Annotated in this window: 198 protein-coding genes, 1 tRNA gene and 23 pseudogenes (2 of these 222 running past the window's edge); 96 read left to right on the top strand and 126 right to left on the bottom strand. The window is 57.1% G+C overall.

Annotated elements, in window-relative coordinates; genetic code table 11:
- Nucleotides 1-881 carry the 5' portion of a hypothetical protein gene (locus tag LOY56_RS13470; RefSeq protein ID WP_258614684.1) on the bottom strand. 109 nt of this gene lie to the left of the window's left edge, so the window shows 881 of its 990 coding nt (coding positions 1-881); its start codon is at nt 879-881; its stop codon lies beyond the left edge, outside the window.
- A 280-nt stretch (nt 882-1161) separates the two neighbouring features.
- On the opposite strand from LOY56_RS13470, the gene LOY56_RS13465 reads away from it, so the two are divergent.
- Nucleotides 1162-2088 (top strand): hypothetical protein, encoded by a 927-nt coding sequence (locus tag LOY56_RS13465; protein ID WP_258614681.1) that lies wholly within the window; start codon nt 1162-1164, stop codon nt 2086-2088.
- A 247-nt stretch (nt 2089-2335) separates the two neighbouring features.
- Here the strand turns inward: LOY56_RS13465 and LOY56_RS13460 are convergent, their stop codons facing one another.
- Entirely contained in the window at nt 2336-3010 is a 675-nt protein-coding gene (locus tag LOY56_RS13460; protein WP_258614679.1) for a hypothetical protein, read from the bottom strand.
- A gap of 518 nt (nt 3011-3528) precedes the next feature.
- On the opposite strand from LOY56_RS13460, the gene LOY56_RS13455 reads away from it, so the two are divergent.
- The 3 genes from LOY56_RS13455 (at nt 3529) to LOY56_RS13445 (ending at nt 8055) form a co-directional block, all read left to right on the top strand.
- On the top strand, nt 3529-4740 hold the full coding sequence (locus LOY56_RS13455) for a phospholipase D family protein (protein WP_258614676.1): 1212 nt from the start codon (nt 3529-3531) through the stop codon (nt 4738-4740).
- A 66-nt stretch (nt 4741-4806) separates the two neighbouring features.
- Nucleotides 4807-6651, top strand: coding sequence for a hypothetical protein (locus LOY56_RS13450; RefSeq protein ID WP_258614675.1), 1845 nt, complete (start codon nt 4807-4809; stop codon nt 6649-6651).
- Between the two features lie 456 nt (nt 6652-7107).
- Complete coding sequence (locus tag LOY56_RS13445; protein ID WP_258614673.1) at nt 7108-8055, top strand: HEPN domain-containing protein; 948 nt, start codon at nt 7108-7110, stop codon at nt 8053-8055.
- 867 nt (nt 8056-8922) lie between these two features.
- Here the strand turns inward: LOY56_RS13445 and LOY56_RS13440 are convergent.
- From LOY56_RS13440 to LOY56_RS13430, 3 genes are all read right to left on the bottom strand, one after another.
- Nucleotides 8923-9312, bottom strand: coding sequence for a hypothetical protein (locus LOY56_RS13440; RefSeq protein ID WP_408980333.1), 390 nt, complete (start codon nt 9310-9312; stop codon nt 8923-8925).
- 141 nt (nt 9313-9453) lie between these two features.
- Nucleotides 9454-9738, bottom strand: coding sequence for a hypothetical protein (locus tag LOY56_RS13435; RefSeq protein ID WP_258614672.1), 285 nt, complete (start codon nt 9736-9738; stop codon nt 9454-9456).
- Between the two features lie 313 nt (nt 9739-10051).
- On the bottom strand, nt 10052-10282 hold the full coding sequence (locus tag LOY56_RS13430; protein ID WP_008012835.1) for a hypothetical protein: 231 nt from the start codon (nt 10280-10282) through the stop codon (nt 10052-10054).
- Between the two features lie 285 nt (nt 10283-10567).
- Between LOY56_RS13430 and LOY56_RS13425 the strand changes: the two genes are divergently transcribed.
- Entirely contained in the window at nt 10568-11083 is a 516-nt protein-coding gene (locus LOY56_RS13425) for an ATP-binding protein (protein WP_258614670.1), read from the top strand.
- Between the two features lie 8 nt (nt 11084-11091).
- Nucleotides 11092-11556, top strand: coding sequence for a MarR family winged helix-turn-helix transcriptional regulator (locus LOY56_RS13420; RefSeq protein ID WP_258622552.1), 465 nt, complete (start codon nt 11092-11094; stop codon nt 11554-11556).
- Between the two features lie 64 nt (nt 11557-11620).
- Here LOY56_RS13420 and LOY56_RS13415 read toward each other — a convergent pair whose 3' ends face one another.
- The 6 genes from LOY56_RS13415 to LOY56_RS13390 all read right to left on the bottom strand — a co-directional run bounded on the left by LOY56_RS13415 (nt 11621) and on the right by LOY56_RS13390 (nt 16813).
- On the bottom strand, nt 11621-11878 hold the full coding sequence (locus LOY56_RS13415; RefSeq protein WP_258622551.1) for a hypothetical protein: 258 nt from the start codon (nt 11876-11878) through the stop codon (nt 11621-11623).
- Nucleotides 11879-11947: 69 nt separating this feature from the next.
- Nucleotides 11948-12985 (bottom strand): DNA topoisomerase IB, encoded by a 1038-nt coding sequence (locus tag LOY56_RS13410; RefSeq protein ID WP_258622550.1) that lies wholly within the window; start codon nt 12983-12985, stop codon nt 11948-11950.
- 98 nt (nt 12986-13083) lie between these two features.
- Complete coding sequence (gene modC / locus LOY56_RS13405) at nt 13084-14163, bottom strand: molybdenum ABC transporter ATP-binding protein (protein WP_258622549.1); 1080 nt, start codon at nt 14161-14163, stop codon at nt 13084-13086.
- Between the two features lie 3 nt (nt 14164-14166).
- Nucleotides 14167-14847, bottom strand: a complete 681-nt coding sequence (gene modB, locus LOY56_RS13400; RefSeq protein WP_258622548.1) for a molybdate ABC transporter permease subunit — start codon at nt 14845-14847, stop codon at nt 14167-14169.
- Nucleotides 14848-15606, bottom strand: coding sequence for a molybdate ABC transporter substrate-binding protein (modA, locus tag LOY56_RS13395; protein WP_258622547.1), 759 nt, complete (start codon nt 15604-15606; stop codon nt 14848-14850).
- A 127-nt stretch (nt 15607-15733) separates the two neighbouring features.
- Nucleotides 15734-16813, bottom strand: coding sequence for a nitronate monooxygenase family protein (locus tag LOY56_RS13390; protein WP_258622546.1), 1080 nt, complete (start codon nt 16811-16813; stop codon nt 15734-15736).
- Between the two features lie 160 nt (nt 16814-16973).
- Between LOY56_RS13390 and LOY56_RS13385 the strand changes: the two genes are divergently transcribed.
- Nucleotides 16974-17957, top strand: a complete 984-nt coding sequence (locus tag LOY56_RS13385; RefSeq protein WP_258622545.1) for an MDR family oxidoreductase — start codon at nt 16974-16976, stop codon at nt 17955-17957.
- Between the two features lie 53 nt (nt 17958-18010).
- Nucleotides 18011-18499 carry a GyrI-like domain-containing protein gene (locus LOY56_RS13380; protein ID WP_258622544.1) on the top strand — a complete coding sequence of 163 codons (489 nt, stop codon included), beginning with the start codon at nt 18011-18013 and terminating at the stop codon, nt 18497-18499.
- Here the strand turns inward: LOY56_RS13380 and ada are convergent.
- From ada to LOY56_RS13355, 5 genes are all read right to left on the bottom strand, one after another.
- Nucleotides 18463-19536 carry a bifunctional DNA-binding transcriptional regulator/O6-methylguanine-DNA methyltransferase Ada gene (gene ada, locus LOY56_RS13375; RefSeq protein WP_258622543.1) on the bottom strand — a complete coding sequence of 358 codons (1074 nt, stop codon included), beginning with the start codon at nt 19534-19536 and terminating at the stop codon, nt 18463-18465. The genes LOY56_RS13380 and ada overlap by 37 nt on opposite strands.
- Nucleotides 19537-19623: 87 nt before the next feature.
- A complete protein-coding gene (gene alkB / locus LOY56_RS13370) occupies nt 19624-20304 on the bottom strand; it encodes a DNA oxidative demethylase AlkB (RefSeq protein WP_258622542.1) in 681 nt (226 codons plus the stop codon).
- The gene (locus tag LOY56_RS13365) at nt 20294-21004 is read right to left on the bottom strand and encodes a 2OG-Fe(II) oxygenase (RefSeq protein ID WP_258622541.1); all 711 of its coding nucleotides are present in this window, start codon (nt 21002-21004) and stop codon (nt 20294-20296) included. The genes alkB and LOY56_RS13365 overlap by 11 nt, the downstream gene beginning before the upstream one ends.
- Before the next feature lie 127 nt (nt 21005-21131).
- Nucleotides 21132-21302 carry a hypothetical protein gene (locus tag LOY56_RS13360; protein WP_162232616.1) on the bottom strand — a complete coding sequence of 57 codons (171 nt, stop codon included), beginning with the start codon at nt 21300-21302 and terminating at the stop codon, nt 21132-21134.
- A gap of 28 nt (nt 21303-21330) precedes the next feature.
- A complete protein-coding gene (locus LOY56_RS13355; protein ID WP_038983189.1) occupies nt 21331-21633 on the bottom strand; it encodes a DUF1883 domain-containing protein in 303 nt (100 codons plus the stop codon).
- A gap of 212 nt (nt 21634-21845) precedes the next feature.
- Here LOY56_RS13355 and LOY56_RS13350 point away from each other — a divergent pair, with 212 nt between their 5' ends.
- Together LOY56_RS13350 and LOY56_RS13345 are read left to right on the top strand one after the other, a co-directional pair.
- A complete protein-coding gene (locus LOY56_RS13350; RefSeq protein WP_038983190.1) occupies nt 21846-22202 on the top strand; it encodes a hypothetical protein in 357 nt (118 codons plus the stop codon).
- A 72-nt stretch (nt 22203-22274) separates the two neighbouring features.
- Entirely contained in the window at nt 22275-22505 is a 231-nt protein-coding gene (locus LOY56_RS13345) for a hypothetical protein (protein ID WP_007935641.1), read from the top strand.
- Here the strand turns inward: LOY56_RS13345 and LOY56_RS13340 are convergent, their stop codons facing one another.
- Nucleotides 22506-22787, bottom strand: a complete 282-nt coding sequence (locus LOY56_RS13340; RefSeq protein WP_258622540.1) for a hypothetical protein — start codon at nt 22785-22787, stop codon at nt 22506-22508.
- Nucleotides 22788-22912: 125 nt separating this feature from the next.
- Nucleotides 22913-23125, bottom strand: coding sequence for a hypothetical protein (locus LOY56_RS13335; RefSeq protein WP_050683079.1), 213 nt, complete (start codon nt 23123-23125; stop codon nt 22913-22915).
- A 233-nt stretch (nt 23126-23358) separates the two neighbouring features.
- Here LOY56_RS13335 and galU point away from each other — a divergent pair, with 233 nt between their 5' ends.
- Both galU and gorA read left to right on the top strand, forming a co-directional pair.
- Entirely contained in the window at nt 23359-24198 is an 840-nt protein-coding gene (gene galU, locus LOY56_RS13330) for a UTP--glucose-1-phosphate uridylyltransferase GalU (RefSeq protein WP_007900040.1), read from the top strand.
- A gap of 129 nt (nt 24199-24327) precedes the next feature.
- Complete coding sequence (gene gorA, locus LOY56_RS13325) at nt 24328-25686, top strand: glutathione-disulfide reductase (protein WP_258622539.1); 1359 nt, start codon at nt 24328-24330, stop codon at nt 25684-25686.
- On the opposite strand, the gene LOY56_RS13320 is transcribed toward gorA, so the two are convergent.
- The gene (locus LOY56_RS13320) at nt 25683-26702 is read right to left on the bottom strand and encodes a DNA-binding protein (RefSeq protein WP_258622538.1); all 1020 of its coding nucleotides are present in this window, start codon (nt 26700-26702) and stop codon (nt 25683-25685) included. The two genes, gorA and LOY56_RS13320, sit on opposite strands and share 4 nt — an antisense overlap.
- Before the next feature lie 178 nt (nt 26703-26880).
- Between LOY56_RS13320 and LOY56_RS13315 the strand changes: the two genes are divergently transcribed.
- The 3 genes from LOY56_RS13315 (at nt 26881) to ahpF (ending at nt 30211) form a co-directional block, all read left to right on the top strand.
- Entirely contained in the window at nt 26881-27819 is a 939-nt protein-coding gene (locus LOY56_RS13315) for a site-specific integrase (RefSeq protein WP_258622537.1), read from the top strand.
- A gap of 138 nt (nt 27820-27957) precedes the next feature.
- Nucleotides 27958-28521: an alkyl hydroperoxide reductase subunit C gene (gene ahpC / locus LOY56_RS13310; protein WP_038983195.1), complete on the top strand. Its 564-nt coding sequence runs from the start codon at nt 27958-27960 to the stop codon at nt 28519-28521.
- Between the two features lie 127 nt (nt 28522-28648).
- The gene (ahpF, locus tag LOY56_RS13305; RefSeq protein ID WP_258622536.1) at nt 28649-30211 is read left to right on the top strand and encodes an alkyl hydroperoxide reductase subunit F; all 1563 of its coding nucleotides are present in this window, start codon (nt 28649-28651) and stop codon (nt 30209-30211) included.
- Nucleotides 30212-30313: 102 nt separating this feature from the next.
- Here the strand turns inward: ahpF and gloA are convergent, their stop codons facing one another.
- Nucleotides 30314-30835: a lactoylglutathione lyase gene (gloA, locus tag LOY56_RS13300; RefSeq protein ID WP_030131431.1), complete on the bottom strand. Its 522-nt coding sequence runs from the start codon at nt 30833-30835 to the stop codon at nt 30314-30316.
- A gap of 196 nt (nt 30836-31031) precedes the next feature.
- Between gloA and LOY56_RS13295 the strand changes: the two genes are divergently transcribed.
- Nucleotides 31032-31556 (top strand): DUF4946 domain-containing protein, encoded by a 525-nt coding sequence (locus tag LOY56_RS13295; protein WP_258622535.1) that lies wholly within the window; start codon nt 31032-31034, stop codon nt 31554-31556.
- 175 nt (nt 31557-31731) lie between these two features.
- Here the strand turns inward: LOY56_RS13295 and LOY56_RS13290 are convergent, their stop codons facing one another.
- The 3 genes from LOY56_RS13290 to LOY56_RS13280 all read right to left on the bottom strand — a co-directional run bounded on the left by LOY56_RS13290 (nt 31732) and on the right by LOY56_RS13280 (nt 34843).
- A complete protein-coding gene (locus LOY56_RS13290) occupies nt 31732-32097 on the bottom strand; it encodes a histone-like nucleoid-structuring protein, MvaT/MvaU family (protein WP_258622534.1) in 366 nt (121 codons plus the stop codon).
- A gap of 233 nt (nt 32098-32330) precedes the next feature.
- Entirely contained in the window at nt 32331-33866 is a 1536-nt protein-coding gene (locus tag LOY56_RS13285) for an EAL domain-containing protein (protein WP_258622533.1), read from the bottom strand.
- Between the two features lie 110 nt (nt 33867-33976).
- Entirely contained in the window at nt 33977-34843 is an 867-nt protein-coding gene (locus LOY56_RS13280; protein ID WP_258622532.1) for a LysR family transcriptional regulator, read from the bottom strand.
- Nucleotides 34844-34921: 78 nt separating this feature from the next.
- Here LOY56_RS13280 and LOY56_RS13275 point away from each other — a divergent pair, with 78 nt between their 5' ends.
- Entirely contained in the window at nt 34922-35869 is a 948-nt protein-coding gene (locus LOY56_RS13275; RefSeq protein WP_258622531.1) for a DMT family transporter, read from the top strand.
- A 246-nt stretch (nt 35870-36115) separates the two neighbouring features.
- On the top strand, nt 36116-37192 hold the full coding sequence (gene hppD / locus LOY56_RS13270) for a 4-hydroxyphenylpyruvate dioxygenase (protein WP_258622530.1): 1077 nt from the start codon (nt 36116-36118) through the stop codon (nt 37190-37192).
- A gap of 74 nt (nt 37193-37266) precedes the next feature.
- Here hppD and rarD read toward each other — a convergent pair whose 3' ends face one another.
- A complete protein-coding gene (rarD, locus tag LOY56_RS13265; RefSeq protein ID WP_258622529.1) occupies nt 37267-38154 on the bottom strand; it encodes an EamA family transporter RarD in 888 nt (295 codons plus the stop codon).
- 218 nt (nt 38155-38372) lie between these two features.
- On the bottom strand, nt 38373-39386 hold the full coding sequence (locus tag LOY56_RS13260; protein ID WP_258622528.1) for an aldo/keto reductase: 1014 nt from the start codon (nt 39384-39386) through the stop codon (nt 38373-38375).
- A gap of 291 nt (nt 39387-39677) precedes the next feature.
- On the opposite strand from LOY56_RS13260, the pseudogene LOY56_RS13255 reads away from it, so the two are divergent.
- From LOY56_RS13255 to LOY56_RS13235, 5 genes and pseudogenes are all read left to right on the top strand, one after another.
- Nucleotides 39678-39851 (top strand): annotated as a pseudogene (locus LOY56_RS13255) (DUF6124 family protein); the annotation flags it as partial.
- 127 nt (nt 39852-39978) lie between these two features.
- Nucleotides 39979-40471 (top strand): annotated as a pseudogene (locus LOY56_RS13250) (PucR family transcriptional regulator); the annotation flags it as partial.
- A 152-nt stretch (nt 40472-40623) separates the two neighbouring features.
- A complete protein-coding gene (locus tag LOY56_RS13245) occupies nt 40624-41766 on the top strand; it encodes a glycerate kinase (protein WP_258622526.1) in 1143 nt (380 codons plus the stop codon).
- Between the two features lie 281 nt (nt 41767-42047).
- Entirely contained in the window at nt 42048-43673 is a 1626-nt protein-coding gene (locus LOY56_RS13240; RefSeq protein WP_258622525.1) for a methyl-accepting chemotaxis protein, read from the top strand.
- Between the two features lie 40 nt (nt 43674-43713).
- Nucleotides 43714-44901, top strand: coding sequence for a pyridoxal phosphate-dependent aminotransferase (locus LOY56_RS13235; RefSeq protein WP_258622524.1), 1188 nt, complete (start codon nt 43714-43716; stop codon nt 44899-44901).
- 125 nt (nt 44902-45026) lie between these two features.
- On the opposite strand, the pseudogene LOY56_RS13230 reads toward LOY56_RS13235, so the two are convergent.
- Nucleotides 45027-45719, bottom strand: a pseudogene (locus LOY56_RS13230) (2-hydroxyacid dehydrogenase); the annotation flags it as partial.
- Nucleotides 45720-45949: 230 nt separating this feature from the next.
- Nucleotides 45950-46975 (bottom strand): LacI family DNA-binding transcriptional regulator, encoded by a 1026-nt coding sequence (locus LOY56_RS13225; protein ID WP_258622523.1) that lies wholly within the window; start codon nt 46973-46975, stop codon nt 45950-45952.
- Between the two features lie 238 nt (nt 46976-47213).
- On the opposite strand from LOY56_RS13225, the gene LOY56_RS13220 reads away from it, so the two are divergent.
- Together LOY56_RS13220 and LOY56_RS13215 are read left to right on the top strand one after the other, a co-directional pair.
- On the top strand, nt 47214-50036 hold the full coding sequence (locus tag LOY56_RS13220; protein ID WP_258622522.1) for a hypothetical protein: 2823 nt from the start codon (nt 47214-47216) through the stop codon (nt 50034-50036).
- A gap of 243 nt (nt 50037-50279) precedes the next feature.
- Nucleotides 50280-52817 (top strand): autotransporter outer membrane beta-barrel domain-containing protein, encoded by a 2538-nt coding sequence (locus tag LOY56_RS13215; RefSeq protein ID WP_258622653.1) that lies wholly within the window; start codon nt 50280-50282, stop codon nt 52815-52817.
- 100 nt (nt 52818-52917) lie between these two features.
- Here the strand turns inward: LOY56_RS13215 and LOY56_RS13210 are convergent, their stop codons facing one another.
- The 3 genes from LOY56_RS13210 to LOY56_RS13200 form a co-directional block, all read right to left on the bottom strand.
- Nucleotides 52918-53559: a DUF1345 domain-containing protein gene (locus tag LOY56_RS13210; protein WP_258622521.1), complete on the bottom strand. Its 642-nt coding sequence runs from the start codon at nt 53557-53559 to the stop codon at nt 52918-52920.
- A 143-nt stretch (nt 53560-53702) separates the two neighbouring features.
- Nucleotides 53703-56801, bottom strand: a complete 3099-nt coding sequence (locus LOY56_RS13205; RefSeq protein ID WP_258622520.1) for an efflux RND transporter permease subunit — start codon at nt 56799-56801, stop codon at nt 53703-53705.
- Nucleotides 56802-56815: 14 nt separating this feature from the next.
- Nucleotides 56816-57973, bottom strand: coding sequence for an efflux RND transporter periplasmic adaptor subunit (locus LOY56_RS13200; protein ID WP_258622519.1), 1158 nt, complete (start codon nt 57971-57973; stop codon nt 56816-56818).
- 214 nt (nt 57974-58187) lie between these two features.
- Between LOY56_RS13200 and LOY56_RS13195 the strand changes: the two genes are divergently transcribed.
- Nucleotides 58188-58889 (top strand): response regulator transcription factor, encoded by a 702-nt coding sequence (locus LOY56_RS13195; RefSeq protein ID WP_258622518.1) that lies wholly within the window; start codon nt 58188-58190, stop codon nt 58887-58889.
- A gap of 4 nt (nt 58890-58893) precedes the next feature.
- Nucleotides 58894-60195, top strand: a complete 1302-nt coding sequence (locus LOY56_RS13190) for an ATP-binding protein (protein WP_258622517.1) — start codon at nt 58894-58896, stop codon at nt 60193-60195.
- A 74-nt stretch (nt 60196-60269) separates the two neighbouring features.
- On the opposite strand, the gene pncA is transcribed toward LOY56_RS13190, so the two are convergent.
- The gene (gene pncA / locus LOY56_RS13185) at nt 60270-60899 is read right to left on the bottom strand and encodes a bifunctional nicotinamidase/pyrazinamidase (RefSeq protein ID WP_258622516.1); all 630 of its coding nucleotides are present in this window, start codon (nt 60897-60899) and stop codon (nt 60270-60272) included.
- A gap of 325 nt (nt 60900-61224) precedes the next feature.
- On the opposite strand from pncA, the gene LOY56_RS13180 reads away from it, so the two are divergent.
- Nucleotides 61225-62037, top strand: a complete 813-nt coding sequence (locus tag LOY56_RS13180) for a crotonase/enoyl-CoA hydratase family protein (protein WP_258622515.1) — start codon at nt 61225-61227, stop codon at nt 62035-62037.
- A 6-nt stretch (nt 62038-62043) separates the two neighbouring features.
- Nucleotides 62044-62874: an NAD(+) diphosphatase gene (nudC, locus tag LOY56_RS13175; RefSeq protein WP_258622514.1), complete on the top strand. Its 831-nt coding sequence runs from the start codon at nt 62044-62046 to the stop codon at nt 62872-62874.
- Here the strand turns inward: nudC and LOY56_RS13170 are convergent.
- Nucleotides 62842-63621, bottom strand: coding sequence for a TSUP family transporter (locus LOY56_RS13170; protein ID WP_258622513.1), 780 nt, complete (start codon nt 63619-63621; stop codon nt 62842-62844). The two genes, nudC and LOY56_RS13170, sit on opposite strands and share 33 nt — an antisense overlap.
- 194 nt (nt 63622-63815) lie before the next feature.
- Complete coding sequence (locus LOY56_RS13165) at nt 63816-65054, bottom strand: acyl-CoA dehydrogenase family protein (RefSeq protein ID WP_258622512.1); 1239 nt, start codon at nt 65052-65054, stop codon at nt 63816-63818.
- A 335-nt stretch (nt 65055-65389) separates the two neighbouring features.
- Here LOY56_RS13165 and sfnG point away from each other — a divergent pair, with 335 nt between their 5' ends.
- Entirely contained in the window at nt 65390-66484 is a 1095-nt protein-coding gene (gene sfnG, locus LOY56_RS13160; protein WP_258622511.1) for a dimethylsulfone monooxygenase SfnG, read from the top strand.
- A gap of 121 nt (nt 66485-66605) precedes the next feature.
- On the opposite strand, the gene LOY56_RS13155 is transcribed toward sfnG, so the two are convergent.
- Together LOY56_RS13155 and LOY56_RS13150 are read right to left on the bottom strand one after the other, a co-directional pair.
- The gene (locus LOY56_RS13155; RefSeq protein WP_258622504.1) at nt 66606-67082 is read right to left on the bottom strand and encodes a nuclear transport factor 2 family protein; all 477 of its coding nucleotides are present in this window, start codon (nt 67080-67082) and stop codon (nt 66606-66608) included.
- 56 nt (nt 67083-67138) lie between these two features.
- A pseudogene (locus LOY56_RS13150) lies at nt 67139-67207 on the bottom strand (TetR family transcriptional regulator); the annotation flags it as partial.
- A 139-nt stretch (nt 67208-67346) separates the two neighbouring features.
- On the opposite strand from LOY56_RS13150, the gene pssA reads away from it, so the two are divergent.
- From pssA to LOY56_RS13115, 7 genes are all read left to right on the top strand, one after another.
- A complete protein-coding gene (pssA, locus tag LOY56_RS13145; RefSeq protein ID WP_258622501.1) occupies nt 67347-68690 on the top strand; it encodes a CDP-diacylglycerol--serine O-phosphatidyltransferase in 1344 nt (447 codons plus the stop codon).
- 135 nt (nt 68691-68825) lie between these two features.
- A complete protein-coding gene (locus tag LOY56_RS13140; protein ID WP_258622493.1) occupies nt 68826-69842 on the top strand; it encodes an AraC family transcriptional regulator in 1017 nt (338 codons plus the stop codon).
- Nucleotides 69843-70084: 242 nt separating this feature from the next.
- Nucleotides 70085-71749 (top strand): AMP-binding protein, encoded by a 1665-nt coding sequence (locus tag LOY56_RS13135; protein ID WP_258622491.1) that lies wholly within the window; start codon nt 70085-70087, stop codon nt 71747-71749.
- A 16-nt stretch (nt 71750-71765) separates the two neighbouring features.
- Nucleotides 71766-72527 carry an SDR family NAD(P)-dependent oxidoreductase gene (locus LOY56_RS13130; RefSeq protein ID WP_258622652.1) on the top strand — a complete coding sequence of 254 codons (762 nt, stop codon included), beginning with the start codon at nt 71766-71768 and terminating at the stop codon, nt 72525-72527.
- A 12-nt stretch (nt 72528-72539) separates the two neighbouring features.
- The gene (locus LOY56_RS13125; RefSeq protein ID WP_258622489.1) at nt 72540-73733 is read left to right on the top strand and encodes an acetyl-CoA C-acyltransferase; all 1194 of its coding nucleotides are present in this window, start codon (nt 72540-72542) and stop codon (nt 73731-73733) included.
- A gap of 194 nt (nt 73734-73927) precedes the next feature.
- Nucleotides 73928-75055 (top strand): acyl-CoA dehydrogenase, encoded by a 1128-nt coding sequence (locus LOY56_RS13120; protein ID WP_258622486.1) that lies wholly within the window; start codon nt 73928-73930, stop codon nt 75053-75055.
- Between the two features lie 30 nt (nt 75056-75085).
- On the top strand, nt 75086-75859 hold the full coding sequence (locus LOY56_RS13115; RefSeq protein ID WP_258622650.1) for an enoyl-CoA hydratase: 774 nt from the start codon (nt 75086-75088) through the stop codon (nt 75857-75859).
- Between the two features lie 123 nt (nt 75860-75982).
- On the opposite strand, the gene LOY56_RS13110 is transcribed toward LOY56_RS13115, so the two are convergent.
- From LOY56_RS13110 to LOY56_RS13080, 7 genes and pseudogenes are all read right to left on the bottom strand, one after another.
- Nucleotides 75983-77134 carry an acyl-CoA dehydrogenase family protein gene (locus LOY56_RS13110; protein WP_008072412.1) on the bottom strand — a complete coding sequence of 384 codons (1152 nt, stop codon included), beginning with the start codon at nt 77132-77134 and terminating at the stop codon, nt 75983-75985.
- 3 nt (nt 77135-77137) lie between these two features.
- The gene (locus LOY56_RS13105) at nt 77138-78244 is read right to left on the bottom strand and encodes an enoyl-CoA hydratase/isomerase family protein (RefSeq protein WP_258622484.1); all 1107 of its coding nucleotides are present in this window, start codon (nt 78242-78244) and stop codon (nt 77138-77140) included.
- Between the two features lie 230 nt (nt 78245-78474).
- Complete coding sequence (locus LOY56_RS13100; protein WP_258622482.1) at nt 78475-79173, bottom strand: HPP family protein; 699 nt, start codon at nt 79171-79173, stop codon at nt 78475-78477.
- A 276-nt stretch (nt 79174-79449) separates the two neighbouring features.
- A complete protein-coding gene (locus LOY56_RS13095; protein ID WP_258622477.1) occupies nt 79450-80829 on the bottom strand; it encodes a UDP-glucose/GDP-mannose dehydrogenase family protein in 1380 nt (459 codons plus the stop codon).
- Nucleotides 80826-81239: a 4-amino-4-deoxy-L-arabinose-phosphoundecaprenol flippase subunit ArnF gene (arnF, locus tag LOY56_RS13090; protein ID WP_258622475.1), complete on the bottom strand. Its 414-nt coding sequence runs from the start codon at nt 81237-81239 to the stop codon at nt 80826-80828. The genes LOY56_RS13095 and arnF overlap by 4 nt, the downstream gene beginning before the upstream one ends.
- Nucleotides 81236-81580, bottom strand: coding sequence for a 4-amino-4-deoxy-L-arabinose-phosphoundecaprenol flippase subunit ArnE (gene arnE / locus LOY56_RS13085; protein WP_258622473.1), 345 nt, complete (start codon nt 81578-81580; stop codon nt 81236-81238). Before arnE ends, arnF begins: the two co-directional genes overlap by 4 nt.
- Nucleotides 81577-81748 (bottom strand): annotated as a pseudogene (locus tag LOY56_RS13080) (4-amino-4-deoxy-L-arabinose lipid A transferase); the annotation flags it as partial. The pseudogene LOY56_RS13080 and the gene arnE, both read right to left, overlap by 4 nt.
- A gap of 137 nt (nt 81749-81885) precedes the next feature.
- Here LOY56_RS13080 and xerC point away from each other — a divergent pair.
- A complete protein-coding gene (gene xerC / locus LOY56_RS13075; RefSeq protein WP_030131372.1) occupies nt 81886-82824 on the top strand; it encodes a tyrosine-type recombinase/integrase in 939 nt (312 codons plus the stop codon).
- 7 nt (nt 82825-82831) lie between these two features.
- On the opposite strand, the gene LOY56_RS13070 is transcribed toward xerC, so the two are convergent.
- The 6 genes and pseudogenes from LOY56_RS13070 to LOY56_RS13045 form a co-directional block, all read right to left on the bottom strand.
- Entirely contained in the window at nt 82832-83383 is a 552-nt protein-coding gene (locus LOY56_RS13070; protein WP_258622471.1) for a membrane integrity-associated transporter subunit PqiC, read from the bottom strand.
- 16 nt (nt 83384-83399) lie between these two features.
- Nucleotides 83400-85055 carry an intermembrane transport protein PqiB gene (locus LOY56_RS13065; protein ID WP_258622469.1) on the bottom strand — a complete coding sequence of 552 codons (1656 nt, stop codon included), beginning with the start codon at nt 85053-85055 and terminating at the stop codon, nt 83400-83402.
- The gene (locus tag LOY56_RS13060) at nt 85036-85692 is read right to left on the bottom strand and encodes a paraquat-inducible protein A (protein WP_258622468.1); all 657 of its coding nucleotides are present in this window, start codon (nt 85690-85692) and stop codon (nt 85036-85038) included. The genes LOY56_RS13065 and LOY56_RS13060 overlap by 20 nt, the downstream gene beginning before the upstream one ends.
- A complete protein-coding gene (locus LOY56_RS13055; protein ID WP_258622467.1) occupies nt 85689-86285 on the bottom strand; it encodes a paraquat-inducible protein A in 597 nt (198 codons plus the stop codon). Before LOY56_RS13055 ends, LOY56_RS13060 begins: the two co-directional genes overlap by 4 nt.
- 148 nt (nt 86286-86433) lie before the next feature.
- Complete coding sequence (locus LOY56_RS13050; protein WP_258622465.1) at nt 86434-87735, bottom strand: FAD-binding oxidoreductase; 1302 nt, start codon at nt 87733-87735, stop codon at nt 86434-86436.
- A gap of 125 nt (nt 87736-87860) precedes the next feature.
- A pseudogene (locus LOY56_RS13045) lies at nt 87861-88049 on the bottom strand (polyamine ABC transporter substrate-binding protein); the annotation flags it as partial.
- On the opposite strand from LOY56_RS13045, the pseudogene LOY56_RS13040 reads away from it, so the two are divergent.
- Nucleotides 88050-88343: pseudogene (locus tag LOY56_RS13040) on the top strand (helix-turn-helix domain-containing protein); the annotation flags it as partial. It abuts the pseudogene before it with no gap.
- Nucleotides 88340-88792 (top strand): YMGG-like glycine zipper-containing protein, encoded by a 453-nt coding sequence (locus tag LOY56_RS13035; RefSeq protein WP_258622464.1) that lies wholly within the window; start codon nt 88340-88342, stop codon nt 88790-88792. The pseudogene LOY56_RS13040 and the gene LOY56_RS13035, both read left to right, overlap by 4 nt.
- Here LOY56_RS13035 and LOY56_RS13030 read toward each other — a convergent pair.
- Genes LOY56_RS13030 through LOY56_RS13020 form a run of 3 tightly spaced genes read right to left on the bottom strand, consistent with a single transcriptional unit; the run spans nt 88777 to nt 92481 of the window.
- Nucleotides 88777-89823 (bottom strand): DUF2955 domain-containing protein, encoded by a 1047-nt coding sequence (locus LOY56_RS13030; protein WP_258622463.1) that lies wholly within the window; start codon nt 89821-89823, stop codon nt 88777-88779. The genes LOY56_RS13035 and LOY56_RS13030 overlap by 16 nt on opposite strands.
- Nucleotides 89813-90952, bottom strand: coding sequence for an HlyD family secretion protein (locus tag LOY56_RS13025; RefSeq protein WP_038983267.1), 1140 nt, complete (start codon nt 90950-90952; stop codon nt 89813-89815). Before LOY56_RS13025 ends, LOY56_RS13030 begins: the two co-directional genes overlap by 11 nt.
- Nucleotides 90949-92481 carry an efflux transporter outer membrane subunit gene (locus LOY56_RS13020; protein WP_258622460.1) on the bottom strand — a complete coding sequence of 511 codons (1533 nt, stop codon included), beginning with the start codon at nt 92479-92481 and terminating at the stop codon, nt 90949-90951. The genes LOY56_RS13025 and LOY56_RS13020 overlap by 4 nt, the downstream gene beginning before the upstream one ends.
- Nucleotides 92482-92675: 194 nt before the next feature.
- Here LOY56_RS13020 and LOY56_RS13015 point away from each other — a divergent pair, with 194 nt between their 5' ends.
- Nucleotides 92676-93197, top strand: a complete 522-nt coding sequence (locus LOY56_RS13015) for a transporter suffix domain-containing protein (protein WP_258622458.1) — start codon at nt 92676-92678, stop codon at nt 93195-93197.
- Nucleotides 93198-93204: 7 nt separating this feature from the next.
- Here LOY56_RS13015 and LOY56_RS13010 read toward each other — a convergent pair whose 3' ends face one another.
- Nucleotides 93205-93837 carry a response regulator transcription factor gene (locus LOY56_RS13010; protein ID WP_018925859.1) on the bottom strand — a complete coding sequence of 211 codons (633 nt, stop codon included), beginning with the start codon at nt 93835-93837 and terminating at the stop codon, nt 93205-93207.
- Nucleotides 93838-93870: 33 nt separating this feature from the next.
- Nucleotides 93871-95232 carry a cache domain-containing protein gene (locus LOY56_RS13005; protein ID WP_258622457.1) on the bottom strand — a complete coding sequence of 454 codons (1362 nt, stop codon included), beginning with the start codon at nt 95230-95232 and terminating at the stop codon, nt 93871-93873.
- Nucleotides 95233-95409: 177 nt separating this feature from the next.
- On the opposite strand from LOY56_RS13005, the gene LOY56_RS13000 reads away from it, so the two are divergent.
- The 5 genes from LOY56_RS13000 (at nt 95410) to LOY56_RS12980 (ending at nt 101652) form a co-directional block, all read left to right on the top strand.
- Nucleotides 95410-96324, top strand: coding sequence for a LysR family transcriptional regulator (locus LOY56_RS13000; RefSeq protein WP_258622451.1), 915 nt, complete (start codon nt 95410-95412; stop codon nt 96322-96324).
- Between the two features lie 362 nt (nt 96325-96686).
- Entirely contained in the window at nt 96687-98207 is a 1521-nt protein-coding gene (locus tag LOY56_RS12995) for an MFS transporter (protein ID WP_258622635.1), read from the top strand.
- 25 nt (nt 98208-98232) lie between these two features.
- Nucleotides 98233-99309, top strand: coding sequence for an HlyD family secretion protein (locus LOY56_RS12990; protein ID WP_258622450.1), 1077 nt, complete (start codon nt 98233-98235; stop codon nt 99307-99309).
- Nucleotides 99306-100775: an efflux transporter outer membrane subunit gene (locus tag LOY56_RS12985; protein ID WP_258622446.1), complete on the top strand. Its 1470-nt coding sequence runs from the start codon at nt 99306-99308 to the stop codon at nt 100773-100775. The genes LOY56_RS12990 and LOY56_RS12985 overlap by 4 nt, the downstream gene beginning before the upstream one ends.
- 82 nt (nt 100776-100857) lie before the next feature.
- Nucleotides 100858-101652, top strand: a complete 795-nt coding sequence (locus tag LOY56_RS12980) for an SDR family NAD(P)-dependent oxidoreductase (protein ID WP_258622444.1) — start codon at nt 100858-100860, stop codon at nt 101650-101652.
- Between the two features lie 53 nt (nt 101653-101705).
- Here LOY56_RS12980 and LOY56_RS12975 read toward each other — a convergent pair.
- A pseudogene (locus LOY56_RS12975) lies at nt 101706-101921 on the bottom strand (CoA transferase subunit A); the annotation flags it as partial.
- 234 nt (nt 101922-102155) lie between these two features.
- Between LOY56_RS12975 and LOY56_RS12970 the strand changes: the two are divergent.
- Nucleotides 102156-104213 carry a carbon starvation CstA family protein gene (locus tag LOY56_RS12970; protein ID WP_258622442.1) on the top strand — a complete coding sequence of 686 codons (2058 nt, stop codon included), beginning with the start codon at nt 102156-102158 and terminating at the stop codon, nt 104211-104213.
- Nucleotides 104214-104228: 15 nt separating this feature from the next.
- The gene (locus tag LOY56_RS12965) at nt 104229-104426 is read left to right on the top strand and encodes a YbdD/YjiX family protein (protein WP_258622440.1); all 198 of its coding nucleotides are present in this window, start codon (nt 104229-104231) and stop codon (nt 104424-104426) included.
- 87 nt (nt 104427-104513) lie between these two features.
- Here the strand turns inward: LOY56_RS12965 and LOY56_RS12960 are convergent, their stop codons facing one another.
- Entirely contained in the window at nt 104514-105497 is a 984-nt protein-coding gene (locus tag LOY56_RS12960; RefSeq protein ID WP_258622438.1) for a LysR family transcriptional regulator, read from the bottom strand.
- A 109-nt stretch (nt 105498-105606) separates the two neighbouring features.
- Here LOY56_RS12960 and LOY56_RS12955 point away from each other — a divergent pair, with 109 nt between their 5' ends.
- From LOY56_RS12955 to LOY56_RS12905, 11 genes and pseudogenes are all read left to right on the top strand, one after another.
- Nucleotides 105607-106818 (top strand): MFS transporter, encoded by a 1212-nt coding sequence (locus tag LOY56_RS12955; RefSeq protein WP_258622436.1) that lies wholly within the window; start codon nt 105607-105609, stop codon nt 106816-106818.
- A gap of 34 nt (nt 106819-106852) precedes the next feature.
- Nucleotides 106853-107677 (top strand): hypothetical protein, encoded by an 825-nt coding sequence (locus LOY56_RS12950; RefSeq protein ID WP_258622434.1) that lies wholly within the window; start codon nt 106853-106855, stop codon nt 107675-107677.
- Between the two features lie 10 nt (nt 107678-107687).
- The gene (locus tag LOY56_RS12945) at nt 107688-108890 is read left to right on the top strand and encodes an MFS transporter (protein WP_258622432.1); all 1203 of its coding nucleotides are present in this window, start codon (nt 107688-107690) and stop codon (nt 108888-108890) included.
- A 210-nt stretch (nt 108891-109100) separates the two neighbouring features.
- Nucleotides 109101-109625: a cupin domain-containing protein gene (locus LOY56_RS12940; RefSeq protein ID WP_258622430.1), complete on the top strand. Its 525-nt coding sequence runs from the start codon at nt 109101-109103 to the stop codon at nt 109623-109625.
- Between the two features lie 511 nt (nt 109626-110136).
- Nucleotides 110137-110875, top strand: a pseudogene (locus tag LOY56_RS12935) (site-specific integrase); the annotation flags it as partial.
- A 464-nt stretch (nt 110876-111339) separates the two neighbouring features.
- Nucleotides 111340-111885 (top strand): hypothetical protein, encoded by a 546-nt coding sequence (locus LOY56_RS12930; protein ID WP_258622428.1) that lies wholly within the window; start codon nt 111340-111342, stop codon nt 111883-111885.
- A gap of 538 nt (nt 111886-112423) precedes the next feature.
- A pseudogene (locus LOY56_RS12925) lies at nt 112424-112965 on the top strand (hypothetical protein).
- A 133-nt stretch (nt 112966-113098) separates the two neighbouring features.
- Nucleotides 113099-113746 (top strand): BON domain-containing protein, encoded by a 648-nt coding sequence (locus LOY56_RS12920; protein ID WP_258622426.1) that lies wholly within the window; start codon nt 113099-113101, stop codon nt 113744-113746.
- Nucleotides 113747-113971: 225 nt separating this feature from the next.
- Nucleotides 113972-114397: a potassium channel family protein gene (locus LOY56_RS12915; RefSeq protein WP_258622424.1), complete on the top strand. Its 426-nt coding sequence runs from the start codon at nt 113972-113974 to the stop codon at nt 114395-114397.
- Between the two features lie 291 nt (nt 114398-114688).
- The gene (locus LOY56_RS12910) at nt 114689-115435 is read left to right on the top strand and encodes a helix-turn-helix domain-containing protein (protein ID WP_258622423.1); all 747 of its coding nucleotides are present in this window, start codon (nt 114689-114691) and stop codon (nt 115433-115435) included.
- 34 nt (nt 115436-115469) lie between these two features.
- Nucleotides 115470-116453: a zinc-dependent alcohol dehydrogenase family protein gene (locus LOY56_RS12905; protein ID WP_258622422.1), complete on the top strand. Its 984-nt coding sequence runs from the start codon at nt 115470-115472 to the stop codon at nt 116451-116453.
- Here the strand turns inward: LOY56_RS12905 and LOY56_RS12900 are convergent.
- A complete protein-coding gene (locus LOY56_RS12900; RefSeq protein WP_258622420.1) occupies nt 116443-117363 on the bottom strand; it encodes a universal stress protein in 921 nt (306 codons plus the stop codon). The genes LOY56_RS12905 and LOY56_RS12900 overlap by 11 nt on opposite strands.
- 225 nt (nt 117364-117588) lie before the next feature.
- On the opposite strand from LOY56_RS12900, the gene LOY56_RS12895 reads away from it, so the two are divergent.
- The gene (locus tag LOY56_RS12895) at nt 117589-118152 is read left to right on the top strand and encodes a GNAT family N-acetyltransferase (RefSeq protein ID WP_258622416.1); all 564 of its coding nucleotides are present in this window, start codon (nt 117589-117591) and stop codon (nt 118150-118152) included.
- A 178-nt stretch (nt 118153-118330) separates the two neighbouring features.
- Here LOY56_RS12895 and LOY56_RS12890 read toward each other — a convergent pair whose 3' ends face one another.
- The 5 genes and pseudogenes from LOY56_RS12890 to LOY56_RS12870 form a co-directional block, all read right to left on the bottom strand.
- Nucleotides 118331-119698: an MBL fold metallo-hydrolase RNA specificity domain-containing protein gene (locus LOY56_RS12890; RefSeq protein WP_258622415.1), complete on the bottom strand. Its 1368-nt coding sequence runs from the start codon at nt 119696-119698 to the stop codon at nt 118331-118333.
- A 98-nt stretch (nt 119699-119796) separates the two neighbouring features.
- On the bottom strand, nt 119797-120714 hold the full coding sequence (locus tag LOY56_RS12885) for a universal stress protein (RefSeq protein ID WP_258622405.1): 918 nt from the start codon (nt 120712-120714) through the stop codon (nt 119797-119799).
- Nucleotides 120715-120805: 91 nt separating this feature from the next.
- Nucleotides 120806-120970 (bottom strand): annotated as a pseudogene (locus tag LOY56_RS12880) (universal stress protein); the annotation flags it as partial.
- Between the two features lie 110 nt (nt 120971-121080).
- Nucleotides 121081-122004: a universal stress protein gene (locus LOY56_RS12875; RefSeq protein WP_258622404.1), complete on the bottom strand. Its 924-nt coding sequence runs from the start codon at nt 122002-122004 to the stop codon at nt 121081-121083.
- Nucleotides 122005-122108: 104 nt separating this feature from the next.
- Complete coding sequence (locus LOY56_RS12870; protein WP_258622402.1) at nt 122109-123347, bottom strand: MgtC/SapB family protein; 1239 nt, start codon at nt 123345-123347, stop codon at nt 122109-122111.
- Nucleotides 123348-123600: 253 nt separating this feature from the next.
- Here LOY56_RS12870 and LOY56_RS12865 point away from each other — a divergent pair, with 253 nt between their 5' ends.
- Entirely contained in the window at nt 123601-124521 is a 921-nt protein-coding gene (locus tag LOY56_RS12865) for a universal stress protein (protein WP_258622400.1), read from the top strand.
- A gap of 52 nt (nt 124522-124573) precedes the next feature.
- Here LOY56_RS12865 and LOY56_RS12860 read toward each other — a convergent pair whose 3' ends face one another.
- Nucleotides 124574-125314 carry a cation-translocating P-type ATPase C-terminal domain-containing protein gene (locus LOY56_RS12860; RefSeq protein WP_258622633.1) on the bottom strand — a complete coding sequence of 247 codons (741 nt, stop codon included), beginning with the start codon at nt 125312-125314 and terminating at the stop codon, nt 124574-124576.
- Between LOY56_RS12860 and LOY56_RS12855 the strand changes: the two are divergent.
- Nucleotides 125225-125446: pseudogene (locus tag LOY56_RS12855) on the top strand (BON domain-containing protein); the annotation flags it as partial. The gene LOY56_RS12860 and the pseudogene LOY56_RS12855 overlap by 90 nt on opposite strands.
- A 167-nt stretch (nt 125447-125613) precedes the next feature.
- Nucleotides 125614-125875, top strand: a pseudogene (locus tag LOY56_RS12850) (Crp/Fnr family transcriptional regulator); the annotation flags it as partial.
- Between the two features lie 38 nt (nt 125876-125913).
- On the opposite strand, the pseudogene LOY56_RS12845 reads toward LOY56_RS12850, so the two are convergent.
- Together LOY56_RS12845 and LOY56_RS12840 are read right to left on the bottom strand one after the other, a co-directional pair.
- Nucleotides 125914-128191: pseudogene (locus LOY56_RS12845) on the bottom strand (heavy metal translocating P-type ATPase).
- 78 nt (nt 128192-128269) lie between these two features.
- Nucleotides 128270-128548: a hypothetical protein gene (locus LOY56_RS12840; RefSeq protein ID WP_258622393.1), complete on the bottom strand. Its 279-nt coding sequence runs from the start codon at nt 128546-128548 to the stop codon at nt 128270-128272.
- A gap of 45 nt (nt 128549-128593) precedes the next feature.
- Between LOY56_RS12840 and LOY56_RS12835 the strand changes: the two genes are divergently transcribed.
- Nucleotides 128594-129136, top strand: a complete 543-nt coding sequence (locus LOY56_RS12835) for an Hsp20/alpha crystallin family protein (RefSeq protein WP_258622391.1) — start codon at nt 128594-128596, stop codon at nt 129134-129136.
- Nucleotides 129137-129276: 140 nt separating this feature from the next.
- A pseudogene (locus LOY56_RS12830) lies at nt 129277-129495 on the top strand (erythromycin esterase family protein); the annotation flags it as partial.
- A gap of 78 nt (nt 129496-129573) precedes the next feature.
- Here LOY56_RS12830 and LOY56_RS12825 read toward each other — a convergent pair.
- From LOY56_RS12825 to LOY56_RS12780, 10 genes and pseudogenes are all read right to left on the bottom strand, one after another.
- A pseudogene (locus tag LOY56_RS12825) lies at nt 129574-130059 on the bottom strand (alpha/beta hydrolase); the annotation flags it as partial.
- Nucleotides 130060-130143: 84 nt separating this feature from the next.
- The gene (locus LOY56_RS12820; RefSeq protein WP_258622388.1) at nt 130144-131028 is read right to left on the bottom strand and encodes a universal stress protein; all 885 of its coding nucleotides are present in this window, start codon (nt 131026-131028) and stop codon (nt 130144-130146) included.
- A gap of 156 nt (nt 131029-131184) precedes the next feature.
- A complete protein-coding gene (locus tag LOY56_RS12815; RefSeq protein WP_258622384.1) occupies nt 131185-133548 on the bottom strand; it encodes a phosphoketolase in 2364 nt (787 codons plus the stop codon).
- Between the two features lie 186 nt (nt 133549-133734).
- Complete coding sequence (locus LOY56_RS12810) at nt 133735-134028, bottom strand: DUF2933 domain-containing protein (protein WP_258622382.1); 294 nt, start codon at nt 134026-134028, stop codon at nt 133735-133737.
- 152 nt (nt 134029-134180) lie between these two features.
- Nucleotides 134181-134399, bottom strand: a complete 219-nt coding sequence (locus tag LOY56_RS12805; RefSeq protein ID WP_258622373.1) for a hypothetical protein — start codon at nt 134397-134399, stop codon at nt 134181-134183.
- On the bottom strand, nt 134396-136579 hold the full coding sequence (locus LOY56_RS12800) for a heavy metal translocating P-type ATPase (RefSeq protein ID WP_258622371.1): 2184 nt from the start codon (nt 136577-136579) through the stop codon (nt 134396-134398). The genes LOY56_RS12805 and LOY56_RS12800 overlap by 4 nt, the downstream gene beginning before the upstream one ends.
- A 25-nt stretch (nt 136580-136604) precedes the next feature.
- On the bottom strand, nt 136605-136874 hold the full coding sequence (locus LOY56_RS12795; RefSeq protein ID WP_258622369.1) for a DUF5676 family membrane protein: 270 nt from the start codon (nt 136872-136874) through the stop codon (nt 136605-136607).
- Nucleotides 136871-137557: an isoprenylcysteine carboxylmethyltransferase family protein gene (locus LOY56_RS12790; RefSeq protein WP_258622368.1), complete on the bottom strand. Its 687-nt coding sequence runs from the start codon at nt 137555-137557 to the stop codon at nt 136871-136873. Before LOY56_RS12790 ends, LOY56_RS12795 begins: the two co-directional genes overlap by 4 nt.
- Before the next feature lie 97 nt (nt 137558-137654).
- Nucleotides 137655-138062 (bottom strand): hypothetical protein, encoded by a 408-nt coding sequence (locus tag LOY56_RS12785; protein WP_258622366.1) that lies wholly within the window; start codon nt 138060-138062, stop codon nt 137655-137657.
- A gap of 104 nt (nt 138063-138166) precedes the next feature.
- A complete protein-coding gene (locus tag LOY56_RS12780) occupies nt 138167-138562 on the bottom strand; it encodes a hypothetical protein (protein WP_258622365.1) in 396 nt (131 codons plus the stop codon).
- Between the two features lie 878 nt (nt 138563-139440).
- On the opposite strand from LOY56_RS12780, the gene LOY56_RS12775 reads away from it, so the two are divergent.
- The 3 genes from LOY56_RS12775 to LOY56_RS12765 all read left to right on the top strand — a co-directional run bounded on the left by LOY56_RS12775 (nt 139441) and on the right by LOY56_RS12765 (nt 140638).
- Entirely contained in the window at nt 139441-139683 is a 243-nt protein-coding gene (locus LOY56_RS12775; protein ID WP_258622363.1) for a hypothetical protein, read from the top strand.
- A gap of 74 nt (nt 139684-139757) precedes the next feature.
- A complete protein-coding gene (locus LOY56_RS12770) occupies nt 139758-140192 on the top strand; it encodes a YeeE/YedE family protein (RefSeq protein ID WP_258622362.1) in 435 nt (144 codons plus the stop codon).
- Nucleotides 140193-140194: 2 nt separating this feature from the next.
- Nucleotides 140195-140638, top strand: coding sequence for a DUF6691 family protein (locus LOY56_RS12765; protein ID WP_258622360.1), 444 nt, complete (start codon nt 140195-140197; stop codon nt 140636-140638).
- 32 nt (nt 140639-140670) lie between these two features.
- On the opposite strand, the pseudogene LOY56_RS12760 reads toward LOY56_RS12765, so the two are convergent.
- The 5 genes and pseudogenes from LOY56_RS12760 to LOY56_RS12740 all read right to left on the bottom strand — a co-directional run.
- Nucleotides 140671-140831, bottom strand: a pseudogene (locus LOY56_RS12760) (ATP-binding protein); the annotation flags it as partial.
- 13 nt (nt 140832-140844) lie between these two features.
- Nucleotides 140845-141504 (bottom strand): response regulator, encoded by a 660-nt coding sequence (locus LOY56_RS12755; RefSeq protein ID WP_258622358.1) that lies wholly within the window; start codon nt 141502-141504, stop codon nt 140845-140847.
- Between the two features lie 11 nt (nt 141505-141515).
- Nucleotides 141516-141767, bottom strand: a pseudogene (locus LOY56_RS12750) (hypothetical protein); the annotation flags it as partial.
- Nucleotides 141768-141806: 39 nt separating this feature from the next.
- Nucleotides 141807-142698 (bottom strand): annotated as a pseudogene (locus LOY56_RS12745) (AMP-binding protein); the annotation flags it as partial.
- Nucleotides 142699-143103: 405 nt separating this feature from the next.
- Nucleotides 143104-143850 (bottom strand): YkgJ family cysteine cluster protein, encoded by a 747-nt coding sequence (locus LOY56_RS12740; protein WP_258622356.1) that lies wholly within the window; start codon nt 143848-143850, stop codon nt 143104-143106.
- 1474 nt (nt 143851-145324) lie between these two features.
- On the opposite strand from LOY56_RS12740, the gene LOY56_RS12735 reads away from it, so the two are divergent.
- On the top strand, nt 145325-146260 hold the full coding sequence (locus tag LOY56_RS12735; RefSeq protein ID WP_258622354.1) for a hypothetical protein: 936 nt from the start codon (nt 145325-145327) through the stop codon (nt 146258-146260).
- Between the two features lie 153 nt (nt 146261-146413).
- Here the strand turns inward: LOY56_RS12735 and LOY56_RS12730 are convergent, their stop codons facing one another.
- The gene (locus tag LOY56_RS12730) at nt 146414-150310 is read right to left on the bottom strand and encodes a hypothetical protein (protein WP_258622352.1); all 3897 of its coding nucleotides are present in this window, start codon (nt 150308-150310) and stop codon (nt 146414-146416) included.
- Between the two features lie 625 nt (nt 150311-150935).
- Nucleotides 150936-151100 carry a KGG domain-containing protein gene (locus tag LOY56_RS12725; RefSeq protein ID WP_258622350.1) on the bottom strand — a complete coding sequence of 55 codons (165 nt, stop codon included), beginning with the start codon at nt 151098-151100 and terminating at the stop codon, nt 150936-150938.
- A 134-nt stretch (nt 151101-151234) separates the two neighbouring features.
- Here LOY56_RS12725 and LOY56_RS12720 point away from each other — a divergent pair, with 134 nt between their 5' ends.
- The 6 genes from LOY56_RS12720 (at nt 151235) to LOY56_RS12695 (ending at nt 165064) form a co-directional block, all read left to right on the top strand.
- The gene (locus LOY56_RS12720) at nt 151235-152209 is read left to right on the top strand and encodes a ribonuclease Z (RefSeq protein ID WP_258622347.1); all 975 of its coding nucleotides are present in this window, start codon (nt 151235-151237) and stop codon (nt 152207-152209) included.
- Between the two features lie 358 nt (nt 152210-152567).
- Nucleotides 152568-157394 carry a M10 family metallopeptidase C-terminal domain-containing protein gene (locus tag LOY56_RS12715; protein ID WP_258622345.1) on the top strand — a complete coding sequence of 1609 codons (4827 nt, stop codon included), beginning with the start codon at nt 152568-152570 and terminating at the stop codon, nt 157392-157394.
- A gap of 788 nt (nt 157395-158182) precedes the next feature.
- On the top strand, nt 158183-160366 hold the full coding sequence (gene speF, locus LOY56_RS12710; RefSeq protein WP_258622343.1) for an ornithine decarboxylase SpeF: 2184 nt from the start codon (nt 158183-158185) through the stop codon (nt 160364-160366).
- Between the two features lie 22 nt (nt 160367-160388).
- Nucleotides 160389-162689, top strand: a complete 2301-nt coding sequence (locus tag LOY56_RS12705; RefSeq protein WP_258622342.1) for an Orn/Lys/Arg decarboxylase N-terminal domain-containing protein — start codon at nt 160389-160391, stop codon at nt 162687-162689.
- Between the two features lie 79 nt (nt 162690-162768).
- Nucleotides 162769-164109: a putrescine-ornithine antiporter gene (potE, locus tag LOY56_RS12700; protein ID WP_258622340.1), complete on the top strand. Its 1341-nt coding sequence runs from the start codon at nt 162769-162771 to the stop codon at nt 164107-164109.
- A gap of 46 nt (nt 164110-164155) precedes the next feature.
- The gene (locus LOY56_RS12695) at nt 164156-165064 is read left to right on the top strand and encodes an amino acid ABC transporter substrate-binding protein (RefSeq protein ID WP_258622339.1); all 909 of its coding nucleotides are present in this window, start codon (nt 164156-164158) and stop codon (nt 165062-165064) included.
- 190 nt (nt 165065-165254) lie between these two features.
- Here the strand turns inward: LOY56_RS12695 and LOY56_RS12690 are convergent, their stop codons facing one another.
- The 9 genes from LOY56_RS12690 to LOY56_RS12650 form a co-directional block, all read right to left on the bottom strand.
- On the bottom strand, nt 165255-166463 hold the full coding sequence (locus tag LOY56_RS12690; protein WP_258622337.1) for an MFS transporter: 1209 nt from the start codon (nt 166461-166463) through the stop codon (nt 165255-165257).
- A 105-nt stretch (nt 166464-166568) separates the two neighbouring features.
- A complete protein-coding gene (locus tag LOY56_RS12685) occupies nt 166569-167435 on the bottom strand; it encodes a LysR family transcriptional regulator (protein WP_258622335.1) in 867 nt (288 codons plus the stop codon).
- Between the two features lie 257 nt (nt 167436-167692).
- Nucleotides 167693-168301 carry a dTMP kinase gene (locus LOY56_RS12680; protein ID WP_258622333.1) on the bottom strand — a complete coding sequence of 203 codons (609 nt, stop codon included), beginning with the start codon at nt 168299-168301 and terminating at the stop codon, nt 167693-167695.
- Between the two features lie 290 nt (nt 168302-168591).
- The gene (locus LOY56_RS12675; protein WP_258622331.1) at nt 168592-168999 is read right to left on the bottom strand and encodes a DUF3224 domain-containing protein; all 408 of its coding nucleotides are present in this window, start codon (nt 168997-168999) and stop codon (nt 168592-168594) included.
- Nucleotides 169000-169276: 277 nt separating this feature from the next.
- Nucleotides 169277-170215: a carbohydrate kinase gene (locus tag LOY56_RS12670; RefSeq protein WP_258622329.1), complete on the bottom strand. Its 939-nt coding sequence runs from the start codon at nt 170213-170215 to the stop codon at nt 169277-169279.
- A gap of 161 nt (nt 170216-170376) precedes the next feature.
- Nucleotides 170377-171036, bottom strand: a complete 660-nt coding sequence (locus LOY56_RS12665; protein WP_258622327.1) for a nucleoside triphosphate hydrolase — start codon at nt 171034-171036, stop codon at nt 170377-170379.
- Between the two features lie 195 nt (nt 171037-171231).
- The gene (locus LOY56_RS12660; protein ID WP_258622325.1) at nt 171232-172161 is read right to left on the bottom strand and encodes an ABC transporter substrate-binding protein; all 930 of its coding nucleotides are present in this window, start codon (nt 172159-172161) and stop codon (nt 171232-171234) included.
- A 49-nt stretch (nt 172162-172210) separates the two neighbouring features.
- On the bottom strand, nt 172211-173233 hold the full coding sequence (locus tag LOY56_RS12655; protein ID WP_258622323.1) for an ABC transporter permease subunit: 1023 nt from the start codon (nt 173231-173233) through the stop codon (nt 172211-172213).
- Complete coding sequence (locus LOY56_RS12650; RefSeq protein ID WP_258622630.1) at nt 173230-174789, bottom strand: sugar ABC transporter ATP-binding protein; 1560 nt, start codon at nt 174787-174789, stop codon at nt 173230-173232. Before LOY56_RS12650 ends, LOY56_RS12655 begins: the two co-directional genes overlap by 4 nt.
- Nucleotides 174790-175249: 460 nt before the next feature.
- Between LOY56_RS12650 and LOY56_RS12645 the strand changes: the two genes are divergently transcribed.
- The 6 genes and pseudogenes from LOY56_RS12645 to LOY56_RS12620 all read left to right on the top strand — a co-directional run bounded on the left by LOY56_RS12645 (nt 175250) and on the right by LOY56_RS12620 (nt 182681).
- Nucleotides 175250-176254, top strand: coding sequence for a LacI family DNA-binding transcriptional regulator (locus LOY56_RS12645; RefSeq protein ID WP_258622321.1), 1005 nt, complete (start codon nt 175250-175252; stop codon nt 176252-176254).
- 386 nt (nt 176255-176640) lie between these two features.
- A complete protein-coding gene (gene pgi / locus LOY56_RS12640) occupies nt 176641-178305 on the top strand; it encodes a glucose-6-phosphate isomerase (RefSeq protein ID WP_258622319.1) in 1665 nt (554 codons plus the stop codon).
- Nucleotides 178306-178612: 307 nt separating this feature from the next.
- Nucleotides 178613-179839 carry a carbohydrate porin gene (locus tag LOY56_RS12635; RefSeq protein ID WP_258622317.1) on the top strand — a complete coding sequence of 409 codons (1227 nt, stop codon included), beginning with the start codon at nt 178613-178615 and terminating at the stop codon, nt 179837-179839.
- A gap of 741 nt (nt 179840-180580) precedes the next feature.
- A complete protein-coding gene (gene alaE / locus LOY56_RS12630) occupies nt 180581-181042 on the top strand; it encodes an L-alanine exporter AlaE (protein WP_258622311.1) in 462 nt (153 codons plus the stop codon).
- A 527-nt stretch (nt 181043-181569) separates the two neighbouring features.
- Entirely contained in the window at nt 181570-182040 is a 471-nt protein-coding gene (locus tag LOY56_RS12625) for a hypothetical protein (protein WP_258622310.1), read from the top strand.
- A gap of 8 nt (nt 182041-182048) precedes the next feature.
- A pseudogene (locus tag LOY56_RS12620) lies at nt 182049-182681 on the top strand (aminotransferase class V-fold PLP-dependent enzyme).
- A gap of 92 nt (nt 182682-182773) precedes the next feature.
- Here LOY56_RS12620 and LOY56_RS12615 read toward each other — a convergent pair.
- The 10 genes from LOY56_RS12615 to LOY56_RS12570 form a co-directional block, all read right to left on the bottom strand.
- Entirely contained in the window at nt 182774-183028 is a 255-nt protein-coding gene (locus LOY56_RS12615; RefSeq protein ID WP_258622308.1) for a hypothetical protein, read from the bottom strand.
- 235 nt (nt 183029-183263) lie between these two features.
- Nucleotides 183264-183479, bottom strand: coding sequence for a hypothetical protein (locus LOY56_RS12610; RefSeq protein WP_258622304.1), 216 nt, complete (start codon nt 183477-183479; stop codon nt 183264-183266).
- Nucleotides 183480-183645: 166 nt separating this feature from the next.
- Nucleotides 183646-185064 carry an aldehyde dehydrogenase family protein gene (locus tag LOY56_RS12605; RefSeq protein ID WP_258622297.1) on the bottom strand — a complete coding sequence of 473 codons (1419 nt, stop codon included), beginning with the start codon at nt 185062-185064 and terminating at the stop codon, nt 183646-183648.
- A gap of 13 nt (nt 185065-185077) precedes the next feature.
- Nucleotides 185078-186118: a homoserine dehydrogenase gene (locus LOY56_RS12600; protein ID WP_258622295.1), complete on the bottom strand. Its 1041-nt coding sequence runs from the start codon at nt 186116-186118 to the stop codon at nt 185078-185080.
- Between the two features lie 181 nt (nt 186119-186299).
- Nucleotides 186300-186737: an Lrp/AsnC family transcriptional regulator gene (locus LOY56_RS12595; RefSeq protein WP_258622293.1), complete on the bottom strand. Its 438-nt coding sequence runs from the start codon at nt 186735-186737 to the stop codon at nt 186300-186302.
- Complete coding sequence (gene thrC, locus LOY56_RS12590; RefSeq protein ID WP_258622291.1) at nt 186734-188122, bottom strand: threonine synthase; 1389 nt, start codon at nt 188120-188122, stop codon at nt 186734-186736. The genes LOY56_RS12595 and thrC overlap by 4 nt, the downstream gene beginning before the upstream one ends.
- A gap of 13 nt (nt 188123-188135) precedes the next feature.
- Nucleotides 188136-189026 carry a LysR substrate-binding domain-containing protein gene (locus tag LOY56_RS12585; RefSeq protein ID WP_258622284.1) on the bottom strand — a complete coding sequence of 297 codons (891 nt, stop codon included), beginning with the start codon at nt 189024-189026 and terminating at the stop codon, nt 188136-188138.
- A 50-nt stretch (nt 189027-189076) separates the two neighbouring features.
- Entirely contained in the window at nt 189077-190516 is a 1440-nt protein-coding gene (locus tag LOY56_RS12580; protein WP_258622283.1) for an amino acid permease, read from the bottom strand.
- Nucleotides 190517-190656: 140 nt separating this feature from the next.
- Nucleotides 190657-191925, bottom strand: coding sequence for a cystathionine gamma-synthase family protein (locus LOY56_RS12575; RefSeq protein ID WP_258622281.1), 1269 nt, complete (start codon nt 191923-191925; stop codon nt 190657-190659).
- Nucleotides 191926-192184: 259 nt separating this feature from the next.
- Nucleotides 192185-192994 carry a response regulator transcription factor gene (locus LOY56_RS12570; protein WP_258622275.1) on the bottom strand — a complete coding sequence of 270 codons (810 nt, stop codon included), beginning with the start codon at nt 192992-192994 and terminating at the stop codon, nt 192185-192187.
- 138 nt (nt 192995-193132) lie between these two features.
- On the opposite strand from LOY56_RS12570, the gene LOY56_RS12565 reads away from it, so the two are divergent.
- From LOY56_RS12565 to LOY56_RS12555, 3 genes are all read left to right on the top strand, one after another.
- Nucleotides 193133-194236, top strand: coding sequence for a polyamine ABC transporter substrate-binding protein (locus LOY56_RS12565; protein ID WP_258622273.1), 1104 nt, complete (start codon nt 193133-193135; stop codon nt 194234-194236).
- 59 nt (nt 194237-194295) lie between these two features.
- Complete coding sequence (locus LOY56_RS12560) at nt 194296-194496, top strand: hypothetical protein (protein ID WP_258622271.1); 201 nt, start codon at nt 194296-194298, stop codon at nt 194494-194496.
- Nucleotides 194497-194638: 142 nt separating this feature from the next.
- Nucleotides 194639-194965, top strand: a complete 327-nt coding sequence (locus LOY56_RS12555; protein WP_258622269.1) for a hypothetical protein — start codon at nt 194639-194641, stop codon at nt 194963-194965.
- Between the two features lie 90 nt (nt 194966-195055).
- Here LOY56_RS12555 and LOY56_RS12550 read toward each other — a convergent pair whose 3' ends face one another.
- Nucleotides 195056-195574 (bottom strand): GNAT family N-acetyltransferase, encoded by a 519-nt coding sequence (locus tag LOY56_RS12550; protein WP_258622267.1) that lies wholly within the window; start codon nt 195572-195574, stop codon nt 195056-195058.
- A 142-nt stretch (nt 195575-195716) separates the two neighbouring features.
- On the bottom strand, nt 195717-196199 hold the full coding sequence (locus LOY56_RS12545) for a GNAT family N-acetyltransferase (RefSeq protein WP_258622257.1): 483 nt from the start codon (nt 196197-196199) through the stop codon (nt 195717-195719).
- A 177-nt stretch (nt 196200-196376) separates the two neighbouring features.
- Between LOY56_RS12545 and LOY56_RS12540 the strand changes: the two genes are divergently transcribed.
- On the top strand, nt 196377-197036 hold the full coding sequence (locus LOY56_RS12540) for an MliC family protein (RefSeq protein ID WP_258622625.1): 660 nt from the start codon (nt 196377-196379) through the stop codon (nt 197034-197036).
- A gap of 90 nt (nt 197037-197126) precedes the next feature.
- Here LOY56_RS12540 and LOY56_RS12535 read toward each other — a convergent pair whose 3' ends face one another.
- From LOY56_RS12535 to LOY56_RS12525, 3 genes are all read right to left on the bottom strand, one after another.
- Nucleotides 197127-197468: a hypothetical protein gene (locus tag LOY56_RS12535; RefSeq protein ID WP_258622253.1), complete on the bottom strand. Its 342-nt coding sequence runs from the start codon at nt 197466-197468 to the stop codon at nt 197127-197129.
- Between the two features lie 86 nt (nt 197469-197554).
- Nucleotides 197555-198199 carry an ATPase gene (locus tag LOY56_RS12530; RefSeq protein WP_258622248.1) on the bottom strand — a complete coding sequence of 215 codons (645 nt, stop codon included), beginning with the start codon at nt 198197-198199 and terminating at the stop codon, nt 197555-197557.
- Between the two features lie 187 nt (nt 198200-198386).
- Complete coding sequence (locus tag LOY56_RS12525) at nt 198387-198686, bottom strand: KGG domain-containing protein (RefSeq protein WP_258622247.1); 300 nt, start codon at nt 198684-198686, stop codon at nt 198387-198389.
- A 287-nt stretch (nt 198687-198973) separates the two neighbouring features.
- Between LOY56_RS12525 and LOY56_RS12520 the strand changes: the two genes are divergently transcribed.
- Nucleotides 198974-199531, top strand: a complete 558-nt coding sequence (locus tag LOY56_RS12520; RefSeq protein ID WP_007900348.1) for an ATP-dependent Clp protease proteolytic subunit — start codon at nt 198974-198976, stop codon at nt 199529-199531.
- A gap of 41 nt (nt 199532-199572) precedes the next feature.
- Here LOY56_RS12520 and LOY56_RS12515 read toward each other — a convergent pair whose 3' ends face one another.
- The 7 genes from LOY56_RS12515 to LOY56_RS12485 form a co-directional block, all read right to left on the bottom strand.
- Complete coding sequence (locus tag LOY56_RS12515) at nt 199573-199857, bottom strand: hypothetical protein (RefSeq protein ID WP_258622244.1); 285 nt, start codon at nt 199855-199857, stop codon at nt 199573-199575.
- Nucleotides 199858-199972: 115 nt separating this feature from the next.
- Nucleotides 199973-200803, bottom strand: coding sequence for a DUF3618 domain-containing protein (locus tag LOY56_RS12510; RefSeq protein ID WP_258622242.1), 831 nt, complete (start codon nt 200801-200803; stop codon nt 199973-199975).
- On the bottom strand, nt 200800-201243 hold the full coding sequence (locus LOY56_RS12505; RefSeq protein ID WP_258622240.1) for a phage holin family protein: 444 nt from the start codon (nt 201241-201243) through the stop codon (nt 200800-200802). Before LOY56_RS12505 ends, LOY56_RS12510 begins: the two co-directional genes overlap by 4 nt.
- The gene (locus LOY56_RS12500) at nt 201243-201869 is read right to left on the bottom strand and encodes a hypothetical protein (protein WP_258622239.1); all 627 of its coding nucleotides are present in this window, start codon (nt 201867-201869) and stop codon (nt 201243-201245) included. The genes LOY56_RS12505 and LOY56_RS12500 overlap by 1 nt, the downstream gene beginning before the upstream one ends.
- A 262-nt stretch (nt 201870-202131) precedes the next feature.
- Complete coding sequence (locus LOY56_RS12495; RefSeq protein WP_258622238.1) at nt 202132-203640, bottom strand: tripartite tricarboxylate transporter permease; 1509 nt, start codon at nt 203638-203640, stop codon at nt 202132-202134.
- Nucleotides 203641-203664: 24 nt separating this feature from the next.
- Nucleotides 203665-204156, bottom strand: coding sequence for a tripartite tricarboxylate transporter TctB family protein (locus LOY56_RS12490; protein WP_258622236.1), 492 nt, complete (start codon nt 204154-204156; stop codon nt 203665-203667).
- A 1-nt stretch (nt 204157) separates the two neighbouring features.
- Nucleotides 204158-205123, bottom strand: a complete 966-nt coding sequence (locus LOY56_RS12485) for a tripartite tricarboxylate transporter substrate binding protein (RefSeq protein WP_258622234.1) — start codon at nt 205121-205123, stop codon at nt 204158-204160.
- Between the two features lie 238 nt (nt 205124-205361).
- Here LOY56_RS12485 and LOY56_RS12480 point away from each other — a divergent pair, with 238 nt between their 5' ends.
- Nucleotides 205362-206015, top strand: a complete 654-nt coding sequence (locus tag LOY56_RS12480; protein ID WP_123722783.1) for a hydrolase — start codon at nt 205362-205364, stop codon at nt 206013-206015.
- A 98-nt stretch (nt 206016-206113) separates the two neighbouring features.
- Here LOY56_RS12480 and LOY56_RS12475 read toward each other — a convergent pair.
- From LOY56_RS12475 to LOY56_RS12460, 4 genes are all read right to left on the bottom strand, one after another.
- A tRNA-Sec gene (locus LOY56_RS12475) sits at nt 206114-206206 on the bottom strand.
- 6 nt (nt 206207-206212) lie between these two features.
- Entirely contained in the window at nt 206213-208132 is a 1920-nt protein-coding gene (gene selB / locus LOY56_RS12470) for a selenocysteine-specific translation elongation factor (RefSeq protein WP_258622616.1), read from the bottom strand.
- Nucleotides 208129-209559, bottom strand: coding sequence for an L-seryl-tRNA(Sec) selenium transferase (selA, locus tag LOY56_RS12465; RefSeq protein WP_258622223.1), 1431 nt, complete (start codon nt 209557-209559; stop codon nt 208129-208131). Before selA ends, selB begins: the two co-directional genes overlap by 4 nt.
- Before the next feature lie 348 nt (nt 209560-209907).
- On the bottom strand, nt 209908-210270 hold the full coding sequence (locus LOY56_RS12460) for a DUF6124 family protein (protein ID WP_258622218.1): 363 nt from the start codon (nt 210268-210270) through the stop codon (nt 209908-209910).
- Nucleotides 210271-210826: 556 nt separating this feature from the next.
- Between LOY56_RS12460 and LOY56_RS12455 the strand changes: the two genes are divergently transcribed.
- The gene (locus tag LOY56_RS12455; RefSeq protein ID WP_052963299.1) at nt 210827-211018 is read left to right on the top strand and encodes a hypothetical protein; all 192 of its coding nucleotides are present in this window, start codon (nt 210827-210829) and stop codon (nt 211016-211018) included.
- 4 nt (nt 211019-211022) lie between these two features.
- Nucleotides 211023-211277, top strand: a pseudogene (locus LOY56_RS12450) (type II toxin-antitoxin system RelE/ParE family toxin); the annotation flags it as partial.
- A gap of 74 nt (nt 211278-211351) precedes the next feature.
- Here LOY56_RS12450 and fdhE read toward each other — a convergent pair.
- Genes fdhE through fdnG form a run of 4 tightly spaced genes read right to left on the bottom strand, consistent with a single transcriptional unit; the run spans nt 211352 to nt 216943 of the window.
- The gene (gene fdhE / locus LOY56_RS12445) at nt 211352-212278 is read right to left on the bottom strand and encodes a formate dehydrogenase accessory protein FdhE (protein WP_258622216.1); all 927 of its coding nucleotides are present in this window, start codon (nt 212276-212278) and stop codon (nt 211352-211354) included.
- Between the two features lie 4 nt (nt 212279-212282).
- On the bottom strand, nt 212283-212936 hold the full coding sequence (locus LOY56_RS12440; protein ID WP_258622214.1) for a formate dehydrogenase subunit gamma: 654 nt from the start codon (nt 212934-212936) through the stop codon (nt 212283-212285).
- Nucleotides 212933-213877, bottom strand: a complete 945-nt coding sequence (gene fdxH, locus LOY56_RS12435; protein WP_258622213.1) for a formate dehydrogenase subunit beta — start codon at nt 213875-213877, stop codon at nt 212933-212935. The genes LOY56_RS12440 and fdxH overlap by 4 nt, the downstream gene beginning before the upstream one ends.
- On the bottom strand, nt 213878-216943 hold the full coding sequence (gene fdnG / locus LOY56_RS12430; RefSeq protein ID WP_258622211.1) for a formate dehydrogenase-N subunit alpha: 3066 nt from the start codon (nt 216941-216943) through the stop codon (nt 213878-213880).
- A 285-nt stretch (nt 216944-217228) separates the two neighbouring features.
- Here fdnG and LOY56_RS12425 point away from each other — a divergent pair, with 285 nt between their 5' ends.
- Nucleotides 217229-218377 (top strand): MalY/PatB family protein, encoded by a 1149-nt coding sequence (locus tag LOY56_RS12425; RefSeq protein ID WP_258622210.1) that lies wholly within the window; start codon nt 217229-217231, stop codon nt 218375-218377.
- Nucleotides 218378-218637: 260 nt separating this feature from the next.
- Entirely contained in the window at nt 218638-219495 is an 858-nt protein-coding gene (locus tag LOY56_RS12420) for an SDR family oxidoreductase (protein ID WP_258622209.1), read from the top strand.
- Between the two features lie 43 nt (nt 219496-219538).
- On the opposite strand, the gene LOY56_RS12415 is transcribed toward LOY56_RS12420, so the two are convergent.
- Complete coding sequence (locus LOY56_RS12415; protein ID WP_258622208.1) at nt 219539-220033, bottom strand: CinA family protein; 495 nt, start codon at nt 220031-220033, stop codon at nt 219539-219541.
- A 169-nt stretch (nt 220034-220202) separates the two neighbouring features.
- Between LOY56_RS12415 and LOY56_RS12410 the strand changes: the two genes are divergently transcribed.
- The 3 genes and pseudogenes from LOY56_RS12410 to LOY56_RS12400 all read left to right on the top strand — a co-directional run bounded on the left by LOY56_RS12410 (nt 220203) and on the right by LOY56_RS12400 (nt 222904).
- Nucleotides 220203-220814 (top strand): Yip1 family protein, encoded by a 612-nt coding sequence (locus LOY56_RS12410; RefSeq protein ID WP_258622207.1) that lies wholly within the window; start codon nt 220203-220205, stop codon nt 220812-220814.
- A 55-nt stretch (nt 220815-220869) separates the two neighbouring features.
- On the top strand, nt 220870-222216 hold the full coding sequence (locus LOY56_RS12405; protein WP_258622205.1) for a sodium:proton antiporter: 1347 nt from the start codon (nt 220870-220872) through the stop codon (nt 222214-222216).
- 212 nt (nt 222217-222428) lie between these two features.
- Nucleotides 222429-222904 (top strand): annotated as a pseudogene (locus tag LOY56_RS12400) (hemerythrin domain-containing protein).
- A gap of 117 nt (nt 222905-223021) precedes the next feature.
- Here LOY56_RS12400 and LOY56_RS12395 read toward each other — a convergent pair.
- The 3 genes from LOY56_RS12395 to LOY56_RS12385 all read right to left on the bottom strand — a co-directional run bounded on the left by LOY56_RS12395 (nt 223022) and on the right by LOY56_RS12385 (nt 228973).
- On the bottom strand, nt 223022-224944 hold the full coding sequence (locus tag LOY56_RS12395; protein WP_258622204.1) for a PAS domain-containing sensor histidine kinase: 1923 nt from the start codon (nt 224942-224944) through the stop codon (nt 223022-223024).
- An 85-nt stretch (nt 224945-225029) separates the two neighbouring features.
- Nucleotides 225030-227309, bottom strand: coding sequence for an ATP-dependent DNA helicase (locus LOY56_RS12390; protein WP_258622202.1), 2280 nt, complete (start codon nt 227307-227309; stop codon nt 225030-225032).
- A complete protein-coding gene (locus LOY56_RS12385; protein ID WP_258622200.1) occupies nt 227306-228973 on the bottom strand; it encodes a VRR-NUC domain-containing protein in 1668 nt (555 codons plus the stop codon). The genes LOY56_RS12390 and LOY56_RS12385 overlap by 4 nt, the downstream gene beginning before the upstream one ends.
- A gap of 192 nt (nt 228974-229165) precedes the next feature.
- Between LOY56_RS12385 and LOY56_RS12380 the strand changes: the two genes are divergently transcribed.
- On the top strand, nt 229166-229390 hold the full coding sequence (locus LOY56_RS12380) for a YgdI/YgdR family lipoprotein (RefSeq protein ID WP_258622198.1): 225 nt from the start codon (nt 229166-229168) through the stop codon (nt 229388-229390).
- Between the two features lie 61 nt (nt 229391-229451).
- Here LOY56_RS12380 and LOY56_RS12375 read toward each other — a convergent pair.
- Nucleotides 229452-229983: pseudogene (locus tag LOY56_RS12375) on the bottom strand (hypothetical protein); the annotation flags it as partial.
- Between the two features lie 165 nt (nt 229984-230148).
- Between LOY56_RS12375 and LOY56_RS12370 the strand changes: the two are divergent.
- Complete coding sequence (locus LOY56_RS12370) at nt 230149-230424, top strand: DUF1652 domain-containing protein (RefSeq protein ID WP_258622196.1); 276 nt, start codon at nt 230149-230151, stop codon at nt 230422-230424.
- 57 nt (nt 230425-230481) lie between these two features.
- Here the strand turns inward: LOY56_RS12370 and LOY56_RS12365 are convergent, their stop codons facing one another.
- On the bottom strand, nt 230482-230686 hold the final stretch of the coding sequence (locus LOY56_RS12365; RefSeq protein ID WP_258622195.1) for a cystathionine gamma-synthase. The gene runs 977 nt beyond the window's last position; only the last 205 of its 1182 coding nucleotides appear in the window; the start codon falls outside the window, past its right edge; the stop codon is at nt 230482-230484.

The raw sequence follows: 230686 nt of genomic DNA, 5'->3' as shown, positions 1-230686 counted from the left end.
GCCCACTCTACCGGTATATGTTCGCCTGTAAAAAGAGCGCCTGCATGAAGTATTTTTGAGCGCTGGCTATACGATTGTTTATAAAATCTTATTACCTCATCTGATTCGGAGCTATATTTTTTAAGAAAGTCTGTGAATTTTCTTGTAACGGCGTAACGCGGCGCACTGCATTCTTTGCATTTTTCAATTTTAACGCCTTTATGGAGGTGATCAACAAGCGTTTCTATTGAGGAGACAAAGCAGGCAAATGATATAGAGGGTGATATTGGCTTGATTCTTATTGCATTATTGAATAAGGTTGCTGACTTTAAAAATGCGTTCTTGTTGTCTTGGTCTAGGCTGTAGTAAGCATCCAGAATGTCGCTGAATAAGTCAGGGACGGAAAAATCAGAGCCGGTATATCTTGCACCGAAGTTGTAGAATTTTGCCGTTTTTATTTCATCAATTTGCGCGACTGGAGAGTTTGTGAACTCGCTGATTTCATGCTGATGTCCGCGAACGAAGTATGAGAGTTGACGCCACTCTGGTTCAATTGCAATGTTGTCGTCTGTTCGAATAGTCCAGCTATGTTGGTCTTGTGTAAAGACGAATTTTGAAAAAGAAAATACGTCAAATAAGCGCGCTATTTCGTGAATTAATTTTTTTTCATGGTCTTTTCTTTGTATCCAGTCGGGAACCTCTGTTTGGTCAGGCATTGTCTTGTTTGAGTCAGGGTTGAAGTTGTATTTTACTTCTAGGAGGCAGGGGTGGTGCGCTTCAGAGTAAGGCGCCCGAGGGAAGTGGTCAGGCGCAGGTAATATCTGAAATTCATCTCTGTATATGTATTTTCCTGCGACGTTGGCATTTGTTAGCATGATAAAGCTTCTAAATGTTTCCGCCATATTTTTACCTGCTTCCTTAGGTGTGTGCGAGGGGGTGGGTTTATTGTATGGGACTGGGTCACTCTAACATCCGTATAAAATCAGGTACAGACACACGGTGTTGATGCTGAGCGGCAGCTTTGGGCGGTTTTCAGCCGGTCGCGACTGGCAAAAAAACGACCCAAGGCGGACCTTGCTGCAAATGATGGCCATAGGCTACTCTCGATCCCGAATAATTGTATACACTCATAACTGTCTTCCGAGACATGACTTCCAATCAGTTATATATTCAAGGAGAGAAATGAGTACCGCGAAAATTTCTGAGCCAATTTCAGGTGATAAGGCCTACCAGATACGTGCCCGCGCCGCGCTTCCTCTGCTTGTTCGTCAAGCGAAGGCGGGTGTCCCAGTTTTTTATTCCGATCTTGCCGAAGAACTGGGGATGCCTAACCCGCGCAACCTTAATTATGTTCTTGGGAGCATTGGCCAATCGTTAGAACGTCTCTCAAAGATATGGAAGGTCAAGGTTCCACCTCTTCAGTGTCTCGTGATCAACAAAAACACCGGCCTACCAGGAGAGGGCATTGGTTGGTTTCTCGTGAAAAAAGAGGACTTTTCAGCACTTCCGCTTCGCCAGAAGCGTGTCATTGTTGAGGCAGAACTTGCGCACGTCTTTTCCTTTTCTCGATGGGACGAAGTTCTTAAAGCGCTTTCGCTTGAGCCAGTAACGTGCGACTTTTCACCTGTCTTAAAAAAAGCCAGTGAGGGCTACGGCGCTGGAGAGAGCGAGGATCATAAGGCGCTCAAAGACTATGTTGCATGTAACCCGCGCGTCATCGGACTCAGCTCTAACATCCCAGTGGGAGTGACCGAATACCGGTTACCATCCGGTGACAGCCTTGACGTCTCGTTCAATAGCAAAGCGGTTTGGGTAGCTGCGGAGGTCAAATCTGCAGTCTCTGCGGAATCTGACATTGTAAGGGGGCTATTCCAATGCGTTAAATACAGAGCTGTTATGGACGCAGTGCTGCTCGCTGAAGCACGCCCTCAAATCGCGAGAGCGATCCTTGTATTGGAATCCACATTTCCTCAATCACTGATACCGCTGAGGAATCTTCTTGGCATTGAAGTTGTTGACGGCATCACACCGCAAACGAGCGATCGCGAGTTCGATACTGTTCACTCGGCTCAAAGAATTAAGAAAGTCGAGCTGGTTAGTCTTGTTTAGACTACACATCAATTAACGGCTGTATGGGTGATGCTCTGCACAGTCCGCTTTTGGCCGATTTCTGCCTGTCATAACAGTCAGAAATCGGCCAGAAGCGGCCCTTTCCGGTCAGTCCTGACAGGCATAAACTCGCCAGCGTGCTTCTCTGCGACTCCAGATTTTTACCCTGAGTGGGTACCGATCGGGAATAGTTGGTGCCGATAGCTGGCAGTCTTTCAAGATTCGACTGCGACAGCCCGTAATCAACTTATGCAGAATCTGTCTTTGACGAATAACGGGAGCGTTTAGTGATGCGGCGCTCACGTAAAATCATCGCTGCCTCGTTCCACGAATTTCTTACACCTAAAAAATTGCAGCCTGGTGGGGCTGCGGCACCAGCTGGAAAAAATGGTATGCCAATGGACTTCAAGCGGGACTTGGCCTTGCTGCCCAACGCGACTACAAATGCCTGAGAAAGCAAATCCAACTGCGGTTTCAAGTAGCAATTAGTGCAAGCTCGCCAAGATGATGCCTTCACTGAGCCACCTTCCTTTGGTGCAGAACATAAGAGTGATTCTGTCATCCATGTTTTGCGGAGCTGGCTGTCGAATGAGTCTTCAGGAAAGCAAAGATTCAAAATGTACCGAACATTGCGATGAAACAGGTCCGTTCCAAGCTTCATGCATTGGTAGGTGTACTCCAGTGAGGTATCCATCGTTTCGTCCTTTTCTACATCATGCGGATCGCCCGGTTCTGCAAACACAAGCACCAGTTCCACCTCCCCAAGGGTGCCAGTCGCTCCGAGAAAGCCACGAGGAACGTGCCCTTTGTCAGGTGCCCAAACGAGAGAGCTGCATGCGTCAGCAAAGTTTCTGCAAGGCGCATAGGCGGGTTCGATAATTGTCAGCAGTTCACTACAAGGCTTCATTTCACCACCGGGCATGGCGATTCAGGTGCGGCAACAAAGGGAGTAGTAAGGTTTATGTACTTACTCAAGCAGATCAAAGAATAGCCCGTGTCCAAAAATTTGGCCGATTGCTGCCTGTAGCCACCGTTAATAATCGGTCGCCTCCAGCCGGTCACGACAGGCAGGGGACGGCCAAAAGCAGACTTTCTCCGATGCAGGCTAACACTCCTAAGTGGCCTTTACCGAAGCCTAGGTAGTGCTAAAGGTAATCAAGGAACTCATCATCAACGGAGCCGAATTAAGCTAGCAAAACCCTACTGGGCTCCTCCCTAGCTGCCTCCGCCTCCGTACATGCGATGTCCGCATTATTTCTCGGATCAACGACTCCGAGACTGTCCCGGCGCTGTGTGCCGGCACGTCGAGACGACGAGAACTACGAGATGGCCCTAGGCGAACCTAACCCTGCTACCGCGTTTTTTATTTTGCCACTCGATGCAGTTGGCATGAATACGGTTAACTTACCGCTGCACATAGCCCGCAAGGAACGCCCTACGATGTCTGTCGAAATCACCTCTGTTGTTGGCTCCAAAGAGACCGGGAAAAAGCTCCAGCAGCTCATAGCTCAGTGCCAGTCGTTTGCTTGGGCCAGCGCATGGATTACGCCCAATAAAGCGTTTGAGGCTGCGATTAAAGCCAAGGCGAAGCTTGAGAGCCTCGTCATCGGCACTCACATGTACATCACTGATCCACTCTGCTTGCAGATGTGCGTCGACATCCCCCAGGCCAAGGTTCTGCTGCCCGACTCCGGGCCTCTGTTTCACCCCAAGCTTTACGCCTTCCGACATGAGAAGAAGGTCACCATCTACGTGGGCAGCGCCAACTGCACCAATGCTGGCTTGAACAAGAACATCGAGGCCGGCGTCTTCCTCAGCGGTGACCATCTCGACCCCAACCTCCAATCGTTCTTCACCTTCATCAAGCAGCAGGCGGCCCGAGCCCTGGACATAAACGATCCACTCATTGAGTCCTATACGGCCAACAAAAAGCTCAACCAGGACGCACTTGATGACCTCGACAATTTCACGTGGGTCAAAAAACCCAGACACACTGCCTCCTCCTCACTCCACAGTGATCTCAATGGGACGGAGTGGGAGCAGTTTGTTCAGTTGGTGAAGGAGGACAATGCCAAGGATATGCGACTTGAGCTCCTCGCCAGGGCGAGGCAACTGTTCGCAAGCGGCCGCACCGTTCAGGAGTTCACCGTCACGGAGCAACAGTGCGTAACAGGACTTCTGCAGCCTACCGAGCTCGATGGCGTGGACTGGGGATACTTTGGCCAGATGAGCGCCCACGGCAGCTTCAAGAGAGTACTCAGAGAACACGCCCCTCTCCTGTCTCAAGCCCTCGATAAAATCCCGCTAGTGGGCCCTGTCAAACGCCGGCACTACGAGGCATTCGTCGAAGTTTTTCAGCGTATCCCTACGGCTAGGGCCACTTGGATTGGCTTTGGTACCCGCCTGCTGGCGATTAAAAGACCGGACTACTTCGTCTGTATCTGCAATCCCAATAAGCGGCAACTGGCTGATGTGTTCGCAACGTCTTTTTCGACGTTCAACCTGGACAACTACTGGGATCGCGTCGTGGCGCCGATGCAGCTGATGCCTTGGTGGCAGGAAGAAATGCCCAGCGAGGGGTTCGAGCAGCAGCTTTGGATGGGTAGAGCCGCGATGCTAGATGCCATTTGCTACGATCCCTCAATGCGCTAAAGCACGCCAGCTGTCGCGAGTGACTGGCATACTTAGTTTCCAGCGAAAATTACCGAGCCTACGTTCATGGTGCTATTCAATACACCCGAGTTTTATATCCAAAAAATTTATGACGCTGTGAACTCCGCCCATAGGAATGATATCCAAGGAGTTGGCACGCACGTTTTTGGGTTTTTCAGTGGCCAAGAATATTCTGGGGGGCGAGTAGACGTTTCGCCACATCACGTCCAGATGATTTTTCAAGAACCCATCGTTAGTTATTTTCGGGCTGAACCAGAAATTTTTGTAGAATGGGTAGCGGTAATATATTTGTATTTCCGGAGCCTAGGTGCGATGCCAGAGGTGGCACGCGACACATGGAACAGCGCCACTGCAATCATTTACTTGGCTAGGATTAAAGATGAATCCGCAATTGTCGAAGCAATGTGTCAGCTAGTAGCCTGGGATTACTTTTATGGGCGAGAGCACTACCCAGACTATTTAGATAGTTTGAAAAAAACCCACTTGGAGCATAGGCGCGCCAAGAGACTTAGAGAGCTCTTTCTTTGCACTGCATCTAACATGGGGCAGCCTGATTTTCTTCCATCCATTAAACGAGCTTATAAAAACCGTCGGCACTTTACTGGAGCAAATGCTGCCTCAGCCTTTATAAATTACTACTGCCACATTAAATCGGAATATGGCGTCCTAAGTGAATTAAAACGCTACTTGAGTGGCCCTCAAATGCGCGAAATAATTCAAAAAGGGCATTGTGACTTCCTGAAACCTTTATTGGGGAAGCTTTACGAAAACAACAATTATGACGCTCTGTTTTCTTTAGTGTCCTCGCTTAAAAACGTGACTGGACTAGGGGTTTCTCGCGTAGGTCATGGTTACTTGCTGCCAAACGGTAGTAAACTGATGATATTGTCAAGATCAGGCCAAGTCGTATTTGAAGAGCTTGGTAACTACGAGCGTTACAGCAAGCTAATAAACGCGTGCAATCGGGCAACCAACACATATGTTACCCTTCTTGGGGCATTCGATGACAATGGAGCGTTCATCGATACTGATCGAGGCGGAGCCCCGCCCGTTGACGATGATTTGAGTGAACTTAGAGGAACTGTAATTGCTCACTTTGGTCTGAATGACCCTTTGTATGGAGAATTTCACTCTCTCACGATTCTCCCTTCTCATAATTTTCCTTTGCAATCAGCTTTATTCAGCCTCGGGAAGAATGCTCCACTCATATCCGTCAGCCACCAAGAAGTCTTGGATGATCCGGACGATAAGCGTTTCGTTTTCTTTCTTTCAACCCATACACACACTTATACGTTAGAACATGAATTTATTATTGCGGAATTTGGCGATGAGGCAGAGATTTATGTAGACCCCCAAGAAGATTTCTTTGTCGATATTCTTGCATCAGAGCAACACGACGTAATATATATATCGGCGCATGGCGAGTACAACCACTGGGGCAAGGCTATTGAAGATGAAATTTTCTTCAATGAAGGGTCAACGATCACCGTCGGAAAGCTATGGTTGTGTCGACATAGCAAAAGTACAAATCGGAACATAATTTTGAACATTTGCGATGGAGCGGCAACGGAGATAAGTTGCAATCCTTACTCAAGGGGGATTGCTGCTTCATTAGCTGCTGGCAATCAAACCATCATATCCCATATGTGGCCAGTGAACCCGCTTTATGCTGCATGCTTCGGCATGTTGGCAATATATTTTTCTCGGCGAAACACACCTATAAATGTTGCCAGGATGATTTACGAGGCATTAGACCAAGAAAACAACTCAATAATTACTAACTCTAAACGTTTGGCAGAGTCCTTCGATACCCTAGAAAGGTGTCTCAAAGATAAAGAATTTGATATGCGTCAGTTCAAAAACTTGGGGAGTATCTCAGTATACTCCTAAGAGGCAGTCAGCACGCAGGAGCTGCGGGGATTCAGCTCCTTACGGGCGAGATAGAATACCTAGCTTGTTCAAGGGGGACGGTAACCAGATTATTGATATTTGCGTTAGCTCAAGACTTAGTGTAATTCCAAAAAACCATAGTTTCGTGGGGTAACCACCCTGGATTGGAAGATCAGACCATGCCCCTCCCTCGACTAACCTTACGCCATAGCCCTCTCGCTGGGTTGCTTGGTCACCCGCTCTCGGCATTGGCGTTGAGTAGCGCCAGCATCACCGTTTTCAGTCGCCTCCCCATAGTGCCCCAGCTATCGCGTTGTCAGCGTCTGCTATTGGCCGATTGCTGACTGTCGCGAAGCTACGACACGCAGCAGATTCAAAATTGAGTACAGTTACGTCATTCTGCGCAAAATTTGGCTTCGGCCTATTCCAAGATCTATACACAGAAGGTCAAATTCAATGAATGATACGGGGTTTGCAATCGTTCTAAATAACCTACAAATTGCTGATGACTTGTTGCCGTTCGAAATAAGCGAGAGTGCAGTAATTAGGCGGGCAACACATTTCGAAGCAGAGCACTATAAGTTCCTCTTGAAAGCTGCAGGTCAATTTTCAACTTTCATTGTCGATCATGGCTCGGAAGTGAAAAAAGTGGAAACAACGCCAGGGAGTTTTCACAATAGATACGTGCCGCCTGAAAGTTCTCAACTATTGGTGGTTGAAACAACAGAGTATAATAGAAATATTCAATCCATAAATATGGCTGGCAAATTAACCAGGTTTCAGTTCAGGGTTGGTGGTCACGCAGGCTACGCTAAAGACTCGAACAAGAAAGCAGTATCTATGCACCAGGGATTTAACAGTTACGAACTGGATTTGCTACAGGATTTCACTCACAAAGGCTCAATTTCGATTCCATTGAATGAACTTCAGGAGTTGCGAGGTTATTACGTTAAAATAAATGACAATTCCAAGCCGGTTGATCGTCGAATCAATCGGGCCATAACTATCTATCATGATATTGATACTTTGCCATTTTTTTCGGAGCTAAGAACGCTCTCCTACTTCGCTGTTCTAGAATGTTTGTTGACTAGGCAGGATGCCAGTGGAGCAGCTTTGTCTATACAAAAACAACTTCAGAGAAAAACTGAGCTTTTATGTAATTACATTGGTTTTGACACCCAAAACACAAAATTTTTTAAACCTCTTGGCATCAAAAAATTATGGGAAAAACTATATGCACTGCGCAGCAGCATAGCGCATGGCAATATTTACGATATTAGAATCGATGCGCCGGAATTGATTGATCTTCAAACGGTTAACAGCTTTATGGAACAATTGGTACGAGAAATGCTTCGAACAGCTATCGACCAATACCAGCTTGTGGCTGATTTGAGAGAGTGCTAGCACAGTAGGTCTTTCTCTATCTCCCAATTCATATAGGTTTCGAGACGGCGAGCGCTTACGGTTGCTCACTGGCGTGTAGAGTGGCAAACCGAGAACTCAACGGGGTTTTGCGTGAGTTCCGCCGCGATTGATCCTTTATACGTAAGGGCTGCTCATAACAATGGATTCCTACGGCAGCTTCCAGTTAGTTGGCTGACCTGGATGCCTGCTTCTGGCCGTTCTCAGTCAATAATCAATGCGGACTCCGACGACGGATTGTAATCGCCCCTAGCGGGTAATTCGAGACCCGGCGCAGGGTTGCATACGGCAGGGCGTGCCTGATTGGTTGTTTATCCGTAACTCGCCATCGGGCAACGCAACTAGGGCAGTTGGTGCTGCTCGATAAAGCCATTGGGTAGGGGGCGGTCAAAAGTCTGGAGTCCTCGCCCGAAGGACCGATCCCTGCCCGTTTCGATCATTAATTCGTAGTTTTTTAGGAAATCGCCGTCTTGGACGAATTTGGGGGAATGCTGGAGGTGCTGCGTCAAAAGTATTAGCGTTCGCAGTATCGGCGCCCCCACGCCCAAACTATTTTTCCATCTCTTCCATCCCAAAACGGGGAGAGTAATGATGATCACAAGCGTCACCCGGAGACGGCAAAACGGGAGGGAGGGCGTCGGCATGATAGGTTCCCTGCTGGAGGCGGAGAAGATAAGGGTACTTCCCGTTTTAGGTATACGTTTAGGTATACATACTGAGATTAATAATAGATAAATCCGGTAAAATAGCGGTCTGTAGGCGGTATGTTCGACCCCGGCTTCGGGCACCATTTAAAATCAAGGGTTTGCTGGCGAAAGCTAATGCAAACCCTTGTTCGTTTCTGCTCCGCTATTTTTGATCGATAGGTGTTGAAGGAGTCCACACGCAATCGTTCATATGTAGCGCCGCTACTTCTCCGTCCATTTCCCCCCCCCCAGTTTCGCAATCGATCCTGGCCTGCGGCAGGTTCTCGATGCTGTAGTAATACGTGATGACCTGGGCATTGTCGGGAATGTTCAGCGGTTTGCTGTTCTTGTCTTTGCTGATGGATTGAGGGTTGGCCAGCGCCTCTGGCGTCAATGTACCCAGGCAGGTGGCCCGATAGCGATCACCGCACTGCGCAACTTTGGTCTTGGTGCTGGTCAGCATTTCCTTGCTTTCGTTGCTGCAGGACCAATCAATAGCGTCCACTGGCATGCCTTCGTATTCATAGCAGGAGTGGGTTTCGATCACCGGCACTGAAGCGCTTTGGGATCGGGTTTTGACATCGCACCCTTGTGCCATCGCCCACGTGGGCACAGGCTGACGATCAGAAGCAGAAGAAGTCTGTTCATCGATATTTCCTCTCCCATAGCGCCCCGGGGGGTAGCAAGGAGTCAGCTACACGAATGGCTGGCCGGTGAAACCACGCGGCAGTCTTTGCAAGCCAGGCATTTCGATCAGCCGCTGGGTCCAGGCTGCGCGCCAGTCAGTGACGGTGTGGGCGACTTTGGCCTTGCGTGCAACGCGACGTGCAGCGTTGCGTTCGGCTTTGCGTGCTTCTTTGAACGCATCGGTGTTGCGGCAGCTTCTGCATTTCACCCGGGTCAGTATGCGGCTTGAAGTCAGGTTGCTGCCTTTGTGCCCGCAGGCCAGGTGCCCGCCGACTTTGAAGTGAGTGACCACGATGCATCTCCTTCGTGACGTGTAATCGTTCGACAGGCGGACGAGGGCGTTCGTTCGCTATATGGCAGGCAAAAAAAGGCCCGCATGCGGGCGGGCCAATGGGCATTCTTGAAAAGGAGTAGATGCACTGTAGGGGGGTAGTTGTGAACGCGGTGTGAAATGTCAGAAACACACAAACATAAAAACCCGGCAAACCTGGCCGGGTTGGTGTGTAGCGCATGACAAGCAGACAGGTATAAGCCTGGTGACGATAATGTCACCGATCAGGCGTCCTGACTCGGGCTCTGTCCCTGGTTTGAATACTTTGCTCGGCTCATCTGAAGCGAGGCAGCGGCGGCTCGACAGGTTTGAGCGAAGACAGCGCGCTGCGAATCTGCGGCGTATCTTTCTCGATGTCGTTCAGACGATCGCGAATCCTGAGGGCTGTCGGATGTCCCCCTTGATTATCAACCCAGTCGGCGATTTCCTTGCACGCGGCGGCAAGGCGCGCCTGACGGGAGTCAAGCAGGGTAAGCAGGGTGGTGATGGACTCTTTCTCGGACATGACATACACCTCCGTTCAAAGAAATCGGGTAAAGGGCAACAAAAAGCCCGCGAGGAGCGAGCTTTCTGCCGATGGGTCGCTGATCCTTCAGCTCCTTTGAGTATAGACCCAGATAAGAAGCCCGCTGAATTCGCAAGAATCGTGCGCAAGGTTTTTTCGGACAGCCGTAACGGTGGAACATCTCGTCTTCCAGTTGAACACTGAACATCAATCTTGAGGGTTTTATTGCAAGATGCATGTGCTATGGTTGTGTACTCAAGCATTGATCATCAATCAGAAGCCACCATGAATAACGATCAGCGAACCGCTCACCTCATTTACGGACCGATTGCTGCAGGAAAATCAACCTTTGCCCGCACACTTGCCACAGAGGTCAACGGTGTTCGCTTCGCCATTGACGAGTGGATGCAGGCGATGTTCGGGGCTGACGTGCCTGAACGAATGGACATGTCGTGGGTCATGCCCCGCGTGGCCAGATGCCAGGCCCAGGTCTGGTCAGTAGCAAAACAAATTCTTGGCACCGGAACAGATGTCATTCTGGAGCTTGGCTTGCTTCGAAAAACGGATCGGGATTCGATCAAGTCGAAGGTTGAACAAGCGGGGCATGTGGCGCTTTTCCACTTTGTCGATGCGCCATTGCCAATTCGCAGACAACGTGTGCTTCGCAGGAACTCGGAGAAGGGGGAAACCTATTCGTTCGATGTGACACCGGGGATGTTTGAGGCAATGGAGTCCTGCTTTGAGCATCCGACCGACAGTGAACTGTCGGACTCGCACCTTGTGCGAGCACTGCAAGAATGAGCACCGTCGTGAATACAGATGAAAACAATGGCAGTGCGGACGCAGGTCTTGAGTTTTGCATCAGATTGTCGCGCGCCTATGCCAATTTGACGCGGCGCCTTGATAACGTGTTGTCCGGCTTGCACGGGCTCAGTTTTGCCGATTTCATGACCCTTTATTACCTTGAGCGCGCGCCGGGTGGCAGGCTGCGTCGAGTGGACTTGGCTGAGCGGCTGGGCTTGACCGCCTCAGGTGTCACTCGCAGTTTGCTTCCCCTGGAAAAATTGGGCCTGGTATCACGACAGCCTGACCCGAGGGATGCACGAGTGGGCTACGCAACACTCACAGATTCGGGGCGTCAGCTCTTGGGCCACGCAGTTACGTCGGTTCGCACTGTCGCACAAGATGCAACCGAATGGGTTGCATCGGAACAGATCGAGGCGGCATCAGCACTACTCGGACGACTGGCAGGGATGAACTCGTCCAATAGTTAGAAGCGCCAGGATTGGGGCAGTCATTCCGAATTCTGCGGGGCGCCCAAAATGACAGCAACCGGCTTCAGGCCTGCCGGGACTTCGGTGAGCTGACCGCGTTAAGCCGCCGACATTCGCGCGCGGCGTCCTCTTCAAGATCGAAGCCGTCACCGATGAAGCCGCGAGTGCGGGTATCGGTGATGCGATACCAGATGGCAGCGTCGGGTGGTGGGTGATCGGGTTCTCCGGCCCGGCGGCCATGAATAATGATCTTGTTGCAGCGTTTCACAACGAAAATGTCTTCCATGGCGTCACCGAAGCTATTCGTATTCAGATCAAGCATAGAAGCCCTTTGCGATCGTGCACAGAATGGGCAGGTCAGTTCGTCGGTTTAGTCCACCTCGAAGAGGTCTCACGGTATTTCGGCCGTCTCGATGAGTTTCTCCAGAAGCACAGCCAGCGCGACTTCTTCAGCCCTGAGTCTTTTGCGCCCTCTCGATCGCGGCAGTTCGGACAATGCGCCCTGCATGAAGCCATCGACGACCGCAGGGTGGATATAGCACTTGCGGCAAATCGCCGGAGTATTACCCAATTGTCGAGCGACATTCTTGACCATTTCCACCACATGCCGCTTTGCATCGGCTTCCGATTCCCACTGCAGCTCGCGCAGCACCGCCAGGGCCAGCGCGCTGCCGGCCCAGGTGCGGTAATCCTTGGCGGTGAAATCGGCGCCAGTCAACGTCTGCAAGTAGGCGTTCACGTCGGAGGAACTGACGGTGTGCCGCTCGCCGTTTTCGTCCAGATATTGAAAGAGGTTTTGCCCGGGGAGTTCCAGGCAGCGCTTGATGATCCGTGCCAGGCGCCGGTCTTTTAGGGTGATCTGGTGCTCGATACCGCTCTTGCCGCGAAACTGAAACAAGATCGCGCTGCCATTGACCTCGACATGACGGCTGCGCAGAGTCGTCAGGCCGTAGGAGCGATTGTCCCGGGCGTATTGAGTGTTGCCGACCCGAATGAGCGTCGCATCGAGCAAGGTAATCACCGTGGCCATGACCTTGTCGCGGCTGAAACCGGGTGCGGCCAGCAGCACTTCGAGTTTTTTGCGCAGTTTTGGCAGCGCCAAGCCGAATTCCCGCAGGCGCGAGTATTTATTGGCGTCGCGCACTTCTCGCCAGCGTGGGTGATAACGGTATTGCTTGCGGCCACGAGCGTCGCGGCCGGTGGCTTGCAGATGACCGCGCGGGTCTGGGCAAATCCACACGTCGGTGTAGGCAGGCGGTACCGCAAGTGCGTTGATGCGTTTGATTTCATCCGGATCGCTAATATGCTGACCCGCCGGGTCGAAGTAGCAAAACTTGCCGCGCAGGAGCTTGCGGGTGATGCCGGGCTGGCTGTCATCGACGTAATGCAGATCGGGCGGCAGAACATCGGGCAACGCGGTATCTGGCATGGCAGGCAATCCCGGGCGACGAATCATGGGGCGTTAAGCCATTGACCGCGCGCCGATGCCGGGGTGCCTGGAGAATGCCTGGAGAGTGTCGACAGATTTTAGGCCAGCACCGCCACCGCTTTGATCTGCGCCCAGAGTTGCTGTCCAGGGTGCACGCCCAATTGATCCCGGGAATAGCGTGTGATCCGCGCCAACAGCGGCGTGCCGGCCGCGTTCAGGCGGATCAGTACGTGAGCGGCGTTATCGGCGCCGATTTCACTGATCACCGTGACCGGCAGGCGGTTGAGAATGCTGCTTTGCTCGACGCCTTGCAGACTCAGGCTGATATCCCGCGCCTGGACCTTGCAGCGCAATGCCTGACCTTCGGCCATCGGCGAATGGGCGACCCGAATGCTCAGGTCCGTGTTGGGCAGTTGCAGGGTCAACAATTGATAATCAGCGTCGTAGGCGCTGACGTGCCCTTCGATCACCACGCCGGCGTCATCGCCCAGCGCCAGCGGCAGATCGAGCCGGGCCAGGGTTTCTCCGATGGGGCCGCTGGCCAGGGCCTTGCCGTTGCCGAGCAGTACGAGGTGATCGGCGAGCCGCGCGACTTCATCCTGGGAATGGCTGACGTACAGCACGGGAATGTCCAGCTCATCGTGCAGCCGTTGCAGGTAAGGCAGGATTTCGTTTTTACGCTGAGTATCGAGTGCCGCCAGCGGTTCGTCCATCAGCAACAATTTCGGGCTGGTGAGCAGGGCACGAGCGATGCCGATCCGCTGGCGCTCACCGCCAGAAAGGTTCTGCGGATCACGATCGAGCAAATGGGCGATCCCCAGCAACTCCGTGGCATGGACCATGTCGACCCGGCGCTGTGAGTGGGGAATACGTCTGAGACCGAACTCCAGATTGGCCCGCACCGATAAATGCGGGAACAGGCTGGCTTCCTGGAAGACGTAACCTAAAGCGCGTTTATACGGCGGGACGAAAATCCGTTTGTCGCTGTCCTGCCAGACTTCGTCATTGACCTGGATAAAACCTTGCTCGGCCTGTTCCAGACCGGCGATGCAGCGCAGGCAGGTGGTTTTGCCCGAACCGGAATGGCCGTAAAGCGCCGTCACGCCGCGACCGGGCAGTTGCAGATCTACATCCAGAGAGAATCCCGAGTAATTCAGTTTCAAACGCGCATGAATCATCGATCAGCTCCAGACCGCTTTGGTTTTTCGGCTGGAGTAAAGCGCCAGCAACACCGCAAACGAGAACACCAGCATCGACCCGGCCAGCCAATGGGCCTGGGCATATTCCATGGCTTCGACGTGATCGTAGATCTGCACCGAGACCACGCGAGTCTTGTCGGGAATGTTGCCGCCAATCATCAATACCACACCGAATTCGCCGACGGTGTGGGCGAAACCGAGAATGGCTGCGGTGATGAAGCCGGGGCGGGCCAGCGGCACAATCACGCTGAAAAACGTGTCCAAGGGATTGGCGCGCAAGGTGGCAGCCACTTCCAGTGGGCGAGTGCCGATGGCGGAAAAAGCATTTTGCAGTGGTTGGACCACGAACGGCATCGAATACAGCACCGAGCCGATCACCAGCCCCGCAAAACTGAAGGTCAGGGTGCCAAGCCCCAGCGATTGGGTGAACTGACCGATCCAGCCGTTCGGGCCGAGTGCCAACAACAAGTAAAAGCCAATCACCGTGGGCGGCAGCACCAAGGGCAGGGCGACGATCGCCCCGATCGGGCCGCGCAGCCAGGAACGGGTGCGCGACAGCCATAACGCAATTGGAGTGCCGATGACTAATAGGATCATGGTCGTCAGGGACGCCAGTTTCAGGGTCAGCCAAATGGCGGAATAATCGGCACTCGATAGCGTCATTTAGAGTTGGTAACCGTAGGATTTGATGACGGCGGCGGCTTTCGGACCTTTGAGGTAGTCAACCAGCGCCTTGGCGGCCGGGTTGTCCTTGCCTTTATTGAGGATCACCGCGTCTTGTTTGATCGGATCGTGCATGTCGGCCGGGACTATCCAGGCCGAACCGCTGGTGACTTTGCCGTCTTTGTAGATCTGCGACAAGGCCACAAAACCGAGTTCGGCATTACCAGTGGAAACGAACTGGTAGGCCTGGGTGATGTTCTGGCCTTCGACGATCTTGTCTTTGACTTTGTCGGTCAGGCCCTGCCTGGCGAGCACCTGAGTGGCGGCCAGGCCATACGGGGCGGCTTTCGGGTTGGCGATGGACAGATGCTGATATTGATTGTCGCTCAGCACTTTGCCCTTGGCGTCGACGTAACCGTCCTTGGTCGACCACAGTGCCAGGGTGCCGATGGCGTAAGTGAAGCGCGAGCCTTTGACCGTGTCGCCTTCGGCCTCGAGTTTTTGCGGGGTGGCGTCGTCTGCCGAGAGGAACACTTCGAACGGAGCGCCGTTCTTGATTTGGGTATAGAACTGGCCGGTGGCACCAAAGGAGGTGACCAGTTTGTGCCCTGTGTCTTTCTCGAAATCGGCCGCGATGGCCTGGATTGGCGCAGTGAAGTTGGCAGCAACAGCAACCTGGACTTCATCAGCCTGGGCGGACCCGAAAGCAAACACGGTGAACAGGCACGCGGGGGCAAAACGTGAGGCACGAATGATCATGAAACGGCTCCGTGGCAGGCGAGATAAAACGCTATATAGCGGAATATATAGCGAATCGCCTGTAAACGGAATGAATGGGATGCACACATTGAATCATGCGCGCCCCTGTAGCAGCTGCCGCAGGCTGCTACAGGGACCTTTCCTGCTGACGGACCAACTTCGCTAGTCCTTCCTCGGCCAAACGCCGGGTCAGCTCTGCCGACGTCATTTCAACGCCCAGCGTAAACGCCTGCCCGGCCCAAAGGCTGCTGAAATCCGCTTCCCCTTTGGCCCGCAATGGCATCAGCGCACCGCCCGCCAAAGGGAAGGCCGGCGCTTTGGCGCTCATCGGTCCCAGCTCACGCATCACCCGATTGAGAATCCCGCGTGCCGGACGCCCGGTGAAAATGTTGGTGACCGCCGTCTCGCTTTCCTTGGCCGTACGCAACGCCTTGCGGTGAGAAGCGCTGACCTTGGCCTCCGGCGTGAACAAATAAGCCGTACCCACCTGAACCGCCGAAGCGCCCAGCAGAAAAGCCGCCGCGACGCCCCGCGCATCGCCAATTCCGCCCGCCGCTATCACTGGCACGTTCACCGCATCGACGATTTGTGGCACTAGCGCGAAAGTCCCCACCTGGCTGCTCAGGTCATCACTGAGGAACATCCCTCGATGACCGCCAGCCTCGTAACCCATGGCAATGATTGCGTCGCAACCATGCTGCTCCAGCCAGATGGCTTCTTCGACCGTAGTCGCCGAAGAGAGAATTTTCGCCCCAGTGGCTTTTACCCGATCCAGCAGCGACTTTTCCGGCAAGCCGAAGTGAAAACTCACGACTTCAGGACGAAACTCTTCGAGCACTTCGCAGGCCGCATTATCGAACGGCGCGCGATTGGATACCGGCGTTGGTGCATCGAAATCGACCCCCAATTCCCGATAGTACGGTTCCAGCAGGTTCTTCCAGTCCCGGGCGCGCTGCTCATCGGGTGGCGGAGGTTGATGGCAGAAAAAATTGACGCTGAACGGGCGCTGGGTGTGTTGGCGAATCGTCTTCAGCTCCTCGCGCAACTGCTCGATGCTCAGCATCGCGGCGGGCATTGAGCCCAGGCCGCCAGCGTTGCTCACCGCAATCACCATGGCCGAAGTCGTCGCGCCGGCCATGGGGGCCTGGATAATCGGCAGTTCGATCCCGAGCAGGTCAAGCATGCGGGTGTCTGGCCATTGATTCATGTGCAGTGTTCTCCGACGTCGGTAGAAGCGAATTTGTATCAGTAATGACTGACCCAAGGCCAGTCGAGTTCGAGGATTGGCTTAAAGTCGGCTGCGGCGATGTGTTTTCATGTGCTATTTCAACAGCACGACAACTGAGCGATTCCATCGGGAGGCAGTGATGTTCAAAGGCATTTTGATCGACAAGGATGACAGCGGTTACCGGGCCACTCTGCAAGAGATCAACGACGATCAGTTGCCTGAAGGCGATGTAACCGTGCGTGTGGCATACAGCACGTTGAACTTCAAGGATGGCCTGGCGATCACTGGCAGCAGCCCGGTGGTGCGCAAATTCCCGATGGTGCCGGGGATCGATCTGGCGGGCACTGTCGAAGTCAGCGGTCATCCGGACTACAAGGTTGGTGATCAAGTCCTGCTCAATGGCTGGGGGGCGGGCGAAGGACACTGGGGCGGATTGGCGCAGAAAGCTCGCCTGAATGGCGACTGGCTGATCCCGCTGCCCAAAGCATTCACCGCCGCGCAAGCAATGGCCATCGGCACGGCCGGTTACACGGCGATGCTGAGCATCCTGGCGCTGGAGCACAACGGCGTGAATCCCGGTCAAGGCGAAGTGCTGGTGACGGGCGCCAATGGTGGCGTAGGCAGTTTCGCCGTCGCGCTGCTGAGCAAGCTCGGCTATAGCGTGGTGGCGTCCACTGGCCGCACCTCTGAGCACGAATATCTCAAGCAATTGGGCGCCAGCGAAATCATCGATCGCGCCACGTTGTCGGAGCCGGGCAAACCGTTGGCCAAGGAGCGTTGGGCGGCGGTGATCGACTCGGTCGGCAGCCACACGCTGGCCAACGCTTGCGCAAGCACTCGGGCCAACGGCACCGTCGCCGCCTGCGGTCTGGCACAAGGCATGGACTTCCCGGCCTCCGTCGCGCCGTTCATTTTGCGCGGTGTGACTCTGGCCGGCATCAACAGCGTGACCCAGCCCAAAGCCAAGCGGATACTGGCCTGGAATCGCCTGGCCAAGGATCTGGACTTCGCCTTGCTGCCGCTGATCAGTCACGAAATCGGCTTGAGTGAAGCCATCGACGCGGCGCAGCGCCTGCTTGCCGGCCAGTTGCGCGGCCGGGTGGTGGTCGACGTCAATCGTTGATCGTCTTGACGCCAATCAAACAGACAAACTGTAGAAACAAGGAAATAGCGACAATGGATGTAAAGCTACGTGAAGTGCTGCCCTTTAGCGTCTCGGGTTTGCAGGTGCGAACCCTCAATGTCGCAGAGCAGCAGCCAGATACCGCGCGTATCGGCCCTATGTGGGAACGATTTTTCGTTGAGGACGTTTTCGACAAGATCGCCCACAAACAGCCGGATTCGTTTATGTACGGCGTCTATTCCAACTACGAGTCCGATGCTTCGGGCCAGTTCGATGTGACCGCGGGTGCGGCGGTTACCGCGTCCTCCGAAAACTTTGCGCAGATTCAGGTTGAGGGCGGCGATTACCTGGTGTTCAGCGCCAAAGGACCGATGCCCGACAGCGTCATTCAGACGTGGGGCCTGGTCTGGGCTTACTTCGAGGATAACCCGCAGGTTCGCCGCAAGTTCGCCACGGACTTCGAGGTCTACACTGGTCCGGAGTCCGTGGCGGTCTATATCGGCATTCAGGATTCAGCCGCGTTTTCTCGCTCCAGCAACTGACGCTTGCGCTCCACGCCCCAGCGATAGCCCGACAGGTTGCCGTCGCTGCGCACCACGCGATGGCAAGGGATTGCCACCGCCAGGCTGTTTGCGCCACAGGCCTGGGCCACGGCGCGCACGGCTTTCGGTGCGCCGATGCGCTGGGCGATATCGGCATAACTGGCGGTGCTGCCGAGAGGAATGTCCCGCAGCGCTTGCCACACCCGTTCCTGAAATGCCGTGCCACGTACGTCCAGCGGCAAGTCCAGGCCGAGCGCCGGGGCTTCGATAAAACCCACCACTTTAGCGATCAACTGCTCGAACTCATGATCGGCGCCAATCAGGTTGGCGCGGCGAAACTTGTCCTGCAGATCACAGACCAATTGATGCGGGTCGTCCCCCAACAGAATCGCGCAGACACCGCGCTCACTTTGCGCCACCAGAATCGCTCCCAGAGAACACTGGCCGACGGCAAAATGAATGTCGTTGTTTTGTCCGGCCGCACGGTAATCGCTAGGCGTCATGCCCAGCACTTGATCCGCGGCCTCATAGAATCGGCTGTTGGAGTTGAATCCGGCGTCATACAGCGCGTCGGTGACCGTGCCGCCGTCCGCCAGACGCTCGCGAACCTTGCGTGAGCGATGGGCGGTGGCGTAGCCCTTGGGCGTCAGGCCGGTAATGGCCTTGAACACGCGATGGAAGTGGAAACTGCTTAGGCCAGCGGCGTCCGCCAGTTCATTCAGCGCCGGCAACGTCTCGGCGGATTCAATGTGACGGCATGCGGCGGCCACGGTCGTGGCGTGCTGTGCGGCGACGTCGCTTTGATCCTTCGCGGCCCGTTTGCTGGGACGATAACCTGCCGCCTGAGCTTGCTCGGCGGTGTCGAAGAATTCTACATTCTGCGGTTTCGGCAAGCGTGCCAGGCTGCTGGGGCGGCAGTAGATGCCAGTGGTTTTCACCGCATACACAAAATGCCCGTCGGCGCGGGGATCGCGTGCGACCACGGCGGCCCAGCGAGGATCGTTTTCGGTGGCGATATTTTTCGAATGAGTTGTCATGGCTTCATGTCCGTTGACCCGTTTCATGCAGATTAACCAGCCGGCAGAGACGCCACACTCCGGGTCTTGCGGTCGAATTCAACGGTTTCATCCAGCGGTACGAAAGGTGAAGTTGATCCGTTGTTCGCCCAGCTGAGGGTGATAACCCTCCTTGATCGGCAATACGCCGTGATAACGCAAACGGTCCACGCCGCCCCAGACCACAATATCGCCGTGCATCAGCGGCACGCGTTGGCTTTTGGCGCTGCGTTCGAAGCCGCCGAACAGGAATGTGGCCGGCAACCCCAAGGACACCGACACAATGGGTGCCGCGTAGGAACCTTCGTCTTTGTCCTGATGCAACGACATCCTGGCACCAGGGACATAGCGGTTAATCAAGCAGGAATCCGGTACGAAACCCATAAACCCTGCCTCTTGCGCCGCCGCTTGCGCCAACTCGAAAAACACCTCGGGCATTTCAGGCCAGGGCAGGCCGGTTTGCGGATCGTTGCGGGTGTACTTGTAACCGCTGCGGTCGGTGGTCCAGCCCCAGGTGCCGCAACTGCTTAGTGCCACCGACATGGTAAAGCCGCCAGGCGTGACCATTTGCCGAAAGGGCGCGGCTGCCAGAACCGCCTCCAGCGCCGGCAGCAACCGGTCGAACCACGGCAGGGCGAAGCCTCTAAGCACGTAGGATTGTTCGCCGATTTGCTCGCGCCTGGGTTGTTGCTCGGGTTCGGCATCGGCAAACAAATCGAGGGTGATCGGGCTCATGGGGTCATAACGCATCGTGAAAGATGATTCCAAGGGTATGCCGTTTTCCACTGTGCAGGCGACTCACCCCGTGACGCATGGTCACCCGGTAATAGCCGCGAACGCCTTTTACCGGGCGCTGATTCACGGCAAAAATCAACGCGTCGCCTTTCTTCAGGCCGATGACTTGCGGGCGTGACTGCATCCGTGGGCGTTGTTCGGTCAGCACAAATTCACCGCCGGTGAAGTCTTCTCCCGGTTCTGACAGAAGAATCGCCACTTGCAGCGGGAAGACGTGTTCGCCGTACAGATCCTGATGCAAACAGTTGTAGTCCTGCGGGCCGTATTGCAGCAACAAAGGTGTCGGGCGTTCCTGACCGGCGGCATGGCAGCGTTGCAAAAATGCTTCGTGCGATTCGGGGAAGCGGGTCGACAGGTCCATGGATTCGTGCCAGCGATTGGCGATTGGAACCAGTCGAGGGTAGAACGCGCTACGCAACCGGGCCACCGGATCTGGCAGCGGGTACTTGAAGTACTTGTACTCACCTCGGCCAAAACCGTGCCGAGCCATCACCACTTTCGAGCGAAAGGGCTCGGGCCGGTCGTACAGGGCGCTTATTTCATCGCAGGTCTCAGGGCTTAAAAACGACCTGATAACGGCGCAGCCATCCTGGTCGAGTTGCTGCTCCAAGGCGGCCCAGTCGAGGGCATCATTGTGAATCGGGTCGGTAAACAAGGGGTCTGACTCCTTGACCAAAAGGTCGAGGCGGCCAGTTTAGTGAGCGTTGCGGGAGTGGGCACTCCGGCGCTTGCGGTCGAATTCGAAAGGGGAGCAGACGTCCATGTTGTCGCTCCAGATCGCTTTACAACGCTTTGCTCACGCTGATCTCGCTGATGACATCTTCAGTCTGGCCATGAATGACGTCGAGTGCAGCCTTGGCTTCTTCTTCCGTGCCGTTCTCCAGCTGGGCGAATTCAAAGCGGCGCTCGCCGTTGAGTTTGTATTTGATGACGTATTTGGTCGTCTGGGCCACGGTCATACCTGCCTGTTTTCGTGTGGGCTCAGCTCAGTTTCGAGCTGGAGCGGCGGATGATCTTGATCGAGTGCGTCAGGCTCGGCTTGCGGGTCACGCTGATCGGCCGACGGGTGACCATGTCGATGGTGATGTTCCAGAAACCAGTGCTCGGCGCAGTGATGCGGGCCGGGAAGGTGTCGAATGCGCCACCGTGGTAAGTGTGACGGCCGCCATTCTTGAAGCTGCGGAAGTTGGCGTCGTTCATCAAGCGGATGTTGCACATTTGGGAGCACTGAATGACGACGATGTCGTCTTCGTTGAGGTGCTCGCGCTGGTGGATAAATTTCATGAGGCGCCTCCAGAAGGGCTTTTTCTACAAAATCAAAACGATAGCATGGGCGATTAGCGCAGTTTATCAGCCCGAACAGGTTATTATCCGGCTGTCGGGGTCCGCTTTGACAATTAAAAACAGTTATTCGGAATTCTATGAGCGATAAAAGCAATGAGCCTCGGAGAAAAACAGTATTTGTGCTGTCGGAGGGTCTTTATCGGAGGTTTTGTATGAAGTGGGGTGTTCTGGTCGTGCCGTTGGCATTGGCAGTGGGTGGGTGTGCGAGTGTCTCGGACATCAATGAGTCGCTGCCCACTATGAGCGTGATTTCAGGCAAGAAACCCCATGAGTACGCGCAGTGCCTGGTCGAGAAACTGGCCGAAAGCCGTGGAGCGCTGCAAGTCGAGCCGCACAAGGAAGGCGTGCGGGTTATCGTGCCGCAGAAGTTCTCCTCGGGGCCGGCAGCGGTATTTGAAATTGAAGACCGCTCCGGCGGCAGCAGCATCAAGCTGCATGAACGCATCTCCAATGTGCCTTTGCGCCCATGGGATGTGCGCAATGCCGCCACCGCGTGCATATCCGGCTGATAAACTACCCCCGGTCAGCATCGATGCCGTCAAAGTCGCGCTTTGACGGCATTGTCATTTCTGGAGTCAAGCATGAAGCGAGAGCAGGTGCGGGAGCGCCATGCAGAGGGTCATATCTCTGCCACCCACGTGATTCAGAACCCGGCGAATCCGGGGGAATGGATCGTGTTTTTCAAGAAAAGCGCCGGGCGCAGTTTTTTCCTGGTGGATGACAACGATGAAGTCGAGTCCTTCAGTCGCCTCGACGATTTAATCGAGACTGTGCGCGGGCTCGGGATCAAATTCGCTGAAATTCACATGTAGCTACTTGCAGACCACCACCACGCTGCGGTTTTTGTAGTTGCCGACGTCGACGCCCAGGGTCTTGTCGCTTTCCTCAGGCGAAGGTGTGCCATCGGTACCGACAATCCGATAGCCGGTGCCGGCGCAAGAGGCATCAGCTTTTTCGTAGCAGGTGGCCCAGGAATTGGCCTCGCCGGAGCAATCGATGGTCAGCCCCTGTTCACCATTGTTCAGGTAGGTTTTTTCAGCCGAGGCACAGCCCGCCAAGGCAAGAACTGCAAACAGCGCCAGTATCGTTTTCATGGAATCAGTCATCGGGAAGGGAAGGGCTGGCGCGAGGGTATAGCGAATGGCCATTTCGGTACAGATAAACCCATCACCGAGCCCCCGTTCAATGCTCGAACGGCATTTGCCGGGGCCGGTCCTGGTCATTTCTTGCGGCGGGGGCTCCGAGCTGGCGCTGCTTCACGGGGTGCGGCCGGGGCAGAGCGGTCGTCCTGGAACACCGCAGCCACTTCCACCGCCATCGCCTTGCTGGGCAATGGGCCAGCGACCTGTTCGCCGTGGTAATTGACTATCCACCACTGACCGTCCTCGTCCTGGCTGACCGAATAACCGTTTGCGTTTTGTGCTGCCGACATATAACTGCCTCGTTGGCGGGATCAAGGCGGCCATGATACGTCAAATGCACGCAAACGGCGCTCATGGGCGTAGAGTGGGACCGCTCGATCCGTCGAACCGGAAGGCGATTGAACTATTCGCCGGTTTATTTCTCTATGATGGCAGCGGTTAGCCAGCGCGGGGCATTGTAAGGTGCGCGCCGCCTGATTAGACTGCGCCGAAACTCGTACACACAGCCCTTTCAAGGACTTATATGATCAAGAAATGCTTGTTCCCAGCAGCCGGTTACGGTACTCGCTTCCTGCCAGCGACTAAAGCCATGCCCAAAGAAATGCTGCCGGTGGTAAACAAGCCACTGATCCAGTACGGCGTCGAAGAAGCACTGGATGCCGGGTTGACCGAAATCTCCATCGTTACCGGTCGCGGCAAGCGCGCCCTGGAAGACCACTTCGACATCAGCTATGAGCTGGAAAACCAGATCAAGGGCACCGACAAGGAAAAATACCTGGTCGGCATCCGCAAGCTGCTCGACGAATGCTCGTTCTCCTACACGCGCCAGACTGAAATGAAAGGCCTGGGCCACGCAATTCTGACGGGCCGCCCACTGATCGGCGACGAACCTTTCGCCGTGGTACTGGCGGACGACTTGTGCGTCAACCTTGAGGGCGACGGCGTACTGACCCAGATGGTCAAGCTGTACAAGCAGTTCCGCTGCTCGATCGTGGCCATTCAGGAAGTCGACCCGCAAGAAACTCACAAGTACGGCGTGATTGCCGGTGAGATGATCCGCGATGACATCTACCGCGTTCACAGCATGGTTGAAAAACCAAAGCCTGAAGATGCACCGTCGAACCTGGCGATCATCGGCCGTTACATCCTGACCCCGGACATCTTCGACCTGATCGAGCAAACCGAGCCAGGCAAGGGCGGCGAAATCCAGATCACCGACGCCCTGATGAAGCAGGCACAAAACGGCTGTGTCATGGCCTACAAGTTCAAAGGCAAGCGTTTCGACTGCGGTGGCGCCGAAGGCTACATCGACGCGACCAACTTCTGCTTCGAGAACTTCTACAAGACTGGCAAGGCTTACTGATAGCGCCTGAGCTGCTTGTATTGAAAAGCCACCTTCGGGTGGCTTTTTCTTTTTCCGGCCCCAGATAGTTTGCAACGCTTGCCCAAAGGCCGCCCGCAGGTATGCTGGTGACCTGCCAAGGAGAAAGAAATGGCCTACGATTTTGACCTGTATGTAATTGGCGCCGGTTCCGGCGGTGTACGGGCTGCACGGTTTGCGGCCGGTTTCGGCGCGAAAGTCGCCGTGGCCGAGAGCCGCTATCTGGGCGGTACGTGTGTGAACGTCGGCTGTGTGCCGAAAAAATTGCTGGTCTATGGCGCGCACTTCGCTGAAGACTTCGAGCAGTCGCAAGGTTTCGGCTGGACCCCGGGCGAGGCGAAGTTCGACTGGGCGACGCTGATCGCCAACAAGGATCGCGAGATCAATCGCCTGAACGGCATCTACCGCAATCTGCTGGTCAACAGCGGCGTGGCCTTGCATGAAGGTCACGCGAAAATCGTCGATCCGCATACCGTCGAGTTCGATGGCAAACGCTATACCGCCAAGAATATCCTGATTGCTACCGGTGGCTGGCCGCAGATCCCGGAGATTCCGGGGCACGAGCACGCGATCAGTTCCAACCAGGCGTTCTTCCTTAAAGAGCTGCCCAAGCGTGTTCTGGTGGTCGGTGGCGGTTACATTGCGGTGGAGTTTGCCGGGATTTTCCACGGCCTGGGTGCCGAGACCACGCTGCTGTATCGCGGTGATCTGTTCCTGCGCGGCTTCGACGGTGCGGTGCGCAAACATTTGCAGGAAGAACTGACCAAGCGCGGCATGGACCTGCAATTCAATGCCGACATCGAGCGCATCGACAAGCAAGCCGATGGCAGCCTGAAAGCCACGCTCAAGGATGGTCGCGTACTGGAGGCGGATTGCGTGTTCTATGCCACCGGCCGGCGTCCGATGCTCGACAACCTGGGGCTGGAAAACACTGGCGTCAAACTCGACAAGAAAGGTTTTGTCGAGGTCGATGAACAGTATCAAACCGCAGAGCCATCGATCCTGGCCCTGGGCGATGTGATCGGTCGCGTACAATTGACGCCGGTCGCGTTGGCCGAAGGCATGGCCGTGGCACGACGTTTGTTCAAGCCCGAGCAATATCGCCCGGTGGATTACAAGATGATCCCGACCGCCGTGTTCAGCTTGCCGAACATTGGTACCGTCGGCCTGACCGAAGAGGAGGCGCGGGAGGCCGGGCACGATGTGGTGATCTTCGAAAGCCGTTTCCGGCCGATGAAGCTAACCCTGACCGAATGCCAGGAGCGCACCTTGATGAAGCTGGTGGTGGACGCCAAGACCGACAAGGTCTTGGGCTGCCACATGGTTGGTCCGGATGCCGGCGAGATTGTTCAGGGGCTGGCGATTGCACTGAAGGCGGGCGCGACCAAGCGCGATTTCGACGAAACCATCGGCGTGCATCCGACGGCCGCCGAAGAGTTCGTCACCATGCGTACGCCAGTCGCGGGTTAATCGTCCTTACGCGAGGCTGATGCGTCTGGCCCTGTCGCAACGACAGCGGCCAGGCGCGCGCTTTCATCCACGCTTGCCTGCAACTTGATCAGTTCAACTTCCAGCGCTTTGTTGATGTGCGACTGTTCGTCGATGTTCTGCTTGAGTGACTGGCTTTCCAGCATGGCAATACGCAAGCGTTCCTGGAGGAGGGTGCGCTCGCTGTCGATACGGTTGACCTGTTCCAGCAGTTGATCTTGTCGGCTGTTGGTGTGCTTGAGTTGCTCTTGCGACAGGCTCAACTCCCGCAGCGTTCCGCGATTTTCAGTCAGCAAGCGCTCGTTGTCTCGATGCAGCTGGGTGATTTCATCCTGGCGTACCAGTGCGCTTTGCTGCGCCTGACGCAACTCCATCTGAATCTGCTGCACCTGACCTTCGTGGCGGCGCTGTTCCTGCTCGCGTTGGTCCTTGACCGCGTTGCGGTAGTGTTCCAATGCCTCGCGGGCGTGCAGGTGTTTTTCTTCCAGTGAGCGAATCTGCTCGTCCTTGTCCTGCAAGCGTAATTCGTAATCCGCCAGTGCCTGGTTCAGTCCGGCGTTGCGGGTTTGCTCGGTTTGCAGCATGGAGCGGGTGTCTTGCAGTTCCGCAGACTCTTGGGTCAATGCCAGGCTTTGAATTTCGTATTGCTGATGCAATTCGGTATTGGCCTCGCGGGCCTCATGCAGTTGGGTTTCCAGTTCTTTTCGTTGTTGCTCGAACTGTGCGCGTGCCTGATCGATGGGTTCTTGCGCCTGTTCTTTCAGACGTAGCGCCAAGCGCGATACAAGGCTTGTCAGCTCATCGTCGATAGGTTCGGAAGGTGCTTGAATGGGCTCGACACCGTCATCGAGCTCCTTCATGTAGCGATGGATTGTGGTTTTTGAACCGGTATTGCCCATCTCGATCCGCACCGCATCGATGCTCGGGTGTTCGCCCCGGGCGAGGATTGCCGAGCGTGCCGCCTGCACCAGAGCCTTGTTTACGCCGCCACGTGCCATGTGTTCTCCTACGATTTGATACTGTGGTACGTACCACTATTATAAGCAATGTACCATGCTAATGATAAAGTTAAAAATTCTATGATTAATCATGCGGGATATACTGGTATTACCCCGTGTGATGCGCTGTAATCCGGGTTTCGCCCGCCAGAGCGGTACGTTTTCGAGAACTGAGCCTATGACTGATCTGGATCGCTACCTGCAAGCCGCCACGCGCGACAACACTCGTCGCAGCTATCGCGCGGCCATCGAGCATTTTGAAGTCAGTTGGGGCGGGTTCCTGCCGGCGACCAGTGACAGCGTTGCGCGCTATCTCGTGGCTCACGCAGGTGTGCTGTCGATCAATACCTTGAAGTTGCGCTTGTCCGCGTTGGCGCAATGGCACAACAGTCAGGGTTTCGCCGATCCCACCAAGGCGCCCGTGGTGCGCAAAGTGTTCAAGGGCATTCGCGCGCTGCACCCGGCCCAGGAAAAACAGGCTGAGCCGTTGCAGCTTCAGCATCTGGAGCAAGTGGTGGCCTGGCTGGAGCAGGAAGCGCAAACCGCCAAGGCGCAGGGCGATCAACCGGGTTTGCTGCGGGCCCGACGTGACACGGCGCTGATCCTGCTGGGCTTCTGGCGCGGTTTCCGTAGCGATGAGTTGTGCCGCGTGCAGATTGAACATGTGCGGGCCAGCGCCGGCTCAGGCATCACCCTCTACCTGCCTCGCAGCAAGAGCGATCGCGAGAACCTTGGCCAGACGTATCAGACGCCAGCCTTGCAGCGCTTGTGTCCGGTGCAGGCCTATATCCAATGGATCACTGAAGCTGCGTTGGTCCGCGGCCCGGTGTTCCGGGGTATCGATCGCTGGGGCCATCTGAGCGAGGAGGGCTTGCACGCCAATAGCGTGATTCCGTTGTTGCGTCAGGCGCTGGAACGCGCCGGCATTCCGGCCGAGCACTACACCAGTCACTCCTTGCGCCGGGGCTTTGCCACCTGGGCTCATCAGAGCGGTTGGGATTTGAAGTCGTTGATGAATTACGTGGGCTGGAAGGATATGAAGTCGGCCATGCGCTATGTTGAAGCCAGCCCGTTTCTCGGGATGACCCGCATCGCTGAAAAGCCGTTGGCGCCGTAGATCACGTTTTCTTCTATTAATACTGTCGGCTAATAGCGAAAACCAATCAGCAGCATCAGGTTTGCCAATGAGCCAACCGGCGATCGACTGGGTAGGATTCACCTCATCAACTTCTTAACCCCTGACGGAGAGTCATCGATGCCTATCATCAACAGCCAAGTTAAACCGTTCAAAGCTGACGCCTTCAAAAATGGCGACTTCGTAAAAGTGTCGGACGCTGACCTGAAAGGCAAGTGGTCTGTCGTGTTCTTCTACCCAGCTGACTTCACCTTCGTCTGCCCGACCGAACTGGAAGACCTGGCTGACAACTACGCCGAGTTCCAGAAACTGGGCGTCGAGATCTACAGCGTTTCTACCGATACCCACTTTGCCCACGCTGCCTGGCACAACACTTCGCCAGCCATCGGCAAAATCCAGTACACCATGATCGGCGACCCGACTCACGCTATCTCTCGCAACTTCGACGTGCTGATCGAAGAAGCCGGTCTGGCTGACCGTGGCACCTTCGTGATCAACCCTGAAGGGCAGATCAAAATCGTTGAACTCAACGACGGCGGTGTAGGCCGTGACGCTTCCGAGCTGCTGCGCAAAATCAAGGCTGCTCAGTACGTTGCTGCTCACCCAGGCCAGGTTTGCCCAGCCAAGTGGAAAGAAGGCGAGGCCACTCTGGCTCCGTCCCTGGACCTGGTCGGCAAGATCTAAGTCCGTGGATCGCATCATCAGGGCGGGTTTCCGCATCTAAGTAAGCTGCAACCGCCCTCAAAAACGCCCGGGCGAGATTCGCTCGGGCGTTTTTTTATGTCTTATGATTAAAAAGGAAATCGCCCGTATGTTGGACGCCAATCTTAAAGCCCAGTTGAAATCGTACCTGGAACGGGTCACCCAGCCGATCGAGATCGTTGCCTCCCTCGACGACGGTGCGAAATCCCAGGAAATGCTCGCATTACTCAAAGACGTTGCCAGTCTTTCCACCCAGATTACGTTGCTCGACAACGGTAACGATGCGCGTAAACCATCGTTCTCGATCAATCGCCCAGGGGCCGATATCAGCCTGCGTTTTGCCGGTATCCCGATGGGCCACGAATTCACGTCCTTGGTGCTGGCCCTGCTGCAAGTCGGCGGCCACCCCTCGAAAGCCAGTATCGAAGTGATCGAGCAGATCCGCTCGCTCAAAGGCGAGTTCAACTTCGAGACTTACTTCTCGCTGTCCTGCCAGAACTGCCCGGACGTGGTCCAGGCATTGAACCTGATGGCTGTGCTGAACCCGAACATCCGCCACGTCGCCATCGACGGCGCGCTGTTTCAGGCTGAAGTCGACGAGCGCCAGATCATGGCTGTGCCAAGCATTTACCTGAACGGCGTCAACTTCGGCCAGGGCCGCATGGGCCTCGAAGAAATCCTCGCCAAGATCGATACCCGTGGCATCGAGCGCCAGGCCGAGAAAATCAGCGCCAAAGAAGCCTTTGATGTACTGGTCGTCGGCGGTGGCCCGGCCGGTGCTTCGGCGGCGATCTACGCTGCTCGTAAAGGCATTCGCACCGGTGTGGCGGCGGAGCGTTTTGGTGGTCAGGTGCTCGACACCATGGCCATCGAGAACTTCATCTCGGTGCAGGAAACTGAAGGGCCGAAACTGGCCGTGGCACTGGAAGAACACGTCAAGCAGTACGACGTGGACATCATGAACCTGCAACGCGCCGACAAGCTGGTGCCGGGCAAAAATGGCGAACTGCACGAAATCCATTTCGCCAGCGGCGCCTCTTTGAAAGCCAAGACTGTGATTTTGGCGACCGGTGCCCGGTGGCGTGAAATGAACGTTCCCGGTGAGCAGCAATACCGCAATAAGGGCGTGGCGTACTGCCCGCACTGTGACGGTCCGCTGTTCAAAGGCAAGCGTGTGGCGGTGATTGGTGGCGGTAACTCCGGCGTCGAAGCGGCCATTGACCTGGCCGGTATCGTGTCCCATGTGACGCTGCTGGAGTTCGACGTACAACTGCGTGCCGACGCGGTGTTGCAGCGCAAGTTGCACAGCCTGTCGAACGTCACCGTGATCACCAGTGCGCAAACCACTGAAGTGATCGGCGATGGCCAAAAGGTCAACGGCTTGCGCTACAAGGATCGTCAGTCGGACGAGTTGCGCACTGTCGAGCTGGAAGGGATCTTTGTGCAGATCGGTCTGTTGCCTAACACCGATTGGCTCAAAGGCACCATCGAGCTGTCGCCGCGCGGCGAGATCATCGTCGATGCCCGTGGTGAAACGTCGATGCCTGGCGTGTTCGCAGCCGGTGACGTGACCACCGTGCCGTACAAGCAGATTGTGATTGCGGTGGGCGAGGGCGCCAAGGCTTCCCTGAGCGCATTCGATCACCTGATCCGCACATCGGCGCCTGCATAAGCGCCGACGCTGAAAACACAAAACCCCATGAGTGATCATGGGGTTTTTTGTGTCTGATCGTTCCCACGCAGAGCGTGGGAACGATCGGTTCTGCGGTGGGGCTTACATCGGTGCAGGCTGAATGATCTCGACCCAGTAACCATCCGGGTCCTTGATGAAGGCCAGGCTCTTCATGCGACCGTCGTTCAAGCGTTTCTGGAAATCGCAGCCCAGCGCTTCGAAGCGTTCGCATGCCGCGCGAATATCTGGCACCGAAATGCAGATATGGCCGAAGCCGCGAGGGTCGGTGTTGCCATTGTGGTAAGCGAAATCCGCGTCGTTCTCGGTGCCGTGGTTGTGGGTCAGTTCGAGAATGCCGGGGATCGATTTCATCCACTCGGTGCGAGCCGCGGCATCGGCCGGGATCTGGTTTTTATCGACCAGCGCCAGGAAATACAGGCTGAACTCGGCTTCCGGGAAGTCGCGTTTTTCCACCAGCGAGAAACCCAGGACGCGGGTGTAGAAATCCAACGACTGGGTGATGTCCTTGACCCGCAGCATCGTGTGGTTGAAAACGAACTTCTGGGTGGCGGTGTCGGGTTGGGCGGTCACACCGGGAAATGTATTGAGTTCGTGCAGGCTCATGGGCCCTCCGGAAAACAAGTGGGGCTAGGGGGGCTCAATCAGTTTTCCCCGCCGCGGCGGGGAAACTGATTGAGAACTCCCCTAAAGCTCACAATGATACGCAAGGGCTCTGGCATCGCCAAACCAAAACCGCAGGCTTGCCTGGCAGTCGGGTGAGGCTCAGACTTTGCCCCTCAATCTGTGAGTGTTCATTGCAATGATCCGATCCTGCCAATTGATGTTCGTCCTGATGTGTTTGCTTTCAGGTGTTACCAGTGCTCATGCAGAGACTCCGGTCATCACCTGGCCAAGTGGATGGACCGTCGAGGTCGTTGCGCAAGACGAGGCCAAACCGCAGGTTTCCCGGCAGCGTGCAGTAAAAAACGATCAGTACGGTACAGCGGTGATGGTGATGGAATTGACCATGACTCAAGTGGAAAGCGGTCACCAAGTGAATCTGGAAGGTGTGTTGCTGGAAATGCGCAAGTCGGTGCAAAAGGACTTTTTTCAGAGTGGGTATCAGAGCGTTTGCACTAAAATTCACCCGACTACCTTGAGCCGGCTATCAGCGCTGGAAACTACCTGCACGATTACGCAGAACGGTCGGCATGTGCTGTCTCAAACATTGGTCGCTGCGGTAGACGCCGATAAGGCCTATGTTCTTTCCTACGCGGGGCAGGCAGAGGTTTATAAGGCAAGTCAGGACGACATAGCGGCTGCTCGAAACGGCTTGAAACTTTAGTTTGAGGTTTGCGTATCAGTAGATTTCAGCGTTTCCAGCATTTTTTAGATAGCCAAAGGGATTAAGCAGAAAGTTTAGCGATATGTAACGAGTTGATCGGCGACTATCGTTGCATTTAGACGCTGTCCATGAAAAAGCCCTACATCTGCAGGGCTTTTTTTATGACCGTGAGTGCTTAGCCACGCAGCCAGGAATCAACGGTGGTGGCACCGTATTGTTCCTTCCAGGCTTTCAGGCCGCGATGGTTGCCACCCTTGGTTTCAATCAGTTCACCGGTGTGTGGGTTCTGATAAACCTTGACCACGCGAGCGCGGCGGGTTTTGGGCGCTGTTGCCTGCTGCCGGCTGGATTTCGCCGGGTTCGGATCGAGGATGGCGATGATGTCGCGCAAGCCCTTGCCGTAGGTTTTCATCAGCCCCTGGAGCTTTTCTTCGAATTCGATTTCTTTCTTGAGCCCGGCATCGTTCTTCAGCGATTCCAACTGCTTGAGCTGTTCTTGAAGGGCCTTTTCAGCTGCACGGAATTCAGCGAGTCTGGACAATATCTTTACTCCAATAGTGTGTTGGCTGATACCAACCGCAAACAAAGCTATAAGCCAAGAGCCTTGAAGCGACTCGGTGATAATGGCTCACCTGCCAGTTCTGTGCAGGTATGAAAAATTGTAGTAGTTAATTGGCCAAGAGTAAATCCTGACTTTTTCTTCATGTAACAAGAGTAGTCTTTTGATTCAATTTGGTGCGCATCTTCGTGGCTTCGATGCTTGAAAGTGGTTAGTTAATGATCACTTAATGCTCTAATGAATTCTGCGCCGGGCATCGGTCGGCCAAACAGATAACCTTGTAGAAAGTTCACGCCGTGGGCGGTCAGATAGTCACTTTGTTCCGCAGTTTCCACGCCTTCGGCGACGATACCCAGATCCAGTTTGGCCGAGAGCTCAATGATGCTGTCCAGAATGTGCCGAGAGAGGGCGTTCCCCCCGATCATGGCGACAAAACTCTGGTCGATTTTCAGGAAATCCACATTGAACTGACGCAAATAACCCAGGCTTGAATGGCCGGTGCCGAAGTCGTCAATCGCGATCATCACGCCCAGCGCGTGAAGCTGCTCGAACAATTGCAGAGTGATGGCTGTCGGCTCGATGAGTTCGCGTTCGGTCAGCTCCAGCAGCAGGTTGATGCTGCCCGGGACGAAAGCGCTGAGGAATTCGCGGCAGTCCTCGACCAACGCCAGATCCCGGCAGTGACTGGCGGTGATGTTGATGCCGAGGTGAAACGGCCTGTCGAACGACGCCGACAAGGGTGCCAGCAATGCGGAAGTCTGTCGCATCAAGGAGCGAGTCATCGGCACGATCAACCCGGAATGTTCGGCAAACGGGATGAACAGATCAGGGCGCACCAGGCCTTCCTTTGGATGTTGCCAGCGCATCAACACTTCGGCGCCAGACCACTGCTTATTGTCGCCATGCACCACGGGCTGGAAATACGGAATGAACTCTGCTGCTTCCAGTGCCCGTTGCATTTCACGGCTGGGCGACATCGAGCGCTTTTGCAGCACATGCCCGATCGAACCGGACACCACACCGAAAAACATCAATAGACTGAACAGCGGTGGGTACTCACTGCGCATGTAACGCCAGGTTTCTCCTTCCGGAAAACCTGCGGCTACGGAAAAGGCATATCGCGAGGAGGTCAGAGTATTTTGTGCCACGGGCAAGGCGGGCAGGGCATCGTCATGGACCTTGCCGTCGGCTGACAACCAGTGGGGGCCTACTCGCAGCAACAATAATGTTTTTCGACCGATCAGGCGCAGCACGTTACTGAGGTGATAACCGTCCAGCGTGGTCAATGCGCCCTGGTTTCCTTCACTCAGCCGATACACCAACAACGCGGTATTGGGCGTGACCGGGTTGCCGTTCATGAGCCAAAGCTTGCCTTGGGTGTAATCACCGGGATTGATCTTTTCCTGATATTCACCGAACAACGAACTGCAATAGAGGTTGGTGTCCCATACAAGATTGGTTGAGCGCACGAATGGTCGGCGAGTGACTTGTTCGCGCAAGGCCAGTTTGACGTCGTTGCAATTCTGGCCGGCCAGCGGCAATAGCTCTTGCGCCGCTTGCGCGGTGTTGTCGAGCATCAGCTCGAATTGGCGAACGGCTTCTTCGCCAGTCAGTTCGGTACTTTGCTTGAGCGTACGTTCAGCCTGCAGATAGAGAATGGCGACTCCCAGCAACACCGGAAGCAATCCGCTCAAAACAGTCACAACGATCCGGATGCCACGTTTACGGCGGTTTTTGACGTTCAGTGGCATTCGCAAATCCATCGCGATAAAAGAGGGCTCTCAAAGACTGGTAGAACAACACGCCTCCCAGAAGAGTTCAGCCATGATAGTTGGCCGACGGTGCTTATGCCGCTTAACATTCATTCAGGGCGTGAGGCCAGTTTGATAAAGGCCAGCGTCGCCGGTGATGACTGACGCTGATCAAGCACCGCCAGACCGACCTGGCGGCTGATGGGTGGCGACAGCGGTTTTCTAACGTAGCGGCTGTCGTTATCGTCAGGCAATGAGCCTTCGGCGACAATGGTCAGGGCATCGCCACGGCCTACGGTGTCTAGTGTGCTGAGCAATTGCGAGCAGCGATACCGAATGTTCGGCGTCAACCGCGCCGCATTGAACAGGCGCGACACCAGTTCCGAAGAACCGGCTTCGGTCAGCACAAAAGGGTCGTGGCACAAATCGCTCAAACTCAAGCTGTCGTGACCGGCCAGCGCATGGTCGGCAGGCAGCAGCGCGACCATTTGGTCTTCGATCAGCCTGAACGTGTCGAAACGTTCCTGCGGCAACACCACGAAGCCGATATCGATACGCCGTTCTTCCAGCCACTGGATCACCTGGCGATCCGACCCTTCGTCGATGTGAACCTCGATACCCGGGTGTGCGGCGCGGTAACGCTGCAGGATTCTCGGCAGCAGCTTGATCGATGAAGTCGGGCCGAACGAGCCAATGCGCAGGGTGCCGCGTTTCATTCCTCGGGCATCCGCCGCTTCCTGGCGCAACGTGTTGGCCAGCCCGAGCATTGCCCGCGCGCGCAGTAATAGCTGCTGGCCGATGTCACTCAGCTCGACCTGGGATTGATGCCGGTGCAGCAACTCTACGCCCAACTCCTGTTCCAGAGACTTGAGCGCATGAGAGACCGCGGATTGGGAAATCTCCAAACGATGTGCAGCCGCAGTGAAGCCGCGCAGTTCGGCCACCAGTGAAAAAATCTCGAGTTGCGTGAGGGTCATGAGTATTTGCTCATTTTACGATGATAAGTCATTAATCGAATGATATGCCATGTGCCTGATTTTTGATGATGGAGACTTATGATTACGTGTGAACAGACCTTGGCGAGTTCTTCGGATGTACCGGTTTATCTGAAACTGGCTGCGGTCACCATGATTTGGGGCGGAACGTTCGTTGCCGGGCGATTTCTGTCCGACAGTCTCAGTCCACTATTGGCCGCGAGCCTGCGGTTCTTGCTGGCGAGCGTGGCGTTGCTGCTGTTTCTGTTGTTTGCGCGGGTGCCTTTGGTGCGTCCCAACCCTCAGCAATGGATGCAACTGACGCTACTGGGTTTTTTTGGGATCTTCTTCTACAACCTGTGCTTCTTTTACGGGCTGCATTACATCAACGCGTCACGGGCGTCGTTGATCGTGGCGTTGAATCCGGCCGTGATCGGCCTGGCGTCGTGGCTGTTGTTCAAGGAGCGACTGAGCGGGGCGAAAGTGGCCGGTATCGCGATCTGTATTGCCGGCGCCAGTCTGGTGATCGTCAGTCGCAATCCGCAGCTACTTGCCGGTGGTACTAATGCCTGGATCGGCGATCTGTTGATCTTCGGCTGCGTGCTCGGCTGGGGCATTTATTCGCTGTTCTCCAAAGGCCTGAATCAGACGCTGGGGCCGGTGCAGACAGTGACCTACTCGATTTTGCTGGGCACGTTGATGCTTTGGGTGACCAGTGCCGTGCGGGGTGAGCTGAGTGTCGCGGCGCTCGCCGAACTCGGCAAGCAACAATGGTTGAGCCTGATGTACCTGGGCGTGCTGGGTTCGGCATTGGCCTATATTGGTTATTACGACGGTATCCGCAAAATCGGTGCGACGCGCTCGGGTGTGTTCATCGCCTTGAACCCGCTGACCGCCGTTCTGTTTGGCGCGTTGTTGTTGGGCGAGCAATTGACCCTGGTGATGTGCCTGGGGGGTGGGCTGATCCTGGCGGGGATTTTTCTGTGCAACAAACCGCTTGCGCAGGCTGCAAAAAAGCGGATTTTATAAGAAGGATGGACAACTGATTTACGCTGTGTAGAATCGGTTTACGCATATAAGAATAATCGTCTTCTGGCAGCAGAAGCCTCGCCCGTAATAGCCTTGGGTCGACAATGAAGATATTTGGGTTTCAATTGATCTACGGTGACTTCCTCGCCCGCAGCGTGCGGGGCATCTCCTGCGCGCCACCCGCCGGTCTCAGCATTGCTAGCAACTAACGATTTGTTAATTGATAAGAAATGATGAGGCGCCAAAATGGCAGATTTATACGAAAACCCAATGGGCCTGATGGGCTTTGAGTTCATCGAATTCGCATCGCCGACCCCTAATACCCTGGAGCCGATCTTCAAGATCATGGGCTTCACCAAGGTCGCGACCCATCGCTCCAAAGACGTGCACCTGTATCGCCAGGGCGCGATCAACCTGATTCTCAACAACGAACCCAACAGCGTGGCGTCGTACTTCGCGGCCGAGCACGGTCCGTCGGTGTGCGGCATGGCATTCCGTGTCAAGGACTCGCAAAAGGCCTACAAGCGTGCCCTGGAACTCGGCGCCCAACCGATCCACATCGAAACCGGTCCGATGGAACTGCACCTGCCGGCGATCAAAGGCATCGGCGGGGCGCCGCTGTACCTGATTGACCGTTTTGGCGAAGGCAGCTCGATCTACGACATTGACTTCGTGTTCATCGAAGGCGTGGACCGCAACCCGGTCGGGGCCGGCCTGAAGATCATCGATCACCTGACCCACAACGTGTATCGTGGTCGCATGGCTTACTGGGCCAACTTCTACGAGAAGCTGTTCAACTTCCGCGAAATCCGCTACTTCGATATCAAAGGCGAATACACCGGCCTGACTTCCAAGGCCATGACCGCGCCGGACGGCATGATCCGCATTCCGCTGAACGAAGAGTCGTCCAAGGGCGCCGGGCAGATCGAAGAGTTCCTGATGCAGTTCAACGGTGAGGGCATCCAGCACGTAGCCTTCCTCAGCGATGACCTGATCAAGACCTGGGATCACTTGAAAAGCATCGGCATGCGCTTCATGACACCGCCGCCAGACACCTACTACGAAATGCTCGAAGGCCGTTTGCCGAACCACGGCGAGCCGGTCGATCAACTGCAAGCGCGGGGCATTTTGCTGGACGGTTCGTCCGAATCGGGCGACAAGCGTCTGCTGCTGCAGATTTTCTCGGAAACCCTGATGGGCCCGGTGTTCTTCGAGTTCATCCAGCGTAAAGGCGACGATGGTTTCGGCGAAGGCAACTTCAAGGCGCTGTTCGAATCCATCGAGCGTGATCAGGTTCGTCGGGGCGTGCTGTCCACTGACTAATCCATGACACGACGAAAAAAGCCCGCCCGGCATCACTGCCGGGCGGGCTTTTTATTGATCCATGCAAAATCCAATTACATTGGCCGGCGTCGTTGCCGGACCAGATGCTTGAACCCTTCAAACACTAATGTCGCCACCGCGAGCCAGATCGGAATGTAGGTCAGCCATTCGCCGGGCTTGATGCTTTCCCCCAGCAGTAACGCAACGCCGAGCAACAGCACCGGCTCAACGTAACTCAGCAACCCGAACAGGCTGAACGGCAGCAGTCGGCTGGCTATGATGTAGACCACCAGTGCCGACGCGCTGATCACGCCGAGCAGCGGAATCAGCAGCGACAGCCACGGATATTGATCAAACACGTCGAAACCCTGTTCGCCACTCTGCACGAACCAGAACGCCACCGGCAGCGTCAACGCCATGTCCAGCCATAAACCGCCAAGGTTGTCTGCGGCCAGACGCTTGCGCAGGATGAAATACATTGGATAGCCGATACAAACCAGCACGGTTGCCCAGGAAAAACCACCGACCTGATACACCTCATTGATCACACCGAGGCAGGCAAATACCACGGCAATCTTTTGCAAATAGGAGAGGCGCTCGCCATAGGCGATCCGCCCGGTCAGCACCATGGTCAACGGCAACAGGAAATACCCAAGCGACACATCCAGACTATAGCCGTTGAGCGGCGCCCACATGAACAGCCAAAGCTGCACACCTAGCAGGGCCGAAGAGGCGATCAGGCCGGCCATCAATTTCGGATGGCCAGCGATGCGCCGTAAAATGTCGGCCACGCGTTTCCATTCGCCGGAAACGACCATGAACACGGTCATGCACGGTACGGTCAGCAACATCCGCCAGCCAAAGATTTCCACGCCGCTCAAAGGGGTGAGCAACGAGGTGTAGTAATACATGACGGCAAACAGCACCGAGGCTGTGACCGATAGAGCGATACCTTTAGACAAACTGTCCTCGCGGTTAACGGTCAAACGGCCGCGCAGAATACGTGGTTTTTGTGCTGAATATTGGCCGCATGATCAATGTTTCCAACATTGTGGTTGAATGTTGCATCGTTATCGCAGGCAAGCCAGCTCCCACAGGGCTGAGCCAAAGCATAGTCAGCAGAACGGCACAAAACCTGTGGGAGCGGCGGTGCGGCGATCTGACTTGCCCGCGATTGATCTCAAACCGTGCGCGGTTTACGCCCGGACACGAAATGGCTCACATCATTGAACCCCGGCGTCGAGGCATGCCCCGGTGTCACCAGCGAATCGATAAAAGCTTCATCCTCCGCCGTGATCTTCACCGTCTGCGCCTTGGTGTAGGCATCCCACTGTTCTTCGGTGCGAGGGCCGACGATGGCCGACGTCACAGCGCCATTGTTCAGCACCCAGGCAATCGCAAACTCGACGATGCCCACGCCACGGCCCTGCGTATATTCCCGGATCTGTTGCGCAATGCGCAGGGACTCAACCCGCCATTCGGTTTCGAGGATGCGTTTGTCCTGACGCCCCGCACGGCTGTTGGCGTCCGGCGTCACATTGGGCGCGTACTTGCCGCTGAGCACACCGCGCGCCAGCGGACTGTAAGGCACCACGCCAAGGCCATAGTTTTGCGCGGCGGTGATCTGCTCGGTTTCCGCCTGACGGTTGACGATGTTGTACAGCGGCTGGCTGATGACCGGCCTGTCGACCCCCAGTTTGTCGGCCACGCGAATCACTTCAGCAATACGCCAGCCACGGTAGTTCGACAGACCCCAGTAGCGGATTTTGCCCTGGCGGATCAAATCGCCAATGGCCGACACCGTGACCTCCAGCGGCGTGTCGTGGTCTTCGCGGTGCAGGTAATAGATGTCCAGATAATCGGTGCCCAAGCGCGTAAGACTGGCGTCGATGCCGTTGAACACGTGCTTGCGGCTCAGGCCGCTGCGGTTCGGCACACCGTCCACCGGGCCGAAACCGACTTTGGTGGCGAGCACCCATTCCTGACGGCGACTGGCAATCGCTTCGCCGACGATCTCTTCGGAACGGCCGTTGGTGTAGACGTCCGCGGTGTCGATGAAGTTGATGCCCTGGTCCCAGGCCTTGTCGATGATCCGCAGAGAATCTTCGGTGCTGGTCTGTTCGCCGAACATCATGGTGCCCAATGTGAGGGTTGACACCTGTAAACCCGAATGACCCAGCGTGCGATAGCTCATGACGAAATCCTTTTACCGGTCAGAAAGCCCTAATCAAATACCAGAACGGTTGTCGGAAGCAATCTGAATATCAGCTCGCTCCCACATTGAGTTGGTGGCAATAAACAGCAATGTTTAAATGGCGTCGAGGGATGTTCTCGGAGGCTACACATCCTTGCGCCGTTGCCTACGACTACGCCAGAATCCGCCGGCTAGTGCACCTTGAGCCCGGTCTGTATCGTTTCCCTGTCGCTGAAAAAAGCGATGGGGTTTGGTAGCCCCCGGGCGACGTAAGGTGCATAAGCATCATGAAGCCTGCTGGCCCATGCCTGCGAAACCATGGCATCGGCGAGTGTGATGCTCAGTGATTTCGCCGCATTGGTGGGCGAACCCTATCGCAGCACGATGCTCGGGATTCAACAGGTCGTGATGAACGGTGAGCTGGCGGTCAATCGAGTGCTGGATAATCTCGATCCGCAGGGCTAACGCAAATCGGTGGTTCGGAGCTTGCCTGTGGCGAGGGAGCTTGCTCCCGCTCGGCTGCGTAGCAGTCGTAAAACCGATGGCGCGGTGTGCCAGAAGGAATGAGTTCTCGGGATTTGCGTGCAACCGGGGCGAACCCGAGCAATTGCGCACTTATGCTGAACTGGTGCGCATGACCGCCGAGATGCGGGTAGGCCAGCGCAATCAGCAGGCCGAGCAGCAATGGCGGCGTCAGCGTTGTGATGATCTGTTGGCGCTGCTGCTCAGCGAGGCGGGGGATTCACCGCGGTTGCTGGATGAAGCGCAGCAATTGGGACTCAAACCGCAGTTGACGCGAGTGCCGTATCTGTTCGAGTTGGGCATGGAACACGGCCCGGGCCAGACCGTCGAAGCGCTCAGCGCCTGGTTGATGTCGCGTTATCCGGACAGTTGGTGTGAGCACGACGGCCAGAGCCAGGCCTGCGCCGATGCGCTGGGGATCCATCGCAACAGTTTGCGGTTACCGCATGGAGCGGATCGCCGAGCTCAGCGGCGTCGATCCGCTTAAGCTGGATGGAATGCTCGCACTCTACCTCGGCGCCCAGCTCCTGCCCCAAACCGAACGACCGACCGCCACCCCGTAGCACCGCAGCAGCCTCGACAGCTGCTATGACAGACGGTACGGCCACGGGTTTTGTGAAAATGAACAATAATCCTCACGCCCGCTTGTGCAGCGGACCGGCGTTATTGTTCATGGCGGCTGGCCGCATGGACGCATTGGAACTGGAGAATTCGCATGAAAATCGTCATCGCCCCGGATTCGTTCAAAGACAGTCTGAGTGCCCAAGGCGTGGCAGAGGCCATTGCGTTGGGGTTGGCTGAAATCTGGCCGGACGCACACTTGCTCAAGTGCCCGATGGCTGACGGTGGGGAAGGCACGGTCGAATCGATTCTGGCCGCGTGCGACGGCGAACTGCGCCGTACCCATGTTCGCGGGCCGCTGGGCGCCACGGTCGATGCGGCCTGGGGCTGGTTGCCACAGAGTCATACGGCGATCATCGAAATGGCCGAGGCCAGTGGCCTGCAACTGGTTTCGCCGAACCTGCGCGATGCCTGCACCAGCAGCACCTACGGCACCGGGGAATTGATCCGCGCCGCGCTGGATGCCGGCGCGCAACGGGTGATCCTGGCGATTGGCGGCAGCGCCACCAACGACGGCGGCGCCGGGGCGATGCAGGCGTTAGGTGTGAAACTGCTGGACGCTCAGGACCAATCCCTGGTGCCGGGCGGTCTGGCCTTGGCGCAACTGGTCCGCCTCGATCTGAGTGAGATCGACCCGCGTCTGGCCAAGGTGCGCTTCGATATCGCCGCCGACGTCAATAACCCGCTGTGCGGCCCTCATGGTGCCTCTGCGATTTTCGGTCCACAGAAAGGTGCGTCGCCCGAGCAAGTCAAGCAACTGGACCATGCCCTTGGGCACTTTGCCGAACGCTGCGCGCAAGCCCTGGGCAACGACGTGCGCGATGAACCGGGTAGTGGCGCGGCGGGTGGTTTGGGGTTTGCCGCGAAGGCGTTTCTCGGTGCGCAATTTCAGGCCGGGGTGGAAGTGGTCGGCGAACTGGTCGGGCTGGCTGAGGCGGTCAAAGGCGCCGATCTGGTGATCACCGGTGAAGGTCGTTTCGATGCCCAGACGTTGCGCGGTAAAACCCCGTTTGGCGTGGCGCGCATCGCACGGCAGCACGGCGTGCCGGTCATCGTCATCGCCGGCACCTTGGGCGAGGGGTATCAGGCCCTGTACGAGCATGGCATCGATGCAGCCTTTGCCTTGGCCAGCGGACCGATGACACTGGAACAGGCCTGCGCCGAAGCGCCGCGTTTGTTGCGCGAGCGCGCCCGCGATATTGCGCGGGTGTGGCGGGTGGCGGCTCGCAAGGCCTGACTCAATTCCCAGCAGAAAGAAATCCCTGTGGCGAGGGAGCAAGCTCCCTCGCCACAGGGAATGCCTTCGCCGGCAAGCCTGACGCCTACAAAAAAGCGCTCGTAGTTCTTTGAAAAATATTTCCCCAACCCCTGCAAAAAACCTCAACCCCGGCCGATACAGCTAACAGGCGCACAAAAACCAACTACAACAGTGGCGCCAAACTGAAAGGTGTGCGCCTTCGCCTGCCCGACAGTGATCACCGCAAGGATGCTCGCCGCCTCAATTACCGAGATCATTCTATGTCACTGCGTAATCTGAACATCGCGCCTCGAGCTTTCCTGGGTTTCGCCTTCATTGCCTTGCTGGTGATCGTGCTGGGTGTGTTTGCCGTGAACCGCATGTCGGTCATCCGTCAGGCCTCTGTCGATATGGAAATGACGCAGTTACCCAGCATCGGATTTCTGGGTAACGTGACGGAAAACGTCCTGCGGCTGCGGATTCTTTCGTTCCGCGTACTGGTCAACCGTGATCCGGCCGCATTGCAGGAAGCCCAGACCCGCATCGGTGCCCTTGTCGACAAGGTGCGCAGTGCCCAAACAAGCTATGCCGCCTTGCCGGCCGGCCCTGAAGAAGCAGCGCTGTACAAAACCTTCGCGACAACCCTCGACAACTACATGCAAGCCCAGAACCAGATGCTGGAGCTGTCGCGGCAGAACAAACTGGATGAGATGCGCACCCTGATCAACACGCGAATCAAGGAAGGCACCGATCAGATGGGCGAGCAACTGAACAAACTGGTGGCGTTCAACGCCGCCGATGCCAAAGCTGCATCGGCCAAAGCGGGCGAGCACTACAGTGAAGCCTTTACCGGCATCGTGACCGTGGCGGTAATGGCTTCGTTGCTGACCGTGTTGCTGGCCTGGCTGTTGACCCGCAGCATTCTCACACCGTTGAACCGCGCGGTGCTCGCGGCCGAAACCATTGCCGGCGGCAACCTGCGCAACGTCATCGAAGTCGACGGTCATGACGAACCGGCGCGTTTGCTCGGCGCCTTGTCCGCCATGCAGACTAACCTGCGCAAAACCATCGAACAGATCGCCGGCTCCGCGACGCAACTGGGCGCCGCCGCGGAAGAACTCAGCACCGTGACCCAAGAAGCCTCCCGCGGCTTGCAACTGCAAAACAACGAAATCGAACAGGCGGCCACCGCCGTCAACGAAATGACTGCCGCCGTAGAAGAGGTGGCGCGCAACGCGGTGTCGACCTCCGAAGCCTCGAACCAGTCGACCCAGGCGGCCCGCGAAGGTCGTAACCGGGTGGTGGAAACCGTCGACGCGATCCAGACCATGACCCACGACGTGCAGAACACGGCGTTGATGATCGAGGGCCTGGCCACTCAGGGCCGCGACATTGGCAAAGTACTGGACGTGATCCGCGCCATTGCCGAGCAGACCAACTTGCTGGCCCTCAACGCCGCGATCGAGGCCGCCCGTGCCGGGGAAGCCGGGCGTGGTTTTGCGGTGGTGGCGGACGAGGTCCGGGCGTTGGCCCATCGCACCGCGCAGTCGACCCAGGAAATCGAGAAAATGGTCGCCGGGATCCAGAACGGCACCGGTGAAGCGGTCTCCTCGATGCAGCAAAGCAATCAGCGCACCCAAAGCACCTTGGAAATGGCCCGTGCGGCGGGTATCGCCCTGGAGCAGATCACCCAATCGATTCAATTGATCAACGAACGTAATCTGGTGATCGCCAGCGCCTCGGAAGAACAGGCTCAGGTATCCCGTGAAGTCGACCGCAACCTGGTAAACATCCGCGACCTGGCCACTCAGTCCGCCGCCGGTGCCAACCAGACCAGCGCCGCCACCCACGAACTGTCGCGATTGGCGGTTGATTTGAACGCGATGGTGGCGCGTTTCGTGATTTAAGATAGGGTTGAAACTGGAACTCGCGCGTTAGGAGAAGTACATGCGCTATTCAGCCTTGACCCAACGAATCGCCGGTGACGGAGCGGCGGCCTGGAACATTCACGATCGAGCGCTGGAATTGCGCGAGCAGGGCGTCGACGTGCTGTTGTTGTCGATCGGCGATCCGGATTTCGACACGCCACTGCCCATAGTCCACGCCGCCATCGATAGCCTGTTGGCCGGCGACACCCATTACTCGGATGTACGCGGCACCCGCACGCTGCGCAGCAGCATCGCCAGCCGTCATCAGCGGCGCAGCGGTCAGGAGGTGGATGCCGACCATGTGATTGTGCTGCCCGGTGCGCAGTGCGCGGTGTATTCGGTTGCTCAATGCCTGCTCGATCCGGGTGACGAAGTGATCGTCGCCGAGCCGATGTACGTGACCTATGAAGGTGTGTTCGGCGCCTGCGGGGCCAGTGTGGTGCCGGTGGCGGTGCGTCCGGAGAACGGCTTTCGGGTCGAACCGGCGGATGTCGCGGCAATGATTACCCCGAAAACCCGCGTCATCCTGCTCAACAGCCCGAACAATCCCTCCGGTGCCAGTCTGTCGTTGAAGAGCTGGCAGGCGCTGGCGGCGTTGTGCGTGAAGCATGACCTTTGGCTGATCAGCGACGAGGTCTACAGCGACCTGTTGTATGAGGGCGAACACATCAGCCCGGCCAGTCTGCCGGGCATGGCCGAGCGCACCGCGACCCTCAATAGCTTGTCCAAATCCCACGCCATGAGCGGCTGGCGAGTGGGCTGGATGATCGGCCCGAAACCGCTGGCCGAACACTTGATGCATCTGTCGTTGTGCATGCTGTTCGGCCTTCCGGATTTCGTCCAGAAAGCCGCGCAAGTGGCGCTCGATAAAGACTTGCCGGAAGTGGCTCTGATGCGCGAGGAATATCGCCAGCGTCGCGATCTGGTGTGCGCGAAGTTAAGCGGTTGTCCGGGCATCCGGCCGATCAAGCCCGATGGCGGGATGTTCGTGATGGTTGATGTGCGCCAGACCGGGCTCGCTGCTCAAGATTTTGCCGAGCGGCTGCTTGAAGTGTATGGCGTGTCGGTGCTGGCCGGTGAAGCCTTCGGGCCGAGCGCGGCGGGGCATATTCGCATTGGTCTGGTGGTGGATCAGGTGAGGCTGGCGGATGCCTGCGCGCGGATTGCGTCGTGTGCGGCGGATTTGTTGCAGGTGCGGCGGGCCTGATCGAGCCCGAGCATTCTCACGCTCCGCGTGGGAATGCTGCCATGGACGCGCTGCGTCCGCTTCGGATGTGAGGCGCAGCGTCACGGAATGCATTCCCACGCGGAGCGTGGGAACGATCGATGTCCTCAGCCCTTCCAAGCCCCGGCATTCACCAGATTAGCAGGCGGCTCCCCAACCAACGCCGCCAACAAATTCTCCACCGCACACCTCGCCATCGCCTCCCGCGTCTCATGGGTCGCCGAGCCGATGTGCGGCGTCGCGACCACGTTGTTCAACTGCAACAGCGGCGAGGCATGGCTCAACGGCTCACGCTCGAACACATCCAGCCCCGCCGCGCGAATCCGCTTCTGCTGCAAGGCTCCGATCAACGCCGCTTCATCCACCACCTTGCCCCGGGAAATATTGATGAAGATCGTCTCGGGACGCATCAAGGCGAACTGTTCGGCACCGATCAACCCTTCGGTTTCAGCGGTCAGCGGCAACGTCAGGCAAACGAAATCGGCTTCCTGCAACAACTGCGGCAAGCTGCAGTATTGCGCGTTGAATCGTTGTTCCACCGCCGGTTTCGGCGAATGGCTGTGATACAGAACCGGCATGCCAAAACCGAAATGCCCGCGTTGCGCCAACGCCTCACCGATCCGTCCCATGCCAATGATGCCCAGCTTTTTGCCGTGCACATCGCTGCCAAAATGCGCCGGCCCGATGTTGCGGTTCCACTGGCCGGCGCGAACCATATTGGCCAGTTCCACCACGCGCCGGGCGGTGGCCAGGATCAGCGAGAAACCGGTGTCGGCGGTGGTTTCGGTCAACACGTCGGGGTGTTGCTGAGCAGGATCCATGATGTACCACCAGCGGCGGGTGGCCAGTGTTGCGGTTTTCATAGTGATGCTCCTGAGCTTGTTGTTTTTGTCGCAGCAGGTAACGGTTTTAAATCAGTTTTTTGCGGTGATTGCTATGGCCTCTTCGCGGGCAAGCCTCGCTCCTACAGTGATCTGTGGCGTTCACCAATCCGTAGGAGCGAGGCTTGCCCGCGAAGAGGCCAGAACATTCACCGAAGATTCCCCAGGGTCGACCCTCGAACAATCAACCGCGCCGAAAAATCCAATGTCCGCACCGGCCCATCATCCCCACGCAATCGCTTGAGCAAACATTCAAACGCACTCGCGCCAATCTCCGCCGTCGGCTGGGCGAGGGCGGTAATCCCGCTGCCCACCAACGGATACCAATCCAGATCATCCAGGGCAATCAGCCCGACATCCTCAAACAGGTTGCACTTCAACTCGCGCAACGCATGGGTGCTGGCCAGCGCGGCAATACCGTTGGCACAAAACAGCGCTTTCGGGCCAGAGCCGGGAGTTTGCAGAAAGGTTTTCAAACGGGCGGTCAGATCGCCGCCCGTTTCAACCACCACCCCCGAGAGCACCGGACGCCGTTCGATCTGCGCCTTGAAACTGCTGACCCGCTCGATCCGCGAACTGGTGCCGTCATACGGTTCGGTCACCATCAACACATCGCGATAACCGCGTTGTTCAAGGTGGGCAACGGCCATCTCGACAGCGGCCGGATTATCCAACCCCACCAAGTCGCTATCGAGCTGATCGACCTTGCGATCCACCAGCACCATGGGCATTTCCCGATGCAATTCGCGCAGCTCATCGCGGTGATGGCCGAGGGTGTTCACGATCAAGCCTTCGATGTTGTACGAGCGCAGTAACGCCAGGTGCTGACGCTCTTGCTCATCATCACGATCGGTATTGCACACCACCAGGCTGTAGCCGTGCTGACGGCAAGCGGTTTCCACCCCGTGCATCACGGCAATCGAATACGGGTTACGGATATCGGCTACCAACATGCCGATCAGGCGGGTTCGCCCGCGTTTCAGCCCGCGAGCCATCTGGTTGGGGCGATAGCCCAACTCGCTGATCGCCTGCTCGATGCGCAAGGCAATGGCATCGGAGAGCAGGGCGCGGTCATCGCCAATGAAGCGCGAGACGCTGGCCTTGGAGACGCCCGCGTGTTCGGCGACGTCGAGCATGGTGATGCGGCTGCGTTGGGCTGCTGAGAAATCGTTCATGGATTGAGTCTTCTTGTTATCTGAAACCGGTTTCAGATAACACCAGTCTCTTCGGTGGCGCCAAGTGAAGATGCTTCCGGCAGCGGGGTGTAAAGCTGATGTATCCGACAGGCGGTAGCAAAACCTGTCAGATCTGACAGTTGGAAATAACCACGTTGAAGCGCCTAATTTCCTCGATTGGACAGCAAACTAAAAACCAAAGCCTTTCGAATGTTACGTATAAGTCGGTGATATCAGAATGACCTCGATGACATTTAATCAGCCACGAAATGCAGGCGTATTGGCAATGCCGCTTTCAGTGGAAGGCGTCGACGACAACGACCCGGCTGGTCATGTCCCTCGCGACCTCTTGATTAACGGTACTCGTATCGTTATTCCGTATTGGATTGATCCGGTACCCAACGATGAACTGTGGGTGGTATTGCGTCAGAATGGTGTGGAACACAGGCTGTACACAGAATTTTATCCAACACCTCTGACCGTCCCGTTCTTGTATTTCGATTTGACGGCTCAACACTTGGCAACTGACGGCATTGCATTTCTGTATTACAAAATCTGGAAAGGTTCGGGCGGTACCGATGACCCTTCACCGGAAAGACAACTGACCATCGATCACACGCCACTTTTAACTTTGGAAGAGCCCTGGTTTCGGCATGCCACACTTCGGGGGTATCTGAATAACGATACGAATCCTCCTCTGACAAGCGGCGCCACGGTTGTCATTCCCTCTTTTATAAACATCGCTTTGCCCGGGGATATTGCAAAAGTCCACTGGCGGGGATATTCGAGCCTCAACGGCAGTGGACCAGAGGTGCCGGGAACTTACGGTGTTTGGGATAAACAGCTCTCCGCCGCTGATATAGCAAATGGATTTGATCATGTGGTGCCATTTCTGGTGCATATAAGCCCCTTGTTTGATTACGACTCGGCCGTTGTTGTTTGCCAGTTATTCAGAGGCGGGTGGCTCATTGCGGAATCAGAAAAAGGCTTGGTGAAAATTGACAGAGTAATACCTGGTGAAAGTGGCCCGTCGGGCCTTAACGATGGAGAAATAGAAATGACAGCTCTAGAACAGGTAACGTTTAAAGCCAGACCGAAAGCTCCACGACTTGGTGGGGACGGTGCAGGTGTTTTTGCGATATCGATTTCGGTGGATACAATAGCTGATGATTTTATTCCGAAGAGTCAAGTGGATACAGGAAAGATTGTTATCGCGTTGGCTCGCTTTACAGAAGAGGAAGAACTCGATGATTTAGATATTTATGCGGCTGTAGAAGGTCAAACACTTACGCAAATAGATTACAAAGTTCTTGGTCCGATCGCCGATCGAACCGATCCCATCCTGCTTGAACTGGATGTGAGCAAATTTCCAGAGCTGTCTCAGCCTGCTGATCCTACTGCTTACGAAGTTCGAGTCATCGTCTACAAAGGCGGTGCCGGTAACGACGACCCTTCGAACGTTGTACGAATCGTCAGAGACGATAACCCGCCGTTCGGAGTCAAGTATCCATCGAAAAGATTGAATCCACCGACGCCTCTTCCCACCTTTGTCAATGCCCCAGTGGATGCTCAACGGCTTGTGAACGAAGCCTGGATGCAATTGCCTGCGAATGCGAACCTTGATTTTACTTTGCCTGTCACTTACCCATTGCGCCGTGCTGATGATGAACTTGAAGTTCATCTGGTGTCGGGTGGTGTTGATATAGTGGCGTTTAAAGGAACAATCACTGGCTCATTCTCGGTGCCCAACGCTGAATTGCGTAAACTCCCGAACGGGCGGGTCATGATCCATTATTTCTGGAAGGACCATGTGGGGAACCTTAGCGCAAGCTCTGTCCCCGCAGCCCTCCTGACACTAGGTCTCGCTTTGGACCCGGTTCTGCACAAAGCACCTTTGGTGCCGGTGACTGACCCGAATGGAACCACAACGATTTATCTGGATGAGTTTTTTGCAAACAAAGTGTCGTCGATCGTCGAACGCGCATTTATTGATAATGCGGAACCTGGCGATGAAATTACTCTGTTAGTCGAAGATGCATCTGATCCTACGAATTTCAAGCAACTTGGCCCTCAACCTCTTGCCGCTGCGGATCTGACTTTCTCGCTCCCTTATCCTGCTTTCTTTGCAGATCTCTTTGGAGCGTCGACCGACGCCATGGAGTTCAAAGTATGGTTCGAGCTCGTTCGGGGAGCTAAGTTGTTTCCGTCTCCCGAGTTGTTCTTCTGGGCAAATCTTTATGCTCCAGGAGGGCTATACCCGGAATTGCCCAACCCGACGAACCCGGCTTTTGTGTTCCCCGTAGTCACCGGCGCATCCAATACACCCAACGACTTGCTACCTGGAGATCGAGACAAACCGGGCAAGTTCACAGTAACTCTTGGAATTACAGATCCACCGATTACTTCAGCTGAAACGGCTAAGTGCTACATAAATAATAAACTTGTGGGAGAGTATTCACCGTTTGCTGACGCGACAAGTTTTGTGGTCGACATTAAAACTGCGGACATTACCGCGCTACCGACACCCACTGTGCCAGCCCACTGGACGCGTCAGAGAACGGGCATTGACAAGAACGTGATCAGTTCCAATCCGGAAACTGTGCAAGTCAAAGGCAAAAGAATAGATTTGTTGCAACCGACCATCAGGATTCGCAATCCGACACTCAAGGATCAGATGGATTGTTTTGCAATGAACAACGCCACCACCGCCTGGGTGCTTGCGGTGGGCATCCCCAAAGATGCGGTCAACCTGCCCCCAGGGAAAGTGATTACGGTGCATTTCGCAGCATACAGTGATGCAACGTATACCACTCTGATCCCCGGAACCCCGGACTCCAAGCCTTACACGATTCAAGCGGTCGGCACGGTGGATGTCGCAACGGTTGCCAGTGCAGCAAACTTCAAGGCTGCACAACCGACACTGGGTTCGAAGGCTTGGGCGAAGGTCTGGTACGAGGCGGATATCGGTGGGACGCAAACTTCGATAGAGCTCCAAAAGCCACTGGATACCATCACCTCAAGCGGCGAGTACTGCGACCGGTTGGTTGTTCCGGCGACTTGATTGTTCGCTATTGAAGGAAGTCTATCGTGGGAGAGAAATATCTCTCCCACGATACTGATATTTCTAGGAGGGATGTTGGCGATAAATCCCTTTCAATTTGCAGATAAATCCTACAGAGCTGAGGACTATTCCTACATCTAATTCGCAGAATGCTGATTAGCCTGTCGAACGTTTTTGGGGGGGGCGATTTTTTCGGTCTATCAGAAAAGTCGCTTTCGGATTTGTTCGCTGTACGGAGTTCTCATGCCTTTACTATCAAGTTTCAAGCATCGCAAAACAACTGGATACTTGTTTGCCGCAATTATTTTCAGTACACCCGCGGTCAATGCCAGAACACTTCTTCCAGGGGAAAACGAAACCGTTACCAATCCACCTGCGCCGGAGGCATGGGCAGTATCCCAGGGCGGAACACTGACGATTAATAGTGCAAGTGCACTGTCGATCAGTTCGCAAAATGCCAATGTCATTTTCAACGGCGGTCAGAGTCAGCGAATCGATGCCCGCGAGGGATCCAGGTTGGAAATGGCAGGCGCTGCAGTAAACAGTTCAACAGGCAGGGGGGCTGTTTCGCTTAGCGACAGCTCTGCCACTATTGATAACAGCACCATCACGAGCACCAACAGTTTTGGACTTCTGTTGGGACGTGACATCAATACTCCGACATCGTCCAGCGCGACCATCACCGGCAATAGTGTCATCACTGGCGCAACCGGGGGCGCGAATGCCGTTGGTTTTGCGGTATTGAACCTCGAAAATTCCACGGTTCGCGGCTCCGGAACAACCAGCTACGGCGTGCAATTGGGCGGCGCCACACTGTCGGCGACGGGCAGTACGATTACCGGTGGGCAAGATGGCCTGCAAATCATCACTGACAACACGGGCGTCAACGCCAGCACGGTTACACTCAACAGCACCCGAGTTACGGGCGGAACAGGGTCGGCGATCGTGCTGGGTTCGTCCGGCAGCGCGGGCACAGTTGCCAACATCAATGTTCTCGCTGGTTCTGAACTGATCGGCGGCAACGGCACATTGTTGCAAGCGACCAATCGTTCCACAGCCAACCTTAAAGTCGACGCAAGCCACTTGAGCGGCAATGTCATTGCCGATACCGGCAGCACCGTTGCGCTGCTGATGCAAAATGCTGCCTCCCTTGACGGCAACTTACAGAACGTCACTCAGGTCAATCTCGATACCCGTAGTACCTTGAACGGCAATGTGTTGGCGGTTGCGGGCACAGCTGCGACGGTCAATCTGGACAACGGTTCTGCAATCAACGGCAATGTCGAAAATATCTCCAGCCTTTCGCTGAACAATGCCAGCAGCATGACCGGTGACGTGACCACAGACTCCAACGGCAGCGTGCTGCTGGACAACGGTTCGGTACTGACGGGGCAGATCAACAACTCCAGCAACCTCAATATCAACAACGCAGCGCAATGGGTGATGACCGGCAATAGCACCGTGCAACGCCTGGCATTGAATAACGGCGTGGTTCGCATGGGCACCAACGAACAGTTCCAGCAACTGAACGTGGGCGACCTTTCCGGAAACGGTACCTTTGTAATGGGCACCGATCTGGGTAATGGCAACACCGACTTCCTGAACGTGACTGGCAATGCAAGCGGGCAACATCAACTGCAAATTTCCGCCACCGGCACCACTCCGGTCACTGCCGAGCCGGTGAAGGTCGGCAATATCGCTGCCGGCGATGCGAGCTTCTCGTTGGGTAATCGCGGAACAGTGGACGCGGGTACGCATGTGTACAGGCTGGCGAAGGAAGGCCAGGGCTTGTACCTGAACCCGGACAAGGAAACCGTCAGTACTTCAAGTAACACGGCGCTGGCGTTGGCGGGTAGCGCACGCAGTGTGCTGAATGCGGAAGCGGCCATGCTTAGCGACCAATTGGGTGACCGTAGTCTGAGCGTCCGACCCGAAGCATCGATGCGCGCGATGGACGACAGTTCGGTAAAAAACCTCAGCAACAGTGTCTGGGTTCGCACTTACGGCAACCAGTACAGCGTCGATAATGCCTATGGTGATGGGTACACCCAGAATCAGACCGGTATCACGGGTGGTGCCGACACAACGGTGGATCTGGGCGGCAGAGCGTGGGTGGTGGGTGGATTCGTCGGGGCAAGCCACACCAAAATGGATCTCAAGTACGGCTCCAGCGCTACCGTCGACAGCCTGAATGCCGGTGTTTATGGCAGTGCATTTGATGTTGAAAGCGGTGTATTCGTTAACGTCATGGCCAAGATCAACCAATTCGACAACAAGGCAAAAGTCACCATGAGTGACGGCACACGGGCCAAGGGGGATTACAAGGCCTTGGGCGCCAGCGGTTCGGTGGCGGTGGGCAAGCATATTCGCTTGAAGGGCTACTACTTTGTCGAGCCTGAAGTACAGGTATCGACCGGCGTCATTCAAAGCGACAAGTACCGGCTCAACAATGGCCTGGAAGTGAAAAGCGACACCATGCGTTCCGTGCAGGGCAAGGTCGGTGTCCGCGGCGGGCGTGTCATCATCCTCGACAACGGCAGCCTGCTCGAGCCCAGCCTGATGACGGCGGTCAATCACGAGTTTGTGAAGAGCAATGAGGTCAAGATCAATGACGACAGTTTCGATGATGACCGTGCAAGCAGTTCGGTTGAGTATGGTGCGGGTTTGAAGTGGACGCCGGCTCAACGTAACTGGCAGGTTTCCGGTCAGGTGGGTGGCAGCAAAGGCACGACAGTCAGTCAAGACTGGAGCGGTAGTTTGAGAGTGAGCTATTTATTCTGATGTAGCGGTTCAATGAAACGGCTTATAAAAATGCCCCGACAGCGTCGGGGCGTTTTTGTATCTGTCTGATTATTTTGTGACTAGAGCGTTTGTGCGGTGATCAGCCAAACAACCCCGCCGCAATATTGATCGAAAAACCCAAAATCGCCGTATTGAACACAAACCCGATCAATGACTGCGCCAACACTATCTTGCGCAAGTCTCGCGTGGCGACGCCCACATCTGCGGTCTGCACCGCCACGCCGATGGTGAACGAAAAATACAGGAAGTCCCAATAATTGGGGGTTGCCAGCCCCTCGGCAAAACGCAGCGCCGGTTCCTTGCCGCTCCAGGTGTAATACAGTCGGGCATAGTGCACGCTGAAAATCACCCCGATCAGCAGCCATGAACCGATCACCGTCAGTGCGGTGAAACCGTAGCGCAGCAGTTTGCGGGCGGTTTCCAGATCCTTGCTGCCGGCGAGTTCGAAGGTGATGGTGCCGAGGCTGGCCAGTGCTGCGACGCACACCAGCAGCAACACCAGACCGGCGTTTTCGTCCTCGACCTCGGCAATGCGTTTAACGTCCGGGGCCTTGGCCCGCATGGTGAGCCAGAGCATCAGCAGCAGATACGTCCAGACTCCGGCGTTCCAACCGATGAGAATTTTGCTGATGATTGAGTCGGCCGGAGCCAGAATGCCTACCGCGAGGCCAAGTGCGGCAGCGGCGGACAGGCGAGGGTGGGTGCGGGCGAGTAGGGGCATAGAGGCTCACTTTGATGGCGCGTCAGTGCACCATAGCCCAGGTGTCCACGCTTTTGTAGGCGCTGCCGCAGGCTGCGATCTTTTGATCTTTTATCTTTAAAGCAAAGTCAAAAGATCGCAGCCTTCGGCAGCTCCACGGTGAATCAGTGGTGTTTGGTAGATTTGCGCACCAGCTTCATCACCACCACAAAAAACACCGGCACGAACACCACCGCCAAGGTCGCGGTGATCATCCCGCCGATCACGCCCGTGCCGATGGCTTGCTGGCTCGCTGAGCTGGCCCCGCTGGCAATTGCCAGCGGCACCACGCCGAGGATGAATGCCAGCGAGGTCATTACGATTGGCCGCAACCGCAGGCGTGCGGCTTGCAGGGTGGCGTCGATCAGGTCGTGGCCTTCGTCGTACAGACTCTTGGCGAATTCGATGATCAGGATCGCGTTTTTCGCCGACAGACCGATGATGGTAATCAGCCCGACCTTGAAGAACACGTCATTGGGCATTCCGCGCAGGGTCACGGCCAGTACTGCGCCGAGCACACCCAGCGGCACCACCAGCAGCACCGACGTCGGAATCGACCAGCTCTCATACAGCGCCGCCAGGCACAAGAACACGATCAGCAGCGACAGCCCGAGCAACATCGGTGCCTGGCTGCCGGATAAGCGTTCTTGCAACGACAATCCGGTCCACTCCTGACCCAACCCCGCCGGGCCTTGCGCCACCAGCCGTTCGATCTCCGCCATGGCCTCGCCAGTGCTGTAGCCCGGTGCCGGTTCGCCGGAAAGACTGATGGCCGGGTAGCCGTTGTAACGGGTCAGCTGCGCCGGGCCCTGGGTCCAGTTGGCCCGGACGAAGGCCGACAATGGCACCATTCTCTCGGCGTCGTTGCGCACGTGAATCTTCAGTAGATCATCGACCTGACTGCGTTGATCGCCTTCGGCCTGGACCACCACCCGTTGCATCCGTCCCTGGTTGGGGAAGTCGTTGATGTAGGCCGACCCGACCGCCGTGGACAGCACGTTGCCGATGTCGGCAAACGAAATGCCCAAGGCGTTGGCTTGCTTGCGGTCGACTTCCAGTTGCACCTGCGGCGCTTCGGCGAGGGCGCTTTCGCGCACGTTCATCAAGACCGGGCTCTTCTCGGCGGCGGCCAGTAATTGGCTGCGCGCCTGCATCAGCGTGGCATGGCCGAGACCGCCACGGTCTTGCAGGCGGAACTCGAAACCGCTGGACGTGCCCAGGCCATCAACCGGCGGCGGCAACACCGCAAAGGCCATGGCGTCCTTGATCTGACTTAGCGCGATGTTGGCGCGGTCGGCAATCGAACTCGCTGAGTCATCGCTACCCCGATCCGACCAATCCTTGAGCGTGGTGAACGCCAGCGCGGCGTTCTGCCCACTGCCGGAGAAGCTGAAACCGAGAATCACCGTGCTGTCGCCGACGCCCGGTTCGGTGGCGTTGTGCGCTTCGATCTGTTCGACCACCTGCACCGTACGGTTCTTGCTCGCGCCGGGTGGCAGTTGAATGTCGGTGATGGTGTAACCCTGGTCTTCCACCGGCAGGAACGAGGAGGGCAGACGACTGAAGCACAGCCCTAGACCGATCAGCAGCACGCCGTAGATCAGCAGGTATCGTCCGCTGCGTTTCAGCGCATAGGCGACCCAGCCCTGATAGCGCTCGGTCAGTTGTTCGAAACGCCGGTTGAACCCGCCGAAGAAACCACCCTTGGCGTGATGCTCGCCCTTGGCAATCGGCTTGAGCAGCGTCGCGCACAGCGCCGGGGTCAAGGTCAGGGCGAGAAATGCCGAGAACAGAATCGAGGTGGCCATCGACAGCGAGAACTGCCGGTAAATCACCCCGACCGAGCCCTGCATGAACGCCATCGGAATGAACACCGCCACCAACACCAGGGTGATGCCGATGATCGCCCCGGTGATTTGCTTCATCGCTTTGCGCGTCGCCTCTTTGGGCGACAGGCCTTCGGTGGCCATGATCCGCTCGACGTTCTCCACCACCACAATGGCGTCGTCCACCAGAATACCGATGGCCAGCACCATGCCGAACATGGTCAGCACGTTGATCGAGAATCCCAGCAAGAGCATGGTCGCGAAAGTGCCCATCAGCGCCACCGGCACCACCAGCGTCGGAATCAGCGTGTAGCGGAAGTTCTGCAGGAACAGGAACATCACCGCAAACACCAGCACCATCGCCTCGACGAGGGTGTAGACCACTTTGGTGATCGAGACTTTGACAAAGGGCGAGGTGTCGTACGGAATCTTGTATTCGACGCCGGCCGGGAAATAGCGCGCCAGTTCATCCATCTTCGCCCGCACCAGCGTCGCGGTGCTCAGGGCATTGGCGCCCGGCGACAATTGCACGCTGACGGCGGTCGACGGTTTGCCGTTCAGGCGTGTAGAGAACTGGTATTCCTGGCTGCCGATCTCGACCCGCGCCACATCAGCGATGCGTACCGTGGAACCGTCAGGATTGGCCTTGAGCACGATGTCGGCGAATTCTTCAGGTGTCGACAGTTGGCCTTTGACCAGAATGGTCGCGGTGATTTCCTGCGTGGTGCGGGTCGGCAAGTCGCCGATGCTGCCGGCGGAAACCTGAGCATTCTGCGCAACGATGGCGGCGTTGACATCGGCCGGAGTCAGGTTGAAGCCGATCAGCTTCTGCGGGTCGATCCAGATGCGCATCGCCCGTTCGGCACCGTACAGCTGGGCCTTGCCTACGCCGTCCAGACGCTTGATCTCGTTCATCACGTTGCGCGCCAGGTAGTCGCTGAGCGCTACGTCATCGAGCTTGCCGTCACTGGAGGTGAGGGTGATCAGCAGCAGGAATCCGGCGGAGACTTTCTCTACCTGTAAGCCCTGCTGGGTGACGGCTTGCGGTAAACGTGACTCCACCACTTTGAGGCGGTTTTGCACGTCGACCTGCGCCATTTCCGGGTCAGTGCCCGGCTGGAACGTCGCGGTGATGGTGGCGCTGCCGAGGCTGCTCTGGGATTCGAAATACAGCAGGTGGTCGGCGCCGTTGAGCTCTTCCTCGATCAGGCTGACCACGCTTTCATCCACGGTCTGCGCCGAAGCGCCCGGGTAGGTGGCATAGATTTCGACTTTCGGCGGCGCAACGTTCGGATACTGCGCCACCGGCAACTGCACAATGGCCAACGCACCGGCCAGCAGGATGAACAAGGCGATCACCCAGGCGAACACCGGGCGGTCGATAAAGAACTGCGGCATAAAAAGCGTCCTGCTTACTGACCAGAAACCTGGGCAAGTGGAAGAGGGGTGTCATCGATCTGGACTTTTTCACCGGGACGCGCATGTTGCAGGCCTTCAGTGACGATGCGGTCGCCGGACTTGAGGCCGTGGGTGACGATCCAGCGATCGTTCTGCACCGCGCCCAGTTCGACCGGTTGCTGGCCGACGCGCTGCTCGGCGTCGAGCAACAGCACGTGGGCGATGCCGGCGCTGTCACGCTGGATGGCCCGTTGCGGCACGCTGATGCCTTGCTGATTGAACGCTTGCTCCAGGCGCACGCGAACGAAGCTGCCCGGCAGTAAGTCGAGGTCCGGGTTGGGGAACTCGCTGCGCAGAATGATCTGGCCGGTGCCTGGGTCGACGGTGATGTCGGTGAACAGCAACTTGCCCGGCAGCGGATAGAGCCTGCCGTCGTCCTGGATTAGGGTGGCTTTGGCCTGACCTTGGCCCACTTCCTTTAACTGGCCAGAACGGAACGCGCGACGCAGGTCGTTGAGTTCACGGGTCGATTGCGTCAGGTCCGCGTGGATCGGATTCAACTGCTGAATCAATGCCAGCGGCGTGGTTTCGTTCTGCCCAACCAGCGCGCCTTCGGTTACCAGCGCTCGGCCGATGCGCCCGGAAATCGGTGCGGTGACGGTGGCATAACCCAGGTTCAGTTTTGCCCGCTCCACGGCGGCTTTGTTGGCGGCAACCTCGGCGGCGGTCTGCCGGGCGTTGGCCCGGGCGTTGTCGTAATCCTGGCCGCTGATGGCGTTGCCTTCGATCAACTGGGCGTAACGCTGCTCTTGCAGCCTGGCCTGGAACGCATTGGCCTCGGCCTTGCGCAGCGCGGCTTCGGCGCTGTCCAGGTCGGCCTTGAACGGCGCCGGGTCGATGCGGAAAAGAACGTCGCCTTTTTTTACATCACTGCCTTCGCGAAAGGTGCGTTGCAACACCACGCCAGCGACTCGGGCGCGGACTTCGGCGATGCGTGGTGCGGCAATTCGCCCGCTCAACTCACTGCTGATCGACGTGGGGCGGACTTCGATGGTTTCGATGCGCACAGTGACCAGCGGCGCCTGCTCTTCGGCGGTCGAGGACTGCTCACACGCGCTCAGCGTCAACGCCAGCGCAATCAGGCCGAGCCCTGCAAGCAGATTCTTTGACATGTAAGTACCCCAATGATGACCGCCCGTATCCTACGGGGAGCCGATGAGGGTAGCGGTGAAGCTTTGTAGGTGCTGTGTGAAATTGTGTAAGGGTTTTGCTCATGGGCGTGTGAGGGCGTATATCCTTCGCAGCTTGATTCCGTTTGCGACTGTTATGCCGACTTGCCCGCAAAGAGGCCCTCAAGGTCACCACTGCACTTTCTGGAAACACCCCATGCCCAACATCCTCCTGGTCGAAGACGACTCCGCGCTCTCCGAACTGATTTCCAGCTACCTGGAACGCAACGGCTATTGCGTCAGCGTGCTCAGCCGTGGTGACCACGTGCGCGAACGGGCGCGGGTCAATCCGCCGGATCTGGTGATTCTCGATCTGATGCTGCCGGGGCTCGATGGTTTGCAGGTCTGCCGCTTGCTGCGCGCCGATTCGGCGACCTTGCCGATCCTGATGCTCACCGCCCGCGACGACAGCCACGATCAGGTGCTGGGCCTTGAGATGGGCGCCGACGACTACGTCACCAAACCTTGCGAACCACGCGTCTTGTTGGCCCGAGTGCGGACTTTGCTGCGCCGCAGCAGCCTCAGCGAACCGATGACCGCCAACGACCGCATTCTCATGGGTAATCTGTGCATCGATTTGTCCGAGCGCACCGTGACCTGGCGTGAGCAACCGGTCGAGCTGTCCAGCGGGGAATACAACCTGTTGGTGGTGTTGGCTCGGCATGCCGGCGAAGTGCTGAGCCGCGACCAGATTCTGCAACGCCTGCGCGGCATTGAGTTCAACGGCACCGACCGCTCGGTGGACGTGGCCATTTCCAAGCTGCGGCGCAAATTTGACGATCATGCGGGCGAGGCGCGCAAGATCAAGACTGTGTGGGGCAAGGGCTACCTGTTCAGCCGCTCCGAGTGGGAATGCTGAACCGATGTTCAGAATCCTCTTTCGTCTCTATCTGGTGACCATCGTCTCGTTCAGCGCGGCGATTTACCTGGTGCCGGACCTGGTGATCCAGGTCTTTCATGAGCGTTTTATGACCTACAACCTCGATTACTCCCGAGGATTGCAAACGCTGATCGTCAAGCAGTTTCGCGCAGTACCTGTCGAGCAGTGGCCGGCGCTGGCGGCGGAGATGGACAAGGAGTTCCAGCCACTGCAGATCGTGCTGGCTCGCAACGACGACGCCGAATTCACTCTGAATGAACGTGAACGCTTGCAGCGCGGTGAGAATGTTGTGCGAATCGGTGAGTGGGGCTGGCGTACCTTGGCCGTGGCGCCATTGAACGAGCAGAAGGTGGTTGAAATGATCGTGCCGCCAGACCCGCCGGACGTCAGTTGGTTGTACTGGAGCATTAACGTGCTGATCGGCGCGACCATGCTCGCCTGCCTGTTGCTGTGGTTGCGCCCGCACTGGCGCGACCTGGAACGCCTCAAAGGCACCGCCGAACGCTTCGGCAAGGGCCACCTGAGCGAGCGTACGCAGATTTCCGCCAGCTCCAACATTGGCAGCCTGGCCAACGTCTTTGACACCATGGCCGGTGACATCGAAAACCTGCTCAACCAGCAACGCGATCTGCTCAATGCGGTGTCCCATGAATTGCGTACGCCGTTGACGCGGCTGGATTTCGGCCTGGCCCTGGCGCTGTCCGACGACTTGCCGGCCACCAGTCGCGAACGTCTGCAAGGCTTGGTTGCGCACATTCGTGAACTGGATGAGCTGGTGCTGGAATTGCTGTCCTACAGTCGATTGCAAAACCCGGCGCAGTTGCCGGAGCGGGTCGATGTGTCGCTGGATGAATTTATCGACAGCATTCTGGGCAGCGTCGACGAAGAACTGGAATCCCCGGAAATCGTCATCGACGTGCTGCTGCACGGCCAGTTCGAACGCTTCTCGCTGGACCCGCGCCTGACCGCCCGGGCGATCCAGAACTTGCTGCGCAATGCCATGCGCTATTGCGAGAAGCGGATTCAGATCGGCGTGCAGGTGTGCCCCAAGGGCTGTGAGATCTGGGTGGATGACGATGGCATCGGCATTCCGGAGGAAGAGCGGGAGCGGATTTTCGAGCCGTTTTATCGGCTGGATCGTAGTCGGGACCGCGCCACTGGCGGGTTCGGGTTGGGCCTGGCGATCAGCCGCCGGGCGCTGGAAGCACAGGGCGGCACACTCACTGCGCAAGCGTCGCCGCTGGGCGGCGCGCGGTTCAGGTTGTGGTTGCCAACACCTGTCTGAATCTTGTGACATCCCTGTGGCGAGGGGGCTTGTCGGAACGCCACAGGGATCACCAGTCACAGATTATTGAGCGTTCAGCCGAGTATTTCGGTTGATGGAATCAACCTAACCCCAGCCACCTGCATCCGGTCAATCGCTGCCGCCAGCGATCCATCCAGATCAATCGCCCGACACGCATCCATCACTACAAATGCATTGAACCCCGCCGCCCGCGCGTCCAGTGCAGAAAACATTACGCAGAAATCCAGCGCCAGCCCGACCATGTAAACCGTGTCGATGCCGCGTTCTTTCAGATACCCGGCCAAGCCAGTGGTCGTGGTTCGATCCGCCTCCAGAAACGCCGAATAACTGTCGATGTCCGGATTACAGCCCTTGCGAATAATCAATTGGGCGTGGGGCAGGTCCAGTTCCGCATGGAATTCGGCGCCGGGTGTGGCTCGCACGCAATGCTCTGGCCAAAGTGTCTGCTCACCGTAAGGCAACTGGATCACGTCGTAAGGTTTGCGCCCCGGGTGGCTGGAAGCGAACGAGGTGTGGCCGGGCGGGTGCCAGTCCTGGGCGATGATGACCTGCTTGAACTCGCGGCCGAGGCGGTTGATCAAGGGCACGATCAGGTCGCCTTCTGGCACCGGTAATTGACCGCCGGGGATGAAGTCGTTCTGTACATCGATGACGAGTAAGGCTGCACGTGAAGAGATTGGCATGGTGGGGTTCCTCCTTGGAAAATCAGGTGCAAGCATAGTGACAACTTCGCTGGTGCGCTAAGTCGGTTTTATTAAATGGCTGCGTTCGTGTAAGTGAGGCAGTTGGATCGGCGGTATGGCCTTCGCGGGCAAGCCTCGCGCCTACAGGTTATGTGTCGGGCGCACGTTCATTCCCCTGTAGGAGCGAGGCTTGCCCGCGAAGGGGCCAGTCCAGACACCACAACCGCCGCAGTCCCGCATTTGGCCGAACCGCTGCCTTACTGCCGGCACTGATGCCTTGTTATAGTTCGGGCCTCATTTTCTGCCCCGGTAAAGGATCACTGCCATGTCTCAATACACCGCCTTCAGCGTCGAACTGGCCGATAACATTGCCCATGTGCAGATCAACCGCCCGGAAAAAATCAACTCAATGAACGCCGCATTCTGGAGCGAGATCATCGAGATTTTCCAGTGGATCGACGATACCGACGAAGTGCGGGTGGTGGTACTCAGTGGCGCCGGCAAGCATTTTTCTTCTGGCATCGACCTGATGATGCTGGCCGGTGTGGCCAATGAACTGGGCGAGGATGTCGGTCGCAACGCGCGCCTGCTGCGGCGCAAGATCCTTGCACTGCAAGCCTCGTTCAATGCCGTCGACAATTGCCGCAAGCCCGTGCTGGCGGCGATTCAGGGTTATTGCCTGGGCGGCGCCATCGACCTGATTTCGGCCTGCGACATGCGTTACGCCGCCGAGGGCGCGCAATTTTCCATCAAGGAAATCGACATCGGCATGGCCGCCGATGTGGGCACTTTGCAACGCTTGCCACGGATAATCGGTGACGGCATGCTGCGTGAACTGGCTTACACTGGTCGCACCTTTGGCGCCGACGAAGCGCGCACCATCGGCCTGGTCAATCGCGTCTACAGCGACACCACCAGCCTGCTTGAAGGCGTGATGGGCATTGCCCGTGAAATCGCCAGCAAGTCGCCGATTGCCGTCACCGGCACCAAAGAGATGATCAGCTACATGCGTGACCATCGCATCGATGACGGCCTCGAATACGTCGCCACCTGGAACGCCGCCATGCTGCAATCCACCGATCTGCGCGTGGCCATGGCCGCCCATATGAGCAAACAGAAACCCGAATTTCTGGACTGATGAACCATGACTTCACGCTGGACCACCGCAGTACTGGACACCGATCAACCCGGCGGCTGGGCCGTGGCGCGCAGCCCCGAAGGCTTTTTGTTCGATGACAATGGCGCGCTGTTTCCACGCGAATGGCTCAAGCGTCAGGACCTGTCGATTCTCGCCGAGCATGGCATCGGTCACCTGGATGGCGAACCGGTCTACCTGCTGGAGTTGCGCAGTCACAGCGAAGTACCGGGCTGCAACTGGAAAGGCCTGCGAGCGTTCATGCTCGAGGGCGATCACACTGTCTACAAGGTGCTCGGCTATGCCGCGCAAATCGGTACATGGGCCCGTGAACACCGCTTCTGCGGCAATTGCGGGCAGGTGATGAGCCAGGTGCCGCGTGAGCGGGCGATGTACTGTGAGCCGTGTGATATACGCCACTATCCGCGCATTTCACCGAGCATGATCGTGCTGGTGACCCGTGGCGACGAAGTGCTGCTGGCTCGCTCGCCGCGTTTTGTCACCGGGGTCTACAGCACGTTGGCGGGGTTTGCCGAGCCGGGTGAGTCGGCCGAGGACTGCCTGATTCGCGAGGTCCGCGAAGAGGTGCAGATCGAGGTCAAGAACATCCAGTACATGGGCAGTCAGTGCTGGCCGTTCCCGCATTCGATGATGCTCGGTTTTCACGCCGAGTACGCCGGGGGCGAGATTGTCTGTCAGGAAGACGAGATCGAAGACGCCCAGTGGTTCAACGTGCACGAGCTGCCGCCGTTGCCAGCGTCTCGCTCGATTGCCCGTTACCTCATCGACGCCTATGTGGCACGGCGCTTAGGCCACGCTGAACCAGTGCTGCCAGGCTAACCGGACGGTCAAGCCGAGCACCACGGTGATGAACACCGGGCGAATGAATTTCGCACCGCCGCTGATGGCGGTGCGCGCGCCGAAGAAGGCGCCGACCATCACCGACAGGCCCATGCTCAGGCCGATGATCCAGTCCACCTGCCCGGAAAAGATGAACACCGACAGCGCCGCGATGTTGCTGACGAAGTTCATGCTACGCGCCACGCCGCTGGCCTTGACCAGGTCGATGGGGTAGAGCAACAGACTGCTGACGGTCCAGAACGCCCCCGTTCCCGGACCGGCCACACCGTCGTAGAAACCGAGGCTGAAGCCTTGGGTCGATTGCCACTTTTTCTTGATCGGTGCGTCGCTGTCCAGCGGGGCCTTTGGTGTGCCGCCAAACAACAGATACACGCCGCAGGCGAAAACGATCACCGGCAGCATCTTGTTCAGCCATTCCGCTGGCAAGTAATGAGCGACCACGGCGCCGGTGAGTGCACCCACCAGTGTGCCGACAATGGCGTGCGTCCATTGCCGAGGATGGAACAGCTTGCGCCGGTAGAAAGTGAAACTGGCAGTGGCCGAGCCGAAGGTCGAACTGAGCTTGTTGGTGCCCAGCACCAGGTGCGGCGGCAGGCCGGCGGTCAGCAGCGCCGGAGTGGTCAACAGGCCACCACCACCGGCGATGGCGTCGATGAAACCGGCAATGAAAGCGACAAAGGCCAGAACGGCCAGGGTAGTGAGGTCAACGCTGAGTTCGAAAGGCATGGAATGGGCTTATTCGGCGGGGCGCAGGAAGAGGGCTGCGAGGAAGGCCGGTATCTTACCCATAAATTTATTCTGTTACAGCCGATCGTTCCCACGCTCTGCGTGGGAATGCATCCTGTGACGCTCTGCGTCACATCCGAAGCGGACGCAGAGCGTCCATGGCGGCATTCCCACGCAGAGCGTGGGAACGATCATTACCGGGTGGCGGGACCATTACCGATCTGCCACACAAACGGCGGTTCAGTCCCGTTGATCACCCAGTCCCCGACAATCCGCGCCTTGTAGATCACCGGATTGTGCGACGACACGGTCCGCGCATTGCGCCAATGCCGATCCAGCGATTTGCCTTCACGAACATCCGAAGCGCCCAAGGCATTGAACAGCGCCGTGGTCGCGCGCTGGATCAATTCCGAGACCACCACCTGAGCCTTGGCCGACTCAATCTCCGCTGCCACATTTGCCGCGCGCTCCAGCGCTTCATCCCCCGAAAACCGCGCCAGATAAGCCCGCTGTGCCGGTTGCGCAGCTTTCAAGGCACCGGCTTCGGCCGCATAAACCCACGCAGCCACTTCACCCACCACCTGCTGCACTTGCGAATCCTCGCTGACCCGCTGTGCATTGCCGTGGCTATAGATGCGTTTACGCTCGCGCACCTGATGCGCCACATCACGCAATGCGGCGCGGCCAATTCCGGCCAGGGTCGCCAACAGCACCAATTGATAAAACGCCGTCTGGTATTTGAAGCGGGTGGCGAAGTCGATGATGTTCTCGGCGTCCACTTCGGCATCGATAAATCGCGAGGTGCCGCTGCCCGTGGTGCGCTGGCCGAAACCGTCCCAATCATCGCTCTGCACAATTCCCGATTGGCGTGTGCGGACGGCAGCAATCACGTCGCCGCCGGTATCGCTGCGCTGGGCATAGACGTCGATCCAGTCAGAGAAAATACTACCGGTGCTGTAGAACTTCTCGCCGTTGAGCCGCCACTGATCGCCGTGGGGCGAGACCTTGGTGATCACATCGCCGATCGCCACGCTGCCGATTTCGGTCCAGGCATTGCCGGCGATGTCACCCTCGACAAAGCGTTTGAACCAGACATCCCGAGCTGGCCCCAGCGGTGAGTTCAAACGATCCTCGGCAAAAGCGAAATGCCCGCGCAGCGCCTGGGGCACGTTGGAATCGGCTTCGGCCAGTTCGATCAGCAATTCGAACAACTGCGGCAGGGACGCGCCGCCACCGCCGTATTCAACCGGCACCCGCACCGCGCCGAAGCCAGCCTCCTTGAGCCATTGAACCGGTTCGTAAGGCAGGCTGCGGCTTTGTTCGCGCTCAATGGCACCGGCGGCGATGCGCTGGAAGATTGGCCGAAAACGTGCGGCCAGCGCTTCATAGTCAGTGCCGATGGACAGCGGGTTGATTACTTGATGTTCGGTCATGGGACAGCTCCTTGGAACGGCAGTGAGTGCCATAGGGGATTGCACGGTCCATGCCGAAGCTCGCAGACCCTGATTTATTGGATGTTGTGGATTTCGGCGTGGCCTGAATTGTTGCTGTGCCAACAGTGCATCAGCAAATTGCCTCAGCACATCACATACCCGTGGCGAGGGGGCTTGCCCCCGTTGGACTGCGTAGCAGTCCCTTTTTTTGGGGCCGCTACGCGACCCAACGGGGGCAAGCCCCCTCGCCACAGTTCGCGCGCGCCTCAAGATTCAGCGCTGGCACGGTTGCTGCTCTGGCCTCAGGACTTCCCTGAAAACCCGAGGACACGCCAATGAGTCAGCAAGCCGTCAAATTTGCCTACTGGGTACCGAACGTCAGTGGCGGGCTGGTGGTCAGCAAGATCGAGCAGCGCACCCACTGGGGCATCGACTACAACCGCAAACTGGCGCAACTGGCCGAAGAGGCGGGGTTCGAATATGCCCTGACCCAGATTCGTTTCACCGCCGGTTATGGCGCCGAGTTCCAGCATGAATCCGTTGCCTTCAGCCATGCGCTGCTGGCTGCCACCACAAAATTGAAAGTCATCGCCGCGATCCTGCCGGGGCCATGGCAACCGGCGCTGGCGGCCAAGCAACTGGCAACCATCGGTCAACTCACCAACGGCCGGGTGGCGGTGAACATTGTCAGCGGCTGGTTCAAGGGCGAGTTTCAGGCTATCGGTGAACACTGGCTGGAGCACGATGAACGTTATCGCCGCTCCGAAGAATTTATTCGCGCATTGAAGGGCATCTGGACCCAGGACAACTTTACCTTTCGCGGCGACTTCTACCGCTTCGACAACTACAGCCTCAAACCCAAACCGCTGGGCCAGCCGGAAGTTTTTCAGGGCGGCAGCTCCCGTGCGGCCCGGGACATGGCGGCGAGGGTTTCGGACTGGTACTTCACCAACGGCAACACCCCCGAAGGCATCAAGGCCCAGGTCGACGACATTCGCACGAAAGCGGCTGCGAACAATCATTCGGTGAAGGTCGGGGTGAATGCTTTTGTCATCGCTCGCGACACCGAAGAAGAAGCACGGGCGGTGCTGGCGCAGATCATCGATCAGGCCGACCCCGAAGCCGTGAACGCCTTTGGCAATGCGGCGAAACAAGCGGGCAGGGCATCGCCCGAGGGTGAGGGCAACTGGGCCAAATCGACGTTTGAAGACCTAGTGCAGTACAACGATGGCTTCAAGACCAATTTGATCGGCACGCCACAGCAGATCGCCGAGCGGATCGTCGCGTTGAAAGCAGTGGGCGTGGATTTGGTGCTGGCGGGGTTTCTGCACTTTCAGGAAGAGGTGGAATACTTCGGGAAGCGGGTGTTGCCGTTGGTGAGGGAGCTGGAGGCCAAAGCGGCTATCAGGCATCAGACTGCGGTCGCCTGAACACCATAAAACCCTGTGGGAGCCGGGCTTGCCCGCGATGACGGTTTCACATTCAACAAATAAGTTGTCTGTAACTTCGCCATCGCGGGCAAGCCCGCTCCCACAGTGGATTTCGGTGAAGTTACAGACCGAGGTCGGAAAGACTTGGGTGATCATCCGGCCGGCGGCCCAGCGGCCAGTGGAACTTGCGGTCGCTTTCCTTGATTGGCATGTCGTTGATGCAGGCGTAACGGTTGAACATCAAGCCGTTCTCGTCGAACTCCCAGTTCTCGTTGCCATAGGAACGGAACCAGTTGCCCGAGTCGTCATGCCATTCGTAGGCATAACGCACGGCGATACGGTTGTCGCCATGGGCCCAGAGTTCCTTGATCAGCCGGTAGTCCAATTCCTTGGCCCATTTACGGGTCAGGAAAGCTTTGGCTTCTTCGCGGTTGTGAGCGAACTCGGCGCGGTTACGCCACTGGGTGTCCAGGGTGTAGGCCAGGGACACCCGTTCCGGGTCGCGGGAGTTCCAGCCGTCTTCGGCCAGGCGAACTTTTTCGATGGCCGATTCACGGGTAAACGGCGGCAATGGCGGACGAACTTCGGCAGTAGACATATAAAGTCTCCCTATCAAATTAACGTTCAAGCAAGTTGTCGGGCTTATTAAAAGTGTTACAGGTCCAATAACTTTCGCGCCATGCATTGCGCATTATCGGCGGCACTGTGATCACCCATCACAAGCGGCGCTCCCACATTTGAAATGCATTCCCCCGTGGGTGCAAGCCTGCTCGCGATAGGGCCATTACAGACAGTAACAAGACCCAAACCCATCCATGGTGTAAGCTCTCGGGTTCTTCGGATTCGACCCTTTGCGAGCCCTATGCCGTCGCTTTTCAAACGCTCTCTGCTGCCTAAACTGCGCAGTTTTCCGCTGACCGCCGATGCCGTCACCATCCTCTCTGGCGCCGCCGAGTTCCGTCGTTGCCTGCTGGAGCAAATCGCCCAGGCAACCCAGCGCATCTATATCGTCGCGCTGTACCTGCAACAGGATGAGGCCGGGCAGGAAATCCTCGATGCCCTGCACGCCGCCAAACTGGCGCGCCCGGAACTGGACGTGGTGGTGGTCGTGGACTGGCTGCGCGCCCAGCGCGGTTTGATCGGTGCCGGCAAGCAGCCGGGCAACTCGGCCTGGTATCAGGAAACGACCCGCACCCACGAAAGCGTGGTGCCGGTGTACGGCGTGCCGGTGCAGACTCGCGAGCTGTTCGGCGTGCTGCATTTGAAGGGCTTCGTGATCGACGATTGCGTGCTCTACAGCGGCGCGAGCCTGAACAACGTTTACCTGCACAAATTCGACAAGTACCGCTTCGACCGTTATCACCTGCTGCAGAATCATGCGCTGGCCGATTCGATGCAGCACCTGATTCAGCACGGTCTGATTGCCTCAAAAGCGGTGCATCGCCTCGACCTGCCAAACCTGCCGACCACCCGCAGCCTGCGCAACGATATCGGTGATTTGCGCAGCCGTCTCAAGCACGCGGCGTACGACACCACGGCAGGCAGCACGGCGAAGGACGGTTTATCAGTCAGCCCCTTGCTCGGCGTGGGCAAGAACAACCCGTTGAGTCGGGTGATTTGCGAGTTGATCGCCAGCGCCCAGCAGCAACTAACCATCTGCACGCCGTACTTCAACCTGCCGCTGGCGGTGACCCGGGAAATCAACCGGGCGCTGGCCCGTGGCGTGAAGATCGACATCATCGTCGGCGACAAAACCGCCAACGACTTTTACATTCCGCCCAGCGAGCCGTTCAAAGTGATCGCGGCGCTGCCGTACCTTTACGAAATCAGCCTGCGACGCTTCGCCAAGCGCCATCAGCGCAGCATCGACAGTGGCAAGCTGAATCTGCATTTGTGGAAGGATGGCGACAACACTTATCACCTGAAGGGCATGTGGATCGATCAGCGTTATACCTTGCTGACCGGCAACAATCTCAATCCTAGAGCGTTTCGTCTCGATCTGGAAAACGCGTTGCTGATCGATGATCCGAAAGGGGAGTTGCTGGAGCCGCGTGGCAATGAGCTGGCGGAGATTTTCCGGCACACCAGCCGCATCGAGCGGTATCAGGATCTGGAAACGCTGCCGGATTACCCGGCGGGGGTGGCCAAGTTTCTCAAGCGCGTGAGTCGGGTACGGATCGAGCGGTTGTTGTATCGGATTTTGTAAGGGTTAACACGGCGGGGAAGGTGAGGCGCCTGTAAGAATGCCTTCGCGAGCAAGCCCGCTCCCACAGGGATCTGCACCGGGCTAGTGGCTACGCTAATATGCCCACCACTCAAATAACAAGGCTCGCCACGGTCAATGTCGGAAAAAGACACCATCTCCATTCAACTGGTGCGTGAAGCGCTGTTGCAAAGTTGCACCCCGGGCGCTGCCACCGAAGAGGTGTTGCATAAGGTCGGCATCGCCCCTGCATGGCTGGAAACCACCGACGCTCGTGTTCCAGCCACCGCGTACGCGCGACTTTGGCGCTTGCTGGCCGGGCGCGAAGATGATGAGTTTTTTGGCATGGACCCGCGCAAGCTCAAGTCCGGCAGTCTGGAGTTTCTCTGTCGTTGCTCCATGGTTCAGCCGACCCTGGCCGCCGGGCTGACGTCGGGGCTGAGCTTTCTGTCGTTGATGCTGGAGCGCATGCCCGCGCAACTGGTTCGTCAGCAAAGTCTGGCGGAAATCGTGTTGCTGGAGGACGACGAAGACCCGCGCCGCGCCTTCACCTATTTCACTTACTGGATGATCGTGCACGGCGTGGCCTGCTGGCTGGCGGGGCGGCGGATTCCTATCCTGGCCATCGAGTTGCGTTGCCCGGCGCCGGATTTTTGTGATGACTACCGGGTGATGTTCTCCGAGAACCTGCGGTTCGACCGGCCGCGCACGCGGATGATTTTCTCGGCCGATTGCCTGGATTTACCGATCAAGCGCAGCGCTGAAGAGTTGAAGCGATTCCTCGCGCATGCGCCGGCGAACATTCTGGTCAAGTACCGCGATCCCGAAAGCCTGGCCAGTCGGATCAAACACGATTTGCGGCAACTGCCCGCCGAGCACTGGCCGGAAACCGAGGCGCTGGCGCAGCGACTGTGCATGTCGGCCTCGACCTTGCGCCGACGCTTGGCTGAAGAGGGGCAGACGTATCAGGGGCTCAAGGACAGCGTGCGCAAGGAACTGGCCATTGTCTGGTTGGCCGAACCGGCCATCAGCTTCGCCGAAATCGCCAGCCGTTTGGGGTTTGCCGATGCCAGCTCGTTCTACAAGGCGTTTCGCAAGTGGTCGGGGTCCAATCCGGGCCATTATCGGAGTTTGATTCTTAGCGAGGCCGACTGATCGATCGTTCCCACGCTCTGCGTGGGAATGCCTCAATGGACGCTCTGCGTCCGCTTCTGGGACGCGGAGCGTCCCGGGCTGCATTCCTTTGCTGCGCGTGGGAACGAGGTAGGTAGTGACCTTGGCCAAACCAGTCACACAACTTGATAACTTTGACCATTGTCCCGCTCCCCACGCAGAGCGAGTATTTCCCTGTTATTTACGGTTCCCCGACCTAATAAAAATACACAGGGATTCTGGCAATGCGCGATTACTTGTCTGCCACGTCACAGTTCAATTATCAGCACACCGTCGATGCCGCGCTCACAGGGTCGTTGAGCGCACTCAATGCCTGCGTCGAGTGTTGCGACCGGCATGCCTTGCCGGGGCGCATCGCGCTGTTCTGGGAAGGCCGCGACGGCGCCAGCGCGACCTACACCTTCAGCGACTTGCAGGACAAAGCCGCGCGGTTTGCCAATTTCCTGCTGACCCAGGGCGTGAAGAAGGGCGATAAAGTCGCCGGCCTCTTGCCACGCAACATCGAATTACTGATCACCGTGTTCGCCACCTGGCGCATCGGCGCGGTCTATCAACCGCTGTTTACCGCCTTCGGCCCGAAAGCCATCGAACATCGCCTCAACAGCTCCGGTGCCGCCATCGTAGTCACCGACGCGGTCAATCGACCGAAACTCGCTGAAGTGGCCGACTGCCCGACCATCGTCACCGTTGGCGGCCCGAAAGGCCAAGGTATCGTTCGGGGTGATTTCAGTTTCTGGGCCGAATTGGCCAACTATTCTTCCGAGTGCGAACCGGTATTGCTGACCGGCGAAGACCCGTTCCTGCTGATGTTCACCTCAGGCACCACAGGCCCGTCGAAAGCGCTGTCGGTACCACTCAAGGCGATCGTCGCGTTCCAGAATTACACCCGTGACGCGGTGGGTTTACGCCCTGAAGACGCGTTCTGGAACGTCGCCGATCCGGGCTGGGCCTATGGCATTTATTTCGGCGTCACCGGGCCGATGGCGATGGGGCATCCGATCACCTTTTACGATGGTCCGTTCACCCTCGAAAGCACCTGCCGGGTGATCAACAAATTCGGGATCACCAACCTCACCGGTTCACCGACCGCGTATCGCTTGCTGATTGCCGGTGGCGACGAGTTCGCCCGTTCGATCAAGGGCAAGCTGCGCATCGTCAGCAGCGCCGGCGAGCCGCTCAACCCGGAGGTGATCCGCTGGTTCGCCGATAACCTCGGCGTGGTGATTCACGACCATTACGGCCAGACCGAACTGGGCATGGTGTTGTGCAATCACCACGGCCTCGATCATCCAGTGCACGTCGGCGCTGCCGGTTTCGCCTCGCCGGGCCACCGCATTGTGGTGCTCGATGACGAATACAAAGAACTGGGCGTCGGCCAGCCAGGCATTCTGGCCGTCGACCGTACCCAGTCGCCGATGTGTTGGTTCGGCGGCTACGAAGGCGCACCGACCAAGGCCTTTGTCGGCAACTATTACCTGAGCGGCGACACCGTCGAGTGGAACCCGGACGGCAGCATCAGCTTCGTCGGGCGCAGTGACGACGTGATCACCACGTCCGGCTATCGCGTGGGCCCGTTCGACGTGGAAAGCGCGCTGATCGAACACCCTGCGGTGGTCGAAGCTGCAGTGATCGGCAAGCCCGACCCGGAGCGCACCGAGCTGGTCAAAGCCTTCGTCGTGCTCAGTTCGCAATACCGCGCAGAACCGGCGCTCGCCGAAGAACTGCGCCAACACGTGCGCAAGCGTCTGGCGGCGCACGCGTACCCCCGTGAAATCGAATTTGTCAGCGAATTGCCGAAAACCCCAAGCGGCAAATTGCAGCGCTTTATCTTGCGCAACCAGGAAATCGCCAAGGCTCAAGAGGCCGCCGCGAAGAACGTTTCAGCTTGAATCCAAGGAAACAATGATGCAGATCGAAAACAAGGTTTTTCTCGTCACCGGCGGTGCATCCGGCCTCGGTGCCGCCACTGCTGAAATGCTGGTGGCTGCTGGCGCCAAAGTGATGCTGGTGGACATGAATGCCGAAGCCGTCGCCGCCCAGGCTGCACGTCTCGGCGCGCAAAGCGTGGTGGCGGATATCAGTAATGAAACGGCTGCGGAAGCGGCGGTGCAGGCGACGGTCAAAGCCTTTGGCGGCCTCAATGGTCTGGTCAATTGCGCCGGCATCGTCCGTGGCGAGAAGATCCTTGGCAAGAACGGCCCTCATGCACTGGCCAGTTTCAGCCAGGTGATCAACGTCAACCTGATCGGCAGTTTCAACATGCTGCGCCTGGCGGCGGCGGCGATTGCCGAAACCGAAGCCGACGAAGACGGCGAGCGTGGCGTGATCATCAACACCGCCTCGGCCGCGGCCTTCGACGGCCAGATCGGCCAGGCCGCGTATTCGGCGTCGAAAGGCGCGATCGTCAGCCTGACCTTGCCCGCCGCCCGAGAACTGGCGCGCTTCGGTATCCGCGTGATGACCATTGCCCCAGGCATTTTCGAAACGCCGATGATGGCCGGCATGACCCCGGAAGTGCGCGAGTCTTTGGCTGCCGGTGTGCCGTTTCCACCGCGTCTGGGCAAGCCGAGCGAGTACGCCGCGCTGGTCAGGCATATCATAGAAAACAGCATGCTCAACGGCGAGGTGATCCGTCTCGACGGTGCCTTGCGCATGGCCGCCAAATAAGGAGGATTTGTCATGACGCTGTCCAACGATCCGATTGTTATTGTTAGCGCCGCCCGCACCCCGATGGGCGGGTTCCAGGGCGAACTGAAAAGCCTGACCGCGCCACAGCTGGGCGCCGCAGCGATTCGTGCTGCCGTCGAACGCGCCGGTATCGCTCCTGAATCCGTAGAAGAAGTGCTGTTCGGTTGTGTGCTGTCCGCCGGTCTCGGCCAGGCCCCGGCGCGGCAAGCGGCACTGGGCGCCGGGCTGGATAAGTCGACCCGTTGCACGACACTGAACAAAATGTGCGGCTCGGGCATGGAAGCCACGATTCTGGCTCACGACAGGCTGATCGCCGGCAGTGCCGATGTGGTCGTCGCCGGGGGCATGGAAAGCATGTCCAACGCGCCATTCCTGCTGGACCGCGCCCGCAGCGGTTACCGCATGGGCCATGGCCGGGTGCTCGATCACATGTTCCTCGACGGCCTCGAAGACGCTTACGACAAGGGTCGCCTGATGGGCACCTTCGCTGAGGATTGCGCCGAAACCAACGGCTTCAGCCGCGAAGATCAGGACGCGTTTGCCATTGCTTCGACCACCCGCGCCCAACAGGCGATCAAGGACGGCAGCTTTACCGCCGAGATCGTGCCCGTGCAGGTGATGGTCGGCAAAGAGCAGGTGCTGATCAGCCACGACGAACAGCCACCGAAAGCCAAACTGGACAAGATCGCTTCGCTGAAGCCGGCGTTTCGCGACGGCGGCACCGTGACCGCGGCAAACTCCAGTTCGATCTCCGACGGCGCGGCGGCATTGGTGTTGATGCGCCGTAGCGAAGCCGAGAAACAAGGCCTGAAACCGCTGGCGGTGATTCATGGTCATGCTGCATTTGCCGACACGCCGGGGCTGTTCCCGGTGGCACCGGTGGGCGCGATCAAGAAGCTGATGAAGAAAACCGGCTGGTCTTTGGATGAAGTCGAGTTGTTTGAAGTCAACGAAGCCTTTGCGGTGGTCAGTCTGGTGACCATGACCAAACTGGAAATCCCCCACGAGAAGATCAACGTCCACGGCGGTGCCTGCGCCTTGGGCCACCCGATCGGTGCATCGGGAGCGCGGATCCTTGTGACCCTGCTCTCGGCCCTGCGCCAGAAAGGCTTGAAACGCGGCGTTGCAGCGATCTGCATCGGCGGCGGCGAAGCGACGGCCATGGCTGTGGAATGCCTGTACTGAGGCTAATGGGGCGCAACCTGTGTGCGGGGCTTTTGTGGCGAGGGAGCTTGCTCCCGCTGGGTCGCGAAGCGGCCCCATAAGCTTGCGACTGCTGCGCAGTCGAGCGGGACGGTGCGGCGATCCGACAAGCTCCCTCGCCACACAAGCCCGCTCTCACAGGTCTTGCGTTTCAACTTGAATTTTAAGGACTTGGCATGATCCCCAATGACGAACAACTTCAGATCAGCGACGCGGCCCGGCAGTTTGCCCAGGAACGGCTGAAACCGTTCGCCGCCGAATGGGACCGCGAACATCGCTTCCCCAAGGAAGCGATCCGCGAGATGGCCGACCTGGGCTTCTTCGGCATGCTGGTGCCGGAGCAGTGGGGCGGTTGCGACACCGGTTACCTGGCCTACGCCATGGCGCTGGAAGAAATCGCTGCCGGCGATGGCGCCTGCTCGACCATCATGAGCGTGCACAACTCGGTGGGTTGCGTGCCGATCCTCAAATTCGGCAACGACGACCAGAAAGAACGCTTCCTCAAGCCGCTGGCCAGCGGCGCGATGCTCGGTGCGTTTGCCCTGACCGAACCGCAAGCCGGCTCCGACGCCAGCAGCCTGAAAACCCGTGCCCGGCTGGACGGCGATCACTACGTGCTCAACGGCTGCAAGCAGTTCATCACTTCCGGGCAAAACGCCGGGGTGGTGATTGTGTTTGCGGTGACCGACCCGAGTGCCGGCAAACGCGGGATCACGGCGCTGATCGTGCCCACCGATTCGCCAGGCTATAAAGTCGCGCGGGTCGAAGACAAACTCGGTCAACATGCCTCCGACACCTGCCAGATCCTCTTTGAGGATGTGAAAGTCCCGGTGGCCAATCGACTGGGCGAGGAGGGCGAAGGCTACAAGATCGCCCTGGCCAACCTAGAAGGCGGCCGTGTCGGCATCGCCTCGCAATCGGTGGGCATGGCCCGCGCCGCGTTCGAAGCGGCCCGCGACTATGCCCGTGAGCGCGAGAGCTTCGGCAAGCCGATCATCGAACATCAGGCGGTGGCCTTCCGGCTGGCGGACATGGCAACCCAGATCGCCGTCGCCCGGCAGATGGTGCATTACGCGGCGGCATTGCGCGACAGCGGCAAGCCGGCGCTGGTCGAAGCGTCTATGGCCAAGCTGTTCGCTTCGGAAATGGCCGAAAAGGTCTGCTCCTCGGCGTTGCAAACCCTTGGCGGTTACGGTTACCTGAACGACTTCCCGCTGGAGCGGATCTACCGCGACGTGCGGGTGTGCCAGATCTACGAAGGCACCAGCGACATTCAGCGCATGGTCATTTCGCGCAATCTTTGAGAAGGAGTCCCCTCTGTGAGCAATAAAGAGCTGAATTACGAAACGATTTTGCTGGAAACCCACGGCCGCGTCGGCCTGATTACCCTCAACCGTCCACAAGCCTTGAACGCGTTGAATGCGCAAATTGTCAGCGAATTGAACCATGCCCTCGATGGCCTGGAAGCCGATTCGAACATCGGTTGCATCGTGCTGGCCGGCTCGAAAAAAGCCTTCGCCGCCGGTGCCGACATCAAGGAAATGGCCGAGCTGACCTACCCGCAGATCTACCTTGATGACCTGTTCAGCGACAGCGATCGCGTAGCCAACCGGCGCAAGCCGATCATCGCTGCGGTCAACGGTTTCGCCTTGGGTGGTGGCTGTGAACTGGCGTTGATGTGCGACTTCATTCTGGCAGGCGACAACGCCAAATTCGGTCAGCCGGAAATCAACCTCGGTGTGTTGCCAGGCATGGGCGGTACTCAGCGCCTGACTCGCGCAGTGGGCAAAGCCAAGGCCATGGAAATGTGCTTGAGCGGGCGTTTGATCGATGCGGTGGAAGCAGAGCGTTGCGGGATTGTGGCGCGGATTGTGCCGGCGGATGAGCTATTGGACGAAGCGCTGAAAGTCGCGGCGTTGATTGCGAAGAAGTCGTTGCCGATTGCGATGATGATCAAGGAAAGCGTCAATCGCGCCTTTGAAGTCAGCCTGTCGGAAGGCGTGCGTTTTGAGCGTCGGGTGTTCCATGCGGCGTTTGCGACGCAGGATCAGAAGGAAGGGATGGCGGCGTTTATTGCCAAGCGGGAGGCGGAGTTCGTCGGCAAGTAATGCGGCGTCCTCGCGGACGTCATCGCGGGCAAGCCCGCTCCCACAGGTTTCTTGAGCGTATACAAAATTTGTGAACGCCGGGAACCACTGTGGGAGCGGGCTTGCCCGCGATGCTTTTAAAGGTCACACCAGATAATTTTTCAACTCCCGCGCAATCACCATCCGCTGTATCTCGCTCGACCCTTCATAAATCTGCGTGATCCGCGCATCCCGGTAGTAGCGCTCCACCGGGTAGTCTTCCAGATACCCATACCCGCCATGAATCTGTATCGCCGACGAGCAGACCTTCTCGGCCATCTCCGAGGCAAACAGCTTGGCCTGTGAAGCCTCCGACAGACACGGCTTGCCGGCGCTGCGCAACCTTGCGGCGTGCAGGATCAGTAAACGTGCAGCATTCAGACGGGTGTGCATGTCGGCCAGCATATTAGCGATGCTTTGGTGCTCGATGATCGGCTTGTCGAACTGCACCCGATCCCGCGCGTAAGCCAGCGCTGCTTCGAACGCTGCACGGGCGATGCCCAAGGCTTGCGCGGCGATGCCGATGCGGCCGCCTTCGAGGTTGGAGAGGGCGATGGCCAGGCCTTTGCCGCGTTCGCCCAGCAGATTGGCCTCGGGAACAGTGCAATTGTTCAGGGTGACGGCGCAGGTATCGGAAGCACGGATGCCCATCTTGTGTTCACTGCGGTCGACGATGAAACCCGCTGTTTCGGTCGGCACCAGGAACGCTGAGATGCCGCGCTTGCCCAGCTCCGGATCGGTCACGGCGAACACAATCGCCAGCTTCGCCCGTTTGCCGTTGCTGACGAATTGCTTGGCGCCGTTGATCACCCACTGGCCGTCGCGCAGTTCGGCGCGGGTGCGCAGGTTATGAGCTTCGGAACCGGCCTGGGGTTCGGTGAGGCAAAAGCAACCGATGGCCTGGCCGCTGGCGAGGTCCGGCAACCATTGCTGTTTCTGTTCTTCGGTGCCGTAGTTGAGCACCGGCCCGCAGCCCACGGAATTGTGGATGCTCATCAGCGCACCGGTGGCGCCGTCACCGGCCGAAATCTCTTCCACCGCCAAGGCGTAGGCGACGTAGTCGACATAAGTGCCGCCCCATTCCTCGGGCACCACCATGCCCAGCAGGCCCAGCTCACCCATCTTCGCCACCAGACCGTCATCGATCCAGCCGGCCTTTTCCCAGGCTTGTGCGTGGGGCGCGATTTCGCCGCGGGCAAAATCCCGGGCCATGTCGCGGATCATCACTTGCTCTTCGCTCAATTCGATATCGTGCATGACTCAGCTCCAGCTTGGGTCGAACCCGGTGAAAAAACTCGCCACGTGCTCGGCGCCCAGCGCCTGCAGGGTCGGCGGGTTCCAGCGCGGCTTCTTGTCTTTGTCGATCAGCAAGGCGCGCACGCCTTCGATCAGGTCGCCGCGTTCGAACCACTGGCGATCCAGGTGCAGTTCGAGGCTAAAGCACTGCTCCAGGCTCAAGCGTCGACCGCGCCGCAGCATTTCCAGGGTCACACCCATGGCCAGTGGTGAACGGCTTTCCAGCAGATCCGCCGTGGTTTTCGCCCATTCGTGACTGTCGGCGACCGTCACTTCGCGCATTTGCTCCACCATACTCGGCACGTCGGGCAGGGCGAAGAAGTGATCGATGGCCGGCCGCAATGCCGCCAAGGGCGCTCCCGGCAGTTGCTGCACGGCGAGTTTCGCCAGCATGCCTTGCAGGTCCTTGAGCGGCGCGTCGTGCCATTCGAGGTGATCGAGCTGCTCGTCCAGCGTGCCCAGGCTGGCGCTTTCCAGATACCAGTCGGCCAGGCCGCAATAGAGCGCATCGGCGGCGCGAATCTGCACGCCGCTGACACCGAGATAGATGCCCAGCTCACCGGGAATGCGTGGCAGGAAGTAGCTGCCGCCAACGTCCGGGAAATAACCGATGGCCACTTCCGGCATCGCCAGGCGGCTGCGTTCGGTGACCACTCGCAAATCGGCGCCTTGCACCAGCCCCATGCCACCGCCCAGCACGAAGCCATCCATCAAGGCCAGGACCGGTTTGCGATAGTGATGAATGGCGAGGTCGAGTGCGTACTCTTCGACGAAGAAGTCTTCGTGCAGGGAGTCGCCACTTTTGAAACTGTCGTACAGCGAGCGAATATCGCCGCCGGCACAGAACGCTTTCTCACCGGCGCCGCGCAACACCACCGCATGCACCTGCGGATCCTGCGCCCAGGCATCGAGCTGCAGGTGCAGGCTGCGAACCATGTCCAGGGTAATGGCGTTGAGGCCGGCGGGGCGATTGAGGGTCAGGTGACCAATGTGATTGCGAACCTCGGCCAACACTTCATTTTGCGTGGCATCCATGGGCTGTGTTTGCGCGGATGAAACCTGAGCAGTCATCACTAACTCCCTGCTTTTATTGTTTTTTATAGAAAACTCGCGCGCGAGCGATGCTGGATCGTATCAGTGCAAATTTGTGATGTACAACCGGGATACGTGCAGGTGCTGTTTGCATTTTTGCCTTAAGACAAAATCAAAAGATCGCAGCCTGCGCGAGGGGTGTTCATGCGAAAAAACGGCGGTGAACACGGTCAACGCAGGAGCTGCCGAAGGCTGCGATCTTTTGATCTTCAACCCTTGTTGGAAAATACCTCTCTGATGCTACGTCGCTTGGCGTGCAACTCGCTGGCATGAATCAGTTGCTCGAGGTCTTCGGGGGTGACGTCGTAGAAGGCCTCCATGTCGGCAAGTGCCAGTTTCAGATCCGCGGCAGTGATCGCCTGGATGTCGGGGACGGGCATCATCAGGGGTGCCGGTTCGCTGGCGCGTTTGGGGTAACGGATGCGCGTCAGGTTGTTATAGGCGAGGGCGCTGAGCAACAGGGTGGAGGCGCTGAGCATCACCGGGCCAAGGGCTTTCCACTCCATGGCAATGGTCGCCGGGTCTGCCACCACCATAAGCAACGCCAACGCCCCGGCCGGTGGGTGCAGGCAACGCAGCCAGCACATCAGAATCAGCGCCATGCCCGCCGCGAGGCAGGCGCTGCCCAAGGTTCGTCCGAGTACGTGAGCGACCAGCAGCGAAATCACCCCGGCGCTCAAGTAACCGCCAAGAATCGACCACGGCTGGGCGAGGGCGCCTGAGGACACAGCAAACAGCAATACGGCGGATGCACCCAGCGGGCCGATCAGGTGCAGCGCCACTTCCATGCCGAATACCTGACTGCATAGCCAGACGCTGAACATTGTGCCCAAAGCCATGCCGATAGCGGCGCGGCTCCATTCTGAAGGACGGGTATTGATGGCGGCAGGTAACCAGCGAGCGAACATGAGGCAAACGATCCGTAAAAAAATCGAGGCAAAAAAAAGGCTTAGCTGGGAGACCCAGAAAGCCCTTAAAGTCGTTCCAACTATTGGGGGAGGAACAGCGCACAGTGTGCCCATCAGTCCTGATGGTGACAAATTCATATTAATGCTGCTTGAGTGCATTATTTTTGCAGTATCGTCACCCGCTACTTCACACGGGAGGCGCGTGAAGCAACACGAAATCGTTTTTTCGGTCTGGCTGACCAACCCGCGGCAGGCAGGTCCCGGGCGAAACCGTGTTCACGCGACGACTGAGGCCGCTGGCCATTGCTGAAGGGGAATCGGCAACTTGCGCGACTCACCGCGCCCCATCGGGAAATACAGGAAGCCACTGCGGGCCAGGCGTTCGGCGTCGTACAGGTTGCGCCCGTCGAAGATTACCGGTTCATTGAGCCGTTGCTGGATCAGGTCGAAGTCCGGTGCCTTGAACTGCTGCCATTCGGTGCAGATGATCAGTGCGTCGGCGCCCGACAGCACCGATTCCGGCGTGCCCATGAGCATCAGTTTCGACTCGTCAGGGTACAGACGCTGGGTTTCCTGCATGGCTTCCGGGTCGAACGCCCGCACATTGGCCCCGGCGGCCCACAGCGATTCCAGCAGCACCCGGCTCGGCGCATCGCGCATGTCGTCGGTGTTGGGCTTGAAGGCCAGGCCCCACACGGCGAAAGTCTTGCCGCGCAAATCGCCTTGGTAGAAGGCATTGATGCGTTCGAACAGTTTGTGTTTCTGCCGCTGGTTGATGGCTTCCACCGCTTGCAGCAGGTCGCTGGAGCAATGAGCCTCTTCGGCACTGTGAATCAGCGCGCGCATGTCCTTGGGGAAACACGAACCACCGTAACCGCAGCCGGGATAGATGAAGTGGTAACCGATACGTGAATCGGCGCCGATGCCCAACCGCACCGATTCGATATCGGCGCCCAGGTGCTCGGCCAGCTCGGCGATCTGGTTGATGAAACTGATCTTGGTCGCCAGCATGCAGTTGGCGGCGTATTTGGTCAGCTCGGCGCTGCGCAGGTCCATGAACATGATGCGGTCATGGTTGCGGTTGAACGGGGCGTAGAGGTCGCGCATCACGTCGCGCACCTCATCGCGCTCACAGCCGATGATGATGCGGTCCGGGCGCCGGCAATCGGCCACGGCCGAACCTTCCTTGAGAAACTCGGGGTTGGAGACAATATCGAACTGCAGCAGCCGACCGACCTTGAGCAGGCACTTATCGATATGCGCGCGCAGCGTATCGCCCGTGCCCACCGGCACTGTGGATTTCTCCACCAGAATCACCGGTTGTTCACGGTGACGCGCCACTGCTTCACCCACCGACAACACGTAGCGCAAGTCCGCCGAACCATCATCCCGCGAAGGCGTGCCGACGGCGATGAACAACACCTGGCCATGCTGCACCGCGAATTTTTCGTCTGTGGTGAACTGCAGCCGTTTGGCTTCCAGGCTTTCGCGCACCAGGCTGGCCAGCCCCGGTTCGAAGATGCTGACGTGGCCTTGTTGCAGCAGCGCGACTTTATTCTCGTCAATGTCCATGCACACCACGTCGTGGCCGACTTCAGCCAGGACGGCGGCTTGCACCAGGCCAACGTAACCGCTGCCAAATACACTGATTTTCATGGAGCACTCCTAATTTCAGGCGCACGAGCAGGTCGAGAGTTGATCGTGATCACACCGAGGATGACCAGCGCCACCCCCAGGGTTTTCGAAAGACTGAAAGTTTCGTTGAATAACGGCAGGCTGGCGGCCAGCACATACACCAGCGCGTAGCTGATGCTCAGCAGCGAATAGGCCCTACCCAGCGGTAAATCCCGCAGGGCGGCGAGCCAGGTGAGCATCGACACGGCATAGGCGAGAATGGCGGCCAGCACGACGGCCACGGCGGACACATTAATGCTGCCGTTGCTCAAGGCGGGTAACCATTGTTCGGGATGCGGCAAGCGGGTCATGCTCCAGCGCATGCCCAACTGTGCGGCGCTACCCAGCAGCACGCTGCCCAGGGCGAAGGCGAGTCCACGACGCAGGCTCATGCGTGTTGCCCCAGCAACGCCACGCCACCGATCACCAGCGCCACGCCCAGCCAGTGACGGCGGTCGATGGTTTCGTGAAAGACGAAGCGCGCAACCAATGTGATCAAGACGAAATTCAGGCTAAGCATGGGGTAGGCGACGCCAACTTCCAGGCGCTGCAACACCAGCAGCCAGACCAGCAAGCCCAACCCCAAAGAAGCGAGCGCCAGCCACAGCCACGGCGAGCGCAGTTTCTCGCCCCAGCCCGACGTCTTGCCGCGCCAACTTTCCACGGCGTACTTCTGGGCGATTTGGCCCAGGCAGGTCAGCAGGCAGGCAGCCAATACGAGCAGCAGGCTCATGAGGCCTCCTGAGGCAAAATCAGCATCATCAGATTGCCTTGTTCATAACGTTTGCCATCCTTGGGCAGTCGCTGGTGGACTTCGAGCAGCCGCGGTTGCTGAATCAGGATAGGCCAGGCCATGTTTCAATTCGTCTATCGTGTTGTTTCCAGTCAAGCAGACGTTCGGTATTGGCGATGCCTGGTTTCGCCGACAACCCAAGAAGCCACCATTGACTTTCCAGTCCATGGTCGGCAGCGTGACGGCCCGGCTGGCTCAATGGATGACGGGAGCCTGCGTATTTATTCATTTCAAGGCCCGTTTCATTGATTGACTTACCTGCTACTGAATCCCTCGTTTCAAAAGCCAACCCATTGACCCTGTACCTGGCGCGTCTGGCACCATCCAGCCAGTTGACCATGCGTTATGTGTTGCAGGACGCCGCCGACCGTCTGGACTTCGAAGACATGAACATCGAAGAGATTCCCTGGCATCAACTGCAGCCCGAGGATGTTGTTGCGCTGGTGGCGACCTTGCGCGAAGACGGCTACGCGCCAAATACCTCGTCGCTCTACGTTAATGCGGTGCGCGGGGTGATGAACGAAGCGTGGCGCATGAGTCTGATCAGTCAGGAGCACTTGCTGAAAATGCGCTCGGTCAAAGGCATTGCCGGCACGCGACTGTCCCAGGGGCGCAACCTCAAGCGCACCTTGATTCGCGACTTAATGGAGGTCTGCGCCGCCGATCCACGGCCGCAAGGGCTACGGGACGCGGCAATCATCGGGATTCTGTACGGTTCGGGGATGCGCAAATCGGAATCGGTGAATCTGGACCTGGCCCAAGTGGACTTCACCGAGCGCAGCCTGTGCGTCACCGCCAAGGGCAACAAACAGCTGATCAAGTACGCGCCAGCCTGGGCCTTCGCCAAACTGGATGCGTGGCTGGAGTTGCGGCGTTCGCAGTTAAAGGAGGGAGAAACGGATGATCCGTTCCTGTTCAACCGCATCCGACGTGGCAGCCACATTACCCGTGAGCGCATCACCAAACATGCGATCTACTACATCGCCCGGCAACGCGGCGCACAAGTCGGGGTGAAAATCATGCCGCACGATTTCCGCCGGTCGTTCATTACCCGAGTGATTGAAGAGCACGACCTGTCAATCGCGCAGAAACTGGCCCATCACAGCAACATCCAGACCACGGCCAATTACGATGTGCGTGACGACAATGAACGCCGGCGGGCGGTGGATCGCTTCGATTTGTGAACCACTATCAGGACGCCGAAGGACACCCTTTTTGCGAGCCGATCGCCTGGCTGATCGCGGCAGCCAAGCGTTTCACATTGTTCTGATGAGCGACCACCAGGTCATCGATGCTCGCACCGGCAGCGGTCTGCAACGTGCTGCGACAGGTGATCAATGCCGGATCTCCATGGCCGAGACTGCGCAGGCGCCATTTGACGTCGATCAACGCGTATTGGCCGGGAATCGAATCAAAGCGTTGCACATCCAGACGCAACGATACTTTGCGTTGCAGGTTACTGTTGACCAGTTGATCGACCAGGGCGCTGCGCAACTCATCCACCAGGCTGGCCGCCCACCATTCGGTTTCGAGGATCGCCAGCCCGCTGTTGCCTTCGCGAATGACAATCTGTGGGCGGTCAACCTGGGGCGGCACGGTGATGCTTTCGATCTGGATCTCCGCGCTACTGTTTGCGCCACTCAGTTGGGCCGGGGTCAGGGTGTGGAACCGAATCGGGTCGCTGCGGCAAGCAGTGAGCAACAGCAACGCAGTGACCAGCGTGATTTTCAGCGAAAAAGCCATGGTGTTGCTCCTGTGGTCAGTTGCGCGGTGGCGCCTGCATATCAATCGGTGCGGCATTGTCGGGACGACCGCGAATCAGTGATTCCGGGTGCCGACCCAGGTAATCCGAGAGCTCACGCAGTGAGCGCGACATGCGCCCGAGTTCATCCAGGGTCTGGCTCAGTTGTTCCCGTTGTGGTGAATCATCGGCGAGCGTCGAACTGGCCGATTGCAAGGTCTTGCTGACATCCGCCAGCGTGGTCTGCACACCGGGCAACGTTTTGGCGTTGAACTGCGCAAGACCTTTACGCAACTCGACGAGGTTGCTGTCGAGGTTGCCGGCAATGCGTTCGATGGGCAGCTGGTTGATCTTGTTGACCATGCCTTCGAGTTTTTCCTGCAGCTGTTCGAGACTGCCAGGAATGGTGGGGACCATGACGGGACGGGCGGTCGGGTCGAACACGACTTTCTCCGCTTTGGGGTAGAAGTCCAGCGCGATGTAAAGCTGGCCGGTCAACAGATTGCCGCTACGGGCCTGGGCCCGCAGACCGTTTTCGATGAAGCTGCCCATCAGTTTTATGCTGGCGGCTTCGTCATTGGGGTCATGATTCAAGGCCTTAAGCATCTTTTCATGAGCCTGGCCGAGTCGCTGCGGGTAGATCACGATGCCGACATTGACCGGAAAACTGCGTTTTTTTGCGTCGAAATCCAGATTGACCGACACGACTTTGCCAAATTCGATGCCGAGGAATTCCACCGGCGCATCGATCTTGAGACCGCGCAAAGCCTGATCGAAACGCAGGCTCAAGTACTGCCCCTTACCGTGAGGAGGCGCAAGGGCGGTTTGCTGATCTTCGAACAGGTCGAAGGCTTTATCTTCGTTGGCCACCTGATCGTTGGGGCTGTATTCCGGCGCGCGAAACGCGATGCCGCCCACCAGCAAGGATGACAAGGATTCGGTACTCACCGAAAAACCGTTGGCGCCGACGTTCACATCAATACCGCTGGCGTTCCAGAACCGGGTGTTCTGCGTGACGTAGACGTCATTGGGCGCATAGACGAAGATTTCGATGTTCACCCCTTTACCTTCGGCGTCCAGCGCATACGCCACCACTTGCCCAACCGGGATCTTGCGGTAGTAGACCGGCGAACCGATATCCAGTGAGCCGAGGTCCTGCGTGTGCAAGGTGAAGCGTTTGCCCGGCTCGCCATAGGTAATGGGCGGCGGGTTTTCCAGACCGATGAAGTGTTTGGAACGGGCATTGGCCTGACCGATGTCGGCGCCAATGTAGTCACCCGACAGCAGGGTATCGATGCCCGAGACTCCGCCAGCACCAATGCGCGGCCGCACGACCCAGAACTGCGAATCTTCGCGGGAGAAGCTTTCTGCCTGTTTGTCGAGTTTGATCGTGGCGTTGACGCTTTTCTGATCGTTGCTCAGCTTCACTTCCGAGACATGGCCGATGACTACGTTGCGGTATTTGACCTCGGTCTTGTTGGCCGTAAGGCCGCTACCGGTCTTGAAGGTGACAGTGATGATCGGACCTTCCTGCATCACGTTGTGTATAACCAGAGAGATCCCCACCAGCACCGCAACGATCGGCACGATCCACACCAGCGAAACGCTGAAGCGACGGGTCTTGATATTGGCCTGGCCAGGGCCTTGGGGCCCATCAGTGGCTTGCGACTTCATCCGTGAGCTCCTCGTTTTGTGATTTTTCCCGCGCCTTATCCCAGATCAATCGCGGGTCGAAACTCATCGCCGACAGCATGGTGAATACCACCACCAAACCAAAAAACAGAATGCCCAGACGCGGTTGAATATCGCCCAGCGCCTGGAATTTAACCAGTGCGGCGACCAGCGCGACAACAATTACATCGAGCATCGACCAGTAGCCGATCAGCTCGACGAAACGGTAAAGCTTCGAACGTTCCTTGCGAGCCCAGATACTGCCGCGTTGCACCGTGATCAGCAGCAAAGAGAGGGCAACGAACTTGATACCCGGCACCGCAATACTGGCGATGAAAATGATCAGGGCAATGTCCCACGCACCATGTTCCCAGAACTCCAGCACACCGCTCATGATGGTGCTGTCGGAGCCGTTGCCGAACAGACTGGTGTTCATGACCGGCAGCAGATTGGCCGGGATGTAAAACACCAATGCGGCCAGCAGATAGGCCCATGTGCGGGTCAATGAATCGGCTTTACGGGCATGCAGTGGCGCGCCACAGCGTTCGCATTCATGAGGGTTGTCGGTGATGTCGCAAGCCAGGCCGCAGCTATGGCACAGGCACAGATTGAGTTCGCTGGCGAGCGGTGGCGTGTTCATAAAATGTTCCACAGTTCGCGCACATCGCGCCCGGCGATGCGAATCAACAGCAGGCTGAGAACGGCCAGGGCAAACAGGCCGATGCCGGGGATGACATCCAGTAACCCTGCAAGTTTGAACACCGCGACCATTGCGCCCAACAGACAGACTTCAAGCATGCTCCAGGGCCTGAGGGTTTCCAGCCAGCGCATGCACAGTTTGAAACCGGGCGAGCGCCGATGCCTGAGGGCGAAGCTCAAGACCCAGATCAGCAACACAAGCTGAAAAAGCGGTGCGAGGATGATGGAGATCGCCGCCACCAACGCAATAAAGGTGATCGGCCCCTGGCTCAATGCCAATACCGAATCCCACAGCGTCGCACTGTTTTTCAGGCCCTTCATGCTGATGCTCATGACGGGATAGAAGTTGGCGAAAATCCACAGCATCATTGCCGTGAAAGCCAACGCCAGACGCGGCTCCACCGACAGTCCGTTATAACGCTGGAGGACGCCGCCGCAGCGTGTGCACAAAGCTTTTTGATGTTTGGCGAGCGTGACTTTTTCAAACACGCAGTCGCAGTGCTCGCAGATGATCAGTGAGTCAATCGTCGCCATGGGCCGCACTCGCCGGAAGGCAGAAAAGTCAGAGCACACCCTCAATATAGAAGTGACTTGCGATTGAGCAAATTAAAAGACTATTCAAGGGATGCATTGGACCTCCAGGATCAGATGGGCATTTGCTGCGAGGTGATTGGCACGAACTTCAGCCGAGCAATTCACGCAGGCGATACCAGAACATGCCGAGAGCCAGCAGCGGCGAACGCAGGAGTTTTCCACCGGCAAAGGTCATGTGCGGCACGGCGCTGAAAACGTCCAGCCCCTGGCTGTGCCCGGCATGAATCGCTTCGGCCAGCAACCGTGCGCACCAGTGAGTCACGTTCAGCCCATGACCGGAATAACCCTGGGCATAGAACACATTCGGGTACTGGCTCAAACGTCCGGCCTGGGGGAATCGGTTGGCGGTGATGCCGATCATGCCGCCCCATTGATAATCGATGCGCACATCTGCCAACTGCGGGAAGACTTTGAGCATTTTTGGCCGCATATAAGCACCAATATCAGCCGGATCGCGCCCGGAATAATGGCAGGCGCCGCCGAACAACAATCGTTGGTCCGCCGAGAGCCGGTAGTAATCGAGGCCGACTTTCTGGTCGCACAGCGCCAGGTTCTGCGGGATCAATTGCGCGGCGACCTCAGGTGCCAAAGGCTCGGTGGCGATGATGTAACTGCCCGCCGGTAAAACCTTGCCGCTCAGGCGCGGTTCGAGTTCTTCCAGATGCGCATTGCAGGCCAGCACCAGACTGCCGGCGCGCACCGTGCCGCCGCCGCAGCGTACACGCACGGTGTCGCCGTGAATCAACTCCAGCACCGGGCTTTGTTCGAATAGCCGCACCCCGAGGGATTCAGCAACGCGCGCTTCGCCGAGTACCAGATTCAGCGGATGCAAATGACCCGAGCCCATGTCGATCAGGCCACCGGCATAAATATCGGAGCCCACCACTTGCTGGCGGATCTGCTCGGGGCCGACGAGTCGGGTTTCATGGGTGTAGCCCAGTTCGGCGAGGCTTTGCAGTTCGGCCGTGAACGCGGCGAACTGCGCCGGGGTGTTGGCTAGCTCGCAGAAGCCCCAACGCAGGTCGCAATCGATCCCATGCTCGCGGATGCGGTTGCCCACCAACTCCACTGACTCGATGCCCGCACGCTCCAAATAGCGCACGCCGTCCTGACCGATATATCGGGCGAAACCGCTGACGTCATGGCCGATACCGCGGATCAGCTGCCCGCCGTTACGCCCGCTGGCGCCCCAGCCGATCCGCCGACCTTCGAGCAAAATTACCGAGAGCCCGCGTTGCGCCAGTTCAATCGCAGTGTTAACCCCGGTAAAGCCGCCGCCGATCACGCAGACATCGGCTTCAAGGTCCGAGTCCAGCGTGGGGTAGGGTGTCATGCCCTTCGCTGATGCAGCGTAATAGGAATGAGCGTGTTCGTTGTCGTACTGATTCATTGGTTGGACTTCACTTTGCTCCAGGAACGGGTCATCAGACGCATGATCGCCTGGGGCGGGGTGGTTGATATGTAGAGTTTGTCGAGGATTTCCTGAGGAGGATAGAGCAACGGATTATTGACCAGCTTCACCTGGCGCGCGAGGAAATGGTTGGAGGGCACCACCACGTCATAACCCGTGCGGCCGGCGAGCAGTTTGTCCTTCAGGGTTTCGTTGGAATCGAATACGTCGTAAATCACCTTGATCGCGGTTTTCGCCTGGAAGTCGGCGAGGGTAGTCTCGCCGATGTAATCGGTCCAGTTGTAGACGTTCACAATTTGCTGGAGCTGTCTCAGGTGGCCGGGGTTTCGCTGCGTCAATTACAGCATGCCGTCAAGACGTATACCGGGATGACACCCACGCATTGGTTGCGCTTGCGTCGGCTCAACAGCGCGCGCCGTGAATTGCTCAATCGAACGACCGGCGAAACGACGGTTGCGCAAGTGGCAATGGATTGGTCATTCTGGCATTTGGGACGGTTTTCCAGCAGTTATCGAGCGTTGTTCCAGGAGTTCCCCAGCCAAACGCTGGCCCGCAAACACAGTGGACCTTATTGGAGGTCATCATGAGTCGGTTAACGTCTTTTAGCCTGTGTGCCGTAATGTCAATGGTCTATACGCAGGTTCAGGCCGAAACGGTTGTGCCCTTGAAAGGGCAGAGCTCGCAACAAATCCAGCTGGATATCAATGATTGCCACACTGTTGCGGCCAGTCAGAGTGCCTCAAGTCCGCCCCCCTCGGGCGGGAGACTGCGCGGTGCTGCGGTGGGTGCCGCTGCGGGAGCTGTGGGCGCCGGGGTGCGTGGGCGTCAGCATGACGAATTCTACGATCAGGTCGACAATGATGTGAAACAGGATTATCGACAGAACCGGGCCGGGCAAACCGCAGCGGCGGGTGCGGTGGTCGGTGGCGCGCGTCAGCGTCAGGAGCGTCGCGCGCAACAACAGACCAGCGCGGCGACCGGTTCAACGGCCTATACCGGTTGCCTGCAAGGGCGGGGTTATCAAGTCACCCCTTGAGTGTCTGGGGTTCGCTGCCGCTGATCGAGTAGATAAACCATCAGACACGCATAGAACGTGAGGGCGACAAACAGCCCCATGCGCACGACGAAGGCGGTATAGACGTCCTTGCCGGCGAGGCTGTCCTGAACCGACTGGCCCAGCAGGATGATCAACGTGACCAGGCTGTTGAGCCAGAACCCCGGGGTTTGTCGGGTCGGGCTCAGGGCATAGAGCTTGCGTGCCAACAGCAAGCCGAACAGGAGCATCCACAGAAAGAACATCCACAGGTGCACAAACAGGCTGAGCGCGCACCAGAACATAATAGCCAACAGCCCGCCCATGAAGGTCGAGCCGAGCAGTTCATGAGCAGCGTTGCGCGCCGTTGTCGTCGAACTCTGCTGACCAAGGCTGACCGCTTTCAAAATGATCGGCAGGTAGCTGGCCGGGTCGATCAGCGCCAACAGGAACGCCGGTATAACAATCAGAGTCGCACGCAGGGCAACCCGGCCCACCTCCTGCGCCGGCAGCGCGCTGGCGGCGGGTGAGGTGGGCGCATTGGCCGGGTCGGGAAACAACCAATGACTGAACGCCACGACGATGACGGCGAGGATCAAGCCCATGACCAAGGCACCAATGACCATCATCGCCAGATCGAAATCGGCAACGCCGGCCGAGGAAATCATGGTCAGACCAATGATCAGGAAGGTCATGATCAAGGTGTTGCCGCCGCGCAGGCCAAAACCAAAGGCCAGGAACAAACTGACTCCAATCAGCAGCACGCCGGTAATCGGGTAATAACGCAGGATCGGAATCAACAACAGGCCGACACCAGTGGTTAACATCGCAGCCAGTGCGAGAATCAATCCGGCCTTGAATGGCAAAGGCTGATTGAGCGAGGCCAATAGCAACACGGCGAGCACTGGCGAAATAAAGGGGATCGGCAGCGCCAGGCCGTAGCTGATGGCCAGGCACAGCGCCGTGCCGGTGGCGAGACGCAACGCCCGTTGAACACGAGGCGTGCGCTGAGTAGGCACGCCCTTAATAGGCATAGCTCAGCCAGCTCATCAGCCCCACAAACAATCGGCCGAGCAGATTCAGCGGATTGTCTTCGGTAGGAAACGCCATCACTTCAGCCTGCCCACCGGCACGGATGGCGCGACTGTCGAACAGCGTTTTCCTCGATTCCTCCGAAAACTCGATAATCACCGGAAAACGCTGGGCCGGACGCAGCCAGTCACGACTGTTCTGCACACTGGGGAGGCTGCCGGGCGCAGTGGTCTGCCCCACGCTGACGCCGTAGCCGACACTGCGCACACGGCCGTCGAAAACCTTTCCCGGCAGGGCATCCAGAACGATCGAAACAGGGGTGTCGACCTCGACCAGGCCGAGGTTGTTTTCGGTCATGTCCGCGCTGATCCACACATCATGGATGGCAATCAGGGTCATGACCGGGCTGCCGGCAGTGGCGAACTGTCCGACATCGGTGCGCAGATCGGTAATCAGACCCGCTGACCGTGCGCGTATCTGCGTGTTGGACAAGTCCAGTTCGGCTTTTGACAACGCCGTGGCAGCGCTACGCAACAGCGCGTTGTCGTCCTCGCTGCCGCCTTCCTGTTCCCGTGCCCGCTGGACTTCGGCATGGGCTGCGGCGACCTGACTGACGGCCTGTTCACGGCTGGCCCGAGACACCTCAAGCAGGCGCACGGAAATGGTGCCGGGGTCTTCGCGGTACAAACCTTCAAGACGCTGATTGTCCTGTCGCGCCTTGAGTTCATTGGCCTGGGCGGCGCGCAAATTGGCTTGAGCCGAAGCAATACCGGCGGTGCTGGCACCGATCTGGCGGCGTGTGGACTCCAGGTCTGCGCGGGCGCGGTCGACGGCTATTTGATAGGGCTGCTGATCCACTTCAAACAACACATCGCCCGCTTTGACGTCCTGATTGTTGCGCACATTCACACGGATCACCCGACCGGCCACTTCGGATGCCACCGGAATGACAAAGGCGCCCACCCGAGCCTGTTGCGTATACGGCGTGAACCGGTCAGCCAACAAGTACCAGGCCAGGCTCAATACGATCAGCAGCATCACCCATTTGATGCCCTTTTTTGCGGGATCGGCAGCAGGCTCTGGCGCCTTGGGGGAGGGTGCCTCAGTGGAGGGCGGCGAGGGTTCAGTCATCGGCTTTGACCTTCTGGCACAGGATAGGATGCTTGCGAAGGGGCCGGCTCATTCAGCAGGTTACCCCAGTCGGTGCGTTGTTCCATTTGCTGGCGAGTTTCTTGATCGACTGTCGTCTGGGCGCTGTACCAACCACCGCCAAGGGCTTTGTACAGTGCGATCAGGTTGCTCACCGCATTACTGCGGCTGAGCAGGTAGTTGTCCTGCTGTTCGAGCAATGCGCGTTGAGCATCCAGCACGCGCTGGAAGTCCGAGTAACCTTCCCGGTATTGAGTGCTGGCCAGGCTCAACGAACGCGCGGCGGCGATCTGTGCTTCACCCAGGATGCGCTCGCGCTCCAGTGATTTGATCAGACTGCCGGCGGCATCATCGGCCTCCCGTGCGGCCTGGCGGACTTTGTCGCGATAAACCTCAATCAGCTGCTGTAATCGCGCATCTTGTACACGCACGTTGTTGCTGATCTGGCCGTGGTCAAACAGGTTCCAGCGCAAACTGGGGCCGCCGATCAGGTCCAGGCTGTTGGAGGTGCCGCTCAACGTGTCGGTGGTCCAGACGATGCTGCCCAGCAAGGTCAGCGACGGATAGAAGTCGGTTTCCGCTACACCGATCAGTGCCGACTGGGCCGCGACATTGAGCTCGGCGGCGCGCACGTCCGGTCGACGCAACAACAGGCTGGCCGGCACGTCTTGCAGCACGGCTCGGTCCACCAGCGGGATCAGCCCTTCATTTTCGAGCAATTGGGGCAGGGCACTGGGTGGCCGGCCGATCAGCACGGCCAACGCGTTGCGGGTGCGCAGTACTTGCGCCTCAAAATCCGGAATGCTGCTCAAGGTGCCCAGGTATTGGGTCTTGGCTTGTTGCAAGTCGAGTTCGGCGCTCTGGCCACTGTTGAACAGTTTCTCGGTGATCTCAAAGTTGCGCTTCTGCTGTTGGGCGTTTTCGCGGGCAACGCGCAAACGCGCTTCGGTGGTGCGCAACGAAAAGTAGGTATCGGCCACCTGAGCACGCAGCAGTACAAGTACGTCTTCATAGTTGGCTTGAGCCGCAAAGTAACTGGCATCGGATGACTCGATGGCTCGACTGAAACGCCCCCAGAAGTCCAGTTCCCAGCCAACGTCAAAGCCCGCGCTGTGTTGCCAGAAGTGGCTGTCTTGCGGGTTGTTGCCGCCGGACTGCTGGCGGTTGAAGTACAGGCTGTCGGCGCTGGCCTGTTGCAGTTGCGGATAGCGTCCGCTTTGCGCAATGCCCAACCGCGCACGGGCTTCCATGACGCGAAGGCCGGCAATTTTCAGGTCTGAATTGTGCGCGTCCGATTCGGCGATCAGCGCGTCGAGGACCGGGTCGGCGAACACTTGCCACCACTGGCGAAGGTCGGGATTCAGGCTTCGTTGGCTGGCCTGCTCAAGCGCGGGGCTGCTCCAGAGTTTTGTCCAGGCTTCGCCCGGGTGCTGAAAATCCGGCCCTAGACGGACACAACCGCCAAGGCCAAGGGCGACCAATAGAAGCAGAGGACCTGAGCGCGTTAGCATCGGTGCACTGATAGTAGATCTTGGGAAAACGTCATCCGAACATCCCTGGCATTGAAATGGCGTTGGTTACCGGTTCGCTTAGGTTAGTACAGCCCGGACAAATACAAGGTCATGTTGAATGATCATAGGATCGACCAACTGCTACGCTTCTGAAGATCTATTAATTGCGGCCAGAAAAGAAGGTTAAGAAGACCATGAGCAACCCTCAGGATGACAATGTACCCAGCTCCACCGGATGGCGTTTCAAAGTGGGCATCGCGATTATCTGTTTGATGCTGGGATCGTGGCTGATGGTGCCTCTCGCTGCCGCGGCGGATGTATCAGGTTCAAAGATTGCGGCCCTGACCGGCGTTTTATTTATCAGTAACAAAATTCTGTTGATTCTCGCGATTGCGATCATGGGCAAAGCCGGCTTTCAGCAACTCAAGCGCAGCCTGTTTGGTTACGTCTCCACGCTGGCACCGGCAGACGTGGAAGTAGGCCCGGCTCGTCATAGAATCGGTCTTGTAATGTTTTGCCTGCCGCTGATCTCGGCATTTCTCGAACCTTACATAGACACTCTTTGGCCGGGGCTGAGACCGAATCTCTGGCAGCTCCAGGCGCTGGGCGATGCCATGCTGATCGGCAGCTTCTTCGTACTGGGCGGGAATTTCTGGGACAAGGTACGCGCGTTGTTTATTCGCACGGCACGTGTGGTGAATACGACTGCGGTGTGAATCGCGCCTACCGCGAAATAATCCCGTGATCGATCGCGTACTTTACGAGGGCGGCGGGTTTGTCGATGTTGAGCTTGCGACGGATACTCAGGCGATGGGTTTCTACTGTCCGGACACTGATGTCCAGTTCGCGAGCCATTTCCTTGTTGTTCAGCCCCTGAGCCATCTTGTACAGCACCTGGCTTTCGCGCGGAGTCAGCTCATTGTCGGTGCTTTTATCGGCGATGAGGCGCTGTGCGATTTCGGCACTGTAGAACGTCCCTCCACTGACAATGGCTTCGATCGCCGCAATGATTTCCCGCGAAGGCGCGTTCTTCAGCACATAGCCGCTGGCACCCGAGCGCACGGATTCACTGACGTATTCATAGTTGTCGTACATGCTCAACACCAGCACCTTGAGCGACGGGTACTGGCTGCGTAACAACCGGGTCAGCTCGAGGCCGTTGATGTCCTTCAGGCTGATGTCAACCAGCAACAGATCTGGCTGGCAGCGCCCGACCATTTCAATGGCATCCGCGCCATTTTCGGCTTCTCCCACCACTTCCAGTGGCGCCATGACCGCCAGCAGCGATTTGATTCCGTCGCGGACCAGGGAGTGATCGTCGACCAGGGCGACGCGGATCGGGTAGGGCAGGTTCATCGCAGGCATTCACTCTAATTGTTATGGGGTGAGTCAGCGTTCTGTACCGGGCAGTTTCATCGGCAGCAGCACGTCCAGCTCACTTCTTCCCGGCATCGAGGTCAGGTCGAATCGACCGCCAAAATGCTCGACACGTTCACGGATATTACGCAGGCCAATGCCGGTGTGACGACGTTCGACCTGGGCAACGTTGAAACCGATACCGTCATCGACCACCGTCAACCGTACGGACTTTTCAGAACCGTGCAGGGTAATGATGACGTGTTTTGCTTGTGCGTGGCGTTCGATATTGGTCAGGCCTTCTTGCACGATGCGAAACAACGAGACGGCGGCGCCATCGACCAGAAGACAGTCGAATTCGTTATCGTTGAAGGTCACGACAAGACCGCTGCGTTGCTCGAATTCCGCGGCGAGTTGACCGATGGCCGCTGGCAGGCCGAGGGTGTCAAGCAGCGACGAACGCAAGTCGTGAGAGAGGCTGCGAACTTCGCCAATCGCCTCCCCGAGGCGCTGCGTGGCGTCTCTTAAAATGCCCAAGCCCTTATCTTGCCCATTCTCCAGCACATGGCTGGCCAGTTCGAACTGAAACTTGATAGACACCAGTAGCTGGCTGATGCCGTCGTGCAGCTCTCGGGAAACCCGTGAGCGCTCTTCCTCTTGCAGGCTGACGATGCGTTGGGTCAGGCGCTGCAGTTTTTTGTCGGCCAGGCGATGTTCGCTGACGTTCAGCGTCATGCCGCTGGCGAACACAAACAGCACCGCCACGAGGGCCACCGCAGCAATCGCCCCCATGGTTTTACGGATGCCCTGAGCCACTTCGGCACGCGCTTGCTGGGTGGCGCGTTCAACGTCTTCAAGGTAGATACCGGTGCCGAGCATCCAGCCCCAACGGTCCAGCATCACCACGTAGGCGAGCTTGTCGGTCACTTGGCCTGAAGAGGGTTTGTTCCAGGCGTAACGCTGAAAGCCTTCGCCTGATTGCGCACTTTTGAGCAACGCCTGGATCACGGGTAAGCCGTGAGGGTCGGTCATGTCCCACAGGTATTTGCCCACCAGCTCTGACTGGCGCGCGTGCATCAGACTGCGACCCTCGTGGTCGTAAACGAAGAAGTAGCCATTGATGCCAAAGCTGAGCTTGCGCAGTTCTTCCAGCACTTGTTGCTGCGCGTGCTCATCGCCGCGACCGTCGTCATACAGCGGCGCGATCAGGCTTTGCGCCATTTCGACGTAGTTTTTCAGCTCTGCGCGTTTGCTGGCCAGAATGCTGTCTTCGATCAGTTGCGCCTGTTGATCACCCAGTTGGCGGTTCAGGGAAATCACCAGCGCGCAGATGACCGCGATCGCCAACACCAGCGGCAGAATCCCGAGCGCGACGATTTTATGTTTGAGTTGCATCTCTACTCCTGGCTACACCGAGGGAAGGCGCGGGCCCGGCATCATATGCCAAAGATACGCGTGTCCAGTAGCGGCGCCATCTGCAGGATACGGCGCAGGCTTCGCGCCCATTGGTGCTTGGTCAGAAACTGCTAGGATTGCGCCAGAATTAATTGATTTTCACAAGGAGTGTTTGTTGTGCATCTTCCAGATATGAATCTGCTGGTGGCCTTGGATGCGCTGCTGGACGAGGGCAGTGTGGTCGGTGCTGCCCGGCGCATGAGCTTGAGTCCCGCGGCCATGAGCCGGACCTTGACCCGGATACGTAGCGCAGTCGGTGATCCGATTCTGGTGCGCGCCGGGCGTGGCCTGGTGCCGACACCCAAGGCCCTGGCATTACGGGCTCAGGTGCGCAGCTTGGTCGAGCAAGCGGCGCAGGTGTTCCTTTCGGGTGATGAGGTCGATCTGACGACGCTGGAACGCTGCTACAACTTGCGGGCGAATGACGTATTTGTCGCGGCCTTTGGTGCGCAACTGCTGGAAATCATGCGCAAAAAGGCCCCACGTACCGTGCTGCGCTTCGTGCCGGAAGGCGAGGGTGAGGATGACGCGTTGCGCGAAGGGCGGATCGATCTTTATATCAGTGCGACGCGCAATCTTGGGCCGGAAATCAAAGTCCAGAGCCTGTTTACCACGACCTTTGTCGGCCTGGCCCGGGTGGATCACCCAATCTTTCAGGAAGAAATCACTCCCAAACGTTTCGCCTCCTATGCGCAGGTCAGCGTGTCGCGACGCGGGCGTGCAACCGGGCCGATCGATACCGCTTTGGCCGGGATGGGCTTGCAGCGGCGTGTCGCGTTGATCACCCCTAGCTTTCACTCGGCGATGTTCGCCTTGCCCGATTCCGACCTGTTGCTGCCGCTGCCGGAGCATGTGTTGTGGAGCGTCTCGCGGCTGGGGTTGCCGTTGCGTTCGTTCCGTATCCCTATGGCGCTGGAGACGGTGGTGATCATGCAGGCCTGGCATCCACGCTTTGATAACGACTCGGCCCATCGCTGGCTGCGTCAGACGTTGAAAGAGAGCTGCGCCAAGTACTCCTCGCCACGGGTTTGAAGCAGCTTGCGCTTCCAGGATCGCCCCAAGCCCTTTCGGGCCGAGCACGACCCCGGCTTATCGCAGCCTGCGGCAGCAGCTACGCCAACCGAGTAACCCGATGTTTTCCAGGTAGCTCCCAATCTCTGTAAGCATCTGCCGAAGGGCAATTTGGAGCTGGATAGTTTCTGTGGATTGATACGTGCGCTGGGTGCAGCTTAAAGCTTCCCATATGTCAGTTTTCGGAACTATTGCGTCTTCATAAACTATCCAGGTAAATCCTTTACTTGGAGTCATGACGCAATGTGTCTTGTGTTGTTTTCTGTCTTTCGGGGCGCTGGCCAACGGGTGACCCTGTGAGTTCGCTCGCAGCCTCTGCTGTTATGGCCCCGGCGCTGGAAGTGGCGAAACCCGCACCGGCCGCTGCGCCAGTGTTTGGCCTGCGTATTGTGATCGGGCTGGTCGGGGTGCTGATTGCCGTATTGGTGGCCGGTCTCAACGAGATGGTCGCCAAAGTGGCCATGCCTGACATTCGTGGCGCGCTGTATATCGGCGCGGATGAAGGTACCTGGTTGATCGCCACTTACGCTGCCACCTCAGTCTCGGCCATGGCGTTTGCGCCCTGGTGTTCGGTCACCTTCTCCCTGCGTCGCTTCACTCTCAGCGCGATCGGTGCGTTTACCGTGCTTGGGGTTCTCTGCCCGTTCGCTCCGAACCTCGAAAGCCTGATGGTGTTACGAACTTTGCAGGGGCTGGCCGGGGGCAGTCTGCCGCCGATGCTGATGACCGTCGCGCTGCGTTTTCTCCCGCCCGGCGTCAAGCTTTACGGGCTGGCAAGTTATGCGTTGACTGCCACCTTCGGTCCGAGCCTGGGGACTCCGTTGGCCGCGTTGTGGACCGAATACGTCGGTTGGCAATGGGCGTTCTGGCAGATTGTCCCACCCTGCTTGTTGGCGATGGTCGCGGTTGCATATGGCTTGCCGCGGGACCCGATGCGCTTTGAGCGTTTCAAACAGTTTGACTGGCGTGGCTTGTTGCTCGGTTTTCCGGCGATTTGTGCGCTGGTGATCGGTCTGTCCCAGGGCAATCGTCTGGACTGGTTCGAGTCCACGCTGATTTGCTGGCTGCTTGGTGGCGGTATGGTGCTGTTGGTGTTGTTCTTTATTAATGAATGGTCGCACCCGCTGCCGTTCTTTAAATTGCAGATGCTGACCAACCTGAACCTGTCGCACTCGTTGCTAACCCTCGGCGGGGTACTGATTATATTGCTGGCGGTGATCATCATCCCTTCCAGCTACTTGGCTCAGGTGCAGGGATATCGCCCGGTTCAAACTGCGCCCGTATTGCTGATGGTGGCCTTGCCGCAGTTGCTGGCGTTACCGCTGGTGGCGGCCTTGTGCAACATCCGTCGGGTCGACTGCCGATGGGTTCTGGCTATCGGTCTTGGATTGCTGGCGCTGGCCTGTGCTGGCGGCACGCAAATCACTTCCCAGTGGATTCGTGACAACTTCTACATCTTGCAGCTATTCCAGGTGTTTGGTCAGCCGATGGCGGTGATCCCGTTGCTGATGCTCGCTACCGGTGGCCTGGCGCCGCAAGACGGCCCGTTCGCTTCCGCCTGGTTCAACACCGTCAAAGGGTTTTCGGCGGTCCTTGCTACCGGCGTGCTGGATGTGCTGACCACGGCGCGGCTGCATTTCCACTCAACCATGCTGGTCGATCGCCTGGGCAACTCGCCTCTGGCAGACAGCGACGCTGAAGGGCTTGCCTATCGCATCCACGAACAGGCGGTCGTACTGACGTCTTCGGACTTGTACTACTGCATGGCGCTGCTGGCACTGGCCTTGATTCTGTTGATTCCGTTGATGCCTTCCCGGATCTATCCACCTCGTGCGGTGGCATAGCGTTCCATTCAGAGAGAAAGTCGTTATGACTACGAGTAAAAATCAGAAAATTGCCTTGTACACGGTTGCCTTGGTTGCTCTTGGCGGGGTCATCTACCTGGCAGCGCCGCGCCTGTTTGGTTCCGGCTCACTGCAAACCACTAACGATGCGTTTATCACGGCGGACTACACGTTGGTGGCGCCGAAGGTTTCGGGCTTTATTAGTCAGGTGCTGGTGGAGGACAACCAGCCGGTGAAGGCCGGTCAATTGCTGGTGGTAATCGATGATCGTGACTATCAGGCTGCGCTCCAGGCGGCCGAAGCACAGTCACTGGTTTCGCAGGCGCAGTTCCAAAACGCGCAAGCCACGCTGGAACGCCAGTCGTCATTGATCGCTCAGGCGCAGGCCATGGTGGCTGCCGACAAGGCTGAGCAAGCATTCGCGGAGCACGAACTGACGCGCTACAACCATCTCGCAGGCCAGGGCGCCGGGACCGTGCAAAATGCTCAGCAGGCCCGCAGCCGGGTGGATCAAGCCAGCGCCCGCTTAGCCAACTCGACCGCTGCCTTGGCCGCTTCGCGTAAGCAGGTGGATATCCTCAAGGCCCAGCTCGACAGTGCCGACGGAGGCCATAAACATGCATTGGCATCTTTGGAGCGGGCCCGTTTTGATCTGTCTTACACTCGTCTCGTGGCACCCATTGATGGTGTAGTCGGTGAACGTGCTGCGCGTGTCGGGGCCTATGTCAATCCCGGCGCGAAGATCATGGCGATTGTTCCTCTGGATCGGGCCTATGTGGTTGGCAACTTCCAGGAAACCCAGTTGACGCATGTGCAGCCAGGACAGCCCGTGAAGATCCGCGTCGACACCTTTAGTGGCGAGAGCCTCACCGGTCGGGTCGATAGTATTGCGCCGGCGACCGGGGTGACCTTTGCTTCGGTCAAACCGGACAATGCGACGGGCAACTTCACCAAAGTCGTGCAGCGGATACCGGTGAAGATTGCGCTGGATGCCGATCAACCGTTGGCGAACCGCCTGCGTGTGGGCATGTCGGTGGAAGCCAGTATCGAGACGCAGGACCCGCAGGGCAACGACGCACGTAAAGAGGTCACCCTTCGATGAGTCGGACTTTCCCTGTTCAGCCATTATTGTTGTCGAGCGTGTTGATGCTCTCGGCTTGCAGCGTTGGTCCGGACTTTCAGAAGCCTCAGGGGCCAGGTAACGCAAAGTGGTCCGTGCTGCAAGGCCAGGCTGCCGCCAGTCGCCCAGAGGCTTCGCCGGTGGAAGAACGCTGGTGGGACCTCTTTCACGACACGCAGTTGTCTGCCCTGGCTCGCCGTGTTGTCACCAGCAACCTCGATATAAAAATCGCCAGTGCTCGTCTGCAGCAGAGTCGAGCGGCGCGCCAGACCATCGCCGCCGATCAATATCCGAGCCTTGATGCCGGTATCGGCTATGAGCGGGCACGCAATAGCAGCAAGGGCCTGAACGATCCTTCGGGCAAGGGCGGCAAGTCTGCCTTCAATCTCTGGGAGGGCGATTTCACCGCTGCCTGGGAGCTAGACTTGTGGGGTCGGGTCCAGCGCGAAGTGGAAGCGGCCGATGCATCGGTCGAGGTGGCTGAGAACGACCGGCGCATGGTCCTGCTGTCGATTCTGGCCGAGACCGCTCACGATTACATTCAGCTGCGCGGCGTGCAGAGCACTCTCGCGGTCACTCGCGAGAACCTTGATGTTTCCCGGCACAGCCTAAAGCTGTCGCAGATGCGTTTGGCTGATGGCATCGCGACCAATCTGGATGTGGCTGAAGCCGCTGCGCAGGTCGCCGCAGTCGAAGCTCGCTTACCGTCGCTCGAACAGCGTCAGGCACAGTTGATCAATGCTTTGAGCCTGCTGTTGGCCGAGCCACCAAGAGCCTTGCAGGCCGAACTGGAACGACCGGCACAAGTACCGCAAACCCCACAAAACTTCGCAATTGGCTTGCCGTCGGAGCTGGCCGAGCGGCGTCCGGATATTCGTCAGGCCGAAGCCCGTCTGCATGCCGCGACGGCTGGGATCGGAGTGGCCAAGGGTGATTTCTATCCGCGCATTCGTCTGTCCGGCAACGTTGGTTTCCAGTCGATGCAGCTATCGGATTTCGGGTCCTGGGGCTCGCGCCAATTTGCTATAGGCCCACAGTTGAGCCTGCCGATTTTCGAGGGTGGGCGTTTGCGTGGGATGGTCAAGTTGCGCGAGGCGCAGCAACAGGAAGCGGCGCTCGATTACCAACAGGTGGTGCTGCGGGCCTGGCATGAAATTGATGATGTGCTGACCTTGTACAACGCCAGCCAACTGCGACGTGACCGACTGGCCGAAGCGGTGCGGCAGAACCGGATTGCGCTGGAAACTGCGCAAAGCCAGTACGTCGAAGGGGCGGTGGATTTTCTCAACGTGCTGACGGTTCAGAGCGCCTTGTTGGCGAATCAGGAACAACTGGTGGAAAGCTCGACCACGGTCTCGTTGGCCATGGTTGGGCTATATAAATCACTAGGTGGCGGCTGGCAGTCGATTTATCCGCTGGCAACGGCTGATGCCGGTACCACTGATTGAGGCGCCAGGCTTTTCGAATCAATTACGGCGGACCTTGAGTCCGCCTTTTGTGTCGTTACATCATCCATCGGAGAAAGTAAGCATGAACATATCGTTGCACGGAAAGCGCGCGATCGTCAGTGGTTCCACAGCCGGTATTGGTCTGGCTATTGCTTTCGGTCTGGCCGAGGCGGGTGCTGAAGTGGTCATCAACGGGCGCAGCGAGGAGAGGGTGCGCAAGGCTATCGAGCACATTCTGAGCCGACTGCCGGGTGCTCGGCTGATCGGTCTTGCAGCCGATCTGGGAACCGTGGAAGGCGCGCGGGAACTGTTCTCCAAAATCTTGAATGTCGACATCCTGGTGAACAACCTGGGGATCTTCGAGCCCAAGGGTTTCTTTGATATTACCGATGCTGACTGGCAGCGTTTTTTCGACGTCAACGTGATGAGCGCAGTGCGTCTGTCACGTCACTATGCGCCGGCCATGGCTGAACGTGGCTGGGGTCGGGTGTTGTTCCTGTCCAGTGAATCGGCGTTGCAGATTCCGGCTGAAATGGTCCATTACGGCACCACCAAAACCGCGCTGCTGGCAATCTCTCGTGGTCTGGCGGAAACGCTGGCCGGCACCGGTGTGACGGTCAACGCGGTACTGCCGGGACCAACGCGTTCTGAAGGTGTCGGCGGTTTCTTCGCGCAGATGGCCGAAGAACAAGGCGTGCCGTCTGAGCAGCTGGAGAAGAGCTTCATCGCGCAACATCGCGCAAGCTCGCTGATCAAGCGTTTGGCGACGACTGAAGAAGTGGCGAATCTGGTGGTCTATCTGGCGTCGCTTCAAGCCAGCGCAACCACCGGTGCGGCGATGCGTGTCGATGGTGGCGTGGTTCGCTCCATCGCCTGATGCAGAGGGTGACCGTTGAAGGTCACTGGAGGCAAGAAGGCATGGGCGGTGACCTCCGCCGCGTGGATGTATTCGTTGATCCACGCGGTGAAGGTTTCACGATCGCGGGCAATCGGGTCCCAGGCCTGATAGAAGCGGTTGTCGCGCTCGTTGTAATCGTGGGCGTAGGAAGGATGCGCTCCGCCCGGTACGTGGCAAACCGCGCTCAGGGCCCAGCTCGGCAATACACAGGAGTTCATCGGTGCATTGCGGTCGTCGACGATTTCCTTATCCAAGCCTAATGACATTGCTCTCATATCTAATGAACACCGAGGTGGCCTGCGGAGGGGCTTGCATTTCAACTGACAGATCAGCGGCATCTACGTAGAACTACGCAGATGCCGCGTACGTAGTAACGCGGATTTATTTGTCGACAACATGCGCAGATATTGGGCTGGCTCCGCACAGCGGACACAATTATAAAAATTACCGCCGCAGCCATGGCTGTCGGCAGGAGACACGCTATGCCCCGTCTGGCTAAACACCTCGCCTGGTTTGCCGTGGCTGTCCTGGGAGCGTTTGCGCTGAGTGTCGTGGCCCTGCGCCGCGGCGAAGCCATCAACGCCCTCTGGATCGTAGTCGCAGCAGTCGCTATCTACCTTGTCGCATACCGCTATTACAGCCTGTTCATCGCCACCAAGGTGATGCAACTCGATCCCAATCGAGCCACTCCCGCCGTACTTAACAATGATGGTCTGGACTACGTGCCGACCAACAAACACGTGCTGTTCGGTCACCACTTCGCGGCCATCGCCGGCGCGGGGCCGCTGGTCGGTCCGGTATTGGCGGCGCAGATGGGCTACCTGCCCGGTACGCTGTGGCTGATTGCCGGGGTGGTGCTGGCCGGTGCGGTGCAGGACTTCATGGTCCTGTTCATGTCCACCCGCCGCAACGGCCGTTCCCTGGGCGATATGGTCCGTGAAGAAATGGGCCGCATCCCCGGGACCATCGCGCTGTTCGGTTGCTTCCTGATCATGATCATTATCCTCGCAGTGCTGGCGCTGATCGTGGTCAAGGCCCTGGCCGAAAGCCCGTGGGGCATTTTCACGGTGATGGCGACCATCCCGATCGCGATGTTCATGGGCATTTACATGCGCTACATCCGCCCGGGTCGCATCGGTGAAATCTCGGTAATCGGCGTGGCGTTGCTGCTGGGTTCGATCTGGCTGGGCGGGCAGATTGCCGCTGACCCGGTGTGGGCCAAGGCGTTCAGCTTCACCGGGATTCAGATCACCTGGATGTTGATCGGCTACGGTTTCGTCGCGGCGGTACTGCCGGTGTGGCTGATTCTGGCGCCGCGTGATTACCTGTCGACCTTCCTCAAGATCGGCACCATCGTTGCGCTGGCGATCGGCATCCTGATCACCATGCCCGACCTGAAAATGCCGGCATTGACTCAATTCATCGACGGCACGGGGCCGGTGTGGAAGGGCGGTCTGTTCCCGTTCCTGTTCATCACCATCGCCTGTGGCGCGGTATCCGGTTTCCACGCACTGATTGCTTCCGGCACCACGCCGAAATTGCTCGCCAGCGAAGGCCATGCCCGTTACATCGGTTATGGCGGCATGCTGATGGAATCCTTCGTGGCGATCATGGCAATGGTTGCTGCTTCGGTGATCGAGCCAGGCGTGTACTTCGCCATGAACAGCCCGGCGGCCCTTGTCGGCGCGGATGCTGTTTCGGTGGCTCAGACCGTCAGCAGCTGGGGTTTTGCAATTACCCCGGAAGCGCTGCAAGCGGTGGCCAAGGACATCGGTGAAACCACCATCCTGGCCCGTGCCGGCGGTGCGCCGACCTTGGCGGTCGGTATTGCGCAGATCCTGCACCACGTGCTGCCGGGTGAAAACACCATGGCGTTCTGGTACCACTTCGCAATCCTGTTCGAAGCGCTGTTCATCCTGACCGCGGTCGACGCCGGTACCCGTGCCGGGCGTTTCATGCTGCAGGACTTGCTCGGCTCCTTTGTGCCGGCGCTCAAACGCACCGAATCCTGGACCGCCAACCTGATCGCCACCGCCGGTTGTGTGGCGATGTGGGGTTACCTGCTGTACCAAGGCGTGATCGACCCGCTGGGCGGGATCAACACCTTGTGGCCGTTGTTCGGCATCTCCAACCAGATGCTGGCGGGTATCGCGCTGATGCTGGCAACCGTTGTGCTGATCAAAATGAAACGCCAACGCTATGTCTGGGTGACCCTGCTGCCAGCCGTGTGGTTGCTGATCTGCACCACCACCGCAGGCTTCATCAAGCTGTTCGACGCCAACCCGGCCATCGGTTTCCTGGCGCTGGCCAAGAAGTACAGCGATGCCCTGGCCAACGGTCAGGTTCTGGCGCCGGCCAAGAGCATCGAGCAGATGCAGCACGTGATCTACAACGCCTACACCAATGCGACGCTGACTGTGCTGTTTTTGCTCGTGGTGTTCAGCATCCTGTTCTTTGCGCTCAAGGTCGGCATTGCCGCCTGGGGCACCAAGGAACGTACGGATAAAGAAGCGCCATTCCAGGCTCTGCCGGATGCTTGATGGAGGAGGGTGCCCATGTTCAATGACCTGAGTCGCCTTGGTAAATACCTCGGTCAGGCTGCACGCCTGATGGTTGGCATGCCTGACTACGACACTTACGTCGAGCATATGCAAACCAGACACCCGGACAAACCGGTGATGAGTTACGAGGTGTTCTTTCGCGAACGTCAGGAAGCCCGTTACGGTGGCAAGGCGGGACCGAAGTGCTGTTGACCCGCTGATATCGGGTTATCGGATGTAATGCGAGAGCAGGTCTGTATGGCAGCGGGCTTGCTCGCGAAAGAGGTGTGTCATTCAACATTAATGTCGACTGGCACGACCTTTTCGCGAGCAAGCCCGCTCCTGCATGGATTGTGCTTTAACTGACTGGCTCGGTTGATGACGCTGCCGCGCCTGCAACAGTTCGTCAATCACCCCCATGAAGGCCTCGACCAACAGGCTACGCCCCCGGGTTCGCGTGAGTATCAGCAGTTGCGCGCAGGCTTCGGGATCTGCCAGCGGCCGGTAGGTCACGCCCTTTTTCACCAGAGTCTGTGTGCACTGGGGCACCAGCGCAACACCTTGCCCGGCGGCCACTAACGCGATGATCGAAGTGATCTGTCGTCCGGACGGGCCTGGACGCAGGGGCAGGCCGCTGCGCCGGTACAATTGTTCAATCGACTCGTTGAGCCCCGAGCCGTAATCGACCGGAAACAAAATCAATGGGTGCGCGCTAAGCTGGGCCAGGGTGACCTCGGCTTGGCTGGCCAACGGGTTGTCGCTGGAAAGAGCGGCCACCAGCGGCTCCTCTCCCAGGGACAATGCCCGGACCTCTGTTTGCCCGCTTTGAAGCTGCAGTCGGCTCATGCCGATATCGATACGACCATCGACGACTTGCGACCACAGACTGCCAGACGCACCTTCCACCAGCGTCAGCTGAACTGCTGGAAAGCGTTGGGCAAAGGCTTGAATGGCCTGGCTGAACATGTCCGACAAAGCAATCGAACTGGCATAACCCAGTGCCAGTTGCCCGGCCGATCCCGCAGCCAATTTGCTGGCGATGACTTCGGTCAGGTCGGCCTGTTCCAGTACGGCGCGCGCGTAAGGCAGGAAATGTCGGCCTTGTGCAGTGAGCGACACCGTTCGGCTGGTGCGATCGAACAGGCGAAAACCGAGCTCTGCTTCCAGAGCCGAAATCTGCCGGGTCAACGGCGGCTGGGCGAGGTGCAGACGCAATGCTGCGCGACCAAAGTGCAGCTCTTGGGCGACCGTCAAAAAATAACGTAACTTGCGTAGATCAAGCATCGTAGGCCAAGCGTCCTGTTTCTTGGGTATTGATCGGTCCGAATTCGGTATTGGTCTTCGGCAACCTGCATATTCTATAAAGGCCTCGGGTCATAAAACGAGAGGCCTCATGAATTCGCGCCTGCATAGTGCTCGCGTCGCCCTGTTTCTGTGTGGTTGTGCGGCCTTCCTTAACTTGTATTCAACCCAGAGCATACTTCAGGAGTTTGCCCTGAGTTTTCAGGTGAGTGCCCGGCAAGCAGGATGGAGCATAACGGTGACCACCCTGGCGGTCGCCCTCACTGCGCCCTTTGTCAGCCGTCTTGCCGGTCGCTTTGAGCAACGCTCGGTGATTGTCTGCGCAGCACTGCTATTGGCGGTGCCGGCACTATTGACAGCCCATGCCGGCAGCTTTGCCGAGCTGTTGGTCTGGCGTTTTGTCGAAGGCATGTTGATTCCGGTGGTGTTCGCCACGAGCGTAGCCTACATCGGCGACCGCTGGAGCGGTGGCACGGTGACTGTCATCACCAGCCTCTATGTGGCCGGTACCGTGCTGGGCGGATTTGCCGGACGCTTCGTGACAGGGATCATGACCGAATATGTGGGCTGGCGAGAGGCCTTTGAACTGTTGGCGGCGATGAGTCTGTTCGTCGGCGTGGCCATCCACTTTTTGCTGCCGGCCAATCCAGTGTTGGCTGCCAGGGCTTCACCTATCCGTCTGCAAGCGCTTCGCGAACTGTGCAGCAAACCTTTGCTGGCGGCCTATGGCGTCGGTTTTTGTGTGCTGTTCTCGCAAGTGGCGACCTTCACTTACGCCGGTCTGTACCTCAGTCAGACACCGTTCAACCTCGGAGCCGCGGCCCTGGGGACGATCTATGCGGTGTTCCTGCTGGCATTGGTGGTGATTCCCATCGCCGGGCGCTTGAGCAAATTGCGGCCGCAATCCGAGTTGCTGGTGGGCGCAGTGGTGTTGGGAGTCAGTGGTTCGATCCTGACCCTGCTGCCGTCGCTGTGGCTGATCGTGCTGGGCCTGGCCCTGAGTTCGACCGGCGTGTTTCTGGCCCAGGCCTCTGCCAACGCCTTTATCACGGCCACGGCCCGACATGACAAGGCCGGGGCAGTGGGGCTGTACCTGACGGGTTATTACCTGGGGGGCAGCTTCGGCGCCATCGTCCCCGCGATGATCTGGAGTCGCTGGGGCTGGCAGGGCTGCGTGGTGCTGATCATCGGCTTTCAGTTGTTGTCGCTGTTGATCGCCTTGACCGGCTGGAAACCCCTCAAACCCGATACGCCGGTCGCGCACGACCGTAACGGTTCCGAGCGAACCGGTGAACCTGCCTGATTCATCATCCAATAAAGGAATATGTGAGATGACCATGAGTAACGTAATGACCCGACAGAGCCAGTTGTTGAAAATCGTCGAACCGGTGTTGAACGACATGCCTGCCAGTGTCTTGAAACATGCACTGTTCGAGGCGTTCTGGAGCGAAGAGGGTGCGCTTGTGGACATCGAAAGTGCCTTCGAGACACTCACCGCGCGTCGCCATTCGCCGGTGGCCTTGCGCAAGTTTTTCGCCAGTTGGTCCAAGACCAACAACTCGGCCGCCAGCGTCTCGGGCCTGGCCAACCGCATTACTTTACTGGCGCGCTCAGAGCAGGGCTCCGAGGCCGCCGAGAGGCTCTATCGGGCCTGCGGCAGTCTGCAACGGATTACCGATGAGGACTTGGGCGCGCTGGGCAATACCTTGCACTCGGACCTGTTCTACAACATGGCCACGCCTCTGTGCGGCGATGACCTGTGGCTGTTGAAAGAAAACTGCCTGCCTTCGGCCCAGTCCTTCAAAGACTGGACTGACGCTCGCCGCCTGCGCGATCGCGATTTGTTGCAAGGCTTGCTGACCACTTTGATCCATGAGGTGTATACCCATGGCGAAGTGGAGTTTATCCATCCGCTGTACAAACAGTGGTTTGTCCGCGACATGGGCGTGCCAGCGGAAAAGGCCCGCGCTACAGTCGCCTGGGTCACCGTGCATACCGGTGGGACCGAGAGCAATCATTTCGCCCATGCCGTAGCGGCCGTGAACGAATTTGTCGATGCGATGCAGATTGCTGTCGACCAGGAAACCGCCCGGGAGATTTTCGCCGACTACCTGCGTCGCAAATCCGGCGTGATGAAGGATTGCGCGCAACTGTTGCAGTAATGGTGGAGCGATGAACGATCTGAAAGACGAAGTATCGTCCTTGCAAGAGTCGCAATTGGCTGATGCTTCTGTACGTCGCCGATCCCTGGTGGCTGGCTGTGGCGCCCACGCCGTGCATGATGGTCTGACCGACGTTATCTATGTGCTGTTACCGATCTGGCAGGCGCAGTTCGCCATGAGCTACGCCCAGATCGGCCTGTTGCGCGGCGCTTACTCCGGGATGATGGCCGGTTTCCAGCTATTGGCGAGCCGGGCCGCCAGGCGATGGGGGCGAGAGAGCATGCTGGTGGGCGGGACCGCACTCGCGGGGCTGGCTTACTTGCTGGCGGGGCAGGCAGGCGGTTTGACGGTGCTGTTGTTGGCGCTGTTGTTGGGCGGATTGGGCGCGAGTACCCAACATCCGCTGGCGTCTTCGTTGATCACCGATACTCACGAGGCGGGCGGGGGCGTCAAGCAAGCGTTGTCGCAGTACAACTTTTTCGGGGACATCGGCAAAACGCTGATACCGGGGTTGGTCGGCCTGTTGCTGACAGTCATCAGCTGGCGGGCGAGTGTCACGCTGATGGGCCTGCTCGGTCTGGCCGCAGCCGGCCTGCTGTGGTGGCTGATCCCGGCGCGCGCCGTTTCCTCGTCCGGTCAGGGCAAGTCCTCCAGGGTAATCATGGGAAATGGCTCCGCCAGCGGGCTGCGCGCGCTGATCGTGACCGGCACACTGGACAGTGCGGTGCGAATGGGGTTTCTCACCTTCTTGCCGTTCCTGCTGAAAGAGAAGGGGGCCGGGACGGCGGGTATAGGCCTGGCGCTGACGATGTTGTTCGTGGGCGGTGCGTTCGGCAAGTTGCTGTGCGGCTACTTGGGTGCACGCATCGGCATGATGAAAACCGTGTGGCTGACCGAGTTCTCCACCGCGATGTTGATCATCATGGCCGTGTACCTGCCGATTTTCGGCCTGATGGCGATGTTGCCGCTGCTGGGTCTGGCGTTGAACGGAACATCATCGGTGTTGTATGGCGCCGTGCCGGATCTGGCCAGCCCTGGCAAGCGAGAGCATGCCTTCGCCGTGTTCTATACCGGCACCATCGGTGGGGGAGCGCTGGCGCCAGTGTTGTTTGGCGGCCTCGGCGACGTCACTGGCGATGAGAGATGTCGCGGATGGAATACTGCTCAATGGTCGAACGCTGGAGATGGAACCTCGTTGCCTCGGGATCGATGAAATACTCGATTTGGTGCCTGGCACCCGATAGTTAAGGGGCTGCCTTCTGATGGATAAAGTGGAAACTAACGGGGGAGGCTGGATCCCCTGATGCAGGACCAAATGTCTTGGCTCTAATCAACAACTATACTAAATGACTGTTTAGTATAGTTATAGTCTATCGACAAAACAAATCTAATAGGCATAGTGTTTTTAAGGGAGGGCATCTGCATGACCAACAGTGAATTCGATACTCAAATCCCCAACGCTGAAGCAGTGATCGCCGCATTGGCTCTGGAGCCTCACATGGAAGGCGGTTTCTACCGAAGAAGCTTTCAATCCAATCACCACGCTATGGTCGAGATCAATGGTGGTCAACGTCACCTGATGACTTCAATTTATTACTTGCTGACCAAGGATTCGCCGATCGGTCATTTCCACCTGAATCAATCGGACATCGTTCATTACTACCATTTGGGAAACCCGATTCAGTACAGCCTGATCTTTCCAGACGGCACGTTGAAAACTGTGGTGATGGGCAGCGACATTATCGCCGGGCAATGTTTGCAGATGCATGTACCTGGTGGCGTCTGGAAAGCTTCGCAGCTTATGAATGGTTCAGCGAAATACGGTTTGATCAGTGAAGCGGTTTCACCAGGGTTTGATTTTGCAGATATGGAGATGGGCAACCGGCAGAAGCTCAGAGCGCAGTTTCCCGAGCATTCGGAGCTGATTGGGAAGCTGACGCAAGGATGAGGAGGTTTGGGGGAATTGAGGGCTGCAAAATCTGCGTGCAACCAGGCTAATCTTGAAACAAGATGTTACGTGTAATGTATATTATGTTAAACGATGTGTCGGAGCTGAAAAAATCCTTAATAAAAATATTCTCTATTCCAGTACCCGGAAGCAAACATCCAAATTTCTGTGAAGTAATTGTCCAAATCGGGGAATCCTACCCGCCTTTGGATATTTACTTCCCAAAGGCAGCCGTCAGATAGCCAGGAAAGACTCTGCGCTGGAAGAACGCGGAAGCAAATCTTTGTCTAAACTCGGAAGGAAATCCAAGATAGCGTACTTCCAAGCGATTCCCGGGAAATAGCATATGGATTCTAGCCGTAATCCTTTTGCACCAAGCACAGGAAAGAGAGCTCCTGAATTTGCAGGGCGTGATGAAGTCCTCAATCTTGTGAGAGTTTCCTGCGGCCGGGCCATTGCTGGACGGAGCGCCCGGTCGATCATGTTCCTCGGATTAAGAGGAACTGGAAAGATGGATGAAGGTCTTACGGAAGCAAATCCCTTCCGTGCCATCAAGCAGAAGTCGATCTATAAGCAGCGAAACACGCTGGACGTGGCGTCTCGGTCCTTGACCGAGTTGCAATGGAGTTTCGTGATTGATACTGCGGAACTGATGGCTGACGATGATCCAGCCCATGAGCGGACGCTGTTTGTCGTGGCGACGCTCTTTGCTATGTACCTCCGTGTGTCTGACCTGATCGGCCGTGATAACTGGCGGCCAACAATGGGAGATTTGCGGCGGGATACAACGGGCAATTGGTGGTTCCACGTCGTCGGCAAAGGTAACAAAGCGGCCAAGATCAGTGTGAGAGACGAGTACGTCGAGCGCTATCTCGTGAGATATCGCCACTTTCTAAAAGCTCTCTCCCCTGCCCTCACCACAGGAACAAACGCCACGGATTACCACACTGAAAGGCCGCGGTGGGCTATCGGACCTACATGTAGGGTCGCTTCTTCAAGCAGTGTTTGATCGCGCTTTGCAGCGCATGCAGAGTGAAGGTTGGAGTGAGGATGAGATTGACCAACTTCGCTCTGCCTCGCTCCACTGGCTACGGCACACAGCAGCCACATTCGACGCGCCGCTTCGCGGTATGAAAGACCTTCAAGCCGATCTGCGTCATAACAGCCTGAGCACAACGCAAAACACCTACTACAACAGTCTGGACGAGCAACGAGCCAGATCAGTAAAAGGACTAAAGATGCGAAAGTAATTCTTGGATCCGGGCAGAGTCGCGGTCGATCATGCCCCTAGCGAAAGCTTTACCTCTCACCGGTACTTGATCTCTACAGCGGCGAAATCATCGCGACATAGTCGGTGCGATGCTACGCAAGCTTTTGAGCGGTTGCGACCGCGCGATAAACCAATCCTGCATTCCTAGCAGGGATGGCAGTACCGGATGCCTCCGCGTAACGAACACGCAATAAAACCAAGCATGTTCTGCAAATGAAATTACTATGACAATTGTTAGAAATCTTTTTTCGGACATAGTGACTCCTCCCTCGCCAGGCGTTTTATTTCTTGCCGGCCTTTTAATTCGGCCAAGAAATAGCCAGCCACCTGTTCGGTTCCCTAGCAACGAGATACGGTAGAGTTGGAGGCGACCGCAAGACGGATGCACAGCGAAAGCGCGTCGCGAAACTCGAAATTGCCAACCCATGACAATCGGGTAGCACGATGAAAAAAAAGTCACCACCTGAGCATCACCTTCAACTCCGGGTACGCGAACTTGCGCAGTTGTTTAACTCTATGGATCCGACACCTTTCCTTAACAAGGATCTCGATCGTGAAGCGGAAGCGTTCATCGAGACCTGGGCGGCGGAATTCAAGTCGGACAGCCGGCTCAGGATTACAATTCATCTTGAGCATATGCCTGCAGAAGGCGAGCCAAGCGCGATCATGCTCGAGGCAATCCACAATTACTTTGATCGTAAGGCAGGTCTCGTACGCGGTGAGTTGAAGCATCTCCTTCGGGACGGCCGTATTAGCCTATTGATCGGCATCTCCTTTGTGATCCTGTGCCTGAGCTTAGCTGATGTCATTGGTCAATTTGGCACTGGCGCTTTCGTCAACATAGCGCGCGAAAGCCTGATAATCGGTGGCTGGGTGGCAATGTGGCGACCGCTGCAGATTTTTCTATACGACTGGTGGCCGCTTTTACGATCGATTCGCATCTACAAGGCCATAAGCCAAGCCCATGTTCGAGTGGTGCAAAGTAAATAGTGTCTACGCAAGCTGTAATTCGATCTCGGCTCATTCATGTGTGCGGAAGTCCGCTTTTATTACGTCTTGTAGTCTTCAGCTCACCTGTTTCTGCCAAGCGTCAAACGATCATCCCAACCTTTGCCAATCCGGAAAACTTCTGCATGGCATCCAGCAAGGCCTCACGAAAATGGCCCTTGATGCCCGATCACAGAGGATGTGAACGGGTTCATCATCAGCCAGCTACAGCCCTGTGCCATGCATGGTTATGCGTCCCTCAGGAAAGGAGAAGCTCAGTGAGTAAGAATTGGAGGCCCAACCGCGCTGTCGAGCATATCGGTAAGAAAATATCTGATTTGAAAGACATCACTGTCAAAAACTATGCACGCGACATGTCCTGTCATTGTCACTTTAAAAACAGAAAAATCAGCTTAAAAAATTAGCTCGTAAAATGTCGGAATAAACGGTGGCGACAATCAGTCTCTGGTTCTCGACGAACAGCCAGGCTCGTGGTCGGACGGTGGTCGCGCATCTGGGTAGCGGCGCCAGCCTATGCGGCATGCGAGATTTGAAAAGCGTCGCCACCACCATGGGTTTCTCAGCGCTGGATGGCTTGATGATGGGTACCCGGTGCGGGGCGATGGACCCTGGCGCGGTGATTTTCCTGATGGGAATCTGGAAGTTGAACCTGGAGCAGGTTAGCCACGTCCTGTATCACGAATCTGGGCTGCTTGGGGTTTCCGGCATTTCCAGCGACCCGCGCGTATTGCTCGAAGTCGAAGCTGCCGAACCACGCGCAGCCATGGCCCTTGCGTTGTACTTGCGCCGTTTCATCCACGAAGCCGGTGCCCTTGTTGCGATCCTGGGAGGCCTGGACATGCTGGTGTTCACCGCAGGTATTGGTGAACATAACGCGGCAATTCGCTCCCGGATGTGCGCGGGCCTGCATTATCTGGGCATCGAACTGGACGAACCGCCAATCTGGCCAATGCCGCCGTGATCTCGACCCCGGCCAGCCGAGTCAAGGTGATGGTCGAACCTACAAACGAAGAATGGGTCATAGCGCTCGCCGCCCACAGACTGACCGAACAAAATCGATGAAGCCAGCTCTGAGCTAATCTTTCGAATCAAACCATGACAAAACACAGTTTTCTATTTTTGGATACCAGTTGAATGGGCATAACTGGCTGATTTTTCTGGCCTTGAACGTCTGCCCTATGAATGAGGAATCATCATGAACGATTTAAAGTTGCGCCGAGATATTCTCGATGAGCTTGAGTTTCAACCCCACATTGATGCTGCGGCTATAGGTGTCGCTGTAGAAAACGGGGTTGTCAGCCTCACCGGACATGTCCGGACCTACGCTGAAAAAATCGCGGCCGAACGCGCTGTAAAGCGCGTTAAAGGCGTACATGCTGTTGCCGAAGAAATCGAAGTTCGGATACCAGGCGATGCTGATGTCGCAGATGACGTCATAGCGTCCCGCTGCATGGACATCATCCAATGGAATGTTGACATTCCAGAAGACCAGATACAGGTCAAGGTTCAGCAAGGATGGGTCACGCTTGAAGGTGAAGTGGAGTGGCAATATCAAAAAGAAGACGCTGAAAGGGCTATGTGTAAGCTGGCAGGGGTCGTCGGCATCAACAATCTGTTGATCGTCAAACCCAAGGTCAGTCTGGAAGATGTCAAACGCCGCATAGAAAATGCGATGGCGCGAAATGCAGAGCTGGATACCAGCCACATCCGCGTTACGGTGGAGGGAACGACGGTAAAACTCGAAGGCTGCGTTCATCTGTGGCGAGAGCGGAAGGCTACTGAACATGCGGCTTGGGCGGTCCCGGGGGTGATGCATGTGGAAAACCACATACTCATCGCCTGATCCGACCTGAAACGTTGATCATTCAGTGCTACAGAAGCGTCGGTTTTCAACTCCCCCGCCTCGCATCATTCTGTCAATGTCTGCACTGCACTTGCACTGTCGATAGCACGGGCTCAAAACTGGCCTCATAACGCCTATTGTTGGTGCAACCTAGGTGCGCTACTTATGCTGACAGTGCGCGCCGACTTCGCCGCGATAGCAGCTTCTGGATGTTCGAGGCACCCTATGTTTTCGATTACGTTAATCAATACGCTGGTGGTGATTGTCACAGTGGTGATCCACTACGAATGCCTGTTGCGCCTGAACGATTGGCTGCCCAGGCTCAAACTCTGGAGCCGCTTCAGGATCGTAGTTGGGGTGTTCGGCGCGATGCTGGCCCATGCGATAGAAGTCTGGTGTTTCGCACTGGTCTATTACCTGCTGGTCCGCTCCGGTGAATGGGGCAGCCTGAGCGGCAATTTCGATGGCTCGTTCATGGACTGCGTGTACTTTTCCTTCACCACTTTTACCACCATCGGTTTTGGCGATATTTCACCCATGGGTCAACTCAAGTACCTGACCGGATTGCAGGCACTGACCGGCCTGGTACTGATCTCCTGGACGGCTTCGTTTCTGTTTCTGGAGATGCAGAAGTACTGGAAGAGCAAATAGCACCCGGCTGCCTCGACACCTTGCCTGCATCAACCGCTTCTATGAGGTAAAACTTGTGTTCCTGCATCATGACATCCCTCCGCCAAGGCCTCGGATAAACCAGGGGATGCGCAGATTCTGGGAGTCTGCACCACGCTAGCGTTGATCTACATCAAGCTCTTACGCCGCCCGTCCGGCTCTATGCTGGCTTGAACAACTGCCAAGCCCCCCACTCGTCGATGCTCCCGATAGAGCACCCGAGTGAGTCCATTATCCGAACTATGCTTAAATCCTCTGTTAAGGGCCTTTACCATGCCTGAAACCCGGCCATACCAACATCATTATCTGAAGGCCGCATGCTCCAATTGCAGCGTCTTGGAGTTGTGCCTGCCGATCGGCTTGACCGGCCAGGAGGTCGAGCGGCTGGATACCCTGATCGTTCAGCGGGTAAAGATTAAAAAAGGTGCCGCCCTGTACCGGGCCGGTGATCCGTTGCGCTCGCTGTATGCGGTACGCATCGGTTCATTCAAGACCAGCATGCTGTCGGTCGACGGCCGCGAGCAGGTGACCGGTTTTCAGATACCCGGCGAGATGCTCGGTCTGGATGCCATCAGCGACGATCGGCACGCCTGCAGTGCCTTTGCCCTTGAGGACAGCGAAGTCTGCCCCCTGCACTACATCCAACTGGAGAAACTCGCCCAGGAACTGCCCTCACTGCAACACAACTTGAACAAGCTCCTGAGCCGGGAAATCGTGCGTGATCACAGCCTGCTCATGATGATGGGCAACATGAACTCCGATGAACGCCTGGCAGCCTTCCTGCTGAACCTATCGCAACGGCTGAGCATTCGCGGGTACTCGTCTAGAGACTTTGTGCTGAAGATGCGCCGTGAAGAGATCGGCTCGTATCTGGGCCTGCGCCTGGAAACCATCTGCCGGGGCATCGCTCATCTGCGGGATCAGGGGTTGGTCGAGATTGCCGGGCGTAACGTCAAAGTCCTGAATCTGGACGGGCTCAAGCAACTGGTCGCCGGCTGTCACCGGCAGTCACCCCTCTGACGCCCTACGGTGCACAGGCTTTTGGAGAGTCGTCATGCGCGCCATGGTTCTGCATGCCCCCGGTCAGCCGCTGCAACGGGAAGAGCGTGCCATCCCGACACCCGACGCACACCAACTGTTAATCAAAGTCCTGGCGTGTGGCGTGTGCCGCACTGATTTGCATCTGGTGGACGGTGAATTACCGCAAGCGGTGCTGCCGCGGGTGCCGGGCCATGAAATCGTCGGTGAGGTGACGGCGGTGGGTGCCGATGTGGCGCCCGGCTGGGTTGGCAGGCGCGTCGGCGTTCCCTGGCTTGGCTGGACGTGCGGTGAATGTACATTCTGCCGCTCGGGCCGCGAGAACCTCTGTGACCAGGCCCAGTTCACCGGCTGTCACCTGGATGGTGGTTATGCCGAGTACACCGTGGCCGACGCCCATTTCTGTTTCCCCATTCCGGACGCGCTCTCGGCCGCCGAAGCCGCACCGCTGCTGTGTGCCGGGCTGATCGGTTTTCGCGCATTGCAAATGGCCAAAGGGGCGCGTCATCTGGGCCTTTATGGCTTCGGCGCGGCGGCGCATCTGGCGATTCAGGTGGCGCGGGGCCGGGGGCAGCAGGTGTATGCCTTCACCCGCCCGGGCGACAACGAGGGCCAGGCCTATGCCCGAACCCTGGGCGCCGAATGGGCAGGCCCCTCGGATCAACCGCCGCCGCATCCGCTCGACGCCAGCCTGATCTTCGCCCCCGTCGGTGCGCTGGTGCCGTTGGCGCTGGAGGCCACCGTCAAGGGCGGCTGTGTGATTTGCGCGGGCATCCACATGAGCGACATCCCCAGCTTCCCTTATCGATTGCTGTGGGGCGAACGCAGCATCCGTTCGGTCGCCAACCTGACCCGCGAAGACGGCACGGCGTTTTTTGCAGAGCTGCGTCATACGCCCGTGCACAGCGACGTCACCTGTTTCGCCCTGGACGATGCCAACCAGGCGCTGGCAAGCCTGAGGGCCGGTCAGGTCAAAGGGGCGATCGTGCTCATCCCCTGACGAGCGACCCCGGCTGTTTGACCGCCAGAATACTGCCCGGCACCGAGTAAAGGGCCCGTTCCGTATTGCTGCCGATCAACCGATCGAACCCCACTCGATGCACGGTGCCCATCACCACCACATCGACCAGATACTCCTCGACAAACTCACTCAGCACCGGTACCGGCAGGCCCATGATGAAATGTCGGCGCTCTGGCGGCACGCCATAACGATCAGCCAGGGTGACAAACGCCTGATGCAGGGATTGCCGCAGCTCCTCCATGAAGTCCACATTCCACCCGCCGCTAGCCAGAGGCGCATCGCCATTGAAGGCCGGCGACAAGTCATACGCATACAGCAGATGCAGCGGTGCATCACATTGCAGGGCCAGTGCATTGGCCGATTGAATGATGGTGTCGTTGAGGCCACTGATTTGCGTCGAGGGGTCGAACGGGTCCACTGCCGCCACGATCCGGTGCGGCAAACCGTAACGGGCCTGATTGACCAGGTGCACCGGCACCCTGCATTCGCGCAGCAGGTGACAGTCCAGAGGGGTGATGAACACACGTTTGAGCAGCGGCTCCAACGTAGCGTCCTTGATCAGCAGGTCGGGTTTGAGTTCTTCGACGCACCTCAAGATGTCCAGTAATGGATGAGTGGTGAAGACCACCTCCACGCTTACTTTCAATCCCTCACCGCTGAGGCGCTGGATTTCTTCCGCCATCCAGCGGCGATAGCGGCGCAGATAGCGCTGGTACTCCGCCTCATCGGTTTTTTCCTCCCACAAATGGATGATCGGTGCCGGCTCGATAAACGCCCGCACATCCAGCGCCGCCCCGCTGGCCTTGGCGAGGGCAACGGCACGCAGCAAGGCTGGGGACTGGTAAAGGGTTCGGTCGGCGATCAGCAACACACGTTGATATTGACCCATCACACACCTCGATTCGGCACCGGTCCCAAGCGCCGGCATGTTCCCAGATTGCACTCGTTGCCCCCTGCCCCGGGTTGATTTACATCAGATACGCGCGTTTCAGCCTGCGTCTCACGAGTGTCTGATCCAGATCAGATTCAAGCGCCACCAGCGGCGTAAAAAGAAATGAACCGCGTGATTCGTTGCGACGCGCAAGCCCTTCAATCCAGAATGGAGAATTGCACCATGCTCACTGTTAAAGATCATAACGACAGAGCCGCAGCCGCTTACGCCGCCGTCACCGGACAGTACTGGATTGAAGGGCTCAGGGACGGCCGCCATGTGCTGATCCGACCGCTGGCGGAGAAAGACCGCGAACGTGAATACGCCTTTATCAAACGCCTGTCCCCGGAGTCGCGGCACATGCGCTTTCTGGCGCAAGTCAATGAGCCCGGCAAGGCCATGCTCGACCAGTTGATGGATGTCGACGGCAAGAAGCGAATGGCCTACATCGCCCTGATTCACGACAATGGCCAGCTGATTGAAATCGGTGTCAGCCGCTATGCCGCCACCGGCGACCATGAGTGTGAATGCGCCGTGACGGTTGCTGACGAGTACCAGCATCTGGGCCTGGGAACGGCGCTGATGGAGCACTTGATCAAGGCCGCGCGCAAGAACGGTTTTCGCCAGATGTATTCCGTCGACGCCGCCAGCAATGCCCCCATGCGTGATCTGGCCCAAGCCCTGGGCTTCGAGACCCGCCACGATCCCGATGACAGCCGTCAGGTCATTCACAGCCTCTATCTGTAAAAAAGCGTCCCTCGGCGTCATTGGATCCGCCGAGGGACATTTCAACTCAGGGCTGCAACAGCTGGCACCGGTCAGCTATTCGCTTTTTTTCACACACTGTCCGCCAGCAAAACACGAGGCTTACGAATAAATCTGGTGATCGCCATTTTGCAGCTAACGCAAAAATGGCTTGCCTTTACTAAAGAGAACCCATCAGTTCCACGCTGTCACGGTACTCCGGTACCGAGACCGACCAGCCCAGCTCCAGGCTGATGCGTCGGCGCAATACATCCGAGGCATTGGGTTCGCCATGCACCACATAGGTGTGTTTCGGTGGCTGCTTGAAGCCGCGCAGCCACGCCATGATTTCATCGGCGTCAGCGTGCGCAGACAGGGTTTGCATCGGCACTACTTCGGCCCGGATCGGCACGTCTTTGCCGTGAATACGTACCGACGGGGCGCCTGCGATGATTTGCGCGCCGCGGGTGCCGCCCGCCTGAAAGCCCGGCACCAGCAGCGTATTGATCGGGTTAGGCGCCAGCGCCTTGAGGTGGTGCAGCACCCGCCCGCCAGTGGCCATGCCGCTGGCGGCGATGATCACCGCCGGTGTACGCCGCTGGTCCAGGTCGATGGAGTCTCTGGTGGAGCGCACAAAACGCGTGACATGGCACATGCCTTCGCACTCTTCCAGCGATAACCGGTGTTCACTGCGAAAGCGCTGATACAAACGCGTGACGTCGGTGGCCATGGGGCTGTTGAGGTAGATCGGTAGGTCAGGAATCGCGTGTTTCTGTTGCAAGCGATACAGGTGGTACATCAGCAACTGCGCGCGACCGACCGCAAACGATGGCACCAGCGTGATGCCATGGCGCAGCGCGGTACGGGTGATGACTTCGGCCAGTTGATCCTCCGGGGATTCGTCGGGATGCCGACGGTCACCGTAAGTCGACTCCACCAGCAGATAATCGGCCTGCTCGATCGTCTCCGGGGCAAACATCAGTGGATCGTTCGGCCGCCCCAGATCCCCGGAGAACACAAGCGTGACGCCATCGGCGACGACTTCCACCGTCGCTGCGCCCAGAATATGCCCGGCACCGCGCAACAGAATACTCATTCCCGGAACAATATCGACCCGGTGGTGCAACTGCACCGGCCGCAGCAATTTCAACGCCCGCTCTGCGTCTTGTTCGGTATACAGCGGCAAGGCCGGAGAATGTTTGGAAAAGCCATGGCGATTGGCGAACTCGGCCTCCTCTTCCTGCAAGCGGCCGCTGTCGCGCAGCAGGACTTTCACCAGTTCACAGGTGGCAGGCGTGGCATACACCGGGCCGCGATAACCGTTGCGCACCAACACCGGCAGGTAGCCGCTGTGATCCAGATGAGCGTGGGTCAGCACAATGGCTTCGAGGTCGCGAACCGGCAGCTGGAACGGGTCCCAGTTGTGCAAGCGCAGTTGTTTATAGCCCTGGAACAGGCCGCAATCGATCAGCACATGCTGGTCGCGATGTTCCAGGAGGTACTTGCTGCCTGTAACCGTGCCCGCAGCACCGAGAAATGTCATTTGCATGGCCGTTTCCTTGCGCATTCATGGAGTGCTATTGATCACTCCTTTACGCCCATGGGCAGTTGATTTTTATCAACGGAAGCCGCACGGGTTCATCTTTTTCAGTCGAGCCGGGGCAATGGCTTGACGATCGTCAGGCTGCAGGGTGACCGGTTCAATACACTTTCGGCCGTACTGCCGATGAATATATCGATCCCGCGATGGTAGGTCGTTCCCAGCACCACCATGTCGAAGGCACATTGTTGTGCGAAACGGGCAATCACCGCGGGGGGAGTGCCGGGCAGCAAATGGCGCTGTTGTTTCTCTATTCCGTAGCGTTCGGCAAGCACCTCAAAAGCCTCCAGCTGAGCATCGCTGACCGCATCTCTCAAACTGCCATCCAGTGTCGCGGTCGGCACGTTCACTTCAGCCTCCCCCAGCTCCGACCAGCCGCTGACATTGAGCAGGTGCACGGTGGCGCCACAAGGTTCGGCCAGGCTCGAAGCCAGGTCGAGAATCCGGTCATTGAGCCCTTGGGTCAGCTCCTCCAGATGGGACAAATCGATGCTCGCGAGTATTCTCAACGGCTTGGGGTTTGTGGCATCTATGACCAGGTGCAAGGGGGCCGGACAGTCGCGCAGCAACTGCCAGTCCAGCGGCCGATGAAAGGCGCGATCGAGTGCCGATACGCGGTGTGTGTCCTTGATCACCAGGTCTGCATGGAAGTCATTCACGTACTCCAACAGATGCGCCAGGGTCGGTCTGGCCCACACCACTTCAGTGCTCACCTGCACGCCTTCGCATCGTTGAAACCGGGCCTGCTGCTCCAGCCAGTGACGATGAACCTGCAAGTAACCTTCACGCGCCTGGGCCATTGCGTCATGGTCAAACAGGCCGGCCGCCGCCAACGCCTGGACATAATCAAAAGCGACAATGTGCAGCACCGCACCGGTTGCACAGGCCAGGGCTCGCGCTCGTTCGAACGCCGGGGTGCGGACCATTTCGGTCGGGGCAATCAATAGCAAACGTTGAATTTTCACCCTCACCCACCTCATCTGGATAGCTTCAGGATTGACTTAAGTATCGGGGGCTCTCGCCGTGAGGCTCTGATTTTTATCAACTAATGGCCGACTAGCCATCGGCTCGCCGCCTGACGCTCGAGCCCGGCTGCCTGACCGCCAGAATGCTGCCCGGCACCGAGTACAGCACCCGCTCCGTGTTACTGCCGATCAACCGGTCGATCCCCACGCGATCCGTGCTCATCACCACCACATCCGCCAGGTATTGCTCGACAAACACAATGATCCTGACGACAGCCGCCAGGTCATTCATCGTCTGTATATGTTGTAAAAGCCGATTGCCCCACGACGTACCGGCCAACGGTTCGCCGTGGGGCAAGTCAACGCTCAGGATTGCAACAGCCTGTTGGGTTTGATCGCCAGCACACTGCAAGGAGCTCGGTGCAAGAGCTGCTCGGCAGTCGTCCCCAATAGCTTGTTCAACCCCGAGTGCTGCACCGTCCCCATCACAATGACATCGGTGCGATGGTCATCGGCGAACTTGCAAATACTCGGCAATGGCGCACCTTCGATGAAGTGCCGATGCTCCGACGGCACGCCGTGACGCTCGGCCAACGCCGTAAACGCCTGGTGTTGCGCCGTGCCCATGGCTTCGTAAAGACCGGAGGCCAACGGCAGTGCGCCAACGCCCATGTCCAAGGCATACACGGCTGTCCAGTCATACACATGTACCAACTCGATCTGCGCCTCACACTGTTCAGCCAGCTTGGTGGCAGCGTCGATAATCTGGTCATTGAATACCAGGTCCTGCTCTTCACTACGCAAAACATCGACGATGGCCAGCACGTTGCGTGGCCGCGGGTTCAGGGCGTTGGTCACCAGATGCACCGGCACCGGACAGTCGCGCAACAACTGCCAATCCAGCGGTGTGAAAAAAACCCGCTTCAACGCCGACTCTTCCTGGGCATCCTTGATGATCAGTCTCAGCGGCATCTCATTGACGAAGCGCAGGATTTCCTCGTAAGGATGCTGCACCCACACCACCTCACTGGTGACCTCGACGCCGTGTTTTTTCATCAATTCGGCCTGTTCGACAAGCCATTGCCGATGGGTATTCAAATAACCGTCCCGGGCCTGGGCGATTTGCTCGGGGGCAAACAGGCCGGCGATGGCCAGGGCCTGCAAGTAGTCGAATGCCACGATGTGCAGCGGCGATTGCATCGCGCGGGCCAACGCGGCGGCCCGGTCGAACGCCGGGGTACGGGTCATGGATTGGGGGGCGATCAACAGTAAACGCTGAATCTGCGACATGGGACACCTCGGCACGCGGCCATCTCGATGTGAGTAGAACCCTAGAGTGATAGCAGCAGAATCGGGTGACTTGATCTTTGTCAGCTACAGCGCGCGGATGCACGTTAATGCAGCAACATGCCCGCCCACATCGCCAACGTCAGCAAGATCTGGCCGGGAATGACATACGCGGCGAACCGTCGCCCGCCGCTGACCCAGGCCACCAGGCATTTGCTCAGGGAGTTACTGCTGACGGCAACCAGTGTGGGCGCAACAATGGCGTCGAACGGCAACAGCCCGGCCTTGGCCAGGGCGCCAATGGACGCCGTCGAAGAATGTGCATCGGCGAAACCGGTGAGCGTCGTCGTGACCATCACGCCCACTTCACCAAAGTGGCTGAGCACCATCGATGACACAAAGGTGATGCCTGTCATGGTCAGTGCGATGACCAACGCCAGTGTGAGGTTGAACGCCCCACCGACCTTGATCGGCTGATTGGCGCCACTCTCAGGTTTGGGCAGCATCAGGCTCAAGCCATACAGCGCCGTGGCGGCGGTACCCAACAACAGCGGCCCCCACATGTGCCGCAATAGACCGGTATCGACTGCCCCCAGGATCAGGCCGACCTGAATGATGGTAGCCAGGTTGGACAGCATCGCTGCCGCGCTCAGGACTTTGATGTTGCCTGGCTCCTTGGCGACAAGGTGCCCCATCGCGGCGATGGTCGCGATGCTGGAAGCAAACCCGGAGGCGATGGCGCTGACCATATAGCCGTAACGGGCACCCAAGGTACGAACGGCAATATGCCCTATCGCCCCGACGGCCATCAGCAACACCGTCAGAGTGCAAATGGTGCGCAGATTAATGGCGGCATATGGGCCGATAAAGCGGTCCGGCGCCAAGGGCAACACCACCAGGGCGGCGACCAACAGCACCAGGCCGTCGCGCATTTCCGCTTCGGTCAATTGGCTGCGCGCAAAATGGTGCAGTTTTTGCCGATACGTCAGCAGACCCGCCACCACCACTCCAATGGCGATAGCCAGCTCGGGCGCGGTTCCACACAATGCCCCCAGTGCCAATACCGTGAACAGCGCTACTTCACTGGTGACACCAGGGTCAGTGCCCAGGCTCCGCCAGTAAGCCACGGTGACCAGCAAGGCCACAGAAATCGCCATGATACCCACCAGCAACCCCCCACCGACCTGCATCGCCACATAACCCAGCAAAGCGGTGATCGCGAACGTGCGCAATCCAGCACAGGCGCGACTCTCCCCCCGGCCCTTGTGCCGTTCACGTTCAAGGCCGATGAGCATGCCAATCCCCAGCGCAGCCGCCGCGCCTGCCAGGCCCAAGGTGTCGTTCATGCGATTGCGTCCGGGTAAACCACAAGCCCCAGACTGCGCGGTATGACGCAAGAGAGGTTGATAATGGTCAATATTTTGTAAATGGACGCGCGACTCACCACACGTCGGGCTGCCTGCTGCATCACTCGCCAGATTGATAAAGATCAATTCTTCTCCCCCGTTCGGCGGCAGGATAAAAACTAGGCTTCCTGAGCAAACGCAAGGGGTGCCAGTGAGTACAGGAATATCTACGACTATTGACGGGAGTTTGGTCATGTCTGAGCAATCACGCTTCATGCTGGTCGTCTCGCCGCTTATGGAAAACAGCTCCGCGTTCGACCGCGCCGCCGCGTTGACCAAGGCTGCAGGCGCAGCCCTGCACATCGTCGCCTTCGATTACCTGGAAGGCTTGGCAACGGCGAGCATGGTCAACGAACAAGCGCTGGAGCAGATGCGGCTCGGGTATGTCGAGCGCCATCGGCAATGGCTCGAAGAACAGGCCCGCCCCTTGCGTAAAATCGGGGTGCCCGTCACCACGGAGGTGATTTGGGTTGAAAGACCTTTGCAGGAAATCCTCATTCATCTCAAAGAACAGCCCATGGCGGTACTGATCAAGGCACTGGAATACGAGTCGCTGCTGTCACGGATAATGTTCACGCCCCTGGATATCCATTTACTGCGCGAATGCCCGGTGCCGCTGCATTTTGTCAGCCACGTGAAGCACGTGCTGCCGCGCAAGATCGTCGCTGCGGTCGATCCCTTCCATAGCAACACTCAGTACAAGGATTTCAACGACAGAATTTTGCGCGAGGCCTCAAAACTGGCAAGCACCTGCAACGCTCAGCTCGACGTGATCTACGCCCACGACCTTTCATCTATCAGCGCAGACGAGTTCGATTTCGACAGTAGCTCGGCGCTGTTTTCCCCACACAAAGCCAAGACGTTATTTGATGCTCAGGCCGATGCTTTCCGCGAACTGACCGAGCGCAATGGTATTGCGCCAGAGCAACAGCACATGATCATGGGCAATCCGACCAAGATCCTTACCCAATACGCCGACGCCTACGACATCGACGTGATTGTCATGGGCCGGGTCGGCCACCGAGGCGTGGGCCGACTGGTGGGCAGCACGGTGGAGCATCTGCTGTATAAAATGCCGTGCAGTGTATGGGTGGTTTCACCTGAAGAACTGTAGAGCGCTGTTTCGCGCAGCCGCGACCACACAACGTTACGCCAGCGCCCGGTCACTACTGGTGTACTGCCGGGCGCTGAACAGCGCCATGAAGCTCAGGGTTCCTCAAACGCATCACCAGTTTGCGCAGCTCACTGAACCAGAAAACAGTGCTGGCCATAGCAAAACAGAGCCCCCACTGGCTCAGTGTCAATGCACTCGTGCTGAACGCCTTATTGAGTGGCGACCAGTGCACCACTGCAACCTGCAAAGTCAGCGCCAGCACTATTGCCCCCCAGAGCCACCGGTTGGCGAACAACCCGATAAACGCACTGGCCGACTCTGAGCGAGCACTCAGCGCATTGAACAGCTGCGCCAGCACAAGGACCGTAAAACCGGCAGTGCGTGCCTGAACTAGTGATTCATGCCCCGGTATCAAACCATCGGGCAGCATCCAGTCGACCGTCAGCAAGCTCGCCAACGCCATCACCAGACCGACCTGGAGCACGCCACGCCACATGTTTGCATCGATGATTCGATCCGTGGGCTTGCGTGGGCTGCGCCTCATCACACCCTCATCATGCGGATCAAGCCCCATGGCGATGGCAGGTGCCGCATCAGTGATCAGATTGATCCACAGAATCTGGGTGGCCAGCAGCGGCAGGACGATCCCACCCCGTTCATCAACCAGGCCGATGACGCCCGCACCGATGACAGCCAAAAAGACCGTCGTCCGCAGGTGAACGTGGACGATATCCAGCGTCGCATCGAAGAAGCCCTCAAACGCAATGCCGAAGTCGATGCCAAGGGAATTCACATCAAGGTCGAAGGCGATGTGGTGAAGCTTGAAGGCAAAGTTCATTTGTGGCGTGAACGTCAGATCGCCGAACGTGCCGCCTGGTCAGTACCGGGTGTGAGGCAAGTTGATGATCATTTGCGCATTGCCTGAGACAAAGAACCCGGGGAACCTATAGTTTCCCCGGGGCATCAAGGGCTTGCGGTGGGTCAACCGAGCTTTACCCGTTCGCCGATTGCTCCCGGAGCTCTTCCGAACGGAATTCGTGCCGAAGTGCACAACACCTATGCTTCATATATAACCCACATGAATCCATTGACATGGCTGAAGTCCGCCTGCTTCAGGGTCAACACCTCAAGGGTGCCTGTTCCAATTGCAGTGCATTAGAGTTTTGCCTGCCTTTTGGTCTCAACAAATAGGAAATCGAGCGCCTGGACAAGCCGATTTTTCAACGGTTCAAGGTCAGGAAAGGCGCACTCCCTCTACCGCGCAGGCGATCCCTTGCGCTTGCTGTATGCGATCCGTATCGGCTCATTCAAGACCAGCGTGCTATCGCTCGATGGCCGCGAGCAGGTCACAGGTTGCCATTCGGCGGTCCTCCACTGTGGCTGCATGGCTTTTCAGCGCTTATCAAGGTAACGAAAGAGTTCTTCCTCCTGATCGAAGTGCGACCGCACGAGGGTATCCAGGCGGATCAACTGATGCTGTATCTCATCGACAGAAGCCGTTGCCGGGTCGATACTGAAATCCGTGTTCATGCGCGCCAGTAAATGGATCAGGCGAAAAATCTCGCGGTGGACGTGGCTCATCGCCGACATGGGGTCCTCGCCTGGCAGGCTTTGCGTCAACAGCGGGTACAGGGTGTTTTCATCGTCCCGTTCATGGCGGACCAGTGATTCCTGCAGGTTTTTTACCAGCGCCCGCAGGTCGGTCTGCGCTTGCTCGAGTGGGCGCTGGGCAAAGTCGCTTGCCAGTTGGTGCAGATCGCTCAGTACCGAAGCGAGCTGGTCGTGTTCGTCCTGCAGGTGATCGATATGCTCGGCGGCCAGCTTGCGTTGGCGCCGACCTGGAAACGGCCCCAATGCACGCAAGGCATTGAAAATGATCACCACATCAATGCCCTCTTGCACCACGGCGCCAACCAGCGGCGGCAGGTAGCCGAAGGCGGCCACCCCCATGGCCAGCACCGACATGCCCATGCCGGCCAATACGCCTTGACGGGCGATATGGCGGGTTTGACGGGCGATGTCCAGCGCCTCGACCAGACGATCCAGACGATCCACCAACAGCACAACGCCCGCCGCTTGTGCGGACGCCGTGGCACCGCTGGCCCCCATGGCCACCCCGACATTGGCCGCCGCCAGGGCGGGTGCATCGTTGATGCCATCACCGACCATCAGTGTGCTGGCGTGCAGGCAGGCATCTTGTACCGCACGCACTTTATCCCCTGGGCTCAACCCGGCACGCAACTCGTCGATCCCGGCCGACAGTGCAATCATCTCGGCGGTTTCCACACGATCGCCCGTGAGCATGACGATCCGCTCGATGCCTCTGTTGCGCAGTCGGCGCAGGGTCAGAGGGGTTTCCCTACGCAGTTTGTCCGAGAAAATCAGCAGGCCCGCGAGCGCCCCATCCACTTCAACGAAGCTGCCGCTGCACGCCAGGTAATCCATGTGGCGCAGCATGGTGACGGCCCAGTCGCCAACCGGTGACTCTTGTTGAACAAAGGACAAACTGCCGAAACGCACCCGCCGGCCATCGATCACCCCGCAAAGACCAGAGCCCGGACTTTCCTCGACCGCCTGCGGCACGCCGAGTGGCAATCCACGCTGACAGGCCGCCTCGACAATGGCCTGGGAGATGGGGTGCGTCGAGGCCTGCGCCAGCGAAGCAGCCAGGCCCAGCAGGCACTGCGGATCAAGCGTTCCGTTGGTCTCGATCGACTGCAGACGGGCATGGCCGCTGGTCAACGTGCCAGTCTTGTCGAGAAACACTTGCTTGACCTCGGCCAGCGCTTCCAGGGTGACGCCGTCCTTGATCAGGATCCCGCGCCGCCCTCGAGATACCTGACATGATCGAAATCGGCACTGCCAGGATCAACGGGCAAGGCGTGGCCACCACCAACACCGCCAGCGCGCGCAAAGAATCGCCACTCATGTACCAGGCGATGCCGGCAATCAGCAATGTCAGCGGAATGAAGAACAACGCGTAACGGTCGGCCAAACGCACAAAAGGCGCGCGCGAGCGCCGTGCCGCTTCAGCCAGGCGCACCACCCCGGCATAGGTGCTCTGCGCTGCGGTTCGAGTGGCTGTCAGCAGCACTGGCGCACCGACATTGGTCACCCCGCTGGGCAGTAGTTCTCCTTCCCGGCGGGTGACCGGCAATGACTCGCCGGTGAGCGCCGACTCGTCGAGGATCGCGGTGGGGCTGAGTAGACGGCCGTCGACCGGCACCACCTCCCCCAAGCGCACAAGCAACGTCTGATGCGCCTGGATCTGCTCGACCGGAATCTGCCGTAAATTGCCGTTCTCCTGCAGCCAGGCAACGCGTGGCGCCCGGTCGACCAGCGCACGTAGTTCGCGTTCGGCGCGTTGTTTGGTGAAGAATTCCAGGATACGCCCCGACGCGAGCATCAGGGCAATCACCGCCGCCACCAGCGTCTGCTGAAAAAACAACGCAGCGGCTATCGACAGTAGAGCGATCAGGTCCACACCTGCCTCGCGCCGGGCCAGGCGCCTGACAATATCGACGAGCAGCACCAAGGCCATCACCAGACTGCCCACGGCCCAGCAAATCGATGCCCAGTCAGACTTGTGAGCAACCTGCGCAATGCCCCCAGCCAGCAGGGTCAGGGTGGTGAGCAGCAGTAGAACCGGGTCCAGCCACTTACTGAGCATCGATGTGGATTCCTCAAAAAAACGCGGCGCATCCCTCGCGATATAAACGCCCGCGACTCATCGCCGTCTGGGTAGAGCTTAGGTCTCGAATGCCCGGCATGTTCGCTGCACGTTATCAATTGAAGCTTCGCCTGACGTTAGCGCAATGTTCGCTGCTGGATAAAATCGCTGCCTGCTTTCTTTCTGATCTAAATCAAACAGGCATTGGCCGTTCACGTAGACATTGAGAGTCAGCGTTAACGCCGCCGTATCTGCAGCCGGCACCCGCTCTTTCGTTTCCGGCTGGATGTTGCGGTCCTGAACACTGGCCTTGTAAGGGCGAGTGTCGGGTTCTTGTTTTGTCGTGGTGGGCCGCAAACCCCATGTTCGCGGTTCACCTTATTCGCCAAGAGGAGAAATGAAATGGCCAACTCCGTGAAAAAAATGCCGACGCAAACCGAAAAAAAAACCGCTGCGCAGCCAATGTCGACCGAGCTATGGCGACCCTTTGAAAACCTTCGCCAACAAATCGATCACGCGTTCGAAGACTTCGGCCGCGGCACAGGGCTGTCGCCATTCGGTCGGGGACTGTTCGATGTCGAATCGCTCTGGCGCAAGGAACTGACAGGCTATGGCATGCCTGCCGTGGACATCACCGAGAAAGACAAGAGCTTCGAAATCACTGCCGAACTGCCCGGCATGGATCAGAAGAACATCGAGCTCAAACTGTCCAACGGTTGCCTGATCATTAAAGGAGAAAAGAAAGAGGACAAGGAAGAAAAGAGAAAGGGTTATCACCTCAGCGAGCGTCACTATGGCTCCTTCGAACGGGTGTTCAACCTGCCCAAAGGGGTCGACGCCGAGAAGATCGAAGCGAGCTTCAGAAAAGGTGTATTGAGCATCTCGCTGCCGAAAAAACCCGAAGCCATGAAAGCGGACAAAGTCGTGCCGATCAAAGCAGACTGACCGCAGGCCCGGCCCCTTGCCGGGAAACCGGCAGGGGGCTGTTTTCTGAGAGGAACCCGATCAAAAAAGTGCAAGTCAGCGCGGCCCCTGACAGTCGACATGGCACTACGCAGCATTGCACGTCGGCCAACCCGCCTATGGAGCTGCGCCGGGCCCTGTCCAAATCTGTGCTGGAGCGGGCCATCGGTGTGATTTATCGACCCGCCAGCGAGCGCAGCAGCCACTACTTCGAGTCAGTGCTGACCGAACAATTCGACGCCATGGTCTGGATTGAACAGACGCAACCGGTAACAGCATTGCCCCTGCCGAAAAGCCAGGCGCTGGAACCGGAAGACGAGACCTTTCCATTCGGCATATGACAGTCATCAGACGGTGGTTGTCTGCTTTGGATGACTACCGTCGCAAATACTTCTCGAACCAGTCGCCGGGCCAGTCTGGCGACTGCTTTGCACATTGAGATTGAGCACCACCTGATCCAGCTCACCGACAAACTGCAAGGTCGGCGCCTTCACGCGGGACAGTGCCTCACCCGCAAGATCGGTCCGCCCGCTCGGCCGCTGCCAATAGCGCCGCCGCAGCACCGGTGCTTGCGGCGAACAATCCGATCGGTAGCGGTTGCAGTTCGGCGTCTCGGCCAATCCAGTCGATCACCTTCACCCGTTGGTTGGACCGCAGCGCAATATTGAAACGCAATTCCCAGGTCTGGTTGTCCAGGTACTGCTCCGGCTCCGTGAGCAGATCGAACAGCAATGTCCCCAGCCCCGCTCAGCCAGAGACCGTGCAACTTGTTGATTACGCGGGCTTGAACGACCACTACCGCTGCCATGAACGAACACCACCAAGCCGCTAGCGTTCATTGGCAGACGCAGGTCAGCGGACAGTTCCATGCTTCCCTCCAGCTTTCGATAGTGAAGTTCAAACACTGGAGTTCTCCTGACCGGAAACACTGGTACCGGATGCTCTGCGCCAGCCCGTTGCAAAAAATCGGGCTCAATGATGACCCGAACCTAGACCGCCAGAACGCTGCAGGGCACCTGATACAGAATATGCTCGGTCGTGCTGCCGACAAGCTTATGCAGCCCATGGGACTGGACCCTGCCCATCACGATCACATCCACTTGATGCTCGTTGGCAAACTCACTCAGCGCCGAGACCGGTTGCCCTTTTATGAAATGTCGACGGTCAGAAGGCACACCGTAGCGCTCAGCCAATTCAAGAAAAGATTTTTCCAGGTCCCTGCGCAATTCCCGGGTAAGCTCTGACAGCGTCAAACCGCCGCCCAGATCAGCCAGCCAGGCTACCGAAATGTCACATGCATACAGCAGATGCAACTCGGCGTCACACTGCAGGGCTAGGCCGAAAGCCTGTTGGATGATCCGGTCATTCAGCTCGCTGTCTGAATCAGTACCCGAAACATCAACCGCCGCCACTACCTTGCGCGGCAAGGCATGGCCACTGCCCCCCACCAGATAGACCGGCACCGGACAGTGACGCAACAAGTGCCAATCCATAGGGGTGATGAACGCGCGTTTGAGCACCGGTTCATACTGTACTTCCTTGATCAGCAGATCGGGCTGCATTTCCGTGACGTGCTGAAGGATTTCCTGTTGCACATCGTTGGCCCACGCCACTTCGGTTGTCACGTTGATACCCTTGCGACAGATATTTTTTGCCCGGTCCTTCAGCCAATCGCGATGGTCCTGCAGGTAACTCTCCCGAGCCTTATGCCGGTCGCCTTGTTCGAGCAGTGAGAGAACATCCAGCGATGGTAATAGCGCCGCAATGTGTAAACTCGCCCCGCTGACCTTGGCCAGCTCAGTAGCATGGTGTATCGCAGGAGAATGGCGCAGGACCGGGTTGATGATCAGCAATAATCGTTGATACTGGCTCATGATCCGACTCCAGAAAGGTTGGGCTTCGACGCCTGCCGATGCCCTTGCCGATGGTCGGTCGTCGCGTCATCGCAGGGTTGAACACCAGCGTTGACCCAGATTCCTCCCTTGGAATCTCCTTGGCTTTGATCTATATCAGATCCTTGTAAAGGACTTTCAAGACGTCCAGCGCCACTGCAGAACCTCGGGCATATCCTGCCCATGCTCGATGATGTAGAGCTTGTGTTTCTCCATCGTTTCCCAATACCGCGCCGTGGCTGTTGCAACCTGGCCTTGCAGGCGGGAAACCCGTTGAATGACGTCCAGTGCCAACTGATAACGATCAAGGTTATTGATCACTACCATGTCGAACGGTGTCGTGGTTGCGCCCTCCTCCTTGAATCCACGGACATGAAAGTTAGCGTGGTTATTTCGTTTATAGACCAGTTTGTGAATGAGCGCCGGATATCCGTGGAACGCGAAAATCACTGGTTTGTCGACGGTGAACAGTTCATCGAACGCACGGTCCTGCAGCCCATGAGGATGCTGAAATGAAGGCTGCAACACCATCAAGTCCACGACGTTGACGACCCGAATCCGGATATCCGGCACGTACTCGCGCAGCAATGTCACGGCGGCGAGTGTTTCCAGCGTCGGAACGTCCCCCGCGCACGCCATCACCACGTCCGGGTCCTCATCGTTATGGCTGGCCCAGTCCCAACGGCCAATCCCGGCCATACAGTGACGAATGGCCGAATCGATATCCAGCCACTGCCATTCGGGCTGTTTGCCGGCGACAATGACATTGATGTAGCCGCGACTTCTCAAGCAATGGTCAGTCACTGACAGCAGGCAATTGGCATCGGGGGGCAGATAGATCCGAACCACGTCGGATTTCTTGTTTGCAACATGGTCGATGAACCCTGGATCCTGATGGGAAAAACCATTGTGGTCCTGTCGCCAGACATGGGACGTGAGCAAATAGTTGAGTGAGGCAATCGGTTTGCGCCATGGGACTTCAGCGGCGATTTTCAGCCATTTGGCATGCTGATTGAACATCGAATCAACGATGTGAATGAAAGCTTCATAGCAGGAAAACAGCCCGTGACGACCGGTCAACAAATAACCTTCCAGCCAGCCCTCACACACCTGTTCACTGAGAATTTCCATCACCCGACCGTCGGCGGCCAGATTGACATCCTCACTTTCCCGGGCGCCCATCCATTCTTTTGCGCTGACCTCATAGATGGCATCGAGACGGTTGGAGGCGGTTTCGTCCGGGCCGAACACGCGAAAATTGCGCTGTTGCAGGTTGTTCTTCATGACATCCCTGAGCAAGCCGCCTAATACCCGGGTTGCCTCCGCACGCAGGCAACCTGGTGCAGGGAGGTCCACTGCGTAATCGGCAAACCTGGGGAGGTCCAGCGGCTGCAACAGCAGGCCACCATTGCCATGGGGGTTAGCGCCCATACGCCGATGCCCGGTTGGCGCCAGCGCAGCAATGGCGGGCAGCAAAGCACCATTGGCGTCGAACAGCTCATGAGGCCGGTAGCTGTTGAGCCATTGTTCCAACTGCAGCAGGTGAAGCGGTTGCTGGAAGTCGCTGAGGGGTACCTGATGCGCACGCCAGGTACCTTCAACCTGTTTGCCATCAACGAATTTCGGGCCCGTCCAGCCCTTTGGCGTACGCAGTATCAGCATCGGCCAAAGCGGACGCTCCAACTCATGGGTCTGTGAACGGTTTCGCGCGACGCGCTGAATCTCGCAAATCTGCAGCAGTATCGTATCCAGGGTTTTGGCCAGCAGTTGATGGACCTGCTCGGGATCGTCTCCCTCGACAAAATACGGGTCGTACCCATAACCATACATCAGCGCCGACAGCTCATCTTCGCTGATTCTGGACAGCACCGTCGGATTGGCGATCTTGTAACCGTTAAGATGGAGAATGGGCAGCACGGCCCCATCACGTTCCGGATTGAGAAATTTGTTGGAGTGCCAGCTGGCGGCCAATGTGCCTGTTTCGGCCTCGCCGTCGCCGATCACACAGGCAACGATCAGATCCGGGTTATCGAACGCCGCCCCATAGGCGTGGGCCAATGAATAGCCCAGTTCGCCACCTTCGTGTATCGACCCGGGAATCTGCGCCGATACGTGGCTGGAGAGCCCGTAAGGCCAGGAAAACTGCCGAAAGAGCCGGGTCAGCCCATTCACGTTCTGCTCCACGGAAGGATCGAATTGCGTGTAAGTCCCTTCCAGGTAGCTCTGGGCAACAATCGCCGGACCACCATGGCCAGGACCGGTGATGAAGAGCATGTTCAGGTCATAGGTTTTGATCAGCTGATTGAGGTGAACGTACATCAGGTTCAGTCCCGGTGTCGTACCCCAATGGCCCAGCAGCCGCGGCTTTATGTGCTCCAGTTTGAGGGGCGTGCGCAGCAATGGGTTTTCCTTGAGGTAAATCTGGCCCACGGCAAGGTAATTGGAAGCCCGCCAGTAGGCATCGATACCTTTCAACTGCTCAGCACTCAGAAAATCACTCATGAAATCCTCCAGAATAGATCCGGAACCTTGGCTACCGGGCAACGGTCCCCCGATCAGAGGTGTTCAAAGTCATTGATCGCGTGGACTGTTTTGCCGCACGCGTCCCTGAACAGTTTCAGGGAATTGGCAACAGCCGACCTGACCCACTGCTTAGCTTCATGGCATGACTCATATACGACGAATCGCTTATACAGGGCGATCGGGATATTTCGCCTTGTTATCGGGTAAACCATCATGCTCCTGACTGGTGTGCTGATGGTCACAGCTATGTTCACCACTTTCACCGTGTTCATGTCCGCCATGCCCACGATGCATGAAAAAATGCATCAGTGGACAGGCCAGTAATAGCAGGAATGGCAGATACGGAATGACGTGGGCCCTGTGCTCGGTGAATAGGAAATAACCGACGATGACAAGGAAGCCTAAAAAGTACCAGTTGGTGCCCCTTGCGCGGTGCTGGGGCAAGTTATGTTGATTCATGACGGTACTCCTTGGAGGAAACGGGTGGGACGGTCATAACGCAGCCACTTCCAATTTTGCTGGAACGCTCGTAGGTGTGAGCATAGCGAGCCAGACCATTGGTTTACCTGTCCAACGCGTCGGCAATTTAGGGGGGCGAGTCGGATTAAGTGTTAAGGCAGTTTCTCCCTTTTCAGTTGCCGATGAACCTCGGCCATGTCCTTATCAAATTGGCGGACGCCGCGAAAAAGTTGCACCCCGACCAAGACCGGGCACAGCAGGAAAATCGCTGCGAGGACAAACGACTTGCCAGTCAGCCCCAACAGGTAAACCACCGCTGCGATACCCACAACACTCACCAGGAGGCAGATAATTAAAACTTCGCGATTCATGATTTGGCCTCCCGACTTAAGCCAATACGGGCACGTTTCAGCAGCGCGGAGTTGGCGATTACCGACAAGGAGCTGAGTGCCATAGCGGCGGCAGCGATGATGGGATTAAGCAGGCCAAAGGCCGCAATTGGAATGCCGATGCTGTTGTAGATGAATGCCCAGAACAGGTTTTGTTTAATCTTGACCATGGTTGCGCGCGACAGCTTGATCGCGGTGACCACGTCGCGTACATCGTTCTTGAGCAGGATGATGCCGCCAGTTTCCTTGGCTACATCGGAACCCGAGCCGATGGCGATGCCGATGTCCGCGGTAGCCAGGGCAGGTGCATCGTTGACACCATCGCCAACCATGGCCACGACCTGCCCTTCGCTTTGTAATTGACGGATCACTGCGGCCTTGTCGTCCGGCAGGACTTCGGCGATAACTCGCTCAATGCCGACCTGGCGCGCGACTGCCTGCGCAGTACGATGGTTGTCGCCGCTCAGTAGCACGACCTTGATGCCGCTTGCCTGCAATGCCGCAACGGCTTCAGCCGCTTCAGGTTTAATGGTATCGGCGACAGCAATCACCCCGAGCAAGCTGTCGCCGACCCCGACCAGCATCGCGGTCTTGCCATCGGCTTCCAGGCTGATGAGGTGCTCCTCGGCAACCTCGGTCGAAATGCCTTGGCGGGCGAATAAACGCCGGTTGCCCAGCCAGATTTTGCGATTGTCGATACTGCCTTCGATGCCGTGACCGGCAATCCCATTGATGCCGATCGCTTTCGGCAAGCTGATGCCGCGATGCCGGGCGGCGCGCACTATCGCTGCGCCGAGCGGATGTTCTGAACCAGACTCCACGGCGGCGGCGAGCATCAAGACCTCGTTTTCCAACGCAGTACCAAGCGGGATCACATCGGTTACGTTGGGTTCTCCTCGGGTAATAGTGCCGGTTTTGTCGAACACCACCGTACTCAGTTTTTCTGCCCGCTCCAATACTTCGCCACCGCGGATAAGGATGCCGTTATCGGCCCCCTTGCCAACACCGACCATTAATGCGGCGGGTGTCGCCACGCCCAGTGCGCAGGGGCAGGAAATGATCAGAACCGCGATAAAGGCCAATAGTCCCTGCGCAAAGCTCCCCGCAAGAGACCAGCCCATCAGGGCCAGCAGCGCGACCGTTACCACTGCCGGCACAAAGTAGCCGGTAACCTGATCGGCCAACCGCTGGATCTGTGCTGTGCTGGTCTGCGCCTCCTCGACCATCTTGATAATCTGCGCCAGTGCGGTATCGGCACCGATCCTGCTCGCCTTGAAGGTGAGCACGCCACTGCCATTGAGCGTGCCTCCGATTACCGGACTGCCTGGGTGCTTGTCGACGGGCATCGATTCGCCGGTCAGCATGGACTCGTCTACCGTTGACTGACCTTCACTTACATCGCCATCGGTGGGGATTTTTTCTCCAGGTTTGACTATCAGGAACTCGCCGACCATGACGCGTTCAGCAGGCAGGTCGACTTCTTGCCCATCACGAATCACATGCGCGATCGCTGGTTTGAGATCAAGCAAGCGCCGTACTGCCGCTGAAGACTTCTTCTTGATGATCTCCTCCATGTACCTACCCAGCAGTACGAAGGCGATGATCACCGCCGACACCTCGAAGTAGACGTCGCGCTCGGCCACCTTGACCGGCAGGACGTCCGGGAAAAACAACACCGCGACACTATAGAAATAGGCGACCGACGTGCCGAGGGCGATCAGAAAATCCATGTTGATGTTACGGGTGCGAATGGCGTTCCAGGCCCCCTTATAGAAACTCCAACCTCCGATGAACTGCACCGGCGTCACCAACAGGAAAAGCCATATACCCCACGTGAACCAAGGGAGCGCCGGGATCGGCACCCAAGTCAGCAGTGTGGCCCCGGCGGCGAGTGCAATGAAGGCGCCCGCCCGCAGCAGCGCTAGGGCCAGTACACCGGTCAGGGCGATAGTTACGCGGGTTTTCATCGCCTTCAGTTCTCTTTCCGGCGACTCGAAGGTGCGCAAGCAGGTATCGCTGCAAAAGTAATAGCTGCGCCCGCCACGTTCTCGTGATAACGCTGTGGTCTTGTCTACCATCATCCCGCAGATCGGATCTTTCGCCATTTTCCCTGATGCAAGCGCCTGCTGATGTTGACTGTGCTGCATGTGTGATTCGTTCATCGTTGCCTCCTGCTCAAAGGGGCTATCAGGGCCTGCCATGGAGCTTGGCGGACAGCCACGCAAACAAGGTGCCGACCAGCGCGCCCCATACACTCAAGACCAGCAGTGGCCCGACGAAAGTCGCCACACTGTAGTCTTGCGGAGCTTGAAGGCGACCGAAGTCGAGTCCATGGAACAAGGCGCTGAGAAAGGCGATACCCTGCGCCGGCCATAGCGCATAGAGCAGCGCACAGATGGTGTAGGAAATGGCCATGGTCAGAGCCAGAGAAATGCCGGTTTTCCAAGGAGCGTTCATGGCTGTTTTCCTGAGCTTGGAGGGGCACCAGTAGGGGTGTTGGGACTGTGGGGGGCTGACCAGGGCAGGAATGCCGGAGTCTTTTGACAGTAAGTGCGATAGGTATCGCCGAAGTGCGTAAGCATCTCCCGTTCCTCTCGCTTCGCCAGCTTGGCGTAGACCACCAGGAGGATTGGAAACATCACTAGGGTGATCAATGTCGGCCACTGCAACAAAAAGCCAAACATGATCAACACGAAGCCGGCGTACTGTGGGTGACGGATCCGCGCATAAGGCCCATCGAGCGCTAGTTGCCCAGTACTTTGGGCCTTGTAGAGTACACGCCAGGCGGCCGCTAATAACCAGAAGCCGCCAGCGATCAGCAGATTGCTGATTATGTGGAATGGCCCCCAGTGCGGATTGACCTTCCAGCCCATCACTGTTTCGAGCAAATGCCCTGCGTCGTGCGAGAGGAAGTCGATACCAGGGAAGTTGCGAGTGAGCCAGGGCATCAACAAGTAGATAGTCAGTGGGAAACCGTACATTTCGGTAAACAGCGCGACCAGGAACGCCGAGAACATGCCAAAGGAGCGCCAATCGCGGCTCGTCTTGGGCCGGGTGAAGCTGAAGGCGAACAAGATAAACACCAATGAGTTGATGATAACCAGCGACCAGAGACCGTAGGCCGATTCAGTATGGTTCATGGTGGGCGCTCCTCAACAACGCACATCAGACGAGTGCTGGCTGCATTCACTCAGCCAGCACCAGAGCCATGTAATTTGCAGCAGCTCTACCGCACATTTACTTTTTCATTGGCATTTCCATCATGGACGACTGCTGCTCCATCATCTGCATCATCATGTCCATCATCCCTTTGCCTTCTCCGCCCTTAGCTCCAGACATGCCCATACAACCCATTGCGGTCTGCTCCTTGCTCATCATGGCCATGCTGTCCCTCATTGCTTTCATGCCTTCTTGCATGGCGGCCTGGCGCTCGGCGGGAGTTTTAGCCGCTGCCGCTTTGTCATGTGCAGCCTGCATTTTCTCCATTTGCTCGGTCATGGCTTTAGTTACGGCCGTCGACGTTGGGGCTGTGCTCTCAGTTGCGTCGCCTGGTGCGTCGGCTGGGTGATGCGCATCCTCGGCAGAGGCCATGAGTGCACCGCTAGTCAAGACGGCAGCTAGAAGGAATTTCGAATGTTTATGCATGATGAACTCCAGAGATTGTGAGGGGATAAGCAGGAATAACTGAGGCGCGAAAAAGCGGCGCAGCAGGACGGAGCAACCAGTGCTCTGCCACTCTGAGGTAGGGATTAATCGTTGAAACGGACGAAAGTCAGGCGAGCTGGGCCTTCTGGCGGTGCGGGACGCTTCAGTGCAAGAGCGGCAAAAGAGGATTTTTCCTCGAGATTAAGCACAATTAATACTGCCGCAGTTAACAGCAAAAGGGCGGCCCACTGGATGGGGTCCAATGCTGGAGTCTGCAATGCAGGTTTTATCGCCGTGGCAGTGTCCTCACAGTTTTGAAGGCAACCACTGGTATGGCGAGCATGCCCATCCACTACGTACTGCTCGGCATGGTGTGGCGCGGCTATATTGTGATTTGGTTGCACCAAACAACCCTGGATTGCCATCACGGCCACAGCTAACACCCATACCACGAGGGTGAGGTGCAATAGGCTTCGGCGGTGACGGCGGAACCAGTACATGAAGTACAACCTCGACTTATTACGTCGTATTAATTTTCAGTGTAGCTAGCTAAGCAATGGAGAGGTTGATCAAAATCAAACCAATGGATGGAAGAGACTGCCACCGGCTACGCCAGCAAAGTAGGTGCTCGCTGGCTTTTTTTTATCGCGGAGTGCGTTCTACGTTAACTCAGGACGTACTCCTAAGCCTTGCCTTTCAGCCTATCGCTTGCGGCTGATGGCAGGGCTGATGGTTTTGCCCTAGGGATCAAGCACTGTCTGCGTGCAAGCGTCGCGATACTGGAGGTCTGGGTGATATGCCAAACGATAGATGCCCAGACAATGCAGTTTCGCGTATGGCCGGCAAGTCATGAGGCGCATCAATCCGCGCCTTGAGCAGCCTGACGAATGACTCGGCTTCACCAAGGCTATTGAAACCCGCCACCCAAGCGTCCATATGCACCGACCAACGATTCCTTGAATGCTGCTTATGTATTTCAATGATCATCACAAGTCCTCTGTTCGCCCCCATTCGGGGATGGGAATACAGCCTCCCTGCTAACAGATTGCACATGTCTTACTGTGTATGGCGATTTCTTCTGCCCGCCAAATAAAAGCGGCGCATTACGTTTCATGAATCAATACAGACTGCGCCTGGATAACAGTCGAAAGGTTGATCATGGTCAAGAATCCGGGCTTTGGGCGCCCATTGACGTGACCACACGTCGGACACCATCAGCAGTCTCCCCCTACATTGATACAGATCAAACAGATGAGCCCTATTGGCAGCACGATTGGACAATAGCCCCATTCCCCGTTTCTGATTTGCGCAACTCGACATCTTAGTAGCGAAGTACCGTTTTCCAGTAATTTCCTGCTCCGCCGGAAGGAATGCTGTCATGACCCTGAAAGAATCAACAAAAACACGACATGCTGCCGGTCCTGAATCGACCAGTCGCACCGATCAGCTCTTCTTCGAAGCCGATCGACTCAGTGCTCAAGCCTATGCGCTCTTGAGTGAGCAACCAATTTCGACTCAAACCCTCCAAAGATTTTCTGAAGCAAAAAAACAGGCTGATGAAAAATATCCGCAAGCCAGGCAGGAATGGTTGCGTGTCAAGGAAAAGATCAGCCAACAATAGGCGAAGGATGTTGGCTCAATGTCCCTTGCCGTTATTCCATGATCGGCACCCACTATCCTGCGCAAGAGCATTCTATGATCATTGACTGGATCAATTTCACCCCTTGGAAGTCATTGGCGGGAGGCGCTCTGATTGGCTTGGCTGCCGGGCTCTTTGTTGTACTCAATGGGAGAGTGGCTGGGATCAGCGGTTTACTGGGTAGCTTACTCAGTCGAGATCATGAAGGTCGTTCGGAAAAGGCTGCTTTTCTACTCGGGTTGTTTATTGCCCCACTGATCTGGCTACTGTTCACTCCCCTCCCCGTCATCGAGTTTCAGAATGGCGGGCTCAGCCTGCTGTCGGCAGGGCTGCTGGTAGGGCTCGGTACTCGTTACGGATCAGGTTGTACCAGTGGACATGGTGTATGCGGTCTGTCCAGATTGTCATTCCGCTCCATGGTGGCGACGCTGAGCTTCATGACGGCGGGATTCGTAACCGTTTTCGTCGTTCGTCATCTATTGGAGGGCTGACCATGCGTGCGCTGATTGCGTTGCTCGCAGGATTGATGTTCGGACTGGGCTTATTGCTCGCGGGTATGGCAAATCCCACCAAAGTATTGGGGTTTCTCGATTTGACCGGAACTTGGGACCCATCACTGGCACTGGTGATGGTCGGCGCCATTGCCATAGCTGCCTTGCCATTCGGTTGGGCAAAACGGAAAAAGTACTCTTTGCTGGGTGAAGCAATGCAACTGCCTCAGAAACGGGTACTCGACCGACGCTTGATCGCAGGAAGCCTGACATTCGGCATCGGATGGGGTATCGCCGGCATCTGCCCGGGCCCCGCAATCGTTGGGCTGGGGGCCGGATTCTGGCAGGCTGGCGTGTTTTTGGGAGCCATGCTGATGGGGATGATCCTCTTCGAAGTGCTTGAGCGCTTTACCGGGAAGCCAAGCCTGGGTGATGCAATCTTATAAGGATCTGCCACCTACTTTTGAAACAGTCGACGTTATGAATGACTGATCTCCAGCGTCGCACGCAGTCCCCCCCGGAAAGTCGATTCTCCAACCTGATTCGACCGCCCAGACGGGCGGCGATGGTTTGCACGATGGTGAGGCCCAGCCCTGCCCCCTGGTCATTTCCATGGCTGTAGAAACGTTCGAAGAGCCGATGATGGAGCTCATCAGCGTTCTTCCACCAGATAACCGACGCCACGAATGGTGCGGATCAAATCAGTGGAAAATTTCTTGCGCAGATGATGAATGTGCACCTCCAGCGTGTTGCTTTCCGCTTCTTCGTTCCACCCGTAAAGCAGTTGCATCAACCGCTCGCGAGTCATTACCCGCCCCGGTGGAGACAACAGTTCGTAGAGTAACTGGTATTCCTTGGGGGGCAGGGGCACGGCTTCGTTGTGATAGGTCACCTGCTGAGTGCTGGGGTCCAGACTGATACCGGCATGCTCGATCAGTACCCGTGCCCGCCCGGCACTACGGCGTAAAAGCGCCCGGAGCCGGGCTTTCAGTTCAGCCAGGTCGAAGGGTTTGACCAGGTAATCATCGGCACCGCCATCCAGGCCGGCGATACGGTCTTCGGTGGCATCGCGTGCGGTGAGAATCAGCACCGGCAGGTTAGAGCCGCTCTTGCGCAAGCGATGCAACACGTCAAGACCGTCCATGCGTGGCAGGCCGAGGTCGAGCAGGGCTAGGTCAAAGGTTTCGCTGAGCAGCGAATGTAAGGCACTGCTGCCGTCTTTCAACCAGTCGACGGTGTAGCCCTCTCGGCTCAAGGCCTGATGAATCCCTTCGCCCAAGGCTAGGTCATCTTCGATCAACAATAAGCGCACAAAGACTCCTGTCAGTTCAGTTTTTTGTCGGCATTGACCAGCAGTGCCTGAATCTCTTGGCGGCGACCTCTATCGGCCACTGCTCGTCCTGCTCTGGCGGGTGCTTTCAAGGCTTTGAGCAAGGCCCCCCTGGCTTCGCTGTAACGGCCTTGACGATCCCCAGAAGTACAGACTGTCGATGCCATCGGGATTGAGTGCCAAGCTTGTTTCAGGAGTTGCTCGGCTTTGTTCGCGTCACCAAACCCGATAGGCCAGCCGATGACGCTCTTGCTGGGTGGCTTCTTGCAATCTGTCAAAAAAACTCATGACGGGAATTCCCCGCAATGGTCGGATGAGGTGAGCCATTGCCGGTAGCGTTCGACAATGGCTTCGCGGCGCGGTCGGCCGTTGGCGGTGAGCAAGCCGTTGGCGGGCGTAAAAGGTTGCTCTAGACGGGGCCAGCGATGAACCTGGGCATAAGTCGGGTTGGCCCGAGCGACAGCGGCAGCGAGCTCGGCGTCGCTGCAGTCAGGTTTGTGCGGCCACAACAGGGCACGGTTACTCGGCAGCGCTTCGCCGACGAACTGGTGCTTCTTGCGGCCATTGAGATAGAGGAAACCCTCGTCGTCGAACAGCCCCAGATCACCGCTGTGCCACCAGTCACCGGTCTCGGGGGCTCTCCCGGATAACCGAGCATGGGCGAGCCACTGATCAGTACCTCGCCATCCTCGGCCAGCCGAATCTGAACGTGGGACAAGGGGTTGCCGACACTGCCGGGGCGATGGACGCCAGGATGATTGAGGCACACCACTGAGGCGCATTCGGACAAACCATAACCCTCGTAAACCGGCAGGCCGAGACGCTGTGCCCGTTGCAGCAGCTCCAGCGCGACCCGGGCGCCACCCACCGCGGGGCGTTGAAGGCTTTTTGCTCGGCGGCGTTGACCAGCAGCAACAGCAATTGGGGCACCATGATCAGGCTTTCGGGCTTGCGCAGGGTCAGGCAGGCGAACAGTTTCGAGGCGTCCACCCCACCAGAGCCTTGAATCCCCAGTGTTCGCGGGCTCGGCAGACTCAGGACGGCGCCGGCATACAGCGCAGCATAACAACCGAGATTTTCCAGCAGGATCGCCATTGGCATTAGCGCCAGATGAAGGCGTGGGTCATTGAGTCGGCTGGCTTGACCCAGCTCGCGAGCGACCGTCAGCAGGCTGTCGAAGTGGCTATCGGCAACAGCGTCTGCGACATTCTGTTTTTTAAGTATTTATTTTTTTGTCCTTTTTACCCATCAGTCACAATTTCTCAAATCTTACCTGTCTTTCTGACGGCTAATAGATGCGGCCTTGATCGAAAAAATCCAGATTAATTCTTCGGACCACGAACTCAACTTTCTCCAGCTCAGCAACGAGCGCCTCACTGTACCTCAAGGGCTTCGAGGACAGCTGCCACGCTGTTGACAGCTACATGGTTGTGCGAAGCGGCAACCAGTCAACCTTCAACTCTTTCAGAATCGATGTCGAACGCTTGCTGCTCCGGGCACTGATTGTGGCTCGCAAACCGCTCCTGGATCTGCGCCGCTCCGATATTTCAAGAAGTTTCGTAACTAGCGGTCTTTATGTCTCTACAGTTTGTGAAAGATGTAGCTTGACGATTCCGAAGTATCGACTTGCACACCGCTGCTTCTGACTTTTTCACGCAATTCATGATCTTCGATGCGCACGCTCCACGAGGTATGGGCCGCTCTTTTAATACCTGAATCATAATGATCGAGCGCAGCCATCAGCTTCTGTCTATCCGGTAGATACACGGCCAAAGCGTTTTCTTTCCACGCCGCAACCGTCATATCCATGGATTCGCAGATAGCCACTTTCGCATGCGCATCCAGTCTGTCCGCGTCCCTGGACTGCGCGATCTTAATGCGCACCGCAGGGTCGACTACCCGATCAGAAACGATTATCTCGCCCGCCTCCCACACTTCTGGGGGGCACACCTTATTCGCAGGATCCAAGGTAATGAACGGTGAAATTTCCGCCGGATAAATACTGCACACCAGCGGCCTCTCTTCATAGATCCCACACCGATCCTGATCGTCCAAATTCGGGCATTGAGTAAGCGCATTCGCGGCGAAAATCGCGATAACGTTGATCTTGGTATTACCACTATCAATCTGCGCCGCACGTTTAGCGCTGTGCGAGAACTTCTCAGGCTCACTGGGCCAAAGGGATTCGTCGAATGCTTCAAGTATCACCGCGACGTCATGGCCCCGCTTTAGCCACTCTCTCGACTCATTGAAGGTCAGAGGAATCAGGCGCCCCTTGCAACACACTCCACAGCCATTGCAAGCAAATCGTATTGCAGTATTTTCCATGCGCGTACTCGTCCTGTTTGTCCATGGGCATTAGCGGTTGGTACCGCTACATTCGGGTGAATGTGACTTAGCCGAAAATTATGTGAGGATAGACACAAGGACTGATTGCCCAATCCATTGGGGTGATTGTCTGTTCCAATTTAAATGCTGTTGATCCAAGTCGCTGTCTTCCCGGCGATAAAGATGAAAGCGATTCGATTCGTCGTTTTAGGCAATCTTTTACCCAAACCATGCAAACCTTCGCATCCTCTGAACGAGAAGAATGGATCTTCCTGGTAACTGGGCGATAAGGGCCCCGGCCAGACCAGACGTAAGATTTTCAACTTTAAAGGAAAATCGTATGGCTGACAAAATGGTTTGGCTCATCACTGGCATAAGCAGAGGCCTTGGCGTCCATTTGGTTCATGTGGCTTTGACTGCTGGCCAGCCGTGGTCGCTCGATTTGCAGCCGAGGGCTACCGAGAACAAGGCCAGGGTTCTTCTCGAGCAAGTGAGCGCCTACCGCTCACTGTCATCCTCACTGACACACGATGAAGCCTGATTTGAAGTAGCCGAATGCAATGACATTTTCCGTCCATGGGCAAGCCCGTCGTAGTGGCTGTTTTGTCAGTGGATGACCCTGTGCGCATAGAAGTGCGCCCCGCGAACAATTTTTCAGGAGTTTATCCATAGACAGCGATAAGCCAGAATCCAATTCAAGTTCTGACTTTTTCGAAACATTTGGACGCCGCGAATTTGTGGCTAAAACCACGCTTGCAAGTGTGGCATTGGCGATCGGTGCTTCGACGTGGGCAGGCGCCTCAGTCCCCTCCTCCACAATCCGACTACCAACAAGCCCGTCGAGAGGACCTGGAAAAATGAGTAAACGTTATCCAGGCAATCTGCAGGTTTCAGCCATCGGTGCCGGCTGCATGAGCATCAGTGCAAACTATGGCCCACCGGCTGATATCGACCAAGGGATCAATACCCTGCGAACAGCTTATTCATTTACGCCTCCATTGGATCTGCTCGGCCCCTGCCTCCCTGAGAGATAGACCATAATCCTCTCTGCAGAGCACATGTATTCTGCCAACCTAGCAGTGCTTTTGCATCTGATTCGACTAAGTCGGCACCGCACCAATGGCGAGACGCCCAGCCGACGTTGCGATCTTACTGTTGTGGAGACAATTGGCATTCGGTGGTTTGTACGGATCATTTCCGCGCAGCAAGCAATCCGGACGCGCCGGCAGTTTGGGCAGGTGCCGAATCAGCTGGATGATATGGATGAGGCCGTAGCCCGCCACCGTCCCTCTTCCCACTCAACCTCAAGCTACATCCTGCCTGGGCAAGATCTCACCTCTCCAGTTGCAACAGCGCTTTCGACCAGTAGACTGCTTTCCTAGAACACTTTTGACCTTGAGCATCGACTCACCATTGCAACCCTCTCGCTGGGCAGCGCCCCAGTCAGACCAGTAGCAAGCACATAAGGATTTGTATGGCCGGTATCAAAATGACCCACGCTTTCGACCGGAATGGCATCAAATGGGTTGCAGATGACTATGCCAAGGGCATGGGCGCAGAACCACTGCACTGTGAGCGCTGCGATGTCACTGTGAGCCACGTCCCTTCGTACACCAAGGACTATTACGATAAGCCCTCGCGTGTCCGTGCCTTTTTCCGCTTGCAATCCAACGGCGCGCATGGCCCCAACTGCCGCTTCGGCGTCGACAAGGAAATCATTGAGGTAGCCAAGACCTCCGAAGGACTGGTCGAAAGCGTGCAGAAAAATCGCTATCGGATGCGCCTGGTCGCAGTGAAAGAAGAGCTGGAATCGAGCGCAAGGCAATCAAGGGACAGCGCCGGCGACAGAACACCCAGCGTGTCAAAACGCTACACATCGACTTCTGGTCGGCTTTCCGCCTACATTAACACTGCACTTCGCGTCCTCAAGCTGCGCGCACTATGTGATGAAGACCACGACATCGAGCAGCACCTAGAACTACTATTCGAGGGAAATACCACGGTGGCGTGGAACCAGTTCTACTTCGATCACGCTCGGCAAATGGCGGCCCACTACACCGTCTCACACAACACAACCCAGTACCCCATAGCCATCCAAGGTCGAGTCGGCAAGATCAGCCGAGCCATTAAGGACGATCCGACACGGAACGTCCTCAACCTTCAAAAGCTCAAGGTCTCCCAGGATCCCAATGAGCCAACCAACGGCATCAGCCTGGAAGTGAGCGTCTGGGGCGCCAAAGCAAGCTGGTTTGACGGGCTGAATGAAGACGACGAGGTCATCGTCTTCGGCTTGTGGAAATCCCCTATCCCGGGCCAGACCAAGGCTACGAAGGAGGGGTATTTCAAGACATACACTAACCGGCGCCTAACTCTGACACTGGCCGTGAAATCTCAAATCACCAAAGTCTGATCATTATGGTGTTCCTGCGCTTCAAATAGGAGTGCTTGGGCTCTTCTTTGTCGCCAAAAAACGGCTATCGCAAGCGCCTGATAGATCCAAGCTTGAAGTCGACAAGTAGAAAGAACGAAGTCCCAGTACACCAGTGGTAAAATCCTTGTGGAGCTAAGGCAACCACCCAGCCGATCCCAGTGCCGCTCGAATCGCGCTGGGCTTGCCATATGCAATGGTACGTTTGTCTTCGAACTTCTTCGAGCTGACAAAGCCTCGGCCCCGCAAGGCCTCGACCAAACGTCGATCTTCACCCGCTGATGGCAGCACCACTTTTCCCGATTTAGCAAGTTTTAGGTACGCGCTATCAAGGAGGTCAAGGGCCGGTATTATCTGCTCCCAGGCGCCATTCAGCGCCAGCGCCTGAATAACAACCTCCACGCGCCCTTCTCGCTCCAGGTCGCCTGCCTGGGCGATCTGAACGAGCACACCCAGGTAGTCAGCCTTGAAACGTGCGCCTTTAGCGCTGGCGCGACCGCACACCTTGGCCAGCTCCGCTGTTGCGCCTTCGCAGGTGGCATAGGCATCAAACGGGATACCCGCCCACATCCGAAGCGTATCTTCCAGTGTGGCCCTGCCGTTCCGGCTGACTTCATGCACCACGCTGATCGGCAGTGCGTCCAGATCAAGCAAGTCCCGTGCAACCGTCCACCGTTGCCGAATATAAGCACCCTCCAAATTGCTGGCTGCGCTGACAAGCGCAGAGTGGATCTCAGGTGTATAGGGAACGGTGCTGTTATAGGCAATGTAGGCCCAGCGGGTGGCAGTGATGTTCGAGCTGAGCACGACTTCCGGCGACAGGTTTACGCCTTGGAATACCGACCGCAGCGTCGTATTGCTGATGGTTGCGCTTTGGAGCAAGAAGCGTTGTAGTGCTCTTTGGTCATCTTCATCACCCTCCCACAGCATCTTACCCAACGCTTCAGAGTGTCGATTGACGTGTTGCAGGAATGCCCCCTGAATGGCAGCCAGCGCCTCGATATTGGCCCTGTTTGCCTCAGTTGCCTCAGCACTTTCATCAGGACGATACCTGCGCTCGAGGAAGGCCCAGGCCGCAGCGCTGACAGGTTCGATCCTATCGTCCTCCAGAAGACTGACCCAGAGCGAACGGGGTATCGGTTCGAGATCAGAGATTTTGCAGTCCGTGAGGGCCAGTAATGCCTCCATCTGCTCTTGATCCGGCTGACGATAATTCAACAGCGTCACAAGCGAGCTTTCGGATTCAGGCAGTATTTGCTGCTGGCTCAGCAGCTCATCTACAAATGCATCTGGCGCCTGCTTAACTTGTTCAGCGAATCCAGCCAGCTCGAGCGAAAGCAAGCCCTGATATGTGACGGGGCTGTCTTTCAGAGTGTTATTAGTCAGCCGTACCATCACCAATTTCAGCATTGGAAGAGAAAGCTTGAGGCACCTTAGTTCGACCAGCTTGCGTAGTGTCGTTGCGTCGGTCGTTTCGTTGAGGCTGTCGAATTGGGCAGGCTTGCTTCTCAGCCACTTCCAACCATTAGCCGGGTTCTCAAGCTGCGGGACGAGCTCAGCAACGTTGGGCAAGGCATTGATCGCTTTGAGCAGCAACCCCTGTCGATCCTTCATACCTGCTATCTGCTCTTCTGTCAGGGTATCCAAAACGGCGCAGATAAGACCGGCTCTCGTGTGATTGGGTTGAAAGCGCTCGGCTTTGAGCAACTGGAGAATCAGGTTCTGATCGATTTCCAGAAGGGCTTGGATAGTGCGCGTCTTGCCATCACCAGGTGCTGCGACAACAAGCTCCATTGCTTCGGCGAACCGTTCTAGACGGGGGTATGCGCTCCCGAAAATCGTCGCGAGCTTTAGCCTGGCTTGTTCGACGAATTGGGTGTCACGATGGCGCGCCAGGGTCTCGATCACATTGGCAATCAACCCTCGGCCGGCGGCCATAGAGTCGACGTCGAGCTTGCTCAAAACGCGTTCTGGATCGTCCAGCACCGTGGCCACGTCCAGCACTTCGCCCCTGGTCATCGCCAAGATGAAGTTCTTGTCGGCCTGGGTGATGGAACCCTCGTAAAAATATCCAAGATAGTCAACATAATCCGTATCGAGTAGCCCTTTGCGCATCAGGTAGATGACCACTTCAAGGCCCTGGAGCCCCGCAGCCACCACATCGCTGTACCCATCCTTTACAGCCTCACGAAAAGGGATGGTCTTAAGGCGCGTCACCTGCTTAAGAAGCTGGGTGATTCTTTCTTCAATGCCATCGAGTGACTGCTCGAGTCGTGCTACCCGAGCTTCGTAGTTCATTGCCTTGAGCAATTGCTTGGGAACGACGTATTCGCCCTGCTCATTTCCATATGACTGATTGGAGATGAACATGGATTGGACTCGCCCTGCGCCAGTAATCGACGCGAATGTCTCATCCTTCACAAAGTCGAGCAGCGTGCAGGTTGCTCCATGGTCACTCTTGATCCTGTTAGCATTCGGACGCTTGCCTTGCTGAATGATCTCGAACCACACGCACGCCCGGAGGTGATCCAGGCTTTGTGCAACCTTGCCTTCCCTTTCATCAAGGCGGGATCGCAGCTGTTCGATTTCCTGCTGATGCACACTGACTTCCCGTTTGACCCAGCCAGGAAAGTCCTCGAGCACTTTATGGATTGCTCCCCGGCGCTTGATCAGCTCAGCATAGGCCTCGGGATGAAGATTCCTAAGCACCACGATTGCAAAAAGCTTGTTCGGGTTGAGCTCCAAGCCGTCATTTGCCAGAAGATTCGAATAGATATCGTATTCATTGACAATGTTCTTGATGAGCCTCATTTCATCTATGTAATAGCAGACCGTCTCAACCATGGCCGGATCCAGCTTGGCGCCAAGCACGACGTTTCCTACCGTTCTGCTTCGCATGAGCTCGTTCAGCTTTTCACGCGAGTTCTCAGAGTTGACTACCGGGATGATCGGGATGATGAGATCAAAGAATTTGGTCTTGTCAGTAACGGTGAACAGCTCATCGCGGATGGCGTAGATGAAATGCACTGGACGACGCACCTGGGGGGACTGGCGAATCGTGAAGTTGATTTCGCGTAGGCGAAAGAAGATGTCTTGAATATCGAAGCGATCCAGGTCTTCAATCACTACGACCCGAATGTCGCTTCGCTCGAAGCAATAAATGATCTCGTCGACGTTCTTGTGTAGTACAGATCCATGGTGTGTTGCTTCAAGCTTCCCACCCTTGAGCGTCAGGCCGTCGATACTGAACATTGAGATGAATCTAAGCCCTGCGTACAGCAGATAGATTCCACTCCCAAGGATGCATCCGATGGCCAACCACTCTGGAATCGCATTTAGGCCGTCGATCAGCCACTTCGCTTCAACGTCTGTACGCTTCTCGATCGTAGGAAGGCAGAAGCGCAGAACGCTGGCCAACAGGCAAATCAGCAACACGGTGTGCAGATAGACCGCGAGCCCGGATGCCTGAACAATACGTTTGAGTCGGGTTTTGGGTAGCTTGGAAGCCGGCACCGAATAGAGCAGCTGCTGCACTATGGTCTCTTCGATCCGATTCATAAGGTCAGGCGTCGCAGGAGTAGTCGCTACGCTCGCTTGCGGGACGGCTGTTGCCTCACCAGCTGATTCGATCAACGTACTAAATTTGCTGGGCGATGGTTTGGTTTCGCTGAAGGTCGCTAGGGACACCAGGGCGTGCGGGAATTCTGGATGCCGCTCCAAAAACGTCTTGAGCACACTGCTCTTGCCTGCCCCGTAGCCGCCAGTGACTGCGATGTTGAGGACTTCCTTATTCTGAAGACCTTTGAGCAGCTCCTCCTCATAGCGCTTGAATCCCTTGTCCTCCAACAGTACAGGAGTCAACGGCTCGAACGAACCGAGGGAGTTTGGCGGCCGCCGCGCAGCGCTGAAGGCGGCTACTGCGGCTCGACTGCCGATGGACAGCGCTATCCAATTGCGTTTGATACGACTCAGCATTGATCGATACATCGGCCCTGACCCTGACTTCCATCCTGAAACGTCGATACGGGACATGGGGATTGGAACACCCCACCTCTCCATTGGATTCGGAGAATACCATGGCGGCGATATGCCATTCCTAATCACCTAAGCCTTGTCGAAGGCATTAGGTGGAAGGGGCCCAGCGCGCCAGATCTAGAGTTTTTCCAATCCTACCAAGGCTTGCTTGAACATCCCTGACAGTCTCTGGGTCTCCCGGCTTGCAAGCTCCCGATGGGCATTGCCCAGCATGGTTGTCAGCCGGTCTACCTGCTCCGGCAGCTCGCCTACCCTGCCCGGTGGCTCATCGCCTCGCTGGAGGCATCTGCATGCATGACAATCAGCGCTGAAATCCTTTGCCGACAGGCCCGTAGTTCCCGATTGGTCTCATCCAGCTCATGGCAGAGCAATACCGGTTACTGTCGTAGCATTTCGAACTTGGTGGGGAGCAGACCGAAGCCTGAGTCTTCGAGGGTTTTCATGGAAAATGCCGATACTGTTCTTACGTACAGCATCTAAGGCAATGCCAAAGTCTGCAAGCGCGCCACCTCTATTCTCGATGTGGTGCGGCATGGCTCACCTAGGAGCCAGGTTATCTGGAATTGCAGATCGAGGCTGTCGGCCTGCTGACTTATGCATGCCAGCAGGTCGAGCAGACGTATCATCGTGCGCCCCGCGTCCCTCCATGGCTGTGCTGCCCACCAATTCGGGCTTTCTCGGCCTTGTCAGTTGCCACCTTGGCATTTGGTTCGCCTTTGCGTCCGGCTTCTTTAACTTTTTGAGGGTCGTCGGAAAAACCGTGATGCGGTTCTTGTCGTTTGGTCATGGCTTGTCTTCTTTAAGTAAAATGTCGTCACCTTTGTTGGATCGGTATGTCTAACCTTCGTCCCGTTGGTACGACCAACGGAGCTTAGCCACCCGTTACATCCAGGTGCAGAGCAAAAGACAAAAGGAGCGGCCATGGATCTCATATTTCTTGGCACTTCAGCAGGCGTTCCTTCCCGCAATCGAAATGTGAGTGGCACCGCGCTCATCGAATCCTCCGGCAAGGGTTGGTATCTGGTGGATTGCGGTGAAGCTACCCAGCATCAAGTAATGCGCACCCCATTGTCTTTACGAGAGCTTCGCGGGTGCTTCATAACCCATGTACATGGCGATCATTGCTTCGGTTTACCCGGCTTGCTGGCCAGCGCTGGCATGTCGGGGCGTCTCGAGCCCCTCGATATAGTGTTGCCGGCCGCGCTACATGAGTGGGTGCGCCTCAGCTTGACCGTCAGCAAGTCCTGGCTGCCCTTCGAATTGCATCTGCATGCGAGCGAAACCTTCACCGGCTGGCAAAATGACAATGTTCATGTCGACACCGTTGCCCTCTCCCATCGTGTTCCCTGCCATGGCTATGTATTTGCCGAATCAGATCCTCATCCGCGCCTGGATATACAACGTCTGGAGGCCGAAGGTATTCCTCGTGGCCCCCTTTGGGGCGAGCTGGCGCATGGACATGACGTTGAGCATGCCGGATGTATATTTCGAGCGGAGCAATATTTGCGTCCTGCGCGACCCGCTCAACGCATCATCATCTGTGGCGATAACGATACTCCCCAATTGCTGGCGGAGGTGGTTGCCGGTGCGGATGTGCTCGTGCATGAGGCGACGTTCACTCAGGCACTAATCGATCGCACTCGCGAGAGTTATGGGCACAGCAGTGCCGCCGCCGTGGCGCGTTTTGCCGAGTCGATGCGCATTCCCAATCTGGTTCTTACCCACTTTAGTGCGCGCTATCAATCCAATCCCGAGCGAAGCCCGTTCATTGGAGACATCCGCGAGGAAGCAGCGGCATATTTCACCGGCGAGTTAATCCTGGCGCGTGATCTGCAACGTTACCACCTCGACCGGGATGGTCGCCTGAAAATGGCCATTGGCCGTCTGCCGCAATAGCTCTTGCACATATTGAACAAGCCCGCTGCACAGATTGAAATGCCCTCTGCGGCGCTGTTCACAAGCATCGCAATGTCATCCCAAACGACCTACACCCACTCGCGGCCCCACATGCCATAGCGATCAACCTAAGTCGAGAGCCGCAATTCTCCCGGTCGGGCATCGCTCGGGCGTCAACAGAACGTTATTTTTTCAAAACACGGCAAAACATCTCCCAACCGCTAATCAGTCAGTTCGGTTTTTTGACACTTCCCCGATATGCGGTCACAACTTTTGCCCTCCGCTGGGTCATAACACGATAGCTGTCGATGGAATATTGGCATCTACCGAGGTATTCGCCTGATACGGAGATAAGCTCATGATTTTCAATGTACAAAATTATGGCGCCAAAGGAGATGGCATCACTGACGACACGGCGGCGATACAAAGCGCAATTGATGCGGCGGCCGCTGCAGGCGGTGGGCAGGTGTATATGCCCACCGGAACTTATATCGTTTCGGGAGGTGAGGAACCCTCCGACGGTTGCCTGATGCTCAAGAGCAACGTCTACCTGTACGGCGACGGCATGGGCGCAACTACCGTCAAGGTGGCTGACGGTTCCGACACCAAGATCACGGGAATCATCCGCTCCGCCTATGGCGAGGAAACCCACGACTTCGGCGTCAGCAACCTCACCATCGACGGCAACCGTGACAGCACCACGGGCAAGATCGACGGTTGGTTCAACGGCTACATTCCCGGCGAAGCAGGCTACGACTCCAACGTTACCCTCGACAGCGTCGAGATCAAGGATTGCTCCGGGTACGGTTTCGACCCCCACGAGCAGACCGTCAACATGGTCATCAAGAACAGCGTGTCCCACGGCAATGGCCTGGACGGCTTCGTGGCTGACTTCCTCAGCAACAGCACCTTCGAAAACAACATCGCCTACGACAACGACCGCCACGGTTTCAACATCGTTACCAGCACCCACGATTTCACCATGACCAATAACGTCGCCTACGACAACGGCGGCAATGGCATCGTGGTGCAGCGCGGCAGTGAGGACATCCCCTCCCCCACAAACATCACCATCACCGGTGGCGAGGTGTACGGCAACGGCGCCGAAGGGGTGCTGATCAAACTGTCCAGCGAGGTGATCGTCAGCGACGTCGATATCCACGACAACACCAGCGCCGGGATACGCATCTACGGCAGCAACCACGTCGAGATCATCGACAACACGCTTAACAATAATTCCCTGGGCAGCCCCGTACCGGAAATCATCATCCAGTCCTACAACGACACCCTGGGCGTGTCCGGCATGTACTTCAACGGCAGCGATAACACCATCCAGGGCAACATCATCATCGGCAGCGACCTGTCGACCTATGGCGTCGCCGAACGCAACGAAGACGGCACTGATCGCAACGCCATTATCGGCAATACCATCAGCCACACCAGCAAGGGCGCCACGCTGGTCTATGGTGACGGCAGCTACGTCAGCGACACGGTGCCGATGATCACCGTGCAAGGTACGGCTGGCAATGACACCCTGCTGGGCAGCGCCGCCAGCGAGATTTTCTACGGCGGTGCCGGCAACGACACCATCAATGGCGGGGCCGGTGGCGACATTCTGGTGGGTGGCGCAGGCATCGACAAACTCACCGGTGGTACCGGCGCCGATACGTTCCGTTTCGCCGCTCAGTCCGACAGTTACCGCAACGCAACCGCAAGCTTCGATGACACCATCACCGACTTCGACGTCACCCAGGACAAGATCGACCTCGCCGGCCTCGGTTTCACCGGCCTGGGCAATGGCCGCGGCGGCACCCTGCAGATCAGCTACAGCGCCAGCAGCGACCGCACCTACATCAAGGACTACGATGCTGACGCCAGCGGCAATCGCTTCGAGCTGATTCTCTCGGGTAACCTGACCAGCACCCTGACGGCCAATAACTTCATCTTTAATCGAGTGATCACCGGCACCAGCGGCAGCGACTCGCTGCTGGGTAGCGATTCGGCCGACACCCTCCTCGGCCTGGCGGGTAACGACAACCTCAGTGGCGGCGCGGGCGACGACAAGCTCGACGGCGGCGCAGGCATGGACACCCTCACCGGTGGCTTTGGTGCGGACATCTTTGTGTTCTCCAATCGCCTGGACAGTTACCGCAACTACAACACCGGCGGCGCCAACCTTGGCGACCTGATCACCGATTTCGATATCACCGCCGACAAGATCGACCTCTCGGCCATAGGTTTCACCGGCTTGGGGGACGGCAAGAACAACACCGTGTACGTGGTGCTCAACAGTGCCGGCACCAAGACTTACATCAAAACCCTGACCGCCGACGCCAATGGCAACCGCTTCGAAGTGGCACTGGACGGCAACTACCTCGGCAAGCTGACCAGCGCCAACTTCGTCTTCGCCACGTCGTCACCGACCAACCAGGCGCCGGTGCTGGCCACGCCGCTGCTGGATCAGAACGCGACCGAAAACACCCCGTTCAGCTACGCAGTGCCGGCCACCAGCTTCACCGATCCGAATAACGACAGCCTCAGCTACACCGCGACCCTGGCCGATGGCAGCGCCCTGCCCGCGTGGCTGAGCTTCAATGCCACCAACCTGACCTTCAGCGGCACGCCGACCAGCACCGCGTCCGGCAATTACAACGTGCTGGTCAACGCCACGGACCCGACCGGTGCATCGGTCAGCGATAGCTTCGCCCTGGTCGTGGCCGATGCGCCCGCCAACACCATCACCGGCACCAACAATGCCGAAACCCTCAACGGCACGGCGGGCGCCGACCTGATCCTCGGCCTCGGTGGCAACGACACAATCAAGGCCGGCACCGGCGCGGACATCGTCGACGGCGGCGCCGGACGCGACTCGCTGTACGGCGGCGACGGTGCCGACACCTTCCGCTACACCAACGCACTCGACAGCTACCGCGACTACGACACGGGTGGTATCACGGCCACCGACACGATTTATGACTTCACCGCGGGCGTCGACAAGATCGATGTTTCGGGCCTGGGCTTTGTCGGCCTCGGCGATGGCAGCAATGGCACGCTGTACATGACGCTCAACGCGGCCGGCGACAAGACCTACATCAAGTCCGCCGAAGCGGATGCCGATGGCAATCGTTTTGAAATCGCCCTCAACGGCAACTACCTCAACACCCTGAGCGCCAGCGACTTCGTGTTCGGCGAGAGCACCCAGCAGGACATCCTCTACCTGCCCACCCTCGGCCAATCCAATGCACGCCTGCTGCGCATGACGGAGGACGACAATCAGTCCGGCACCTCGATGCTGGTCAATGACCTGGACCGCTACACCCCCTATGACGTGCGCAGCCAGTTCACCGATGCCAATGGAAACGGCATCGACATCGCGGTGGGCGGCAGCACGGTCACCGGCCTGTCGACGCTCAGCGCCGAGGAACTCAATTTATGCTGGTGGCTGACCGACACCAACCAACCCGGGCCTGCGCTGTTGCGCGCCGTGACGCTGCTGCGGGAACAACTCACCGAACTCCAATCCATCAATAACGTCACCATGGGCATCATTTGGGGCCAGGGCGAGGAAGCCGCCCAGGAGATCGCCCGCGCCACGGACAAAGCAGCGGCAGCAGCGGCCTACAAGGCCGCGACCCTGAAGGTGTTTGATTACCTGCATGCCCAGTTCGGCAACTTCAGCGTGTACTTGATGGAGACCGGTCATTACGAACAGGACGCGGCGCGTGCCCGTGGTTATTCGGAGGAAAAGATTGCCTCCATTGTCGAGGGGGTTGGCTATGTCCGCGCTGCCCAGGAAGCCATCGCCGCCGAGCGCGCCGACGTCAAGCTGGCGGTGGACTACACCGACCTCCCCTTGCGCCACGAAGTCGATCCACTGGCGTATCCCGACGACGTCTGGCACCTGCACGAGGAGTCGGCGGAGATCGTCGGCCAGCGCCTGGCCGACTACATTGCCAATGACCTTGGCTTCCAAGGCAACCCCGGCGACAACAACAGCGTGCAGGACATTTTCGACAACGCCCGGAACATGATTTCCGGTACCGACCAGGCGGATACCCTGGTGGGCGGTTCGGGCAACGACACGCTGGATGGCCACTTGGGCGCCGACACCATGACCGGTGGCGATGGCAACGACATCTATCTGATCGATAACGCGCTCGACCGCGTGGTGGAAACCAACACCTCGACCTCGCAGATCGATACGGTGCAGGCCTCGGTCAGTTGGGCCCTGGGCGCCAACCTCGAGAACCTGGTGCTCACCGGCGTGTCGGACATCAACGGCACCGGCAATGAGCGGCACAACTTCATCACCGGCAATGCCGCCGATAATGTGCTCAATGGTGCCGCAGGGGACGACAGCATGAGCGGCGGTGATGGCAACGATACCTACTATGTCGACAACGCCGACGACGCAGTGATCGAGACCAACAGCAATGCCGTTTCTGGAGGAGTCGACAGTGTGCACAGCAGCTTGGCCGCCTATACCCTCGGCAACAACGTCGAGCGTCTGTATATCGATAGCACTGGCGCCGCCAATGGCACGGGCAACGCGTTGGACAACACGCTGTTCGCCGGAGCCGGCAACAACGTGCTGGACGGGCGCGATGGCAATGACACGGTGTCCTTTGAGCGCGCCCTGTCCGGTGTCACCGCAAACCTCTCGACGTCCGCGCAACAAAACACCGTGAGTTCCGGGCTCGACACCTTGAAATTCTGCGAAAACCTGACGGGAAGCGCCTACGCCGACAATCTGTCTGGCAACAGCGCCGCGAACGTTCTGAACGGTGGTGCGGGCAACGATTCGCTGGTGGGCGGTTCGGGCGATGACCGGCTGATCGGCGGTGCAGGCACCGACAACCTCACCGGTGGCACTGGGGCGGATACCTATTCGTTTGGTGCGCTGTCGGACATGGGCGTCGGGGCTTTGCGCGATGTGATCAACGGTTTCAAGAGCACCGAGGGCGATCTTCTGGATTTCACCGGCTTGGACGCCAACCCGCTGACCACCGCTGTCGACGCCTTCACCTTTATCGGCAGCAACGCCTTCGACCCAGCCAACGCCACCGACCAACTGCGCTTTGCCGATGGCATTCTCTACGGCAGTGTCGATACCGACGCTACCCCCGAGATCGAAATCCAACTGGTGGGCGTCCAGGCGCTGCACGCCAGCGACTTTACAGCCTGAGTCAAGCCCATATCCTGTGGGAGCGGCGATCCGACTTGCCCGCGAAAGCGGCGGCACATTCAACATGGATGCTGATTGACCCACTGCTTTCGCGATCAGGTTCGCTTGGACCCGGCCACGCTTTCGTTGATCGCCAGAAGCAATCTGCCCAGCCAGTTGGGCCGCATTGCACTCGGCCTGGAAAAGTTTGTTGAGCGGAACGTAGCCTTCACGGGCCAAATCACGGAAAGATTCTGTATATCCTTCGACCTGTAAATAATGCAACTCATTAGCCCCTTCGTGCCTACCATTCTCTACCCAGCCCACGTAACGCTCGATCAGAATGGCGTCGCCGATGTTCTTTCCCTTGCAGTTATGGGGCGCATTTGATTACAGCACGCTCAGCTACAGTCGTCTAAGCGTCATCATCTGTCCCTATCTTCTTTGAGGCTGCGAATAACGCCTCGATGCGACCGAAAAACTCATTTACTGCCTCACCCAGTAGTCAACTCCATGATCTACGTCAGAGTGGGCCCTTCGGGTTGCTTCTAAAGTTCACTCAGGCACCGAAAGCTTCGGAGAAAAGAGGTGTATCGGCTGCTTCGCCATAGTCCACGCGAAATGGCGTAGACCCTGACGATTTTTTCAGGTAGGCACCAAGCTTCTTAGCCGCAGGTGTGCACCAAATTCGGATTCAGCTTCGCTGAAATGATCCAATACCAACGCTCTGGATCAAGGCTCAGTGTTGGCGGTGTTGGGTATCTGCCCCTTTTAACAACCGGCGCATTTGCCCGCTTGGAGACCTGTCAATGAATGCCTTGAAAGTCGCTGCCAGTGATGCGGTTCGAGATTGTTTCCGTACTGCCCGTCAAATCGTCTCCCTCGACCAGACCGACTACACCGATGTCGCCGTTGCCGTGCTCTCGGTGGATGATTTGGCGGCCGGGGCGCTGGATTCCATCAAACGTACCGGCTTCGACATCCCGATCTTCCTGGTTGCCGCCCATAGTCGCGGCAATCGTTCTTTGGAAGTCTACAAGCAACTGCAGGATGTCATTTTGCAGGTCAATGGCGTCTTCGACTTGACCAGCAATAACACCGAGTACTACGGAAACCAGCTGGAGACGGTAGCCAAGGCCTATGAAGAGAGCCTGCTGCCGCCGTTCTTCGATTCGCTCAAGCATTACACCGAGGCGGCCAACGCCACCTTTGCCTGCCCGGGTCACCAGGGTGGCCAGTTCTTTCGCAAGCATCCGGCCGGCCGACAGTTCTTCGAGTTCTTCGGCGAGACTCTGTTCCGCGCCGACATGTGCAATGCCGACGTCAAGCTGGGCGACCTGCTGATCCACGAAGGCCCGGCGCTGCAAGCGCAAAAACATGCTGCCAAGGTTTTCAATGCCGACAAGACCTACTTCGTGCTCAATGGCACCTCAGCGTCCAACAAAGTGGTCACCAACGCCCTGCTAACCCCGGGTGACCTGGTCCTGTTCGACCGCAACAATCACAAGTCCAACCACCAGGGCGCGTTGCTTCAGGCCGGTGCTACGCCGGTCTACCTGGAAACCGCGCGCAACCCTTATGGTTTCATCGGCGGGATCGATTCCCACTGCTTTGAAGAAGACTATCTTCGCCAACTGATCACCGAGGTTGCCCCGGACAAGGCCCAACTGCCAAGGCCATTTCGCCTGGCGATCATCCAGCTCGGCACCTATGACGGCACCGTCTACAACGCCCGCCAGGTGGTTGAACGCATCGGCAAACTGTGCGACTACATCCTGTTCGACTCGGCTTGGGTTGGCTACGAACAATTCATCCCGATGATGAAGGACTGCTCGCCCATGTTGCTCGAGCTGGATGAGAACGACCCTGGCATCTTCGTCACCCAATCGGTACACAAACAACAGGCCGGTTTTTCCCAGGCCTCGCAGATCCACAAAAAGGACCGCCACATCAAGGGCCAGCCACGCTACTGCAATCACGCGCGGCTGAACAACTCCTTCATGGCCCAGGCCTCCACCAGCCCGTTCTACCCACTATTCGCCTCGCTGGATGTGAATGCGCGCATTCACTCGGGCCGCAGTGGCCTGCGCCTGTGGGACGACTGCGTGAAGTTCGGCATCAACGCACGCAAGCTGATCCTGGAAGCCTGCACCCTGGTTCGCCCATTCGTACCGGACACAATCGACGGGCGCCGTTGGCAGGACCACCCAACCGACGCTATCGCCAGCGACATCCGCTTCTTCGAGTTCCACCCCAAGGACCGCTGGCATGCCTTCCCCGGTTATGCCGACAAGCAGTACTTCATCGACCCTTGCAAGCTGCTGTTCACCACACCCGGCATCGACCCGGTGGACGGCAGTTACACCGACTTCGGCATCCATGCCGGCATCCTGGCCAACTTCCTGCGCCAGAATGGCATCGTTCCGGAAAAATGCGACCTTAACTCCATTCTGTTCCTGCTCACCCCTGCCGAAGACTGGGCAAAGATGAACCACCTCGCGGCACAGATCGCCCGCTTCGAACGTTTCATCCACGATGACGCGCCGATGAGTCGGGTGCTACCGGCCATTTACGCGCTGTACGAAGAGCGCTATCGCGACTACACGATCCGCAAACTCTGCCAGGAAATGCACGACCTGTACCGCAGCCATAACGTGCAGCAGTTACAGAAGGACATGTTCCGCAAGGAACACTTCCCGAAAAAGGCCATGAACCCCCAGGCCGCACAGATCGAGTACATCCGCGGCAATGTCGAACTGGTGCCGCTGGCCGACGCCAATGGACGCATCGCCGCCGAAGGTGCGTTGCCCTACCCGCCGGGCGTCTTGTGCCTGGTGCCCGGAGAGATTTGGGGTAGTGCAGTACTCAAGTATTTCCTGGCCCTGGAAGAAGGCATTAACCGCCTGCCCGGCTTCACCCCTGAACTTCAGGGCGTCTACCTGAAACACGAAGGCGGTCGAACCCGCGCCTACGTTTACGTACTCAAGGCCTGATGCTGCGCTCAAGGAGATACGCATGAGTCACTCGCAAACCCGATTTCCTGTCGATTTGATGCAGCGCTTCCCCGTGCTGATCGTGGCCAACATCCAGGAACATGACAGCAGTATCATTCTGCGCAGCGCCCAGGCGATTGCTGCCGCCCTGCATGAACATGAATTGGAGGTGGAGCTGGTCGGGTCGCTGGAAGAGGCCGAAATCGCCGTCAGCGCCAACTCGGCCTACTGCTGCGCGATCATCGGTTGGGGCCTGTGCGAAAACAACCAGGACCAGGCGCTGCAGTTGATCCAGCTCATCCGTCAGCGCACGGCGCAGCTGCCGATCATGCTCGGCATGAGCCGGGCGCATCAGGGCCGGGTGCCGCTGGCGTTCGTGGAGAACATCGACGGTTTTATATGGCAGCCTGAAGACAGCCCCGAATTCATCGCCGGGCGCATCGAAGCCGCCGCCCGCCGCTACCTCGACAGCATCCTGCCACCGTTTTTCGGCGCCTTGGTGAATTTCGCCAGTACCCATGAATATTCTTGGCACACCCCGGGCCATACCGGTGGTACCGCCTTCATGAAGACTGCAGTGGGGCGCGCATTTCTCGACTTCTACGGCGAACAGATGCTGCGCTCGGATCTGAGCGTTTCGGTTAGCGAGCTGGGCTCGCTCAACGACCATTCCGGCCCGATCGATGAAGCAGAAAAATATGCCGCGCGGGTGTTTGGCGCTGACTTCACGTTCTTTTCCGTGGGTGGCAGCTCCGCGAGCAACGAGATCGTCCTGCACTCGGCAGTGATCGATGGCGATGCCGTGCTGGTCGACCGCAATTGCCACAAGTCATTGAACTATGCCTTGAACATGTCCGGCGCAGTGCCGCTGTACCTGCGTCCACGGCGCAACGCGCGCGGCCTGATCGGCCCGGTGCCACGCACTGAGCTGACTCCCGCTGCCGTCGCGCAGAAACTCACCGAAAGCCCCTTGGCAACCAACAAGACTGCAAAACCTGTGCTGGCAGTGCTGACCAACTCGACCTACGACGGCCTGTGCTACAACGTGCAGACCACCACACGCGAGCTGAGCCAGAGCGTCGACCGCATTCACTACGACGAAGCCTGGTACGCCTATGCTCGCTTCAACCCGCTGTACGAAGGGCGTTACGGCATGCACCGTGGCGAACGGCATGCCGACGACGCCACGGTGACCGTCACCCACTCCACCCACAAGCTGTTGGCAGCGCTGTCCCAGGCTTCGATGATCCATGTTCGTTCCGGAAAAGTGCCGGTCAAACCGGCCCTGTTCAACGAAGCCTTCATGATGCACACCTCGACCTCACCGCAATACAGCATCATCGCCTCGACTGATGTCTCGGCGAAAATGATGAACGATGCCGGTGGCTACCTCACCGATGAGTCCATCAGCGAAGCCATTGCCTTTCGCCAGGCCATGGTGCGCCTGAGCAAGGAAATACAACAGCGCAACGCCAAGGACTGGTGGTTCGGTGTATGGCAACCGGACCAGGTCGACGGGGTGCCTTTTGCCGACGTCGATCCCGACGTCCTGCGCCACAGCGACGCCTGGTTGCTCAAGCCGACAGCCACCTGGCACGGTTTCGGCGACCTGGGCAGCGACTACTGCATGCTCGACCCGATCAAGGTCACGGTGCTCACGCCGGGGCAGACCCTCGAAGGCCAGATGGAGAACAGCGGCATCCCGGCGCCGTTGGTATCGTCCTTCCTCTCCAGCCGCGGCATCGTGGTGGAAAAGACCGAGCCCTATTCGATCCTGCTGCTGTTCAGCATGGGCGTGACCAAAGGCAAATGGGGCTCGCTGGTGGCCGGCCTGATGGAGTTCAAGAAACATTACGACGACAACTCGCCACTCGAACAGGTGATGCCTGTCCTGGTCGACAGCCATGGTGACCGCTACAGCGGCATGGGCCTCAAGGACCTTGCCGAAGAGATGCACCAGGACATGCTGGCCACGAAAATGCTGCACAACATGGATGCGGCCTACACTCTGTTGCCTGACCCGGTGTCTTCGCCAAGGGACACCTACGCCAAACTGGTTAGAGGCGAAATCGAACAGATTGCCGTGCGCGACATGCAAGGCCGCACCGTGGCCATGCAGATCGTCCCCTATCCACCTGGCATTCCGTTGATGATGCCTGGCGAGAAGGCCGGCGCCGACAAAAAAGCCATCGTCGACTATCTGTTGGCGATGGAGGCCTTCGACGGCCGCTTCCCCGGTTTCGAACATGACAACCATGGTGTCGAGATCGAACGCGATAGCCTGGGGCGGCCCACCTACAAGGTTTATGTGGTCAAGCAGTAAAGATTACCCCCTACCTGGTGGCAGGCATAACGTCACCTGCCCCAGGGTCAACTATTTGAACAGGGCAAGGAGGTTTGCGATGGCTGATTCAAGCAACAAAATGGGCCTGATGGGGCTCACGACGCTGGTAACAGTCAACATGATGGGCTCGGGTATCATCATGTTGCCGACCAACATGGCTCAACTGGGTGCTGTCTCGCTGTTGTCGTGGATCTTCACGGCCATCGGCTCGATGGCCATCGCCTACTGCTTTGCCCAGTGCGGCGTCTTCTGCTCGCGTTCCGGCGGCTTGTCCGCGTACACCGAAGAAGCCCATGCGAAGTCGGGTTTTTTCCTCTGCTCGTACCTGTACTTCCTGTCCCTGGCCATCGCCAACGTGGCCGTGGCCATCTCGGCGGTGGGCTACATGAGCACTTTCATGCCTTGGCTGGGCAGTGGTGCCATCCCGCTGTGCATCGGCACGATCGCGCTGATCTGGCTGACCACCGTTGCCAACTTCGGTGGCCCCAGCATCACCGGCAAGATCGGTGCTTTCACGGTGTGGGGCGTGATCATTCCGGTAGCGGGCCTGAGCATCATCGGCTGGTTCTGGTTCAAGCCCGAGGTGCTGGCCGCCGCCTGGAACCCGAACAGCCTGCCAATCTCCGAGGCCATCAGCAAGGCCATCCCCCTGACCCTATGGGCCTTCCTGGGCATGGAATCGGCGGCCCAGGCCACCGATGCCGTGGAAAACCCCAAGCGCAACGTGCCGCTGGCTTGCTTGTTGGGCACCCTGGGTGCAGCTGTGATCTATGTACTGTCAACCACCGTCATCCAGGGCATCATCCCCAACGCTGATCTGGCCAAATCCTCGGCGCCCTTCGCGCTGGTCTATGCCACGATATTCAGCCCGATGGTGGGCAGTATCGTCATGGCCCTGGCGGTCATGGCCTGTGTCGGTTCGCTGCTGGGCTGGCAATTCACCCTGGCGCAAACAGCCAAGATGACGGCCGACCAAGGTTTGTTCCTCAAGCTGTTCAGCAAGGTCAACTCCATGAATGCGCCCGTTGTCGGCATGATCGTCTGCGGCGTGCTGCAGACCCTCATGGCCCTGGCGACCATCTCACCCGATGCCGCCGCCCAGTTCAGCAAGCTGGTCAACCTGGCGGCGGTAACCAACCTGATCCCCTATATAACCGCGCTTACCGGCCTGCTGGTGATCATGTACAAGGCCGCGGTCTCGCCGGCGATCTACTCACGCAACGTGGTGGTACTGATCATTGCGATGGCGTACTCCTTGTACGCCCTGTATGCCTGCGGCAAGGATGCAGTGATGGGCGGCACACTGGTACTCGCCTTCGGCTACCTGCTCTACGGTTTCCTCGCCAAGCGTTTCACCGACATGCCGCCAGCCGCCCAGGCCAGGGCCGGCAATCTTTAGGCGTGGCATTCAGGACTGCACAGACTTCTGCATAGGGATACCAGACATGAACGTACCATTTGCAAATACCACCAGCCTGCTGCTTGCCTTCGCGCTCTCGACGCTGCCGCTAGTGGCCGGCGCCAACACTCTTGAACGCGTGCGCAGCAGCCACACCTTCACCCTAGGCTACCTGCCAGAAATGGACCCCTTCAGCAAGCAGGAAGGCGACAAGGCCAGCGGCTACGCCATCGACCTGTGCCTGAAGATCGCCGACAAGCTCAAGAGCGAACTGGGCCTGCCCGACCTGCAACTGCGCTATCAGCCCGTCAAGGTCGCCGAGGAGACCAGTGCCGTGAATCTGGGCAAGGTCGATATCCTTTGCACGCCGACACCGGCGACCCTGGAGCGGCGCAAGATGGTCAGCTACTCCATACCGATCTACACCGCCGGTCTTTCGGTCGTGGTGCGCAAGGATGCCGCCGAGCCGCTGCTCAATGTGCTCAACGGCGAAGTCGCCTACAGCGGCCCGACCTGGCGTGCCAGCATCAACCGCGGCCTGGCCAACCACATCTATGCCACTATTGAGGGTGGGGTAACCGAAGACTGGATTCGCGAGCAGATGCGCCTGCTCGGCGTGGTCGCCTCGCTGGTGACCGTGGCCAACAACGATGAAGGGATTAAACTGGTCGCCGAGGGCAAGGCTGATGCCTTCTTCTCCGAGCGCATGCTGTTGAGAAACGAAATGGCCAAGGACGACACTGCCAAGAACCTGATGCTTCTGGACCGCATCTTCGAGTATGCCCCGGTGGCCATGATCGTGGAGCGCAACGATGAGGACTTCCGCCTGCTGGTCGATACGGCCTTGAGCGAAGCCTATCGTTCGGGCGCCATCGAGAAGGCCTACGACAAATACCTGGGCGGGACCAACGATATCGTGAAGAAGCTGTTCAAGGTTTATGCTTTGTTGCCCTAGCGACCGCACTGCAATGAACAAGGCCGCCGTGGGTGGCCTTGGCATGCAAACCGCTGATTTATATGGATCGGCGACATAAGCTATCTCTACAACTCGAAGAGCGGTTTGACTGCATCCCTGAACGTAGTCCAGATCTGCCAACCCAGCACGCCAGTCAGATTATCGATCTGCTGCAACATAAGTGGGCTCGTTAAGCCTCGCCGCATCTACGCGTTTGACTTTGCTCGGGAACGTGCCTCCAAAGCTGCATGAGCGCCAAAGAAGCAAGACTCGCGATAATGAGCGCAAGCAAGCTTACTCCAATGCTCAGCCCCCAAAAGTCGATCAAGTAACCTGTTAACACCGGGATCACCCCAGCGGGCACATAACCCCCCATGTTGAACACTGCGTTGGCCTCGGCTCTGCGCTGCGCAGGCACGCGGTCAGCAATAAGGGTCAGTCCACCTAACTGGCCCAATCCTTGACCGGCGCCTGCCAACAAGGCGGAAACGATCAGCCATGGAGCGGAACCGGTTTTCAGTGCGATCCACACGAAAATCATTGAGAAGACAGTGCCGATCCCGCTAAGCGAAAACACGGTACGGCCGCTGTATCGCTTCGCCCCAAACTGCACGCCCACGGCGACGAGGAACATTGAAAAGGCCATACAACCCGTGACAAGGGGACTATTCACGCCTAGAAAAGTCGCTATCAGCTTGGGGCCGAGCGACAAGATGAATGATGTCGAAGTTATTCCAGGGCCGAAGAACGCTATCCCCAATAGCACGATGCCGAGGTTTTCCTTAGCGACGGTGGGCAAGTGTGGTTTAAACGTACCGCCCCCAAGCTTCTGGTTCTTTTGATTGAGTAACGCTAGGAGTGCCATGCACAAAATCGCGATTTCCACTCGGAAGACTGTGTGGATCGGGTTCGGAAGATATTGCGCAACGACCCCTGCCAATAGCGGCCCGGTGCCCGCTCCGGCCACCATCGCGACAGATGCCATTAGCGAAGCAAAATGCTTGCGATGAGGCTGAGCATGCTCGACGACATTCGCCATACCCCCAGATACAACGAGGCCCACCGAAACGCCGGTGAGGAAGCGTGCGAGCATCAAGACGCCGATGCTGTGCGCTTGGTCGAACAGAATCGCTGCAATGATAGCCAGCCCCACACAGGGTAGAAGCAAGGCTTTGCGCCCGTAGTGGTCGGACAGCTGCCCAGCGACGGTGAGCGTTAGAAGAAGACCGATGATGTAGCAGGCAAAAATTACGGTTAGCACTCCCGACGCGAAGCCGAGGGACTGCTGCCAAAAGCTGTAGAGTGGCGTAGCGGCATTTGAAAGTATAAAAATCGCGGTCACGATCCACGCTGTACGGTACACAGCCATTGAGCTTTGTATGGGATGGGAACTGCTCATTTGGTGAAGGGCCTCTCAGTGGCAGGAATTCAATTCGGAGCCCAGAGTAGAGACATGTTTCGTGATGGCCCATTCATCAAAGTCACAAAGCGGATGTGAAAAAATTCACAGCCCCTGTGCCTGCACTAATCCCTCCATGATGAAATCAAGCACTGCCCGGATTTTTAGAGAGCTGCGTAAATCTTCATGAAACGCGAGCCAGATGGGTAGCTCCAGCGGTGTGTGATCCATATCTACCCTTGCCAGCCCATATTCTTTGCCTAAAAAATCCGGAAGGAAAACTATGCCAGCATTGCCTACGGCAGCTAATGCCTGGATGCGCAGATCGTTGCTGGTGACGGAAAGCGGTCTTCCTTCCAGCCGATCCAGGAGCCATTGCTGCTGTACCGAATCGCCCATGCTACGGTCGTAGCCTATGAACTCGAACGCTTCAGGTTCACGTTGGCTAATGTAGTCCTCGCTAGCATGAGGGTAAAAACGCAAGGAGCCGAGACTTTTGGCGACGATACTCTGTTCATCCGGCCTGCTGAAGGTAATGGCAATATCGGTTTCTTTCCTTGCCAACGACGCAGTGGACTTGGCCCCGACGAGCGTCAGCTGCAACCGGGGATAACGCTCGCGCAATACCCCAAGTCGCCGAGCTACCAACGTTCCGAGGTATGCAGGAGGTGCAGACAAGATCACCACACCCTCAACACGGCTTTCTCCCCCGTCAGCAAATCGCCTGAGCGCAAGTGACGCAGACTCCATCTGCGCTGCATATTCACCTACCCTTACACCCTCCTCGGTCAGTTGGTAGACACGGCCCCTACGATCTACCAGCTTCATGTCCAAAGAGGCTTCAAGGGCAGCTATTCGGCGAGCCACAGTCGCGTGCTCCACCCCCAGCGAGCGAGCCGCAGCGGCTAAGGAGCCCTCATGAACAAAGGCAAAGAAAAAACGGAGGCTGTCCCAGTCAAGCATATTGGTCATCAGGGTGTGGTTAGGAGTGGATTTACAGCGAGCGAAAAACGTAGCTTACCGATAAATCAGGTGGTGCTGCCGCATAAAGCCTGGACTTCATTTCGTCCCCGCGTTCTCCGTCCCGCAAGAACCGCTTGGCGATTACAGCGATCACGACGGGCATAGAATATTCAGTCCCTTCCGGGGCCTGTAGAGCAACGGGCAAAATCGCGGGTGATATCAGGGGGACCTTGTCCTTGGGCGCAGCGAACTTCGCCTACGGGGCATCAAAGGACTCTATAGATCTCAGAAATCACCTGCATCGTTGCGTCTTCGATCGTGCCTTCATTACGGCATAGAACCCAGCCGTGATCTGCAATTGCTCGCTCGAACGCCTCGCTACAAGCGACATGTTCTTCCAGCTTATGGATCACAGTACTGCTCAGCCCGCGCCGTCGTGCCGCTGCCCTCGCCCAAGAAATATCAGGGACGGTGACAACCCCGACATGCAGGTCTGGCACTCGCACGTTTCGATCAATGTTCAACTGTAGAATCTCTGCAAACGGGACTATCCGGCGGAACGCGGCATCAGAGGGGTACCAGCGATCGATCAAGATGATGCTGTCTGGTGGCTGCTTAGCCAGTACGTGTTGGGAAATCCAGGTACGGCTATCAGCGAAGCGCTCACAAACCCTCAACTCCAAATCCCGGGTGGGGTTTCTGACAAGTTTGTTCACGAGGGTCATTGTTTCCCCCCTAAAGGGATCGCTTTTTTTCTCGCAAAGTCGGATCACCTTTTTGTTGTCTGCCCTTAGCGCTTTCGTAATGGCTTCCAACAGTGTGGTTTTGCCGGTTCCCTTGGGCCCATCTAGAGAAACAAACAGCGGACGATTCATTTTTCACATAACGATTGATATACGGTTTTTTTTGCCCTGTTCGTTCGCTGGAACCGCTTGGCGCGACTACGCGAATCGAGTGGAGCGCTTTTGAACGATTGATTCCAGTGCTTTATGTTTTCGCTTCAAGGAAAAAGCCCCGCGCGCTGGCCCGTGTCCAGGGTAAGGTAGCCGTTTACCTTCAATAATCAAAATCATCGTCTGCGTCCGGCAAAACCACGGTAAGCACCTAGTGAAGACACCTCCCTGATGCGCATCAGGGGCGGTGCTCTTTACGGCTTGTTACAGCCTTATTCGAGGTGGTAATTGAACCAAATATGGTGCGTTCCATCGGTGTCAATTGTGATCCCTCCTGACCCTGAGATCCCTTTCAAACCCTCCGTACCACTGCCTCCAACGATGCAGAAAAACTCATCTGCACGATCAGTTCCGGTAGTGGAGGCGGAATGAATGAAGTTAAAGGAACCCTCTACCCCATTCACCGTACCTTTGAAGCTCTCCATCGCGATGTAGCTACCCCTTCTTGACGCTTGGTCGAACGCCGCGGTAAAGGCTGTTGAAGAAATACCATCGATAGCGCCTGTATAGGACTTTTCCATGGAGCTGATCGACACGGGTAAGCCTGTTGTAATTTCGGGCGTGAGGATCAGGTCCGTTGGTTTGAAATTCTTGGCGGAAAAAATGGCTCGCGCTTCCATTCGGATCAGTCCTGTTCCATATGAGTTGAGCGGTCATTCTAATGCAAAAGCGCCCTCACGTTGAGAAGTCAGGCCAATGCTGTGGCAGCAGCTGCCCGACCGAGACACCATCTTCAGTTTTTCAGCGATGGCGACGCCACGACGCTTAGGCGCCCCCCGCCTACATCCTCCTCGCCAACGTTGTAGACGATATGCTCAGGTACCGACGAAGCTCGTTCTCAGCTATTTCGGATGCCCGCGACGACTGCAATGCCGACGAAACAATCCTGACCAGATATCAATCCAACTGATGCCGAAAAGGTAAGTCTGGCCCGGTTTTACCGCAGGTCTGGGCTGCGGCACTGACGGCAAAAGTGAGCATTGCGTCGATCTGTTCACGGCTCAAGCGTTGTAAGCCCTCCACCGAATCCAGCTGCTGCTCCGTCAGCCAAGCGATCAATGCCGCTTGGAAGGTGTCGCCGGCGCCTACGGTATCGACCATCACCACGCGATGGGCCGGCACCGACCAAGTGCCATGGCGGCGGCTGAAAACTGTCGCGCCCTGACCGCCACGGGTGAGGAATACCAGTTGGCAGCGGTGTTCCAGCCAGCCCTCGATCACGCTCTGCGCATCACACTCGGGGTAGAGCAGATTCAGGTCTTCGTCACTGACCTTGATCAGATCGGCATGTTCGACCAGAGTGCCGATCCGTTCGCGCCACAATTCGATATTCGGTTCTGGGTTGAGTCGCACGTTGGGGTCGAGGCTGATCAGGCGTTTGCCACTTTCCCGGTAAACCAGAGCCAGCAGCGTATCGGCAATCGGCTGCACCACCAACGAGTACGAGCCAATATGCAATCCGCGCACCTCAGCGCCTAACTCAGGCAAATGGCTCAGCAACAGCTGGCGATCCGCGCAGCCTTCGCCGCGAAAGCTGTAATGCGGCGAGCCATCGGCACCCACGGCGACCATGGCAAGGGTGGTCGGTGCGTCGAAGTCCTGAAGATAGTTCAAGCGCACGCCCTCCTCCCGCAATACTTGCTGTAAACGCCGGCCCAGGTAGTCGGTGGACAACCCGCAAAACAGCGCCACGTCGACACCCAGGCGTCGCAGTCCGACGGCGACATTGAACGGTGAACCGCCGGCAATGGCCTTGTAATTTACTTTTGAAGCTTGAGCTTCGGGATCGTTTTCACTAAAGAAATCGAACAGCGCTTCACCACATACCAGATACATAATCGTTTGCTCTTTAAAGGTTCGCTATTGGTTGTTGATAGGCAGCCACATTGGCTGCGACGGGTAAGGTTTCACTGACGAGACTGGCACAGCGCTCGCACAATACGGCCAGTGAACAAGCAGAAAGTGACCGTCGTCCCCTCCGGATAAGCATGATTATCTCAAGGAGGGGAAGTGGGTTCTTTGTCTGTGATCATGAAGTCAGCTTTACTGCTGGCCGACATTACAAGCTCGGCATTCGGAAGGTCGTTGCGACGAATTTTTTCACAGGCAGTAGACTCATCGAACCCGAATGATCGCCATCGATCAAGCAGCCGCGTCTGCAGGGTTTTACGGTCAACCTGCAGCATGATGGTGGCGTCAAAACAGTCTCTTAAAGACGACCATGGCTCAAGGTTTAATAGAAGGTAGTTTCCTTCCACGACGAGATATTTCACGTCAGAGGAAATCAATCGTCCTGCAGCACGGGATATCTCCAGGTGTCGATCGAATACCGGGACGGCAACCGTCGGCTCGTTGTTCGCACGAAGCCGCAGCAGCAGACTTCTGAAGCCACCCACATCGAATGTATCGGGGGAACCCTTACGATCTAAAAGGTTCAAGGATCCAAGAACCGCATCATCGTAATGAAAGCCATCCCCGGGAATGACCGCTGCGCTCCCCGGCTCAATACTATTAAGGGCCTCTACCAAGGCCTCGGAGACGGTGGACTTACCAGCACCAGGCGGCCCCGCTAGCGCAACGACAATTCGATTACCAGACAGAGCCTTAACGTAGTCAAGTAGCGCTACGCTTACCAATGTGTTTGTGTTGGAAAACATGCCAAATTTCTCGTCAGCAGGCGGACCGAGGAAGTTTCCAAGATGCTTGAAGCACATCTTTGGGCCTGATACTTGACTTGAGCCAGCGGAGGATCATTAAAACGAGCGTTTTTGGCTACTACGAATATCCGTAGCAGCCATTACCCCATTTCAGAGATGGCTAGATATCCCTATGCCATTTGACTCAACCGCTTATTACTCAGTGATCGCTTGCCAGCCTTTGTATTCCGTCACATTCGTCCGGGTTACAAGTGAGGGTTGAAGCAGTACCATTGTGCTTTCCAAAGATTTCCCATTCAACAGGTCGTTACCCATCGTTACGGCCTGTTTTGCTTGGCCCCAAGGAGACTGAGAGGCAGAGGCCTGGATCTGCGTATCGCTTTTGAGTGCTGTCTCTATATCGGGAGCCCCATCCACCGATGCGATAATGATGCCTTTACGCTTAAGTTGTTTTGCTGCCAGGTCTGCACCTATGGCCTGAGGATCATTAATAGCAAACACTGCGTCGACTTTTGCAAAGCGAGTGAGGTCGCCTTGCATCACGCTGTAGCCACCTTCGCGCGAGCCTTTGGCATCCTGATTATCGGACAGTACCTTGATATCCGGTGCCTGTGCGAAAACACTCTTACAACCATTGACACGATCCAGGACTGCTGAAGTTTGCGTACCGTTCTGAATAATAACGTTACCCTTGCCACCCAGCTTCTCAGAAATGTACTGACATGCAATCCTGCCGGCTTCGACGTTATCTGTCTGTACCGTGGCGTTTGCACCTTGCACCATGACATCGACACCCACAACCACTATGCCTGCCTTTCTCGCTTTCGCAATCGCAGGTGCGATGGCGACAGGGTCGACGGCATTGACAAGAATCAAATCTACGCCCGATGAAATGAAGTTATCGATCTGAGTAAACTGCTTATTTAAATCGTAATCGGCCGAGACCGACGTGAATTTTGCATTTGGATTAATATTCAGTGCCTGCGCTTTGGCGCCATTGACCATCGCTACAAAATAAGGATTTCCCAGCGAGCCAACAGTTATCCCGACGGATTTCAACTCTCGTGCTTGAGCGGTGCTAAATGTCAGTAGTGCACAAACAGCGGTAAATATTATTTTTTTCATGGGGACTGCCTCTTGTTATTGGAGTGTGGGTGGGTGATTTTTATATGATTCAGGTGCGTGCGCCGGTCTGTCGAAAGCGATCGAGTGCTACCGCCCCAATAATGACGACACCTTTGATGATGTATTGCCAGATATCCGAAACGCCTAGCAATATCAGGCCGTTGGAAAGTGTAGCGATAATCAAGGCGCCAATTAGCGTACCGACGATGGTGCCGACGCCTCCTGTGAAACGTGTGCCCCCCAGGATAACGGCTGCGATAGCGTCGAGCTCATAGGACTGTCCCATTTGCAGTCCGTTAGCAGCCATCAGGCGAGCGGAAGTCATGATGGCCCCCACACCCGCCAACAAACCGGATAAAGCATAAACAAATAACAGGACTTTCCAGACCTTGATTCCCGATAACCGTGCGGCCTCGGGATTGCCACCCACTGCGTAAATTTGGACGCCTAAAACCGTACGTCGAAGAATAAGCCACGAAAGAGTAACCACTACCATCGCGATTACCACCAGCCATGGCACCCCGAACAACGTATCGTTACCAATATAGGCAAACGATAGATCGGGATTGAAAACCGTTTTGTCTTCGCCGATGAGGCGTGCGATTCCACGCATCGCAGTCAATCCGCCCAGCGTGACTATAAATGCCGGTAGCTTCCCGAAAGCGACCAATGCTCCATTGACGAGCCCTAGCAGCAGTCCGACCCCAAGTCCCGCAGCGATCGCCAGGGAAGAAAACCCGGGAACTTGCGATACCAATAGTGCCACTACTGCGGAAACAGCCAGAATCGAACCAACCGAAAGATCGATTCCACCTGTCAAGATCACGAAAGTTAAACCTGATGCCAATACCACATTGATAGAAGCTTGTTGACTAATGATTGAAAAATTCTGAACCGAGAGAAAATTCTCGCTCATCAGGCTAAAGCCCACACAAAGGAGCAACAAGACGGGCAGCATACCTGCCACCCTCATCAGTTGGCGCATTTTATCCTGCGCGGTAGCGCCAACGATGTTTCGTACACCAGGTGTGGTGAAGTCACTTACTACTTTTTGTTGCAGTGGGGACGTCATTGGACTAAATCTCCGTTGGCTAGAGTCAACCTGTCGCTGCCTGTGGCAAATGCAATAATGGTTTCAGGTGTGATATCAAGACCGCTGTGGCCACCGAGTTCCGTGACAAGTTTTCCTTCACACATGACCAACACACGATCAGCAATTCCAACGATCTCTGGTAGTTCACTTGAAATCACCACTACACAAACGCCAGATGCGGCCAATGCATGGATTATTTTATATATTTCTGTTTTGGCTCCAATGTCTACACCCGAAGTAGGCTCGTCGAGGAACAATACCCTGGGTTTCATCTCAAGCAGACGAGCCAGCAAAACCTTTTGCTGGTTGCCTCCAGACAACGCTCCGACATTGATATTTGAGGATGCTTTGATATTGAGTGCTTCAATGGCTTGTTTGGTGCGTCCAGTTCCGGCTGCTCGGCTCACAAAACCCGGAAATAGAGCATCTCTTCCCAAAACAGATACATTGATATTGTCGTGAACACTCATGTCGAGAAAAAGACCCAGCGCTTTGCGGTCTTCTGTTAGATAGGCGATGCCTGCATTACCTGCATCGCGAGGAGAGCGTATGACTACAACTTCGCCATCCATTTCAATCTGACCACCTGAGTACGCATCGACACCGGCGATGAGTCGGGCAAGTTCAGTTCTTCCGGAGCCTACCAGCCCTGCAATTCCAAGAATCTCGCCGGCATACAGATCGAAACTGCAATTTTTAATATTGAAGCCATCTGTAAGATTACGAACACGTAGTATCGGTTGTTCATAAGAACACGAAGGACGCTCATGGGCATAGAAACCGGAAACATCACGGCCAACCATCATCCGGACTAAGGTTTCAGCTGATAGCGTGGCACGATCCAGCGAACCTACGTAATGACCGTCTCGGAGTACCGAAACACAATCGGACAATGCGTATATCTCAGCCATTCGATGGCTGATATAGATGATCGCGACGCCATCAGCCCGTAATTGCCGAATCAATATAAATAGACTTTCAGTCTCTTTTGAAGATAGCGGTGTTGTAGGCTCATCCATCACCAGGATTCGTGTGTCGGCATGAATTGCCCGGGCGATTTCAACCAGTTGTTGGTCGGCGATCGACAATGTACCGACCAGCGCGTGCGGATCAAATGTGACGCCAAGTCGCTTTAACACAACCTGCGCGCCTTCGGTCATTGCCTTATGGTTTACAACCCCACATCGACGAATTTCTCTACCGAGGTAGATATTCTCGACCACGGTCATATTCGCGCACAAGCTAAGTTCTTGATAGATAACTGAAATGCCATGGCGCTTCGCATCGTTCAGGCCATAGCTTTTAATATCGCATCCATCGATTCGGATAGTGCCACTGTCGGCTGTATAGGCCCCCGACAGTATTTTCATCAGCGTGGATTTTCCAGCGCCGTTTTCGCCCATTAGCGCGTGGATTTGTCCTGGGAAAATACTGAGGTCGATGTCATGCAGGACGCGTATCCCATTGAATGACTTAGAAATAGAGCGCATTTCCAATAGGGCAAGAGGTGGACTTGCAGATCCAGTGCTCAGCATTGCGGTTAACTCCTTATCTACCGATTTGAGAAGCAGTTGAAACCTCTCATCGGTGTTCTTGTTCGAGAAACATAGACCAAAGGAAAGCGCTTGCGCAAGCGCTTTCCTTTTCATGAAAAGGAAACCTGAAAAGGTAGGAAAGCGCTTGCGCAAGCGGTTTCGTCTCGGCTATGATTTTTTTCAACAGCGTCCCTGCGTGCCGTTAACGGTTCGCCATGTGACCGCTACTAATAATAAAAAGGAGTGCCAGGCTATGCTGCATAGCGGATTCCACCCTCTCGCTTCACCCCCTTTATGTACACAGCGCACCTCGCTGGGTCTCTCACGATATTGCGAGGTCGTCCCGGCATCAATTCCTGGACCCTCAGACACATTTTCTCGCCGTGCGCTTTACAATGGCTAACCGCTGGGCATGAGTTCAGCGCTATTCATAAATCACGTGAGAAAGGAGTGGTGCACAGTGGGCGCAAAGATGAGCGATGTCGCGCGAGCCGCAAATGTATCAATGTCTACGGTATCCCATGTACTCAATGGGACTCGTAAAGTACATCCTGACACCGTCCGTAACGTGAATCAGGCTGTAGAGTCCGTAGGCTATATTCGAAACTCGCTCGCTCGGTCTCTGGCTCGCTCCTCTTCAGGTGCTATAGGGGTGGCGATTGCTACACTGTCAAACTATTATTTCAGTGAAACAGTACGTGCTATCGAAGCGGCCTGTGCGAAAAACGGCTTGATGATGATACTGGTCAATACGCAAAAAGATCCTGAACAAGAGCTTAAAGCGGTCAAAGCACTGCATGAGAGGCGTGTTGACGGCATTTTGCTAGCCTCGGAGTATGATCCAGAAAATAGAGTATTTAATTACTTAAAGGCCAACAAGATACCCACGGTTCTCATCGATCGACTTCTGTCGACGTCTTTCGATCAGGTGGGGGTAGAGAACAAGCAATCCTCTCAAGAGTTGATTGCTCACTTGATTAAACTGGGACATCGGCGCATCGGGATGGTATCCGGACGATTGACTCAGTCCTCTTCTCATGAGCGAATTGACGGTTACCGTGCGGCCTTGGCTGACGCAGGAATTCAGTACGAAGATCAATTAGTTTGCTGTGGTGAATCGGCGATTGCGCCGGCAATGGAAGCGACCCGCCATTTACTAGCGCTAGAGCACCCACCTACCGCAATAATGACTGCAAACAACTTGATGACCATTGGTGCAATGCAGGCCTTACGTGAAATGGGGCTTGAGGTGCCAAAGGACATCGCGCTGGTCGGCTTTGACGATTTCGACTGGGCGGATGCTTTTAGCCCTCGACTGACAGTTATAGCGCAACCTCTTGAAGAGCTCGGAGCCCAGGCAGTGAAGCTTTTATTGAAGCGTATCAAGCAACCTGAGGGGAGACGTCAGACTATTCGATTGAATCCCACTTTAATCCAGCGAGATTCTTGCGGCGTTCCCAAATGACTGTACTCAGGACTTCAACCTGAGGATCTAGCGGTTGCGGGCTTGATTTATTTGACTCTTGTCCACGTCTCGCCGCCTAGATAATTTTGAAACTAAGTGATCAGCATCTGATTTCCATTTGTTGTGCACGTATAGATGTGTTTACAGTTTTTCTTGAGAGACCGGCTTCGGTTTTGTTTTCTTCAGATTTCAATAATTTCGTTAAAGAGGCAGGCGTCATTTTAGGTCGCTATGAAAAACCCTGACTTTGTGGAGCGAAGTCCGACAAATTGGTTGTAACTACAACCGTAGAACGTCGGGGCGCTCTGCGTTTGCAGAATTACAAACCGCCAAAAGATGAATCGTTGATTTAGACGGCGGACGCCGTATTGCCAAAGAGGCTGAACATGAATCACTACAACAAAACAAATGATGTGACTGCATTGCCGGCATGGCGCAATCTGCTCGAGCACCGGGAGAGCATGAAAGATTTTAGTATGCGCGATGCCTTTCGAGATGACAGTAAACGCTTTCAAGACTTTTCCTTGGCGGGCTGCGGGCTGTTTCTGGATTACTCCAAAAACCTGATCACTCACGAGACGCGTTCATTGCTTATAAACCTGGCGCGTGAGGCTGGCGTGAAACAGGCAGCGCATGCCATGTTCAGTGGAGAAAAAATCAACTGTTCCGAGAAGCGTCCTGTGCTGCATACCGCGCTGCGGCGACCAGTGGGGGAACCTTTGATGGTCGATGGCCGCAACTTGATGCGCGATGTGCATGGTGCTCTGGCGCAGATGACTGACGTGGTGAGTCGTATCCATAGTCATCTTTGGCGTGGCTACAACGACAAGGTCATTACTGATGTCGTAAACATTGGTATTGGTGGCTCATTTCTGGGCCCTGAGCTTGTCTCTGAAGCACTGGCGCCCTTCGCTCGGCATGGGGTGCGGTGCCATTACCTGGCTAACATCGACGGCAATGAATTCCGAGAAGTTACGGCCGAGCTGAACGCAGAAACAACGCTGTTCATCATCTCCAGCAAAACCTTCGGTACTCTTGAAACCTTGAAGAATGCGCAAGCTTCTCGAAGCTGGTATTTGGCTAAGGGCGGGACGGAAGAGAAGCTATATCGTCACTTCATTGCTGTGACAAGTAATCGTCAAGCTGCACTGGATTTCGGCATCCGTGAAGCAAACATTTTTCCTATGTGGGACTGGGTCGGTGGCCGTTACTCACTGTGGTCGGCCATTGGCCTGCCGATTGCTCTGGCCATTGGCATAGCTAACTTTAAGGAACTGCTGTCTGGCGCGTATGCTATGGATCAGCATTTCCTGAATGAACCATTGGAACAGAACCTCCCCGTTCTTTTAGCGGTACTCGGCGTTTGGTATCACAATTTTTGGGGTGCGCAAAGCTATGCGTTCTTGCCCTATGACCACAACCTGCGCAATTTCGTGAAGCATCTGCAACAGATGGACATGGAGTCCAACGGTAAAAGTGTTCGTCATGACGGCACGTCAGTTTCCTACACCACTGGCCCAGTCATCTGGGGCGGCGTGGGATGTAATGGACAGCACGCTTACCACCAGTTGTTGCATCAAGGGACACCTTTAATTCCAGCCGATTTCATTGTCCCTGTGGTCAGCCACAACCCAGTGGCTGACCATCAGGAATGGCTGTACGCCAATTGCTTGTCTCAAAGCCAAGCGCTGATGCGCGGCAAAAACCGCGCTGAAGCTGAGGCAGAGTTGAAAACTAAAGGCCTTTCTTCCAGTGAGATTGAACGACTGGCGCCGCATAAGGTGATTCCAGGTAACCGGCCAAGCAATACGGTTGCTCTTGAGATCATCAATCCACATAGTCTGGGGGCATTGATCGCCCTTTATGAACACAAGGTCTTTGTCCAAGGTGTCATTTGGGGAGTCAATTCGTTTGATCAATGGGGCGTGGAGTTGGGCAAGGAACTAGGCAACAGCGTCTACAACCTTCTGACTCGCTATGACGCGGAACCGGCAGATGATTCCTCGACGCAGGGTCTTATAGATTTCTTTCGAGGACGTCATCGGGGTTAGAGCCTCTTAAGATCAGGCGGGCTAACGCCCTCCCGTCTTGGAAATACCTGTAGTAGTGCCTCTGTGCATTTATCCACTCATGTTGTATTTTCGGGGCGGCTAACTAACTCATGGGTTAAGTAATCTCTTGCTGATCATGTTGCACGGATACTATCGGGTTCTTGCCTTTTGCCTTGCTTCAGGCAAGGCGGTGCGTTTTCTATTCGATTTAACCTGTTTCCCATCCGGGAATCTGTGAATGTAAAAAGCGTGCTAGTTCGCGTTATCGACCTTGTCCAATAAGTATAAAAACCAAAAGGTATTATGAATGAACGTTAAAACTCTCAGCGCAGTTTTGGGTGCGTCCTTGGCTGTTGGCTTTCTGCCTGCTGACGCGTATTCCACAGACTTCAGTGGTTATTTCAGAACCGGGGTTGGGGATTCGACTCAAGGAGGGAAACAGTCGTGCTTTCAGCTACCGGGCGCGCAATCCAAATATCGCCTTGGTAACGAATGTGAGCAGTATCTGGAACTGGATTTGCGCCAGGATCTGCTTTCACTGGACGACGGCTCGACGGTCAGCGTGGAAGGCATGGCACAGTTTTACAACGAGTATGGCCATGAACCAAAATTTGACGGGGAGCACGGCTATACGCGTATGAGTCAGCTCTATGCAGAGTGGAGCAAGATGCCGGCATTGAATGGCGGTTCTTTCTGGGCGGGCCGCCGTTACTACAACCGAAACGACATCAATATTTCCGATTACTTCTACTGGAACCAAAGCTCAACGGGCTTTGGGTTCGACCAAGTCGCCTTGGGAGATCTGAAATACAGCTACGTGCTCTCACGCAAGGACAACGTCTTCCAAAAGGATTTTGTTACTCGTCATGATGTGACCGTCAGCGGATTCAACACAAATCCCGGTGGTGAGGTTCAGCTGGGCGTCAGTTATCTGGACAAGCCGAGCCGCGAGAATGCTCATCAGGGCTGGTCGGTGGTTGCCCAGCACAAGCAGGTCGCGTTTCTCGGCGGAGTCAACAAATTCGCTGTTCAATACGGCCGAGGGCCGGGAACCGCATTGGGCTACACCGGTGATACCACGCTGGATGAGAGCAACAAGAGCTGGCGAGTCGTGGAGTTTTTCGACTGGCAAATGACTCATGCTTTCAGCGGTCAAGTTGAATTGGTCTATCAAAAAGACACGCGCCCTGATGGGGATGATCAGAACTGGTTATCCATGGGTGTTCGGCCAATTTATGCGTTCACGGATCAATTCAAGTTGATCACAGAAGTTGGGCGCGACCAGGTTGAAGCCGCAGACGGTACCCGAAAACTCACCAAGTACACTATCGCGCCGACTTGGTCTCCGAAGGGTCCGGGATTCTGGGACAGACCGGAAATTCGTCTGTATTACACCTACGCTACCTGGAACAAGGCTGCACAACGTGCCGCGAGCTTGCAATCTCCGGGATCGGCTCTGTCTGATACGGGTGCGTTTGGTACAGACCTGCAAGGCTCCAATGTAGGGGTTCAGGTCGAGTATTGGTGGAAATAACCTCCCTTGTTGCGCCGATGCCGAATTGAATAACGTAGCGATGCAAGACTGACCCATCTCCAAATCAGCACAAATCCAGCTCAGGCAATGGTTTGTGAGGAATCAGATTGGGTCAGTGACATCGCCGCAACTGGGTATATTCGACATTGGCGCCAACGGAGGTGGTCGTGTGTGACGCGAACCAATCCCGAAGGCTTTTTCGGTATCCCCTAGCGAGAAATCGCGCACTCTTGTTCCGCATTAAAACTGATTTCAATCAGAATTCAGTGTGAGAAAATTGCAAATTTCAGGCATTAGAGGGTGATTTGCGCCACAAAATAGAAACCATTTTGAAATTCTTGGTGAGTTTTATTATTTTCGGTAAGTATCATCACTTGGACCATAAGCGCCTCGCGATACTTGATCTCAATGCCGCAATAGTGAGGGGTAGACGATGCCATCTCTCATAGATTAGAGTACTGTCGTATTAGAGAGTATTGCTGCCACGGAGGCATGTATGTGTACACGTCTTAACTCCCGCCAAAAAACTTTACTTTGCTGCGCTCATGCGTCTAGTCGCCAGGCGACTATAGCGTACACCCCTAATTAAAAATAAACCTCTTGTCTAAATATTCGGCCGTGAATATAGGCTTTGACGCCCCATGATCAATATATTTTACCAATTCCGGAATTTCGCAGCACAGTGACCCTAAAGTCTCTCGTCGCCGGCCCCATCATTCCAACATAAACCCATGGTCAACTATGCCTTCTACCAACAATGATTTACGTATAGAAAAAAACACCCAATTTTTAAAAAATTTTTGGGCTGACACCTTCGCGCTCAATACGTTTTGCTACTTAATCTCCATACCTATCGAACTGGGCTTTGCGCAGATGACACTTGGCACACACCTAAGTGCTAGACTCGTAGGGCTTTTCATTATCACCAGCACTGCTCGCCCCTTCGGTATATGGCGCGACTATGTCTTTAAAAAATTCAATATCTCCGACAAGGATAAAGGCATGAAACCTTACCTTGTCGACACCTTGGCCTATCTCTCGTTTGAGCTGCCACTCTACATGATAAATATGAGCATAAGCGGTGCAACCTTAATACAAGCCATCAAGGCCGCCTTGGTATTTTGCATTATTGCAGGCTTTGTCGGTAGACCTTACGGAATTTATAGAGCATTCATTAGAAGAAAACTATTCAACCTGAACTGAGAACGCAACATGGATATTGATTCAATAGTTCACGCCATCACATCACAGAAAAACCTAAGAGAAAACATTGTAATCGACTGCGGTCACACCACCCTGTTCTCAGCTCATGACGGCTATTCATTTGGCATTCAAGGAGAACCTAGCCCCACGGAGATTCTCATTCAAACTGGGGGTTGTATTACATGACGCCTTAAAGCGTCATAATAAAAACGCAACCATAAACCTGTACCTTTCTGACCTTATAGGCATCAAAGGGGGAAACGATGAACGGCGGAAAATCACTCAAGACATTCAACACCATCAGAGGGCCGTTTATATCCCAATGGCCTATCAGGAAATACTCGCCGCCAGTGAAATACCTTTAGAAAAAATAGCAATCCATTTGCAATCCAAAGGCAACGATCACTTCAGGAAAATCCTGCGTCGGACTCGCTCAGGAGTTGAACAACTCAAGTCAACCAGTCAAAATTACATTCACGAGGTATTCAGCCCTGTTCCTTTCTACCGAAGATCAGGGGCTATTCTCGTTGACCACTCCCTATCTGTTCGATACCGATGACGAGGACTCCTATTTTGGAGGTTCATGGTGGAAGAATAACGAGAACCAGATCAAACAGAGCGACCTGGAAAATTGCCCTTTGGCGCGTTTGAAAAAAAATCCGGTGATCAATCTTTACGAAACGGGAGGACGAGTTCTTTGCCCTGCGACCTACGGCGGTTTGTTTTGTCAATTTGACAACTCCGTGGATCACATCGCGATTTACGCAAGAGCAGATGACGAGTTCATTGGAGAAAAGGTGTATCGCGGCGTTATATCAGCCAACTTATTGATCGAGAATTTTCCCAGAAACTGTGCGCAGATCATCATCAACAAAGAAGAGTTGATCGAGTACACCTTCATGGAAAAAGACCTGATGGGCCGTTCAAATACAGACAGCATGAAATTTACAAGCCAGATACAAGATATGCTGCGCAACAACAACATGAAAATTATATAAGTACATATATGATCTATCTTGACAGCGCTGCCTCTGCATTACCTTTTGAAGATGCTGTGACGTTCTCTCCTGAACCTGGAAACCCTTCAAGCGATCATTCTGCAGGCTATGAAGCCAATGCAGTGCTTGAAAAAACCAGATCGCTGCTAAGCGCGATGTTCGGAGGGCGATCAAGCGAGTATCATTTCTGCTCAGGCGCCACCGAAGCTGCCAATTTAATTATTCAAGGAAGATGCAATTTCCTTAAGATGGCCAATTCGACAAGAAATTAAATAATTGTCAGCGCCATTGAGCACCCTGCGATATTCAATACCGTGAAACATATGCGACAGTCCGGTTTTATCGTCCATATTGTTCCAGTTGATCATCGAGGCATTATAGAGGCCTCCTTCATATATGATTTATTCAATGAACATACTTCGATGGTATTGGTCATGGGCGTTAACAATGAAACTGGGGCTCGCCAACCTGTCGATTATATTGCTAAAAAGATAAAATCCATAGATCCGGAGGTCTCTTTTATTTGTGACGGCGTACAGACACTGACAAAAGTTTCTTCCCCCGACTTGACGCATATCGATGCCCTTATTGGTTCCGGTCACAAACTCGGAGCGGCAATGGGGGTCGGTTTTTTTATTTGAATCATCGTTTTCGACTTTCCCCTTTGCTATTCGGAGGGGAGCAGGAGGCTGGCGTCAGGCCAGGAACAGAAAACATCTACGGCATAGGCTCTTTATATAGAGCTCTCGTACATCACCAAAAAAACGCTGACCAGTACCATCATCACGTTCGTGCCCTGAGCGTGCTCCTTCAAAAGACCCTTGAGCAAGCGAATATCCCATTCTCGATCAATACCCAGGATGGAGAAACTTCGGGTTACATACTCTCTATCTGCTTTAACGGTATCGATGCCAGCAGAGCGATCAAATTTCTCTCGCAAAGAGGTAAGCAGTGTGTCTCCCACCCCTTCCCGGGTGTTAAGCGCCATGAAGCTCAGTCACAGCCAAATGAGCTCCACCTTGCGCGTCTCTTTTAGTCCGCTAAACGTCAAGGAGGACGTTCTCGCTTTTTGTACGGCAATGAGTGAATTGTATTCACATAACGTCGAAACTTCGGCGCTAGAGCAACAAAGCCAGATATAAGCCTTATCGCGGAAAAACGCAGTACGATGAACATACTCTGCGCTCATCGTACTGCCGCCCCAGCCGACGGAAGCCGGTCGCTTACGCGAATTTGACGGAACCGCCCTGAATGTCGTCTCGCGCCATTCGCAAATCATTAGCGTCCTGGTTGAGACGATGAATCAGGTTGAGCAACCGCTGACGCAACACTTCGTCCTGGAGTTGCTCAGCTGCGCGCATGACATCAAGCGCAGCGCCCTCGTTATGGGTGGCGACGGAGTCGAGCAGCTTGCGCATGTTTCTTGATGGCCGATTCATGACTCATCCCTGCAGTTTTCGGTGACGCGAATCATAGGCCAGGAATATTTCCTCAATATTTCAGTTGAACGGATGATCCAAGGGCGCGTTGAGAAAAAATCGGGTGTCATGGGACGAAGGATTTCACCCGATGTAAAGGTCGACGGTAATGAGTGACTTTGATGCCTCAACTCAGCTCGTTGATGCAGATCACTTTGGGTTGTGTCATGTCTTCGTAGGCAAATCGAACCCCTTCTCGCCCCAGACTTCCGTACTTGAAGCCACCGAAAGGCATGGCATCAAAACGATAATCGGAAGAATCATTGATCATCACCCCGCCGGCTTCAATTTGCCGCGCCAATTTCAGGGCCTTGGAAAGATCACGTGTGAAGAGTCCCGCATGCAGGCTGTACTCTGGAGCGTTGGCCAGAGCAACGGCATCATCCAGATGGTCAAAAGGCTCCAGGATGACCACCGGCGCGAAGACTTCCTGCTGCCAGATCCGACTGTTATGGCTTACTCGCTCCAGCACGGTCGGCGCGTAGCTTCCCGCTTGACGATGGTGTCCGCACAGAAGAAGAGCGCCCTCCTCCAACGCTTCATTCACCCATTGTTCGGTGCGACGAGCCGCCTGCTCCGTAATCATCGGGCCGACATCCGTTGCTCGCTGAGCTGGGTCGCCAAGCACCAATGCACGCGCTTGGCTGACAAAACGCTCACGAAAATCTTCGTAGATTGAACGGTGTACGAGGATACGCTGAGTGCCAATGCAATTCTGTCCTGCTGCCCAGAAAGCACCTGATACACAAGACTCTACGGTTGGTTCAAGATCACAATCTTCAAGCACGAGAACCGGTGCATTTCCCCCCAGATCCATGGCCAGCTTCTTCAAGCCCGCACTACGAGCAATAGACTCTCCAGTGGCAAAACCACCGGTGAAGGAAACCATCCGCACCTCGCGCAGCGCCACCAATGCTTTGCCCAGATCGACGCCTCCGGTCGCCAGGGTTACCACGGACGGAGGCAGACCCGCTTCCACCAGACACTCAACCAGCTTGAGAGCTGACAACGGTGCGAGCTCTGAAGGTTTCAGAATCACAGCATTGCCACCGGCGATGGCCGGGCCCAGTTTATGGGCGACCAGGTTCAGCGGATCGTTGTAGGGGGTGATCGCGACGATAAGCCCCAACGGTTCGCGAGTGAACCAGCCTTGGCGCGATTCTGAGCCTTCATATGCCTCAAATGGAATCACTTCCCCGGCGTTACGGCGAGCCTCATCCGCCGATAGCTTCAACGTGTTCACACAACGCTTCACTTCCTTCTCTGCTTGTCGCAGCGTCTTTCCGGCCTCTGCAACTATGAGCCTGGCAAACGCTTCAGCCTCAAGTTCCACCCGCCGAGCCGCTTCCTCAAGGACGCGGGCACGAAGGTGACGAGGCATTGCCGCACTCTCACGCACGCCAATTCGCGCACGCTCCAGCAAGCCAGGAACAGCGGTTGCATCGAGGCAAGGCACGCTTCCCACCAGGCGACCATCGAATGGACTGAACACATCAATCTGTTTGGCATCAACAAGCTGGATACTGGCCATGCTGGATACATTCATGACGACTCTCCTGTTACTTGCCGTGAGTGGTATGGATGGCGATGATGTCTGACAGCAGCGCGAAGGCAGTCTCGATACGTCCCGCCCCAGGACCGGATACCGTAACGGAACCCAGCAATGCCGTGTTGAACGACACCGCGTTGGTGGCACCGCAAATACCGGCGAGAGGATGCGAATTCGGCAGCAGTCGAGCCTCCACACTCGCCCGAACCGAGCCATCGGCTTCGCAACTTGCAGAGCCGATCAGCTTCCAACTGGCACCGTTGGCGCTTGCCTGAGCGATGTCTTCTGGACGGATACTGCTGATCCCCGAGCAAGCCACATCGCTGACGTTCAATCGCGCATTGAGCAGTTCGTTGGCGAGGATCACCACCTTGAGGCGGACGTCAAACCCCTCCACATCGGCAGTCGGGTCGGCCTCGGCATAGCCGAGCTGTTGGGCCTGAGCGACGGCCTCGTTGAAAGTCAGGCCATCCTTCATGCGGGTCAGCACGTAATTGGAAGTCCCGTTCAGGATGCCTTCAAAGCCTTGAACCTCTGCACCTGCCAGCGCCTGTCTTGCCAGACGAATCACAGGCGTGCCGCTCATGACCGAACCTTCGTACTCGAAGGCAACACCATGACGACGGGCCAAATCCTTCAGCTCAGCGCCGTGCAGTGCAATGGGCCCCTTGTTGGTGGTCACAACATGGATGCCGCTTTCCAGTGCCCAGCGGCAGAACGTTGTAGCGGGCTCACCATCGACAGGATTGGTGAAGGTGGCTTCAGCCATCATGTCAGCACCAGAATGCTTGATCACGGTTTCGTTTAACGCCTCAGCGGTGCCTCCAGGCAGCTGAGCGAATGCCCCCTTCTCGATAGGCAGAGCAACCAGCTGCTTTGCATCCAGCCCCTCTTTAGCAACGATGGAGCCGAGAAAAATATCAGTCACACCGACGATTTTGATGCCAAAACCCAGCGATGCTTTCCACTCGGCGTTGCGATCTGCAATCAGTTGAGCCAGGCCGCGGTTAACGCCACCAAAACCCACCAGGGCAATTTTGTATTCAGTCATGAAAGCAGTCCTCTTGGATGTTCGATAGGCACATCGTAAGAGTCGGGCTCTGGCAGTTGAATAGGGCAAAATGCTGTATTAGTTGGCCATTCTGCCCATATAGAAAACTGCTCAATGAACAGAAATAAAATGAAGAAAGGAGGTATGGCCAGGGACAGAAATGCCCCTGGTTTTTTGGTACTCAAAACACTGCAGAAAGGACGAATGAGGTGACGGTGTTTTCCACCCCAGGCATCGCCGAGATTTCCTTCCAGACGAGATGGACACGTTCGGGGGACGCTGCATTGACTCGAAGCATTAGATCAAACTCACCACTCAAGACTTCACACTGAACCACCTCGGGGAGCGAGCGCAGCGCCGCAAGCACCTCTTCCCCACGCATGCGGTCGTAGCGGTAGACAAAGATCACGGCACTGATCAGCGATGAAGGCCGTCGGGAATCACCGAGGCGCACCGTATAACCCTGAATGGCGCCGTCTCGCTCAAGACGCTCAATGCGCTGCCGCACAGCATTGCGAGACAAGTTGATCTTGGCGCCCAGCTCAACATGGGCGATTCGAGCATTCGCGGTGAGTTCGGCGAGGATGCGCTCATCCAGCGGATCCAGAATGCGCTTCATACGTGCCTCTGCCGCGCCAACAAGAGGGCTTGGCACAGCCCCTCCAGATCGCCTTTAGCCAAGTACGGTGGCTGAGCAAGAATGTCGGGAGTCGTGGGCACCTCTCCCCGCCAGACACCTAATTCGGACAATAGGGCCGCGGACTTGGCTGGAGCAATTTGCCCAAAGGTCACCATCGGAGCCCCCAGGCTGCGTCGATGAATTCGGCCAGCCAGTACGCCGACGGCGGTATGTGGATCGATTGCAGACCCGGTCTCACGGAACAACTTGACGACTTCGTCGCGAACCTGTGATTCGTCTACCGCATAGGAATCGAACAGCACTCGAGCCCGCAGCCACTGCTGGTTGCCAATGCTTAACTCGCCGCAGTCCTCAAAATGCTCCATCAGCGCCTTCACTGAGCCCCCATCGTGCCCATACAGCTCCCAGATGAACCGTTCCAGGTTGGAGAAAAGAGAGAAATCCATTGCGGGAGATAACGTACGGTTACTCACTCGGGTCGAATAGCGATTGCGATGGATGAACTGGTGAAGTGCATCATTACTGTTCGTAGAAATGATCACCTGATTGATGGGCAATCCCATTTTCTGGGCAAGGTAGCCGGCGTAGATCTCAGCAGAGCTGGCCGCTGGAACGCTGAAGCCTACAGGACGTGTCCCCCCGCCCAGCTGCAAGGCCGCGTGGAAATAAAAAACGATCTGTGCGAGGACACCGACCCAGTTGGTGGAGTTGAAACAGACCGGTATTACCCCCTCTAACGGCCAGTCCCGTAAGAGCCGGGAGACCAACGTCTGGCAGTCGTCGAAATTACCGTCTACCGGAAAAAGCTGAACCCGTTCAGGGTCTGCCGTTTGCAGGGCAGAGAGTTGTTCAGCCGGTACCCCATGGCGCGGATACATAATCGCCATACGGGTGCCCGGACAATTAGCGAATGCCTCAAGCGCCGCCAGCCCGGTATCGCCATTGGTCGCACCGACAATCAGCGCCTCGCCACCGACCTCACCCAAGAAATGCTCCACCAAGCGCGATTGCAGTTGCGCAGCGAAGTCTTTAGAAGAATGGGTTGGGCCATGAAACAGCTGGAGTATCCACTCGTTATGGCCAATCTGCTCAAGCGGGGTAATAGCGCGGTGATTAAAGTTCCGATAGCTGTCGCTGAGCAAGGCACGCAGAGTGCTTTCCTCCATGGAAGAGCCAACGTAGGGCGAGACTACTCGCCAGACCAGCTCATCGAAGGGTAGCCACGACCAACTGGTAATCTGCTCCTCAGTGAAGACAGGCAAACTTGCCGGAACATAGAGACCGCCATCTTCGGCAAGCCCCGACAGAACCACACTGCGAAAGTCCGCCCGCACTTCACCGCCGCGTGTGCTCACGTAATACATAGATGACTCCGAATTACAAAGGGCGGTGGGCTTGAGCCACCAGCCATGTAGAAAAAGTCGCGGCATCAGGCGAGAGCACCTCGGCCTGCTCGCGCACCAGATAAAAGGACTCGCTGGCTTCAATTCGGTGACTGAAGGGCGCAATCAGATGCCCACTCTTGAGTAAATCTTCCACGACGGAAGACCGCGCCAAGGCAACGCCCTGCCCCAGTTCCGCCATGCGGATCGTGGAAATCAGTGTGTCGAACTGAAGACCACGGGAATAATCGACATCGTCTGCTCCAACCCGCTTCAACCAGTACCCCCAACCTTCCTCGTACCCCAACACATGGAGCAAAGAATGGTTCATCAAATCCCGAGGCTCATGGATCGGTGAGCGGGCCATGAGCCCTGGCGAGCAAACGGGCTGGAGGACGTCCCACGTTAATCGCTGAGCGTGCAATCCTGACCACTCTCCGCATCCCCAGCGAATCTCCAGGTCATCCTCTCCGTCCGGCTCCTTCACCCAAATGTTGCTGATATATCGGATATCGATTTGCGGATACTCTCGACAAAAATCTGCGAGCCGAGGGGCCAACCAATAGTGAAGGAAAGAAAGGCTGCCACGCACCTTCACATGCCTTCGATTGCGCTGGCCAAAAATCTCGTTTGTACCCACTGCAAGACGACTGATCGCGTCTTGTACTACCGGTAAGTACGACTGCCCTTCTTCAGTCAAGCCAAGCCCTCGGGGCAGGCGCTTGAACAGCGCCACACCGAGGTGACACTCCAACTGACGGATCTGCTGACTGACTGCACCTTGAGTCAGGTGCAGTTCCTCGGCTGCATGGGTGAAGTTCAAATACCGCGCCGACACTTCGAAGGCCCTCAGCCAATTCAAGGGCGGTAGTGATTTTTGACTCATCGGCGCAACCTCATCGGGAATTATCTGTGCTCAATCATTGCCTGAGCTATTCACGCTGCGCCAGCGGAATGATGGACAGCGGCTGCCAATGCCAACCGCGCGCCCCGCTTCTTGCGAGTGATCCAATACACAAAGTAGCACCACGCGATAAACGGAAGGCCGAAGTAAAGCGCCACTCGCTGCTCAGGGTCAAACGCGATACCGACACAGGCCAGCAAGCAACACAACAGAGCACCAATGGGAACCCAAGGGTAGCCGCGCACCCGGAAATGCAGATCTTCAACTCGCCCGCCATTGGCCACGTATTGGCGTCGAAAAGCGATTTGGCTCGCGGCGATGCTCATCCATACGACCACGACCGCAAGGCCCGAAATCGACACCAGGGCCAAGTAAACCGTATCAGGGGCAAGCACACTGCTGAGCAGAGACGCCACAGCACCCGCCATACTCAAAACGATCGCGTTAACCGGTGTGCCCCGGCGCGAAAGCCTGGCGTAGCACTTGGGCATATGCCCTTGATCACTCAGCGTCCAAAGCATGCGCGAAGCCGCATACAGCCCCGAGTTAGCAGCGGAAATCAAGGCGGTGAGAATGACGAAGTTCATAATGTCAGCTGAGTATGGGATGCCAATCAGCTCGAACACCATCACGAACGGACTTTCAACGATTCCCGCCTGCTCGCGGGGCAACAAAGTCGCCAGTACGAAAATCGTACCCACGAAGAACAGCGCCAAACGAACTACTGTCGTGCGGATCGCCTTGGGAACACTTGTCTGAGGGTCTTGCGCTTCACCGGCAGCAATCCCGATAAGCTCAGTCCCGGAAAATGCGAAAGAGACAGCTAGAAGTGTCATCGCAATGGGTAAAAGCCCGGTCGGGAAAAGCCCTTCACGGGTAAAGTTCGAGAGCCCGACACCCTGCAAGTGCTGAACCTGGAGGAGACCGCAAATAGCCGCACCACCAATGATAATAAAAGTAATGACGGTCAGTACTTTGATGAGCGAAAGCCAGAACTCTGTTTCCGCAAACAAACGAACAGATACAACGTTGCTTGAAAACACCGCCATGGCAAAAAGCGCACTCCAGATCCAGACCGGTGTATCAGGGAACCACCGAACCATCAGGATGCCCGCTGCGGTAAATTCAGAACCGATAGCGACTGCCCAAGTGAGCCAGTACAACCACGCCACGGTATACCCCGTGCCTGGGCCCAGGTATCGCGTTGCGTAGCTACTGAAAGATCCGGTTTCCGGCATCTGTACCGCCAGCTCACCGAGACAGACCATCACCAGATACACCATCACCGCACCGATGATGTAGGCAATCACTGCGCCGAGCGGCCCAGCCTGATTAACGGTATAGCCGGAGGTAAGGAATAATCCCGTGCCGATAACACCGCCCAACGCCAACATCACAATGTGGCGGGTTTGCATGTCTTTCTTGAAGTTTAATTGTGGATCGGACTGATCATTTTTTACTTGAATGGTCATGGTTATATTCTCATGAAATGTTCGGACAAATTTCCTTGTCACTGGTTATTAGGCAGCACAATTAAATTGTCGCTAGTTGTTATTGTTTTCACTATTCATGAATAACTGTCCGACACTACAGTCGGCAGTCTTATCCGAGTTCAGGTTCCCACCTCAGTGAAACGCTCGGTATTATCAGCGCGATGACTTGGATGATGTTGTTTACTGCGAACCAAGCTGAATGCTTGTTTAAGATCAGCCAACAAATCGGCCGTCTCTTCAATACCCACGGAGACCCTGACCAAGCCCTCGGAAATTCCTAGTGCCTCGCGTTCCTCCAAGGTGTTTTCCACGTGGCTGGTTGTCCGTGCCGGCCCGTAGATGGTTTCAACCGCGCCCAAGTTACCCGCCCGATGTGCATACTTAAGCAGCGGTAGCAAACGAGTCACCGTGTCCATGCCGCCCACCAGCACGAAGCTGATGATTGCGCCAAATCCGCGCATCTGCGAGCGAGCAATGGCATGACTTCGATGTTGAGGGAGTCCCGGATAGTTCACCGATTCAACCAGCGGCTCGGTGCACAGGTATTCGGCCAGAACTTGTGCGCTTGCCTGTTGCTGGCGCAAACGCAAAGCCAGAGTCTTGATACCCCGGATGATGAGATAAGCCGAGAAAGGATCCAGCGAGGCCCCATTGATCTCGCGGCAATGGCGAACTTGAGACATCAGCTGTTCGGTGCCGCAGACCACACCGCCAAGCACATCGCCATGACCCGATAGAAACTTGGTAGCACTGTGCACGACTACATCAACTCCGAGTGCAAGAGGGTTCTGATTCAAAGGCGTCGCGAACGTATTGTCCGCTACCACCAAAGCCCCAACACGCTTCGCCGCCGCCACGAGACGTCGAATATCCAGGACTTTCAGCGTTGGGTTCGTCGGGGTTTCCAGATAGAGAACATTGCAGCCTTTAGCGATCTCATGCTCGATAGCCTCGGTGTCGAGGGTATCGCACAGCGTGACCTGGACGCCCATGCGAGGCAGAAACTCTTCAAAGATCTTGTTTGTACCACCGTAACTGTCGCGGGTAGAAACCACACGTTGACCACAGGACAGGAAGGTATGCAACACACCACTGATTGCAGCCATCCCGGTGCTGAACGCAACCGCCGATTCTGCGCTCTCAAGCTCGCAGAGTTTGTGTTCCAGGACAGAGACAGTCGGGTTGCTCATGCGGCTGTAAATGAAGCCAGGTTCTTTACCCAATGCAACGTCATACCATTCATCAATGTCATGGTAACCATAGGCGGCGCTGACGACGATGGGCGTCTGGGTAGCATTGTAGGGATGCTGAACTTGCTCCCCTCCCCAAACCACTCGCGTCCCCAGACCCGCACCTTGGCTCTGGCCGGGTTTTATCTTGTCATTCATAAATTTATCTCGCATCGATGAAACACCAATGTGTTCCGATTGGGCTTGCGATGACTATATGGAAGGCTTGCAAGGGTGAAAAATCATGTTATCGGGGGCTAAGGGGGGCTTTTTTTAATGGATGATTGATAGGAAAGGGCCGTGATGGCACCGCTAACGAATGTCTGAACGCACCTTTCCTTTGGCTAAATTATAGCGGCCATATGCCTGTGGGGATCGACCTTGACGTCATAATCCGAGAAAGGTGAAGCGCGTAGCATTACCCTTCAAGGGTTCGAGAGCTTGTAGAAAAAATATCCTTTTTCGGCCTAAAAAACCGAGTAAACAATTCCGATTGTGACTTGATATTTAATTTGGCGTAAATATTGCGACGGTGAACTTTTATCGTCTCTGTCGAGAGGGAAAGCTTTCCAGCTATCTCTTTATTAGAGAAGCCACTCAGTAACAACTTGAGCACGTCCTTCTCTCGCGCTGTTATTTGTGTGCCCAGTTGGACAATCGTTTCTGGCCATAGCGGTGGTTCGACGAGATCCTTTGCTACGTCAACCTCAAAACACATGCGCTGATGCATTAACGCAGTCACCCATGGCTTGATCACATCTAACGCTGTTATTTGCTCTTGATTGAAGTGCACGTTACTGCCAAAGGACATGCACAACGTTCTATCGGAGTCTAACTGAACATTGTACTGCGCTTCGTCGACAGAGATATATTGTGCGAAATACTGACGATAATACTCGGTTTCAAGAAAATACTCCGGTGCAATGTCCAGCATATGAAAAAAACCGCTCTGCGGGTTCTCTCGATTGGCTATATAAAATGGATCCAGCAGATAAAGTCCTTTCACATAGCGATGAATGAACGCATCGATCTCCTCTGCATCGGCCACTTCAGGAAGGCTCACAACTTGCACTTGTTGATCACTAAAGATCAATACGACCCAGTTATCAATTTGCACATATTCATTTAACATACGAATAAGTGAGCTCCAGAATTCTGGACGGTTCAACTGCATGATCAGCTTTCCAATCGATCGGTGCCAAGCCAGGCTATGTAGGTCGAGTGGCATTTTCTACCCCTTTAGGGTTAGGTGTTCGTAGGTCAGAGGTAAGTATTCGTAGGTATTTACTATTCGTCAATGCCGGGTATATTCATGATCAGAACTCACGATGGCCATGAGGCCTGTCGTCTTGACAAGGATAGTTGTATGAGTAAATCACCGTTGCGAACCCTTTTTGCAGCCTCGCTTCTCTGTGCAGGGATAAGCACATCAGTGGGCGCTGTAGAGTCTGGGGTGTATCTGTATAACTGGTTCGGGCTTATCGCACCGGAGACGCCCAAGGAGTTTGAGCAGGAAACCGGCACCCGAATTCATATGGATGCGTTCGACAGTGCCGAAATCATGCAGAGTAAAGTAATGGCTGGGCGCACGGGATATGACGTGGTTGTGGCGACCTCCGATGTGTTGCCAAGCCTGATTCAGGCGGGAGTACTTCAGCCGTTGGATCGTAATCAACTGAGTAATTTGTCCCACATCGATCCTGAAATCCTGTCCCAGGTAGCGGTCAATGATCCTGGTAATCGCTACGCTGTGCCCTATCTATGGGGCACCACCGGCATTGGCTATGACGTTGATAAAGTCAAAGCAGCCTTAGGCGACAAGGCACCGGTGAATAGCTGGGATTTGATCTTCAAAGAAGAAAACATCAGCAAACTCAAGTCCTGTGGTGTGGCAATGCTTGATTCTCCAAGCGAGATCATTTCGATTGCTTTGCATTACCTTGGGCTCCCTAGCAACAGTCGGAATCCGGATGATTACCAGAAAGCTCAAGCCTTGCTGTTAAAAATCCGTCCCTACGTCCTCTATTTCGACTCCTCCAGAATCGACGCGGACCTGGCGGATGGCAATATTTGTGCTGTTGTGGGTTGGGCTAATGGTGCCCTTGCTGCACAGGCCATTAATGAGAAGGGCAACACCGGACGCAAGATTGCCTACAGCCTGCCTCGCGAGGGAGCGCTGGTCTGGTCGGAAAATCTGGTTCTGTTAAAAGATGCTCCCCACCCAAAGGAAGGTCTCGCATTTATTAATTATATGTTGCGACCCACCATCATTGCCAAGACCTCGAATCACACGCTGTACCCTAACGCCAACAAAGATGCCACTCAGTTTGTTGAGCAGACGCTGCGAGATAATCCTTGGATTTATCCAGACAAAAAGACTGTCGCCACACTTGTTCCACTTGAGCCACTGCCATTGAAATTGGAACGAATCCGCACCCGGGTGTGGACCAAGGTGAAGAGTGGTACATGATCTGACTTGATTGTCATCTTTGTTGTTCTGTGGGGATCTTTATTTTATGTGAGGGTGCCATGGGCATTTGCAGAGAAACCAAAAACGACATTAAAGAATTGCTAACGCTGATAAAAATGACTGAGCAACATGAGGCACTCATTGCAAATAGCGTTATGTCGCTGGATAGCCAGCCCATTGATTTTAATGATCAGCGGTTGATCTGTATTGAAGAATTGCTCCGTCAGTATGATGTGAGTTCGCAATTTAAAGGAGGCTGATCCATTTCGGCTTTATGTTGATTCATGCGAAACGGGGGCATCTCCTGCAATGGGCCGCGTTTATTTGGAGCATGGGTAATCACGTAGGATGCCGGGGCAACCCTAAGGGGTGTCACATAGGTTCTAGGGAAGGAGAAAAATCATGCACCCCGGTGATTGTCAATGCAACTTGGAGTCGGACGAATACAAAGCCTACAAGGCGATTGAGGAGCAGATCGGCCATTGCCCACCCGAACAAGCCTGGGCTATGTATTACGTCTCGGTCGGGGCGGTGCGTGAAAACATCACCCTGGCGGTGATGGAACACATCGCCAACGGTAACAAGGCACTGCTGGTTGAGTTCCCCGAACTTGCACCGGCTGAGAGGGGCCAGTCAGTTAAAGTGGCTGGGGATGCGTCGAGCGAGAAATCCTGCACTTCATTGCTAGTGTTCAATAGCAGCGTCGTCGTACATTCGGGCGCAGGATGATCGATTGCCGCCCGCCTCACCAACCTGCGCCCCAAGGTTGAGCATCCATCAAGGCAATCGGGCTATACGAAAGCATCTATCACGGACTGATCAGGACAGTTTGCATGCCATTACAACCATCCCAATTTCAGCCCTGTCAGTTTTGAAAGGGGTTTCACCGATCTCTTGAAAACCGAAGCCCTCATAGAAGCGCCGCGCATTGGAATTGGTCTTGAGCACGTCAAGCCAGAGCAAGCGCGCACCTTGCGCTATCGCTCGGTTGCAAATAAAGCGCAGAAGCTGTTTCCCATATCCTCGTCCTGCTTGGGATTTCAGGAAGTAGATCTTTTGAAGCTCCACCCCCACTTCGCCAGTTAACGGCGCTGGCACTGACCAGTTAACTTTGGAAAAACCTACGACTCTGTCATTGTCGTCTGAGGCTATAAGCCATAAATGGCTTGCGGGTGACTCGAGTGACTTGCCGAGCGCACTGAGTGAAAAGTCTTGATTGAGGAAGCCCTGCATGCCGGCGGGAGACCAGATGGCCGAAAAATGCTCCTGGTAGGTCTCACAGCCGATTTCCTGCAGAGCATTGAGATCGGCTTTAGTGGCTTCACGAATGTTGATCATATTGTAAGCGTCCGGTCATTCCATCCCTTGATTCCCAGGCTGCAAAGCCCGCCCATTCAGCACTGACACACCAGAACCAAAGCAGTCGACTGAATACCTGAAAGCCGCTGCGTTGACCGGGCTTTCAAGATGACTATCAACGTCAGCCCGCTCTGCGGCGGGTCATATGAATGAGTGCTGATCTACGACTATCCAGAGACCTTCGCTCTTCGACGGCAAAGGGCAAGAAACCCAATTTTGGATAAAGCAGCAAGCCTGCTGTATTTTCATTGAAACACGAGATCTGGACCTCTGTGGCGTCATAGCGATTGAACGCCAGAGCAGTCATCGTCTCCACGATGAAGGTCGCCACCCCTTTACCTCGTGCCTCTTGAGCAACGATGACATTGCCGATGCAGCAAACCCCACCCGTTTCAGCCCGATAAAAGTTAGCAAAGCCGACGACGCTATTCTCGGTCTCGACAACCGTCGAGTCGAATCGTTGAGTAATAGCGTTAGCCAGCTGAGTTTCAGTCAAAGGGTATTGAGCTTTCGGGAACATATAAAACAGTTCCCGAGCGTTAAGGGGAAAGCTGCAAACAGTTTTGACGTCATCAGCCTTCACTGGCCTGTGTTGTAATATCATCGCGCGTCCTTGAGGTCTAGGCATCCGGCATTCTAGCTCACCTGTCTTCGCGATGTGATCAGTCGTATCTCACCCGCGCAACCCTGGCCGAAGGCTACACTGTGAAACACCCTAAGCGATGTTCAACCCATCGATAGGTCCCGTGGCAAACCGGATAGTGAATTGATTAAAGCCAACATGAAAACGGTTATAGCCTCTTTCACCTGTCTGCTCGCTGCCAGCGTTTGCGCGGCGACGAGTTCCTGTGCAATTGCGGCCTCTCCTTCACCCATCTTCAAGACCCGCTTCGACTGCGCCACGGCAAGGGCATCCGTCGAAAAGCTTGTCTGTGGCGACCCACAACTGGCGCGGATGGATAATGAGCTGACGCGTCTTTATCACCTGGCGCTCACCGATGAACATTCAGAGCCGCGTCCAGACAAAGTCATGATCGACCAGCAATTCTGGATCGAATCCCGCAATCAATGTGCCTCCGAGCCGGATCCCAAGGCGTGCACGATCCGACATTATGCCGAGCGCGCGCACCAGTTACGTCAAGGCTCGGCAATAGTGAGAACCAAGGATCCAGACCGACTCACCGAAGGCCCCCTGGCTTTTCGTTGTACAGGGTTGAATGCGCCGATGGCCGCCACCTTCTTTAACACGCAGCCTGGTGTCGTGTACCTGAAATGGGCGAACACCTCGATCACCCTGACCCAAGTGCAGAGTGATTCGGGAACGCAATACATTGGCAACGATTACCAGGGTAATTACAGCTTTCGGCAAAACGGCAATCTGGTCCTTTTCCAGAAACCAGGCACGGGGACAATGAGTTGTACGGCCGAGCCTGTCGGGTGAGGCAAAAAAAAACCGTGACCGAAGGAGGCACGGGACAAATAATTGGTTGGTTGCGGCCAACCAAAGGAGCAATTTGAAAGCGGTTACCGCTTACAGGCATTCCTGCGCAGCACGTTCGAAACTCGAAGGCATGAAGTTCGACGCCAGCAAATGGCGCTCATACAAAAACACCTTGCCACCATTCGGGGCCTTGTAGGCTTCGAGAACGTTGTCTGCCGCGACTTTGCTCGGCACCACAATCCGGTAGCTGCGCTGGGTTTGCGAGACCGTCGGGTTGAGTGCGCTGCCCTGCAACTTCGGCACTACGCAATCGGCGTACTCGGCAGGCGTTTTTTTCGTCTGAAAGGTCTGCGTCGGGTCGTTCGGTGCGCTGGCGCAACCGGCCAGCAGCAAGGAGGCGAACATCATGACAAGAACAAATAAAGGGCGCATAGGTAAAGTCCTGAAAATAAAATCCTGGTTCGTTAAGCAACGGTTCGGCGTTACAGGCGCTGTCGTTGCAATTATGATTTCGGTGTTTAGCCAGCGCTCACGAGGGCCTTGAGCGAGTCATCGAATTGCTTCAGAGCACTCAGTTGCAGGTCGCGTTGCCGTTCGATCTGTGTGGCAATCTCAGGTGCTGCTTTGTTGTGCACCCAGACTGAAGGCATTTGTTTTTCGATGGCGCCTTCGGCCTTGCCGATGTATTGCAGGTCGGCGTCGTAGAACCGCGCGGCAAAACGCGCCTCGACCAGGCTGTTGCGTTGGGTCAGCAGACGATTGTGAGTGTCGAGCATGACCACCACATCCGGATGGGCCTGCACCAGTGCATCGAGGTTGTCGTAGACGGTCACGGACAGGAACTGGCGCTGCAACGAGTTCATCAGCCAGTCGATCGCCAGTTCAGGGTCGGAGCTGTAGATGAAAGCGTCGCGAATTCGCGCATCCAGTGCATCCCTCGCGCCGTTCACCGCTACATCGTGATAGCGCTCCAGGTATTGCAGATTGTCCAGAGTGTTTTCGCTGTACAGCACACCGACGGTTTGCGAGTGTTGCAGCCCGGCGCTGGTGCCTACGATGGGCAGAAAATGGCACGATTGGGCCTCGTCTGCGTAGGCCGGTGCAGTCATAGCAACCCCGCCCATCAGCAGGGCGACAACAGCCAGTCGGGTCAATGTTTTCATCGCGCCAGTTCCTTGAGCAGCGTCTTCGATGGAGGCGATTTTCCGCCTTTGCCCAACAAAGCAGAACTGGCGTTTTTTGATTGTCACTATTACTCGAACCGATAGTTGCGCCGCGCTATCGCTGGTCAGATCAACGCTTTAAAACCAAGCCCCGCCATAAGCGGGGCTTGATGTATTTCACACGGCATCAGGGTTTACGCCCGCCGCTGGGGTTTTGCCCTCCTCCTTTTCTGCCGGCTTCAGACGCTTTGTCCCTGTCGTCGGCAAAGTTGCCCGAGCGGCCTCCTCCCTGTTCGCTGCCGGAGCGATTGGCATCGCTGGATTGACGTCCCCCTGAGGCCTGTCCACCTTTTTGGCCGCCTTGGGAAGGACGTTGCGGATCGTTCATCATTCCGCCGCCCGCCTCCCTGCCTTTTTTGCCAGCTTCGGAGGCTTTTTGAGGGTCATTGGCAAAATTGCCAGGATTTTTGTTTCCGGTGTTAGCCATTTTCGTTCTCCTCATTGTTACTCACGAACCTTTGTCGGTTCGTCTAATTCCGAGGTTTTCTGTGATTGAAAGTTTGAACTGATCCGTCATTCTTGCGACAAGCGGACTGGAATGATTAGTTCCAGAAAACTCCGGCTATGGCGACTAATGGGGTGATTAAAACGAGTATAAAAACGCGTTCTGCTTATACAAATTCATGAAAGAAAAGAGCGGTGAGGTCTGGCATTATTCAATGCAGTTACGCTGAATCATCAGCGCGCTCATTTATCCTCTATGGAGGTACGCCGATGACAGAGCACATCGTCCACTTTCATTGCCAGATCGATCAGGGCACGATGGAACGCTTCAGGGATTGCTGCCTTGACGCCATCGACCAGGGTGCCTCTTCCTTGCTGCTGAATCTTTCCACCAGCGGTGGCAGTACCAACTTTGGTTTCGCCCTCTACACCTTCCTTAAATCCCTGCCGGTGCCGCTGTGCGCGATTAATGCCGGTAACATCGAATCAATGGGCATCATCATGTACCTGGCCGCCGGCCGGCGTATCACCGCGCCCCATTCGCGGTTCCTGATTCACCCGATGAATTGGTACTTCAGCCAAAGCTCGGTCGACCATCAACGTCTGCGCGAATACCTCTCGAGCCTGGATAACGACCTCGCGCGCTATGTGCAAATCTTTGCCCTGGAAACGGCCCACGCGGACACCAAACTGGACATTTTCCATTGCCTTTCAGCGGAAGAAAAAGTGATTGCGGCGCATGAGTCCCTGGCCTACGGAATCGCTCACGAAATGCATCAGATGGTGTTTGCCGATAACGTCAAACACTGGAAAATCAGTGGCGGCTGACGCCTGTTCGAGACGACCCTGAGCTTTTCATTACCGATGAGTCAGGTGCCAGCAATGGGCTGAATCTCCAATGTCATTCCATCACTCAACGTGAGTTTCAAATCCTTGATAGTGCCGGCCACACGGTCCTTGAAAACCGGCTCGCCCTCGGGATCAACCTCATCGTAGATAAAACGGTTGCCTTCGAGCCAGCCGATGGCCGTTTGCAGTTCGGGCGTGAGGTAATACTTGCCGTCGAGAAAAAAACCGGCAAACGGTTCTACCCTTTCCCGGTTCTCGATCTCATAGCGCACGCCTGGAATCATGCCTGTGGATTCATCAATCATGATTCATACCTCGTCATCGTGTCTGATCCGGGAGTTCAGCCTGTTTCAAGGCGTCGATAAACCGGGCCCGACGGGACGTCTATGGATCAGACCTCCCGTCTTGCCCTGATACCTGTCAAGAAGTTCCCAGCCCACGCGACAGATCGGCTGAAGTGTCGGACGCGGGCTTGCGCATCTCGCCCGTTTCTCCAGCGATTGAGCCGTGGGGTTGCGTGGTTTCCATCACCTTTTCGCGCACCGCCTCATAGCCTTCCCGTGCCTGCTGTTTGACCTTGCCGGTGAGGCTTGCGCTGGTCTTGCCCAGATAGCGACGCTCCGTCGCGGTGGTGGGTAGCGCAGCGCCTAGCAACGCGCCCACCGCCATACCGACCGCGGCCATCATCAGTGGCTGCTCCTTGAGCAGATGACTGAACTGGTCGCCCATTTCATGAGTCCTGCGCGCCAGGTGATCGCGGGTGTCATGGACAGCGTGACTGAAGTGATCAGTCTTCGCCTGCAGGCTGTCGCTCAGGTGCGCCGCCCTACCCTTGACGGCCTGATAGCTGTCCTTGAGCGAATCGGTGGTGGCGTGAAGACGCTGACGAGCGCTGTCCAGACCGTCGGTGAGCCCTTCGGCCAAGTCATCGGCCCAGTCGATGTCCTGCTCTGGCTCGACGCGATATTCCCTGGGCGCTGGCGGACGATTCTGGCTCATCATCAACCACATCAGCCCGACCGAGGTCAGCACCGCGGGCACGGGGTTGTTGCGCACACTGGTGCCCAGGTTGGTCAGGAAAGTCGAGCCATTGCTTTGCATCAGCAGCAGCGCCTGATCGAACATTTGGCCAGGGGTGAACTTGCTCTCCAGCGCGTCGACGATATGCCCGATGTTCTCCCGTTGCGCATCGATTTCACGCTCGATGGTTTCCGGGCTCTTGGCCGCTTCGGTTTCGAATTCTCGGTTCATGACACTTTCCTCCGCAGGGCTTCCTGGTCTTTGTTCAGCGCGTCCAGGGTGCGATCAGGCTTGAAGTGGGAAGGCTCGAATTGTTTCTTGCCTGCCTGCAACATCACGAACCCGATGACCATCACCACGGCGCCGACAATCAGCGCCGCCAGCCAGGGCACCATCACCAGGCTCAAGGCATAGACGATAGCCATGAGCAAAATGATGAACCCGGCAAGCAGCACAATGGCGCCACCGGCAACCCCGGCAATCCCTGCTTTCAATGTCGTCAGGCTGGCCTGGAGTTCTGCCTTGGCCAGCGCCAGCTCCTTGGTGAATAGCGCCGGTACTTCCCGAGATAACTGCCGCAATAAACCGACCACGGAAGCGTCATGATCAACCGTCGTGACAGACGGTGTGACGGGGGCCGTGCGTTGCAGTTCTGGATCGTCTCTGTTCATCACCGTTCTCCTGTGAAATGAGTGGAATCGTCGCCACGATGATCGGGGGCGTATGGCGAGGACGGGGTGATGCCCGTGGCCAATCCGGGTGACACCTCGTCAGCGGGAGTCATCGACGTGTCATAAGGCCCTTGCGAGCCATCGCCACTGAACGTGGTGGAGCTGCTCTGCGCAGCGAACTCACGGTCGGTTGTTGTCGGCATGGGGGCTGTGCCTGCCTTCAGGAACCGCGACAGACCGAACCCCACCGCGATGCTGCCGACAATGAACAACCCCGGATTATCGCGTGCCAGATCAGCGCCATCGTGCAAAAGCTCTTCGGCACTTTTGCTGCGCAGTTTTCCCGCCAGGCTGCTCATGCTGTCGGCCATGTCCGCCAGGTAGTCAGACATCCCGAACGTGTCGTTCGTCCTGATCTCGGAAACGACTGACTGGGCGCCTCTGGCCAATGCTTCAATCTGATCCGCTGCGGTATCGCGGTATTGGCCGAATTGCTCATCAGCCTGATGCCGCGCACCGCCGATAGCGTCGGTTACCTCCTCCTTTAAATGCTGAAAGTCTTGTTCGGAGCCTGCGGACTCCCGAGGGGCATCCGGTTGTCCGGTTCTGTTGTCTGGAGTAGTCATGTCATCCCTCGCCTTCGTAATGAACACGTCAGGAAGTGACCGCGGTGTGCCCGCGGTAGTGCTTCATTGCAGATGACGAGAGTGTCTGGCCGGGAGTTCCAAGCAGATGATGAAGTGATAAGGAGGGGTATGTAGCTCTGTCATCCTGAACGATTGCGGTACGTCAGGCGAACCGCATCAGCCGGATTCACGACTGCGTCACCGCCGAACGCAGCCTTCGATAGCGCAGACAGATCGTGTTGCGGAGTGAGGCAATCATCCGTCAATCATCCTCATGCAATTTGATCCCGCGTTTATGCAGCAGGTACGGTACCAGCAGCACCAACAACGTCAGCGCCAGGACCGACGCCGCGATGGGTTGCGTGACAAATATCATCCAGTCGCCCTGGCTGATGGACAAGGCGTTGCGCAGTTGTTTTTCCGCCATCGGGCCCAGCAGCATGCCGACGATCACCGGGGCGACGGGGAAATCGAAACGCCGCATCAATACCCCGGCCCAGCCGATGCCCAGCATCAGAAACAAGTCGAACGTCGAGTGGCGCATGCCGTACACGCCGATGGTGGCGAACACCAGAATGCCGGCGTTCAGGTACGGCCGGGGGATCTGCAAGAGTTTGACCCACAGGCCCACCAACGGCAGGTTCAGCACCAGCAGGATGGCGTTGCCGATGTACAGCGAGGCCACCAGCGTCCAGACCAACTCGCCCGAAGTCTGGAACAACAGCGGCCCCGGTTGCAGGTTGTAGTTCTGGAACGCGGCCAATAGGATCGCCGCCGTGGCGGAGGTCGGTATGCCCAGGGTCAGCAGCGGAACCAGCGAACCGGTGGCGCTCGCGTTGTTGGCCGCCTCGGGGCCGGCAACCCCCTCGATGGCGCCCTCGCCTTTGCTGGCGGCGAACTCTTTCGGGTATTTGCTGAGTTTGCGTTCGGTCGAATAAGACAGGAATGTCGGAATTTCCGCGCCACCGGCCGGAATCGAGCCAAAAGGGAAACCGATCAAGGTGCCCCGTAACCAAGCGGGAATCGAGCGTTTCCAGTCGGCGCGGGTCATCCACAACGAGGTCAGACGATGTCGGCTGCCCGTTTCTTCCTTTTGGTAGAGCACGCTGTACAAGGCCTCGCCGACGGCAAACAAGCCGACCGCCACCAGCACCACTTCGATGCCATCGACCAGTTCGGGCACCTCCATGGTGTAACGGGCAATGCCCGAGGTCGAGTCCAGGCCGATCAAGCCGATGGTCAGCCCGATGCCCAACGAGGCAAAGCCGCGCAACATCGACGCACCCAGCACCGCCGACACGGTGGTGAACGCCAGCACCAGAATCGCGAAATATTCCGCAGGCCCGAACTTCAGCGCCAGCGTGGCTACGAGTGGAGCGAACAGCGTCAACAAGATCGTCGCGATGGTGCCGGCTACAAATGAACCGATAGCGGCCGTCGCCAAGGCCGGGCCCGCCCGCCCGTTGCGCGCCATGAGGTTGCCTTCCAGGGCCGTGACCATGGAGGACGACTCCCCGGGGGTGTTGAGCAGGATCGAGGTCGTGGAACCGCCAAACTGAGCGCCGTAATAGATCCCGGCGAACATGATCAGCGCCCCGGTAGGATCGACCTTGGCGGTAATCGGCAGCAGCAAGGCGACGGTCAGCGCCGGGCCGATCCCCGGCAAAACACCGATTGCGGTACCCAGCAGACAGCCAATAAAACCCCACATCAAATTGATCGGCGCCAACGCAGCACCGAAGCCGCTTGCCAGACTTGAAAGAATGTCCACCTTGTCGACCTCCTTCGGCCCGGATCAGATCCAGGCGTTGATCAAGGGCGGAAGGGAAACCCCTAGCCCGGCGGTAAAAAGCCAATAAATCGGCAGCGTCAGGGAAATGCCGATGGCCAGGTCCCGCACGGGGCTACGACTGCCAAAACCGCGTGCCGAACAGGCAAACAGCAGGGCGGCCGCCAAGACGAAACCGATGTAGGAAATAAGCAAGACGACCCCTACCAGCCCCGCCGTGACCCAGCTCGCCCCAGCCTTGCCGCCGGGCTGGGCCTGGGTAGTCTCATGGTCATCGGGCAGGTTGCGAAAACCACCGGTGAGCGCCTGATAGCACATCAACAGACCAACGACGCCCAGAAACGCCGCAACAGCGTAAGGGTAGACGTAGGCCGGCATGATGACGAACCCCATCTCGGCGGGGAACCGCGAGGCGCCGAACACCAATACCGCACTGATGGCAACGACACCTAAACCAATCGCCAGTTGGGCCGGCATGACTCTCCAGCGCCCGGCCATCTCAAAGCAATCCGACCTTGACCAGCATCGCGCGCAGGCGCCCATGTTCTTCCTCGACAAACTTGCCGAAGTCATCCCCGGTCAGAATGCTCGGTGACCACGCATTGGTTTTTACGTTTTCTTGCCAGACAGTGCTTTTGGTGGCAGTCAGGACGGCTTCGGTCAGTTCTTTGCGCTGATCCGGCGTCAGGCCCGCCGCGCCATAAACGCCACGCCAGTTGCCGATCGTCACGTCATAGCCACTTTCTTTGAGGGTCGGTGCATCGATACCTTCTACGCGGCTGGGCGCGCCGATGGCGAGTAAGCGGAACTGCTTGGACTGGACGTATTTGGCAAGTTCGGCGTAGCCCCCGGTGATCACCGTGATATGGCCACCCAGCACCGCGGCGACGACTTCGCCGCCACCGGCGAAGGCAACGTAATTCACCTTGTTGACGGGGACGTCCATTTTGCTCGCCAGTTCGGCGATGCCAATGTGGTCGATCGAACCCTTGGAGCCACCGCCCCATTTGATACTGGACGGGTTGGCTTTAAAGTCTTTGAGCAAGTCGTCCAGGGTTTTGTAGGGGGAATCGTCACGCACGGCAATCACGTTGTATTCGGTAAACAGCCGGGCGATCGGCGTCACGTCCTTCAAGGTGATTTGCGGTTTGTTCTGCTCGATGGCCGCGACCATGATTGCGCCGACCACGATCAAAGCATTCGGGTCGCCCTTGGTGCCGTTGGCAAATTGCGCCAACCCCAGGGTGCCACCGGCGCCGCCCTTGTTTTCGAAGGTGACGGCTTTTGCCGTTTTGGCCTCGACCATGGCTTTGCCCAGGACGCGAGCGGTCTGGTCATAACCACCACCGACCGAGCCCGGGGCCATGAACTTGACGGTGTCCAGCGCAAAAACCGGTGATGCGAGCGCGGCGGCGGTAATGAAAACGGCGAGGTTGCTGCTGAATCGACGGGCCAATGCAAACATGAGTCGTCTCCGATAGCTGTTCTTGTTGTTTTCGATCAGGGAAGAGCCCCTGTTCGTTGAACATGCGTCTGGGAATAAGCGTAGGTCATCGTTGTGTTTGTTGGCGGTATTTCAATGGCCGGCCTGCCGCCATTATTTCTGCGAAAAAAACAGCACATCGATTCAATATTCCCGCCCGGATCGACGCCATCATGGCCTCGCAAATCACCCTCCCACATAATCCATTAGGACCTTCACCATGGCCATTGCAAAAGCTGTTCCCGGCAAAACCCTGCTGACCCCGACCGACCACACCCTGATCATGATCGATCACCAGTCGCAGATGTCGTTTGCGACCAAGTCCATCGATGCCGTCACCCTGCGCAACAACGCCGCCCTTGTCGCCAAAGCCGCAAGGGGCTTCAAGGTATCGACCATCCTCACCACCGTCGCCGAGAAGAGTTTTTCCGGCCCGATTTTCGACGAAATCAAATCGGTATTCCCGGAACACAAGGTGATCGATCGCACCAGCATGAACACCTGGGAGGACGAGCGCATTGCCGTTGAAGTCAACGCTGCCGGCAAGCAGAAAATCGTTCTGGCCGGCCTGTGGACTTCCGTGTGCATCGTTGGCCCGGCCCTTTCGGCGATTGACCAGGGTTTCGAGGTCTACGTGATTGCCGACGCCTGTGGCGATGTCACCACCGAAGCGCATGAAATGGCCTTGCAACGCATGATCCAGATTGGCGCCCGTCCCATGACATCGCTGCAGTACTTGCTTGAACTACAGCGCGACTGGGCACGTACCGAGACCTACGACGAGACGGTGAAAACTTCCATCGCCAACGGTGGTGCCTACGGTCTGGGCCTGATCTACGCCAAGACCATGTTCAACGCCTCTGAAGGTCATTGAGAAAAAAACAGCGACTGCGCACGTTCTGGCGTCGCTGTCCCTGTGTGGCGAAGTCGCTGATCTTCAGGCAACTATGATCGGCGTCAGGCGGGAAACGGCGGAAGGCAGCCGGAGTCGAACCTGCCCGGGAACGGATGCCGTCCCCAACCGGGTTTGAAGCCCGGCCGCGCCACCGGGCGCGATTGCCTTCCTTGAACTCAGTTTTCTGTTTGTTGGGCCAATGCATTGTCGAGCCGGATATGGCGCCGGTCGCCAAAGCGCCGGGTCAGGCCGATTCGGTCGAAGTACTCAAGAATCTGAATGCTGCGCTTGCGCCCCAAGCCCACGGCATCGCGAAACGCGGCAACCTGAATCACCGGGTTGTCGCTTGCCAGTTGCACCAGCATAGCCGCCAATCGGCGCAGCAGCGTGTCGGTGTAGAACAGGTCACGGACCACTTGGTGCACCAGCCCCAGCCGCGCCATCTTGCGCAGCAGCAGGCGCACCGCGGCTTCTTCATGGCCCGTCGATTTAGCCAGATCACGCACCCACGGCGGATCGAAACCCGCCTGTTCGAACAATGGCTGTAATTGTTGCCACAGGGTTTCGTCATCCTCGCTCAACCGCACTTGGTGATCGGGTAAATGCAGCCACGGGCCACTGGCGACGATCGTACCGCTGGCCAGTAATTCGTCGAGCAGGCTGATAAAGGTCGGCCGGTCCAGCGTGGTGCCGACGAAGCGACGCAGGCGATCCCTGTCCGGTCCCATTTGATCCGGTTCGAGTTGATGAAAGCGTGCGAGGTGTTCCAGCAGCGGCGCTTTCAGGGCTTCCCAGCGGGCCGCGCTGAACAGCAACGGTCCTTGCCGCGTATCGATCAAACGCACATCGTCGGGCAGCTCCCAAGTTTCGCGTGGACGGTTGAACTGGCGCTCCAGGCGCTGCGGATCGAGCCCGCTGTCGCTGTTGGCCAGCAACGCTGGCAGTGTTTCTTCCAGGCTGTTCGTGGTAGACAGCGCTTGTAGCTGCGCCAATCGTTCGGGGCTGCGGCGGTGTCGAGCGGGGGCGAACGGGTCGAGCACGCGGCCACCGCCGAGGGTGCGCTGAGCGCTTTGATCACGCAGGATCAAACGGTCGCCCTTCACCGCCAGCACCGGCGCGTTCACCAGCAGTTGCGCAAACATCTGCTCACCCGGTGCCAGGCTGGCGCCCTCCAGCAAGGCCGCTCGCCCGGTCACGTCCTGAGTACCGAGGTGCACGTGCACGGGCTGAAAGTGCTCGAAGTTTCGCGCCTCGCTGGCCAACAAGGTCATCTCGATATCCACACGCTGGGTCGGCGCATGCAGCCATTCGGCCAACAACCAGTGGCCCCGGTGAATCTGCTCCAGGGCCAATCGGTCGGCACTCAGGTTCAGCGCGACTCGCTGCCCGGCCGTTGCGCTGTCGGCCGCTTGGTTCTGCGCATGCAGGCCACGCACCCGCACCGGTTTGCCCAGCGGACTCAACATCAGCGTATCGCCCACGGCCACCTGGCCAGACAACGCGGTGCCGGTCACCACGATCCCGGCGCCGGCCACGCTGAAAGCCCGATCAATCGCCAGGCGAAAACCGCCGCTGGCGCTGCGTTGAAGGACTTCATGTTGCGCCTCCAGCAAGGCCTGTCGCAGGGTTTCGATACCCTCGCCGGTCACACTCGACAGCGCGATTTGCGGCGCGTCGGCATAAGGCCCGGGCGCCAGTAATGCTTCGATCTGTTCGCGGACTGCCTGCACGCGCGCGGGGTCGACGCGGTCGCATTTGCTGATTGCAATCAGTGCCTGAGGGACGCCCAGCAACTCGACGATCGCCAGGTGTTCACGGGTCTGGGGCATGACACCGTCATCGGCCGCCACCACCAACAACACCCGATCAATACCCTGAGCGCCGGCCAGCATGTTGTGGGTGAAGCGCTCATGACCGGGAACATCGATAAAACCGGTCAGCGCGGCGCCCGGTTCCAGCGCCGCGTAGATATAGCCCAGGTCAATGGTCATGCCGCGTTCACGTTCTTCCCGGCGACGGTCGCCGGCCTGGCCGGTCAATGCCTGGAGCAAGGAGGTCTTGCCGTGATCAATGTGCCCCGCCGTGCCGACAATCACCCGTTCCGGCCCTCCTCCTGCAATTGATTGAGTTGCGCCAGCCACGCGGCTTCGTCGTCGAGTTGGCGCAGGTCCAGCCAAAGCGCATCGCCGTCGATGCGCCCCAGCACGGGAATCGGCAGCCGACGAAACGCGGCCTCCAGCCCCAGTAATCGCCGCCCGCGCAAACGCTTGGAAACGTTGGGCCGCAGGCATAACGCGGCGCTGGGCAGTCGCGCCACCGGCTGGCTGCCACTGCCGATCATGCCCAGCGCCGGCACCGCGCTGACGCTCCAGCCGTCACCCAACACCTGCGCCAGTGACGGTTGCAGGCGTTCGGCTTGGGCGAAGATGTCGGCCTGGGGCCGGGTCAGCAGGCGCAGACTCGGCAGCCGTTCGGCCAGACGATCAGGATTGCGGTACAGCGCCAATACGGCTTCGAGGGCGGCCAGGGTCAGTTTGTCCACACGCAGCGCACGCTTGAGCGGGTTCTTCTTGATCTTCGCGATCAGGTCTTTGCGGCCGACTATCAAACCCGCCTGGGGACCGCCGAGCAGTTTATCCCCACTGAAAGTCACGATATCCGCGCCATCAAGCAGCGCCTGACGCACCGTTGGTTCGGCGGGCAGGCCCCAGCGAGTCAGGTCCAGCAGACTGCCGCTACCCAGGTCGTCCAGCAGCGGCAGACCGTGACGGTGAGCCAGTTCCGCCAACTCAGCCGTCGGCACCCGGGCGGTGAAACCTTCAATGGAATAATTGCTCGCATGTACGCGCATCACCAGGCCACTGCGCGGACCGATGGCAGCCTCGTAATCGCGCGCATGGGTGCGGTTGGTGGTGCCCACTTCGTGCAGCCGCACGCCGGCGCGGGCCATGATGTCGGGAATGCGAAAGGCACCGCCGATTTCGATCAGTTCACCCCGGGAAATGATGCCTTCCTTGCGTGCGCCCAGGCTGTTGAGTGTCAGCAACACGGCGGCGGCATTGTTGTTGACCACGGTCACCGCTTCGGCGCCGGTCAGCTCGCGGATCAAGCCTTCGATCAAATCATCCCGGTCGCCGCGCTTGCCGCTGTGCAGATCAAATTCCAGATTGAGCGGATAGCGGGCGGCGAGTTGAACGGCTTCGATAGCCGACTCCGGCAACAACGCGCGCCCGAGGTTGGTGTGCAGCACTGTGCCGGTGAGGTTGAACACCCGCCGGACTTGGCTGCGATGCTGGATCGCCAGACGCTCACCCGCCCTGCCCGCCAATACGTCAGGGGCGATTTCAACGGCATTGAGTTCACCCTTGAGCACCGGCTCACGCAGATCATCGAGCAGCTGCCGCAGGCCGGCCAGCAGCGCATCACGCCCATAACGCTCGGCCAATGCCTGGCAGGCGGGATGGCGCAGCAAGCTGTCGATGGAGGGCAGCCGCAAGGCTTGGCTGGCGGAGGGTGCGGACATCAGAGGCTCCCGGAAGCGAATGACCGTCGCGTCTGAGTGTAGTCGCTGGGCTCACTGCTCAAGGTGATGCCGAGCGCCGCCTTCGTCTTTGGTCGTCGTCTGCGCGGCGGTGATGTCTTTGCGTTTGAGGCTCGCGTTGTGATCGTGTCGCCGCTGGCGCTTTTGAAGGGGAATTTGAGGGTGAAGCTGAGTGGGTCGGCCATTGTTGGTGCTCCGGCTGGGTTGCTCTTGAAGAACCCAGAGCATCGCACCTGGCCGTGGTGCTGACTTTTAATCGACTTTAAAGAGACAGCGCTTTGATCAAAGCTCTTTACCGAGGGGCAAGCCTCTCGGTAAAGGGCTGAGTGATTACTTAGGTGGAACGAAATTATCCAGCATTCGATTCACCGCCAGTTCAGCCAGCATGATGACTTGCTGAAGCGCCAGCAGGGTATTGCGGTGGGTGCCCTCTACCAATGCAGCAATGTCACTGGCCATGACACTGGCCGAGGCCAAGTTCTCACACGTTTGAACCAGCAAGGTTTCATGGCCGACATCCGGCGCAACCATGTACAGGGTGCTGGATTTGCGGGGGGTGTTGTTCATGACCGCTGCCGGGTTGAGGTAGAAATTGAGGGCGCGTTCGGCGGCTTCGTTGAGCTTTTTTGAGTCGAGGGATTCGTACGGGGATGCCGGATCGGTGTCTGGCGGGTTGGGCGTAACTTTGAACATAGATGAAGCTCCAACTTGCAATATTGAGGAGCCATCACCCTCGCTACCAAACGAAGGGTGGCGGCCATACGTGGGTTGGTAGACCGGTCGAAGTTGGGAAAACCCGGCGCTCACAATGGAGCCCCACGCATAACCACCATAAAAGCAGAGTCCCGAAAAGAGACTGCATAAGGTGTCGCCATGCGACTTCGTAGCGGGCTACCAAACCCGATCACTGTTTTTGCAGTGACCAGCAAACGATATAGCCTGCCCCACAGCCGCACAAGCCAGCGGATTCTGGCGCACGCGTAGGCAACGACGCAAGGCGTTGTAGCCGTTAGGACGTAACAGTGGGTGTCTTTAAACGCGTAAGTTAAACGCGTGAAAGCGTTCAAAATAATCGAGGAAGCGTCTGACATCTTTTAGGGGTTGGCTGTCGCAAGCGAGAGGTTTAGTGTGGTTGCGCCCATCAGGTAGAGAGATGGGGCCACGTGGTGCTTGGCTGGATGCACTTTGACACCCACGGCAGTGAGCCACCTACCGATTAGACTGCTAGGTATTGATCCCGGAGGTCACTATGAGCGCCGAACTTTCCCCCATCGTTTCAGCGTTTGACACCGAAGAGCAGGCCGCCCGCTACGACCGTTGGTTTCGTGCCAAAGTGCAGGCGTCGCTCGATGATCCACGCCCGAATGTCCCGCACGATCAGGTAATGGCTGATATGCGATCCCTTCTCGAAGCCAAGCGCAATAAGCGCGATGCTGGTTGAGTAACGGCCCGAAGCGCGGGCTGAACTGTGGCAAATCATTGATTATATTGGCGACCGCCACCTTGTAGCGGCGAGCGAGCTGTACCAAGCCATTGAGGCTGCTACCTCAGCCCTTCCGCAACATCCCTACCTTTATCGATTTGGTCGTGTACCCGCTACGCGGGAAATTGTTGTGCATCCCAATTATTTGGTGGTCTACCGAGTGACGGATCGAATCGAGATCGTGACCGTTTTGCATGCCAGGCAGGAATACCCCTGACTCCCATTTGCCGCACGTAAGTAGCCGAGAACGGCGTCTCGTACTTCGTCGGATCCCGCGGTTTTGGGACAGGCTCAGTCGCCTCCGGGGGCCAACATCAAATTGGGCGATAGGCGCTGGTAACCCTCCTCCTCCAGGCGCATATCCAACATCAGGCTGGACAGGTCCGCCGAGAGTGCTTCGGCTTCGGCGTCGTTTTCCAGGTAGATCAGTTTCAGGTAGCTGTTGCAGCCGGGGCAGACTTCCGCCCGCAATGGTGCCTGATTGGCAGCGTAACGGTCATCCTCGAAGCTGACGTATTGAAGCCCCTTGCTCTGTTCGCAATACACGCACTTGACCCGCACCGCATGCCATTCACAGGCACACAACGAGCACACCAGATAACGCAACCCGTTGTATTTGCCGCGATGACGAATCACCCCGGCCATCGCCGGCGAACCGCAGGCCGGGCATTGACTAAGACTGTCGCCGCGCTTGAGTTCAAGGTTCGGTGAACTCAGCAGCCAATGGCTCCAGGCCGCTTGCAGCGCTGCACCGAGGAATGGCACCAGCTCTGCCGGCAGCATTGAATACTGGCCGCTGACCAAGGCAATTGCCCAGGCTTTGAGCAGCTCTGGGTTGGCACTGCGCAACGTCGCCACGGCGTTTTCTACCGCAGCCTGTGGCGGTGGCTGATAGCGTTGCAGCAAGGCTTCGAGATACGGTAGCCAAACATTTTCGCGCACCAGACTGTCGGCGGCGAACGGTGGCAAGCCATGTTCTACGCACACCCGAAGACGTTCGGGATCGGGCATGGCGGCCACGGGCGGATCGTCCATCAGGTTCTGCTGAGCGTGGCAAAGACCTGCGATCAAGCGCAGATAGTCCGCCATGGGATGCCCATCGGCGAGGCGTTCCAGGCGCAGCGCGCGCAAGGTGAACAGGTTATTCGGTGGCAGGTACAGAAACGGCGGTGAGCTCGCCGCCGCTTCTATCTGCCCAGGTTCAAGGATCGTGGCCAAGGGGTCATCCTTTTTTGGTGATCGGTCGCTCAGGCGTCTCGTCTCGGGTCACTTCCTGATACCAGAGTTCATGGTGTTTTTTCGCCCAGGCGCGGCTGACCCTGCCACGCACCATGGCGTGGACCGAGCCGCGAATCCAGATACCGGCATACACGTGGACGATGATGCTCAGCACCAGGATGAACCCCGCCAGCGCATGCAGCAGCATCGCCCAGCGAATACCGGTGATGCCGAAGTACGCGCTGAACCAGGCGCGCCAGATCACCAGCCCGCTGAACAACAGCACCAGCATGCAGATCAGCAACACCCAGAACAGCACTTTCTGCCCCGGGTTGTATTTGCCGATCGGCGGCACGCCCTCCTCTTCGTTACGCATGACAGTCCCGACGCGCCTGAGCCACAACCGGTCGTTGGCGCTGAAGTAGTTCGCCCGCCAGAAACTGAACACCAGGCCGAGGAACAGCACAAACATCGCCACGCCCATGTACGGATGCAAGATGCGCGTCCACGAACCTCCGCCAAACAGGTTGCTGAGCCAGAACAATCCCGGATGGAACAAGGCCAGCCCCGACAGCGCGGCCATGAGAAACACAATCGCCACCAGCCAGTGGTTGGTACGCTGGTTGGGGGTGTAGCGCAGGATCGGTTTGTCGTTCATGGCCTGTCCTCCCCGCCGGGTTTCGTCGGATCAAAGGTGTGCACCGATGGATCGAATTCATGCACCGCTGGGTCGACGATGACTGGATGTTCGTCTTCCTCGACCACCTGCGGCCCAACGCGCACGTAATGGAAGAACCCGGCCAGCACCGCCGCGCCCATGGCCAACAACGCCAAGGGTTTGCTCAGGCCTTTCCACAGGTCCACCAGTGGACTGATCGCCGGGTGATCTGGCAACCCGGCATACAACCTGGGCGTGTCGGCATGGTGCAGCACATACATCACGTGGGTGCCGCCGACGCCTGCGGGGTCATACAAACCGGCGTTTTCGAAACCGCGGCTCTTGAGGTCGACGATACGTTCGGCGGCGTGTTCTTTCATGTCTTCCTTGCTGCCGAAAACGATGGCGCCGGTCGGGCAGGTTTTCACGCAGGCCGGTTCCAGCCCCACCGCCACCCGGTCCGAGCACAGCGTGCATTTGTAGGCCTTGTGATCCTTTTGCGAGATGCGCGGAATGTTGAACGGGCAACCGGTGATGCAATACCCGCAGCCGATGCAATGGTCCTGATCGAAATCGACGATGCCGTTGGCGTGTTTGATGATCGCCCCCGGGCTCGGGCACGCCGCCAGGCAGCCAGGCTCGGCGCAGTGCATGCAGCCGTCCTTGCGAATCAGCCATTCGAGGTTACCGGCGTCGGTTTCATGCTCGGTGAAGCGCATCAAGGTCCAGGTGTCTGCGCTGAGGTCCTGAGGGTTGTCGTAGGTGCCGAGGTTGTGACCGACGTCGTCGCGCAGTTCGTTCCATTCCGAGCACGCGACCTGGCAGGCCTTGCAGCCGATGCACTTGGTGGTGTCGATCAGCTTGGCCACTTCCTCTTGCGTGCGCACCGAGGGCGGCACGGTGGTGGTGGCCGAGCGGGCGATGATGTCTTGGCTGGCCATTTAGATTTTCTCCACGTTGACCAGGAATGACTTGGATTCCGGGGTCTGTGTGTTGCCATCGCCGAGGAACGGCACCAGAGTGTTGGTCAGGTAACCGTGACGGGTGGCGCCGGTGAAGCCCCAGTGCAACGGGATACCGATCTGGTGCACCACCTGATTGTTGACCTGCAGCGGACGAATCCGCTTGGTCACCACCGCCACCGCTTCGATATGCCCACGCTTGGAACTGACCCGCACCCGGTCACCGGCAGCGATGCCCTTCTCCTTGGCCAGCACCTCGCCGATCTCGACGAACTGCTCAGGCTGGGTCACGGCATTGATCGGGCAATGCTTGGTCCAGAAGTGGAAGTGTTCGGTCAGCCGGTAGCTGGTCGCCGCATAGGGGAAGTCCTTGGCCTGCCCGAGGGTGTCCCAGACTGAATCGAAGATCCGCCCGGCGGGATTGCTGGTCGCCTGCTTGTTGTTGGGGTGCATCGGGTTGATGCCGATGGGCGTCTCGAACGGTTCATAGTGTTCCGGGAACGGCCCTTCGTTCATCTTGTCGAGGGCGAAGAAACGCGCCACGCCTTCGGGGTTCATGATGAACGGGTTCATTCCGGCTTCCGGCGGCACGTCGGCCTTGTAGTCAGGCACGTCGGTGCCGGTCCAGACCTTGCCGTTCCACCACACCAGGCGTTTGTTCGGGTCCCACGGTTTGCCTTGAGGGTCGCAAGAGGCGCGGTTGTAGAGAATCCGTCGGTTCATCGGCCAGGCCCAGGCCCACCCAAGGTTCTGTTTCATGCCGAAAGGATCGCTGTTGTCACGCCGGGCCATCAGGTTGCCCTGCTCGGTCCAGCTGCCGCAGAAGATCCAGCACCCGGACGCCGTGCTGCCATCGTCCTTGAGTTGGCCGAAGCCGGACAGCTGCTGACCGGTCTTGATCACCGCGCCCGAGGCGTCGGTGACATCGGATACGGCGTAACCGTTGAATTCCCGGGCCAGCTCTTCCGGCGTCGGGTCATCCGGCACTTTGTAGGGCCAGTCGAGCTTGAGGATCGGCTCGGCCCAGGCACCGCCATTGGCCTGGTAACGCTTGCGCAGGCGCAAGAACAGCTCGGCCATGATCTTCACGTCCGTGCGCGCCTGCCCCGGGCCATCGGCACCCTTCCAGTGCCATTGCAGCCAGCGACCGCTGTTGACCAGCGAACCATTTTCTTCGGCGAAACAGGTGGTGGGCAGGCGGATGACTTCGGTCTGGATCTCGGCCGTTTGCACATCGTTGTAAGGCCCGGCGTTGCGCCAGAACTCCGAGGTTTCGGTGGCCAGTGGGTCCATCACCACCAGCCACTTGAGCTTGGCCAGAGCCTTCATTACACGGTTTTTGTCCGGCAAGGCGGCGATCGGGTTGAAGCCCTGGCACATGTAGCCATTGACCTGACCCTTGCCCATCATGTCGAACATTTTCAGGATGTCGTAGCCGGGAATGTCCAGCTTGGGCAGCCAGTCGTAGCCCCAGTTATTCTCGGCGGTGGCATTGGCGCCGTACCAGGCTTTCATCAGGCTGACGTGAAACTTGCCGTAGTTCTGCCAGTAGGACATCTGCCCGGGACGCAGCGGCTTGAGTGCGCGCTTGGCGATGTAGGCGTTGTAATCCTGTTCGGCTTCGGCCGGCAAAGTCAGGTAACCGGGCAGCAGGTTGGACAGCAAGCCCAGGTCGGTCAGGCCCTGGATGTTGGAGTGCCCGCGCAGGGCGTTGACGCCCCCGCCCGGCATGCCGACGTTGCCCAGCAGCAGTTGCACCATGGCCGCGCTGCGGATCATCTGCGAGCCGGTCGAATGCTGGGTCCAACCCAACGCGTAGAGAATCGTCATGGTTTTGCCCGGTTGCGAGCAGGTGGCGATCTCTTCCCAGATTTTCTGCATCGCGTCCACGGGCATGCCGCAGACCTGACTGGCCAGCTCCAGGGTGTAGCGGCTGTAATGCTGCTTCATTAATTGGTAGACACAGCGTGGGTCCTGCAAAGTCGGGTCGACTTTGGCGAAACCGTCCTCGCCGATTTCGTAGCCCCAGCCGGACTTGTCGGTGTAGGTGCGCTTGCTCGCGTCGTAACCGCTGAACAACCCGTCCTCGAAGCCGTAGTTGGCTTTGACGATGAACGACACGTCCGTATAAGCGCGTACGTATTCGTGCTGGATCTTGTCTTCGGTCAGCAGGTAATTGATCAGCCCGCCCATGAAGGCAATGTCGGTGCCGGTGCGGATCGGCGCGTAATAGTCGGCCACCGAAGCGGTACGGGTGAAACGCGGGTCGACCACAATCAGCCGCGCCTTGTTGTGGGCTTTGGCTTCGGTCACCCATTTGAAGCCGCAAGGGTGCGCTTCTGCTGCGTTGCCACCCATCACCAGAACCAGATTCGCGTTGGCGATATCGGTCCAGTGGTTGGTCATGGCACCACGGCCATACGTCGGGGCAAGACTTGCCACCGTCGGGCCATGTCAGACACGTGCCTGGTTATCGAACCCCAGCATGCCGAGACTGCGAATCACCTTGTGGGTGATGTACCCCGCTTCGTTGGACGACGCGGACGCTGCGAGGAAACCGGTGGTCAGCCAGCGGTTCACCGTTTGCCCCTGGGCGTTCTTCTCGATGAAGTGGGCGTCGCGGTCGGCCTTCATCAGGTCGGCGATGCGATCCAGTGCTTCATCCCAGGAGATTCGCGTCCACTCCGTGGTGCCGGGCTTGCGCACCTGCGGGTACTGGAGACGAGTGGGGCTGTGAATGAAATCGAGCAGGCCCGCGCCTTTGGGGCAGAGAGTGCCGCGATTGACGGGGTGGTCGGCATCGCCTTCGATGTGGATGATGCTCTGGGCGACATTCTTCGCATTGTCGCCCTGGCTGTACATGATCAAGCCGCAACCGACCGAGCAGTATGGGCAGGTGTTGCGGGTTTCATGGGTATGGGCGAGCTTGAAATGACGCACTTGTTCGGCGAAAGCGGGCGTCGGGGCCATGCCCAGCGCGCCGAGGCTTGAGCCCGCAAGGCCGAGACCAGCGACCTTGAAGAACTGACGACGGTTGAGGTCCATCGTGCACTCCTGATCAGGTGGAAACCCGGTGCGTTGGCCAGCCTCGCTCCTACAAGGGTTTTGCTTAACTGCCTGGCGTTTTGCGTAGCCGGGTTTTTTTGGACGATCACGGTGACGGCAACCTATCTACCGCCACTTAGAACTTTAGACAATGTTGCCGTGCGCCGTCTGAAAACCGACCGTCGGCGGCTTGCCGGTCATGCTCTGTTGCGCAATTCGCCAGCGATCAAGGTTGGCGCTTATCATGGCCGCCGGATTAACCCCCTGCCTTTTATGAGACTGAGCATGACTTTCGATTTTGATCAGGTGTTCGACCGCCATGGCACCGGCAGTACCAAATGGAGCCGCTACCCGGCCGACGTGTTGCCGATGTGGGTCGCCGACATGGACTTTGCCGCGCCGCCAGCGATCATTCAGGCGCTGCAACAACGCCTGGAACACCCGATGCTCGGTTACAGCGTGGCTCAGGATGACTTGCGTGACGCCATCGTCGCCGACCTGTGGCGCAAGTACGCCTGGCGTGTGCAACCCCAAGAGCTGGTATTCCTGCCGGGTATCGAGTCGGGGTTCAACATGGCCCTGAATGCGCTGGTTCAGCCGCAACAGAACGTGGTCGTGCAGACGCCAAACTACCCGCCGCTGCGCCATGCACCGGGCCACTGGCAGCTGAACAAAGTCGAACTGGACTTCGACGCGTTGGCCGATGGCACGTATGCCACGCCGCTCGATGCCTTGCGCGAGGCGTTGCAAGGAGGCGGCGCGCTACTGCTGAGCAACCCGCACAACCCGCTGGGCAAGGTCTTCCCGCACGAAGAACTGCAAGCGGTCGCCGACATTTGCCTGGAGCAGGACGCCTGGATCATCTCCGACGAGATCCACGCCGAGCTGTGCTTCGACGGGCGCGTACACATTCCGACTGCCTCGCTCAGCCCGCAGATCGCCCAGCGCACCATCACCCTGATGTCGGCGAGCAAGGCCTACAACATCGCCGGTTTGAAGACGGCGTTCATGATCATTCAGGACGCGGCACTGCGTCATCGGGTCAACAGCGCTCGCTGCGGCATGGTCGACAGCGTCAACCCGCTGGGCCTGGAAGCCACCCGCGTCGCCTACAGCGAAGGCGGCCCGTGGCTGACCGAGCTCATAGCCTACCTGCAAAACAATCGGGATTATCTGGTGGAAGCGGTTCGCACGCGGTTGCCGGGTGTGACCATGAACATCCCTCAGGGCACTTACCTGGCGTGGCTCGACTGCACGGCGCTGGGGCTGGATAACCCGCAGCAATTCTTCCTCGAACAGGCCAGGGTCGGGCTGAGCGCAGGGCTGGATTTCGGCGATAACGCCCGGCAGTTCGTGCGTCTGAACTTCGGCTGCCCACGGGCATTGCTGGAAGAAGGGATCGCGCGGATGGAACGTAGTTTGCGTAACCGCTAGCAGCGGAGATCCACTGAGAGAGAGCCTTGTGTGGCGAGGGAGCTTGTCGGAACGCCGCACCGTCCCGCTCGACTGCGCAGCAGTCGCTAAGCTGTTGGGGCCGCTTCGCGACCCAGCGGGAGCAAGTTCCCTCGCCACACAGGCTCCACAAAGTATTAGCGGATCGCTGAAGGCCATCGAAATCCAACCGAACTCAAGACAAAAGACCGGGGTCAATCCCGTGTAAGCAGTCTTTTGCCTTGAACAGAGGAGATTACCCGATGACTGACTATCCAAAACCACCCTTCCCGAAACAAAGCCAGCCAGTCCCCGGGGTACAAACGAAAATGGACCCTTACCCGGATTGTGGTGAGCAGAGCTACCAAGGTTCGGGTCGGCTGGAGGGCAAGATCGCCCTGATCACCGGTGCCGACAGCGGCATCGGCCGTGCGGTGGCGATTGCATTCGCCCGGGAAGGCGCGGATGTGGTGGTTGCCTATCTGAATGAAACGGAAGATGCGCAGGAAACCGCGCGCTGGGTCGAACAGGCCGGTCGTCAATGCCTGCTGCTGCCCGGCGATGTGACGCAGAAAGCGCACTGTCAGGCGCTGGTGGACAAAACGGTCGAGCGCTTTGGCCGGATCGACATTCTGGTCAACAACGCCGCCTTCCAGATGACCCACAAAAACATCGAAGACATCCCGGACGAAGAATGGGTAATGACCTTCGATGTCAACGTCACGGCCATGTTCAGGCTCTGTCAGGCTGCGCTGAAGCACATGAAGCCAGGCAGTTCGATCATCAACACCAGTTCGATCAACTCCGACATGCCCAAGCCGACATTGCTGGCCTACGCGACCACCAAGGGCGCGATTGCCAACTTCACCGCCGGCCTGGCGCAAATGCTGGGGCCAAAGAACATCCGGGTAAACAGCGTGGCACCGGGGCCGATCTGGACGCCATTGATCGTCTCGACCATGCCCGAGGAAGACGTGCAGAACTTCGGATCGCAAACCCCGCTCGGCCGTCCCGGCCAACCGGTGGAAGTCGCACCGATCTATGTGCTGCTGGCCTCGGATGAAGCCAGCTACATCACCGGGCAACGGTACGGTGTCACGGGCGGCAAGCCGATGCTCTGACGCAGCTGGCGTAGCCTGTGTTCGGCAGCTCCAGAGATCGCGGTTATTCAGCGGCCAATGCACGTTGATGAAAATACGACACCCGCTTCAAGGCATGTTCTGCCGCCAGCAACTGGACCCGGCTACGGGACCCGAAAAACCGATGCTGATGTGCGAACACGCGCTTCCCTTGCTCAGTCTGGTACGCCCAGGCAAAACAGATGGTCCCGGCAGAAATCCCGTCGACATCCTCCGGCCCCAGGATGCCGGTGGTGGCCACGGCCACGTTGGCGGGGCTGTCAAGCAAGGCGCCCAAGGCCATTTCGCGAGCCACTTCGCAACTGGTCAGGTTGAACGTCTTGATTGTATGGGGGCTGACATTGAGCAACCGTTGCTTCGCTTCGGGTGAATAAACCACGTAGCCGCTCTCGATCAAGTCCCCACTGCCTGGCACTTCGGTCAGTAAGGTCACGATCTTTCCGGCGGTACAGGACTCGGCAGTCGTCAGTCGCAACTCGTGTTGCCGCAAATATTCGACGACCATTTGGCTTACGCTCATGGCCAGGCCTCCAGGCAGAGGAACTGCTCGGTTGACCTTCGACGCTTGCAAACATTCCCTCCGACAGACCGCCCAGGCCTCACCCGATAAAAAATGAACCCCCGGCACAGGATGCACCTCAATACTTCTAGGGCTCCTACGCCGGGCTGCTCGCTATCTGGAGGTCGTCATGTCCGCACCTTTCGTCAGGCTGTTCACTCAGCCCAATTTCGTCTGGACAGATATTCGCAAGGAAGAGGAAGCGCATCCGCGCCATTACCTCGCTCATTTGCTGTTGCTCGCCTTGATCCCTGCGGTATGTCTGTTCATCGGGACCACCTACGTCGGCTGGAGCCTGGTCGAGAACGAAACGGTCAGGCTCACCACCACCAGCGCCCTGCAACTCTGCGGGTTGCTGTACCTGACCATCATTGTCGGCGTGGTACTGATGGGGCTGTTCATCCGCTGGATGTCGCGCACCTTCGATTCACGCCCCACCGTCAATCAGTGCATCGGTTTTGCCGCTTATGCCGTGACCCCGTTCTTTCTCGCGGGTATCGCCGGGCTTTACCCGAGCCGCTGGCTGGCGATCACGGTGCTGGGGGCCGCCTCCCTCTATTCGACATTTCTGCTGTTCGTCGGTTTGCCGATCTTCATGCATGAGCGCAAGGAGCAAGGCCTGCTGAATGCGGCAAGCGTATGGGGCGTCGGGCTGTTGGTGCTGGTGACTATCCTGGTGGAAATGATTCTGCTCTGGTCCAACTACCTGAGACCTGAGTACCTGCGCGTGACCGGCATTTGATTGCCTTGGGTCAGCCATCCGTCGACAGGCGACGGCACACCTCCAGGAACCGGACATGAGTTTCATCGTATGGATGGCGGTGTTGGGGGCGGTGCTGCTGACCTTGGCACTGACCTCGTCCTATTTACGCTGGATGCCGGTGACCACGTCAGCGGTGTGCCTGGCGCTGGGCGTGGCGATCGGCCCGGCGGGCCTGGGCTTGCTGAAGCTGAACATCAAGGACGCTGCGTTCTGGATGGAGCACCTGACGGAAGTCGCGGTGCTGTTTTCGCTGTTTGTCTGCGGGCTCAAATTGCGCCTGCCGCTCAAGGATCGCCAATGGCGGGTAGCGTTCGGCCTGGCGGGACCGGTGATGATCCTGACCATCATTGGCGTCTGCCTCATGCTGCATTACGGTTTTGCCCTGGCCTGGGGGCCATCGCTGCTGATCGGGGCGATTCTGGCCCCCACCGATCCGGTACTGGCCTCGCTGGTGCAAGTCAACGACGCCAGGGATTACGATTCGGTGCGCTTCGGGCTCTCCGGTGAGGCGGGCCTCAACGACGGCATCGCCTTCCCCTTCGTCATCCTCGGTTTGTTGTTTGTGCAACAGAGCGGCAATAGCGAGGCCTGGCTCGGTGAGTGGGCATTGAAAAGTGTGCTGTGGGCCGTGCCTGCCGGTTTGTTCACCGGTTACTGGATGGGCCACGGCATCGGTCGCTTGACCTTGTCGATGCGCATCCGCAATGCCGACAGCACTATTTCTCCCAACGATTATCTGACCCTGGCCCTGATCGCCCTCGCTTACGTCGCGGCCGAGGAGATTCATGGCTATGGCTTTTTGTCGGTATTCGCCGCCGGCCTCGGTTTGCGACAGGCCGAAGTCAAATCCACCGGCGACGCTCTGATGCCCGCCGAGCATCTGGTGCAACCGGTGGTCGGCCACCAGAACGTCGAACCTGAGGCCGCCGTCCATGGCGACGTGGCGAATCTGCCAGAAACCCAGGTGGCGGCGGGCATCATGATGGGCGACATGCTGGCATTCGGTAGCCTGGTTGAACGCGCCATGGAAGTCTTTCTCGTCACCCTGTTGGGCGTAGTGTTGGTGGGCCACTGGGATTGGCGAGCGTTGGTGGTTGCGCTGGTGTTGTTCTGTGCCATTCGTCCCTTGTGCGTATGGCTTGTGCCATGGGGGCGCTTGCTGGACAGCCGCCAGCGGCTATTGATTGGCTGGTTCGGGATTCGCGGCATCGGGAGTTTTTATTACCTGTTCTACGCTTTGAACCATGACCTCGGTCCGGCGGCGGCAACGCTATGTACCGACCTGACGTTGTCGGTGGTGGCGCTGAGCATTCTGGCGCATGGCATCAGTACTCAACCGATGCTTGCCCGATATGAGCGCCGCAATCAGCAGGACGGCTGACGATTTCCTCTGTCGGTCAACCTGCATTGAGCAGCAACAAATATTCATGCAGGTTGCACGACAAACGTCGTTTCTATTCGATCACATCCCGCTGTTTTTTATGGTTTTTTGGTAAACCTTGAAACAGGCACGAGAAATGCTCCAGCCGTGTGAGCGACAGCGGCAGGAAGACCGTTTGCGCTTGACCCCATGACTAAACAAGAGGTTTGACCATGAACGCCATTGACCTGTTGAAAACCGACCATGAACGCGTAAAAGGCATCCTGGCCCAGTTGAGCGAGTCCACCGAGCATGGGGTTAAAAACGTACCGAGTTGCTGGCTAAACTGGAAATGGAAATCAAGATCCATACCCGTCTGGAAGAGGAAGTTTTGTATCCGGCTTATAAAAAAGCCGGGGGTAAAGAGCAGGATGTGATGTATTACGAAGCCAAGGAAGAACATCGCACCGTCGATACGCTGGTGCTGCCCGATCTGAAAACCACTGATCCTTCTACCCTCGAATTTGCCGGTCGAGTGAAAGTGGTCAAGGAGTTGCTGGAACATCACATTGAAGAAGAGGAAAAGGAAATGTTTCCTCAGGCCAAAAAATTGCTGGGCAAAACGACGCTCGACGAATTGGGTGTAGAGATGGAAAGCCTGAAAGCCCAATACAAAAAAGAGCTGGGCACGCCCATTCTCGCGGCTTGATAAAGGTGGGTGAATAGCCAAGTAAACCGCTTTTCGTAGGAGCCAGGTTTGCCGGCGAAGGCGTCCTTAAGAGCGCCTTCGCCGGCAAGCCTGGCTCCTGCATGTTGCCCACGACTATCACTTCATCGCCAAGGCAATGACTTCCACCAGATTAAGCTGGGTAAAGGGCTTGGACAGGCGTGGAAGTCTGGCTGCGAAGCCTTCCAGGCGCTCCGCATAACCGGTGGCGAGGATGATCGGCAGGTGTGGCCTTATCATCCGAATAGCCTGTGCCAATTGCGCGCCACTCATCTTGGGCATGATCATGTCCGTAATGACTAGGTCAAAGTCGTGTTCGCTGTCGAACAGTTCCAGCGCCTGTGCACCGGACGCTGCACTGATTACCCGATGGCCCAGGTCCTCAAGCAACAGGCTGGTACTGGTCAACACCAGGCTGTCATCATCCACGACCAACACACACAGACGAGGTACCCGCGACATGGCGGGCTCTTCAATAGCGGGTTCGGTGGTCGAGTTGGCTAGCGCAACGGGTAACCAGAGTTCAGCAGTGGTACCGACGTCCTTCTGGCTTTTGAGGATGAAGCGTCCACCCAGTTGTTCAGTAAACCCGTGAACCATCGACAACCCCAGGCCAGTGCCTTTGCCGACGCCTTTTGTGGTGAAGAAAGGGTCCATTGCCGACGCCAGGGTAGCGTCATCCATGCCCTCCCCTATATCCGTGACACTCAGGCAGACATAGCGGCCTGGCGCCAGGGATAACCTTGCCTGATCGCAGATTTCTTCTGTCTGTGCACTGATGACAAGTTTCCCACCGTCGGGCATGGCATCGCGGGCGTTGGTCGCCAGATTCAGAACCGCCAGTTCGAGCTGATTGACGTCGGCCATGACCGGGTCAAGTCCAGGTGCAAAGCGGGTTTCTATACTCACCGCAGGCCCCAGAGAGCTGCGCAATAGCCCGGTGATCCCTTGTATCAGGGTCGGGATTTCGACGGATTCAGTCTTGAGCTCCTGACGCCTGGCAAACGCCAGCATGCGCTGGGTCAGGGAAACGCCGCGCAAGGCGCCTTGAGTGGCATTGTCGAGCAAACGGGTCATTCTTGGGTCGTCCACCGCACGTTTGCGAACGACTTCCAGATTGCCAAGGATAACGGTCAGCAGATTATTGAAGTCGTGGGCAATCCCTCCGCTGAGTTGACCGATGGCCTGCATTTTCTGCGCCTGAAACAACGCTTCGCGGGTTTTTTCAAGCGCTTGCTGGGCTTGTGTCACCTCGGTAATGTCCCGAGTGATCTTGGCAAATCCCAGTAGCGTACCGGTGTCGCCCCAAATCGGGTCGATCACGACATGCGCAAAAAAACGCGTACCGTCCTTGCGCACGCGCCAGGCCTTGTTTTCGAATCGCCCCTCGCGCGAGGCAATCTCCAGCGCCCGTTGCGGTTCACCGGCGTCGCGGTCTTCAGGGGTATAAAACATCGAGAAATGCTGGCCGATAACTTCTTCGGGCCGGTAGCCCTTGATTCGCTGAGCCCCCGGATTCCAGTTGGTCAGGCGTCCATCCGGGGCGAGCATGTAGATGGCATAGTCGGTGACGCTTTGCACCAGCAGCCGGAACTGCTGCTCACTTTGTTTGAGGGTTTCTTCGGCCATTTTGCGGTCGGTCAAATCCCGGGTGATCTTGGCAAAACCCAGTAATTTGCCCGACGGATCGAGAATCGGATCGATGATGACGTGGGACCAGAAATGCGTGCCGTCCTTGCGAACCCGCCAGCCTTCGCCCTCGAAACGTCCATCGTGAATGGCGGTATCAAGGGCGCGCTGAGGCAAACCGGCCTTGCAGTCCTCTTCGGTATAAAAACGCGAGAAATGCTGGCCGAGAATTTCCGCTTCCTCATACCCTTTGAAACGCTTGGCGCCAGCGTTCCAACTGGTGATGATGCCATCGGGGTCAATCATGTAGATCGCGTAGTCGATCACAGCATCGATCAGCAGACGAAAGCGCATCTCCTCGATGGCATTGAACCTGGTCCGGTCATCGCTCATGGAGCCCTGTCCTTATTGTTGTTCTTCTGGAGTATGCGACAAACCGCAGGTTTGGAAATTCAAAAAAACATGATCTTTTGGGGCACTACTCAGCAGGTTGAAAAAGCGCTGATTTCATCGACCACCAGCGCGGCAGCAATTGCTTGACCTTGCTCTCGCCAAATCGGTCATCGATCAGCATCACCACCCCTTGATCTTGCTGAGTGCGGATCACCCGCCCCGCTGCTTGCACGACTTTCTGCACGCCAGGAAACAGGTAGGTGTAGTCATAACCGGCACCGAAAATCGCCGCCATGCGCTGTTTCATCTGTTCGTTGACCGGATTCAGTTGCGCCAGCCCCAGGGTGGCAATGAAAGCACCAATCAACCGCGCGCCGGGTAAATCGATGCCTTCGCCAAACGCTCCACCCAGCACTGCAAACCCTACGCCCTGACTATGGACGGTGAATTGATCGAGAAATGCCTGACGCGGCCCTTCCCCCATTCCCCGGGACTGTGACCAGAGCGTGATGTGTGGATGCCGTTCGGCCAGCAACTGGGCCACTTGCTGCAAATAATCGAAGCTGCTGAAAAACGCCAGGTAGTTACCGGGGCGCTGAGTGAATTGTTTGGCGATCAGCTCGACGATGGGTTCAAGGGACGCCTGACGGTGGACATAGCGGGTCGAAATCTGGCTGACGATATGCACTTGCAACTGTTCGGCGCTAAATGGCGATTCCACATCGATCCAGACGGTACTCGCCGGTGTTCCCAGCAAATCGGCGTAGTAATGCCGAGGGCTCAAGGTGGCGGAAAACAGCACGGTGCTACGCGCAGCGGTCAGGCGCGGACGAATGAAAGCGGCGGGCACCACGTTGCGCAGGCACAGTTGCGACAGGTTGCGCTTGCGCTCGAGGTCGCGTTTGCTGATGTCGAACAGGAAATGCTCATCAAAGAGTTCAGCCACCCGGCCGAATTGCAGCATGTCGAAGTAAAAATTCTGCAACCCGCTGTCCAGGCCCTGAGGGTGATCGTTCAGGTAGTCGCCAATACTCGCGCAGCATAAGGACAGCGCCTGAAGCAGTTTTTCCGGGGCTTTGTCGTAGGCTTGATAGGGGCTGAGTTGCTGATCATGCAGGGCATTCCATTCGCGATTGACCCGCTGCAAAGATCTCTTCAGTGGCAAAGGCGCGGTTTTTCGCACGCTGGTCAACGTCGCCTGGTCGAGGCTGGCGCTGTACATCTGTCGGCCACGCTCTACCAGATTGTGGGCTTCGTCCACCAGCACCGCGACTTTCCAGTTATTGACCTGGGCCAGCCCGAACAGCAATGCGCTGAAGTCGAAATAGTAGTTGTAGTCGGCGACCACCACGTCCGCCCAGCGGGCCATTTCCTGGCTCAGGTAGTAAGGGCAAAGCGCATGCTGCAGGGCAACCTCGCGCAAGGCACTCTGGTTCAGCAGGCTCAATTGGTTGGCGGCCTGACGCGCGGCCGGCAGACGATCATAAAAACCCTGGGCTAACGGGCAGGACTCGCCATGGCAGGCCTTGTCCGGGTGTTCGCAAGCCTTGTCCCGGGCGATCATCTCGAGGACTCGCAAGGGCACAGCTTCGGCGCCGTCGAGGATGACCTGAGCGGCGTCCAGCGCCAATTTGCGCCCCGGGGTTTTCGCCGTGAGGAAAAACACCTTGTCCAGTTGCTGCGGCGCCAGGGCCTTGAGCATCGGGAACAGTGTGCCAACGGTCTTGCCGATACCGGTCGGTGCCTGGGCCATCAGGCACCGACCGGTGCTGACCGCCTTGAACACCGATTCGGCCAGATGCCGTTGCCCGGGACGAAAATCGGCATGGGGAAATGCCAACTGTTGCGCCGCCAGATTACGCCCTTCGCGATGGGCCATCTCCTGCTCGGCCCACTGCAGGAACAACCCGCAGTGGTGTTCGAAGAACCGCTGCAATTCGGCGGCGCTGAAGGCCTCGACCAGACAGGTTTCCTTTTCGCTGACGATGTCGAAGTACACCAGCGCCAGATTAATCTGCTCCAACTGCAGTTTCTGGCACATCAACCCACCGTAGATTTTCGCCTGTGCCCAGTGCAGTTGCCGATGGTTGGCCGGTTGCTTGCTCAGGTCGCCACGGTAGGTTTTGACTTCTTCGAGGCAGTTTTTCGCCGGATCGTAGCCGTCTGCCCGGCCCTTCACCGTCAAGGTTCGATACTGGCCCTCAAGCGCGACCTCGCTCTGATAACCCTCGCTGCGCCGTGACGCCACGGTGCGATGCCCGACGATGCCTTCCAGCGCAGTCGGTGACGGAGTGAAGCGCAAGTCGAGGTCGCCGACCTTGGCGGTGAATTCACACAGCGCCCGAACCGCAATGCTGTAGCTCACGCGCTCTGCTCCGCCCATTGCACGTAGCACACGGCGATCGGCATCTGGTGCTCGTGACAGAATTCCAGCCAGCGCAATTGATTGTCTTGCAACCGATCGCCGGGGCCTTTGACTTCGATCATCCGGTAGGTTTTGTGTTGCAGCCAAAACTGGATCAGGTCCGGCATGCCGGCGCGGTTGGCCTTGATGTCGAGCAACAGTCGATTGAACCAGTGCTTGAGGTGTTCGGCGGGCAGACAATCGAGCGCCTGCTCCAGCAGTTCCTCACTCAGTACGCCCCAGAATACGAACGGCGACTGCACGCCCCACTTGGCGCTGTAACGCTCGCGGACAGTGTGCACATAACGCCCGTCATCGAGTTCGGCTAGGCAGGCCTGAAACAGATCCGCGCGCCGCGCATGAAAGTCTTCATTGAGCAGGTCTACCGGCCCGCGCTGGAACGGGTGAAAAAACGCCCCCGGCAACGGTGCGAAGATTGCCGGCCAGCACAGCAGCCCGAACAGTGAGTTGATCAGGCTGTTCTCGACGTAATGCACTGGCGCCGACTCCTCCGCCAGATGTGCTTGAACGTAAGACTCTACCGATAACGCCGGATCGTGCCTGGGCAGTTGCAACTCCAGACGTTGCATGGCCCGAGGGGCTGGCCGCTTGATCGGCGGCCCGCCCAGTTTGCGCCGCAGCCTGGGCAGCACACGCGATAGATGCTGATGCTCGGCGGCGCTTTCAGGGGCTTGCTCGGCGTGGGCGGCCAGGTCCATCGCCCGTTGATATTCAGCACAGCGCTCCAACACGCGAATCAGCCGAAGACGCGCGCCAGGATAGGCACATTCGCGGTAGAGGCTCAGGGCGGTAGAAAAATCCGCGATGCGTTCGCAGTGCTGACCAATCTGAAACAGCAGTTTGCCGCGACGTCTTTGCAGCCAGGGATTGTCGAGCTGCAGCCCGTTGATCTGCTCGACAATCGTCGCCACGTCCTCACCGGCTTCGAAACGCTGCTGACAGCTGTGCAGAAACAGGCAGGCATCGACGTCCTCGCGACTGCGCAACCCTCGGGACTCGGCGCAGAACTCGACTTTTTCGTAGGTAAAGATGCCCAGGTCGGCCAGCACGAACTCCGACCAGTCCTGGTAAAGGTTGCCAAAGAACATCAGCCGCAGCCGATCACACAGGCCCATGACGGTCAGGCTGAACAACCGCTCATTCAATGCCGGACACCATTGGGCAAAACTTTGCGCTTCGGGAAACTGCTCGCTCAGGGTCGGCAGCCAATCGGTCTTTTTGCCCTTGGGCTGATCGATGGCGCTGCCAAAGCACTGCAGAATCTCGGCCTTGAGCAACACCTCGAACAAGTCCTCGATGTGCAATGGCGACTGCTCATCGATCCAGCCCGATGTCAGCAGCGGCGCCGCAGCGCTGTCGATGTCGCCGATCTCGACGTAACTCAGTTTGCCGGCCCTGAAATGCACGCCCTTGCGCATCACCAGTCTGACCAGCAGGGCTTGGGACTCACGGGGCAGTCGATTGAAGTCGTGGATGAAACCCTGCTCCTCGATGCTCAATACATCGGCATAACGATGTTCAAGCCAATCAAGCACTTGCATGAAGTTGTTCAAGTAATAGAACGGGTCATCGAGAGGATTTACAATCACGGGCAAAAGGGCCATGGCAAACGAGTACTGGTTATGCGTACAGATACCAGCTATGCCCTACCCGGTGCAAATGGAAAAGGATCAGTGGCGACGCTATTCGGCAATTTTCGGGTGGCCATCGAACTTTCTGCCATTCCATCGCACCAACCGCGTAGAGGCACAGAACGAGACAGTCGTGCTGTTTTCATTGAGTGATGAGAGGTGTGTATGAATATCAAGATTCTGGGCTTGCCCCTGGTGATAGCGGCCTTCCTGGCGCTGACCGGTTGCTCGACGCCAACGGTAGTGACCTTGCAGAACGGCACCCAGTATTTGACCAAGGACATGCCGAACACCAAAACCAAGGACGGTTTCTATGAGTTCGAAGATATTTCCGGAGCGAAGGTGAAAGTCCGGGGCGATGACGTGGCCACGGTTCGCAAGGAAGACTGATTCCCGAGACGGACTGCCCGCGATGTTGTGATCGCGGGCAGCGAATCAGAGATCTTGAGAATCAGAGGTACTTGAGAATCGCAATATCGCGGCGGCGCTGCTTGAGGTTGGCGAACCAGCGCGTCGGGAAAAACAGCAACACGCCGAGGATCACGCTCCACAGCCAGACCATGGGCAGGTTGTCGAAGCCGTAATAAGTGCCTTGATTGACGCCCCAGATCGCCACAGCCACCAGGTACATGGCCTTGAGCACGTACAGGTGCAACAAATAGAAGAACATCGGCGCACCGCCGTAGATCGCCAGGGTCGCAATGGACCACCGGTCCTGCGCTTTCTCGAACAACGCCAAAAGAATCAACCCAAGACCGAGCGTCGGCATGCAGCAATCCAGCCAGCACGATCATGCAGAGGCCAATGCACCAGATCACTTGCAGCCACAACGTCTTGGGCGGGAACTCGGCATTCCAGGCAAAGCAAACGAACGTGAGCTCCAGAAACAGCAGAAACAACCCCCGCTTGAGCAGGAATACCGAAGTCTCGTTGGCGGTATGTTTCTGGCTATAAAGCCAGGCCGACAAACCGGTGAGGAAAATGGCCTGCATCAAAAAAATGAACCAATCGCTAAACGGACTGAAAAAATCCACATGATTTTCACATCTGGATGCTACTTTTAATAAATGTCACCGGTTGAGCCATTGAAGGTTCTTCCCTCCTAACATGAGCTAAAGGAAGCGCTCGATGAATAAGGTGGGCAACACATGAATAAAGGGTCCTTCAGCAAAGTCACTTTTCCAAATGCCTGCCAGCTGATGCGCTGGCATTTTCATCCCATGGGTTTCGAAGCGACCATGGATGCACCGGGCAGTATGGTTGCCCGATTGTTTGACCGCGCCAGTGGCGAAACCATGATCGCCATTGCCGGCATTCCTTGCGCAACGGTCATGAATGCAGCAGATGTAGAACGAATCATCGAGGCCGTGGAGGATGAGCTGGAGGCATTCATTCCGCTGCAGGCTCTCAGAAGTTATGCCTGATGTGTAGGAGCTGCCGAACGCGGCCCGAGCCTTCGGCAGCTCCTACATGGATAGTGTTTAACCGACCTTCAACAGGGCCTGGGCCAGATCGGCGCGCAGATCTTCGACATCCTCGACCCCCACTGACAAACGCACCAGCGCATCGCCGATACCAAGTTGCGCGCGGGTTTCTGCCGGGATGCTGGCATGGGTCATGATCGCCGGGTGCTCGATCAGGCTTTCCACCCCGCCCAGGCTCTCGGCCAGGGCGAAGATCCGCACA

It is taken from the genome of Pseudomonas sp. B21-048, assembly GCF_024748615.1.
GTDB lineage: Bacteria > Pseudomonadota > Gammaproteobacteria > Pseudomonadales > Pseudomonadaceae > Aquipseudomonas.
This window is presented reverse-complemented; position numbering and strand designations above follow the sequence as displayed.

Bases quoted from the DNA above. Each gene is read 5' to 3' on its own strand.
- LOY56_RS13465 (WP_258614681.1), top strand. From the start codon at position 1,162: ATGAGTACCGCGAAAATTTCTGAGCCAATTTCAGGTGATAAGGCCTAC.
- LOY56_RS13460 (WP_258614679.1), bottom strand. From the start codon at position 3,010: ATGCCCGGTGGTGAAATGAAGCCTTGTAGTGAACTGCTGACAATTATC.
- LOY56_RS13455 (WP_258614676.1), top strand. From the start codon at position 3,529: ATGTCTGTCGAAATCACCTCTGTTGTTGGCTCCAAAGAGACCGGGAAA.
- LOY56_RS13450 (WP_258614675.1), top strand. From the start codon at position 4,807: ATGGTGCTATTCAATACACCCGAGTTTTATATCCAAAAAATTTATGAC.
- LOY56_RS13445 (WP_258614673.1), top strand. From the start codon at position 7,108: ATGAATGATACGGGGTTTGCAATCGTTCTAAATAACCTACAAATTGCT.
- LOY56_RS13430 (WP_008012835.1), bottom strand. From the start codon at position 10,282: ATGTCCGAGAAAGAGTCCATCACCACCCTGCTTACCCTGCTTGACTCC.
- LOY56_RS13425 (WP_258614670.1), top strand. From the start codon at position 10,568: ATGAATAACGATCAGCGAACCGCTCACCTCATTTACGGACCGATTGCT.
- LOY56_RS13415 (WP_258622551.1), bottom strand. From the start codon at position 11,878: ATGCTTGATCTGAATACGAATAGCTTCGGTGACGCCATGGAAGACATT.
- LOY56_RS13410 (WP_258622550.1), bottom strand. From the start codon at position 12,985: ATGCCAGATACCGCGTTGCCCGATGTTCTGCCGCCCGATCTGCATTAC.
- modC (WP_258622549.1), bottom strand. From the start codon at position 14,163: ATGATTCATGCGCGTTTGAAACTGAATTACTCGGGATTCTCTCTGGAT.
- modB (WP_258622548.1), bottom strand. From the start codon at position 14,847: ATGACGCTATCGAGTGCCGATTATTCCGCCATTTGGCTGACCCTGAAA.
- modA (WP_258622547.1), bottom strand. From the start codon at position 15,606: ATGATCATTCGTGCCTCACGTTTTGCCCCCGCGTGCCTGTTCACCGTG.
- LOY56_RS13390 (WP_258622546.1), bottom strand. From the start codon at position 16,813: ATGAATCAATGGCCAGACACCCGCATGCTTGACCTGCTCGGGATCGAA.
- LOY56_RS13385 (WP_258622545.1), top strand. From the start codon at position 16,974: ATGTTCAAAGGCATTTTGATCGACAAGGATGACAGCGGTTACCGGGCC.
- LOY56_RS13380 (WP_258622544.1), top strand. From the start codon at position 18,011: ATGGATGTAAAGCTACGTGAAGTGCTGCCCTTTAGCGTCTCGGGTTTG.
- ada (WP_258622543.1), bottom strand. From the start codon at position 19,536: ATGACAACTCATTCGAAAAATATCGCCACCGAAAACGATCCTCGCTGG.
- alkB (WP_258622542.1), bottom strand. From the start codon at position 20,304: ATGCGTTATGACCCCATGAGCCCGATCACCCTCGATTTGTTTGCCGAT.
- LOY56_RS13355 (WP_038983189.1), bottom strand. From the start codon at position 21,633: ATGAAATTTATCCACCAGCGCGAGCACCTCAACGAAGACGACATCGTC.
- LOY56_RS13350 (WP_038983190.1), top strand. From the start codon at position 21,846: ATGAAGTGGGGTGTTCTGGTCGTGCCGTTGGCATTGGCAGTGGGTGGG.
- LOY56_RS13345 (WP_007935641.1), top strand. From the start codon at position 22,275: ATGAAGCGAGAGCAGGTGCGGGAGCGCCATGCAGAGGGTCATATCTCT.
- LOY56_RS13340 (WP_258622540.1), bottom strand. From the start codon at position 22,787: ATGAAAACGATACTGGCGCTGTTTGCAGTTCTTGCCTTGGCGGGCTGT.
- LOY56_RS13335 (WP_050683079.1), bottom strand. From the start codon at position 23,125: ATGTCGGCAGCACAAAACGCAAACGGTTATTCGGTCAGCCAGGACGAG.
- galU (WP_007900040.1), top strand. From the start codon at position 23,359: ATGATCAAGAAATGCTTGTTCCCAGCAGCCGGTTACGGTACTCGCTTC.
- gorA (WP_258622539.1), top strand. From the start codon at position 24,328: ATGGCCTACGATTTTGACCTGTATGTAATTGGCGCCGGTTCCGGCGGT.
- LOY56_RS13320 (WP_258622538.1), bottom strand. From the start codon at position 26,702: ATGGCACGTGGCGGCGTAAACAAGGCTCTGGTGCAGGCGGCACGCTCG.
- LOY56_RS13315 (WP_258622537.1), top strand. From the start codon at position 26,881: ATGACTGATCTGGATCGCTACCTGCAAGCCGCCACGCGCGACAACACT.
- ahpC (WP_038983195.1), top strand. From the start codon at position 27,958: ATGCCTATCATCAACAGCCAAGTTAAACCGTTCAAAGCTGACGCCTTC.
- ahpF (WP_258622536.1), top strand. From the start codon at position 28,649: ATGTTGGACGCCAATCTTAAAGCCCAGTTGAAATCGTACCTGGAACGG.
- gloA (WP_030131431.1), bottom strand. From the start codon at position 30,835: ATGAGCCTGCACGAACTCAATACATTTCCCGGTGTGACCGCCCAACCC.
- LOY56_RS13295 (WP_258622535.1), top strand. From the start codon at position 31,032: ATGATCCGATCCTGCCAATTGATGTTCGTCCTGATGTGTTTGCTTTCA.
- LOY56_RS13285 (WP_258622533.1), bottom strand. From the start codon at position 33,866: ATGCCACTGAACGTCAAAAACCGCCGTAAACGTGGCATCCGGATCGTT.
- LOY56_RS13280 (WP_258622532.1), bottom strand. From the start codon at position 34,843: ATGACCCTCACGCAACTCGAGATTTTTTCACTGGTGGCCGAACTGCGC.
- LOY56_RS13275 (WP_258622531.1), top strand. From the start codon at position 34,922: ATGATTACGTGTGAACAGACCTTGGCGAGTTCTTCGGATGTACCGGTT.
- hppD (WP_258622530.1), top strand. From the start codon at position 36,116: ATGGCAGATTTATACGAAAACCCAATGGGCCTGATGGGCTTTGAGTTC.
- LOY56_RS13260 (WP_258622528.1), bottom strand. From the start codon at position 39,386: ATGAGCTATCGCACGCTGGGTCATTCGGGTTTACAGGTGTCAACCCTC.
- LOY56_RS13245 (WP_258622526.1), top strand. From the start codon at position 40,624: ATGAAAATCGTCATCGCCCCGGATTCGTTCAAAGACAGTCTGAGTGCC.
- LOY56_RS13240 (WP_258622525.1), top strand. From the start codon at position 42,048: ATGTCACTGCGTAATCTGAACATCGCGCCTCGAGCTTTCCTGGGTTTC.
- LOY56_RS13235 (WP_258622524.1), top strand. From the start codon at position 43,714: ATGCGCTATTCAGCCTTGACCCAACGAATCGCCGGTGACGGAGCGGCG.
- LOY56_RS13225 (WP_258622523.1), bottom strand. From the start codon at position 46,975: ATGAACGATTTCTCAGCAGCCCAACGCAGCCGCATCACCATGCTCGAC.
- LOY56_RS13220 (WP_258622522.1), top strand. From the start codon at position 47,214: ATGACCTCGATGACATTTAATCAGCCACGAAATGCAGGCGTATTGGCA.
- LOY56_RS13215 (WP_258622653.1), top strand. From the start codon at position 50,280: ATGCCTTTACTATCAAGTTTCAAGCATCGCAAAACAACTGGATACTTG.
- LOY56_RS13210 (WP_258622521.1), bottom strand. From the start codon at position 53,559: ATGCCCCTACTCGCCCGCACCCACCCTCGCCTGTCCGCCGCTGCCGCA.
- LOY56_RS13205 (WP_258622520.1), bottom strand. From the start codon at position 56,801: ATGCCGCAGTTCTTTATCGACCGCCCGGTGTTCGCCTGGGTGATCGCC.
- LOY56_RS13200 (WP_258622519.1), bottom strand. From the start codon at position 57,973: ATGTCAAAGAATCTGCTTGCAGGGCTCGGCCTGATTGCGCTGGCGTTG.
- LOY56_RS13195 (WP_258622518.1), top strand. From the start codon at position 58,188: ATGCCCAACATCCTCCTGGTCGAAGACGACTCCGCGCTCTCCGAACTG.
- LOY56_RS13190 (WP_258622517.1), top strand. From the start codon at position 58,894: ATGTTCAGAATCCTCTTTCGTCTCTATCTGGTGACCATCGTCTCGTTC.
- pncA (WP_258622516.1), bottom strand. From the start codon at position 60,899: ATGCCAATCTCTTCACGTGCAGCCTTACTCGTCATCGATGTACAGAAC.
- LOY56_RS13180 (WP_258622515.1), top strand. From the start codon at position 61,225: ATGTCTCAATACACCGCCTTCAGCGTCGAACTGGCCGATAACATTGCC.
- nudC (WP_258622514.1), top strand. From the start codon at position 62,044: ATGACTTCACGCTGGACCACCGCAGTACTGGACACCGATCAACCCGGC.
- LOY56_RS13170 (WP_258622513.1), bottom strand. From the start codon at position 63,621: ATGCCTTTCGAACTCAGCGTTGACCTCACTACCCTGGCCGTTCTGGCC.
- LOY56_RS13165 (WP_258622512.1), bottom strand. From the start codon at position 65,054: ATGACCGAACATCAAGTAATCAACCCGCTGTCCATCGGCACTGACTAT.
- sfnG (WP_258622511.1), top strand. From the start codon at position 65,390: ATGAGTCAGCAAGCCGTCAAATTTGCCTACTGGGTACCGAACGTCAGT.
- LOY56_RS13155 (WP_258622504.1), bottom strand. From the start codon at position 67,082: ATGTCTACTGCCGAAGTTCGTCCGCCATTGCCGCCGTTTACCCGTGAA.
- pssA (WP_258622501.1), top strand. From the start codon at position 67,347: ATGCCGTCGCTTTTCAAACGCTCTCTGCTGCCTAAACTGCGCAGTTTT.
- LOY56_RS13140 (WP_258622493.1), top strand. From the start codon at position 68,826: ATGTCGGAAAAAGACACCATCTCCATTCAACTGGTGCGTGAAGCGCTG.
- LOY56_RS13135 (WP_258622491.1), top strand. From the start codon at position 70,085: ATGCGCGATTACTTGTCTGCCACGTCACAGTTCAATTATCAGCACACC.
- LOY56_RS13130 (WP_258622652.1), top strand. From the start codon at position 71,766: ATGCAGATCGAAAACAAGGTTTTTCTCGTCACCGGCGGTGCATCCGGC.
- LOY56_RS13125 (WP_258622489.1), top strand. From the start codon at position 72,540: ATGACGCTGTCCAACGATCCGATTGTTATTGTTAGCGCCGCCCGCACC.
- LOY56_RS13120 (WP_258622486.1), top strand. From the start codon at position 73,928: ATGATCCCCAATGACGAACAACTTCAGATCAGCGACGCGGCCCGGCAG.
- LOY56_RS13110 (WP_008072412.1), bottom strand. From the start codon at position 77,134: ATGCACGATATCGAATTGAGCGAAGAGCAAGTGATGATCCGCGACATG.
- LOY56_RS13105 (WP_258622484.1), bottom strand. From the start codon at position 78,244: ATGACTGCTCAGGTTTCATCCGCGCAAACACAGCCCATGGATGCCACG.
- LOY56_RS13100 (WP_258622482.1), bottom strand. From the start codon at position 79,173: ATGTTCGCTCGCTGGTTACCTGCCGCCATCAATACCCGTCCTTCAGAA.
- LOY56_RS13095 (WP_258622477.1), bottom strand. From the start codon at position 80,829: ATGAAAATCAGTGTATTTGGCAGCGGTTACGTTGGCCTGGTGCAAGCC.
- arnF (WP_258622475.1), bottom strand. From the start codon at position 81,239: ATGAGCCTGCGTCGTGGACTCGCCTTCGCCCTGGGCAGCGTGCTGCTG.
- arnE (WP_258622473.1), bottom strand. From the start codon at position 81,580: ATGAGCCTGCTGCTCGTATTGGCTGCCTGCCTGCTGACCTGCCTGGGC.
- LOY56_RS13070 (WP_258622471.1), bottom strand. From the start codon at position 83,383: ATGGCTTTTTCGCTGAAAATCACGCTGGTCACTGCGTTGCTGTTGCTC.
- LOY56_RS13065 (WP_258622469.1), bottom strand. From the start codon at position 85,055: ATGAAGTCGCAAGCCACTGATGGGCCCCAAGGCCCTGGCCAGGCCAAT.
- LOY56_RS13060 (WP_258622468.1), bottom strand. From the start codon at position 85,692: ATGAACACGCCACCGCTCGCCAGCGAACTCAATCTGTGCCTGTGCCAT.
- LOY56_RS13055 (WP_258622467.1), bottom strand. From the start codon at position 86,285: ATGGCGACGATTGACTCACTGATCATCTGCGAGCACTGCGACTGCGTG.
- LOY56_RS13050 (WP_258622465.1), bottom strand. From the start codon at position 87,735: ATGAATCAGTACGACAACGAACACGCTCATTCCTATTACGCTGCATCA.
- LOY56_RS13035 (WP_258622464.1), top strand. From the start codon at position 88,340: ATGAGTCGGTTAACGTCTTTTAGCCTGTGTGCCGTAATGTCAATGGTC.
- LOY56_RS13030 (WP_258622463.1), bottom strand. From the start codon at position 89,823: ATGCCTATTAAGGGCGTGCCTACTCAGCGCACGCCTCGTGTTCAACGG.
- LOY56_RS13025 (WP_038983267.1), bottom strand. From the start codon at position 90,952: ATGACTGAACCCTCGCCGCCCTCCACTGAGGCACCCTCCCCCAAGGCG.
- LOY56_RS13020 (WP_258622460.1), bottom strand. From the start codon at position 92,481: ATGCTAACGCGCTCAGGTCCTCTGCTTCTATTGGTCGCCCTTGGCCTT.
- LOY56_RS13015 (WP_258622458.1), top strand. From the start codon at position 92,676: ATGAGCAACCCTCAGGATGACAATGTACCCAGCTCCACCGGATGGCGT.
- LOY56_RS13010 (WP_018925859.1), bottom strand. From the start codon at position 93,837: ATGAACCTGCCCTACCCGATCCGCGTCGCCCTGGTCGACGATCACTCC.
- LOY56_RS13005 (WP_258622457.1), bottom strand. From the start codon at position 95,232: ATGCAACTCAAACATAAAATCGTCGCGCTCGGGATTCTGCCGCTGGTG.
- LOY56_RS12995 (WP_258622635.1), top strand. From the start codon at position 96,687: ATGGCCCCGGCGCTGGAAGTGGCGAAACCCGCACCGGCCGCTGCGCCA.
- LOY56_RS12990 (WP_258622450.1), top strand. From the start codon at position 98,233: ATGACTACGAGTAAAAATCAGAAAATTGCCTTGTACACGGTTGCCTTG.
- LOY56_RS12985 (WP_258622446.1), top strand. From the start codon at position 99,306: ATGAGTCGGACTTTCCCTGTTCAGCCATTATTGTTGTCGAGCGTGTTG.
- LOY56_RS12980 (WP_258622444.1), top strand. From the start codon at position 100,858: ATGAACATATCGTTGCACGGAAAGCGCGCGATCGTCAGTGGTTCCACA.
- LOY56_RS12970 (WP_258622442.1), top strand. From the start codon at position 102,156: ATGCCCCGTCTGGCTAAACACCTCGCCTGGTTTGCCGTGGCTGTCCTG.
- LOY56_RS12965 (WP_258622440.1), top strand. From the start codon at position 104,229: ATGTTCAATGACCTGAGTCGCCTTGGTAAATACCTCGGTCAGGCTGCA.
- LOY56_RS12960 (WP_258622438.1), bottom strand. From the start codon at position 105,497: ATGCTTGATCTACGCAAGTTACGTTATTTTTTGACGGTCGCCCAAGAG.
- LOY56_RS12955 (WP_258622436.1), top strand. From the start codon at position 105,607: ATGAATTCGCGCCTGCATAGTGCTCGCGTCGCCCTGTTTCTGTGTGGT.
- LOY56_RS12950 (WP_258622434.1), top strand. From the start codon at position 106,853: ATGAGTAACGTAATGACCCGACAGAGCCAGTTGTTGAAAATCGTCGAA.
- LOY56_RS12945 (WP_258622432.1), top strand. From the start codon at position 107,688: ATGAACGATCTGAAAGACGAAGTATCGTCCTTGCAAGAGTCGCAATTG.
- LOY56_RS12940 (WP_258622430.1), top strand. From the start codon at position 109,101: ATGACCAACAGTGAATTCGATACTCAAATCCCCAACGCTGAAGCAGTG.
- LOY56_RS12930 (WP_258622428.1), top strand. From the start codon at position 111,340: ATGAAAAAAAAGTCACCACCTGAGCATCACCTTCAACTCCGGGTACGC.
- LOY56_RS12920 (WP_258622426.1), top strand. From the start codon at position 113,099: ATGAACGATTTAAAGTTGCGCCGAGATATTCTCGATGAGCTTGAGTTT.
- LOY56_RS12915 (WP_258622424.1), top strand. From the start codon at position 113,972: ATGTTTTCGATTACGTTAATCAATACGCTGGTGGTGATTGTCACAGTG.
- LOY56_RS12910 (WP_258622423.1), top strand. From the start codon at position 114,689: ATGCCTGAAACCCGGCCATACCAACATCATTATCTGAAGGCCGCATGC.
- LOY56_RS12905 (WP_258622422.1), top strand. From the start codon at position 115,470: ATGCGCGCCATGGTTCTGCATGCCCCCGGTCAGCCGCTGCAACGGGAA.
- LOY56_RS12900 (WP_258622420.1), bottom strand. From the start codon at position 117,363: ATGGGTCAATATCAACGTGTGTTGCTGATCGCCGACCGAACCCTTTAC.
- LOY56_RS12895 (WP_258622416.1), top strand. From the start codon at position 117,589: ATGCTCACTGTTAAAGATCATAACGACAGAGCCGCAGCCGCTTACGCC.
- LOY56_RS12890 (WP_258622415.1), bottom strand. From the start codon at position 119,698: ATGCAAATGACATTTCTCGGTGCTGCGGGCACGGTTACAGGCAGCAAG.
- LOY56_RS12875 (WP_258622404.1), bottom strand. From the start codon at position 122,004: ATGTCGCAGATTCAGCGTTTACTGTTGATCGCCCCCCAATCCATGACC.
- LOY56_RS12870 (WP_258622402.1), bottom strand. From the start codon at position 123,347: ATGAACGACACCTTGGGCCTGGCAGGCGCGGCGGCTGCGCTGGGGATT.
- LOY56_RS12865 (WP_258622400.1), top strand. From the start codon at position 123,601: ATGTCTGAGCAATCACGCTTCATGCTGGTCGTCTCGCCGCTTATGGAA.
- LOY56_RS12835 (WP_258622391.1), top strand. From the start codon at position 128,594: ATGGCCAACTCCGTGAAAAAAATGCCGACGCAAACCGAAAAAAAAACC.
- LOY56_RS12820 (WP_258622388.1), bottom strand. From the start codon at position 131,028: ATGAGCCAGTATCAACGATTATTGCTGATCATCAACCCGGTCCTGCGC.
- LOY56_RS12815 (WP_258622384.1), bottom strand. From the start codon at position 133,548: ATGAGTGATTTTCTGAGTGCTGAGCAGTTGAAAGGTATCGATGCCTAC.
- LOY56_RS12810 (WP_258622382.1), bottom strand. From the start codon at position 134,028: ATGAATCAACATAACTTGCCCCAGCACCGCGCAAGGGGCACCAACTGG.
- LOY56_RS12805 (WP_258622373.1), bottom strand. From the start codon at position 134,399: ATGAATCGCGAAGTTTTAATTATCTGCCTCCTGGTGAGTGTTGTGGGT.
- LOY56_RS12800 (WP_258622371.1), bottom strand. From the start codon at position 136,579: ATGAACGAATCACACATGCAGCACAGTCAACATCAGCAGGCGCTTGCA.
- LOY56_RS12795 (WP_258622369.1), bottom strand. From the start codon at position 136,874: ATGAACGCTCCTTGGAAAACCGGCATTTCTCTGGCTCTGACCATGGCC.
- LOY56_RS12790 (WP_258622368.1), bottom strand. From the start codon at position 137,557: ATGAACCATACTGAATCGGCCTACGGTCTCTGGTCGCTGGTTATCATC.
- LOY56_RS12785 (WP_258622366.1), bottom strand. From the start codon at position 138,062: ATGCATAAACATTCGAAATTCCTTCTAGCTGCCGTCTTGACTAGCGGT.
- LOY56_RS12780 (WP_258622365.1), bottom strand. From the start codon at position 138,562: ATGTACTGGTTCCGCCGTCACCGCCGAAGCCTATTGCACCTCACCCTC.
- LOY56_RS12775 (WP_258622363.1), top strand. From the start codon at position 139,441: ATGACCCTGAAAGAATCAACAAAAACACGACATGCTGCCGGTCCTGAA.
- LOY56_RS12770 (WP_258622362.1), top strand. From the start codon at position 139,758: ATGATCATTGACTGGATCAATTTCACCCCTTGGAAGTCATTGGCGGGA.
- LOY56_RS12765 (WP_258622360.1), top strand. From the start codon at position 140,195: ATGCGTGCGCTGATTGCGTTGCTCGCAGGATTGATGTTCGGACTGGGC.
- LOY56_RS12740 (WP_258622356.1), bottom strand. From the start codon at position 143,850: ATGGAAAATACTGCAATACGATTTGCTTGCAATGGCTGTGGAGTGTGT.
- LOY56_RS12735 (WP_258622354.1), top strand. From the start codon at position 145,325: ATGGCCGGTATCAAAATGACCCACGCTTTCGACCGGAATGGCATCAAA.
- LOY56_RS12730 (WP_258622352.1), bottom strand. From the start codon at position 150,310: ATGTCCCGTATCGACGTTTCAGGATGGAAGTCAGGGTCAGGGCCGATG.
- LOY56_RS12725 (WP_258622350.1), bottom strand. From the start codon at position 151,100: ATGACCAAACGACAAGAACCGCATCACGGTTTTTCCGACGACCCTCAA.
- LOY56_RS12720 (WP_258622347.1), top strand. From the start codon at position 151,235: ATGGATCTCATATTTCTTGGCACTTCAGCAGGCGTTCCTTCCCGCAAT.
- LOY56_RS12715 (WP_258622345.1), top strand. From the start codon at position 152,568: ATGATTTTCAATGTACAAAATTATGGCGCCAAAGGAGATGGCATCACT.
- speF (WP_258622343.1), top strand. From the start codon at position 158,183: ATGAATGCCTTGAAAGTCGCTGCCAGTGATGCGGTTCGAGATTGTTTC.
- LOY56_RS12705 (WP_258622342.1), top strand. From the start codon at position 160,389: ATGAGTCACTCGCAAACCCGATTTCCTGTCGATTTGATGCAGCGCTTC.
- potE (WP_258622340.1), top strand. From the start codon at position 162,769: ATGGCTGATTCAAGCAACAAAATGGGCCTGATGGGGCTCACGACGCTG.
- LOY56_RS12695 (WP_258622339.1), top strand. From the start codon at position 164,156: ATGAACGTACCATTTGCAAATACCACCAGCCTGCTGCTTGCCTTCGCG.
- LOY56_RS12690 (WP_258622337.1), bottom strand. From the start codon at position 166,463: ATGAGCAGTTCCCATCCCATACAAAGCTCAATGGCTGTGTACCGTACA.
- LOY56_RS12685 (WP_258622335.1), bottom strand. From the start codon at position 167,435: ATGACCAATATGCTTGACTGGGACAGCCTCCGTTTTTTCTTTGCCTTT.
- LOY56_RS12680 (WP_258622333.1), bottom strand. From the start codon at position 168,301: ATGAATCGTCCGCTGTTTGTTTCTCTAGATGGGCCCAAGGGAACCGGC.
- LOY56_RS12675 (WP_258622331.1), bottom strand. From the start codon at position 168,999: ATGGAAGCGCGAGCCATTTTTTCCGCCAAGAATTTCAAACCAACGGAC.
- LOY56_RS12670 (WP_258622329.1), bottom strand. From the start codon at position 170,215: ATGTATCTGGTATGTGGTGAAGCGCTGTTCGATTTCTTTAGTGAAAAC.
- LOY56_RS12665 (WP_258622327.1), bottom strand. From the start codon at position 171,036: ATGTTTTCCAACACAAACACATTGGTAAGCGTAGCGCTACTTGACTAC.
- LOY56_RS12660 (WP_258622325.1), bottom strand. From the start codon at position 172,161: ATGAAAAAAATAATATTTACCGCTGTTTGTGCACTACTGACATTTAGC.
- LOY56_RS12655 (WP_258622323.1), bottom strand. From the start codon at position 173,233: ATGACGTCCCCACTGCAACAAAAAGTAGTAAGTGACTTCACCACACCT.
- LOY56_RS12650 (WP_258622630.1), bottom strand. From the start codon at position 174,789: ATGCTGAGCACTGGATCTGCAAGTCCACCTCTTGCCCTATTGGAAATG.
- pgi (WP_258622319.1), top strand. From the start codon at position 176,641: ATGAATCACTACAACAAAACAAATGATGTGACTGCATTGCCGGCATGG.
- LOY56_RS12635 (WP_258622317.1), top strand. From the start codon at position 178,613: ATGAACGTTAAAACTCTCAGCGCAGTTTTGGGTGCGTCCTTGGCTGTT.
- alaE (WP_258622311.1), top strand. From the start codon at position 180,581: ATGCCTTCTACCAACAATGATTTACGTATAGAAAAAAACACCCAATTT.
- LOY56_RS12615 (WP_258622308.1), bottom strand. From the start codon at position 183,028: ATGGCGCTTAACACCCGGGAAGGGGTGGGAGACACACTGCTTACCTCT.
- LOY56_RS12610 (WP_258622304.1), bottom strand. From the start codon at position 183,479: ATGAATCGGCCATCAAGAAACATGCGCAAGCTGCTCGACTCCGTCGCC.
- LOY56_RS12605 (WP_258622297.1), bottom strand. From the start codon at position 185,064: ATGAATGTATCCAGCATGGCCAGTATCCAGCTTGTTGATGCCAAACAG.
- LOY56_RS12600 (WP_258622295.1), bottom strand. From the start codon at position 186,118: ATGACTGAATACAAAATTGCCCTGGTGGGTTTTGGTGGCGTTAACCGC.
- LOY56_RS12595 (WP_258622293.1), bottom strand. From the start codon at position 186,737: ATGAAGCGCATTCTGGATCCGCTGGATGAGCGCATCCTCGCCGAACTC.
- thrC (WP_258622291.1), bottom strand. From the start codon at position 188,122: ATGTATTACGTGAGCACACGCGGCGGTGAAGTGCGGGCGGACTTTCGC.
- LOY56_RS12585 (WP_258622284.1), bottom strand. From the start codon at position 189,026: ATGAGTCAAAAATCACTACCGCCCTTGAATTGGCTGAGGGCCTTCGAA.
- LOY56_RS12580 (WP_258622283.1), bottom strand. From the start codon at position 190,516: ATGACCATTCAAGTAAAAAATGATCAGTCCGATCCACAATTAAACTTC.
- LOY56_RS12575 (WP_258622281.1), bottom strand. From the start codon at position 191,925: ATGAATGACAAGATAAAACCCGGCCAGAGCCAAGGTGCGGGTCTGGGG.
- LOY56_RS12570 (WP_258622275.1), bottom strand. From the start codon at position 192,994: ATGCCACTCGACCTACATAGCCTGGCTTGGCACCGATCGATTGGAAAG.
- LOY56_RS12565 (WP_258622273.1), top strand. From the start codon at position 193,133: ATGAGTAAATCACCGTTGCGAACCCTTTTTGCAGCCTCGCTTCTCTGT.
- LOY56_RS12560 (WP_258622271.1), top strand. From the start codon at position 194,296: ATGGGCATTTGCAGAGAAACCAAAAACGACATTAAAGAATTGCTAACG.
- LOY56_RS12555 (WP_258622269.1), top strand. From the start codon at position 194,639: ATGCACCCCGGTGATTGTCAATGCAACTTGGAGTCGGACGAATACAAA.
- LOY56_RS12550 (WP_258622267.1), bottom strand. From the start codon at position 195,574: ATGATCAACATTCGTGAAGCCACTAAAGCCGATCTCAATGCTCTGCAG.
- LOY56_RS12545 (WP_258622257.1), bottom strand. From the start codon at position 196,199: ATGATATTACAACACAGGCCAGTGAAGGCTGATGACGTCAAAACTGTT.
- LOY56_RS12540 (WP_258622625.1), top strand. From the start codon at position 196,377: ATGAAAACGGTTATAGCCTCTTTCACCTGTCTGCTCGCTGCCAGCGTT.
- LOY56_RS12535 (WP_258622253.1), bottom strand. From the start codon at position 197,468: ATGCGCCCTTTATTTGTTCTTGTCATGATGTTCGCCTCCTTGCTGCTG.
- LOY56_RS12530 (WP_258622248.1), bottom strand. From the start codon at position 198,199: ATGAAAACATTGACCCGACTGGCTGTTGTCGCCCTGCTGATGGGCGGG.
- LOY56_RS12525 (WP_258622247.1), bottom strand. From the start codon at position 198,686: ATGGCTAACACCGGAAACAAAAATCCTGGCAATTTTGCCAATGACCCT.
- LOY56_RS12520 (WP_007900348.1), top strand. From the start codon at position 198,974: ATGACAGAGCACATCGTCCACTTTCATTGCCAGATCGATCAGGGCACG.
- LOY56_RS12515 (WP_258622244.1), bottom strand. From the start codon at position 199,857: ATGATTGATGAATCCACAGGCATGATTCCAGGCGTGCGCTATGAGATC.
- LOY56_RS12510 (WP_258622242.1), bottom strand. From the start codon at position 200,803: ATGAACCGAGAATTCGAAACCGAAGCGGCCAAGAGCCCGGAAACCATC.
- LOY56_RS12505 (WP_258622240.1), bottom strand. From the start codon at position 201,243: ATGAACAGAGACGATCCAGAACTGCAACGCACGGCCCCCGTCACACCG.
- LOY56_RS12500 (WP_258622239.1), bottom strand. From the start codon at position 201,869: ATGACTACTCCAGACAACAGAACCGGACAACCGGATGCCCCTCGGGAG.
- LOY56_RS12490 (WP_258622236.1), bottom strand. From the start codon at position 204,156: ATGGCCGGGCGCTGGAGAGTCATGCCGGCCCAACTGGCGATTGGTTTA.
- LOY56_RS12485 (WP_258622234.1), bottom strand. From the start codon at position 205,123: ATGTTTGCATTGGCCCGTCGATTCAGCAGCAACCTCGCCGTTTTCATT.
- LOY56_RS12480 (WP_123722783.1), top strand. From the start codon at position 205,362: ATGGCCATTGCAAAAGCTGTTCCCGGCAAAACCCTGCTGACCCCGACC.
- selA (WP_258622223.1), bottom strand. From the start codon at position 209,559: ATGTCCGCACCCTCCGCCAGCCAAGCCTTGCGGCTGCCCTCCATCGAC.
- LOY56_RS12460 (WP_258622218.1), bottom strand. From the start codon at position 210,270: ATGTTCAAAGTTACGCCCAACCCGCCAGACACCGATCCGGCATCCCCG.
- LOY56_RS12455 (WP_052963299.1), top strand. From the start codon at position 210,827: ATGAGCGCCGAACTTTCCCCCATCGTTTCAGCGTTTGACACCGAAGAG.
- LOY56_RS12440 (WP_258622214.1), bottom strand. From the start codon at position 212,936: ATGAACGACAAACCGATCCTGCGCTACACCCCCAACCAGCGTACCAAC.
- fdxH (WP_258622213.1), bottom strand. From the start codon at position 213,877: ATGGCCAGCCAAGACATCATCGCCCGCTCGGCCACCACCACCGTGCCG.
- LOY56_RS12425 (WP_258622210.1), top strand. From the start codon at position 217,229: ATGACTTTCGATTTTGATCAGGTGTTCGACCGCCATGGCACCGGCAGT.
- LOY56_RS12420 (WP_258622209.1), top strand. From the start codon at position 218,638: ATGACTGACTATCCAAAACCACCCTTCCCGAAACAAAGCCAGCCAGTC.
- LOY56_RS12415 (WP_258622208.1), bottom strand. From the start codon at position 220,033: ATGAGCGTAAGCCAAATGGTCGTCGAATATTTGCGGCAACACGAGTTG.
- LOY56_RS12410 (WP_258622207.1), top strand. From the start codon at position 220,203: ATGTCCGCACCTTTCGTCAGGCTGTTCACTCAGCCCAATTTCGTCTGG.
- LOY56_RS12405 (WP_258622205.1), top strand. From the start codon at position 220,870: ATGAGTTTCATCGTATGGATGGCGGTGTTGGGGGCGGTGCTGCTGACC.
- LOY56_RS12395 (WP_258622204.1), bottom strand. From the start codon at position 224,944: ATGAGCGATGACCGGACCAGGTTCAATGCCATCGAGGAGATGCGCTTT.
- LOY56_RS12385 (WP_258622200.1), bottom strand. From the start codon at position 228,973: ATGGCCCTTTTGCCCGTGATTGTAAATCCTCTCGATGACCCGTTCTAT.
- LOY56_RS12380 (WP_258622198.1), top strand. From the start codon at position 229,166: ATGAATATCAAGATTCTGGGCTTGCCCCTGGTGATAGCGGCCTTCCTG.
- LOY56_RS12370 (WP_258622196.1), top strand. From the start codon at position 230,149: ATGAATAAAGGGTCCTTCAGCAAAGTCACTTTTCCAAATGCCTGCCAG.